The 201,845-nt window shown below is 42.3% G+C and carries 166 protein-coding genes and 2 tRNA genes; 105 read left to right on the top strand and 63 right to left on the bottom strand.

Features of this window, described 5'->3' with window-relative positions; translation table 11 throughout:
- Window positions 1-304 precede the first annotated feature (304 nt).
- The 3 genes from J0656_RS15585 to J0656_RS15575 all read right to left on the bottom strand — a co-directional run bounded on the left by J0656_RS15585 (window position 305) and on the right by J0656_RS15575 (window position 6,951).
- Entirely contained in the window at window positions 305-2,353 is a 2,049-nt protein-coding gene (locus J0656_RS15585; RefSeq protein WP_207035526.1) for a putative porin, read from the bottom strand.
- 116 nt (window positions 2,354-2,469) lie between these two features.
- Window positions 2,470-3,861, bottom strand: coding sequence for a RagB/SusD family nutrient uptake outer membrane protein (locus J0656_RS15580; RefSeq protein WP_207035525.1), 1,392 nt, complete (start codon window positions 3,859-3,861; stop codon window positions 2,470-2,472).
- A 3-nt stretch (window positions 3,862-3,864) separates the two neighbouring features.
- Window positions 3,865-6,951, bottom strand: coding sequence for a SusC/RagA family TonB-linked outer membrane protein (locus J0656_RS15575; protein WP_207035522.1), 3,087 nt, complete (start codon window positions 6,949-6,951; stop codon window positions 3,865-3,867).
- A 233-nt stretch (window positions 6,952-7,184) separates the two neighbouring features.
- Here J0656_RS15575 and J0656_RS15570 point away from each other — a divergent pair, with 233 nt between their 5' ends.
- The 4 genes from J0656_RS15570 to J0656_RS15555 all read left to right on the top strand — a co-directional run bounded on the left by J0656_RS15570 (window position 7,185) and on the right by J0656_RS15555 (window position 12,413).
- Window positions 7,185-7,781: a ribonuclease HII gene (locus tag J0656_RS15570; RefSeq protein WP_207035520.1), complete on the top strand. Its 597-nt coding sequence runs from the start codon at window positions 7,185-7,187 to the stop codon at window positions 7,779-7,781.
- A 29-nt stretch (window positions 7,782-7,810) separates the two neighbouring features.
- On the top strand, window positions 7,811-10,267 hold the full coding sequence (locus tag J0656_RS15565; protein WP_207035518.1) for a ribonuclease HII: 2,457 nt from the start codon (window positions 7,811-7,813) through the stop codon (window positions 10,265-10,267).
- A 122-nt stretch (window positions 10,268-10,389) separates the two neighbouring features.
- Window positions 10,390-11,706: an OmpA family protein gene (locus J0656_RS15560; RefSeq protein ID WP_207035516.1), complete on the top strand. Its 1,317-nt coding sequence runs from the start codon at window positions 10,390-10,392 to the stop codon at window positions 11,704-11,706.
- 14 nt (window positions 11,707-11,720) lie between these two features.
- On the top strand, window positions 11,721-12,413 hold the full coding sequence (locus tag J0656_RS15555; protein ID WP_207035514.1) for a TapB family protein: 693 nt from the start codon (window positions 11,721-11,723) through the stop codon (window positions 12,411-12,413).
- Between the two features lie 82 nt (window positions 12,414-12,495).
- On the opposite strand, the gene lipB is transcribed toward J0656_RS15555, so the two are convergent.
- Genes lipB through J0656_RS15540 form a run of 3 tightly spaced genes read right to left on the bottom strand, consistent with a single transcriptional unit; the run spans window position 12,496 to window position 14,145 of the window.
- Window positions 12,496-13,212, bottom strand: a complete 717-nt coding sequence (gene lipB / locus J0656_RS15550) for a lipoyl(octanoyl) transferase LipB (protein WP_207035511.1) — start codon at window positions 13,210-13,212, stop codon at window positions 12,496-12,498.
- Between the two features lie 32 nt (window positions 13,213-13,244).
- Window positions 13,245-13,982 carry a hypothetical protein gene (locus tag J0656_RS15545; protein WP_207035509.1) on the bottom strand — a complete coding sequence of 246 codons (738 nt, stop codon included), beginning with the start codon at window positions 13,980-13,982 and terminating at the stop codon, window positions 13,245-13,247.
- Between the two features lie 7 nt (window positions 13,983-13,989).
- On the bottom strand, window positions 13,990-14,145 hold the full coding sequence (locus J0656_RS15540; RefSeq protein WP_207035507.1) for a YqaE/Pmp3 family membrane protein: 156 nt from the start codon (window positions 14,143-14,145) through the stop codon (window positions 13,990-13,992).
- 90 nt (window positions 14,146-14,235) lie between these two features.
- Between J0656_RS15540 and J0656_RS15535 the strand changes: the two genes are divergently transcribed.
- The 8 genes from J0656_RS15535 (at window position 14,236) to J0656_RS15515 (ending at window position 22,312) form a co-directional block, all read left to right on the top strand.
- Entirely contained in the window at window positions 14,236-15,276 is a 1,041-nt protein-coding gene (locus J0656_RS15535) for a response regulator transcription factor (protein ID WP_207035506.1), read from the top strand.
- 100 nt (window positions 15,277-15,376) lie between these two features.
- Entirely contained in the window at window positions 15,377-15,919 is a 543-nt protein-coding gene (locus tag J0656_RS15530) for a thioredoxin family protein (protein ID WP_207035504.1), read from the top strand.
- A gap of 66 nt (window positions 15,920-15,985) precedes the next feature.
- Entirely contained in the window at window positions 15,986-17,677 is a 1,692-nt protein-coding gene (gene lysS / locus J0656_RS15525; RefSeq protein ID WP_207035502.1) for a lysine--tRNA ligase, read from the top strand.
- Between the two features lie 158 nt (window positions 17,678-17,835).
- Window positions 17,836-18,729, top strand: coding sequence for a TonB-dependent receptor (locus J0656_RS20220; RefSeq protein WP_237688967.1), 894 nt, complete (start codon window positions 17,836-17,838; stop codon window positions 18,727-18,729).
- 9 nt (window positions 18,730-18,738) lie between these two features.
- On the top strand, window positions 18,739-20,274 hold the full coding sequence (locus J0656_RS20215; RefSeq protein WP_237688966.1) for a TonB-dependent receptor plug domain-containing protein: 1,536 nt from the start codon (window positions 18,739-18,741) through the stop codon (window positions 20,272-20,274).
- 53 nt (window positions 20,275-20,327) lie between these two features.
- Window positions 20,328-20,477 (top strand): hypothetical protein, encoded by a 150-nt coding sequence (locus tag J0656_RS20210; protein ID WP_237688965.1) that lies wholly within the window; start codon window positions 20,328-20,330, stop codon window positions 20,475-20,477.
- A 110-nt stretch (window positions 20,478-20,587) separates the two neighbouring features.
- Window positions 20,588-20,788, top strand: coding sequence for a hypothetical protein (locus tag J0656_RS20375; protein WP_335622056.1), 201 nt, complete (start codon window positions 20,588-20,590; stop codon window positions 20,786-20,788).
- A 93-nt stretch (window positions 20,789-20,881) separates the two neighbouring features.
- The gene (locus J0656_RS15515) at window positions 20,882-22,312 is read left to right on the top strand and encodes an SLC13 family permease (RefSeq protein WP_207035500.1); all 1,431 of its coding nucleotides are present in this window, start codon (window positions 20,882-20,884) and stop codon (window positions 22,310-22,312) included.
- Window positions 22,313-22,771: 459 nt separating this feature from the next.
- Here the strand turns inward: J0656_RS15515 and J0656_RS15510 are convergent, their stop codons facing one another.
- Window positions 22,772-23,479: a hypothetical protein gene (locus tag J0656_RS15510; RefSeq protein WP_207035498.1), complete on the bottom strand. Its 708-nt coding sequence runs from the start codon at window positions 23,477-23,479 to the stop codon at window positions 22,772-22,774.
- Between the two features lie 266 nt (window positions 23,480-23,745).
- On the opposite strand from J0656_RS15510, the gene J0656_RS15505 reads away from it, so the two are divergent.
- The 5 genes from J0656_RS15505 (at window position 23,746) to J0656_RS15485 (ending at window position 28,631) form a co-directional block, all read left to right on the top strand.
- Window positions 23,746-26,247 (top strand): zinc-dependent metalloprotease, encoded by a 2,502-nt coding sequence (locus J0656_RS15505; protein WP_207035496.1) that lies wholly within the window; start codon window positions 23,746-23,748, stop codon window positions 26,245-26,247.
- Between the two features lie 158 nt (window positions 26,248-26,405).
- Window positions 26,406-26,600: a hypothetical protein gene (locus tag J0656_RS15500; RefSeq protein ID WP_207035494.1), complete on the top strand. Its 195-nt coding sequence runs from the start codon at window positions 26,406-26,408 to the stop codon at window positions 26,598-26,600.
- 132 nt (window positions 26,601-26,732) lie between these two features.
- Complete coding sequence (locus J0656_RS15495) at window positions 26,733-27,149, top strand: DUF4890 domain-containing protein (RefSeq protein WP_207035492.1); 417 nt, start codon at window positions 26,733-26,735, stop codon at window positions 27,147-27,149.
- Window positions 27,150-27,309: 160 nt separating this feature from the next.
- On the top strand, window positions 27,310-27,909 hold the full coding sequence (locus J0656_RS15490) for a transcriptional regulator (protein ID WP_207035490.1): 600 nt from the start codon (window positions 27,310-27,312) through the stop codon (window positions 27,907-27,909).
- Window positions 27,906-28,631: a DUF3307 domain-containing protein gene (locus J0656_RS15485; RefSeq protein ID WP_207035487.1), complete on the top strand. Its 726-nt coding sequence runs from the start codon at window positions 27,906-27,908 to the stop codon at window positions 28,629-28,631. The genes J0656_RS15490 and J0656_RS15485 overlap by 4 nt, the downstream gene beginning before the upstream one ends.
- A 73-nt stretch (window positions 28,632-28,704) precedes the next feature.
- Here J0656_RS15485 and J0656_RS15480 read toward each other — a convergent pair whose 3' ends face one another.
- Both J0656_RS15480 and J0656_RS15475 read right to left on the bottom strand, forming a co-directional pair.
- Complete coding sequence (locus tag J0656_RS15480; RefSeq protein WP_207035485.1) at window positions 28,705-29,259, bottom strand: FMN-binding protein; 555 nt, start codon at window positions 29,257-29,259, stop codon at window positions 28,705-28,707.
- A complete protein-coding gene (locus tag J0656_RS15475; protein ID WP_207035483.1) occupies window positions 29,243-30,166 on the bottom strand; it encodes a DUF6607 family protein in 924 nt (307 codons plus the stop codon). The genes J0656_RS15480 and J0656_RS15475 overlap by 17 nt, the downstream gene beginning before the upstream one ends.
- Window positions 30,167-30,271: 105 nt before the next feature.
- Between J0656_RS15475 and J0656_RS15470 the strand changes: the two genes are divergently transcribed.
- The 4 genes from J0656_RS15470 to J0656_RS15455 all read left to right on the top strand — a co-directional run bounded on the left by J0656_RS15470 (window position 30,272) and on the right by J0656_RS15455 (window position 36,135).
- Window positions 30,272-32,437, top strand: a complete 2,166-nt coding sequence (locus J0656_RS15470) for a TonB-dependent receptor plug domain-containing protein (RefSeq protein WP_207035481.1) — start codon at window positions 30,272-30,274, stop codon at window positions 32,435-32,437.
- Between the two features lie 5 nt (window positions 32,438-32,442).
- Entirely contained in the window at window positions 32,443-33,951 is a 1,509-nt protein-coding gene (locus tag J0656_RS15465) for an HmuY family protein (RefSeq protein ID WP_207035479.1), read from the top strand.
- Window positions 33,952-34,155: 204 nt separating this feature from the next.
- Window positions 34,156-34,554 (top strand): arsenate reductase family protein, encoded by a 399-nt coding sequence (locus J0656_RS15460; protein ID WP_237688964.1) that lies wholly within the window; start codon window positions 34,156-34,158, stop codon window positions 34,552-34,554.
- A 42-nt stretch (window positions 34,555-34,596) separates the two neighbouring features.
- Window positions 34,597-36,135, top strand: a complete 1,539-nt coding sequence (locus J0656_RS15455) for an AsmA family protein (RefSeq protein WP_207035477.1) — start codon at window positions 34,597-34,599, stop codon at window positions 36,133-36,135.
- Window positions 36,136-36,552: 417 nt separating this feature from the next.
- On the opposite strand, the gene hemL is transcribed toward J0656_RS15455, so the two are convergent.
- The 3 genes from hemL to J0656_RS15440 form a co-directional block, all read right to left on the bottom strand.
- Window positions 36,553-37,833, bottom strand: coding sequence for a glutamate-1-semialdehyde 2,1-aminomutase (gene hemL, locus J0656_RS15450; RefSeq protein WP_207035475.1), 1,281 nt, complete (start codon window positions 37,831-37,833; stop codon window positions 36,553-36,555).
- Between the two features lie 407 nt (window positions 37,834-38,240).
- On the bottom strand, window positions 38,241-39,089 hold the full coding sequence (locus J0656_RS15445) for a glucosaminidase domain-containing protein (protein WP_207035473.1): 849 nt from the start codon (window positions 39,087-39,089) through the stop codon (window positions 38,241-38,243).
- Entirely contained in the window at window positions 39,086-39,964 is an 879-nt protein-coding gene (locus tag J0656_RS15440) for a 1-aminocyclopropane-1-carboxylate deaminase/D-cysteine desulfhydrase (protein WP_207035471.1), read from the bottom strand. The genes J0656_RS15445 and J0656_RS15440 overlap by 4 nt, the downstream gene beginning before the upstream one ends.
- Before the next feature lie 131 nt (window positions 39,965-40,095).
- On the opposite strand from J0656_RS15440, the gene J0656_RS15435 reads away from it, so the two are divergent.
- Both J0656_RS15435 and J0656_RS15430 read left to right on the top strand, forming a co-directional pair.
- Window positions 40,096-40,407: a hypothetical protein gene (locus tag J0656_RS15435; RefSeq protein ID WP_207035469.1), complete on the top strand. Its 312-nt coding sequence runs from the start codon at window positions 40,096-40,098 to the stop codon at window positions 40,405-40,407.
- Complete coding sequence (locus J0656_RS15430; protein ID WP_207035467.1) at window positions 40,404-40,703, top strand: type II toxin-antitoxin system RelE/ParE family toxin; 300 nt, start codon at window positions 40,404-40,406, stop codon at window positions 40,701-40,703. The genes J0656_RS15435 and J0656_RS15430 overlap by 4 nt, the downstream gene beginning before the upstream one ends.
- Before the next feature lie 19 nt (window positions 40,704-40,722).
- Here the strand turns inward: J0656_RS15430 and J0656_RS15425 are convergent, their stop codons facing one another.
- Window positions 40,723-41,052, bottom strand: coding sequence for a hypothetical protein (locus tag J0656_RS15425; protein ID WP_207035465.1), 330 nt, complete (start codon window positions 41,050-41,052; stop codon window positions 40,723-40,725).
- A gap of 174 nt (window positions 41,053-41,226) precedes the next feature.
- Here J0656_RS15425 and J0656_RS15420 point away from each other — a divergent pair, with 174 nt between their 5' ends.
- The 3 genes from J0656_RS15420 to J0656_RS15410 all read left to right on the top strand — a co-directional run bounded on the left by J0656_RS15420 (window position 41,227) and on the right by J0656_RS15410 (window position 43,874).
- Window positions 41,227-41,388 carry a C1orf53 family protein gene (locus J0656_RS15420; RefSeq protein WP_207035463.1) on the top strand — a complete coding sequence of 54 codons (162 nt, stop codon included), beginning with the start codon at window positions 41,227-41,229 and terminating at the stop codon, window positions 41,386-41,388.
- A gap of 60 nt (window positions 41,389-41,448) precedes the next feature.
- Window positions 41,449-42,021 (top strand): DUF4136 domain-containing protein, encoded by a 573-nt coding sequence (locus tag J0656_RS15415; protein ID WP_207035461.1) that lies wholly within the window; start codon window positions 41,449-41,451, stop codon window positions 42,019-42,021.
- A 101-nt stretch (window positions 42,022-42,122) separates the two neighbouring features.
- Window positions 42,123-43,874, top strand: coding sequence for an aromatic amino acid hydroxylase (locus J0656_RS15410; RefSeq protein ID WP_207035459.1), 1,752 nt, complete (start codon window positions 42,123-42,125; stop codon window positions 43,872-43,874).
- Here the strand turns inward: J0656_RS15410 and J0656_RS15405 are convergent.
- From J0656_RS15405 to alaS, 4 genes are all read right to left on the bottom strand, one after another.
- Complete coding sequence (locus tag J0656_RS15405) at window positions 43,871-45,553, bottom strand: M1 family aminopeptidase (protein WP_207035457.1); 1,683 nt, start codon at window positions 45,551-45,553, stop codon at window positions 43,871-43,873. The genes J0656_RS15410 and J0656_RS15405 overlap by 4 nt on opposite strands.
- 55 nt (window positions 45,554-45,608) lie before the next feature.
- Window positions 45,609-46,223 (bottom strand): DUF4230 domain-containing protein, encoded by a 615-nt coding sequence (locus J0656_RS15400; RefSeq protein ID WP_207035455.1) that lies wholly within the window; start codon window positions 46,221-46,223, stop codon window positions 45,609-45,611.
- Entirely contained in the window at window positions 46,224-47,183 is a 960-nt protein-coding gene (locus J0656_RS15395) for a GSCFA domain-containing protein (protein ID WP_207035454.1), read from the bottom strand.
- A 97-nt stretch (window positions 47,184-47,280) separates the two neighbouring features.
- The gene (gene alaS, locus J0656_RS15390; RefSeq protein ID WP_207035452.1) at window positions 47,281-49,890 is read right to left on the bottom strand and encodes an alanine--tRNA ligase; all 2,610 of its coding nucleotides are present in this window, start codon (window positions 49,888-49,890) and stop codon (window positions 47,281-47,283) included.
- 104 nt (window positions 49,891-49,994) lie between these two features.
- Between alaS and J0656_RS15385 the strand changes: the two genes are divergently transcribed.
- From J0656_RS15385 to J0656_RS15360, 6 genes are read left to right on the top strand one after another with little or no spacing between them, the layout of a single operon-like run.
- Window positions 49,995-50,972, top strand: coding sequence for a M23 family metallopeptidase (locus J0656_RS15385; protein WP_207035450.1), 978 nt, complete (start codon window positions 49,995-49,997; stop codon window positions 50,970-50,972).
- Window positions 50,972-51,301: a MerR family transcriptional regulator gene (locus tag J0656_RS15380; protein WP_207035448.1), complete on the top strand. Its 330-nt coding sequence runs from the start codon at window positions 50,972-50,974 to the stop codon at window positions 51,299-51,301. Before J0656_RS15385 ends, J0656_RS15380 begins: the two co-directional genes overlap by 1 nt.
- A gap of 19 nt (window positions 51,302-51,320) precedes the next feature.
- A complete protein-coding gene (locus J0656_RS15375; protein ID WP_207035445.1) occupies window positions 51,321-51,920 on the top strand; it encodes a LemA family protein in 600 nt (199 codons plus the stop codon).
- Between the two features lie 3 nt (window positions 51,921-51,923).
- Entirely contained in the window at window positions 51,924-52,361 is a 438-nt protein-coding gene (locus J0656_RS15370; RefSeq protein WP_207035443.1) for a TPM domain-containing protein, read from the top strand.
- Window positions 52,342-53,130, top strand: a complete 789-nt coding sequence (locus J0656_RS15365) for a TPM domain-containing protein (RefSeq protein ID WP_207035441.1) — start codon at window positions 52,342-52,344, stop codon at window positions 53,128-53,130. Before J0656_RS15370 ends, J0656_RS15365 begins: the two co-directional genes overlap by 20 nt.
- A gap of 52 nt (window positions 53,131-53,182) precedes the next feature.
- Window positions 53,183-53,674 (top strand): hypothetical protein, encoded by a 492-nt coding sequence (locus J0656_RS15360; protein WP_207035440.1) that lies wholly within the window; start codon window positions 53,183-53,185, stop codon window positions 53,672-53,674.
- Here J0656_RS15360 and J0656_RS15355 read toward each other — a convergent pair.
- The gene (locus J0656_RS15355) at window positions 53,671-56,385 is read right to left on the bottom strand and encodes an outer membrane beta-barrel protein (RefSeq protein WP_237688963.1); all 2,715 of its coding nucleotides are present in this window, start codon (window positions 56,383-56,385) and stop codon (window positions 53,671-53,673) included. The genes J0656_RS15360 and J0656_RS15355 overlap by 4 nt on opposite strands.
- Window positions 56,386-56,679: 294 nt before the next feature.
- Between J0656_RS15355 and J0656_RS15350 the strand changes: the two genes are divergently transcribed.
- Together J0656_RS15350 and pbpC are read left to right on the top strand one after the other, a co-directional pair.
- Window positions 56,680-62,238, top strand: a complete 5,559-nt coding sequence (locus J0656_RS15350) for an alpha-2-macroglobulin family protein (protein ID WP_207035438.1) — start codon at window positions 56,680-56,682, stop codon at window positions 62,236-62,238.
- Between the two features lie 6 nt (window positions 62,239-62,244).
- Window positions 62,245-64,617 carry a penicillin-binding protein 1C gene (gene pbpC / locus J0656_RS15345; RefSeq protein ID WP_207035436.1) on the top strand — a complete coding sequence of 791 codons (2,373 nt, stop codon included), beginning with the start codon at window positions 62,245-62,247 and terminating at the stop codon, window positions 64,615-64,617.
- Here the strand turns inward: pbpC and der are convergent, their stop codons facing one another.
- Window positions 64,618-65,919 (bottom strand): ribosome biogenesis GTPase Der, encoded by a 1,302-nt coding sequence (gene der / locus J0656_RS15340; RefSeq protein WP_207035434.1) that lies wholly within the window; start codon window positions 65,917-65,919, stop codon window positions 64,618-64,620.
- A 76-nt stretch (window positions 65,920-65,995) separates the two neighbouring features.
- Between der and J0656_RS15335 the strand changes: the two genes are divergently transcribed.
- Window positions 65,996-66,511 carry a GTP-binding protein gene (locus J0656_RS15335; protein ID WP_207035432.1) on the top strand — a complete coding sequence of 172 codons (516 nt, stop codon included), beginning with the start codon at window positions 65,996-65,998 and terminating at the stop codon, window positions 66,509-66,511.
- Here J0656_RS15335 and era read toward each other — a convergent pair.
- Complete coding sequence (gene era, locus J0656_RS15330; protein ID WP_207035541.1) at window positions 66,508-67,389, bottom strand: GTPase Era; 882 nt, start codon at window positions 67,387-67,389, stop codon at window positions 66,508-66,510. The two genes, J0656_RS15335 and era, sit on opposite strands and share 4 nt — an antisense overlap.
- The gene (locus tag J0656_RS15325) at window positions 67,379-68,743 is read right to left on the bottom strand and encodes an alanine/glycine:cation symporter family protein (RefSeq protein WP_207035430.1); all 1,365 of its coding nucleotides are present in this window, start codon (window positions 68,741-68,743) and stop codon (window positions 67,379-67,381) included. Before J0656_RS15325 ends, era begins: the two co-directional genes overlap by 11 nt.
- Window positions 68,744-68,857: 114 nt before the next feature.
- Here J0656_RS15325 and J0656_RS15320 point away from each other — a divergent pair.
- The 14 genes from J0656_RS15320 (at window position 68,858) to J0656_RS15255 (ending at window position 91,483) form a co-directional block, all read left to right on the top strand.
- Window positions 68,858-68,930 (top strand) — tRNA-Met (locus J0656_RS15320).
- Between the two features lie 183 nt (window positions 68,931-69,113).
- Window positions 69,114-70,634: a helix-turn-helix domain-containing protein gene (locus J0656_RS15315; protein ID WP_207035428.1), complete on the top strand. Its 1,521-nt coding sequence runs from the start codon at window positions 69,114-69,116 to the stop codon at window positions 70,632-70,634.
- 73 nt (window positions 70,635-70,707) lie between these two features.
- On the top strand, window positions 70,708-71,190 hold the full coding sequence (locus J0656_RS15310; RefSeq protein ID WP_207035426.1) for a helix-turn-helix domain-containing protein: 483 nt from the start codon (window positions 70,708-70,710) through the stop codon (window positions 71,188-71,190).
- Between the two features lie 372 nt (window positions 71,191-71,562).
- Window positions 71,563-74,805 (top strand): SusC/RagA family TonB-linked outer membrane protein, encoded by a 3,243-nt coding sequence (locus tag J0656_RS15305; protein ID WP_207035424.1) that lies wholly within the window; start codon window positions 71,563-71,565, stop codon window positions 74,803-74,805.
- 27 nt (window positions 74,806-74,832) lie between these two features.
- A complete protein-coding gene (locus J0656_RS15300; RefSeq protein WP_207035422.1) occupies window positions 74,833-76,548 on the top strand; it encodes a SusD/RagB family nutrient-binding outer membrane lipoprotein in 1,716 nt (571 codons plus the stop codon).
- A gap of 22 nt (window positions 76,549-76,570) precedes the next feature.
- On the top strand, window positions 76,571-77,371 hold the full coding sequence (locus tag J0656_RS15295; protein ID WP_207035420.1) for a hypothetical protein: 801 nt from the start codon (window positions 76,571-76,573) through the stop codon (window positions 77,369-77,371).
- Window positions 77,372-77,716: 345 nt separating this feature from the next.
- Window positions 77,717-78,913 carry an MFS transporter gene (locus J0656_RS15290; RefSeq protein WP_207035418.1) on the top strand — a complete coding sequence of 399 codons (1,197 nt, stop codon included), beginning with the start codon at window positions 77,717-77,719 and terminating at the stop codon, window positions 78,911-78,913.
- A 60-nt stretch (window positions 78,914-78,973) separates the two neighbouring features.
- Window positions 78,974-79,309, top strand: a complete 336-nt coding sequence (locus tag J0656_RS15285) for a hypothetical protein (RefSeq protein WP_237688962.1) — start codon at window positions 78,974-78,976, stop codon at window positions 79,307-79,309.
- 80 nt (window positions 79,310-79,389) lie between these two features.
- On the top strand, window positions 79,390-80,247 hold the full coding sequence (locus J0656_RS15280; RefSeq protein ID WP_417947405.1) for an HAEPLYID family protein: 858 nt from the start codon (window positions 79,390-79,392) through the stop codon (window positions 80,245-80,247).
- Window positions 80,248-80,383: 136 nt separating this feature from the next.
- Complete coding sequence (locus J0656_RS15275; RefSeq protein WP_207035415.1) at window positions 80,384-83,179, top strand: helix-turn-helix and ligand-binding sensor domain-containing protein; 2,796 nt, start codon at window positions 80,384-80,386, stop codon at window positions 83,177-83,179.
- A gap of 275 nt (window positions 83,180-83,454) precedes the next feature.
- Window positions 83,455-86,433 (top strand): SusC/RagA family TonB-linked outer membrane protein, encoded by a 2,979-nt coding sequence (locus J0656_RS15270; protein ID WP_207035413.1) that lies wholly within the window; start codon window positions 83,455-83,457, stop codon window positions 86,431-86,433.
- A 10-nt stretch (window positions 86,434-86,443) separates the two neighbouring features.
- The gene (locus tag J0656_RS15265) at window positions 86,444-88,057 is read left to right on the top strand and encodes a RagB/SusD family nutrient uptake outer membrane protein (RefSeq protein ID WP_207035411.1); all 1,614 of its coding nucleotides are present in this window, start codon (window positions 86,444-86,446) and stop codon (window positions 88,055-88,057) included.
- Window positions 88,058-88,094: 37 nt separating this feature from the next.
- Window positions 88,095-90,230 carry a hypothetical protein gene (locus J0656_RS15260; protein WP_207035409.1) on the top strand — a complete coding sequence of 712 codons (2,136 nt, stop codon included), beginning with the start codon at window positions 88,095-88,097 and terminating at the stop codon, window positions 90,228-90,230.
- Between the two features lie 107 nt (window positions 90,231-90,337).
- Window positions 90,338-91,483: a glycoside hydrolase family 16 protein gene (locus J0656_RS15255; RefSeq protein ID WP_237688961.1), complete on the top strand. Its 1,146-nt coding sequence runs from the start codon at window positions 90,338-90,340 to the stop codon at window positions 91,481-91,483.
- Between the two features lie 121 nt (window positions 91,484-91,604).
- Here the strand turns inward: J0656_RS15255 and J0656_RS15250 are convergent, their stop codons facing one another.
- The 6 genes from J0656_RS15250 to J0656_RS15225 all read right to left on the bottom strand — a co-directional run bounded on the left by J0656_RS15250 (window position 91,605) and on the right by J0656_RS15225 (window position 100,622).
- Window positions 91,605-91,787, bottom strand: a complete 183-nt coding sequence (locus tag J0656_RS15250) for a CPXCG motif-containing cysteine-rich protein (RefSeq protein WP_207035407.1) — start codon at window positions 91,785-91,787, stop codon at window positions 91,605-91,607.
- A 3-nt stretch (window positions 91,788-91,790) separates the two neighbouring features.
- Window positions 91,791-93,116 carry a TolC family protein gene (locus tag J0656_RS15245; protein ID WP_207035405.1) on the bottom strand — a complete coding sequence of 442 codons (1,326 nt, stop codon included), beginning with the start codon at window positions 93,114-93,116 and terminating at the stop codon, window positions 91,791-91,793.
- Window positions 93,116-96,406, bottom strand: coding sequence for an efflux RND transporter permease subunit (locus tag J0656_RS15240; protein ID WP_207035403.1), 3,291 nt, complete (start codon window positions 96,404-96,406; stop codon window positions 93,116-93,118). Before J0656_RS15240 ends, J0656_RS15245 begins: the two co-directional genes overlap by 1 nt.
- A gap of 11 nt (window positions 96,407-96,417) precedes the next feature.
- Window positions 96,418-97,539, bottom strand: a complete 1,122-nt coding sequence (locus tag J0656_RS15235) for an efflux RND transporter periplasmic adaptor subunit (protein ID WP_207035401.1) — start codon at window positions 97,537-97,539, stop codon at window positions 96,418-96,420.
- Between the two features lie 146 nt (window positions 97,540-97,685).
- A complete protein-coding gene (locus J0656_RS15230; protein ID WP_207035399.1) occupies window positions 97,686-98,573 on the bottom strand; it encodes a leucine-rich repeat domain-containing protein in 888 nt (295 codons plus the stop codon).
- A gap of 135 nt (window positions 98,574-98,708) precedes the next feature.
- On the bottom strand, window positions 98,709-100,622 hold the full coding sequence (locus J0656_RS15225; protein ID WP_207035397.1) for an ABC-F family ATP-binding cassette domain-containing protein: 1,914 nt from the start codon (window positions 100,620-100,622) through the stop codon (window positions 98,709-98,711).
- 65 nt (window positions 100,623-100,687) lie between these two features.
- Between J0656_RS15225 and J0656_RS15220 the strand changes: the two genes are divergently transcribed.
- Window positions 100,688-101,083, top strand: coding sequence for a DUF983 domain-containing protein (locus tag J0656_RS15220; RefSeq protein WP_207035395.1), 396 nt, complete (start codon window positions 100,688-100,690; stop codon window positions 101,081-101,083).
- Window positions 101,084-101,085: 2 nt separating this feature from the next.
- On the opposite strand, the gene J0656_RS15215 is transcribed toward J0656_RS15220, so the two are convergent.
- From J0656_RS15215 to J0656_RS15175, 9 genes are all read right to left on the bottom strand, one after another.
- Entirely contained in the window at window positions 101,086-102,141 is a 1,056-nt protein-coding gene (locus tag J0656_RS15215; protein ID WP_207035393.1) for an NAD(P)/FAD-dependent oxidoreductase, read from the bottom strand.
- A gap of 118 nt (window positions 102,142-102,259) precedes the next feature.
- Entirely contained in the window at window positions 102,260-103,162 is a 903-nt protein-coding gene (gene porN / locus J0656_RS15210) for a type IX secretion system ring subunit PorN/GldN (protein ID WP_207035391.1), read from the bottom strand.
- A gap of 26 nt (window positions 103,163-103,188) precedes the next feature.
- The gene (gene porM, locus J0656_RS15205) at window positions 103,189-104,760 is read right to left on the bottom strand and encodes a type IX secretion system motor protein PorM/GldM (RefSeq protein WP_207035389.1); all 1,572 of its coding nucleotides are present in this window, start codon (window positions 104,758-104,760) and stop codon (window positions 103,189-103,191) included.
- 63 nt (window positions 104,761-104,823) lie between these two features.
- Complete coding sequence (porL, locus tag J0656_RS15200) at window positions 104,824-105,480, bottom strand: type IX secretion system motor protein PorL/GldL (RefSeq protein ID WP_108246920.1); 657 nt, start codon at window positions 105,478-105,480, stop codon at window positions 104,824-104,826.
- A gap of 85 nt (window positions 105,481-105,565) precedes the next feature.
- Entirely contained in the window at window positions 105,566-106,945 is a 1,380-nt protein-coding gene (gene porK, locus J0656_RS15195) for a T9SS ring complex lipoprotein PorK/GldK (protein WP_207035387.1), read from the bottom strand.
- A 121-nt stretch (window positions 106,946-107,066) separates the two neighbouring features.
- Window positions 107,067-108,224: a formimidoylglutamase gene (locus tag J0656_RS15190; protein ID WP_207035385.1), complete on the bottom strand. Its 1,158-nt coding sequence runs from the start codon at window positions 108,222-108,224 to the stop codon at window positions 107,067-107,069.
- Window positions 108,225-108,444: 220 nt separating this feature from the next.
- On the bottom strand, window positions 108,445-110,925 hold the full coding sequence (gene topA / locus J0656_RS15185) for a type I DNA topoisomerase (RefSeq protein ID WP_207035384.1): 2,481 nt from the start codon (window positions 110,923-110,925) through the stop codon (window positions 108,445-108,447).
- 113 nt (window positions 110,926-111,038) lie between these two features.
- Entirely contained in the window at window positions 111,039-112,292 is a 1,254-nt protein-coding gene (locus J0656_RS15180) for an LVIVD repeat-containing protein (protein WP_207035383.1), read from the bottom strand.
- Between the two features lie 68 nt (window positions 112,293-112,360).
- Window positions 112,361-113,089 carry a hypothetical protein gene (locus tag J0656_RS15175; protein WP_207035381.1) on the bottom strand — a complete coding sequence of 243 codons (729 nt, stop codon included), beginning with the start codon at window positions 113,087-113,089 and terminating at the stop codon, window positions 112,361-112,363.
- A gap of 150 nt (window positions 113,090-113,239) precedes the next feature.
- Between J0656_RS15175 and miaB the strand changes: the two genes are divergently transcribed.
- The 7 genes from miaB (at window position 113,240) to groL (ending at window position 119,972) form a co-directional block, all read left to right on the top strand.
- The gene (gene miaB / locus J0656_RS15170) at window positions 113,240-114,685 is read left to right on the top strand and encodes a tRNA (N6-isopentenyl adenosine(37)-C2)-methylthiotransferase MiaB (protein WP_207035534.1); all 1,446 of its coding nucleotides are present in this window, start codon (window positions 113,240-113,242) and stop codon (window positions 114,683-114,685) included.
- A 98-nt stretch (window positions 114,686-114,783) separates the two neighbouring features.
- Window positions 114,784-116,064: a sigma-54 interaction domain-containing protein gene (locus tag J0656_RS15165; protein ID WP_207035379.1), complete on the top strand. Its 1,281-nt coding sequence runs from the start codon at window positions 114,784-114,786 to the stop codon at window positions 116,062-116,064.
- Between the two features lie 29 nt (window positions 116,065-116,093).
- A complete protein-coding gene (locus tag J0656_RS15160; protein WP_207035377.1) occupies window positions 116,094-116,612 on the top strand; it encodes an LptE family protein in 519 nt (172 codons plus the stop codon).
- 6 nt (window positions 116,613-116,618) lie between these two features.
- The gene (locus J0656_RS15155; protein WP_207035375.1) at window positions 116,619-117,530 is read left to right on the top strand and encodes a DUF8458 domain-containing protein; all 912 of its coding nucleotides are present in this window, start codon (window positions 116,619-116,621) and stop codon (window positions 117,528-117,530) included.
- A 3-nt stretch (window positions 117,531-117,533) separates the two neighbouring features.
- Entirely contained in the window at window positions 117,534-117,896 is a 363-nt protein-coding gene (gene secG / locus J0656_RS15150) for a preprotein translocase subunit SecG (RefSeq protein ID WP_207035372.1), read from the top strand.
- A gap of 145 nt (window positions 117,897-118,041) precedes the next feature.
- On the top strand, window positions 118,042-118,320 hold the full coding sequence (locus J0656_RS15145) for a co-chaperone GroES (protein ID WP_108246930.1): 279 nt from the start codon (window positions 118,042-118,044) through the stop codon (window positions 118,318-118,320).
- A gap of 20 nt (window positions 118,321-118,340) precedes the next feature.
- Window positions 118,341-119,972 (top strand): chaperonin GroEL, encoded by a 1,632-nt coding sequence (gene groL / locus J0656_RS15140; protein WP_207035370.1) that lies wholly within the window; start codon window positions 118,341-118,343, stop codon window positions 119,970-119,972.
- A gap of 284 nt (window positions 119,973-120,256) precedes the next feature.
- On the opposite strand, the gene J0656_RS15135 is transcribed toward groL, so the two are convergent.
- From J0656_RS15135 to J0656_RS15100, 8 genes are all read right to left on the bottom strand, one after another.
- Window positions 120,257-121,993, bottom strand: coding sequence for an efflux RND transporter periplasmic adaptor subunit (locus J0656_RS15135; RefSeq protein ID WP_207035368.1), 1,737 nt, complete (start codon window positions 121,991-121,993; stop codon window positions 120,257-120,259).
- 4 nt (window positions 121,994-121,997) lie between these two features.
- Window positions 121,998-122,705, bottom strand: coding sequence for a PepSY domain-containing protein (locus J0656_RS15130; protein WP_207035365.1), 708 nt, complete (start codon window positions 122,703-122,705; stop codon window positions 121,998-122,000).
- Window positions 122,706-122,712: 7 nt separating this feature from the next.
- Window positions 122,713-125,211, bottom strand: a complete 2,499-nt coding sequence (locus tag J0656_RS15125; RefSeq protein ID WP_207035364.1) for a heavy metal translocating P-type ATPase — start codon at window positions 125,209-125,211, stop codon at window positions 122,713-122,715.
- Window positions 125,212-125,277: 66 nt separating this feature from the next.
- Window positions 125,278-125,829 carry a helix-turn-helix domain-containing protein gene (locus J0656_RS15120; protein ID WP_207035362.1) on the bottom strand — a complete coding sequence of 184 codons (552 nt, stop codon included), beginning with the start codon at window positions 125,827-125,829 and terminating at the stop codon, window positions 125,278-125,280.
- A gap of 17 nt (window positions 125,830-125,846) precedes the next feature.
- Window positions 125,847-126,182: a heavy metal-binding domain-containing protein gene (locus tag J0656_RS15115; protein WP_207035360.1), complete on the bottom strand. Its 336-nt coding sequence runs from the start codon at window positions 126,180-126,182 to the stop codon at window positions 125,847-125,849.
- Between the two features lie 16 nt (window positions 126,183-126,198).
- A complete protein-coding gene (locus J0656_RS15110; protein WP_207035358.1) occupies window positions 126,199-127,419 on the bottom strand; it encodes a TolC family protein in 1,221 nt (406 codons plus the stop codon).
- Window positions 127,416-131,153 (bottom strand): efflux RND transporter permease subunit, encoded by a 3,738-nt coding sequence (locus J0656_RS15105; protein WP_207035356.1) that lies wholly within the window; start codon window positions 131,151-131,153, stop codon window positions 127,416-127,418. Before J0656_RS15105 ends, J0656_RS15110 begins: the two co-directional genes overlap by 4 nt.
- A 94-nt stretch (window positions 131,154-131,247) precedes the next feature.
- Entirely contained in the window at window positions 131,248-131,640 is a 393-nt protein-coding gene (locus J0656_RS15100; protein WP_225605389.1) for an HYC_CC_PP family protein, read from the bottom strand.
- A gap of 131 nt (window positions 131,641-131,771) precedes the next feature.
- Here J0656_RS15100 and J0656_RS15095 point away from each other — a divergent pair, with 131 nt between their 5' ends.
- The 7 genes from J0656_RS15095 to rodA all read left to right on the top strand — a co-directional run bounded on the left by J0656_RS15095 (window position 131,772) and on the right by rodA (window position 139,508).
- Complete coding sequence (locus tag J0656_RS15095; protein ID WP_207035354.1) at window positions 131,772-132,224, top strand: XrtF-associated fRMsr-like GAF protein; 453 nt, start codon at window positions 131,772-131,774, stop codon at window positions 132,222-132,224.
- Window positions 132,225-132,317: 93 nt separating this feature from the next.
- Window positions 132,318-133,847 carry a bifunctional phosphoribosylaminoimidazolecarboxamide formyltransferase/IMP cyclohydrolase gene (purH, locus tag J0656_RS15090; protein WP_207035352.1) on the top strand — a complete coding sequence of 510 codons (1,530 nt, stop codon included), beginning with the start codon at window positions 132,318-132,320 and terminating at the stop codon, window positions 133,845-133,847.
- A gap of 55 nt (window positions 133,848-133,902) precedes the next feature.
- Window positions 133,903-134,931, top strand: coding sequence for a rod shape-determining protein (locus J0656_RS15085; RefSeq protein WP_127138234.1), 1,029 nt, complete (start codon window positions 133,903-133,905; stop codon window positions 134,929-134,931).
- A gap of 65 nt (window positions 134,932-134,996) precedes the next feature.
- Window positions 134,997-135,809 carry a rod shape-determining protein MreC gene (gene mreC / locus J0656_RS15080; protein ID WP_207035350.1) on the top strand — a complete coding sequence of 271 codons (813 nt, stop codon included), beginning with the start codon at window positions 134,997-134,999 and terminating at the stop codon, window positions 135,807-135,809.
- On the top strand, window positions 135,806-136,312 hold the full coding sequence (locus J0656_RS15075) for a rod shape-determining protein MreD (protein ID WP_207035348.1): 507 nt from the start codon (window positions 135,806-135,808) through the stop codon (window positions 136,310-136,312). Before mreC ends, J0656_RS15075 begins: the two co-directional genes overlap by 4 nt.
- Before the next feature lie 54 nt (window positions 136,313-136,366).
- Window positions 136,367-138,235, top strand: coding sequence for a peptidoglycan D,D-transpeptidase FtsI family protein (locus J0656_RS15070; protein WP_207035346.1), 1,869 nt, complete (start codon window positions 136,367-136,369; stop codon window positions 138,233-138,235).
- Window positions 138,225-139,508 carry a rod shape-determining protein RodA gene (gene rodA, locus J0656_RS15065; RefSeq protein ID WP_207035344.1) on the top strand — a complete coding sequence of 428 codons (1,284 nt, stop codon included), beginning with the start codon at window positions 138,225-138,227 and terminating at the stop codon, window positions 139,506-139,508. The genes J0656_RS15070 and rodA overlap by 11 nt, the downstream gene beginning before the upstream one ends.
- Here the strand turns inward: rodA and J0656_RS15060 are convergent.
- Together J0656_RS15060 and J0656_RS15055 are read right to left on the bottom strand one after the other, a co-directional pair.
- On the bottom strand, window positions 139,505-140,302 hold the full coding sequence (locus tag J0656_RS15060) for a DNA/RNA non-specific endonuclease (protein WP_207035342.1): 798 nt from the start codon (window positions 140,300-140,302) through the stop codon (window positions 139,505-139,507). The genes rodA and J0656_RS15060 overlap by 4 nt on opposite strands.
- Before the next feature lie 158 nt (window positions 140,303-140,460).
- Window positions 140,461-142,629, bottom strand: coding sequence for a carboxy terminal-processing peptidase (locus tag J0656_RS15055; RefSeq protein WP_207035340.1), 2,169 nt, complete (start codon window positions 142,627-142,629; stop codon window positions 140,461-140,463).
- A gap of 201 nt (window positions 142,630-142,830) precedes the next feature.
- On the opposite strand from J0656_RS15055, the gene surE reads away from it, so the two are divergent.
- From surE to J0656_RS20195, 6 genes are all read left to right on the top strand, one after another.
- A complete protein-coding gene (gene surE, locus J0656_RS15050) occupies window positions 142,831-143,610 on the top strand; it encodes a 5'/3'-nucleotidase SurE (RefSeq protein WP_207035530.1) in 780 nt (259 codons plus the stop codon).
- Window positions 143,600-143,887 (top strand): hypothetical protein, encoded by a 288-nt coding sequence (locus tag J0656_RS15045; RefSeq protein ID WP_207035338.1) that lies wholly within the window; start codon window positions 143,600-143,602, stop codon window positions 143,885-143,887. Before surE ends, J0656_RS15045 begins: the two co-directional genes overlap by 11 nt.
- Before the next feature lie 84 nt (window positions 143,888-143,971).
- The gene (lpxB, locus tag J0656_RS15040; protein WP_207035336.1) at window positions 143,972-145,084 is read left to right on the top strand and encodes a lipid-A-disaccharide synthase; all 1,113 of its coding nucleotides are present in this window, start codon (window positions 143,972-143,974) and stop codon (window positions 145,082-145,084) included.
- A 33-nt stretch (window positions 145,085-145,117) separates the two neighbouring features.
- A complete protein-coding gene (locus J0656_RS15035; RefSeq protein ID WP_207035335.1) occupies window positions 145,118-145,675 on the top strand; it encodes a C40 family peptidase in 558 nt (185 codons plus the stop codon).
- A 19-nt stretch (window positions 145,676-145,694) separates the two neighbouring features.
- Entirely contained in the window at window positions 145,695-146,321 is a 627-nt protein-coding gene (locus tag J0656_RS20200) for a ComEC/Rec2 family competence protein (RefSeq protein WP_225605391.1), read from the top strand.
- A gap of 33 nt (window positions 146,322-146,354) precedes the next feature.
- Window positions 146,355-147,539: a ComEC/Rec2 family competence protein gene (locus J0656_RS20195; RefSeq protein ID WP_313790201.1), complete on the top strand. Its 1,185-nt coding sequence runs from the start codon at window positions 146,355-146,357 to the stop codon at window positions 147,537-147,539.
- 144 nt (window positions 147,540-147,683) lie between these two features.
- Here the strand turns inward: J0656_RS20195 and J0656_RS15025 are convergent, their stop codons facing one another.
- Both J0656_RS15025 and J0656_RS15020 read right to left on the bottom strand, forming a co-directional pair.
- Window positions 147,684-149,246: a peptide MFS transporter gene (locus J0656_RS15025; RefSeq protein ID WP_207035333.1), complete on the bottom strand. Its 1,563-nt coding sequence runs from the start codon at window positions 149,244-149,246 to the stop codon at window positions 147,684-147,686.
- Between the two features lie 14 nt (window positions 149,247-149,260).
- Entirely contained in the window at window positions 149,261-151,420 is a 2,160-nt protein-coding gene (locus J0656_RS15020) for a S9 family peptidase (RefSeq protein ID WP_207035331.1), read from the bottom strand.
- 176 nt (window positions 151,421-151,596) lie between these two features.
- On the opposite strand from J0656_RS15020, the gene J0656_RS15015 reads away from it, so the two are divergent.
- The 3 genes from J0656_RS15015 to J0656_RS15005 all read left to right on the top strand — a co-directional run bounded on the left by J0656_RS15015 (window position 151,597) and on the right by J0656_RS15005 (window position 154,530).
- Entirely contained in the window at window positions 151,597-152,913 is a 1,317-nt protein-coding gene (locus J0656_RS15015; RefSeq protein ID WP_207035329.1) for a hydroxymethylglutaryl-CoA reductase, degradative, read from the top strand.
- Window positions 152,913-153,821: a GYDIA family GHMP kinase gene (locus tag J0656_RS15010; protein ID WP_207035327.1), complete on the top strand. Its 909-nt coding sequence runs from the start codon at window positions 152,913-152,915 to the stop codon at window positions 153,819-153,821. The genes J0656_RS15015 and J0656_RS15010 overlap by 1 nt, the downstream gene beginning before the upstream one ends.
- 100 nt (window positions 153,822-153,921) lie before the next feature.
- Window positions 153,922-154,530, top strand: coding sequence for a hypothetical protein (locus J0656_RS15005; RefSeq protein WP_207035325.1), 609 nt, complete (start codon window positions 153,922-153,924; stop codon window positions 154,528-154,530).
- A 59-nt stretch (window positions 154,531-154,589) separates the two neighbouring features.
- On the opposite strand, the gene J0656_RS15000 is transcribed toward J0656_RS15005, so the two are convergent.
- The 7 genes from J0656_RS15000 to J0656_RS14970 all read right to left on the bottom strand — a co-directional run bounded on the left by J0656_RS15000 (window position 154,590) and on the right by J0656_RS14970 (window position 162,360).
- Window positions 154,590-156,710: a peptidylprolyl isomerase gene (locus J0656_RS15000; RefSeq protein WP_207035323.1), complete on the bottom strand. Its 2,121-nt coding sequence runs from the start codon at window positions 156,708-156,710 to the stop codon at window positions 154,590-154,592.
- An 84-nt stretch (window positions 156,711-156,794) separates the two neighbouring features.
- Entirely contained in the window at window positions 156,795-158,084 is a 1,290-nt protein-coding gene (locus tag J0656_RS14995) for a hemolysin family protein (protein ID WP_207035321.1), read from the bottom strand.
- Window positions 158,085-158,086: 2 nt separating this feature from the next.
- Complete coding sequence (locus J0656_RS14990) at window positions 158,087-158,290, bottom strand: hypothetical protein (protein ID WP_108246960.1); 204 nt, start codon at window positions 158,288-158,290, stop codon at window positions 158,087-158,089.
- Window position 158,291: 1 nt separating this feature from the next.
- Entirely contained in the window at window positions 158,292-158,894 is a 603-nt protein-coding gene (lptC, locus tag J0656_RS14985) for an LPS export ABC transporter periplasmic protein LptC (protein ID WP_207035319.1), read from the bottom strand.
- 1 nt (window position 158,895) lies between these two features.
- Window positions 158,896-160,266 (bottom strand): hypothetical protein, encoded by a 1,371-nt coding sequence (locus J0656_RS14980; RefSeq protein ID WP_207035317.1) that lies wholly within the window; start codon window positions 160,264-160,266, stop codon window positions 158,896-158,898.
- 102 nt (window positions 160,267-160,368) lie between these two features.
- Window positions 160,369-161,631 (bottom strand): BamG family beta-barrel-assembly machinery protein, encoded by a 1,263-nt coding sequence (locus J0656_RS14975; RefSeq protein WP_207035314.1) that lies wholly within the window; start codon window positions 161,629-161,631, stop codon window positions 160,369-160,371.
- Entirely contained in the window at window positions 161,632-162,360 is a 729-nt protein-coding gene (locus J0656_RS14970; RefSeq protein WP_207035313.1) for a type III pantothenate kinase, read from the bottom strand.
- A gap of 102 nt (window positions 162,361-162,462) precedes the next feature.
- On the opposite strand from J0656_RS14970, the gene J0656_RS14965 reads away from it, so the two are divergent.
- Window positions 162,463-162,535: transfer RNA gene (locus tag J0656_RS14965), tRNA-Phe, on the top strand.
- A 139-nt stretch (window positions 162,536-162,674) separates the two neighbouring features.
- Here the strand turns inward: J0656_RS14965 and J0656_RS14960 are convergent.
- Both J0656_RS14960 and J0656_RS14955 read right to left on the bottom strand, forming a co-directional pair.
- On the bottom strand, window positions 162,675-163,625 hold the full coding sequence (locus J0656_RS14960; protein WP_207035311.1) for a hypothetical protein: 951 nt from the start codon (window positions 163,623-163,625) through the stop codon (window positions 162,675-162,677).
- A 251-nt stretch (window positions 163,626-163,876) separates the two neighbouring features.
- Window positions 163,877-164,107, bottom strand: a complete 231-nt coding sequence (locus J0656_RS14955; protein ID WP_237688959.1) for a helix-turn-helix domain-containing protein — start codon at window positions 164,105-164,107, stop codon at window positions 163,877-163,879.
- A gap of 157 nt (window positions 164,108-164,264) precedes the next feature.
- Between J0656_RS14955 and J0656_RS14950 the strand changes: the two genes are divergently transcribed.
- Window positions 164,265-164,654 (top strand): hypothetical protein, encoded by a 390-nt coding sequence (locus J0656_RS14950; protein WP_207035309.1) that lies wholly within the window; start codon window positions 164,265-164,267, stop codon window positions 164,652-164,654.
- A gap of 8 nt (window positions 164,655-164,662) precedes the next feature.
- Here J0656_RS14950 and J0656_RS14945 read toward each other — a convergent pair whose 3' ends face one another.
- Window positions 164,663-165,700: a helix-turn-helix domain-containing protein gene (locus tag J0656_RS14945; RefSeq protein ID WP_207035307.1), complete on the bottom strand. Its 1,038-nt coding sequence runs from the start codon at window positions 165,698-165,700 to the stop codon at window positions 164,663-164,665.
- A gap of 179 nt (window positions 165,701-165,879) precedes the next feature.
- Here J0656_RS14945 and J0656_RS14940 point away from each other — a divergent pair, with 179 nt between their 5' ends.
- The 6 genes from J0656_RS14940 to J0656_RS14915 all read left to right on the top strand — a co-directional run bounded on the left by J0656_RS14940 (window position 165,880) and on the right by J0656_RS14915 (window position 169,943).
- Window positions 165,880-166,563: an SOS response-associated peptidase family protein gene (locus tag J0656_RS14940; protein ID WP_207035305.1), complete on the top strand. Its 684-nt coding sequence runs from the start codon at window positions 165,880-165,882 to the stop codon at window positions 166,561-166,563.
- A gap of 157 nt (window positions 166,564-166,720) precedes the next feature.
- Complete coding sequence (locus J0656_RS14935) at window positions 166,721-166,882, top strand: DUF1328 family protein (protein ID WP_108245962.1); 162 nt, start codon at window positions 166,721-166,723, stop codon at window positions 166,880-166,882.
- A gap of 47 nt (window positions 166,883-166,929) precedes the next feature.
- Complete coding sequence (locus tag J0656_RS14930; protein ID WP_207035303.1) at window positions 166,930-167,139, top strand: hypothetical protein; 210 nt, start codon at window positions 166,930-166,932, stop codon at window positions 167,137-167,139.
- 137 nt (window positions 167,140-167,276) lie between these two features.
- Entirely contained in the window at window positions 167,277-168,698 is a 1,422-nt protein-coding gene (cls, locus tag J0656_RS14925) for a cardiolipin synthase (RefSeq protein ID WP_207035301.1), read from the top strand.
- Between the two features lie 88 nt (window positions 168,699-168,786).
- Complete coding sequence (locus J0656_RS14920) at window positions 168,787-169,251, top strand: hypothetical protein (RefSeq protein WP_207035299.1); 465 nt, start codon at window positions 168,787-168,789, stop codon at window positions 169,249-169,251.
- A 62-nt stretch (window positions 169,252-169,313) separates the two neighbouring features.
- On the top strand, window positions 169,314-169,943 hold the full coding sequence (locus J0656_RS14915; protein WP_207035297.1) for a hypothetical protein: 630 nt from the start codon (window positions 169,314-169,316) through the stop codon (window positions 169,941-169,943).
- Here the strand turns inward: J0656_RS14915 and J0656_RS14910 are convergent.
- Window positions 169,940-171,463, bottom strand: a complete 1,524-nt coding sequence (locus J0656_RS14910) for a GH3 family acyl-acid amido synthetase (RefSeq protein ID WP_207035295.1) — start codon at window positions 171,461-171,463, stop codon at window positions 169,940-169,942. The two genes, J0656_RS14915 and J0656_RS14910, sit on opposite strands and share 4 nt — an antisense overlap.
- Window positions 171,464-171,547: 84 nt before the next feature.
- Window positions 171,548-171,844 carry a hypothetical protein gene (locus J0656_RS14905; RefSeq protein ID WP_207035293.1) on the bottom strand — a complete coding sequence of 99 codons (297 nt, stop codon included), beginning with the start codon at window positions 171,842-171,844 and terminating at the stop codon, window positions 171,548-171,550.
- A gap of 296 nt (window positions 171,845-172,140) precedes the next feature.
- Between J0656_RS14905 and J0656_RS14900 the strand changes: the two genes are divergently transcribed.
- The 5 genes from J0656_RS14900 (at window position 172,141) to arsM (ending at window position 177,966) form a co-directional block, all read left to right on the top strand.
- A complete protein-coding gene (locus tag J0656_RS14900) occupies window positions 172,141-172,368 on the top strand; it encodes a hypothetical protein (protein WP_108245968.1) in 228 nt (75 codons plus the stop codon).
- Window positions 172,369-173,349: 981 nt separating this feature from the next.
- Window positions 173,350-175,395: a response regulator gene (locus J0656_RS14895; protein WP_207035291.1), complete on the top strand. Its 2,046-nt coding sequence runs from the start codon at window positions 173,350-173,352 to the stop codon at window positions 175,393-175,395.
- Window positions 175,396-175,577: 182 nt separating this feature from the next.
- Window positions 175,578-176,192: a TIGR04282 family arsenosugar biosynthesis glycosyltransferase gene (locus tag J0656_RS14890; RefSeq protein ID WP_207035288.1), complete on the top strand. Its 615-nt coding sequence runs from the start codon at window positions 175,578-175,580 to the stop codon at window positions 176,190-176,192.
- Window positions 176,189-177,004, top strand: a complete 816-nt coding sequence (locus tag J0656_RS14885) for a purine-nucleoside phosphorylase (RefSeq protein WP_207035286.1) — start codon at window positions 176,189-176,191, stop codon at window positions 177,002-177,004. The genes J0656_RS14890 and J0656_RS14885 overlap by 4 nt, the downstream gene beginning before the upstream one ends.
- Window positions 177,001-177,966 carry an arsenosugar biosynthesis arsenite methyltransferase ArsM gene (arsM, locus tag J0656_RS14880; protein WP_207035284.1) on the top strand — a complete coding sequence of 322 codons (966 nt, stop codon included), beginning with the start codon at window positions 177,001-177,003 and terminating at the stop codon, window positions 177,964-177,966. Before J0656_RS14885 ends, arsM begins: the two co-directional genes overlap by 4 nt.
- 4 nt (window positions 177,967-177,970) lie before the next feature.
- On the opposite strand, the gene J0656_RS14875 is transcribed toward arsM, so the two are convergent.
- From J0656_RS14875 to J0656_RS14865, 3 genes are all read right to left on the bottom strand, one after another.
- A complete protein-coding gene (locus tag J0656_RS14875; RefSeq protein WP_207035282.1) occupies window positions 177,971-178,993 on the bottom strand; it encodes an N-acetylmuramoyl-L-alanine amidase family protein in 1,023 nt (340 codons plus the stop codon).
- On the bottom strand, window positions 178,994-179,926 hold the full coding sequence (locus J0656_RS14870) for an N-acetylmuramoyl-L-alanine amidase (protein WP_207035280.1): 933 nt from the start codon (window positions 179,924-179,926) through the stop codon (window positions 178,994-178,996).
- Between the two features lie 100 nt (window positions 179,927-180,026).
- Window positions 180,027-181,040: a glycoside hydrolase family 113 gene (locus J0656_RS14865; RefSeq protein ID WP_207035278.1), complete on the bottom strand. Its 1,014-nt coding sequence runs from the start codon at window positions 181,038-181,040 to the stop codon at window positions 180,027-180,029.
- Between the two features lie 128 nt (window positions 181,041-181,168).
- On the opposite strand from J0656_RS14865, the gene J0656_RS14860 reads away from it, so the two are divergent.
- The 19 genes from J0656_RS14860 to J0656_RS14770 all read left to right on the top strand — a co-directional run bounded on the left by J0656_RS14860 (window position 181,169) and on the right by J0656_RS14770 (window position 201,736).
- Window positions 181,169-182,518 carry an NAD(P)/FAD-dependent oxidoreductase gene (locus tag J0656_RS14860; protein WP_207035276.1) on the top strand — a complete coding sequence of 450 codons (1,350 nt, stop codon included), beginning with the start codon at window positions 181,169-181,171 and terminating at the stop codon, window positions 182,516-182,518.
- A gap of 100 nt (window positions 182,519-182,618) precedes the next feature.
- Window positions 182,619-184,229 carry a 4Fe-4S binding protein gene (locus J0656_RS14855; RefSeq protein ID WP_207035274.1) on the top strand — a complete coding sequence of 537 codons (1,611 nt, stop codon included), beginning with the start codon at window positions 182,619-182,621 and terminating at the stop codon, window positions 184,227-184,229.
- A gap of 92 nt (window positions 184,230-184,321) precedes the next feature.
- The gene (locus J0656_RS14850) at window positions 184,322-185,011 is read left to right on the top strand and encodes a glycosyltransferase family 2 protein (protein WP_207035273.1); all 690 of its coding nucleotides are present in this window, start codon (window positions 184,322-184,324) and stop codon (window positions 185,009-185,011) included.
- Window positions 185,011-186,495, top strand: coding sequence for a cellulose synthase family protein (locus J0656_RS14845; protein ID WP_207035271.1), 1,485 nt, complete (start codon window positions 185,011-185,013; stop codon window positions 186,493-186,495). Before J0656_RS14850 ends, J0656_RS14845 begins: the two co-directional genes overlap by 1 nt.
- A 9-nt stretch (window positions 186,496-186,504) precedes the next feature.
- On the top strand, window positions 186,505-187,857 hold the full coding sequence (locus J0656_RS14840) for an MptA/MptB family glycosyltransferase (protein ID WP_207035269.1): 1,353 nt from the start codon (window positions 186,505-186,507) through the stop codon (window positions 187,855-187,857).
- Between the two features lie 221 nt (window positions 187,858-188,078).
- Complete coding sequence (locus J0656_RS14835) at window positions 188,079-188,693, top strand: GNAT family N-acetyltransferase (RefSeq protein ID WP_207035267.1); 615 nt, start codon at window positions 188,079-188,081, stop codon at window positions 188,691-188,693.
- 106 nt (window positions 188,694-188,799) lie between these two features.
- The gene (gene argG, locus J0656_RS14830) at window positions 188,800-189,987 is read left to right on the top strand and encodes an argininosuccinate synthase (protein WP_207035266.1); all 1,188 of its coding nucleotides are present in this window, start codon (window positions 188,800-188,802) and stop codon (window positions 189,985-189,987) included.
- Window positions 189,984-190,958: an N-acetyl-gamma-glutamyl-phosphate reductase gene (gene argC, locus J0656_RS14825; RefSeq protein WP_207035263.1), complete on the top strand. Its 975-nt coding sequence runs from the start codon at window positions 189,984-189,986 to the stop codon at window positions 190,956-190,958. The genes argG and argC overlap by 4 nt, the downstream gene beginning before the upstream one ends.
- Window positions 190,959-191,066: 108 nt before the next feature.
- A complete protein-coding gene (gene proC, locus J0656_RS14820; protein WP_207035261.1) occupies window positions 191,067-191,861 on the top strand; it encodes a pyrroline-5-carboxylate reductase in 795 nt (264 codons plus the stop codon).
- A 100-nt stretch (window positions 191,862-191,961) separates the two neighbouring features.
- Window positions 191,962-193,086: an aspartate aminotransferase family protein gene (locus J0656_RS14815; RefSeq protein ID WP_207035259.1), complete on the top strand. Its 1,125-nt coding sequence runs from the start codon at window positions 191,962-191,964 to the stop codon at window positions 193,084-193,086.
- Complete coding sequence (locus tag J0656_RS14810; RefSeq protein ID WP_207035257.1) at window positions 193,086-194,024, top strand: Rossmann-fold NAD(P)-binding domain-containing protein; 939 nt, start codon at window positions 193,086-193,088, stop codon at window positions 194,022-194,024. Before J0656_RS14815 ends, J0656_RS14810 begins: the two co-directional genes overlap by 1 nt.
- The gene (locus J0656_RS14805) at window positions 194,021-194,767 is read left to right on the top strand and encodes an SDR family NAD(P)-dependent oxidoreductase (protein ID WP_207035255.1); all 747 of its coding nucleotides are present in this window, start codon (window positions 194,021-194,023) and stop codon (window positions 194,765-194,767) included. The genes J0656_RS14810 and J0656_RS14805 overlap by 4 nt, the downstream gene beginning before the upstream one ends.
- Window position 194,768: 1 nt before the next feature.
- Window positions 194,769-195,548 (top strand): acetylglutamate kinase, encoded by a 780-nt coding sequence (gene argB / locus J0656_RS14800; protein WP_207035252.1) that lies wholly within the window; start codon window positions 194,769-194,771, stop codon window positions 195,546-195,548.
- A complete protein-coding gene (locus tag J0656_RS14795) occupies window positions 195,545-196,615 on the top strand; it encodes a M20 family metallo-hydrolase (protein WP_207035250.1) in 1,071 nt (356 codons plus the stop codon). Before argB ends, J0656_RS14795 begins: the two co-directional genes overlap by 4 nt.
- Window positions 196,616-196,707: 92 nt before the next feature.
- Window positions 196,708-197,994, top strand: a complete 1,287-nt coding sequence (gene argH, locus J0656_RS14790; protein WP_207035248.1) for an argininosuccinate lyase — start codon at window positions 196,708-196,710, stop codon at window positions 197,992-197,994.
- Between the two features lie 192 nt (window positions 197,995-198,186).
- Window positions 198,187-198,846: a VOC family protein gene (locus tag J0656_RS14785; protein WP_207035246.1), complete on the top strand. Its 660-nt coding sequence runs from the start codon at window positions 198,187-198,189 to the stop codon at window positions 198,844-198,846.
- Window positions 198,847-199,047: 201 nt separating this feature from the next.
- Window positions 199,048-200,643 (top strand): M1 family metallopeptidase, encoded by a 1,596-nt coding sequence (locus tag J0656_RS14780; protein ID WP_207035245.1) that lies wholly within the window; start codon window positions 199,048-199,050, stop codon window positions 200,641-200,643.
- A 131-nt stretch (window positions 200,644-200,774) separates the two neighbouring features.
- The gene (locus J0656_RS14775) at window positions 200,775-201,161 is read left to right on the top strand and encodes a GNAT family N-acetyltransferase (protein ID WP_207035242.1); all 387 of its coding nucleotides are present in this window, start codon (window positions 200,775-200,777) and stop codon (window positions 201,159-201,161) included.
- Between the two features lie 152 nt (window positions 201,162-201,313).
- Window positions 201,314-201,736, top strand: coding sequence for an ATP-binding protein (locus tag J0656_RS14770; protein ID WP_207035241.1), 423 nt, complete (start codon window positions 201,314-201,316; stop codon window positions 201,734-201,736).
- Window positions 201,737-201,845 lie beyond the last annotated feature (109 nt).

Here is a 201,845-nt window from a genome sequence, read left to right as displayed (position 1 = left end):
ACTCTTCATTGTATTTCCTTGAATGTCTGTCCGACACCCGGAATACCGAGTCCCTGCATCAAAATGGTTCATTTCTTAATTCTACGCTGTCGTTACAATATGTATATGAACTTCTTTGTTTTTTCTCTCGTTTTTCAGCCTCTCGGCCTTTCGAAAGCGCCCTGCCTTATCAGCTAAGCGGGTGCAAATATACGCACGTTATTTTCTTACCGCAAAATGTTTTTCGATATTTTTTTCGAAAAAAAATCAATTAATTTATAACTACTTGTTTTTCAGGTTTTCGTTTTTCACTTCTTAAAGAATTTTATGAAAATAAATTCCAGACCAACCCAAATCTGATGACAAAATCACGGTAAGGATAATTTGGGGCAGAGTAATAATTAGGCTCTGAAAAAATGGAATTCAAGTGTTCTGCCTTTAAAAAAATACGGGTCTGTTTCACTTTGGCGTTTATAAAAACATCCAATAAAGGATACCCTCCCAATTCTTCATTGTTCTGAATATAAAATTCCCCTAACAAAGGATTATAAGCATCCATATTATAGGATGTGAAGTACTTAAATGTTACACCCGTCTGTAAAAACATAGCCTTTTTGAACACATCACTTGAAAAGTAGAGACTATTGCGCGTGACCACCTGTGGAAGATTGAGCACTTGACTGTCCTGAGTTACCTCTTGATACATTACCGTATTCATTAACGCCCATTTTCTCCATTTTAACTCCTTTTCATACTTGACCTTCAAATGGTTTACCGTGCCCGATTCTTGAAAGGGCCTTACAAATGCCGTTTCCTGACCCAATCCTATTTCTTCCTCTGTTGCCGTGGATGCGAAATATGTATAATTATCCAGCGTACTGTACTCAGCACTCAAAAGGCCGTAGCTTCTGGAATCAAAACCAAATTTTATACTCTTTGTACGAATGTTATCAAAGGTGTCCGTATTTTGCCAATTGAAGTTTCTATAATCACTTTGATACAACAAGTAGTTGAAATCGGGCATCCGAGATGATACATGGACAGACCCCAACAATGAATTACCTTCATTTAATGTATATCTTGCCCTGGCATCAAACTTATTCCCCGTAAGTTCGCCCACCACCGTATAATCGACACTTCCCTCCAAATACAAAGGTCCTATGCGGTTACGATAACTACCTCCAACCACAATTTCTTCTCCTTGCAACTTATTTTGTATGACACCTTCATCGGTGAACAGTACACTATTGAAAAAATAATTATAGTTGAACAATGACACACTGCCGGAAAGCCTGCCAAGTGTTTTGTTTGAAAATTCCACAAATCCTTTATTAAACATTGTTTTCAATCTCGCCCTATCTTCTATTGGAACCAAGAATGGATCTTGCCCGAAGGCATCGTTCTGCTGTGTTTGTTCAAAGTCGTACATTTTGGTCTCATAGCTGAATTCATGCCCTATAGCCAATGTGGTGGGTGAATTGTCAGTAGAATCCTTTTTATGATTGACCAATTTGAATTGATGGTCCAAAAAATAGCGCTTGCCCAATATTCTATTATTGGCGTTTGTGTACAATAGATCAATTTTTGCCCTATCCTGAAAATCGGGCAGGTCGTCCTCAAATTGACTCTTGTTCCGTAAACCCCCACTTTCCTCGCTTTGCATTTCTTGGGCCGCTATATGCCCCCTCAGAGAATACCTTCCATTTTTAGTAACATAATTGAATGTTGTCCTAAACTTTCCATCCTGGGCTTCCTCGTACCTATATTTACCCAGTGACCTGAATCCATTATAGGCGACCGAGGCATTAAATCGTTCGGACACATTAAAGGTAAGAAGTGCATCTAAATACTGACCCTGCTCAAACGTGGTTTTGAACATGAGCTCTGTCATCGGGGTAGGAACATGATAATAGTTGACATCCTCTTTTTCAAAATAACCTGGATGTTTGGCCTTCGCCCCCATGCGCGGATAATAAGGTGCAGAAGAAAAACTTTTGCCTAGCTCATTATAGGGCTGGCCCATATTGGCAAAGGGCATTAGTTCGAAATCGTCTTTTCTTAAATAATTGTAGATGTAATCTTTTCTGATGGCAAGAGTCGTGTCGACCACAGTAGTGTCGCCGTAATATGAAATTATTTTGTAATCTCTGATGCTCACAGAGTCTTTTTGCTTGGCCTGTAACTTAGCAGAATCTCTTCTTTTGGGCTTTGCAGGCATTGAATCTACGGCAACCGAATCCTTCTGCCGTAACGCAAGAGTATCTTTTTCTTGCAGCCTTATAGAGTCTCCTTCTTTTCTTGGAGGAATCGAATCTTGTTGCGCCAAGACTGATTGGCCAATCAATAAAAGTAGGGTCAATGCTAAATATCTCATTCCATGATATTGGTTGGACAAAGGTAAAAGTTTTGTTTCTAAAGAAATGTGAAAAGTTGAGCCATAAAAAAACCCCGCCGATTGGGCGGGGTCTTATAACTTTTAGCAAACTAATTTTAGTAGCCCTTATTTTGAATCATACTGGAGTTTGCGTCCATTTCTGCCAAAGGTATTGCCCAAGCCAATCTACTATCCCCATAAGGTATAGTTTCGGTAAAATTTTGCTGAATAGAATACTTCACGATGTCATTGCCCGTTCTCACTAAATCTTCAAAACGGAAACCTTCAAACATCAATTCTTTACGTCTTTCCATCAATATATTTTCTATTGTGGCTTCAGCATATAATGAAGCTCCCCTATTAGCAGGTATCTTATTAAGTTGAGTCAATGCATCGCCACCTGTATTTAATAAGGCCTCAGCATAATTCAAAATTAACTCTTCATACCTTAGGAGCGGCACATTATCGTATCCTTGGTTATCTGGATACTTACCAATGTTTCTTAACATATCCCCCTCATAACCCAAAATACCATTTGTTCCATCAAAAAGACCACGAACATCCGTATCTTCAAATATATCAGCAACTTCATCGATAACCTGAACATCTCCGTAACTTCCACCTCCGGTAGTACGGTAAATATAACCCAAACTATTACCACCGAGGTTATCGGTAGAATTAAATTCTAATTCAAAGATGATGTTACTGCCTCCGTCACTTTCAAATGAAGCTACATAATTTTCTGCTGGAACAATTGCGTAACCACCATTATCAATAACCTCTTCTGCTGCGTCAACAGCCGTATCCCACATTTCAAAGTAAACAGCCACCCTAGCCTCCAATGCTTTTGCCGCGTATTTAGAAAAGAAATTAGTATCACCAGTGTCCTCCATTAAATTGAAAGCCATTTCTAAATCTTCAAAAAGTTTTACTCTAACTTCCTCAATGGTATTCCTAGGCGGGAATAATTCTTCCTGGGTTGATTGATTACTTAGATATGTAGTCACATAAGGAATACCTCCAGGCGTGACACCTCCAGTCACGTGTTTTTGTCCATACTGTTTCAACAAGTCAAAATGAGCAAGAGCCCGGATAGCATATGCCTGACCCTGTAAATGTAAACCATATTCCTGATCACCTTCAAGCTGAGACAAATCGGTATTAATAATCAAATTTGCGCTTTCAATAACCCTATATGCATCATCCCAAAAGAATCCAGTAGTATTCGAATAGGCAAAACCCGCCTGTGTAGTAAACCTACCAGAGTTTCCATTGGAAAAGCAATTGTCTGTTCTTACCTCATTAGTCACGATTAAATCTCTTCCATAATAACCCGAACCAGTCATTCTACTATAAGCCCCTTTTATCACAGCATAGAGATTGTCCACATTGGTTATTCCTCCATTGGCCTCTTTATTTTGGTCCAATGCAGGGTTTAAATCTTCCGTGGTACAGCTAAAAACCCCAGCCAACAAGAAAGACATTAAAACTATTTTTATCTTTTTCATTTTTTAAAAATTTAGATTAACACCAAAAACAACTGACCTAACTGGAGGTGTGGTCAACACAGTCTCTCCCCTGTTTGTACCATCACTCAAGCCACTCAAATCTATATTTTCGGGATCATATTTTAAATTATCATCTTTTACCCATGTAAACAAGTTTGTTCCACGAACAAATAATCTCAAGCCATCGATTTTCATCATCTCAGTGAACTTAGAATTGAAATTGTAACCAACTGTAAGGTTTTTCAATCTAAAATAGTCGCCATCATACAAAAATTTAGAGTGTCTTTGCCATGGCCTTCCTACATATTCAAATTTACCAAAACGTGCCTCATCTCCTGGTTTTTGCCATCTATCCAACAAGGTATTGTAGCCTTGATACAATGCTGTTGGGTACAAGTCCGTACCTTGAGTATACCTATGCCACCCTTCATAGACCTTGTGGCCACCGGCATAATAACCACTAGCATCAACAAAGAAACCTTTAACATCGATATGAATATTCATACCTGAAGTGATTTTTGGCAATGCACTACCACCTTGGAAAACTCTTTCCGCTGCATTAAAGTTTGTAGTAGTTTCACCATCTACCCCATTAACGTACCATTCCTCATTACCTGTTTCAGGATTAACACCTGCCCAAGTAGGCATATACCAAGCATAAACCGGATGTCCAGATTCAACCCTATCAGTTGTAGTAGAAATATTGATTTCTTCACCATTAAGGTCTTTTGCCAACTCAAGAACTTCATTCTCATTAGTAGCAATATTTCCTCCTATGGAAAGATTAAAATCATTAGATCTAACTATATCAAAATTTATTTCTGCCTCAAAACCTTTGTTCTCCATACGACCAATATTCCTTGTTTGATCAGCAAAACCTGTAGTCAAGGACAATGGCACATCTAACAACAAGTCCTTAGACTCCCTGTTGTAATAAGCAAAAGACCCCGAAATCCTATTTTGGAACAATCCAAAATCGATTCCTAAATCCAATGTATTTGAAGTTTCCCATGACAAATCGTTATTTCCAAAAGAGCCTGGGTAAGATGCCCCCTCACCATTATAATCTGAATCAAAATCCAACAGTGCCTGATAACTGTTCAAACTAATTGCAGCATTACCAGTAACACCATAAGAAGCCCTCAATTTTAAATTGTTAATAAATTCAGCACCAGCCATAAAACTTTCTCTGTTTACGTTCCAAGCAGCACCTACAGACCAGAAATTACCCCATCTGTTATTCTGAGCAAATCTTGAACTTCCTTCTCTTCTATATGTACCATTCAGCACATACCTACTATCAAAAGCACTATAGTTAATCACACCAAGATAAGATGCAACAGACCAATCAAAGTAAGTAGAATTTGCTGTAGTCGGATTACCCGCTGAATTCAGATTGGTAAGTCCTGTATCGCTAAAATTATCAGCATCAGCCTCCAAATAATAACTTCTGTTTTTTTGCCACTCTTGAAGCAATTTAACATCGAAATTGTGACTCTCACCAAGATTGAAAGAGTAATCCAAAGAGTTCTGGAATACATACGTAACGTAATTTCTATTTGCCTGCCAACCATAACCATTCGAACTATCACCATCACCCCTTACTGGGTTCCTGTAACGTTTATAGTTATATACTATATAATCAATATTAGCTCTTGAGGTGAATGACAAGTTTTCGATTGGGGTATCCCAAGTTACCGCATTGTTGGAAATAATTCTCGTTGTTTTGGAATCATCAATATCCTCCTGCGCTATCCATAATGGATTGGGAAGGGACGTACCCAAAACATTTATAGAGCCATCAGGGTTGTATGCTTGATCCGTTGCAGGCATAAAAAATTTAACTGCACGTGGAGAAGAAAAATATGCACTGTTCTCCAACACACCATCCTGATGTGAATAAGATGCACTGTTATTGGATGTAAAAGTAAACCTGTCAGACAAGTCCTTAGAAAAGTTCAACGAACCTGAAATTCTATCAAACTCTGAACCAATAACTGTAGCTTCCTGCTCAAAATAACCAAGTGAAGTATAAAAATTAGAAGTTTCATCACCCCCAGTAGCTGAGAAATTGTATTCTCTTATAACAGCATTTTTATTGGTAATCAGGTCAGCCCAATTTGTCTCTGGACTCCCTGCATCTCTCCATGCTTGATAGTCCGCGCCATATGATGTATTTGCCCTAGCAAACTCTCCAGCCTCCTCTATATTACTCAACCCATAATCTTCACCAAAGGAATTTAAAACAGCCTCATAGAACAACATTTCCCTCTCAGCTCCTGTAAGAGGTGTCGGTCCGTCAATTGCATCATTTGCAAAACCAAAGTAGCTATTAAAGTTGAATTTTGTTTTTCCAGCTTTACCACCCTTAGTGGTGATCACAATTACACCATTAGCCCCTCTAGCCCCATAAGCAGCTGTAGCAGAAGCATCTTTCAACACCGTTATGCTTTCAATATTGTTACTGTTAATACTGGATAATGCCGAAAGCGAAGAACCTGATTCTGCAGGTGAAAGATTTGGGTTTGCCATTGGCACCCCATCAATCACATACAATGGATCGTTTCCAGCAGTAATTGAACTGATACCCCTAATACGTATATCTGTAGTTGAACCTGGGGTACCAGAATCTCCAGTAATGGAAAGACCCGCCACCTTACCCTGTAGTGCCTGATCTACAGTAGCAACAGGTATCTGCTCTATCTGTTCCGAGTCCAATTGTACAGTAGAACCCGTAACATCCGCTTTAGATTTGGTTGAATACCCCATAACCACAACCTCTTCCAAGGCCTGGGCATCATCTTCCATCTCTACGTTAATTGTGGAAGAAGCACCAATAGTTCTTTCCACAGTCTTCTGACCGATGTAACTAAAACGCAACATTTGTCCTTGTGAAGCTGAGATGGTGTAATTACCATCAAAATCGGTTTGTGTACCATTGGATGTTCCAACAACCATAATGGAAACACCAGGAAGCGGCAGACCGTTTTGGTCCGTCACGTTACCTGAAACTGTTTTCTCTTGTCCAAAAGAGAAAGACATGCATAACACCAAGAGAGGTGTCAGCATCCATGCTAACTTAGCTTTCATTTATTTCATTTTTTGAATTAGTCCGCTCAAAAATCAATATAAAAAGTTAATATTCAAAAAAATTAACAACCTTGCAGCGCCTATGTTACCGAAGCATCAATCAATAATTTTGATAATTTTAACATATTATTCGTGGTCAACAACCCTATTTATTAGGTTTGTAGGATTTTTTTTAACTTTTTATTGGCAAATATGTTTTTCTTTACTTTTCAACTGTTAAATTTTTAAGATGTATGTTAAAATCATGTTACCGGTCATTGTTGGAAGCAGGAACCGATGAAGCTGGAAGGGGTTGTTTGGCAGGCCCGGTGACGGCTGCCGCCATAATATTGCCCGAGAAATTTAACAACATCACCTTGAACGACTCCAAACAGCTTTCCGAGACAAAACGCGATTTTTTGAAGCCGATTTTGGAAGAAAAAGCCGTTTCTTTCTCTGTTTGTCATGTTTTTGAAGAAGAAATTGACGAAATAAACATTTTGAACGCCTCTTTTTTGGCCATGCACCGTGCCATAGATAAACTACAACCTGTCCCCGATTTTATCATTGTTGATGGAAACCGGTTTAAACCCTACCCGAACATAGACCATGAATGCATAATTAAAGGGGATGGTAAATTTATGAGCATTGCCGCCGCTTCGGTTTTGGCCAAAACATATCGGGACGAGTATATGGCAAAAATCCACGAAGAGTTTCCCATGTACAACTGGAAAAAAAACAAGGGATACCCCACCAAAGAGCATAGGGAAGCCATCAAAAAATACGGTATCACCAAATATCACAGAAAAAGCTTTAGACAACTCCCCGAACAATTGACACTGGATATTTAAAAATCCTAACTTTGTGTCAAACTGCTAAAATGAGATCAAAGGTACTTTTTTGCTTGCTCCCCATACTTATCGCATCATGTACGAAAGAGGTGAAGACCAAAGACTCTCTTTTGGAGCATTTACCCCCTAATCCGGCACTAGTCCTAAAAATCAACAACCTTGGCAACTTCAAAAGCGAACTTAAGAACAATTCTCTCCTAAAAAGCATTGAAGGCTTTGCCCATATCGAAGACATCTCCAGCAAGACCCAAAGACTAAATTATCTGAAAACCAATAAAACAATTGTACTTGCTTTTTATGAAGTTGGCAAGGATAATTATGATTTCATAATGGCCACTAAAAAAGTTTCGGGACTTTTTAATGTGGACAGCGTCGCGAACAAAACGGTCGAGACATTGACCTATGAAGGCACAAACGTCACAAAATACAATCTCGACGGTTTAGAAATGTTCAGCCTTGAAAAAGAAAGTGATGTTCTTATGAGCTCTTCCATGATGCTGATGGAAAACCTCATAAGAGCAAATGAGAGTACGCCAGTGGACCCTACGTTAAAGAAATTGTATGAAGCGAGTTCCACCGACAAATCCGCTACCTTATATATAGACCCTAGTGGAAACACATCCCTTCTGGCACTCAAGGAACAAAATGAATCCAGAAAGAACCCATTTTCGTCATGGATTTCTTTGGACTTTACCGCAAATTCGGACGAGGTCAACCTGAACGGCGTGGCCATGGCTCCCGATTCCACTAAAAACTTTATCAACTTGTTCAAAGGCACCTCCCCACTTGCCAATAGAACACCCTCTTATGCCCCATTGAACTCGCAAGCGATTATTTCCTACACCTTTGATGATTACCAAATTTTCGCAAAAAACCAGAACGAATATCTCGACAGGGTGAAAAAAACCGATTCCCTTTTTAATACCATAGAAGAAGTTGGATTGATTTTTTTAAATAATGAAAAGGTGGCATTGTTAAAGTCTTTCGGCACCGAAGGCCTATACGATTACCTTAACAGTAAAAAAACCAGCTCAGAAGACTATCAAGGAAGTGAAATATTGGTTTTGGATGCTCCAGATTTAATAGAAGAAAACTTCACCCCTTTAATAAAGAGTTTTACGTCCAACTTTTGTACTATACTGGAGAACAGTTTTATTTTTTCAGAAAACAAGGAAGCCTTACAGACCATAATCAGCAATCATAAAAGCTCCTCGTCTTTCGATAACGACCAAGGGTACAAAACAGCAAAAGCTTCCCTAGCTAGCGAATCCAGCATTCTTATGGTCTCCAATGCTTCGGGCATCGACTTTTTTTCCGAACAGGAACTTTCCCCTGAGGTGGTCGAGGACATCAATGAAGATGATTTGGGCGGACAGGTATTTGCCTCACAAATGGTAATGGACAATGGTTTTGGGCATTTCAATCTCCTTGCATCAAAAATCATAAAGAACCAAGAGAAGAATACAGTTTCCCCACTCTTCACTCTAGAACTGAACACGGACCTGGCAACCGAACCCCAGTTTGTAAAAAACCACAGAACACGACAGCAGGAAATAGTGGTACAGGACGAAAATAACGTGCTCTACCTAATCTCTACCGATGGAAAAGTACTTTGGACCAAACAATTGGATGGCAGGATACAGGGAGCTATACAACAAGTTGACATCTATAAAAATGGAAAACTGCAGCTCGCCTTTACCACAAACGACCAATTCTTGATCTTGGACCGAAATGGAGACGAAGTTGCCCCATTCAATATTGATTTTGAGGGCGGAAACCTGAATCCATTAGCAGTATTTGATTATGATGGCAGTCGGAACTACCGCTTTGTGGTTACCCAAGGCAGTAAAGTATTCATGTACAATAACCAAGGTAAAATAGTCCGTGGGTTTACCTTTACCGATGCCCCTAGCAATATCTTGGGTACCCCTCAACATTTTAGGGTGGGCAACAAAGATTATCTCGTATTTAAACAGGACAACAGTACCCTTAGGATTTTGCACCGTGTAGGTAGTGACCGAATTAAAATTCCTGAAAAAATAGACTTTTCCAACAACGATGTTTTCCTCTATAAAAACAAATTCTCCGTTACCAATAAAACAGGGGTGCTCCACCAGATTGATACCAACGGAAAATTGACGGCCACAAACTTCAACCTAAACCCGGACCACGGGTTTTATGCAACAAGCAACACGTTGGTACTGATGGATGACAACGTACTCACCATAAAAGGAAAAAAGGTAGAACTGGAGCTTGGGGTTTATTCAAAACCTAAAATCTTTTATATCTACGACAAAATTTATGTTACCGTAACGGATTTGCAAAACCATCAAATTTATCTATACGATAGCCAAGCAGAACCTATTTCCAATTTCCCTGTGTTCGGAAGTTCTTTGATCGACCTTTCGGATATGGACAACGACAAAAAGCTGGAACTTGTTGCAAAAGACCAAGACAACTCTCTGATTGTCTACAAAATAAACTAACGGAACAACATACGGCCAGTCATACATTAGTTACTGCAACACATACATTTTTAGATATATAGGGGCTTACATTTTAGTAGTTTGGATAGAATTGCTTAATCAACAACTAAAAACAGTACTAAATGAAAACCTCAAACAAACTATTCTACTGTTTGTCCTTTGCCCTATTGATGGGTACCACCGGAGAAGCACAGTTTTTCAAAAAATTGGCCAAGAAAGCGGAAAAAGCAGCTGAGCGTACAGTTGAAAGACGAGTAGAAAAAGAGACCTCAAAAAAGACAGACCAAGCTCTGGACAGTATCCTGGAACCTGGCTCGGGAGGAAAACAATCTCCAGGAAATCCGCAAGGAAATGGGAATCCTGGTGGCACGGTAGACGAAAACGGCACATCCACTGGGCCTGTTACGGCCGGTCCCAAAACCATAGAAGTTTACAGTAAATTTGATTACGTTCCAGGGGACAAGCCTATTTTTTACGATGATTTCAATGACGATTTTATGGGAGACTTCCCATCAAAATGGAACACAAACGGGTCGGGGGAAGTAGTTACCTTAGGCACGTTGCCCGATAAATGGTACTCCATTGCCAACAAAAGCATAACCTTACCAAATATTGGGAGCAAACTTCCTGAAGATTTCACCATGGAATTCGATTTGAAAGCCACCAACTTAACTAGGAATACCGGCTCAGGTGCAATTTTGGGAATTTATCTTTCCGAAACACCTGGGCTTACCACAAAAGAAAACCATGTGGTGGCCAAACTTAATTTTTGTCAATACATTGACATTGGAGTCCGGGTGGAAAATAAATTTAATGGTGATCCAGCCCCTATTGCCAATACCCTACAACAAGATCTCCGGGAAGTTTACCAAGACATTGTCCATGTTTCCATTGCCGTCAATAAAAATAGGTACAGACTTTGGCTCAATGAAACAAAGATTGTGGACCTGCCCCAATTTATCGTAAAACCCGAATTGATGAATTATGTAAAGTTTTATGTGAACGGTATCGATACGCAAAAAAAACAGGAGCAAGTATTGATCAGCAACCTTAAAATAGCTGAAGGCGGTGTAGATCTTCGCAGAAAATTGATATCCGAAGGAAAAATTTCAACCAATGGCATTCTATTCAATTCCGGTTCGGCCGATATTCTGCCCCAATCCATGGGTATCATCAGACAGATTTCCCAAGTATTGACACAAGATAGCTCCATCAAACTAAATATTGTTGGGCATACAGATTCAGATGGTTCGGATGAAAGTAATCTATCTCTTTCCAAAAACAGGGCCGAAGCTGTAAAAAAGGCATTGGTATCCGTGTACGGTATCTCTCCGGATAGACTAAGTTCCGAAGGAAAAGGAGAAGCGGAACCTGTGGCCGACAACAATTCGGCCCAAGGCAAAGCTCAAAATCGAAGAGTAGAATTCATCAAAAAGTAACAACACTAAAAACCATGAAAAAATATATAGTATTAGGTCTAATCGCTCTTTTTGCGGCCCATCATTCCCAAGCTCAATCCAATTGTAGCAGTTATTACCCGTTGGTTGACGGAGCCAATTTCCAGTATACCAATTATGATAAAAAAGGTAAAGAGGATGGCCAAATCACCTACAAGGTAACAGATGTACAAAGTGGTGGCAGCAGCACCAACGCCACAATGATGATGGAAATGACGGACAAAAAGGGAAGAACCTACACCTCCGACTATGAAGTTACCTGTGAAGGCGATGTGATAAAAATTGATTTTAAATCCTTGATGAACGAGCAGATGCTCAGCCAAATGGGCGATGTAGAAATGGATATCTCCGGTACCGATGTGGAATTGCCAAACAATCTTTCCGTAGGACAGGAACTTCCGGATGCCAATATGGAGGTGAAAATGAAAATGAGCGGAGGCATCAACATGAACACCAATATTGAGACTTTGAACCGAAAAGTTGAAAAACAGGAAAATGTGACCACCCCTGCCGGAACTTTTGACTGTTATGTAATCTACAGCGAGACCAAAACCAAAATGATGATGACCAACCAGACCTTCCCTTCCCGTATTTGGCTGGCCGAAGGAGTTGGCATGATCAAACAGGAATCCTACAACAAAAACGGAAAATTAATGGGCAGCATGGTATTGACCCAGTATAGCAAATAGCTAAATTTTATTTTATAAAACAGAAAAACCGAGGCTCACACCTCGGTTTTTTGTTATCTAATTCTAAAATATGTCCTCAAAGTTAGACCCCTGCCCTTTCCTTGACCAACTCGGCCTCAAAAAGTGTGCTAAAATGTTGGAGCAGTTTTTGCTTCACCCCCTCCATATCCACTTGCTTTTGTCCAAGTTCCACATTTAAGGAAGTAACCGCCTTGTCCTTGATGCCACAGGGAATCATCATATCAAAATAGCCCAAGTCGGTATTTACGTTCAGGGCAAACCCATGCATGGTCACCCAACGACTGGCACGTACACCCATGGCACATATTTTTCGGGCAAAGGGAGTGCCGACATCCAACCAAACTCCAGTTTCGCCTTGGGAACGTTCCGCCTTAAGACCGTAGTCGGCCAAGGTGAGAATCACCATTTCCTCTAAAAAGCGTAGGTATTTATGGATATCGGTAAAGAAGTTGTCCAGATCCAAAATTGGGTATCCCACCACTTGACCCGGGCCATGGTAGGTAATATCACCACCGCGGTTAATCTTGTAGAAAGTAGCACCCTTTTCGGCAAGTTTATTTTCGTCCACCAACAAATTGTTGATGTCACCACTCTTTCCCAAGGTATACACATGCGGATGTTCCACAAACAAAAAGTGATTGGGGGTCTCAAAGCCGGTATCCTCCCGTCGGTTGCGAACCTTGGTGTCCACAATGTTCTTAAACAGAAGCTCTTGGTAATCCCAAGTGTCCTTATAATCTTTTAATCCTAGATCTTGTAAAGTAACTTTCTTGTTCATGCCACAAAGATACGAAGCATGGGAATGGAAAACTATTTCTCCAGTTCCACCTCCAAATCCAAGACTGAAGGATTCTTCATCAACTCCATAAAGTTCACCTCATAGATCAAGGTTTTACCATCTTGACTAAAGGTCGCTTCTTCCGCAGTGGTTGATTTTATCTTTTTAGGGAAGTGGTATTTTAATGTATACGTAGACCCAGATAGGAACATCTCCGCCCCCTGTAAGCTATCCAATTGCTGTTGGAACAACTCTTGATCCACAATTTTGGCCTTTCTGGAAAACTTGTTCTTGCTGAACGAATAATCTACTTCGGTTGGTTGCTCGGCGGGCTTCATCGGGCCTTGTTGAGGATTAGATTTGCCTCCAATGGAACTTGCATCTTGAAAAGCTCCAAAGGCATCGTTTACCTCACTTACATTTTTAAACTCGCTGTACAAATCGAACATCATCTCCTTTTTTTCAGGATTCATCACCATGCGCATATTGAACGGTTCCAGTTTTTTCAACTTTTCTTGTTCTTCAATAGGCAATTGGGCAATACTATCTTTTTTCTCTTCCAAAAAATCCTTAAAGGAAATTATGGAATCTATTGGTTTCTCATTTGTTTTGGCCATTTCTTCCCCGGCCATTTCCATCATCTCGGAACCATCAAAATTTATGGACAGTTTCCCAGAACCATCTTCATTAATGTGTATTTCTTCGGTAAAATTACATGCACTGGCAAGGGCAATCAACATTGCCAATAGCAAGATTTGGACTTTTTTCATAAAATATTTAGTTAGTGTTGTTTAGTATGACCAAGGCCCCGATTACTCCGGGAACCCAACCACACAGGGTTAAAAGTAATACAATAAGAAAAGACCCACAACCTTTTCCGATGACCGACAAGGGAGGGAAAAAAATAGCCAACAAAACTCTCCAGATACTCATTTTTTTGATTTTGATTGATGATACTTATAGGTAGCCCAAATACATGTTTTGTTACAGAAAGCGCTATTTTTAGCCAAAATCGGGTAAAAAATGCGGTTTTTCTTCCTTTTCTTATTTCTGGCACAAGCACATGTCCTTTTAGGGCAATACCATTTTTCGGGCCAAGTTTCCGCAGAGAACAATGGTAATTCAATTTACCTGTCATTGGTCGAGGATTACCGAAAATCTGGGCGAGTATACTTGGACCAAATTGTACAAAAATCTGAGGTGGACTCCTTGGGTCATTTTTCCTTTGAGGGCAACAACCTCAATGACCAAAACCGCATCTATCGCATCCATTTGGATGGCTGTTCGGACAATACGGGCAACAATCATTTTTTAGGCCGCTGCAACAATAGCAAAAGTGTCCTTTTTATAGCCAACAATACCGACACCTTAGAGTTCCCGACCTCGTTCGAGGACCAATCACTTTGCACCATAACGTCCACTAACCCAAAATCGGGCCTACTTTTAGAGGTTGCAGGGCTAAAAGAGCATATGGCCTACGATTTTGCCCACTATCCTAGCGAAGCCAACAAAAAATTGAACTTGGACAAATGGTTCAAAACCTTGCACAGTTTTGGAAAAGAGACTGGCGAACCCTTGGCCGAACTTTACATCTACGATTTTTTATCCGACAAAAGGAACGAAACCTTTAAGTTTTATCTCGAAGACCTTACTACCAACGATTATTACGAGGGTCTATCGGAAAGATTGGCCAACACCTACCCCAACGCAGAATTCACCAAACAGTACCAAGCCGAAATAGCTACTGATAAGGAATTGGCAAGTTTCAGTCGCCCAAAATCCAGTAAATGGAACCGGACCATCATCGCACTTTTGGCAGTTTCCATATTGGGAAATGTATTGTTCTTGATTAGAAAAAGGAAAAAGAGTTCTTCTGAATTACTTGAAAAACTTACCCCGCAAGAGCAAAAAATCGTCAACCTGATTTTGGAAAACAAGACCAATAAGGAAATTGCCTCGGAACTTTTTGTAAGTGTAAGCACGATAAAAACACACATCAACAATTTGTACAAAAAGTTGGGCATCACTTCCCGCGAAGAGATGGCACTCCGCTTCAAAAAATAAAATTCAACCCCCGGTCTAGTACCAATATCCAACGTCCACAACATACGTCCATCACAGATTTTGGTGAATTTGGCCATCAAACCATAAATCACAGTAAATCATGAAACAACTTTTGGCAACACTCCTTTTGCTTTGCACTTTCGGAGCTATGGCACAGCAATTCAACAAGGAAATCAAAACGGAAAACGGCCTACAATTTTTGGTGGGACAAATCAATTTGGAAGGGTTACGATCACAACCCTACGGCAACTGGTTTCAAAACAGATATGAGAGCTATAACCCTGACGAAACTATGGTTGCACTATTCAAGGAAAAACTGGCGGGGTACAACATCAAACTATTTTTGGGCACTTGGTGCGGGGACAGCAAACGGGAAAGCCCAAAATTCATTAAAATATTGGAAGCTGCAGATTTCCCAATGGAACAATTGGAAATCATAGCATTGGACTATCGCAAGGAACATTATAAAACCAGCCCCTCGGGCGAAGAAAAAGGATTGGACATCATCAAAGTACCCACCATCATCTTTTTTAAGGATGGCAAGGAAGTCAACCGAATCGTGGAAAGTCCGCTGGAAACTTTGGAGGAAGACATGGCCCAAATCATTTTTCAAAAGGACTACGTACCCAATTATGCATATTAAGTTGGGCCAACGCAAGGATTTAAAAGCGCAAAAGTGTAATTTTGCGCTTTAAATTTTTTACAGACTATGCAACTATCGGAACAAGAGATCGTTCGAAGGGAAAAATTGACCAAACTCAGGGAATTGGGCATCGACCCATATCCCGCAGCATTGTATCCTGTTGATGCCACTTCCAAGAGCATCAAGAATGATTTTGAAGAAGGAAAGAAAGTGGTTATTTCCGGTAGATTGATGTCACGCAGAATTCAAGGAAAGGCTTCCTTTGCCGAACTTCAAGACAGCGAGGGCCGTATCCAAGTTTACTTTAACCGTGATGAAATTTGTCCGGATGATGATAAAACCTTGTACAATGATGTGTACAAAAAATTGTTGGACATCGGGGACATTATCGGTATTGAAGGAGAGCTGTTCAAAACACAAGTCGGTGAGAAAACCGTGATGGTAAAAAACTTTTCGCTTTTGAGCAAAAGTCTAAGGCCATTGCCCTTACCAAAGGTAAACGATGAGGGAAAAGTATACGATGCTTTCAATGACCCGGAGTTACGGTACCGTCAACGTTATGTGGATTTGGTAGTGAATCCACACGTTAAGGACACGTTCATCAAAAGAACAAAGATTACCACCAGTATACGGGAATTTTACAACCAAAAAGGATACTTGGAAGTAGAAACACCGATTTTACAGCCGATTCCCGGTGGAGCGGCCGCACGTCCGTTCTTAACGCACCACAATGCGTTGAACGTGCCCTTGTACCTGCGAATCGCCAACGAACTGTACCTAAAAAGATTGATTGTCGGCGGATTTGATGGCGTTTATGAATTTGCCAAGGATTTCCGTAACGAGGGAATGGACCGTACCCACAATCCAGAGTTCACCGTAATGGAACTCTATGTAGCCTACAAGGACTACAACTGGATGATGGATACCACCGAGGAGCTATTGGAAAAAGTAGCTATCGACGCCACGGGAAGTTCCAAAGTAAAAGTTGGAAATCACGAAATTGAATTCAAGGCGCCTTACCCAAGGGTCCCTATTTTGGAAGCTATAAAGATCCATACCGGATATGATGTTTCCGAAATGGAGGAAGATGAGCTTCGCGAAGTGGCCACAAAATTGGGTATTGAAGTTGATGATACCATGGGCATCGGTAAATTGATAGATGAGATCTTTGGTGAAAAATGTGAGCACCACTACATTCAACCAACTTTCATTATTGACTATCCAAAGGAAATGAGTCCGTTGACGAAAGAGCACCGAACCAACCCAAGGCTTACAGAACGTTTTGAATTGATGGTAAACGGCAAGGAACTGGCCAATGCCTACTCCGAGTTAAACGACCCAATTGATCAACGCGAGCGTTTTGAAGATCAATTGAAACTCTCGGAAAAAGGAGATGACGAAGCCATGTTCATCGACCAGGATTTCTTGCGTGCCCTCGAATACGGTATGCCCCCAACCTCGGGAATCGGAATTGGAATCGACCGTTTGGTGATGTTGATGACAAACAATTCCTCCATTCAAGAAGTATTGTTCTTCCCTCAAATGCGTCCAGAGAAGAAAAAAGTAGAGTTGACCGAGGAAGAAAAAACCATCGTGGACATTCTTAGGCCTCAAGGAGAAATGTCCTTGGCCGACCTTAAGGACAAAGCTGGTTTGAGCGGTAAAAAATGGGACAAGAGCACTAAGAGCCTATCCAAACACGGGCTTATCAAAATAGAGAAAACAGAAAGTGATCTTTTGGTAAAATATACAGGATAGCATAAAATCTTATCCTCATTAAATACAAACCCCTGGGCCTCAAAATAGGTTCAGGGGTTTCGTTTTTAAAAAAATTTCTATCTTACCCCCGATTTTCTTCCCTAACGGAGGAAGATTTCCAGCAGCTTACCCCACTAATCTTACTAAAATCTACTTATATGAAAAGAATGAAATTAACATTCCTTTTCGTGCTGTTGGTATCGTTTACCGGAATGGCACAAGAGGTAACAGGAACGGTCTATGACGACCAAAACGTACCCTTACCGGGAGCTTCGGTCCAAGTTAAAGGAACAACCACGGGAGCCATCACCGACTTTGATGGCAACTATTCAATTGAAGCTAGCACCGGAGACATCTTGGTATTTTCCTACGTCGGATTCAACACGCAAGAAGCGACCGTAACCGGCAACACATTGGACGTTACACTACAAGCCGGACTCGAACTGGAAAATGTTGTAGTGGTTGGATCTAGAAACGCCAACCGAACCTCTACCGACTCGCCAGTGCCGGTAGATGTGCTGGATGTAACAGAACTGGTACAATCCGCTCCTCAGGTCACGGTCACCGAAATCCTGAACTACGCGGCACCGTCGTTCACTTCCAATCCACAGACCATTTCTGACGGTACGGACCATATTGCCCCCGCTGCTTTGCGCGGACTCGGGCCTGACCAAATATTGGTTCTCATCAACGGAAAAAGAAGGCATAAAACAGGATTGGTCAACGTAAATGGAACATTTGGTCGGGGAAGTGTGGGTACCGATATGACCACCATTCCTTCCAACTCCATCTCCAGAATAGAAATTTTGAGGGACGGTGCTGCAGCCCAGTATGGTTCCGATGCCATTGCAGGGGTCATCAATATCTTTTTGAAGAAAACCGTGAACGAATTGCAGGTAGATGTGAACACCGGAGCCCATTTTACCAGCGAGCATAGTCCACAAAAGAAAATCGATGGTGAAAAAGTATGTCTCGGACTGAATTACGGATTGCCTATTGGGAAAGATGGTGGGTTTATCAACTTTACCGGTAATTTTAGCCACCGCGGATAGACCAACCGTATGCAGGAATGGGAAGGTTCTATTTTTCATGCAGCAAATGCAATAGAAAGAGTAGCAAATGAGGCAGGATATGATGTCTCCAAGCTTCTGGACAATGACATTTCTGATGTTCAACAAAATGCTTCTCAAGTAAGCTATTTTAGTCAAGAGACCATCAATGCAATTAACAATGCCAATACTTTTGAAGAAATTTTTGGAATAAATGATGGAGTTAATTCTCAAGCTGGAATTTTATCCTCGCTAACTTACAACAATGATGATATTGTGAATGGTATCGCCGGCAATAATGTAACCCAGGAAGAACTTGCAGCAAGAGGTTTACAACGGAGCGATTTCAACATGCGAGTTGGTCAATCCAAACTTAGGGGAGCACAGTTCTTTGCCAACCTATCCATTCCGTTGGATGAAAACTTGGAAATTTATGGATTTGGCGGATTGAGCTTCAAAAATGGTAATGCCGGTGGTTTTTACCGTTTGCCAAACCAGTCGCGCACCTATACCCCTGCTTATCCCAACGGCTTTTTGCCGGAAATCAATTCCAACATTGTGGACAAGTCCGCCGCTTTTGGCATCAAGGGAATGATCGGGGATTGGAATGTGGACTTTAGCAATTCCTACGGAAAAAACGAGTTTATGTATTATGTTACCAATTCCAACAATGCTTCAATGGAAAATGCAACTCCCTTTGAAGCAAATTCAGGCGGGTTCAACTATAGTGAAAACACAACGAATTTTGATATGAGCTGCTTTTATGAAGATACCATGGCAGGATTGAACATTGCCTTTGGCGCCGAGTATCGTGTGGAAAACTATGGTATTATTGCTGGTGAAGAAATCTCATACACCCAATACAATACACTGGGCAATCCTCACGATCCCACTGATCCAGATTCAATGGTGCCTACAGACTTTTTTGGAAACACTCGGGATAGTGGGATTCAAGTATTTCCAGGCTTCAAACCAGAGAACGAAGTCAACGCCTTCAGAAATACCATTGCCGGTTATTTTGATGTGGAGGCCGATTTCACCGAATCCATTTTACTCAGCGGAGCTGTGAGATACGAGAATTTCTCTGATTTTGGAGGAACCTTGAACTTTAAGATTGCTACACGATTGAAAATTTCGGAAAACTTCAATTTTAGAGGTGGCGGACAAACGGGCTTTAGAGCTCCTTCATTACATCAAATACATTTTAATTCTGTATCTACAATATTTAATGGAGATGGTCCTCAAGAGGTTGGCACTTTTGCAAACACCTCCAGAGTTGCCCGATTGTTGGGCATTGAACCTTTGAAAGAAGAAACTTCGGTAGGTGCCACGGCTGGATTCACCGCAAGGGTGCCCAGTGCCAACTTAAAGTTTACCTTGGACGGATTTCTCATCAACATAGATGACCGTGTAATCCTCACAGGTCAGTTCGATGATAACGGAAATGCCGAGTTGGCCAATCTTTTCCAACAGGCCAATGCCACCCAAGCTGCCTTCTTTGCCAACTCTGTGGACACACAAACCAAAGGTTTGGATTTTGTTTTGTAGTAGACCATAAAGCAAACATCTCGGACAATGTTTCCCTGACCAATACATTGGCCATGACAGTATCCGAAACAACCGTAGAAAAAGTAAAAGTTCCTGAGGCAATCGCCGATGCAGGGCTGAGCGACACCTATTTGACCCGACAAGCAGAATCTATCTGGAATCCGCCGTTCCCACCACAAAGGAGAACCTGTCTCACAACCTAAAAGTTGGGGACAATTGGAGTTTCTTTTTAAGGAACGGTTATTTTGGAGAGGTTCGGGAAGCTACCAACGAAGTTGACCCAACAATCGACTACACATTCGGTGCAAAAATAGTGACCGACCTTACCATAGGCTATAGCTTCACGAAGAGCGCAACACTTACCATCGGTGCAAACAACCTTTTGGATGTTTATCCGGACAAGAACGACCCTGCTTTTAGATCGGATGGAAGGTTTATCTATTCGAGAAGATCTGTGCAGTTTGGACAAAACGGTAGGTATGTTTTTGGTAGATTGACGTTCAAAATCCAATAACACTATCCTTTTTATCAAAATTTAATCTTGAAGCCCCTTCGCGGGGCTTCATTATTTTTATCTTTTCATAAAAAAGCATAGCTTAGAACCCCAATGGAACTAAGCAAAAAAATTGGTTTGGTCCTAGGACCGATTGTATTCCTCATACTGAACCTATTGCCTTTTGAAATGGTGTCAGAAAAAGGCGACCCCGTAATATCGATTGCCGCTTGGATGCTAATCTGGTGGATAACCGAGGCTGTATCTATTTCGGTGACCGCCCTCTTGCCATTGCTCCTATTACCCATTTTGAAAGTATTGCCGATTGCGGAGGTAGGTGCCAACTATGGAAGCCCCATCGTTTTTCTCTTCTTTGGCGGATTTGTAATGGCCCTTGCGCTGGAAAAGGTAAACCTGCACCGCAGGATAGCACTCAACATCATACGACTTACCGGTACCACGCCCAACAAAGTGATTCTAGGTTTCATGATCGCCACTGCCACCCTTAGCATGTGGATCAGTAATACGGCAAGTACAGTGGTTATGCTTCCTATTGCCATTTCTGTGATCAACTTATTGGTAAACGATGAAGACGGTTTTACCAAGAACGATCAAAACTTTGCCCTTTGCGTTATGCTGGGAATCGCGTTTTCTGCCAATGCAGGTGGAATTGCCACGGTTATAGGGACGCCGCCCAACTCGGTTTTGATCGGATTGTTGGAAAATGAATACAACACCGAAATTTCCTTTTTAAAATGGATGACCATTGGATTGCCCTTTTCCATCATCATGATTGCAATCTGCTACTTGGTTTTGGTCAAATGGATGTTCCCCAATCGGGGTTTAAAGTTTAGTGCCTCAAAGGAAGTAATCCGTACAGAATTGAAAAAATTGGGCCCAACATCCGGTAAGGAGAAAATGGTACTTGTCATTTTTGGTGTTACGGTTTTCCTATGGATTTTTAGAACGCTCATCAACAATATTTTTCCAAGTTTAGGGCTTACGGATACCATGATCAGCATTTTTGCGGCCATTGCTCTTTTTGCCATTCCGTACAACATTAAAAAAGGGGATTTTATCATCACTTGGAAGGATACATCCAAACTGGCATGGGGCATTCTAATCCTCTTTGGTGGAGGGCTCGCTTTGGCACAGGGAATGTCTACCAGTGGCATTGTGGATATGGTGGCCAACGCCATAGCACAGAGCGAAATAAGTGTTTTGTTTACTGCTGCACTGCTGATTTTCCTTATGCTTTTTATGACCGAATTGATGAGCAATGTGGCCCTTGTAGCGGTTTTGGCGCCCGTAGTGGCCGGTATCGCCATTGGTCTGGATATCCCCATGCTCCACCTGTTGATACCTGTTACCATTGCCAGTAGCTGTGCCTTTATGTTGCCCATGGCAACACCCCCAAACGCTATTGTATTTGCCAGTGGCTATGTAAAAATTCCGGAAATGGCACGGGTTGGTGTTATCCTGAATCTGATAGCAGTTGTTTTACTTATTTTGGTTTTCCAGTTTGTGATTCCGTTATTATTCTAAACCAAAAATGCCCCTCCGGGCGGAAGGGCATTTTCACAAACTAACTAACTCAAAAAAATGTAAGAAACTAACTTAACTAACGCTTCAACTTTTGACAAGCGAAGCGTAACTCTTTGTTAGGTACAAAGTTACAACCCTTTTTTGTGAAGATTATTATAATTAGTCTTTTGTTAACGTCACAATAAAAACCTCAGGAGACCTATTCCTTTTTACAGTTTTCGCTATTTGCTGAAATAATTTTATCAAAACATCCAAATGACTGAATTATCTATACGATAAATGCTGTTTTGCTACAAATACGCACATCATACTTACTGATGTTATTTTTTTGTTAACCAGTCATTTATTAGACTTTCTTAACAGACAAGAGATTGTACTCAAACAAAAACCCCTCGATCGAGGGGTTTTCATAGCTAACTCAAATAAGTTGTAAAATGAGAACATTTTACTGCATTGATCCTAGTATGGATCAAAATTTTCAGGGAGATACTTGGAAGTATCAAAACCCAGTTCCATATCTTCTTCCTCCATGTAGTTTACCGAAGTGATGGCCACTACATCCGTGTAAGGATCAAAACCTTCTGGCAACAAATACTCGCTATTGATTCCCAATACCAGCTCAGATTCATCTTCCAAGTAGGTAATAGATTTTAAATCCACGTACATCTCGTAAGGAGAAAAAGCTTCGGGCAAGTAATCTTTGGTATCAAAACCTAGGTCCATATCCTCTTCCTCCATATAATTGATGGAATGTACATCCACCACATCCGTGTAGGGGTTGAAATTCTCGGGCAAGTACTTTTGGACATCAAAGCCCAAAGAAGAATCAACATTGTTTTCGAGGAATATGATGGAATTCAAATCAAAATAGCTTTTGTAGGGGTTAAAACCTTCAGGAAGATAATCCGAGGTATCAAAACCTAGATGTACCTCTGGTTCTTCCTCCAAATACACTATTTCATTTAAATTCAATTCATACCAGGCATAATCTGCCATTTCTGAAGTTGAATTGTTTAACTCAGCACTGATGCTCAACGTGGTTAAACTGTTTTCTAAACTACCCGGTGTCTCGGATTGTACCTGGACAACTTTGGTATTTTGTTGGTCGTTGGCTATGGCGGTACTACTTAATAATACACTACCATAAATTAATAATAACTTGTTCATTTTTTGATTGAATTTTGTGATTGATGATATGCTTATAAGACTGACCAAAACCCGAAATGTTACAGTCTTTAGGAAATTTTCACAAATTCCAAACGTACGTTGAGCCCAGCTATACGGGGCGATTCCCTCCAAACCATCAGTAAAAGGCAGGACTCCCAAAGGTTGGGGCATAGCGTTAAAAAAACAGCCGTTAATATTTATTTAACAGTTAAATCTCACGAATTTTAGGTTCTTTGAATCTTCATAGTTATTCAAACGGACATATAATGATCAAAAATTTACTACCTCGACTACTTGTAGTCTTTATTTTATTGGGTACCGTTCAAAACATTGACGCCCAACTTTTCAAAAAGAAAAAGAAACAGACCGAACAAAAAAAGGAGGACAAATCCAAACCTGGTGATATAAAGCCTTATGATAAGGTCATCACCAAAGAAGCAAAGACCGACGAAGGTCTCTTCAGTGTGCATACTGTAGATGACAAACGTTACTACGAAATTCCAGATTCCCTGTTCAATCGTGAGATGCTAATGGTGAGCCGAATCTCCAAAACAGCCACAGGCATCGGTTTTGGTGGTGGAAAAATCAATACACAGGTACTACGCTGGGAAAAAAAGGACAAAAAGGTATTGGTGCGAGTTGCGTCTTATGAAAATGTAGCGGCAGATTCCCTTCCGGTGCACGAAGCAGTGGTAAACTCGAACTTTGAACCGGTTCTTTTCTCATTCGACATCAAGGCCATCAACAAAAAAGATTCCTTGAACCCTGCAACGGTAATCGAAATCGACCCTATGTTTACCGATGACGTAAAGGCCCTTGGTTTTCCTGATGGGTACCGAAAAAGATACAAAGTGACCCGAATGGACGGGGACCGTAGCTACATCGAATCCATCAAAAGTTACCCTTTGAACATAGAAGCAAGACACGTAAAAACGTATCTATCCAACGAACCACCAAGCAACTCCAGTTTGGGATCCATTTCTTTGGAAATCAATAATTCAATGATTTTATTGCCAAAAGAACCCATGAAACGCCGTTATTTTGACAGACGCGTAGGATGGTTTGCTAGAGGACAAGTGGATTACGGACTTGATGCACAGGAAAGCAAAACCGTTACCTACCTAGATCGTTGGAGACTCGAGGTAAAGGAAGAGGACATTGAAAAATACAAGGCAGGAGAATTGGTGGAACCTAAAAAACCAATTGTTTACTACGTGGACAGGGCAACTCCCAAAGAATGGGTTCCATACATAAAACAAGGTATCGAAGATTGGCAAGTAGCCTTTGAAGCGGCAGGTTTTAAAAACGCCATTATTGCCAAAGACCCTCCTTCACCCGAAGAAGACCCAGAATGGTCTCCCGAAGATGTTAGGTACTCTGTGGTTCGTTACTTGGCCTCTCCTATTCCAAATGCAAACGGTCCGCACGTGAGCGACCCAAGGAGCGGTGAAATTTTGGAATCGGACATTAACTGGTACCACAATGTAATGAGCTTGCTACGTGGATGGTATTTTGTGCAAACCGCAGCCATTAATCCAGATGCACAAAAAACACAGTTCAAAGAAGAAATTATGGGACGCCTGATACGTTTTGTATCCTCCCACGAAGTTGGACACACACTTGGATTGCCCCACAATATGGGGAGTAGTGTAGCCTACCCCGTTGATTCCTTGCGCTCTGCAAGTTTTACCCAAAAATATGGAACGGCACCATCCATTATGGATTATGCGCGTTTCAACTATGTTGCCCAACCCGGTGACGAAGGCGTTGCTTTGATGCCAAACATCGGTATCTATGACAAGTATGCCATTAAATGGGGATATAAGCCTATTTTGGACAAAACGGCCAAAGAAGAAAAACCTATTTTGAACGAATGGATCCTGGAACATGCCGGAGACCCCATGTACCGATTTGGTCACCAACAGGTAGGCGATATCCACGACCCAAGTTCACAAACCGAAGATTTAGGGGATGATGCCATCAAAGCTAGCTTATATGGTATAGAGAACTTAAAGCGAATTGTGCCCAACTTAATGCAATGGACCACCGAAGACGGTGAAAATTATGACGACCTGGAGACCATGTACGGTCATGTAGTGGCACAGTTCAGTAGGTATATGGGACATGTATCCAACAACATTGGAGGTGTTTATGAATACCACAAAACTGCAGACCAAGAAGGTGCAGTATACACCTATGTGGGCAAGAAGCATCAAAAGGACGCTATGGAGTTTATGCAAGAGCAACTCTTTGAGACCCCGGAGTGGTTGATAGACCAAAATATTTTAAATAAGATACAATATTCCGGTTCCATAGAACGAATCCGCGCAACACAAGAACGATACTTGAACACCATGTTGCATTTGGGCAAATTGGCCCGAATCATCGAAAATGAAACCTTGAACGGCGATGAAGCTTACGGATTGGTAGAGATGATGCGCGACCTTCGTAGGGGAATCTGGTCCGAGACACGAAGTGGAAAAACCATTGACACCTACCGTAGAAATCTTCAAAAAGCACATATTGATCGTTTGGAATACTTGATGACTGCCGAAGGTCAAAGCAAACAACCTGATTTTGGTGGTTACAGAAAATCAACCCCTATCAACACCAGCCAGTCGGATATTCGCTCGGTAGCCCGTGCTGAACTCAACAATTTAAAAAGCGATATCAGAGGTGGTCTTGCCAGAATTTCGGATACCATGAGCCGTTATCATTTGCAAGATGCAATGGAGCGCATTGACCTTATTTTGGAGCCTACGAAATAGGCATTTTTAAACAAAAAGTACCTGCAAGGTGTGATCGTTACCGTTCATCGATCACACCTTGCTTTTTTTTAAGTACGCATCCCTTAGAAGTCCTTTCACAACATATACGTGAGATTGCCAGTTGTTTTCACTACTTTAGTAATCCAAATCTCACATTCATGAACTACAAGACAAAAAGCTTAATCTACTTTTACTGTTTCGTGGCAGCTTCTACTTCCTACTATTTGATAGAGGAACACGATAAATTTAAAGATGATTTAAATTCCAAAACTTACGTTGAAACTCATTTTGAGGATGAAGATGAGTATTCCGATGATTCTGAAAAAACAACCCCCGAGGAAGAGCTCAAGTAATTTTCACAACACACTTTTTTACTGTTAAAAGCTTCACAAACTATCTATTGATGATTAAACCTTTTGGATCAAGCAGATGTCCAAGGAACAAATCATTAAAAAATTGAACAATTTGAAGCAATTTTATTGGTTATGCCAACAACAGTAAGCATGGCCGCCCAAAGACATGATGGTCCCAAAATGCGAAAAGGTCACAAAATGGACATGACCGCGGAACAAATGGCCACATTGCAGACAAAGCATATGACCTTGGCATTGGACCTAACCGAGGATCAACAAAATCAGATATACAAAATCAATTTGGAAAAGGCCCAGTTTGGAAAAGAAAAATGGGCAGAGGTGAAAGCGGCAAGAGAGAGTGGTGAATGGGAAAAAACCACTCCCGAAGAAAGATTTGAAATGCAAAACGCACGTTTGGACCGTCAAATCGCAATGCAGGAAAAAATGAGAACAATACTGGACACAGAACAGTATGAGACTTGGAAAAAGTTCTCCAATCGCAAAAAAATGCATGGCAAGAAAAAAATGCAGGAAAGAAGGAGAAGATGATAGTGTTTTTTGTTGATTTAAGAAGCCGCGCCAGCCATGGTCGCGGTTTCTTTTTTATATGTACTTAAAATTTATCTGCTATTTTACAGATATATTTGTTTATCTGCTATTTTACAGATATATTTGAATATCTACTGATAAGCAGATTTTTATAATTATCATGATAGCGATACTCACAGGGGACATTAAAAACTCCTCGGAACACAAGGCCAATAAATGGCTTCCTCTTTTAAAGAGTTCACTTTCCAAATACGGTAAGGAACCAAAGGATTGGGAAATTTATCGTGGTGACAGTTTTCAACTGCAGTGCACACCAGAAAATGCGCTGGAAGCTGCTATCTACATAAAAGCGTGCATCAAACAAATTCGCCAATTGGATGTTAGGATATCCATTGGATTGGGCGAAAAAAATTATGATTCACCAAAAATCACAGAATCCAATGGTCCCGCATTTATAAACTCCGGTGAATGTTTTGAAAACCTCAAAAAACAGAATCTGGGCATTAAAACCCCCAACGAGAAATTTGATGAGCTTATCAATCTATTACTGGAATTGGCCCTCTTGACCATGGACGATTGGACACCGGCAATCTCCAGAACTGTGCAATGTACCATGGACAACCCAGAAATGAATCAAAAAGAACTGGCATCGCTACTCAACAAATCACAAGGGAACATTAGCGAAGAATTGAACAAGGCTGGATTTGATGAAGTCAAAAAAATGATTCATTTTTACAAAGCACAACTCGCCCAATTATGATGATTTTGGCCCTAAAACTTATACTTGCCCACTTTATTGGAGACTTTGTACTCCAACCAGCACATTGGGTAGAGGATAAATTGGAGAAAAAGGGACGGTCCAAATACCTCTATTTTCATATTGGGGTGCATCTACTGGCTCTATTGATTATCCTACAATTTCAACACATTCTACCAATTTTGGTTATTGTAGTGACTCACTTCCTTATCGACTTGGGCAAATTATCCCTGACCAACGCAAAAAATTATCGCTGGCTATTCGTCTTAGATCAAGTATTGCATCTTTTGGTCCTTGGTGCGGTGCTGTATTGGATAGAACCGTTCCCGCTGGATTTCAGCAATTTGTTGACAGAAAACACCCTACTACTGATTACTTTTTTGGTGTTCGTCACCTACGTATCAGGTATTATAATGCGAATGTTGTTGGCTCCGTACATTGATGAAATTGCGAAGAACGATGTATCCGAGGAAGGAGGCTCGCTAAAAAATGCAGGAACCTATATCGGGATGCTGGAAAGGCTCTTTGTGTTTGGTTTTATTTTGATGCAGCAATGGGCTGCCATCGGTCTATTGATCGCAGCCAAATCCGTGTTCCGTTTTGGTGACCTCAACAAGGGCAAGAACAGAAAATTGACCGAGTACGTACTTATTGGTACACTATTAAGCTTTGGTCTGGCCATCCTATCGGGTACGTTTTATATGTATTTGGCCGAACAGCTTTAGCCACTACCAAAAAACGAAAAAGCCATCCTATAAAGAATGGCCTTTTCTGCACTAATTGAATCGAAACACTTGCTTAAAAAAAGTTGTTGTTCTTTAGAATTTGAAGGCTTTCCAATACGTTGTTTACCGCTAGGGTCATGGATTTTGCAGAGACCGTGGCACCCGAAATCCCATCGATATCTTTACCATACACCAGTTTCTCCCCCGATTTTCTTCCGATAAACTGTTTCAACCAACGCTGGCTTCCCACCTGGCGGCCATGATCTTCTCGGTAAATCAATATTTTGGATTTTTTCACGCTTAGGTCGGGATTGAGCAAAACCACATAGTCGAACGTTTTCTTTAAACTAGGGGCAACCCCCACATACACATATCCCAATTTTTTCTCCCCAGCAGTAATCCTGAACAAATTTTCCCCTCCCAATTCTGAAGGAGTTTTTCCGTTCAAATTGTCAGAGACATTCATCAGGTCCATGGAGAATTCATCGACTTCATACGTCCCCTGAATAGCGGTATTGATTTTTTCCTGCAGCCTGTCCGATATCTTGTCCGCCCTAAAACTAAAGAGCAGCAAGGTGGAAGCTATAATCAAACCACTAAAAAAGTGAAATCTACTGCCCTTCAACATGCTTTGTGTTTTTGTCCGCTATAAACTTGTTGATGGTCTCCAAAATCTCAGCTTTATCCGCGTTTTCTTTCTCCAGACCGTAAAAGTGCATGAACAACGGTTGACCATCGACCTGTTTCAACAAGGTCAAATCCCCTTCCCTTTCATATACTTCATCCCAAGCATCACGGGCAGTGGCCCAAAAATCCTTGTTCTTCTTCCACCAATCCTTGGCAGCTTTGCAGCGCTCATCGGCTACCTTAACATAGGTATTGTATCCTTTCTCTTGTGCCAACAAAACATCTTCCTTACCATCTTTACGGATAATTTTGTCATTGTCCTGTTCGTGCACCCATCCTGTAGTCGTGATTTCCTGCCTGTTTCCACGGCTCATCACGTTGTAATCGCTTCTTTTGGAATATTCCCTACGCGGTAGTGGAGAATCACTTTGGTTTTCCCAATAATGCTTTCCATCAAAATGGACCCAGGTAGAGGAACCTGCATATCTGGGACTATCGTCCACTTGATATACTTTTTGTGTCCATTGTCCCTTTACCTCCTCTGCAGGAAGCTCACTGAACACCCAATTATTGTCCTTATCATAATGGAAAATCTTCTGGTTTTCATACAACCAATCCTGTCTCCAGTGTTTGATTACCATAGTATCGTTGAGCACCAACAAGTGCTGCAAGGAAATTTTATCGTCTCCCTCTTCTATGGGCAGGGCCAGTTCCAGAGCACTGGAAGTATAGTCCAAATGTTTCTCGTAATCAATCTCGGGCGCAAAGGTTTCCGTGTACTTAAAACTGACTTCGTAGCAGCCGCACATGTCCAAAATAGCTTCGCGGTCCAGCTCTTTTTTTTCTTGCGCGGTTGCGCCAATGGTTGTTAAACCCACAACCAGCAAGGGTACCATAAAATTCTTCATATCGGTTCGTGTTAGATTGTTTTAAAAATGTTCTGGTCAAAAATAATAAACTTATTTAGATTAAATAAAAATAAAATATATATTTGCCCTCATAAATTAATTAGAATGAGTCTAAATAAAAATATCAATCTCCCATTTTTAACCTTACTTTTCTCCTTGTTCGGACTTGCGCAAGAATCAAAAACCACTCAAAAAGACTCATTGTCCATGCAACAATTGGACGAAGTGGTATTGACAGGCGAGAGCAAAGTAATGTCGCTGAGCAAAAAATTGTTCGCTGTGGGCGTTCTAGATCAAAAGGACATTGCCAAGGTAGCTGGAAACAATTTGGCCGACATTCTTAACTATAATCTCAATATTACCGTTACGCCGGACCCCTCCACGGGCCGTTCCACCATTAGTATGTTCGGATTGGACGGACAGTATGTAAAAGTGCTCATCGATGGTATTCCCATGGCCAGCGACAATGGTATGGGGAACAACATCGACATTACCCAGATCAATTTGGAGGATGTGGAACGGATAGAAATCGTGGAAGGATCCATGGGGGTGCTTTACGGAGACAATGCCGTGGCAGGCGTTATCAATATTGTGAGCAAACGCGGATTGAACAATAACCACAAATGGCAATTGCAGTTATCCGTACAAGAAGAGACCGTAGGCAGCGAATATGCCCTTTTTGATGAAGGCCGACATATCCAAAACGTAAAACTTAGCCATCAATTGAGTGATAAGACCAGTATTGCCATCGGGGGTTCCCGAAACGACAATGCTGGTTTTTTTAATGGTTACCGCGGAAAAAACTATGTGAACATTCAGGATAATGCGGTGGTAAACGATAGTCTCCGCGGGATGGAGTGGAATCCCAAGGAGCAATTGACGGCTTATGGCAACCTGAATACATCGCTGGGCAAACACAACATCTTTTACAAGATCCAATACTACGATGAATCCGTTCCAGTGTACAACCATTATATAAACGGTAGGCTGGACAGTAACACGGGGATGGTAAGGCCCACCGCCTTGGATGAAAATTTTGACACGGAGCGCCTCATGAACAACCTTAATGTTACAGGTCCCATCAAAGGGTCAACGGTCTACAACCTGTCCGTGTCCCATCAAACCCAAAAGCGCTATTACAAACAATATGTATACAATATCCTCGAGCAGGGAATCGAATCCGTTATCGCCGACGATTTAAGTCAATCCAGTGAAATATGGTACTCCAAGGGCTTTGTGAGCAATATGGTCCCCAAATCGGATTTCTTAAATCTGCAACTGGGGTATGAGTTTAACCATCAAACAGGTTTTGATGCCATTGCCACGGGCGCATATTCCAGCGATGTGGTGGAAAACACGTTGGAAAACTACGATTTCTTTGGGGTGGCGGATTTTAACTTAACCAACAGATTTTCCATCTTCCCAGGAGCCCGATTCACCAACAACTCCCAATTCGGCAACAAATTGATTTGGTCCCTCTCCTCTACCTACGACATCAGCAACACCTTCAAAATAAAAGCTGTGTTCGGTTCCGCCTTTAGGGCACCCAATTTTGAGGAGCTCTTTTTCTACTTTGTGGACTCCAACCACAATGTTCAGGGGAATCCCGAACTAGAGCCCGAAGATGGTATTTCACTTTTCTTGAACGTAGAAGAAAAATTTAGGCTGTCCGACACAAGTATGCTCAAAACCGCCCTAAAATCCTACTATTTTGATATTGACGGAAAAATAGCCTCAGTTATTGATGTGGACGAGCAGGACCGTAACCTGTTCACTTTTGATAATGTGGACCGTTCCAGAATATTAGGCTTCTCTTTAGAGAATTCCCTAACCATGAACCGTTGGCAGGCCTCTTTGGGGATGACGTATCTGGGTGCTTCCACCACGGTGGACGAATCTACGGAAGACAACAGCGATTACCTGTGGAGTTTCAATCTACAATCAGCCTTGAGCTATACGGTTCCATCAATCAACACCACCCTGTCCGCACAACTCAAGTACACGGGAAGAACCCAGATTGTACAAAGCGGCTCGGATGGTACCGAAGTGGGCCAAACCGATGATTTCACATGGATGGATGCCTCAGCACGGACCCATATTACCAAAAACTTAAGCCTTACCCTGGGCGCACGGAACATCTTCGACATTGTTCGAGTGAATGCCTCGGACACCCCCACGGGAGCCCACGGAAGTGGAGGCGCTCCAAGCCGTTTGTTCGGCAATGGAAGATCATATTACCTAAAACTATTATACAATCTAAATTTCAATTAAAACCAATGAGAAAAACAATCATTTTAAAAGCAATCGCACTTTTGCTCGTCATCAGCTCCTGTAGCGACGATGAGGGCCAAGACCTGATAGACTTCACGGTAAACTTCAACAGTGAGACCGTAAGCACCACCGAAAAGGACACCTCCGTTGATGTTCAGCTCAACTTTTCCAGACCTGCATCGGAAGCGGGAACCATTAGCATTGCCTACACAGCTACCAATGCGGAATATGGAACGGATTTTACGACTACCCCCGATGGAGAGTCGGGAACCATTGCCGTTGCAGTGGCAAAAGGGGACCATAGCGCCTCTTTTACCTTCAACAAATTGTCCAATGCCATTGAAGGTTCCACAAAATCGGTGACCTTTTCCATTGGCAGTTTTGATCAAACGGATTGGAAACAGGGGGCCAAAGCATCTGCTTTGGTGAGCTTTACCCCTATCGCATCCACAAACGGTATAATCGATTCCGAAAACGGTGGGTCCAACATACCCAATCAGGTCTATTTTGATTTTAGCTCCGCGACCCAGACGGCCGTGCGCCGCGACACTTGGGAAATTGCGTTCTACAATGGAACTGAAAACCGCGTGTTCTTAAATCCAGCCTTGGCCGTATCTGCCGTTGAAATAACAGGTGAAACCGATTTACTTGCTATTACAGAAGCTAGCGACCTTCCCGAACCGATGGAATTGACAGGTCTTAACGCCATGTTTCAGCCAGAAGCCGTAACTGTAGGCACCGTGTCCGAACTTTTGGAAGGTTTGCCCGTAGGCTATTATCAATACGGAAATTTGGACGAAGGCATTTCCTTTACCGACAATGCCGAAGGCACCTTGGAGGGGACCGCTTTCTCCGAGGTATCCACCACTGCAACGGAAAACTATGTGTACATCCTTAGTTTGGGATACGAAATTCCAACGAAGCCAGCAGAAACAGGGAGCATCGCAACTACTGGCGACCAAAGAGGGTACATGAAGGTCAGGGTATTGAGCGATGGTAACAGCTACACCATTCAATATGCAGAATTGGCCGAAACCGAGTCGTACAATGAAGTGACAATATCCAAAGACGCTGCCTACAACCTTACCGCTTTTAGTTTGACCAACGGCGAAACCATTAGCGTAGAGCCCAACAAAGACCAATGGGACATCAACCTTAGCGGAGTATTCTCTTACTACGGAGATTCTGGCGGCTTGGTTGCCGGGCTTACCTATTCCGACTACGTGCTCCACAATACATTGGGCAATGTGGGACTCTACCAGGTGACCATTGAAGGGGATGTTCCCACCTACTCCAACTTTACCATGGGCGATGTGGACGAATCCGCATTTGTATTTGACAACAGAGCTGTTGTGGGCAGTGGCTGGAGAGATGCCTTTAATGGTGTGATCAACGAAAATGTGTACTACGTGCTAAAAGATGCCGATGGAAACTACTACAAATTCGATTTTACGGATTATAAAAGCACGGAAGGCGAAAGGGGGCACTACCAGTTTACCTATGAACGCCTGTAACGATTCATTTATTCAGATGCTCAACACTGGACCCATACTACCTTTTGTTATCCCATTATCCTGAGTGGTTCAGTTTGAGTTAGTTTGTGTGAGGAGCGGGGCCAGTGGTCCCGCTTTTTTTTATCCTCTTTTACGACACTAAAAAAATCGATAGCGTTAAGGCAAAACACCAAAAAGCGCTTACTTTATTTAAAAGACATCAAAATGAAGGACGACATGGGAGTAATAGCAACAGATAATCGAAAAATACAATTGTTCTACAACGGCAATACCAATAAAGGGCAACAAACCTTTGCCTACCTTAAATCCAGCAATAAAGAAGTGCTGAACGTAGACCTTTGCAAAACAAAGGTAACCGCTACCCAATGGGTGGAACTGGCCGAACTTTTGAACAAACCCATCAGGGGGCTTATAAATACCGATCATGCAGATTTTATAAAGGAATATGGCGAAAATTCTGACCTAAAACGCGAGGATGATTGGCTAAAGGTATTGGAGAACAACCCCAAGGTGGTAACGCAACCCATCATTGTGAACGGGGACAAAGCAATACAGATTGACACCCCCTCGGAGGTAGTGCCCTTTTTGGAGGAAGAAGATTAGGCCTTCCCTCCCATATCTATTAAACATAACATTAATACACTTATGCCGCAACGCAAAGTCTCCCGCTACCTGAAAATAACCGTCATTATCCTCTTAGTTTTGATTTTGATGGGCATTGCGGCACAATGGTTCTTCACCCACAAGGTAAAGTCCATACTAAAGGAAAAAGTGCCTGCAGAACTCAACCTCACCTATGGTGATGTAAGCACCAACGTACTTTTGGGAAAAATCAGCCTGAGCGATGTGAGCGCCAACAACTCGGAGCAAAACATCGATTTCAAGGCTAACTCTGTTACCGTATCGGGTCTGGAATACATCCCTTTGCTTCAAAATGGGGATATTACCATTGGTGAGATAAGCCTCGAAGCTCCCAAGGTCGTTTATCATCAAACGGAAAAAGACACTACCTCAAAAAAAGAGAAACAAGACCCTTCCAAAACCTATACCGTCAGTACCTTGAGCATCCAAAACGGGACGTTTCATATGTTGAACAAAACTGCCGACAGCACGGCCACTGTGAAGGGCATCGACTTTACCCTTTCCGATATCAAATTTGATAAAGAGACCGCTCAAGAAAATATCCCCTTTGCCTTCGGTACCTACGAGCTGAGCACCAAAAAAGGCTACTACAGCATGAGCGCTTTGGAGTTTATCCAATTTGAACGGATGCAGCTAACGCCCGATGCTGGCGGATTTCAACAGTTTGTGTTGCGCACCAAATACAGCAAATCGGAACTTTCCCGACGGTTACAGGTGGAGCATGACCATTACAACCTCAACATTGATGACATTTCGTTGACCGATTGGGATTTCGGCTTCGAGAACGACCTGCCCTACTTTCACTTGGGCGAAATGCAATTGCGGAAACCCATTTTTCATGTGTACCGCGACAAGCTGTTGCCCGACGATACCACCCATAAAAAACTGTACAACCAGGCGCTCCGCGAGTTAAAAATGGACCTGCAAGTGGATTCCATTGGTATTTCCGAGGGGCTCATCACCTACCAAGAGCGGTTGGAGGCCGATGTGGAACCCGAAGAATTGAGGTTTGCCGATATTCAGGCCACCATCAGCAACCTGCACACCCAAGGTAAGGGCGATGTAGCCATAGACATCAACGCCAAATTGATGGACAACGGTCCGTTTAGTTTGGAGTGGAGTTTTGACCCCCAAAACAAGGCCAACCGCTTTTTGGCCAAAGGCTCGCTGTCCAATTTTAAGTCGGAGAGCATTAACCCGTTTTTAAAGACCAACCTCAATGCAGAGGTCACGGGCACCATTCAGCAAATGTATTTTACGATCAGTGGCAACGAACTGGAGTCGCAGGGCGATATGAAGATGAAGTATGATGATTTTGAGTTCACCGTACTAAAAAAAGATGGATTGGGCGTAAACAAAATCCTTACCGCCGTTGTGAACCTGTTTACCAAAAAGGGTGAAAAAACGGATGCGGACGGCTTTCGCCACGGAGATTTTAAGGTAGAGCGCAACCAGACGAAATCTTTCTTCAATTATTTATGGATCAACCTAAAAGAAGGCTTGGTCGACACTATGATGGGACGCGGCAAGAAAAAGGACTGAGGTTTTTGGTTATTGGTTATTGGTTATTGGTTAGAAAGTATGCTTTTACGCACAAAAAATCATTCTCCATTTTCAACTGTTAACTCCTTACTGTAAACCCTTCACCTTTTTCCTTTCCATCCTTAACCCTTAACCCAAAAAATTGATAATTGTCAACTGTTTATTGCAAATTGTAGAAAACCCCTAGTTTTTTTAAGGTTTTTCCGTAATGGTAATTTGCTGGGAATTAATAATTTGCCGTTCACAGCCCCTTTCCCCAAGAATTTTACTGAAACTAGTTATGCTTTTGCATAGAGTACCCAAATACATCGCTAACACACCTATTTGGGTGTATATGAGTGTATTTTATGCTTATATAACCAAGTTTTACCTCATTAATACTATAAATGAATCTTATCGATAATGATTAAAAAAACATCATAAAAACACCTTCGCCACTGCTTCAATCGTCCTATCCAAATCAGCATAGTTAAGGGCATCGTTTAAAAAGTAGCTTTCAAAAGCAGAGGGCGGTAAGTACACCCCGTTTTCCAACATGCCATGGAAATATTTCTTAAAAGTATCGTTATTGCCCTTCGCAGAGCTCGCAAAATCCACCACAGGCTCGTCCGTAAAATGTACGGAGATCATACTGCCATAACGGTTGATCTGGTGGGTAACGCCTTTTTTGGTCAGCACCATGGCAATGCCCTTGTGCAGATACTCCGTTTTTTCGGCCAAGCTGGTAAAAATTTCAGGCTGATTGTTCAGGGCGGTGAGCATGGCCAGTCCCGCACTCATCGCCAACGGGTTTCCACTCAAGGTGCCCGCTTGGTACACGGGTCCTTCGGGCGCCAAATGTGCCATGATTTCGGCTTTGGCCGCAAACGCCCCAACGGGCAGTCCGCCTCCGATCACTTTTCCGAACATCACAATATCGGCATCAATGCCCAAGGCTTCCTGCGCGCCCCCTTTTCCTAAGCGAAAGCCAGTCATCACTTCATCAAACAACAACAAAATGCCTTCTTGGGTACAGATGTCGCGAAGTCCTTGTATAAATTCATCCTTGGGAATAATACAACCCATGTTGCCCGCTACGGGTTCCAAAATAATTGCAGCAATCTCGCCTTTATTAGCTTCCACCAAGGCTTTTACGCCTTCCAAATCGTTGTAATCGGCCAATAGGGTGTCCTTGGCCGTGCCCTGCGTTACCCCAGGGCTGTTGGGACTGCCAAAGGTAACGGCACCGCTCCCCGCTTGTATCAAAAAGGAATCGGAATGGCCGTGGTAGCAACCCGCAAATTTAATGATTTTGTCCTTGCCCGTGTACCCGCGCGCTAGGCGCACCGCACTCATACAGGCTTCGGTTCCGCTGTTCACAAAACGGATTTTGTCAATATTTGGTACCATGGACACCGCCAGTTTGGCGAGTTCGGTCTCGATTTCGGTGGGCGTTCCAAAGGAAGTTCCCTTTTTTGCCTTGTCGATTACCGCTTGGATCACGGGTTCGTATGCATGCCCCAGAATCAGCGGACCCCATGAAGCAATGTAATCGATAAGTTGGTTGCCGTCCTCATCGTACAGATAGGCGCCTTTGGCCTCCTTGATAAAAATAGGGTTGCCGCCTACGGCTTTAAACGCTCGTACGGGTGAATTTACTCCTCCAGGAATATATTTTTTGGCCTCAGCGAACAGGGCACTGCTTCGTTGGTAGATCATAAGTATATTTTGTCATTCCCGTGCAGACGGGAATCTGTTTTAGTATATTTTGTTCAGCACCCTTCGACTCCCTGCCTGCGGCAGGCAGGTGCTCAGCGCACAAATTATATGTCAGTTCATGCACACTCGAGAACCGCATCATCGCCACATCTCGACTACGCTCGATGTGACAAGCCATATAGATTTCGAACTGCTCTCAGCAAAGGTAATGAGGATAATACTTTTTGGGAAATGGAAAATCGTGAAGTGACATTGTATGCTTCAAAAAATGAGCTACGTCAATTCGAGTGATTCACTTTAGTGAATCGTATCGAGAATTAGCAACTGTGATTCAGTTCTCGATACATCTTGACTGCAATCGATGTGACCACACCAAAAACCATCAACCAGAAACCATCAACAAAAAACTATTGTGAAACCCGGATGTTCAGCACCTGTCCGATAGATATAATATTATCATTCAGATTGTTGAGTCTGCGAAGCTCATCCACCGAAATATCGTAACGCCTGGATATCGCATAGAGCGTATCGCCCTTTTCCACGGTGTGGGTGAACACATCGTACTGTTTTGGCTGGCGTACCGGGGACAGACCTGTATCCACTACGGCCTCGTCGTACTCATGGAGCTTGTAGCGCTCGATGATGGCTATTAATTTTTCTGGATATTTCCGGTCGGTCGCGTAGCCCGCCTGTCGCAATCCGTGTGCCCATTTTTTATAGTCGTCCCTTCGATAATTGAACAAAAAAGCATAGCGCGAACGGGTGGATAAAAATATACTGTGGTCTCGGAAGGAGTACATGGGGTGGTTGTATTTTCTAAAACATTCCCCCTTTGCATCATCATCATGGAAATCGAACTCGCCCTGCCAGCCTGTATGACATTTAATACCAAAATGATTATTGGTTTTTAGGGTAAGCTCTCCACGGCCGGAGCCACTTTCCAAAATGCCCTGCGCCAAGGTAATACTGGCGGGAATACCAAAAGCACGCATTTCGTACTGGGCAATCTCGGCAAAGTTGTCAATATAGTCCTCGGTATCGGAGATGGGGAAGCGTTCAAAACGACCGGTATCCTCTGGCATGGGAAAAAGGTCGAGGGTCTCTTCGGTATCAATATCGTTCGTAGTTTTAGTTGTCGGTTTTTCCGTCCTTACCACAACGGGAGCACCTTTTTTTTGGGTCGACCTTCTTTTTTTGGCACCACAGCTCGAGAGCAAAAGTGCCACAATCAATACATATCCTATTCGCCTGATCATACGTCCAATAAGGGTAAATTTTTCTTTTTCAGTATACGGTTCATCCCCTTAATTCCCTGTAATCCACCTGTATGAATGGCCAAAATTTGGGTTCCATGTGGGAACACACCCTTTTTTACAAGGTCAAAAATACCAAAAAGCATCTTTCCCGTGTATATGGGGTCCAGAGGTATCCCTGTTTTACTTTTAAAAAGGTTGATGAAATCTATCAACGGTCGGTCAACTTTGGCATAACCTCCAAAATGATAGTCGGTTACGAGTTTCCAACGGTCGTTGTGAACAAATGTACGAATCTCTTCGATTAAAAAATCACCCTTTAACGCAGGGAACCCCAAAACCGTTTGATGGGGTCGTGCGGCATTGATCAATCCGGCTACCGTGCCGCCGGTTCCGACGGCGCAACAAATGTAATCGAAGATGGTATCTTCCTCCGTCAAGATTTCCATGCAGCCCTTCACGGCCAAATCGTTGGTTCCTCCTTCGGGCAGCACGTACACATCCCCAAACCGATCTTTTAAATTCTGAATAAATAAGGGTTCACTTTTGAGTCGATAATCTGCTCGGGATACAAAATGGAATTGCATGCCATGCTCATGGGCCAGCGTTAAGGTGGGATTGTCCTGCCAATTATCTTGTAGTTCTTCACCACGAATCACCCCGATGGTTTTTATCCCTTGTTCATGTCCTGCACAGGCCGTCGCGGCAATATGGTTGGAAAACGCCCCACCAAAGGTGAGCAAAGTGTCTTTGCCCTGTTTTTTGGCTTCAAGCAGGTTGTATTTGAGCTTTCGGTATTTGTTCCCCGATATCAACGGGTGGATGGTATCCTCTCTTCTGATGTAGAGATGAATGCCCTTTTCTCGCAAAAGGGGCATATCAATATGCTGATTGGGGATAATCAAATTGTTAATATTGGGGTGCCGCACTTGAGTGTTTAAAAAACAATTGATTTTTGTTTAAAAATAGTTGTATTTTTATCTACAAATTTAATACAAATTACATTGCAATGTTGGATATTGTTTTAAATTACAAAAACCTTCTTGAAAACATACACAGGTATATCGAGGAAAGTAAGTTCAAAAAAGAGTTCATTATTGATGAGCTTGGCATTTCCAGGGCAACTTTTTACAACAAATTGAAAAAGCAGAGTTTCAGTGTTTCGGAAATGATCAAATTAAGTAGCCTCCTATTTCCCGAAGATGTCAAGGCCATTGAAATCAAAGAAGCATTGGAAAGAAGTCGGAAGGATAGTGAAGCCGGTCGTGTTTGGGAACATAATGCCGTAATTGCCAACGCTAGGAAAAAAATATCCCAGTGAGAGTAGTATGGACCTACGAAGCAAAAAAGTCCTTTGATGGGATATTTGACTATCTAATGATTGTTTGGTCTCAAAAAGAGGCCATAGCTTTCATTGATTTGGTAGAAGCAACCATTGAGAAAATAAAGAGTTATCCTAAACTTTTCAAGATCTCACCATACAATAATGCAAGCCGCGAAGCTCTACTAACCAAACACACGACTATGTTTTACAGGGTTTTGGAAGGACTAATCGAAATCGAGTATCTCTGGGGGAATTTTCAAGATCCCAATAAAATTGATAAACTTCTAAAATAATCTTCAAGACCCAGAAAAATTAACGGGTCAAGTACTGTAAAAAACCAAAGGTTTTACGCTTGGAAAGATACTGCATATCCTTTTCATTGGCATAGGCCTCACGTTCAAAACTAATGTTCTGGTAGGCTCGGTAACTGTCCATATAGCGCACGGTTCGGAAAAGCCATTCAGAAATATAGAGAACATAAAAAGGCAAGATCAGCAGTTCGCGCTGTTGCTTCAGGTGGATGCGTTCATGGTTGATGAGCACCTCATCGGTCTTTAGGGAATCTTCCTTTAAGATGATGAAGGGCCATAGGGAAAGCCCCACATAATTTTTATAGAAGAAATGTTTAAAGACTAGTATCAAATTGATAAATGGTTAGGTTATCACTACAAATATAACAGCAAAAAGCAGCGAAAATTTGACGCAATAAAAAATAAGATTAACATTTTCGGTGAATAACCTTGTATTGAAAAGGTTAAAACCTTCGTATTTTTCCCATGAAACCCTTAAATTTAAGTAGCAAAATTAGTGCCTTACATGAAAGAACACATTCCCTTGGAAGAGGGTGATTATTACTTATCGGAACAAGGGTACCGGGTGTTTACCGAAAAATACCACCTAAAACGTGGTTATTGCTGTGAGAGTGGCTGTCGACATTGTCCCTATGGATATAACTCAAAAACCAACACCCAAGTTTAGTTTTTCGGCATAATATTTGTGACTTAATTGATTACATCTCAAGAATTTAAAAATTGTACTATGAAAAGATTACAACACTTAGCACTCATTGCCTTCTCCTTTGGGCTTTTGGCTTCCTGTACTTCCGTACGTGTAGTTTCCGATTACGATCAAAAAGCCAACTTTAATACCTATAAAAGCTATGCTTTTTATAAAACAGGAATAGACAAGGCCCAAATCTCGGATTTGGACAAGAAAAGAATTTTAAGGGCCATTGAGGCCGAATTGAGTTCCCGCGGATTCGTAAAATCCGACAACCCGGATGTATTAATCAGTATTTTCACCAAGGAACGCGAACGTGTCGATGTCTACAACAACTACGGTTGGGGCTGGGGCGGTTTTTATAGTCCTTGGGCCTGGGGTCCCGGTTGGGGCTGGGGCTGGGGAGTCGGCAACAATGTGAGCACCCGCACCGAAGGTTCCCTGTACATTGACGTTATCGATGCCGACAAAAAGGAATTGGTATGGCAAGGTCGTGGTGTAGGCACACTGAACAATACTTCGAATATTGAGAAAAAGGAACAGCGCATCAAAGAATTTGTCTCCCAGATATTGGAAGAGTACCCACCGCAAATGACGGTGGCCTCCAATTAAAATATAGACCGCCCAATGGGCGGTTTTTTATTGCCCTTAACTTTCCTTAAGAGAATTTCCGTTCCTGTTTTCGTATCTTTAAGTCGCATAAAAATTGACGTATGAGCTACGAGTCCAATCCAATTCTGGATAAATTACCAAAGCACCTCAAACAATTCATAAAACCACAGAATTATGAAAACTACACCGCCATTGACCAAGCGGTTTGGCGCTATGTAATGCGGAAGAACGTGGATTACCTCAGCAGGGTGGCCCATAAATCGTATGTGGATGGATTAAAAAAAACAGGGATTTCCATAGACCATATTCCCAATATGTATGGGATGAACCGCATCCTGAAAGAAATCGGATGGGCAGCTGTTGCGGTCGACGGTTTTATACCGCCCTCTGCCTTTATGGAATTCCAAGCGTACAATGTTCTGGTCATCGCTTCGGATATTCGCCAGCTTGAAAATATTGAATACACTCCCGCCCCCGATATTATCCACGAAGGGGCTGGACACGCTCCCATTATCGCGAATCCAGAATACGCAGAATATCTGCGTAGGTTCGGGGAAATTGGTTGCAAGGCCATTTCCAGCGCCAAGGATTACGAACTCTATAACGCAGTGCGTCATCTTTCCATCATCAAAGAGGCCAACGGTACGCCCCAAAGCGACATTGAGGAGGCCGAAAAACATATCGACCACCTTCAGCAGAATATGGGCGAACCCAGTGAAATGGCACTTATCCGAAATTTGCATTGGTGGACCGTGGAATACGGTTTGATCGGCACTGTGGAGAACCCAAAAATTTATGGTGCGGGACTGCTCTCCTCCATCGGGGAAAGTGCGTGGTGCATTACGGACAAGGTCAAAAAGATTCCGTACTCCATTGAAGCGGCCCACACGGAGTTTGATATCACCAAACCGCAACCCCAGTTGTTCGTGACGCCCGATTTCGCCTTTTTGAGTCAGGTCTTGGAAGATTTTGCCAATACCATGGCCGTGCGGACTGGAGGACTTTCAGGAATCAAAAAACTGATCGGTTCCCAAGCTTTGGGCACCATCGAATTGAGTACTGGGCTGCAAATCTCGGGAGAGTTTAGCAATGTCATCGAAAATGACGGGAAACCGATTTACATTCAAACCACAGGTGGAACGGCGTTGGCCTACCGTGAAAAAGAATTGGTCGGACACAGTATTGCCCACCATAAGGATGGCTTCGGCTCCCCTATCGGTAAATTGAAGGGCATCAACATTGCCATTGAAGATATGGGACCACGTGACCTCAAGGCCTATAAAATTTATGAGGGCGAACAGATTGCCCTTGAGTTTGAAGGCGGTATCAAAGTGGAGGGAACCATTGTTACGGGCACCCGTAACCTAATGGGAAAAATTATCCTCATCACTTTGGAAAATTGTACCGTTACCCACAACGATAAAATCTTATTTGAACCCGAGTGGGGTCTCTATCATATGGCTGTTGGCCAACACATTGTTTCCGCTTACAATGGTCCCGCAGATTTGAACAGTTTCGACCTGACCACACATAAGGTTACGGAAAGCACCATCAAATCGAAAAAAGATGAGAAGAGGTTGCAACTGGAACGTTTCTATGAACAGATCAGACATTTTAGGGAAGGAAAAAACACTACGATTTCCCGAAATAAAGTGTTCCAGGCCCTAAAAAGGGACCACCCGAAAGATTGGCTTTTGCCCGTTGAGCTATACGAACTGGCCAAACAGGACAACAACGTAGAGTTTCAGCAGGAGATTTTGGACCACTTGGAGCAAATCAAACGGGACAACCCCAAGGTAGGGCATTTAATTGATGACGGCCTGCAATTGGTAAACGGCACTTTGGTAAGTTAAAACCCTAGTTTTTCCACATTTTCGGAAGTGGGCTTGAGTTGGGGCACCGCCGCTTTGGTAATGGGGTAAAAAGCAATGTTTATCCTTTCCCCGTTGCGTTTAAGGCTCAGTTCAGCTTCGTGGTCAATGCTGCCCTGCCAAATACTACGTGAAAATACCTCATCCCCCTCACGCACACCAGCTTCCCAAGCTTTACTGCCCTCTACAACACTGGCTATACCTTTTCTGTCCTCCGTAAATTCAAATCCAAGCTCATAAATATCGCTTTCGGGGCTGTAATCCAACCCTAAATCATCAAACAGGGCTACCAAATCCACTTTTTGACCTTCTTCGATATGCTTTTGAAAAACAGCTTCAAAATCCTCATCCCAAAAGTCTTTCATCACACCAATAAAATAGTCATGGGTCAATTTTTGATCACTTGTGGTAACATCAGCATAAATTTGATGCATCACATCGTCCAAACTTTTTTCACCTCCGCTTATCCGTTGGATGCTCTGATCCAAGTAAAAAGCAAAAATCGCACCTCGCCAATAGGGTAATTTGGAATACTCGTAGTTGGTCCAAAAATTATCATAGTTGACTTCGGAATTGGGTGCCTCCGCTACGGATGATGCGTACAAATCCCGAATGGTCCTGTTCAGTTCCTCTATAAAAAAAGTGCCGTCCAATCCATTGATCTTGTTCTTTGCAATGTTTTTGAAGGTATAGTATTCGGTAAATCCCTCACTGAACCAATATTGTTCCTCTTCGTTATCGTTTTTGATGGTATGTCCGATCCAGTTGTGCATCAGCTCGTGGTTGAAGAGATACACCATTTGACCAATCTCCGTTTGGTCGTTATTGGAGACCGAGGTGGCAAACGAATTGGTCAGGCCCGTGCCTTGAAAACTGCTGCCATTCTCTTGCGGAAAAGGCTGCATGGTCACCGTAAAATATTCTTGGGAGTGATCGTTCCAAAAATTGCGTTGGTACGTAAGGGTTTCTTCCAATACCTTAAAAACTTCCTCGTCCTTGAACGGAATCCATTCGCCACGGGTGGCCAAACTGATTTTGTTCCCCTGTATCTCGTCATTGAAGACCCTAAAATCTCCCCCCACAAATATGGCATTGCTGAAAAGGCCCACATCCTGATCCTTCAATAATTGGATTTTTTCTTTGCTACCAAAACTGTTATGAATGGTGTATTCTTCTGGAAGAGAGGTCCAATCCAGAAGTATGTCCTCGCTTTCCCCAGCATTTTCTGGAATCATGAACATGTTATGGGAAAATGCATGAAAATAAGTTTTGTTGATGATGGGGCGGTATATTTTTCTGGTAGAAACATCTCCCTCAAAATCCTGTTTCAAGAAATATTCAAACTCCAATTCCTCGACGTCTTTTGGATGCATCAGAACTATTCGGCTACTATCTGCGTCCTTTTCAACGGCTCCTTCCACATTCAGCAGTTGCATTTTGCCCAACGCTTTGTGAAGACCTTCCTGCCCCCATGCCTCATTGGGAAAGGACAGTGTGGTTGTGCCATCGGGACTTGCCTTCAAGGTCATTTTAATTTTGAGCTGTGGAACGCTATCCACCATCACGGCAGAAATTTCATAGCTGATAACGGATTCGGGGCGTTGCTGGCAGGAAAATAGAAAAGTGGCTAAAAGGGCGGTTAGCAGTACTCTTTTAAACATGGTATTGATTGATTGATGTACCATATAGACGCATCAAAATGGAAAATGTGACAGCTTAATCCAAAAAAGTTTTCAACTGTTCCGAATTTTCCACGGGGACATTTTCATAAACCAATGTCCAGCCCATGGTATTGGTGAGCACCAAAATTCGGGAAAGCTCGCTCACTAAACGGTTTTCTGCATTGGAACGTAAAGAGGAAGCCTCTATTTTTTTCATCAAAGACGCATTTACGTTCCGTTTGATGGCGTTGTAATCACCTGCATTAAAGGGGTTCAAATAATCCGCGGTGACATCGTAGTACTCAAAATCGGGACTTATTTTTATTTCAGGTTCAGGAATCTGGGTAATGGTCAAGACCTTATTTTCTTCATCCACATCATAATTTATTTGGGATAGGTCGTAGGCAATGGAGACATCGGCATTCACGACCACCAGTGCCTTTTTATGGGCCGTGACCAAAGGTCCGAACAATTCTTTGGAGTCTTTATAATTGTACACCTCGGCAAAATGGCCTTCGGTAACCACTAACTTGGAAACGTTGCGGAGTTCCTGCTGAATGAGCATGGAATTTTCTTCCAAAATGGATTTTTGCTCACGGTCATCGGTGCACGACTTGTAGATCAGAACCGAGGCCAACGCTATTACCGCTCCTACTAATATTCTCTTCATTTATTCGAATTTCATGAAAGGAAACCTTTCTTGAAGATACGTAATTTTTGCGCGGAGCGATGTTTTGAACTTTTGATGGCCTTCGGAATCGGGGTTGAACGGGCGGTGCTGCAATCCTTTTTGAACGGCATCGACTTCATCCATAACGGAATAGGATTTTGATGAAATCCAGACCGATTTAAAACGCTCCCAAATGTAATCCACAGCCAACAAGTTTGGATGCACCATATCTTTACCATAAAAACGGTAATCGCGCAGCTCGTCCATCATAATTTCGTAGGACGGAAAATAGGACAGTTCTCTCGACTGCGCTCGAGATGACAAAACAGAGTGAACGGCAGTTATTAAATTTGCTTTGCTTCGTTGGTTTTCCACAAAACCGTCTTTTAAATGGCGAACAGGCGAAATAGTGAAGATAATCTGTGCCTTTGGATTCACATTTTGAATCAAGCTTATCATTTTTTGAAGGCTAGTTTCAATTTCGGCTACGCTCAATAGTTTTTTGGTGAATTGCTTCTGCGGAACCTTATGGCAATTGGCCACAGTTTTCCCTGATGAATTATTCTCGTACACCCAAGCCGTTCCCAAGGTGATGATGATATGGGATGAAGTCTCCAGACCCGCTTTGGTTTCGTCCAGTTGTTGATTGAGCAGATTCAATAAGGCTTCGGGATCATCGGAACGCAAATCGGAATGCGCATCAAAACAGTGCCAAATACCATCCTGTTCAAAAATCTCTTCTTGCCGATATGCCTTTTCCTCAATGGCTCTTTCAACCAAATTCGCAATGGCCAAGGGATGGAACAATATCCCAAAGGGATTTTGCAAGTGTTGGAACCGAAAATAGTCCAGCTTTGCGCCTATATTTTCCACAAAACAAGAACCCAACAGCACCAACTTACTTCCATAATCGATGGAATTATCGCTGGGCGTTAAAGGTATCTTTGTTTGTAGTTCCATTTGATTTGCTAAAAATGTCAGTTCGAGCGCAGTCGAGAACAACATGATACCACATCTCGACTGCGCTCGATGTGACAAAGGAATTCTCAGAGAATTATTATAAATATTCCCTCACCTTATCCAGCGCTTCGGGGATTCCCGCAGGATTTTTACCCCCCGCTGTGGCAAAAAACGGTTGTCCACCTCCACCGCCTTGAATGTATTTGCCCAGTTCTCGGACAATGGTTCCAGCATTCAGGCCTTTTTCCGCCACCAAACCTTTGGAGATATAGCAGGACAGGATAGCCTTCCCATCGTTTTCTGAAGCTAGCAATAGGAACAAATTATCTACCTGACCCCCCATTTCAAAGGCCAAATCTTTGATACCACCTACATCCAAATCCACCTTTTTGGCCAAGAATTTAGCACCTCCCAAATCTTTCAATTCAGCAATCAATTCGTTTTTGAGTCCTTTCGCTTTGTCCTTCAATAATTGCTCCACCTGTTTTTTAAGTGCTGCGTTCTCCTCTTGCAAACTCGCTACGGATTTTACAGGATCTTGGGAATTCTTCAACATGTCCTTGATTTCGAAGAGCATACGGTTATTGTTGAAGTAAAATTCTTTAACGGCGTCGGAGGTAATGGCCTCGATTCTTCGGATTCCAGCAGCAACCGCCCCTTCCGAAACAATTTTAAAATGCCAAATATCAGCCGTGTTCTTCACGTGGGTACCACCACAAAGTTCAATGGATTGACCAAAGCGGATGGTTCGTACCGTATCACCATATTTTTCTCCAAAAAGTGCCATTGCACCCTGCTCCATCGCTTCTTGCATGGGAACATTGCGACTTTCTTCCAAAGACAGCTGTCCATCAATACGGGCATTGACAAAATTTTCCACCTCCCGAAGTTCTTCTGTGGTCAATTTTGAAAAGTGGGAGAAATCAAAACGTAAATATTTGGAATGTACCGCAGAACCTTTTTGTTCCACATGGGTTCCCAAAACTTCCCGAAGGGCCTGATGCAACAGGTGCGTTGCCGTATGGTTGCACTCTGTTCTCCTTCTTTGCTTTTGATCTACAACAGCCTTGAAAGTTCCTGAAACTTCCTTGGGCAACGACTTGGCAAAATGAACAATCTCGTTGTTTTCCCTCTTGGTATCCACAATATAGGTAACATCACCATTTGGAGCTTCCAAATAGCCCTTGTCCCCTACCTGTCCACCACCTTCGGCGTAGAACGGGGTAAGATTGAACACCAATTGGTACTGATCGCCATCCCTTTTACTGGTGACTTTTCGGTATTTCACCAGCTTCACGTTGGCCTCTAAACTATCGTAACCAATAAATTCCTGTTCGGTATCGGTCATCAATATGTTCCAATCGTCCTTGGATACTTCGGATGCTGCCCTTGAGCGGTCTTTTTGGGCTTTCAATGCTTTTTCAAACCCTTCCGTATCCAATTGATAGCCTTTCTCCTCTAAAATCAAGGAGGTCAAATCTATCGGAAAACCGAACGTATCGTAGAGTTCAAAAGCCTTATCGCCTGCAATGGTTTTATCTTTTGATGATTTGATCACGGAATCCAACAACACCAAACCTTGCTCCAAAGTGCTCAAGAAAGAGCTTTCCTCTTCTTTGATGACGTTCTCTATCAATTGGTATTGTTCCTTTAACTCTGGAAAAGCTTTGCCCATTTGTTCGCTCAACACCTTGACCAATCTGTAGATAAACGGTTTGTTGGTATTCAAAAATGTAAATCCGTAGCGAATGGCACGGCGTAAAATCCTTCGGATGACGTAACCCGCTCCTGTATTGCTAGGCAATTGTCCATCGGCAATGGAAAAGGCCACCGCACGCACGTGATCGGAAATGACACGGATGGCGATATCGGTTTCTTCGTTGGTGCCATATTTTTTGCCCGTGATAATTTCCACTTCACGTATCAGAGGGGTAAAAACGTCGGTATCGTAATTGGATTGCTTGCCCTGGAGCACCATGCAAAGGCGCTCAAAGCCCATACCCGTATCAATATGCTTTTCTGGAAGTGGCTCCAAACTGCCGTTGGCCTTTCGGTTGAACTGCATAAATACCAGGTTCCAGATTTCCACCACCTGTGGATGGTCCTGATTGACCAAGGAAGCTCCATCAACTTTGGCCTTCTCTTCTTTGGAACGAATATCCACATGGATTTCCGAACAGGGTCCGCAGGGACCTTGGTCGCCCATCTCCCAAAAGTTGTCCTTTTTGTTCCCTTTGATGATTCTGTTCTCGGGAACAATGGCCTTCCACAGATCGTATGCTTCTTGATCGAGCGGCAGATTATCTTCTTCGCTTCCTTCAAAAACTGAAACGTAAAGACTGTCCTTATCTATTTTATATACCTCGGTAAGCAATTCCCATGCCCACGCAATGGCTTCTTTTTTAAAATAATCCCCAATGCTCCAGTTGCCCAACATCTCGAACATGGTGTGGTGATAGGTATCCTTGCCCACTTCTTCGAGGTCGTTGTGCTTGCCGCTCACCCGCAAACACTTTTGGGTGTCCGTGATGCGTTTGTCCTTTGGCACGGAATTCCCCAAAAAGTACTCCTTGAACTGGTTCATACCTGCATTGGTGAACATCAAGGTAGGGTCGTCCTTCATTACCATGGGCGCCGATGGTACAATCTTGTGGTTCTTTTCTTTGAAAAAGTTTAAAAACTGGTTTCTAACTTCTTGGGATGTCATTGAATTCCTAGGGTTTTCTTAAATTTAACAGTTTAAGCAAAACAATTTTTATATTTGTTTGTTCTGTTTAAAATGAGTGAGCAAAAATAGGATAAAATCCATTCATGTCTAAAGTAAAGTACTATTACGACCCCGACACGCTTTCGTACCGAAAGATCGAGCCGAAGAAATCGAAAAGATATAGGAACATTTTCCTGTTCTTGTTGGGTTCCGCGTTATTTGGTTTCCTTGGACTGATCATTCTTTTGAACACCCGATGGGTAAATACGCCCAAGGAACTGTCCTTGGAACGCGAGGTTCGAAACTATGAGCTCCAATACGATATCCTCAACCGTAAAATGGACCAAATGGAACAAGTTTTGGCCAATATCGAGGAAAGGGACAATAACATCTACCGTTTATATTTTGAGGCGAATCCGATACCCGAAGAACAGCGAAGAGCTGGTTTTGGTGGTATAAACCGCTATAAAGACCTTGAAGGCTTCAACAATTCCGAGATCATTATTGATGCCACCAAGCGGTTAGACATCATCCAAAAAGGAATGGTGATACAATCCAAATCCTTGGATGAAATAGCCAAATTGGCCGAAGAGAAAGAAAAACTATTGGCTTCCATTCCAGCCATTCAACCTGTAAGCAACGAAGATCTTACCCGAATGGCCTCAGGTTACGGTTGGCGATCCGACCCGTTTACCAAAGCCCGTAAAATGCACTGGGGAATGGATTTTACCGCGCCCAGGGGTTCACCAATATATGCCACAGGTGACGGAAAAGTGGTTCGGGCCGACAATAGGTCCTCAGGTTATGGAAAACACGTCCGTATCGATCATGGCTACGGTTATATCTCGCTATATGGCCACATGAGCAAATACAATGTAACGGTCGGTCAAAAAGTCAAAAGAGGCGATCTTATCGGCTTTGTTGGCAGCACAGGGCGTTCCCAGGCACCACACGTTCACTACGAAGTGTTCAAGGACGGGGAACGTATCAACCCCATTAACTTCTACTACGGAAGTTTGTCAGCTGAAGAATTTGATAACATGCTCAGGTTGGCGAACCAAGAGAACCAATCGCTGGATTAATGCACGTAGACCTACCCGAAAAACGATATTATGGCATTGGCGAAGTGGCCAAGGCCTTTGGGGTAAACACCTCTCTAATCCGTTTTTGGGAGAAAGAGTTTGATGTGCTCCAACCCAAAAAGAATGCAAAGGGCAACCGTAAATTTACACCACAGGATATCCAAAACCTTCAGTTGATCTATCACTTGGTAAAAGAACGTGGGTTTACCTTGGACGGGGCCAAAACGCATTTGAAAGAAGAAAAGCAAAAGGCGCTTTCCAATTTTGAAGTGATTCAAAAACTACAAAAGGTAAAAGCGGAACTGCTAAAGATCAAAGAACAACTATAAACACTTTAACCAATAGAAAATGAAAAAAGGTATCATAGCCATTATTGTCCTCGGGTTGATTGGCGTAATCGTCGTGGGTTGGTATGTTAGAACCAACAACAACCTCATCAACATGAAAGGACAGGCCACGAAACAATGGGCCAATGTGGAGAGCTCCTACCAACGTAGAAGCGATTTAATCGGGAACTTGGTAAAAACGGTTCAGGGTGCCGCGGATTTTGAACGCGAAACGCTTTCGGACGTAATCGAAGCCAGGGCAAAGGCTACATCCACCAACATTGATGCAAACAATATTACACCGGAACAATTGGCCGAATTCCAACAGGCCCAAACGGGATTATCTTCTGCACTTTCCAGATTATTGGTCACTGTGGAACGTTATCCAGACCTGAAAGCAAGCCAGAATTTTTTGGAGCTTCAATCGCAGTTGGAAGGCACCGAGAACAGAATCAATGTGGAACGTAACCGCTTTAATGATCTGGCCGGAGAATACAACATCAAAATTCAGCAAATCCCAACGAACATTGTGGCCAGCATAGGAAATTTTGATGCCATACCTCTATTTAAGTCCGATGCCGGTTCCGAAAACGCCCCCGACGTGAACTTCGAATTCAACTAAATTATGTCGCACGTAGAAGAATTTTTAACTGCCGAGGAAGAAAGCGATATTGTAAACGCCATTGTAGAAGCTGAAAAAAATACTTCCGGAGAAATCCGCGTACATATTGAATCCACTTCCAAAATAGACCATTTTAGTCGGGCCCAGCAAATTTTTCATTTTCTGAAAATGGACAATACCAAAGAGGGCAATGGGGTGCTTTTATATGTGGCCGTAGACGACAGAAAATTTGTCATCTATGGCGGTGAGGGCATTGATAGGGCCGTTCCCAAAGGATTTTGGGATACTACCAAGGATGTGATCGCTTCGCACTTTAAAAAAGGAAATTTTAAACAAGGTATCATTGATGGAATATTGATAGCCGGCAAAGAATTGCAGGCCCATTTTCCATGGAATCAAAATGATATCAACGAACTGAACGATGCAATATCCAAAGGGTAGTTTTTTACTGGCATTTTTATGTGTTTCCCTAGCTTGGGGGCAGTTCACCATACCCGATAAACCCAAAAAACAGACGAGCGTTTACGACTACGTGGACCTATTGTCCCCATCGCAGAGCAATGCGTTGGAACAAAAGCTCGTTCGGTATTCGGACAGTACCTCCACACAGATCGTTGTGGCCATAATCAGTTCCACAGAAGGGGAGGAAATCAATTTCTTGGGAGCACAATGGGGCCAAAAATGGGGCATTGGGCAAGCTGACAAGGACAATGGAGTGCTAATACTTCTCGCCAGGGACGACCGTAGAATTGCCATTAATACAGGCTATGGCGTGGAGGGCAGGCTTACGGATCTGATGTCGAGACGTATTATTGAAACCGTAATCATTCCCGAATTTAAAAAAGGGGACTACTACAGTGGTCTGGACAAAGGTTCGGATGCCATTTTTAAAGTACTCACCGGAGAGTTTACCGAAGATCGCTCTTTGCGCAGCGGTAAAAAATTCCCGATCGACGCACTTTTTCCGATCATCATCTTTTTTATCATCATCATAATTCTCTGGAGCCGCAAAAATAAAGGCGGGGGAGGCCGTGGAGGCCGTGGAGGTCGAGGCCCAAGCATCTGGGACATGATCATACTGAGCAATATGGGCCGCAGTTCTGGTTCTTCCGGTGGTTTTGGAGGCGGAGGAGGATTTAGCGGCGGTGGTTTCGGTGGTGGCTTTGGAGGCGGAGGCTTCGGTGGTGGAGGCGCCTCTGGCGGATGGTAACCGCAATCAAAGCAACCATAGCATTATTTCATCATCTTCTGGATAAAATGTTATGGCCAAAAAGTTTCTTCTCCTGTTTATTACAATTGTGATGGTTTCCTGCGGATCGGATGACGATTCGACGGATTTGGATTGTTCGTTAGTTTTATGTGCAGCGGTCGATGACACTATCTATCTTCAATTTTTACATCCAGACAATGATGAAGATTTATTGAAAAATGGCACCATCAATGTCGATTTGATAGAAATCATCAATGAGGATAGCAATGAAGTAACATTCACAGTTGAAGAATTTTCAGAAATGGGTGTCTATCTGGCCATTCCCGTATCAACAACATCTTTTGGACGAAAGAGCTTTACAATTACTCTTGACGAAGACGAGTCATTCAATATAAATTTTGAAACAAGTCTGCCAGAGGGTAATGATTGTTGTGGTGCCTACACCACCTTGGAGAGTTTTACCATAGATAACTATTCCTATGATTTGGTAGAGCCATCACCTCTTCCTGTTCTTACAACTGTATATATTCCCAATCTTGATTAAAACCTGATAAACCTTGGGCCTCCTCCCTTATTTGGAGCACCACTTCCTCCAAAGGAATCAAATTTTATGGTCAAGCTGCCCATAAAGTAACGTTTAAGTGCAGTACCCTGAAAATCCTGAATAAAATCCTGTCCAGTGGTTCTTCTGGTGTTGATGTTCTGATTGAGAAGATCGTATGCCAATATTTTCAAGGTAGCCTTCTTCTTGAACATTTGTAGGCCCAAACTCATGTTCCAAAATATGGCGTCCTTATCAAACCCTGCACCAAGGTTACCATTGTAACTATAGGTGATATCATTGCCCCACACCAAGTTTTCTGGCCAGTAAGAGGTCAATTTAAAAGATAGGTTGTGTGTGGTAAAATCTACATTTTCCACATTGTCCAAATTATATCGAGTAGCATTTACGGCCAAAGTGTACTCGGGTTCAATCTCCAGCATTTCCTTATAGTTGAACAAAAGTCCCGCGCTGGGCCTGATTGCAAAAGTGTTGGATTCTAGTTGGGACCCATTGGTGAAACCCACCTGCTTGTTAATGCTCGCATTGGGCCTCAGGGTGAATTTTAAGGTGTAAAGACTATCCTTTTTAATCTGTTTTGAGTAATTGATGCCCATCGCCGCATTGTGATTGCCCTTTACATTTTGGTAAGTTGTCGTTCTGATGAAGTCTTCATCCGTTGTGGTGCTGGATACTATCCTGTCCTCATCTATACCCAAATTGGCCCAAAAGAAAATCCCGGTTCTTTCCCTCCAATTGTAGTTATTGAAATTCAAATAAAAATTATGGTTAATCTGAGGGTCCAAGTTGGGGTTACCTTGAACAATGTTCAATGGATTGCTCACATTGGGCACTGGCTGCATTTGGTTTATAGACGGTACCTGCAATTGGGAACGATAGTTAAAACTCATCCGTTTGTTATTGCCAAGGTCATAGTTGGCGTAAGAACTTAAAAGCAAGTTGTTATAATCCTTGGAAAAGGAGGTTTCCTGAATAAAATCTTCGTTTTCCAGACGGTTATTTTCTAAACGCGCCCTAAGGTTGAATCTCAATTTTTTGCCATTGAAACCTACTCCAGCCTCCGGCACATGTTTGTTCACCACAAAATCAAAATCAGAACTCAATGCCATGTTATAGACATATTGGCCGGTGATTTCATCAAAATCGGAAACAGTTCTCTGGTTTTGCTGCTCATTCTTTTCATAGCTATATCTAAAATCCAAATACAGTTCCTTGTTAAGCGGCTGTCTATAGGAACCTCCTATTTCGTAGCTATCGTTGGAATTGTCAATCAGGGTCCGTTGGTCCAAAAGTACTTGGCTGGGGTCGTCCCCATAAATATTTCTTTCGGAATTCAGTGAGGTTTCAGAATCGCTTACCCGATTATCATTGTTGAAATATACCCGCACGTATTTACCCAACGAATCCAGTCGTTTCATAATCTCCAACCTATTGCCAAAATTTCGCTGGAAACCATCGGTTACCTGTAAAGATGTATTATCGTTGATCAAATTGCCATCCTCTTCAGTGGAAACGGTGTTCTCAAGATTCGATGAATTGGTATTGTTCACACTAAAATTAGGCTGTATGGTAATCCTTGTCGTCTTGTCCACATCAAACTCTAAATTGGCCGCCGCCTGATTGGATATGGTCCCGCCCACAAAACTGCTCTCGGTGTCGGTAAAAAAACTTCCATCGGGCAAAATATTTTCCCTGGATGTCCGCTCATCATTATAAGAATCGCTATAGGCATAAAAATAATTTCCATCAACCTTATATTTCCCTTTATCCTGATTCGCATAACTCCCTCCAATGGTAGAAGATGTAACAATACCTTCGCCAAAACCGAACGACATGTTTCCAATGGAAAAGGAACCATTTCTATTGAAATTGATACCTCCACCCCTTGAATTACCGACCATTTCATAGATTTCATCGAATGAAAATCCAGGGTTGTTGATATTGTTACTACTCCCAAGAACACTGATGCGTTCCGTATCGTTGAAATAGTTTAGAAGGCCGCTTGCCTGGTATCTATCATCCGTACCATAGCCGCCTGACAGCCTGCCCATGTAGCCCTTGTTCTTATCCTCTTTTAAAGTAAGATTGATAGTTTTGGTCTCTCCGTTGCCAGATTCCCCAATAAATTCCTGTTCCTTGGTCTTGGTATCCGTAATCTGTATTTTACTTATCACATCTTTGGAAAGCGATTTGGTCGCCACCTTCGGGTCGGTGCTAAAGAACACTTGACCGTTTACGAGCACTTGATTGACCTCTTTTCCGTTAACAGTTATGGTACCATCACTGGCCACTTCCACACCGGGGAGTTTTTTCAATACATCTTCCACGGTTGCGTCTGGTCTGGTCTTGAAGGAATCGGCATTAAATTCCAGCGTATCCTTCTTCACCGTTATTGGAACGCGTTCACCAATTAAATCTATCCCATCCAATTGTTGCACCCGTTCCTCCATTTTAATTGTTCCAATCTCCATCACAGGTTCCAGCGTCACCTCACGTGCTTGGGGAGTAAAGCCATTACTGGAAAAAGCCAACCTTGCCTTTTTGTAAGCCGTTTTTCCCTCCAAGGCAAAGATTCCTTCGGCGTTGGTTATGGTGTAAGTGATCAAAGTACTGTCCTTTAAGGTCTCCGCGTAAATGGTAGCGGCTTCGATTGGTGCTCCTGTGGCTGCATCAACAATTTTTCCCTTGACCAAAAAGTCTTGGCTTTGTGCAGTGGAAAACGAAAAAAATAATAGAATTAAAGCGTAGTGAAGGTGATTTTTTCCCAATTTGAATCTGTCTTGTATGGTTACTTATGGTGTTTAGACTGCTAAATATCGGATTGGTAAATTAAGTAAAGGCACTTTTAACGAAACTTTGAGAAAATTATCCCCCGACCTTCATACGTAAACTCAAAAGCACCATCCGTAAACTTATGCCATGCCGCTTTTCAATTTTAAGTATCTTGCTTTCAGATTAACTTTTGAATAAAAAACACTAGTCTTCTCATGTCTCGATCCTACAAAACCATTCTTATTGCCCTACTTGTTCTAGTTGCATCTTGCAAAAAAAAGGGCGGCTCAGAAACCGATAATCTTTTCAAGTTCAAGGATTACATCAGTTATCACACCAACGGCAATCAAAGTATTTCTACTCCAATTACCATTGCGTTGGCCCAACAATTGGAACAGTTTGAACTGACCCAAGAACTTCCCAAAGAATATTTGGAGATTTCTCCTAAGGTTGATGGCAAACTCATCATTGAAAACGGAAGGGAACTCACCTTTCAACCAACGGAATATTTAAAACCAAATACGGAATATACTGTTAGCCTGAAGCTCAACAAACTCTTCGAGGATATAAAAAGTGAGTTTAAGACGTACACCTTTAGTTTTAAGACCATTGCGCCAAATTTCAAAATCAATCTAGGAGATTTACAGTCCTACAGCAAAGATTGGCAATACCTCACGGGTACCTTGGATGCTTCGGATGTTTTGGAAGCATCCAAAATAGAAACGGTACTTTCCGTAAAGCAAGGAGATAAAACTATCCCCGTGAAATGGGACAATATTTCGGAAAACGCACAGTACTTCAGTTTTAAAATTGACAGCATTTCCAGAAAAACCGACGATAGCGAACTTATTATCAATTGGACAGGCGATGCATTCAATATTGACAATAAAGGCTCGGAAAATTATACGATTCCTGGCAAAAACAAATTTGTGATTATTGATGCCAAGACCACATCATCACCCAATGCTGTACTTACCCTAAATTTCTCCGAACCATTAAAACAGGATCAAAACCTAAATGGTTTGGTCACCATTGAAAATGCGGAAAGCGTTCGATATGAAATCAACGGCAACGTTTTAAGCGTCTACCCGGCCAATCGCATTTTAGGTGAGGTGCGCATCAATGCCTATCAAGGAATAAAAAGTGAATATGGTTTCACGTTGAAAAATGACTTTTCCGAACTGGTCTCTTTTGAGCAGCTCAAACCGGCGGTTCGATTGATTTCCAAAGGAACCATTCTCCCCAATGCGTCATCCACGCCCATTTATTTTGAAACCGTCAACCTTGCTGCCGTTGAAGTTCGTGTAATTCAAGTGTATCAGGACAATATGCTCCAGTATCTCCAAAACTATGATTTGACCGAAAGTTACAGCCCCGATTTTAGACCCGTTGGACGCAGGGTAGCCTACAAAGTGATTCCGCTCACAAAAGACGGCAACCAAAATTCCAGCTACTGGCAGGCCCACGGTCTCGATTTGTCGAAGTTGATAAAAATAAACCCCGGTTCGTTGTATCGGGTGGAGTTTAGTTTTAAGAAAGAACATACCACTTACGATTGTGGGGATAACGCTGAAACCGAAGAACCAACCACCGATTATGCTTTGGAGCAAAGCTCCGATGAAGCCTCCGAAGAAGAGCGCTATTGGAACAATGAAATCTATAATTACAGAAACTATGACTACAATTGGGAAGAACGGGACAACCCTTGCCACTCTGCATACTACAACTACGAAAGAATAGCAGCGACCAATTTATTGGGTAGCGATTTAGGGCTTATCGTTAAAAAGGGAAGCAACCGCTCCCATCACTTTGCCGTAACCAACTTACTCACCACCCAACCCGTGTCAGGAGCCAGAATAAAACTCTACAACTATCAACAGCAATATATCGGCGAGGTTACAACCGATCCACAAGGTCTTTCCGTTTACGATAGCGACAAGGGCATTGCCTTTGCGGTGGCAGAACATAACAACAATTTTGCCTATGCAAAACTAGCGGATGGAAATGCATTGTCCCTGAGTAAATTTGATGTCTCCGGGGAGGAGCTGCAAAAAGGATTGCAAGGTTATTTATATACCGAAAGAGGCGTGCACAGGCCCGGAGATGTTATTCACTTGACCTTTGTTTTGGATGACAATGCCAACCCTTTGCCCAAAGGGCATCCCGTAGCTTTGGAAGTCAGTGATGCACGTGGTAAACTGGTGCAACGTCATGTTTTAAAAGAAGGCAGTATTCCCGTTGCCGATGGTCTGTACGCAAAAAAAGAAAAGAATTTCTACTACTTCCCCATTCCAACTGAAGCTACCGCCCCCACTGGAAACTGGTCTGCCAAAGTAATTGTGGGAGGTGCACAGTTCAGTAAAACCCTGAAAGTGGCCACGGTAAAACCTAACCGATTAAAAGTGGATTTCGCTTTTGATGATGAAGTATTGGAGGCAAATTCCTTCAATAGAGGAAAAGCAGAAGTAAAATGGTTACATGGCGCTCCTGCACGCAACCTTAAAATAGACATCAATGCCACCTTGAGCGAGACTTCCACAGCATTTCCCAAGTACAAAGGTTATGTTTTCCAAGACCCTGTACGCACCTTCAACCAAACTGAACTGCAATGGATATCATCAAACTTGGACGCCAATGGTGTACTCGATATCAATAAAAAAATTGATGTGAACGGCAATGCCCCAGGAATGTTGCAAGCCACCTTTACCACAAAAGTGTTTGAAGGAGGTGGCGATTTCTCCATAGATGTGTTCTCCAAAAACTTGGCGCCATTTTCAAATTTTGTGGGACTTCGTTCTCCCGACCCAAAACAATACGGCTCTTTCTTGACCGATGACAACAACACCTTTGATGTGGTTACCGTAGATGCGCAAGGAAATCCATCAGGCAATCGAAAACTAAAAGTACAGGTATTTGAAATTGAATGGCGCTGGTGGTGGAACCGCGGGTACGACAATTTATCACGTTATGAAAATGCCACCGTGCATCGACCTTTCAAAGAAATGGAAGTGACCACGGGAAGCGATGGAAAGGCCAATTTCAACATTAATGTTCCTGATGAGCAGGGCGGACGTTACCTCATCCGTGTGATGGATGAAGTTTCCGGTCATGCAACGGGACGTACAGCCTATTTTTACCGTAATTGGTGGCGTAGACCAGCATCCGCAGATGCCGAGAGTTCCAAAATTTTGATTTTCTCTACCGACAGGGAAAAATATAGCCTTGGGGAAGAAGCAACGGTCACTTTCCCATCAGATAAAGGCGGCCGTGCCTTGATTAGCATCGAAAACGGTACAGAGGTACTCTCCCAACAATGGATAGAAACTTCAGCCAAAGAAACTCGCGCCACCATTCCGATTACCGCAGAAATGGCTCCGAATGCCTACGTGAACATTTCCTTATTGCAACCACACAGTCAAGTTAAGAACGATTTACCCATCCGATTGTACGGTGTTGTTCCACTTTTGGTGGAAAATCCAGCCACATTCTTGGAGCCACAAATCAGCATGCCCGATGTCCTGCAACCAGAAACATCGTACAAGGTCACCGTGTCCGAAGCCAACAAAAAACCAATGACCTACTCGTTGGCCGTGGTAGATGATGGCCTTTTAGACTTGACACGTTTTACCACTCCCGATATTCACAGTTCGTTCTATGCCAGACAAGCTCTGGGCGTGAAGACTTTCGACATTTTTGACGATGTTATGGGAGCCTATTCCGTGAGTGTGGACAATATCTACGCCATCGGTGGTGGCGGCATTGGAGCTGGCGCCAAAAACCGAAAGGCACAACGCTTTAAACCCGTCGTTACCTATTTGGGTCCGTTTACCTTGAAAGCAGAGGAAAAAGCATCACATACCATTGATATGCCGAACTATGTAGGTTCGGTCCGAACTATGGTCGTTGCAGGGAATCCGAACAGTGCTTACGGAAATGCTGAAAAAACAACCCCAGTACGCAAACCTTTGATGGTGCTGACCTCCATTCCACGAAAATTATCTCCTGGGGAGACCGTGACGATTCCTGTGACGGTATTTGCAATGGAATCCAAAGTAAAAAATGTAAAGGTCAATATTGATGCAGGAAAAGCATTGGAACCCATCAACGGTACTTCCAAGAACATTACGTTCGATGCGGTTGGGGAGCAAATTGTCAACTTTGATTTTAAAGTCAACCCAACATCATCTTTCCAAACCATAAAAGTTACCGCTACGGGGGGTGACGAAAGCGCATCCAACGAGACCGAAATCGATGTGGAAAATCCAAATCCTGTAACCACCAAAAGTGAATTGTACACGCTCGACCCAAATGGTGCTCAGACCATCACAATGGAAACTTTTGGCACATCGGGCACCAATGAAGCATTCATAGAATTCTCTACGCTTCCACCGATGGATTTCTCCAAACGAATGGATTATCTGTTGCGCTACCCACACGGATGCGTGGAGCAAACCACTTCCGCAGCATTCCCTCAATTGTTCTTGGCAGATGTATTGGACATCACTTTTGATAAAAAGAAGGAGATTGAGAAAAATGTAAAAGCTGCCATTGACCGACTTAGCGATTTCCAAATTCCCAATGGCGGATTAAGCTACTGGCCAGGTTACGGCAATGCCGATGATTGGGGAACATCCTACGCCGGGCATTTTATGTTGGAAGCCAAAAAAGAAGGATACCAACTTCCGTTGACATTCTTGAGCAATTGGTTGAGATACCAAAAGAATGCAGCGCGTCAATGGAGTAACCAAAGTACCTATTACAACGATGATGTTTCACAAGCATATCGATTGTACACATTGGCCTTGGCACAACAACCCGAACTGGCCGCAATGAACCGTTTACGCGAAACCGCAAACCTTAGCAATGAAGCCAAATGGAGATTGGCCGCTGCTTATGCCCTTGTTGGGAAAAAGGAGGTGGCAGAAGCCATCGCTCAAAAGGCAAACATCAACTTTAAACCCAATAACTACAATTACAGAACCTATGGTTCGGTTTTCAGAAACCGTGCCATGGCGCTGGAAACCATGGTGATTTTGGGTGACCCGCAACAAAGGGAACTGGCCGTTTCCTTGGCCAAAAATTTATCATCACAGCAATGGTATAGCACCCAAGAAACAGCTTTTGCTCTCTTGGCTTTGTCCAAAATGGTGATGAAGAATGGGGGAAGGTCCATCGACCTTACCTTTACCAACAATGGAAAGAACATTAATGTCAAAACCGATAGGGCCATAGCACAGCGGGAACTTTCCGTGACTTCCTTTAAAGAGGAATTCGAACTGAAAAACAATCAAGGAAACATCATTTACGCGACCCTTACCCAAACTGGAAAATTACCCGTTGGCGAAGAGTTGGCACAACAGCAAAACCTAAGGTTGTCCGTGAACTACCAAGACCCATTGGGCAATTCCGTCAATATAAATGAACTGAGACAGGGAACAGAATTCGAAGCAAAAGTGACCATCTTCAACAGTTCCGATGATTACATTGACAATGTGGCCCTGACGCACATTGTGCCCAGCGGATGGGAAATTGTGGACACCTCTTTTGTAAGCGGGGACAATGAAAATGCATCCAAAGCGGATTATGTAGATACACGGGACGACCGAACGCATCTATATTTTGATTTGGACGCTAAAAAATCAAAGGTCTTCACCATCAAATTGAATGCATCGTTTTTGGGTGACTATTATTTGCCAGGTGCCCAAGCTGAAGCGATGTACGACAACAACTACCAAGCCCGGAACAAAGGACAGTGGGTCAAAATAGTTCAGTAATGTTGAATGATTGAGTTTTTATCGCCAGTAAAAAAATACATTGCCAACCATAAGATCAAAATAGGTGTATTTGGCACCCTATTGATTTTATGGTTGTTTTGCTTGCCCAAAAACCTGTTCAAGGATCCTACATCCACAGTGGTGAACAGCTCCGATGGTGCCCTAATCGGAGCACGCATAGCCGATGACGGTCAGTGGCGATTTCCACAGATTGATTCGGTTCCCGAACGTTTCAAGCAGAGTATTTTGCTTTTTGAAGATGAGTATTTTTATCGGCATCCAGGCTTCAATCCTATTTCAATCATAAAAGCCATCGGGCACAATCTCACCAAAGAAACACGAAGAGGTGGCAGTACCATCACACAGCAAGTGATACGGTTAAGCAGAAAAAACCAAAGTCGAACCTATTGGGAAAAACTCATAGAGGTTTTTATGTCCACTCGTTTGGAGTTGCGCCACTCCAAGGAAGAAATTTTAAAGCTCTACGCTTCTCACACACCCTACGGCGGCAACGTAGTGGGATTGGAAACGGCAGCTTGGCGCTATTTTGGCATTCCCGCCCACGAACTGAGCTGGGGACAATCGGCCGCTTTGGCCGTTTTGCCCAATGCCCCGGCACTTATTTTCCCTGGGCGAAACGAACGGGCCTTTTTGGACAAGCGAAACCGGTTATTGAAGAAGTTATGGGAAAAAGAAATCATTGATGAAACAACTTACGAATTGGCGATAGCCGAACCACTCCCACAAAAACCTTTCCCTTTGCCCGATGTAGCACCGCACCTTACCGAGCGCATCCGAAACGAGCATCCTGGCCAGCGTGTGACCACTTCGCTGCAACGACCCTTGCAGCAGCGGTTGAACCTTTTGGCAGAACGACATTATCGGCAATTGCAAAGCAATGAAATCCATAATCTGGCCATTCTAGTGCTGGATGTTGAAACCCGAAAAGTGCTCGGGTATGTAGGTAATTCACCTTCGGATGAGACACATGCCAATTATGTGGATATCATCACTAAAAAAAGAAGTACGGGGAGTACGTTGAAGCCTTTTTTGTTTGCTTCTTTGTTGGACGAGGGCCAATTGTTGCCTCATAGCCTTGTAGAGGACGTTCCAACAGTAATCAACGGATACAATCCCCAAAACTTTGATTTAAAACATGTGGGCGCCGTACCTGCAAGCAAAGCCTTATCACGTTCGTTGAATGTACCTGCTGTTCGATTGTTGCGGGAGTATGGGCTTCAAAAATTCTACAATAAGCTCAACAAAATGAAGATGGAGTCTTTGGATAAGCCTTCATCGTATTATGGGCTATCCTTGATTCTCGGGGGCGCGGAAAGTTCCCTTTGGGAAGTGACCTCCACCTATGCTTCTATGGCATCTTCTTTAAATTATTTTTTGACCCATTCCAGCACGTACCGCAATAAAGAATTTACGGAAGCCACCTATCTACAAAATGAGACCAAAGATTTTGGTAGGGAACAATTTGACCCTTTGGTTTTTGGAGCAGGTTCCATTTACAGCACATTTCAATCCATGTACGAGGTCAACAGACCCGAAGGTGACGAAAATTGGCAGTTTTTTGATTCCTCCCAACCCATTGCATGGAAAACTGGCACCAGTTTTGGTTTTAAGGATGCGTGGGCAGTTGGGGTTACGCCAAAATATGCCATTGGGGTTTGGGCGGGCAATGCCGATGGCGAGGGCAGACCTGGACTAACAGGAATTACCGCAGCTGCTCCATTGTTATTTGATGTACTGGATGCGCTACCACAGAGCGGTTGGTTCCAAGAACCTTTTGATGACCTTATTGAGCTGGAGGTATGTGCACAGAGTGGGTATCGTGCTTCGGTGTATTGTGATGATATCAAGAAAGAATGGGTGCCTACACACGGAACACGAAGTGGTCCGTGCCCCTATCATCAGCAGGTTTTTTTAGATGCTTCGGAACAGTATAGAGTAAACTCCGAATGTTACCCTCTGGAAGATATGGTCGCCAAGAATTGGTTGGTATTCCCTCCTATTTTGGAATATTATTACGCTTCTTCGAATCCCAACTATAAACCTTTGCCCCCTTATTTGGAAGGTTGTTCTGCTTTGGAAAACAATTTGATGGAGTTCATTTACCCAAAAAGAAATGAAACCGTACTACTCCCAAAGGATTTGGGCGAAAAAAGTATGGAAATCATTCTCAAACTGGCTCATCAACAATCCAACGCTATCATTTATTGGTATTTGGATGAATTATTTATTGGCAAGACAGAGAATTTCCATGAGCTGATTCTACCCATCGAAGCCGGTGAGTATATGCTCACAGCCGTGGACAATCAGGGCAATCGAATTCAGCAATTGGTGAAAGTACGCTCAGCTTCGGGCGAATAATTATTTCTTCCGCATAAAAATGGTCATTGGAACTCCGGTAAAATCGAAATTCTCCCTGATTTTGTTCTCCAAAAATCTTTTATAGGGGTCCTTCACATATTGGGGCAGGTTGCAGAAAAAGGCAAATTGCGGATATGGTGTGGGCAATTGCGTGCAGAATTTGATTTTTACGTACTTCCCCTTAGTTGCCGGCGGCGGCGTTTTTTCAATAATGGGAAGCATGATATCGTTCAATTTACGCGTTGGTATTTTTTTGGAACGGTTTTTATAAACATCCACCGCAGTTTCAATGGCCTTATAGATTCGCTGCTTGTTCAACACCGAGATAAAAAGAATAGGAACATCTTCAAAAGGTGATATTATTTCGTGAATGGCCTTTGTATATTCCTTTACGCTATTGGTCTCTTTTTCCACTAGGTCCCATTTGTTCACCAAGATTACAATACCTTTGTTGTTGCGCTGGGCGAGCCAAAATATGTTCTGTACCTGTCCATCAAAAACTCTGGTCGCATCCATCATCAAAATACATACATCACAGTATTCAATGGCCCTCACGGAACGCATAACGGAGTAAAACTCCAAGTCTTCCTTTACTTTGGACTTTCTTCGGATACCGGCCGTGTCCACCAAATTAAACTCAAATCCAAAACGATTGTATTTGGTATCGATACTATCGCGGGTAGTACCGGCAATATCGGTCACAATGTATCTATCCTCACCTATCAACGCATTGATAAAGGATGACTTACCTGCATTGGGTCTTCCCACTACCGCAAAGCGAGGGAGTTCGCTTTCTTCTTCCTTTTCATCGGGCAATACCTCAACAAGGGCATCCAATAATTCCCCGGTACCACTACCGTTGATACTTGAAAGCGTATAATATTCACCCAATCCCAAAGAATAGAACTCTACGGCATCGGCCATACGTTGCGTATTGTCCACCTTATTTACGGCCAAAAATGTGGGTTTGTCCACCCTGCGAAGTAGCTTGGCCACATCTTCATCCATTCCGGTTACGCCGGACTCCACGTCAACCATAAAAATGATGGCATCGGCCTCATCGATGGCCAACTCTACTTGTTTATCGATTTCCTTTTCGAAAACATCGTCGCTACCCAAGACGTAACCACCGGTATCGATAACGGAAAACTCTTTGCCGTTCCAGTCACTTTTACCGTAATGACGGTCACGTGTTACACCGCTTACGGCATCCACAATCGCCTCACGGCGTTGAATAAGTCGGTTGAAAAAAGTGGACTTCCCAACATTGGGTCTTCCTACAATGGCTACGATAGCTCCCATCAGGTTTAATTTTTGGCAAAAGTACCATTTATTATGAAGAAAAAATGATACCTTTTTTCATCATTTTCAAATGATTATGAGCGACTTGACCAACGAGATAGTTTTACGGCCTCGTTTTCGCGTGTCCCTAAGAGCAAATTTAGAACAATTGGAGTCCATTTTTGATTCGGCTTCAGCTGATTCCTTATTGATCAAAAGACTGGATGAACATATTTTTGTCAAGTTCAGAAAGGCGGAAACTACCTTTTGGACACCCCAACTTCATTTGGAACTATCGTCGTTCGAGGAGGGTGTCAGCAATATTCGTGGCGTCTTTGGCCCCAATCCCACGCTTTGGACCTTTTTTATGTTCCTCCATTTTGGTGTGGGCACCATTTTTATCATCATGGGAATTTTTGCCTATTCCAATTATTCTTTGGGCAAGGATGTTACCTTCTGGTTGGTGGGCATGTTCTTATTAGTAGTGATTTGGTTTGCCCTCTATGCCTTCGGCCGTTTGGGAAAATCGAAAGGAAAAGACCAAATGGAACAGTTGAAAAAATTCGTTCGGGACACTATTGCGCCTTTTGAACAAATCAATAACGATGCCTAGCCATTGTACCCAAATCTCCTAAGCTGCTGGGAGTTGCTTCGCCAGTTCTTGTTCACTTTTACATATAGTTCGATATGAACTTGTTTGGCAAAGAACTTTTCGAGGTCTTTACGGGCTTCCACCCCTACTTTTTTAATGGCGGCGCCCTTATGCCCGATAATGATTCCTTTTTGGGTATCGCGCTCCACCATGATCACCGACCGGATTCGAATGATGTCCTCATCTTCAAAAAACTCCTCGGTCTCCACCTCCACAGAATAGGGAATCTCCTTTTTATAGTATAGTAAGATTTTCTCACGGATGGTCTCGTTCACGAAAAAACGCTCTGGTTTGTCCGTCATTTGGTCCTTTGGGTAATACGGCGGAGCCTCGGGCAACAATTCTAAAATACGATTGAACACCTCAGTTACATTAAAATTTTCCAAAGCGGATATGGGATGAATTTCTGCGCTGGGTAATTGTTCCTGCCAATACTGCATCTGCTCTTCCAATATTTGTTGGTCGGATTTATCAATTTTGTTGAGAAGGAGCAAGACTGGGATTTTGCTGTTCTGCAATTTTTTGAAGAAATTTTCGTCTTTGAGCGCTTTCTCTCCTATTTCAACCATATAGAGCAGCACATCGGCATCCTCGAAAGCGGATTTTACAAAATCCATCATGGAGGTTTGCAGCTCATAGGCCGGTTTGATGATGCCTGGGGTATCGGACAAAATCACTTGGAAATCATCTCCGTTGACAATCCCCAAAATACGATGACGCGTGGTCTGAGCCTTGGAGGTGATAATGGACAGTTTCTCCCCAACAAAGGCATTCATCAATGTAGACTTGCCCACATTGGGGTTTCCTATAATATTTACAAATCCTGCTTTATGCGCCACCGTTCTTTCTTTTTTCAAAATATTGTTTGGATGCTGCGTTCACCTTTGGTGAAAGGTACAACACAGCGATCATATTTGGAATGACCATCAATGCATATGATAGGTCAATCAAGTTTTTTACCAATTTCAATGATGCCACTGCGGCAAAAACAATCATCACTATAAAAAATACATTGTACCACTTTCCGATTTTGGCATTCGTCAAAAATGACAAACTTTTCACCCCATAATACGAATACGTAAATAGGGTCGACAATGCAAAAGCTGCCACGATCACCATCAAGAGCACATCCCCGATTCCGTACAACGTCGTTTCAAAGGCGGACATCGTCATGGTTATTCCACTGCCATCCTCAAGATAGGCTCCGCTCAAAATAATGACCACCGCGGTAAAGGTACATACTAAAATGGTATCTATAAATGGACCCAACATGGCAACGAGGCCTTCTTTTGCAGGTTCGTCGTTTCGGGACTGCCCGTGATACATAGGTGCACTACCGAGACCGGCTTCGTTGGAGAACATGGCCCTACGGACCCCCACGATTACGAGGCCCCAGAATCCGCCCGTAACGGCGGTATCGAAATTCCAAGCTTCGACCAAAATCATTTTAAGGGCAGGCCAAACTTCCCCTGCATGGCTAGCCATCACAAAAATGACCGCCAACAGATAAATTCCCACCATAAAAGGCACAATGGCAGACGCTACTTTGGCAATTTTGTTCAGTCCGCCAAAAATTACGATGGATGTGATGATGGCCAGAAAAAAGCCTATTCCCAACTTCCAATTGTATTCGCTTGTAGCAAAAAGAGTTTCATGTGGTTGCACAACGCCCATAAATGCTTCGGTAAATTGATTGGCGGTAAATACCCCCAAAAACCCAAACAGCCCACAAATACTAAAAAAGATGGCCATGGGCTTTGCCCAATTCCCCATTCCTTGTGTGATATAAAACATAGGCCCTCCTTGCATGTGACCATCGGAATCTGTTCCACGGTACATAATGGCCAAGCTCCCTGAATAGAATTTGATGCCCATGCCCAAAAGTGCGGTCATCCAAATCCAGAATACAACGCCCGGTCCCCCATCATGAATGGCAATGGCCACTCCGGATATGTTTCCCAATCCTACCGTTGCCGCTACTGCTGCCGATAATGCTTGAAACGAACTTACATCCCCTTTTGCATTTTTGTCATCGTACTTTCCCGAGACCACGGCAATGGCATGACCAAAATGGCGGAAGGGTGCAAATTTGGAGTAAAAAGCTAAAAACAGCCCACCACCAATAAGCAAAATGAACATGGGCCACTCGGTGTAGGGCAAAAGTGAAGATATAAAATCGTTGATTGCGTCCATAAGGTAAAAACGGCCAATTTATGGATTTTGAGCGGGATAGACGTTAAGTAAAAAGGAATATTAGGTTTAAGTTTGGAAATGATGAAAAAAGGGTTGTATATTTGCCGTCCACATCGCGGGGTAGAGCAGTAGGTAGCTCGTCGGGCTCATAACCCGAAGGTCGCTGGTTCGAGTCCAGTCCCCGCTACTAGAAATTAGAGAAGCCGAGGAAAATTTTCCTCGGCTTTTTTTATGCAATCTTCCAAAACCTACGTCCTTACAGGTGTTTCAAGAGTAAACTTTTATCGGGGCTTACCTACTTTAATAGTTTGTTAACGTTTTTAACACGGTATTTTCATAAATTGTTAATACTAATTCATCATCAATCAAAATGAGACAATCTACTAACTATATTGTCTTACTGTTTCTATGGCTAAACCTCACGTTTGCCTACGGCCTTATCGTAAACAGCGGTTATGGTGGTTTTCCTGTACCCACAGCAGAAACCTTCAAAGACTCATTGGATTGGGCAGACTATTATTTCAATATTCACCGATTTGAAGAGGCCGTTCCTTTATATCAAAAGAATCTTGATGTTACCAATCAAGAGGATAAAATACACATTTTGAAAAAGTTGGCCCTTAGTCAGGCTGCATTGAATAAACCAGAAGAATCAATTGGATATATATACGATTATTTCAAAATCGATTTTCAGCCCACTTTTTTATTGCACGAGGATTTTGACGGAATTCGAGACAACCAGGAGTTTCAAAAATTGTCAGGCACTGTTTTGCCAAAAATAAATACGTGGTCCATATTCTACTTTATTGTTTCACTCATTGGGTTCTACGTAACGTTCATGCTGGTCATCAATAAAAAAATTGATAAACAGGCTAGAAATCTTATTGCCACATTTGTTTTTATCCATTCCCTGTTCATTCTGAATATATGCGTCAACCAGACCAATTATGTATTCGTGTTTCCCCACACCTATTTGATGTCGACCTGGTGTTCCTTTTTATATGGGCCCCTGCTTTTTCTATATTTTAAAAGGGTGTCAAAGTCATCGGATTTGGATAGAACGGATTTGTGGCACTTTCTGCCGACAGTAATTCTGACTATTTATCTCATATTCACAATTTATGGGTTTTCCGGGATAGAAAAAGTCAACCAAATGTTACAAAGGCTGGAAGAAGGTTTAAATCCAGGGGATTCAACCAAACTAGTGCTGATGGTTGCACTCAAATCCTTATCCTTGGGGATATATGCTTTTTTTGTGCACTTGATCTTGAGCAAGAATACCTCCGAACTGAGCAAAAAGACGAGGACTTGGCAAAGGAACATTTATTTGATACATGTTAGCTATGTTGCCGTCTACCTTATATATGGTGCGTACATTATTACCGGGAACAATAGCGGAATCCTTTATCATGCACCCATTGTTCTTTTAAGCACCATGGTATTATATGTGGGATATGCCGCCAATGTTCAGCCCGATGTGTTCAGTGGACGATATGCCTATACCAACCCTCTTTTTCCGAAATATGTAAAGTCCGGGCTAACGGATAGTTTATCGCAAGAGCTGAAACAGCAGTTGAGCGACCTGTTCCGCAATGAAAAATTGTACAGGAAAAGCGATATCAATTTGGATATGGTCGCTGAAAAATTGGACACTACGCGCCACAATGCTTCGCAACTCATCAATGAGCACTTTAATATGAGCTTTCGTGAATTTGTAAATTCCCATCGTATTCAAGAAGCAAAGGAACTGCTTGCTCAAGAAAATGAACTGAACATTATTGATGTTGCCTACGAGGTCGGCTACAACAACAAAGTCTCTTTCAATAAAGCTTTTAAGAAAGATACCCAACTCACTCCCAGCGAATACCTCAATGCCCTAAAACAAGGGTAAAATCTTATCGGGAACACCTAAAAACATTGGTTTTCTGGTTAACTAGTAGTCATCAATCAAAAATCATCAATCAATGAGACAACTACTAAAACAATTCGTTGTGAAGTATGTTGGGGGCCATGAACGGACTTTGGACCCAACGGACAGTCATGAAAAGTACAAAAAGTCCGGATTAACCGAGGAGGAAGCTGTTTTGATTCGAAGGAAAATCAAAAATGCCTTTGATGAAAACAAGATCTACCGGAACAATACCCTTTGCCTCGATGATCTTTCTGATCATATTAAGGAAAATAGGTACAAGGTTTCACAGGTCATCAATACGTTCTTCTCCAAGAATTTCTATTCATTCTTGAACGAATATAGAATAGAAGAAGCTAAAGACCTATTGGTCGAAGACCCCTCTCTCAGTGTAAAGGCAATTATGTATGAAGTTGGTTTTAACAGTAAAAACAGCTTTTACAGCGCCTTTAAGAAAACCACCGGGTATAGCCCCAACGATTACCGAACTGCAGTAAACACCGGTTTCGATAGGCAACAAGAAATGCAGATGGCATAGTAGCGGACTCTAAATCGTTTAGAGCTATTCCCACAAAACCTCTTGGAACATCAAGAGGTTTTTTAATACTTCATTATCAAATTGTTATAAAACACATCATAAGTTGTTAAAAACAGTCCTTCCCCAAGGGCTTCCATTTTTTTGAGGTTCTAGCCGTTTAAAAAGTACCCTCTCCTACACACTTATAAGTTGATTTGTTGTGCAATTGTAAAGGTAGGGCGGTGAGAGGCTCTACTTCTTAAAAAGACAAAATCCATTGAGTTTTGTTCACTTCCCAGAAGTATTATTTGAATTAGCTATCAATTTCCTAGCGCCGTCCACCTTTCTCAGTTGCACTAACTCATTTCAAATTACTAACAAAACTTTATTCGTATGAAAGTAAAGAAACTGTTTGGAGCGCTACTGGCCATTTGCTTATCCATTGCATTTGCCCACGCTCAAGAAAAAACGGTTACCGGTACGGTCACCGACCAAGACGGGGTACCCTTGCCCGGTGTCAACATTGTTGTGAAAGGCACCGTTAAGGGAACTCAGTCCGATTTTGATGGCAACTACGCCATTGAAGCCAACGAAGGAGATGTCCTTGTATTCTCCTATTTAGGACAGCGAACACTTGAGAGAAGCGTAGGTGCAGCTAGCGTTTTGAACGTGCAAATGGAGGAAGACGCATCGCAACTGGAAGAAGTAGTGGTCACCGCACAAGGTATAGTCCGGGAAAAGCGTTCCTTGGGATATTCGGTAACCACTGTGGAGTCCGACAAGGTTGAATCTCGGCCCGAAGCAGATGTAGCTCGGGTGCTCAATGGTAAAGTTGCTGGGGTAAACATCACCTCCAACAACGGTATGTCCGGTTCTGGAACCAACATAATCATTAGGGGCTATTCTTCGGCAACACAGTCCAATCAACCCTTGTTTATTGTTGATGGAATTCCTTTTGATTCTGGTACCAATACCCAGACCAACTTTTTGGATGGAAATACGGAATCCAGCCGATTTCTGGACCTTGACCCGAACAATATTGAAAGTGTAAGCGTATTGAAAGGGTTGAGTGCAACGGTACTCTATGGTAACCGAGGTAGAAATGGGGTAATACTGATCACTACAAAAGGTTCTGCCTCCGGAGATGCCCCCTCCAAAACGGAAGTTTCCGTTACACAATCCGTATTTATGTCCAATGCCGTGCTTCCAAAGTTCCAAAACAACTATGGTAGTGGATTCCATCAAGGATTTGGATTCTTCTTTAGTAATTGGGGACCGCGCTTTGACCGTACTGACGATGATGGTATTGCCACAGCAGCCCAATACATTAGAACTGGTCCAAACGGAGTGGCATTGACCAGACACCCGTTCAACTATATTGCCGACCCAACCTTAATTGCCGGTTATGAAGATTTACTGAGTGTTGAATATCCGTACCAACCCTATAACGGAGTTGAAGAATTCTTTAGAACGGGATATGTGTACAGCACCTCCGTAAATGTTCGTGGTGGTTCCGAAAAGGTAAATTTCAATGCGAATTACGGCCGTACGGAAGATATCGGGGTCACTCCTGGCAACAAGTTGCTACGTAACAACTTTAGTTTAGGAGGAAATGCGGTACTATCCAACAACTTTACCGTGTCCGGGGTCTTCAATTTTGCCAGAACAGGCTATAAATCGCCACCAAATGCCGTGAGTACAGGTAGCGGTGCCGCTTTTAATGGCTCCGCCATATTTGGTGACGTACTTTACACGCCGAGAAACATCGATTTGACCAATCTCCCATTCCAAGCAGCGGATGGCCGAAGCTTATATTATAGATCAGGTAACGATATTCAAAACCCATACTGGACCGTTGCTAACTCAAAGACCAGTCAAGAAACCGACCGATTTACCGGAAACGTTTCTATGAGCTATGCCTTGAACGACTGGATGAACCTGACATACCGGGTAGGTCTGGATACGTATACCGAATTAAACTCGTACGGGCAGAACAGAGGGGGTGTAGATGGACCTACGTTGGGAATTCTAAGAACTTCATCTGTAAGAAATTCCATTTGGAACCACGATTTGATTCTTAGTGCAGAGAAAAATCTTTCCGAAGATTTAAACCTTACCGCCACGTTGGGTGCCAATAGTCGTAGGGACACCTATGCACAGGATGGTATCGAAAGCCAAGGACAATTGGTTTTTGGAGTGCTAGAACACTATAACTTTACGACTCCATCATCTATAAACTCCTTTTCTGGGACCGACCTGAATCAAAACTTTGAGGAAAACCTAGTAGGTATTTATTTGGATGCGACGCTCTCCTACAAAGATTTATTGTACCTCAACGTAGTAGGAAGAAACGACTGGTCGTCCACATTGGAAAGAGAAAACAACTCTTTGTTTTACCCGGGAGCCAGTTTATCCTTTATTCCTACCACAGCATTTCCTGCATTGCAGGGAGATGTGCTCAACTATGCAAAACTTAGGGTCGGCTACGGTTCCTCCGCAGGCTTCCCGACTCCGTTTAACACTAGGGATGTACTCACTTTGAATTCTAGAACATTTGTGGACCTCAACGGCAACGTAGTTTCCGGAAATACCGTTTCTGATGTGCTCGGTAACCGTGATTTATCCCCAGAAAGAGTCCAGGAACTGGAAGTAGGTTTGGATACACGCCTTTTTAATAGGTTGAACTTTAATGTCAGCTTGTATCAAAAATCCACAACAGACCTGATTACCAACCGTACATTGGATAGCTCAACAGGTTTCCGCTCCACTTTCGTAAACATTGGGGAAGTAGAAACCAAAGGTATAGAAGCCGATTACGACCTTACCATACTCAGGGAAAGCGAAGCAGGCATCGGTTTTAATCTTGCAGGAAACTTTACCGCCAGTGAAACCACGGTGACCGACCTGGCTGAGGGAACCAACAACATTTTGTTGACCTTCGCCGTAGCCGGTGAAGCTGCAAACTACGCCGTGGAAGGCAGACCATTTGGGGTATTGCTCGGCAGCACCATCCAAAGAGATGATAACGGCAACAAAGTGGTAGGGCCAAATGGTAGATACCTGGTGGACAACAACATCACCGAAATTGGTGACCCAAACCCAGACTGGACCACTGCGATGATCCCGACCATCAGCTTTAAGAACTTCACCCTTTCCGCCAACTTGCAATATCGCCATGGTGGAGATGTGTATTCGGTAACAACGGCTGGATTGATAGGTCGTGGAGTTGTTGATCCTGATAATCCAATTGATAGAGAATCAAATTATATACTCCCGGGCGTTTTTGCAGATGGAAGCCCGAACAACGTGGCCATTACAGCGACCGAGTTTGGCTTCAACACCTTTTTTGGGGGAGATATCAACGAAGTAAACGTGTTTGATGGCACCACTATCAGGTTACAGGAAGCTTCATTGGGATATTCCATTCCAAAGAAAATGTTGGAAAAAACCCCTTTCGGAAGCCTATCGCTAACACTATCCGGTTCCAACCTTTGGTACAAGGCGGTGAACTTCCCTGATGACGTTCGATACGACACCAACTCATCGAGTACAGGGGTTGGCAACGGACAAGGAATTGATTTCTTCACTGGGCCATCCACCAGAAGATATGGCCTTACCGTAAGAGCATCATTTTAATCGCAGCTAACAAGAATCAGAAATATTATGAAAAAAATATCAAATATACTAAGTCTCATAATCGCTGCACTGACAGTTATGCTGGGCTGCGAGAGCACTACCTTGGATGTAGTGGAGAGCCCCAATGCATTAAATCCGTCGCAGGCGAGCGTTGATTTCTTTTTGAATCAAATACAACTAATGACCGCCCAGATTCATTCCGGTGAGGAAGGTCGTGCCGAAAATGGCCTAAGTCAATTTGGAATGGAACCCGTGAGAATACAACATGGTTTTGGCCCTACCTATCGTGAAAGTTACGATCCATCGGATTTTGATAGGGTTTGGGACAATGTGTATGCCAGAGCCTTGATAGACATTAGGACCATGAATCCTTTGGCCGAAGAAGCAGGTCAATTCACGCATATTGCCATTGGCCAAATTCTGGAAGCCTATATAATGATGTCCATGGTAGATTTCTTCGGGGACGTACCTTACTCGGAAGCGGCAATGGGCGGCGAAGGAATCTTAAATCCAACGGTTGACCCGGGAGCTTCCATTTACCAAGCGGCAGACCAATTGCTGGTAGATGCTATTGCCAATCTAAACAAAGATGAAACCTCTCTCCCATCTGACGACCTATTTTATAATGCCAATGAAGACCAATGGAAGAAAGTGGCCAATACCATGCGCTTGAAGCTATATCTTCAGACCCGTTTGGCATCTGCCGAAGGCTTTGGAGCATCCGTTTCCACTTCGCGCATCAATGAATTGATTGCGGGCAACCAACTGATTTTGGACCCTGCCGATGATTTTTTCTTTCAATGGGGTACCAATAATGCGTCTCCGGACAGTAGACATCCCTATTTTGATGCCAACTACGACGGTGCGGGACCAAGTTCAGATTTTTATACCTGTAATTATTATATGAATTTGATGGCCAACCAATATGGAGAACCTGACCCAAGGATTCGTTACTATTTCTATAGACAACAAGAAGACTTTTCTGGTGCGGATGTAGTTACTAAGGAATGTGTTACCGAAATATCACTACCTGCATGGTGGGACCCTTCCGAACCCTATTGTTTGGTTCCCGCTACCAATGGTTTAAGCGGATATTGGGGACGAAACCATTTGGACGATGACGGTATTCCACCAGATGATGCCTTTAGGACGCTGCACGGAACCTACCCAGTTGGTGGACCGTTCGATGACAACTCTTTTAGAAATGTATCCGGTTCCGGGGCAGTGAACGAGGGGCTCGTAGGTGCGGGAATATCCCCTATTTTGATGTCTTCCTATACCTATTTTATGTTAGCAGAAGCATCATTGACATTGAACACTACCGGAAGTGCAAGAGATTATCTGGAAACGGGCATACGGCAATCCATTGGCACGGTTATGGACTTTGGGGCTTCTTTGGCAGAGGGTACAGGATTTGTTCCGACCTCGACAGCCGTAGACAATCATGTTGCAGAAATATTGGCAGCCTATGATGCCGGGAACGATACGGACAAACTTCGAATTATTGTGGAGCAATACTTTATTGCTTTATGGTGCAACGGAATTGAAGCATACAATACGTATAGAAGAACAGGTCAACCCGATAACCTGACACCTGCCTTTACCACCAACGACCCAGGACCATTCCTAAGGTCTATGTGGTATTCACAGACAGCTGCGGACAGCAACACGAACATTACACAGAAAAGTGCACCAAGTACTCCCGTGTTCTGGGACACCAACCCCGATGGATTCGTTGATTGATTTAATTCTAAAAACAATACTTATGAAAAGTAACTTTAAATATATAATCGGTCTATCACTACTGATTTTGGGAATAGCGGCCTGTGAAGACGAGGACAAAAACCCACTCAACGTGTTTGAGCTGGAAGATTCGGCCGCACCTTATGTGAGGATAAAGCTGGACGAAACCATTGTTGCCAAAGGTGACTTGGCCAACTCCACTTTCTCCGGTACCGTTGATGACCCTAGTGACAATGTTGCCTCATGGGATTTGAGCGTAACTTTGGAGTCCGGCGGAGTATCTTCCGACACGGTGCCATTGGCAACAATAACAGAGTTCCCAAGCGACCTTTCCATTCCTTATACCGACATTGCCAGTGCACTGGGCATAACAGTGGATGATATCTCTGGAGGCGACTTTATCCGGTTTTTGGGAGAATCCACAGGAACGGATGGAACAGTGACCACAGTGGCCAACTATAGCGCAACCCTCACAGGACAGCCAGAACAATTGCAAGCATTTAACTTTATTGTTCTTGTTAAGTGCTCTCCCGTTTCAGGGACTACTGTACCAGGAACATGGGTAATAGAGATGCAAGACCTATATGGGGACGGATGGGACGGAGCCTTTGTAACGTTCGAGATTGATGGGGCAACCACGGACTACACATTTACCGCTGGTGATGCAGCCACTTTTAATGTAAATGTACCCGAAGGAACCAACAGTTTAGTGATTTCGTATACCAGTGGTGCATTTGAAGAAGAACACGTCTACACTATTGAAACACCCGACGGTGAAGTTCTAGGTCCTTTTGGACCGAATCCAGCTCCGTGTATCAATTGATTTTTTACATATTTGTTCAAGAAAGAGACTCGCTTCATTTGGGGCGGGTCTTTTTTTTTGATAAAAAGGTTCTTATAAATCGGGAAGAGTACTTGTTGTTGAGGATTTCCGATAAAACACAGGCATTGCCATAATTTGGTAACAGTAAAAATTAATATCCTAAAAACAGCCTTGAACCCAAAATATCCTTTCAAAAGTATTTGTTTCATTTTTTGAATGTATTTGAATTAGTCCAAACTTCAAGGCTGTTTATTCTCTTAAGGTAATTCAATATAGAATTAAGCCAATATCCTTGCTCAGGAATTAAGTGATTCCAATTACCTTTGTCCCCTTAATAAAATAAGCTTGGACAAAACTTCACGATCAACCAATAAAAAAGCACTTTTATCTCTAGCTATAGGTGGTTTCGGTATAGGCCTAACAGAATTTGTAATCATGGGAATTCTTCCCAATATTGCCGGTTCTCTTGATATTTCCATTCCTAAAGCGGGACATTTCATAGCCATCTATGCCCTTGGGGTAGTTATAGGTGCGCCCGTAATGGCAAGAATCACCAACAACCTCAATCCAAAGAAAACCTTGTTATTCTTAATGGTTTGGTTTACCATTTTCAACACATTGTCGGCCTTTTCGGGCAATTATTGGGCAATGATGCTGTTCCGTTTCCTTTCCGGGATGCCGCACGGTGCATTTTTTGGCATTGGTGCTGTGGTTTCGGGTTATTTGGCCAAACCGGGCAAAGCTGCCCAAGCCATGGCTGTTATGTTTTCAGGTTTGACCGTCGCCAATATTATTGGAGTACCGCTGGGCACATATATTGGACAGGAACTGCATTGGAGTTATTCTTTTATGTTGGTAGGGATTGCTGGTATTGCCACTTTTTGCAGCCTTTATTTCTGGATGCCCAAAGAGGGATTGGATGAGGCCGACAATTCTGATTCAACAAGTCCCTCCCCAGGATTGAGAAACAAAAAATTATGGGCTTTAATTGCCCTTACCACTGTGGGTACCGGAGGCTTTTTTGCTTGGTACAGCTACATTGCACCTTTGGTTATCAACGTAACCAAGCTTCCCGAAGCAAACGTTGGATACGTTATGATCGTAGCAGGATTCGGGATGTTTTTTGGAAATTTTTTAGGGGCGAGAATGGTAGAAACTTTCAATCCAGTAAAATCCGTGGTCATAAGCATGTTTAGTATGACGATGATTCTTCTATTAAACTCCATTTTCGCAAGTAACGATATTGCCATATATGTACTTAGCTTTATTGTCGGCGTTATTACCTTTTCCATTTCGGCACCCATCCAAATAGCCATCATAAGAGCTGCCAAGGGTGCAGAGAAACTAGGGTCGTCCATGAACCAAAGTGCTTTTAATATGGGAAATGCCTCGGGCGCATATTTTGGTGGTCTACCTATGGTTTTTGGACTAGGATTTAATTACGCCAGTGTTGTTGGCGGAGTTTTGGCCTGTATAGGTGGTGTTATAGGAATTGTGATTCTTTACATGGATAAATTATCCAAAAGAAAAAAAGAGTCTTAGTTTTGCAATGTGATAGGTCTTTTACGAAATAGCACTTTGCTTAAGGTATTTTGGGGCCTGATGAGTCTCTACCTGTTGAATATCAGTGTTGACTCGCCGGACAGGTATCCAGATTACATTCCTGAGGATTTATCCATCAACGACCAAGAGAGTATTATCGAGATTTTGGTTGAAAAGGTCCTGGGCTATGGAGATGTTTTTAAAGAATATGACGACCCTGATAAAGAAGACCATAACAGTGGTTCTAGTCTTAAAATAAAGCTTACCGTACATCAATCCGACCATTACTATTCCCGGAACCATCTGTTGATGAGCAAAAAGAAAAAGTTTCCAGATAAGAATCTTTATTTCCCTCACATGTATACGCAAAAGGATACGCCCCCTCCCGAAGTATGATTTGTTTTCTTAATCAAACCCGTCCTTTTTAACCATAAGGTTCGGGCAATTCAACATTAACATATAACAAATCAGAATACATGAAAAACATCATAAAAAAAATGATGCCGATAGTTCTATTGGCATCATCCAGTATAGCTTATTCCCAAATTAGTAATACCGAGAAAGACAGTCTTTACATAAATCAAATCGAGGAAAAAAAACAACCTGCCAAGGTGCTGCACGCAGAACCCTTATATATTGACCTGATACGTGACCTCGGTGCACGAAAAGGGGAACGGGAGTGGAACCTTGGATTGGGGCTGACAGACGAGCTCACTTTTGATTCCTACGAAGCTCTTATCGAGTACGAATGGGCCCCAATGGATAGGTTGGGCCTCGAAGTGGAGCTGCCCTTTACCTTTTATTCTCCGTTGGCGGACAATGGTGGGGTCGAAACCCCGTCCAATAGGTTGAACAGTATCAAAATTGCGACCCAATGGTCGTTCTTTGTAAACGAACGAATAGCTACCTCAATGGCCATAGGCTACATTAATGAGTTTGAACTATCCGATTTCAGAAATTTTGGCAAGCCTATGATTTCTAGAAATGTTTACAATCCGTTTTTGGTGGTCGCCAAACGTTGGGGCAACAATTTCCATTCCTTGGTGTATACCGGTCCTATCATAGTTCACGAATATGAAAGCGGTGAGGTTCACACATCCTACGATGTTAACACCAGTTTTCACTACATGATTCCTGGCACCCGGAACTTTATTGGGGTAGAGTTTAATAAAACTTGGGAGAGCAGTGATTTTGATATGACAATGCGCCCCCAAATGCGACTTGGAATCGCTGACAATTTAATGATAGGCATTATCGCGGGAGTTCCCATTAGCAGGGAGAATGAACGTTTCAGTTCATTTTTGCGACTTATTTGGGAACCAAAACATAAGTAGTCATCTTTTCATCCAAAAAACAAGGGGCTTACCACAAAAGCCCCTTGCTTTTATGTAAACAGATAAAAAGCAAGTTTTAATTGTAGTACTTATCTTTATCTTTAAAAGTTTTGATGCTTAATTAAATCGGTTCCCTTTGAGACTCCTAATCGCTTTTTTATTATTTGTATTTTCTTCAACGCTATTTGGTCAGGAGCTTCCCCCTATTAAAAATTACACCCCAAAGGAATATAATGGGGAATTCCAAAATTGGGGAATCACACAATCCCCTTCAAAGAACATTTATGTAGCCAACCATACCAGTCTTTTGGAGTTTGATGGGAGCAAGTGGCACCAATATAAATTACCTACATCTCCCGTAATTCGTTCGGTAAAAGCCATTGGTGACAAAATTTATACGGGTTCTTATCGTGAATTTGGCTATTGGACCAAAAATCCCAACGGAGAACTGACCTACACCTCTTTATCCCAAAAAATGGAAACTTCTATCACGGAGGATGAAGAGTTTTGGGAAATCGTAACCTTGGACCAGTGGGTACTCTTCCAATCCTTGGACAGAATCTACATCTATGATAAAATCGAGGATAGCTTTAAGATCATAGAGGCAAAATCGGACAAGGCAAACATGGGTATCGTAAACAACAATGTTTATTTTCAAATTGCCAGAGAAGGTTTGTTCACTATCCAAAATGGGGAACCGGAATTGGTAAGCAACGACCCTGTATTTACCAAAGAGCCCATAGTTGGGCTGTACGGTGTTGGAAATGACCTGTTAATACTTACCGAAAGTTCCAGGTTTTACAGATACGATTCGGAAAATGTCACTCCCTGGGAAACCGCCATGGATGATTTGAACATCAAACTATATAGCAGCATTCGACTGAACGATAGTTCTTTTGTACTCGGTAGTATATCCAACGGTTTTTATCACCTCTCTCCAGATGGTGAGACCATCATGCGGAACATCGACCAGGAAAAAGGATTGAACAACAATACGGTTCTATCCCTTTTTGAAGATGCTGAAAACAACTTATGGCTTGGTCTGGATAACGGAATTGCGATCGTAAACCTCTACTCCCCCTTTAATGAATATGTCGACAAATTGGGCAATCTTGGTCTGGTGTATGCTGCATTGAACCATGAAGGACACTTGTATTTGGGTACCAATCAAGGTCTGTTTTATCGTGAGTCCGCTTCGCAGGACAATTTTAGTTTGATTGATGGAACCGAAGGACAAGTTTGGAATCTTCAATTTTTGGATTCCACTATTTTCTGTGGGCACAATAATGGGACCTTCATTATCGATAAAAACCAAGCAGAGCTTATCTCAGATTACCCCGGGACATGGGGCGTAAAACCTATTAAGGGTCACAGCAACCTTTTACTCCAAGGAAATTATAATGGGTTGAGCATACTTGAAAAGGTGGAGGGAACTTGGAAATTCCGGAATGCCATCGATGGTTTCACCATTTCCAGTCGTTTTTTTGAAATGGATTCCCTTCAAATAGTTGTGGACCATGAAAAGAAAGGACTGTATTTTATTGAGCTCGACCCAAGTTTCAGAGAAGTTAAACAAGTAACCAATGTGGAACGTATCGGTCACAGTTCGAATATCTTTAGTTTTCAGGATGAACTTTATTATAAAACGAATGCTGGAATCTATAATATTGGTGGAGCAAATGACATTGTGCTGGACAGCACCATGACCCAAATGATTTTTAATCAAAATGATGAGCAGGTAAGCATCATTATTCCTGAGAACTCTGAACAACGGCTTTGGTTTTTCACAAAATACGGACTCCAATATGTTACTCAAAGCACCCTTAGCAACAAACTGAACTCTTCCCATATTTCCATTCCCCAGGACATTCGTGCAAATTTTGGGGTTTCGGGATTTGAAAACATCTCAAAAATATCCGATTTCAAATATTTGATAGGTAGTTCCAACGGGTTTGTATCCCTAGACCTTACCAAAGTAGAACCTTCCAAACAAGAGGTGCAGATAAATTCCATTTATTTCGGAGATTACCAAGCGTTGGGTTTTAAAGCTCCCAAAGACACCATAGGAGCATTTGAATATGTCAACAACAATATTAGAATCGAGTACAGTGTCCCTGAGTTTGATAAATATACCGAAGTACGGTACCAGTATAAAATGGAGAACCTGTACGAAGGTTGGAGCGAATGGTCCGAAAACACCGAGGTTACGTTCAAAAATCTTTCCTTCGGAGATTACACCTTTACCGTTAGAGCCATGGTGGGCAACAACTTGAGCGCAAATACCGTTTCTTATAATTTTACCATCCTGCGCCCATGGTACCTCTCCAATCTTGCACTTTTGATATACGTACTGACCATTGCTTTGGTGTTTATTTTGATACACAGACTTTACAATAACTATTACCAGAAAAAGCAGGAATCACTGATTAAACAGAACCGTAAAGAACTAGAGCGAAGGGAACTGGAGAAGAAAGAACGTATAGCACAAATACAGACGGAGAAACTTCAAAATGAGATTAATAGCAAGAACCGTGAACTGGCCATCTCTACCATGAGCCTGGTAAAGAAAAACAAATTTCTTTCCGCTCTAAAATCTCAACTTAAGGAGGTGCCCAACAAGGATAAGAATATTAGATCAGTCATTAGGGAAATAGACCAGAACATAAACAGCGAAGATGATTGGAAGTTTTTTGAAGACGCCTTCAACAATGCGGATAAGGACTTTTTAAAGCGAATCAAGAGTAAACACGATAGTCTAACCAATAACGATTTAAGGTTGTGTGCCTATTTAAGGCTGAATCTTTCCTCCAAAGAGATTGCACCATTGCTGAATATATCGGTAAAAAGTGTAGAAATGAAGCGCTATAGGCTCCGAAAAAAGTTCGACCTACCGCACCACGATAACCTTATAGATTACATTTTAAACTTTTAGGCGACTCTACTTTCCCACATCACAACACTACATTTCTTAAAATTACCCCTACAACAACTCTACATTTTGACAAATCACCTCAAATTCAGCGATTTGTCAGATAGCATAATCACATGTCTATTTTTTTTAAATCATCATATTTCAGGGGCTTTAAATAGCAAAACATCAATTTTAACCCCATAAAATTACCAATGTAGGTTTTTTATAGAGGTAGCTCCTTTGTTAAGAAGACGTTAAGCCATTTACTTTTATGTCCAAACTAAATTTACTCGAAAATGAGATATGGATTTTTAACATGGATAGTTCTTTTATGTACTGCCTATGGATATTCACAAACTAAAACCGTAACAGGTACAGTATCCGACAACATGGGTCCCATGCCGGGTGTAAACGTACTTGTAAAAGGAACAACCAATGGGGTTGTTACCGATTTTGATGGTGAATTCACCATTGACGATGTTTCCAATGATGACACCTTAGTGTTCAGTTACATTGGTTTTGTATCCCAAGAAGTGCCAGTTGGCACACAAACTGAAATCAACATTACATTGAGCGAGGACACACAAGCCTTGGACGAAGTGGTTGTTGTAGGGTACGGTACCCAAAAGAAAAGTAACGTTATCGGTTCCGTGACCAGTGTTGAAGTGGAAGAAGCCACCAACGTACCCACTACCAACGTCTCCGAAATGCTTCGGGGTAGAGCCGCTGGTGTTCAGGTAAACCTCGGGGATGCACGACCCGGAGGTAATTCCAATATCGTAATTAGGGGTAACGTATCTGTTGCACCCGGAGGAAATTCCCCTTTGATTATTGTGGACGGTCTTCCCTTTGACAACCTTAATGATGTGGCACCCGACGATATCGCCAACATTGAGATTCTAAAAGATGCCTCCTCAACCGCCATTTATGGTTCAAGGGCATCCAACGGGGTTATCTTGGTGACGACCAAAAGAGGTAAAGTAGGGAAAGCTACTGTAAACTATCACGGTTATACCACCGTGCAAACGTTGACCAAAAACTTTAATCAATACACTGGTTCACAATTTATAGACCTAAGAAGAGAGGCCAACAGAAATAGGTTCACTGGCGATTATTTGAGCGATGAGAACATATTTACACCCTTTGAACTAGAGGCCATTGAGAACCAAAACTTTGTGGATTGGGAAGATTTGGTACTTAGGGACGCTGTTATCCAGAGCCATGCACTAAGCTTCTCCGCAGGTAGCGAAAAGACCAAGGTTTTTTCCAGCGTCAACTATTTTTCACAAGAAGGTATTATTCCAAATTCAGGTTTTGACAGAGGCACATTCAAACTAAACTTAGAACAAAAAATATCTGATAAATTGACTTTCCTAGGGATTATCAACTATCAGAATGCAAAACAAGACCGCGAAACAGGAGGAATAAATTTTACCACAATAACACCACTTGCACAGCCCTATACTGCGGATGGTGAGCTACAGAAGTTCTATCTCGGCCCATCCAACACATCCGTAAACCCCTTGTGGGACCAGAGAGAATCTGTGGATGAGACCAAAATCAACCTTACGGATGTCAACTTGAGCCTTATCTATGACATAGCACCCAACCTAAGCTATACATTGAAAACTTTCTTAAGAAACCGTAACACCAACCAAGGAGTGTATCGTTCCTCATTGCACTCTGCCGGTGACGAAGGTATCGACGGACTTGGGGTATTGTCCAACACCTTGTTCAAACAGGTGCTTGTGGAAAACATCCTGAACTACACCCCTCAAATCAATGATAAGCATAGTCTTGATTTGACAGCCGTACAGGCCTTCGATGAACGCCGTACCGAATACACCCAATTGGACAAATCAGGGTTCACCAACGACGCCCTTGGCTTCAATGGTAACGCCACCGAACTGTTGAACAACGTTAGGGATGTTTCCCAGCGTAGACTACTTTCTTTCTTGGGAAGGGTTAGGTATGGTTATATGGACAAATACCTTTTGGAAGCGACAGCGCGTGCGGATGGTGCTTCGGTATTTGCAGAGAACAACAAATGGGGTTTCTTCCCAGCGGTGTCCCTAGCATGGAAAATGCATATGGAACCATTTATGCAAGATATCGACGCCATTAACGAAATGAAGTTTAGGGTGAGTTATGGTGCCACAGGTAACCAAGGAATCAACCCATTGGAATCTTTAGGGGTTGCCGACGACCTACCGTATGTGTTCGGTGATGAAACAGTGGCAGGTGCCACCGCATCATCCCGACTGCCCAACCCTGACCTTAAATGGGAAACCACGACCACGTTGAACGCCGGTGTCGACTTTAGATTGTTCAATAACCTTTTTCAAGGAACTCTTGAATATTACAAAGCCAATACTACCGACTTGTTATTGGACAGGGCCATTGCCGGAACCACAGGTTTTAATGTGATTCGATTCAATTCAGGTGAAATTCAAAACCAAGGTATTGAAGCTTCTTTGACCTCTAACATAATCCGTAAAGAAGATTTTAGTTGGTCTTTGGGACTTGTTTTCTCCAGAAACAGAAACGAAGTTATATCTCTTACAGGAGAACTCGATGACGAAGGAAACCCTATCGATATAACCGATGCAAATTCAGGAAGACGTTTGTCCGTTGGACAGTCCATCAACAATATCTGGTTGCCAAAATATGATGGAATTTATCAAGAAGGCGATGACATTGCCGGTTCTGGAAACCCATTGGCCCAGCCAGGTGATGTTCGCGTGATAGATCAGGATGGCAACGGGCAAATAGATAACCGTGATAATGTTTTTATAAACACCGACCCGGATTGGTACGGTTCAATTACCAACACCATCACCTACAAGAACTTTGACCTGTTTGCCGATATCTACATTGTACAAAATGCAACAAGGTTAAACCCTGTTCTTGCCAACGGAGAGCTTTGGAAGGGTGCCATAAACGGTATCAGGACTAAATATTACACACCTGAATATCCCTCCACCGAATACCCAAGACCAAAACCAGATACGCACTTGCACCTGTTCCCTTTTGCTGTAAGGGATGCATCCTACGTGAGATTACGTACGCTTACATTGGGCTACAACATTCCTAGTGATACTTTCTCCAAAATTGGATTACAAAGTGCCAAGATATACTTAACCGGAACCAATCTGTTCACCTTTACCGATTTTAAGTCGTACAGCCCGGAACAGACGCCTTTAAACAATGACCAAAATGGCTCTGCTTTCCCCGAGACCAGAAACATAACCCTAGGTGTAAAATTAGGATTCTAAAAAAATTGTCATGAAAAATATATTTCAATACATAACATCAAAAAGGGCATTGGCAATACTGCTTGTCATTGCCACATTCGCATCGTGCGAAAAAGAATTGGAAGATGAACTGTTGTCCGATACCTCGGTCGACTTCCTCTACTCCACACCAGAGGGCTTGGAAAATGCCGTCGTAGGTTTGTACACACTCAACAGGAACCTTTACCAAGATTTAAGCTTGAATGGGACCTATCCTCTAATTCCACAGGCAAAAAGCGATTTGGGCGTGGGTATCACCGGAGAGGTTTCCCTATATAGCCGTTTGCTGTGGGGAGCCAGTTTGGGCGATTACGGTACCACATCGGGCATTAATGCCTATTGGGTGAACTACTATAAAATAGTTGACCGGGCCAATGCGGTAATCCAAGGGGCAGAGAATTTGGAGGATATTGAAGAAGGTAGACGAAATCAAATCCTTGCAGAAGCCAAATGTATGCGTGCCCATGCCTACTTTACGCTTTACCGCCTGTTCAACAACATCTTTATCACTACCGAGCCCACTACGCCCGAGAATGCATTTGATGTACCACAGGACAAATCCTCCGAAGAAGAGATCTTTGCACTTTTGCGTTCCGATTTGGATTTTGCCATCGCAAACTTGGATTACGCCACCCCTCAATTTGGACGTTGGGCACAAGGTGCCGCAAGACACCTGAGAGCCAAAGTGGCCATGTGGGAAAACGACTGGACCGAAGCCGCCACTCAGACTGATGCCATCATTACAAGTGGCAGTCATAGTTTGACAGAGACCACGGCTGAAGTTTTTGCCGGAGAACTTGATCACTCCGAGACCCTTTTTGCCATCAATTTTGAAAGACAAACTATCGGTGGTGGTGACCCCCATATCATGAACTGGAATATGGTTTCCAGCTATGCTGATGCCCCTGGTTTGATTCAGTCCGTAGAAAATGGTGGCGCTGGAGCTGGATTTATTTCCTTGAACCAGTACACCATCGACCTACTCAACGAAGACCCTAACGATACCAGAAAAAATGGCACTTACTATATTTTCGAATATCTCTACAACGATGAGACCGCAGTGCCAGCTGGAAGTGAAATTGGCGACCCATTGGACCTATACGAAAACAGCGAAGATGATCAAAACGAGTTTATGCTTTACTACAGAAGGCAAAACCCCGGGATTATCAAGTTCCTTGATGAGACCGTAGAACCTACCGACAGGAATCACTTTAAGAACATTATGATCTATCGCTTGGCCGAGACCTATTTAATCGGTGCCGAAGCACACATGATGCTCAACAATTCCGCCAAGGCCTTGGAATACCTTAATGCGGTACGAACCAGAGCGAATACCGCTCCAGTGAACAGCATTGATTTAGAGACCATATTGGAAGAAAGGGCCCGCGAACTTGCTTTTGAAGGTCAACGTTGGTTTACCCTGAAACGTACCGGGTTGTTGTACGATTACCTTTTAGATCATATGAACAACGACAACATGAACGAATCGTATCCTGAAGGTAACCCAAAAGACATTCTTAGGGAGTACATGCAGAATTGGCCCATTCCACAACAACAGATGGACCTTTTAGGACCCAACTACCCACAGAACGATGGGTATAACTAAACCGGCACAAACTATAATTAACTTATAACATTGAAAGATGAAAAAGCATAATAACAACAAGAACATATCCCGTTCAAAATTGCCCATAATTGCCCTATTAATGGCTTTGGGTATATTGGGAACCATTATTTCTTGCGAAACGGAGGACGATATTCCGCCTCCTTCCGCCTATGTACCACCGACACCGGAACCAGAGCCCGAACCCGGTGAAGACTGTGTGTTCTCCACCATTGTTCCTGAGTTGTCCGAAGGAATCGATTTTGAGTGTGGGGGACCTGAGGTCACTTTCTTTGGAGAAAAGGACGGTTCCTTTACCCTTGAGTATGTAGAAAATCCAGATGCGTCTGGCATCAATACATCGGAGACAGTGGTTGAGTATACCCAAACAGCCGATATTGAGCCATGGGCAGGATTCTTTTTCGATTTGGCAAGCAAAGTCGACTTTAGCGAAATGCAAACAGTGAAAATTAAAGTTTACTCGCCCGCTGCTGATCAGATTGTACTATTGAAGTTTGAGGACAAAACCGATAACTCCATTGCAAAAGAAGTGCAGGCTACTACAACAGTAGCCAACGAATGGGAAGAATTATCATTCGTTTTCTCCCCAAGTGATTCCGATAAATTTGATAGACTGATTCTATTTTTTGACTTCAATGGCGAGAAAAGTGCGGAAACCACCCACTATTTCGACGATATTGTGATGAGCGAAGGTGGTGAAGTGGAAGAGCCCGTTGAAACCAGTGAACCTACCGCTCCCGCAACCGACCCAAACATAGACCCAACAGAGGTAATTTCATTGTTTAGTGATGTGTACACTAACGTTACCGTGGACACATGGAGAACCGATTGGTCCAACGCAACATTGGAGGACATCGAAATTGATGGTAATGCGGTTAAAAAGTACAGTGAACTCAACGTTGCTGGAATTGAAGCAACATCCAATCCAATCGATGCTACCGGCATGACACATTTTAGAACCGATATCTGGACCGGTGATGCTACCGAATTCAGAATAAAATTGGTAGATTTTGGTGCTGATGGAGCCTACGATGGTGGCGATGATGTTGAGCATGAAATTGTATTTGAAGCACCCACACAACAAGAATGGGTGAGCTTGGATATTCCATTATCTGATTTTACTGGACTTACAACCAAGGAGCATATTGCACAATTGCTATTTATAAGTACACCCTCAGGAGCAAATACAGTTTTCGTGGACAATGTTTTCTTTTATAATGAAGCTGGGGTATCCGACACTCCTTTATCGGGAGCCCCAACACCTACAGTCCCTGATAATTTTGTGATTTCCGTATTCAGTGACACATATACCGATGTTTCCGGTACAGATTTCAATCCAAATTGGGGACAAGCTACGGTAGTTACACAGGAAGACATAGCTGGCAACAACACTTTGAAATATGACGGCCTGAACTATCAGGGAACTCAATTCGAAAATGCATTGGATGTTTCTGGAATGACGATGATTCATTTGGATTATTGGACGCCTGATTCTTCCGACCTCAACCTATCTTTGGTTAGCACTGGTCCTGTTGAAATACCTTATTCAATTAACGTGACCACTGGTCAGTGGGTAAGTGTGGATATTCCTTTGACAGAGTTCTCCGATACAGTTGATTTGACAGATGTGATCCAACTTAAATTTGATGGAAATGGAACCATTTTCTTGGACAACATTTATTTCTATTCGCCACCTCCCACGGAGCCCGCAGCAGGCGCTCCTGCTCCAACCTTGCCTCAGGCAGATGTGATTTCAATCTTCAGTGATACCTATACTGACCTCACCGATACCGATTTCAATCCTAATTGGGGGCAGGCAACCGTAGTTACACAAGAAAACATTGATGGAAACAATACCTTGAAATACGAAAATCTAAACTATCAGGGAACACAATTGTCATCTTCATTGGATGTATCAGGAATGACCATGATTCACCTGGATTATTGGACGCCAGATTCATCGGCCCTTAATCTATCTTTGATAAGTACAGGACCTGTAGAAACTCCATATGCAATAGAAGTAACTGCAGGACAATGGGTAAGTGTAGATATTCCTTTGACCGAGTTCTCAGGTGTAGTTGATTTAACCGATGTAATTCAATTGAAATTTGATGGAAATGGAACCATTTTCTTGGACAACATCTATTTCCACTAAACATATAATGAAAAACAAATCATAAATTGATTTGAGTTAGTTAATTAAGCAAACGGATTAGCTCCTTTCCTTAACAGAAAGGAGCTCAAATCCAAGTAAAGTTTTCTATGAAAAACAAATTGTACATTCACCAAATAGTAAAAATGAGCATTTTCAATATATCTATATTATCTCTCTTATTGGCCATTTCATGTAGTTCTGGGGATTCAGACTCCAACAGCGCACCCACCAATCTAAATGTGGTTATTTCCGTGGTCGGTTCAAATGACAACAATCCCAATGGGGATGGCTCCGGAGCGATACAGATAATGGCTTCCGCCACCAATGCCATCAGGTACGCCTTCCGTTTTGGAACGGGAGACCAAATAGACAGTGAGTCTGGAAACATTGAACATACCTTTCTTCAAGATGGAACAAATAATCACAATATTACCGTATGGGCCTACTCCGAGTCCGGGGCGTTCGTAAACGAAAGTTACAGCGTAGATGTTTACAGGTCCGATGAGGCTTTTGCCAAATTGGTATTCTCCGACGAATTTGAAAACGAAGGTAGACCGGATGACCAAAAATGGCATCATCAAGTTATTCCCCCGAACAACGGTAGCTGGCACAATGACGAGTTACAGCACTATACCGATAGGGAAGAGAATTCCTATGTGAACAATGGAACCTTAAAAATAAAGGCCATCAAAGAGCAATACTCCTATAACGGAAGTACAAAAGAGTATACCTCGGCCAGATTGAACGCCAAGTTCGCCTTTACCTACGGACGCATAGAGGTCCGTGCCAAACTTACCAATACCGCGGGCACATGGCCGGCCATTTGGACATTAGGTGCAAACTCGAATGAAACCGGAAACTATTTTGGAGATCAATACGGTAATGTAGGGTGGCCTCTTTGCGGGGAAATCGACATTATGGAACAAACCGGATGGGATAAAAACAGTACTATTTCGCATTTTCATTGGGGAGATTTAAATACCGAGGTATATAGCGATGAAGGTGGCGAAATAGCCGTAGAAAATGCAGATTCAGAGTTTCATGTATACTCCATGGAGTGGGACAGCAAAAGTATTAAGACCTATGTGGACGATAACTTGGTATATGAATTTCAAAATGGTACCAACAAACCATTTAACCACGAACATTATTTGCTCCTGAATATTGCAATAGGTGGAAATTTGGGTGGTGATGTACCTGCGAATTTCACCGAAGATATCTTTGAAATTGACTATGTAAGAATATATCAGTAAAACCACAATTCCAGTGCAAAGGAGTTAGATTGCTGAGCATTGTTATTTCAAGATTTTGGAAAAGTAAAAACTATTAACTTATTCCAACCAACCAAAAGCCGGAGTTTAGACTTCGGCTTTTTTATTGGCCAAGTTCCTTTGCCTCAAAAGAAACTAGCTCTTGATTACTGAACCTTGCCGTAGCCTCAATGGGATTGCAACATACTTCGCAATCCTCTACATAGGTCTGTTGCGGCACAGAGCTATCCAACAAAAAGGAAATTTCTTCCCAACAGTACGGACATTGAAAAAAATGTTCGTACATGGCTTAAAATTCTACATTAAGCAGTTGACCACTAACTTGAAGCATTTGAAGTTCGGCCAACTTTGCGTTGTATTTTGCCTGACTCTTGGCCAACTCGGCATTCAACAAGTTCAACTGGGCCTGTCGAAATTCTATGGAAGTAACCTGACCCAACTTATACCTTTCATCGGTACGGTTGAAATTGTTCTGGTTGGTCTGTAGATTTTTCTCCTGAACCTGTAAAACATAAAGTGCATTGGTATAACTGTCCCATGCATTTCGGATATCCCTTTCTACCTCCAACTGGATTTGTTTTTTCGCAATTTCTTGGTTTTGAAAGGCAATTTTGGCATTTTTTATCCCAGTGATGGTAGTTCCTCCATCAAACAAGTTCCAAGTGAGATTCACCGTTCCCGTGACCCCTGTAGAGGTGTTTTGCAAGACAAAGGCCAACGGACTGTTGTTGTTGGACTCGTTCCAACCGTAGGTCCCCGTAAGTCCAATGGTGGGCAAGTAACCACTTTTGGCTATTCTGATGTCGTTGAGACCCATATTTATGTCCTTTTCCACAATTTGAAGCCTAACATTGTTCATTTGGGCCTCATTGTACATATTTTCCATTTGAAGCCCAGGAACAAAAGTCACAATAGTATCCGCAGCAAACTTAGCCGATAGATCTCGGTTAAGAATAAGGTTCAAGTCCCTCATTGTATTTCGCAGCTGCTGTTTGGAATTCAATAAATTGATGCTATCCGTATTAATGTCCACTTCGGCATTCAACACATCCAGACCGGTATTCTGTCCAAACTCAAATTGGTACTGCGCTCTTTTGAGCCTATCTTTTGAAATTTCCAAAGCCTGTTCCAATGTCGATGTATTCTCAGTCAGCCGAGCTGCTTCGTAATACACGGTAAAAAGCTGTAAAATGGTGTTCTCAATGGTCTGCCTGACCTCAAGTTCGGATTGCTCGGACCTTTCCTGAAAACTTTTGTAGTTGTAGTATCTCCCCAAACCATCAAACAAGGTATAATTCACATTCACAGCAGCGCTGTACCTACGGGTCTCCGCACCTTCCGCTGTTCTGGTGTCCCCGTTGGCCAAAACACCTTCGGAGTTTTGCTTATCGATACTACCGCTGGCATTCCCCGTAACCGAAGGCAAGTAGCCCGAATTTAGAATATCTGCGTTGTTCTCATCAATTAACCTGGTATTTCTAGCGACCTTGATATCCAAATTGTTTTCCAAAATAAGGTTGATTGCTTCTTGCTTGGTAAGCACCTCATCTTGCGCACTTGCGGAAAGGCCAAGAAATATCAAAATCAGGGGTAGTCTATAAAAAAAGCTTTTCATTATCTGGTCTCTTCTGCAACGTTTGGGGTTTCTTCTCCGTTTTGCGGCATATTGCTACTGTCACTTCCGTTCAGGCTTACACTATTTGAGTACATCTCTTCTTCTTCATGCTGTTCGCGAATGGCTCGTTCTACTTCCTCAGGTGTAACCTCTTCGCCGGTCCATAAACGTTTTGCCAGCACTTTGACATTGTTTCCAAAGGAAAGTAGCAAAGGTAGCATGAGCAACGTTAAAATAGTGGCAAAGGCGATTCCATAGGCAATGGAAATGGCCATTGGCTTTAAGAACTGTGCTTGGCGGCTCTTTTCCAAAAGTAAGGGTGCCAAACCGGCAATAGTGGTTACCGATGTCAAGAAGATGGCCCTAAAACGTGAACGACCAGCTTCATAAATGGCTTCATCGAACTTCATTCCATTTCTCAGATTAATATTGAACTTGCCAATGAGCACCAATCCATCGTTTACCATAATACCGATCAGTGCGATAATTCCCAACATGGAAAGAATATTGATCGGAAAGCCATGTAACCAATGTCCCCAAGCAACCGCCGTTAAACTAAAGGGCACCATAAAAATCAACAATAAAGGCTGACTAATACTTCTAAAGGTGAAGGCTATGGTTATAAAAATGAGGAACAATACAATTGGACCCACAAATCCAAGTGAACCAATTAGTTTGTTAGCCTCCCTGTTCTGTCCTTCATAAGATGGGCTTATGGTTGGATATTTTGCCAGAATATCGGGCAATACCTCGTTACGTATCCACAACATGGCATCTGTTCCACTGGTGGTCTCGGGGTCCGTTAAATCGGAAGATACCTGAATTTCCCTTCTACCTTCCAAGTGGTTGATGGCCACATCTCCTCTTTCAATGGTATACGTAGCTATTTCCTTTAATGGAATACGGTCACCGCTTGGGGCCAAGATTCGCATCTCGTCCAAATCGGAAATTGATGATCTGTTCTCCCTGTCATATCGTACCCAAACCCTTATTTCATCCTGTCCCCTTTGGAAACGCTGCGCCTGCGCGCCGAAGAATCCGCCACGAACCTGGTTCATTACCGTACGAAGGTCTAACCCGAGCGAATAGGCGTTTTCCTTGAGCTGCAATCGTATCTCTTTGATTCCGGCCGGGTCATTATCCGTTACGTCCTTTAGATTGGAATTGGCTTCCATAGCTTGTTTAAGCTCCATTTTGGCCGCCTTTAGCTCTTCAATATTGTTACCCAACAAGGAAACTGATACAGGATTGCCCCCAAAGTTACCTCCTGAACCATAAATCAAGCTTTCCACTCCAATTACCGGGCCTACGAGCTCACGAAGTCTTGTGGTCACCATATCGGCACGTATGCCATCCGGTCTTTCCTCTCCGGGCAGCAGGTTGATTTCCAATGTTGCCGTGGATGAACCTGGGCCAAGGTTTTTTATCATATTCACAAAAAGCATTTTGTCCATGCCCTGCAAATATTCATCTGTCAATTCTTGGTTTACGATATGTGCCTTTTCTTGAATAAGACTGATAATGGAATCGGTCACCTTTTCATTGGTGCCGTTAGGCATAGTAAGGTCTATGGAGACCTGATCACTGGCAATTCTTGGAAAAAATGCGGTTCGGATAATTCCCCCTCCAATGGAGCCCAGCGTTAAGACCAAAGCCATAAAGAAAAGGGCAAAGGTCAAAAACTTGTAGTTCAGCATAAAATGGAGGGCCGGGCTGTACCACTTATCACGCATATAGTTCATAATCCTGTCCCCTATCTTGTTGATGACGCGTAGCTCGGCAAATACCTTGGCAATGCCTGTTTTGGGTTTATCACTTTGTGGGTGTAAGGCTTTTGAATGTGCCAAGTGAGCGGGCAATATAATCAACGCTTCTACCAAGGAAACTACCAAAGTGAGAATCACTATAACAGAAACCTCACTAAAGAATTCCCCAATTCTACTATCAAGGAACAAGAAAATAGAAAATGCCAATATGGTGGTGATGATAGCCGAAATAATGGGTGGTATCACCTCCATGGTCCCATCCAAGGCGGCTTGCACGGGTGATTTTCCATCTTCGTAATGTTGATAGATATTCTCTGCGATCACGATTCCATCATCCACCAGAATACCGATTACAATAATCATCCCGAAAAGGGATAGTACATTGATGGTGACATTGAACATGGGGGCAAAAACAAACATTCCCAAAAATGCAATCGGGAGTCCGAAGGCTACCCAAAATGCCAATCTTGTATTCAAGAAGAGGGATAGGAACACCAATACCAAAATCATCCCCACAATGGCGTTCTCGGTCAAGAGTTCAGTCCGTTGGGTCAAGGTGGTGGAACGGTCATCGATTACATCCAACCTAACATTGGTATATTTTTCGTTGAAATCGCCGATATATTGTCGGACGTTTTCAGCAGAGCCCATGAGGTCTTCTGTATTGGTACTTGTTATGGTAACATTTACGGCAAGTTCACCATTAAAATATGAAGCATTGGGCGTTTCGGAAAATCTATCCCGAATAACGGCAACATCCCTTAAACGCACTGCACGTCCAGCAGCATCGCCCCGGATTACGATATTGGAAAGTTCATCACCATAATAGGAACGATTGTTGGCCCTGATCAGGTATTCTTCGGTCACGGTCTTAATGTTCCCTCCCGTTACCAAAATATTGGCATTGGAAACAGCTTGGGCAACATCTGTAAAAGATAGATTGTACGCTAAAAGACTGTTTTCATCTACGGCAATCTCAATTTCTTCGTCCGGATAGCCGTCGATTTGTATTTGGGATATCCCATCAATGGCGCGTAAATCGTTCTCGATCTGACGTGCAATTTGCTTCAGTGTCGCCAATGGAATATCTTTTCCGCTTACGGCAAAACTAATGGTAGGCCTTACAGGTTCTTGCTTTGCAACAATTAAAGGTTCCATACCGGTTGGGAAGGTAGGTACCCGGTCCACAGCATTTTTCACCTCCAAGAGCATGAAATCCACATTTCTTTCCTTCTCGATCTCCACATTGATCGTACCACTGTTCTCCCTTGAAGTGGAAGTTACCCGCTCCACTCCTTCGAGTCCTTTTAGGTTATCCTCTATTTTGAGGACAATCCCCTCCTCTATTTCTTGTGGAGACGCGCCTGGGTAAGCAATGGTAATGGTAATGTTCCTAGCTTCGTTGAGTGGAAAAAATGATGATTTTAAGGAAAGAATCCCTACGACCCCAAAAACAAAAAATGCCAAAATAAAGACATTGACTGCCATGTGGTATTTAATAAAATACGAGATGAGATTTCTCATGGCGGGGGTTTTTATGATTTACTTTCGTCAAAAGTGCGCACCAACATACCGGCATAGGCACCAGTCATTGGTTTGGCCACGATTACTTGGCCATCAGGAACATTCTTGAGCACAACGGTCTTGTCCGTAAAAAACACAGGATTAACATCCATTAGGTCCAAAATGGAGTCCCGTACCACAAAAATTTGGTTGTTTTCCAATAACAGTGATCTATCGATCTCAATGGCATTTGGTTCTTCCTTGGCCTCGAGATTGGCCTCGAGATATTGGCCTTCTTTCAAATTATCACCTTTGACCTCTATGTAGACCATTATGGTCTGGGAATTTTGGTCGACCCTACTATTTACCCGTGTCACTTCGCCCATGTAGGTCTGGGTCTTTTCTAAATTACTGAGTTCTACCTTACGGCCCACTCTTAAGAAATCCCCGTAGGTTTTGCTTACGGATACTCCCAATTCATATAATCCAGTATCAATAAACTCGCCTAGTTTTTGTCCCGATCTCACCAAAGTTCCTTCAGTGACCAAAGCCTCGGTCAATACTCCTGTAAATGGGGCTGTTATGGTATATTTGGACAAACGCTGTTCCAAATTCTTGACATTGTAGTATGTTGTGATGATTTCCCTTCCAGTTATAAAAAACTTTTCTTTTTCGGAATCCAATTTGGGAAGTTCCGGTGTGGTCTTCTCCAAATCGAATTCGTTGAGATATTGCTGCCATTTAGGGTAGATCTCTGGATAATCCAGTCTAAGGTCCGGCATTATGGAAGTAAGCAAATTATACAGATTACTTTTGGCGGATTGCACAGTGGCATAGTACTCGCTAGCGTCTATTCTGATAAGTGTTTGGCCAGCTGCATATTCCTGCCCAGTCCGGAACAATTTGCTTCCCGGCCTAAAAACGCCCTGTACTTCGGAGTAAAGTTCGACTCTCTTTTTGGCTTGAAGATTTCCATTTGCGGGAACCATTATAGGTACAGTGGTATTCTGAACTGTATCCACAAAGACTGTCTTTACTATTTTTTGTGATGGCGGTCTTTTATTTTCTTTGCTGTCGGCAATCAAGCCGGCAAAATATAGGGAGGCAAAAATAATTATACCTCCAAGAACAGCCGATATTATTAGCTTTCGCATGCGCTAGTTGGTTTAGTCGGTGCAAATCTATCCCCTACATTTTTTACAATGGTTAAATATTTCATAAAATCTATCGAAAATTTTGTCACAAAAAAAAGGGGATACACGCCTGTATCCCCAAACCAAACAAACTAAAGTAATACTAACTACTCGTTTTCGTTTTCGTCCTCGAATTTGGTATCTGCCATTCGAGTACGGTCTATTTTAATTTCATTGAATTTCGGATTCAAAGTCTTATCATCTGAGTCAAAAACCAAAAACTGGTCGGAGTCCATCCCATGCAGGACATTTAAAGAATTGAACCTATTGTTTTGAAGTTGTAATATTTTTAAACTAGCCAATTGTCCGAATTCGGCCGGAATCTCGCCACCCAGTTGGTTGTTGGACAAAACCAGCTCTTTCAGTTGGACCAAATTCCCAATTTCCGCAGGTATCTGTCCCTCCAATTTGTTCTCAAAAAGGCCCAAAGCCTCCAAGTTTGAAAGGTTACCAATGGATTTGGGTATATCTCCCTTTAGATTATTACTGGACAAATTGAGTTCCTTCAAATTTTTAAGCTCTCCAAAACTTTCAGGTATAGTTCCCGTTAAAAAATTATTGAACATGGAAAAAATTTCCAACTGTTTAAGATGCCCTACCCCTTCAGGAATTTCTCCTTTGATTCTATTCATCTCCAAACGCAACGTTTTGAGCTTCTCCAACTTGACCAAATCTTTGGGAAGTACACCTGTAATTTGGTTAAAGGCCAAGTTTAAAGTGGAAATATGCTTAAGGTCGCCCAAACTTTCGGGCAGGGTACCATTTAAATTGTTCATAAATAAGGTAAGCCCAACCACATGTCCCTGATTGATTTCCACACCTTTCCAAGTGTTGACAGGAGCATTTAAATCCCAAGATGAGTTCCATTCCTTGCCATTGGTACTGTTGTAAAGGTCCACCAATGCAGATTTTTCCTTGGGGGAAACCTGTCCATTGGCCAACGATATGCCGGCTGAGGACATCAAACAAAAGAGAAAAATCGTAATACGAAGCATTATTTCTTATTTAGCTGTAGGAAATTTACATACAAAATAATAAAAATGAGAAACATCTTACAAGTTTTATCGATAAACTAACAGCTATATGTTGTGAATTCGCGAAAAAACGTTGTAAGAAAGTGGTGATTTCTCTTAATCCAATGCTTCTAGTTCATGCGAGAGGGTTTCCCAATCTTCCATAAGGCCTTCCAATTCCTTCTTTTTCCCTTCGTACTTGTCAAAAAAGTTAGGCTTGGCAATGGTAGTATCGTAATCCATAAGAAGGTCATGGTCAATATTCGCAATTTCCTTTTCCAATTGCGAGATTCTCTTCTCTACTCCGCTGAGTCGATTCTTCAATGACTTTTGTTTCTTCTGGGTATGGTAGTCACTTTCCTTTGATTTTTCCTGAGTTTTTTCCTCTTTCTTTTGATCTCCTTTTTCAACACTTCGGAAATCATCCATTTTACGCTGTTCCAAGTAAAAATCGATATCGCCCAAATACTCCTTAATCCCCCCTTCCTTGAATTCGTAAACCCTATCCGTCAATCCCTGAAGAAAATCACGGTCGTGGGACACCAATATCAGTGTACCTTCAAAACTTTGCAAAGCTTGTTTCAGTACATTCTTGGATTTTATGTCCAAGTGGTTGGTAGGTTCATCCATTACCAGCACATTAAAGGGCTGCAACAACATCTTTGCCAATGCCAAGCGATTCCTTTCACCTCCTGACAACACTTTTACATACTTGTCCACATCATCGCCCCTGAACAAAAATGAGCCAAGGATGTCCCTTACTTTACTCCGATTGCTCTCGTTGGCCGCATCTATCATGGTATCCAAAATAGTTTTGCTGCCATCCAGATACTCAGCTTGGTTCTGGGCAAAATACCCTAGCTGCACGTTGTGTCCGATTTTTAGATTTCCCTGATAATCGAGCTCCCCGACCATAATCTTGGCCAAAGTGGTCTTGCCCTGTCCGTTTTGGCCGACAAATGCTGTTTTGCTCCCCCTTTCCACCAAAAGGTCAATATCCTTTAATACTCTTTTAGAACCGTAGCTTTTTGAAACACCATCTAATTCGGCGATTACTTTACCAGGATTTATGGAAACAGGGAATCGCAAGTTCATTACGCTGTTATCCTCTTCATCCACTTCGATTCGCTCCATTTTATCCAGCTTCTTGATCAAGGATTGCGCCATGGAAGCCTTACTGGACTTGGCCCTAAACTTTTCTATCAACCTTTCGGTCTGCTGAATTTGTTTTTCCTGGTTTTTCTGGGCGCTCAATTGTTGTTCCTTGATTTCCTTGCGATGTACCAAAAATTGTGAATAGGGCTTACTGTAATCATATATCCTGCCCAAAGAAATCTCAATGGTTCGGTTGGTCACATTATCCAGAAACATTTTATCGTGGGAAACGATCACTACTGCTCCGGTAAAGTTCCTTAAAAATTGTTCCAGCCAGATGATGGACTCAATATCCAAGTGGTTCGTTGGCTCATCGAGCAGGAGTACATCATTGCTTTGGAGCAACAATTTGGCAAGTTCGATTCGCATACGCCACCCACCGGAAAATGTATCGGTGAGCTTGTTGAAGTCTTCCCGCTTAAAACCTAGCCCAAGAAGCACCTTTTCCGTATCTCCCTGATAGTTGTACCCGCCCAATATTTCATATCGATGGGTAACATCGTTAAGATCTACCATTAATTGGTGATAGCCTTCGCTTTCATAATCCGTGCGTTCGGCCAATGCCGTATTGATCTCGTCCAACTTCAGCTCCATCTCTTTGATCTCCGAAAATGCCTGATAGGATTCTTCCAGTACTGTTCTACCTTCCTCAAAATCGATATCCTGTTTTAGAAACCCAATTTTGATGTTTTTTTCGGTTGCTATGGCACCTTCGTCCAAGGACATTTCCTTGGACAAGAGTTTGAGCATGGTTGATTTTCCGGCACCGTTCTTTCCGATAAGCCCTACCCTGTCGCCCCCATTGAGACGAAAAGATATTTCCTCGAACAGATATTCCCCTCCAAAGGCTACGGATAGATTATGAATATTTAGCATTATATGTGACCTTGATTACAAAACATTAATTGGCGAATGTATACTTTTGTACAAAAGCCGTGCAAATGTTAAAAAAAGGAACCAAAATGTACAGCATTTTAACAGGAAACTGTCCAAGGTGCCAAGAAGAGAGCATGTATGAGAAATCCAACCCCTATGCTCTTTCCAAAATCTTCAGTATGAACGAAAGGTGTTCACATTGCGGTTTAAAATACAAGATTGAGCCTTCATTTTTTTATGGGGCGATGTATGTCAGCTATGCTGTCGGCATTGCTTTTGCCGTAGCAGCCTTTGTGATCTCATTCTTGTTCCTGGACGCTTCATTACCGACGACTTTTATTGCCATAGTGGGGACTTTAGTGGTTTTTATGCCGGTCATAATTAGACTCTCCAGAAATATTTGGATCAATCTTTTTGTGAAGTACGATGCAACCTCTGTTAAAAAGCACGAAACTGTATAAAGCTATTTTGAGTAGTATTTTTTAGTAAATCTTTGAATATCCATTTCTGGGTCGAGCTCGGATTCTTTTTCTATGTAATCGAAAAGTTGTTTGGAAGCGTACGGTCCGATCATTACCCCTCTCGAACCAAAACCGTTCAACACATAAAGGTTTTTATGCTCTGGATGCCTTCCCACCAATGGCCTACGATCTACAACCGTTGGTCTAATACCGGCCACGTGGTCTACAACCTCAAAATCACACTTTAAAAAGGTTGTCAACTTTTCCAAAAGCTCATTTTTGGATTCTTCTGTTGGTAGATTGGTCTTGTCCTTCCACTTGTAGGTAGCGCCGACCAAATATCTGTCATTTTCCATGGGAATGGTAAAAACGGAAGATTTTATAACGTTGTTCTCTCGATATTCCGGGGCATGAATCACCAATAGTTCCCCTTTTGTCCCATTCAAAGGCAAATATCCAAAATATGGGTCCTGTTTGAGTCCAAAACCACAGGCGAACACGAGATTCTTTGCCGTTTGATTCTTGTACGATACGGTTTCGTTTGTAATTGAAATTGCATCAAAATCCAGAGACTCTTCTAAAAGCAAATCACGATTCTTGAGATAACTGCTGTACGACCTCACCAAAGCGGCAGTATCAATTCTACCCGTATATTTTACTTCTCCGAAGCCATGCGGAGCATCAATGGCCGGATTTTTATTGGGGTGTAATTTAGTGGACAGAAAATAATCCAGATCTGGACGGTCGGATGCCTCGAACCATAGGTTTTGCTCTTCAATAGAGGCGAATTTTCGAAGCACTGGAAGCTCATTGTCTATAATGACCCCTAATTTTTTTTCTAAATTTTGATAAAATGGTTTTGCGTCCAACAGCTGTTGTTTGGCCTTCCACGCCATGGTAAACCGCTTCAAAATAACTGGATTGTACAAGCCCCCGGCAACTTGCGATGCCTGTTGGGAGTCATCGGAGATTACCTTGAAAGTTTTTCTATTTTCCTCCAGAACCTCACAAAAAGTGATTCCCGCCAAACCCAGACCTACAACTAAATAATCAACCATACCACAAAATTAAGCAACTGAACGAGTCCTTGGCATTTTCATTTGACTTTAAAACAAAAAAAACGCCGCACTAGGTGCGGCGTTTTACTGTATTGAATTGGAAATATTCTATGAACGTTTAGTACGCCCACATATCTTGCTCTCTATCTCGTATGCCCTCTTTGATTCTTTGGGCTTCCAAGAGCTGGAACAAGGCATTATCAAAAATGTAATCGCTTATCTCACGATCCTCGTGAACATTTTCTTCTTTATAGATCACACCGTTGAATCGACGCGCGTTCAACAACATATCAAAAGAAATAGGTCTTGCGGAGTTTTGCTGGTTGTACACCTTGGCATCGTGCAAAATTTGACGTGCCGCTGGATACCAAACCCAGAATAACTCTACCTTGTTCTCTCCTGCCCCCATAGATTCATCATCGATGAAGTTCACATCGGGAGCAACAGGTGCAATGCCCAATAAACGATACTTCAGTTCACCTTGGCGCTTATCGAAATACCACATTCCTTTGATTCTGAATTCTTCAATATCAGCAGCAGTAAGGTCCCTTCTGTTGATAAACTCTGGGGACACTTGCTCACCGGCGTTCAATTGTTCATATCCAAGGTCTGTAGTATCCACTTTGCGCAAGGTTGCAGAAAGGTCTGATAACTTTCTCTTCTCGGTAAAGTAAGAGTCTGCGTATACCTCGGTAAGGTTACCGTTTCTGATATTTTTCATCAAAACATGGTATAAAGACCTTCTGTCCGCCCCAATACCTATGGTATCGGTTGGGTAATACAATGGAAAGTTAACCCGCTCGTCAAGATCGATGATTTCCCAAACAGTCTTGGACCAAAGGATATCCCTATCATCCACATAACCGTATGCTAAAGGCTCATCTGCATCTTGCTCTATTTGAGCTTGGGTTTTTTTACCGATATCTTCGGGCAGCTTGGCATTCAAAATGTTTGCCTGCGCCATGATCGATACTGGCAATATGCCCAACAATCCTATTAATAATGCGTTTTTCCAATTCATGATCACTTGTATACTTTTTATACTTCTTAGTTAGTAAGCTCAACCACTACAGGAGATACTTTTTTCAACTTGTAGCTCTTGTTGTTGGTAATGTAAGCTTGGATATCGAATATCTGGACAGACTCGCCCCTATCTGCTCTCTTAAGTACAGATTTAGCTCTAGCATCCAATTTGTTTCCGTTTACGACTACAGTAGGTTGACCAGGAACTTTGAACTTAAACTGGCTTACAGCAAGGTTCAAGTCAAAATCGAAATCTTCCAACATAGCGCTTACAGTAGAAATTTCCAGATTGTTTCTTGGCATCTTAACGCTACCTGACTCTCCACGGACTGTACCGCTTGGTCTTGGAATATCCTTGATACGGAACTCGGACTTGGTGCTGATACCTTTACCATCTGGCAATGTACCGGAAGCGGTAATGGTTACAGACCTACCTGTACCTGGGTTCATGATGTACTGGCTTCCGCTTCTTCTGCTCAATCCTGGAGCATTTGCGGACACCTTGTTATCTGGAATACCAGGAATGGAAATTGTCATTGGGTTGGCAACACCACGGTACACCACGTTCATCTTATCAGCAGATATAACGGCTGCGTTGGGCATGGAAATCGTAGCAAAAGTGTTGTTCACTTCTACTGGAACTTCTTCACCATCCTGCATGAACGTCATTGTTCCTTTGATGGTATGATCACCTGGGGTACCGGCACTGATCAACATTTTGATACCTCCAGCTTCCAATTCGTAATCCTTACCTTCAGTCATTGGTCTTCCGTCCAAGGTCAACTCAGCTTTTACAGGAGTAGAGGTCTTGTCAGTTTTACTAACAATGATTTTTCCATCATACTTTTCACCTGCGTAGTACGCTGTTTTTGGGGCAGACAAAGAACTTGCAAAGTTTGTCAACGATACAGCTTCGGTCAACTCACCTTCCAACAGGGTTTTCAACACCTCTTGTTCGGTAGTTTTGATGTCAGCTTGCAATTGGGTCATCTTGGTCAATGAAGCCACCAATGGGAATCCTTCGTAGTGATAGTTGATCCAATCTTGACGGGTACCGTCTCTCTTCTCAACCTTACCATCTTCACCACCTGTAGCAAAGCGAGCTTTTACTGCAGATTTCAAAGATTCGAACTTACCTTCTGGCAATGCATTGATCACACCTTCACGGTAATTGTTGATATATTCCATGAACTTTTTTCCTTCTGGGCCCAAGTTGTCCCCTTGAAAGAATTTTTGGTCCAAGTAGTCAGATTTATCCATGACCACATAATCTTTGGGGTCTTCCAAATCTGCGGTCATTTCTTTTTTCAATCCTTCCAAATAGCTGTAGTAACTATCGGATAGTTCTTTTACCTTCTGGGCATCTTCGTAAAGCGCTCCATACTCTTCAGCATTTTCGGAAGCTTTGGTTTCCAAGCTAGCAAAAAAACTAGCGTTATTGGAATCCATGTTCGTATTGGAAGTTTCCAACTTTTCGTTCATAAGTCCGAAAGCTGCAAGTACTTCCTTGCTCATATTAAGGGCCAACATCGCGATGAAGATCAAGTACATAAGGTTGATCATCTTCTGACGTGGTGTTTGTTTTCCTCCTGCCATGTTTTTCTAATTAGATTTAGTAATTAATTTGATTTGGTTTGTTTTCTGTTGATCAAACTCTAATTAGTTTCTTCCGCCCATGGCTGTAAGCATACCACCGTAAACACCGTTCAAAGAAGAAAGGTTAGTGGCCAATGATTGCATTTGGTCTTTTAAAGCACCTGCGTTCTGTACAACTTCCTCGTTGATGGAAGCTTGTCTGCTAGCACTTTCCAATTGTACTTTGTACAAGCTGTTCAAAGATTCCATTTGAGCTGCTGCGTGAGACAATTCCTCAGAATACTTCTTAGTGTGCTGGATAGCATCTGTTGTAGGAGTGATATTCTTAGCGGCACCTTCAAAACTCTTGATGCTTTCGCCCAAGTTGGCAAAAAGATCAGAATCGATTTTGGCTTCTTTAAGTAGGTTGTCCAATTTCTTGGAAAGAAGACCTTCAGCTTCTTGAGCATCTTTAGCCTCTTGTTTTCTGGAAGCAGATTGCTGACCACCTGCCAATTCTGGATAAACCAAAGACCAATCGTACTCATCATCTACCGGTTCAAATGCAGAGATAGCAAAGATCAATGCTTCGGTAATAAGACCAACAGCAAGAAGAAGTCCACCTGTAAGTGGTCCGAACTCCCAGTGAAGGATCTTGAACAATGCACCAATAATTACTACTGATGCTCCAAGCCCGTAGGCCATGTTAAACAGCTTTTTTGTTGATTTTGACTGCGCCATAATTCTAGTTTTAATTAAGTTATATAAAAAATAAGTATTTGGTTACTACTCTTACTTGTTTATATAATGTTCTCTCGTTGTTTTATTATAGTCCGCTTCTGCTACCGTTGGTAGAATCTTCTTCTCCCATGTAATCTTGAACGGTTCTGAATCCAATGTAACTTCTAGCGGAATCCTGGTATTCGTAATCCCTGGTACTTACTTGCAGGAAGTAGGCAACATCTTTCCAAGAACCTCCACGGATCACTTTACGTTGGTTGTCCTGCGAACCGATGTTCGGGTTCATGGTGGACAGGTATTCGTATGCACCTTGATCAAAACTTGAGTTGGTCCATTCGGATACGTTACCTGCCATATTGTACAGGTTATATTCGTTTGGTTCAAAAGATTTGGCTTCCACGGTGTATAGGGCGGCATCAGCGGCATAATCACCACGCTGTGGTTTAAAGTTGGCCATAAAACATCCTGTATCACTGATCACATACGGACCACCCCAAGGATATGTACCTCCTTCGATTCCACCTCTTGCGGCATATTCCCACTCGGCTTCGGTAGGCAACCTGAACTGGTTCACAAATTGCTTGCCGCGACTTTTTTGGTCATCGTTCTTGAACTTGGTCCTCCAGTTACAGAAAGCTTTGGCCTGCATCCAGTTAACACCAACCACAGGATAATCACTGTAGGCGTCGTGCCAAAAGTAATCGTTGTGCATTGGCTCATTGTAGCTGTATTCAAAATCCCGGATCCATACAGTGGTATCAGGATAAATCTCCAATTCTTCGTGCTTGATGAAATCCTTTCTGTTACCGGTCCTGGCCCTAGCGGCTGCTTCGATATCCATCCAGCTGTACTTATATTTTAACTTGGTAACGTCCACACTTCTCAAACCGTTATAGCTTTCTTCTTCGGGTAGGTAAATGGAATCCATAACCTCTGCGTAGTACTCATCTGGATATTCGGATGTATCCCATACCAAGTCCACATCTTTGTTCAATGCCCTTCCTTCGTACCCGGTCGCTCCCAGACCTGCGTAGTTGTCGAGCATATATTTGTCATAAACGGATAGTTCGGTAGTATCTGTATCTTTAAAAGCATACTCCCCGATACCTTCATCCTCTGGGCTTATCCCCAGCTCGTCGGCCAAAATGGCCAATTTTGTTCTTACTATGGAATCCTTGACCCACTCCACAAACTGTCGGTACTCACTATTGGTGATTTCCGTGTCGTCCATATAAAAGGAACGTACGGTAACCGTTCTTGTGGGAGCGTTCAATACTTTTGCCTGATCCTCCTCGGCTTTACCCATAACAAAGGCGCCGCGGGGAATCAGTTCCATTCCATAGGGTTTTTCTGGATGCCATTTTTTTCCACTGACCCCAACTAGTTCACCTTTTGATCTTGATTTAGAGCCACAACTGGTAAGCAAAAAAACAAGTGCTATAGATGAAAAGAATAGCTTTCTCATACTTTAGGTTAAATTATTCGATTCAAGATTTATAACTGCACTACACAGGTTTATTATTCTCAAAACTGATTTTTGAATGAATTATTGTGTAAAAACAATTAATGGTCAAAATTTAATTTAATTAGTTCAGCCCCTTTCTGTAGGCTTTGAACCACCTTTCCGGAATGTTCTGGTTGCAAGCATCCAGATAGTCCTCTTCGGTGCATGGTAATAACGCCACCGAATTTGTTTTAGTATGTTCTGCTAAAATTGTTGGTACTTCTACCCACCATCTTTCTGTAACATGGCTTTTGAAGAAGACCAATTCCTCGGTGTCCGTTGGCACGGTAAACTTTGTGAAGTCTTCGCTCTTGGAGCTTGGGTATTCTTTTATTCTGAAGCTTAGCCCTTCTATGAAGTACCAAATGATCTGGGCGATCATTTGAAAGGCTTGATAGGAATTCTCCCCCTCGTAGATACCGAACAGGGTTACTTTGTCACTTATCCCCGCATAACGGGCAATGGCACATATCTCCCTCCCCGTAAATCCGTTGGGAGAAAAATTTCTTGAACCGCCCATTTCGGCCGCCCTAATAGCTCTAAGGTCCAAGCTAACAATATCGCTACTGCGCAATACCGGTTCCGCCAATTCTATGTTGGCCGCAATCTCACCTAACCTGTAAGCATCAAAGAACAGACGCTCCATTAAATCCTTTTCCTCCTGGGCATTGAAGTAGCTCTGGTAACCTATATTGGAAAAATTGAAAAGGTTGTTGGGTTTATCGGTAATGATTTTGCTCATGTAGGAATGTGACGAGATCAATTCATCGTCCTCACCAAAGTCAAAACGACTATCGATGGAGACCAGATTCACCATATTCTTTATTTTATCAAAAGCACGATACGTGGGAAAGGTAATGTCCTGGGTAAGTCCCAACACAATTGGTATTATATTTTCTTCGAGGAGACCGGCAACAATTTCCTTTACCACAAAATAGGTGTCCTCTACGGTATTGCCTTCCTCCACGTCGCCAATATCGATAATAGTGGAGTTCCAGTTACCCATCATGAGACGGTAAAGCTGGATACGGACCTCATCAAGATCCAATTTTTCGGGTTTTTTCTCAAAAGCGTTTCTGGATTCCAAGACGCCAAAAATGGCGACATCAGCTTGAGCGAACACAGGTAGCCCATCCTTTTCGGTATGCATGTGAACGTTCTTGCCCAATGCTTGTTCTGGCAACAATTCGGAATGTGCCAATACCTTGTCCTTGACCGGAACCAGAAAATCAAATGCCATTTTTTATTTGAACTTTATGATATTGTTTTGAATTCAATACTATAATTAGGAATGCTATTTCTTCGTAGTTATTCCCCAAATTCTCCCAACTATGGTCAGTCCAATTCCAAGTCCTATTAGAAGTCCAGAAACAAAATCGATAGTATCATGTTTAAGGATAAAACGAATGCCAATTCCGACTAGCAGAATTAATAGGCCAATGATTCTTACTTTATTCATTCTATTTCTTAGCTTTTGTCTTGGCTTTTTTCTTTGGTGATTTCTTTTCCAGTAGGGCCTGCGCTTCTTCCAAGGTGATTTTTGTAGCATCCACATCCTTGGAAAGCTCCACTTTTACCCTACCTTTTATAATATTGTGTCTCCCCCAACGGGCTTTTTCTATTCGTATCTTTTCTTCTGACCATTCTTGAACGATTTTTTCGGCCTCCTTTTTCTTCTTGGCCTCGATCAATTCAGCGATATCTCCGTCGGATAGATCATCAAAATCGTATTTCTTGTTCACATTGATAAACATGCCGTCCCACTTGATAAATGGTCCAAACCTACCTTTACCTTTGGTAACATCCTTTCCTTCATAAGTGCCGATGGGCGCATCCGCTTTTTGCTTTTCCTTGATAAGTTCAATGGCACGTTCCATATCCACATCAAAAGCGCTTTCTCCTTGAGCCAGCGAAATGAATTTTTTCCCAAATCGTACATAAGGACCGTATCTACCTACATTGGCCTCTACCTCTTCGCCTTCGTAAACACCTAATTTTCGTGGAAGCTCAAAAAGAGTCATTGCTTCTTCAAAAGTAATGGTACCTATGGACTGATCTGGCAGCAAGCTGGCAAACTCTGGTTTTTCTTCATCATCTACGGTCCCGATCTGAACCATCGGTCCAAAACGGCCCAACCTTACTGAAACTTGTCTGCCTGATTTTGGGTCGGTTCCCAAAACACGTTCTCCACTGGCGCGCTCGGCATTTTCCTCTACCTCCAGCACATTGGGATGAAAATCTTTATAGAAATTTTTCATCATTTCCTGCCAATCCTCATCACCGGATGCTATCTCATCAAAATCTTCTTCTACTTGCGCTGTGAAGTTATAATCCAAAATTTGAGTGAAATGTGTCACCAAAAAGTCGTTTACGATCATCCCTATATCGGTAGGCACGATCTTTCCTTTTTCGGAGCCGACCATTTCGCTCAGTTGGCTATCGGACACTTTCCCGTCCTCCAGTACCAATTGCATATATTTTCGCTCGGAACCTTCAACAGTACCCTTTTCTACATAGCCTCTGTTCTGTATGGTAGATATGGTGGGGGCGTAAGTTGATGGTCTTCCGATGCCCAACTCTTCCAATTTCTTCACTAAAGAAGCTTCCGAATAACGATAGGGTGGTCTGGAAAATCTTTCGGTTGCCGAAATAAATACATTTTGAAGTGGCTCTCCCACCTTCATGGCTGGCAACATTCCTTCTTGCTCTTCACTATCCTCATCATCAGTTCCTTCGAGATAAACCTTTAAGAAACCATCAAATTTTACCACTTCACCGTTTGCTGAAAATTCTTCGCCATGGGTGCTGGCTTTTATCTTAACATTGGTACGTTCCAACTGTGCATCGCTCATTTGGGATGCCAGGGTACGTTTCCAAATAAGTTCGTATAATTTGGCCTGGTCTCGCTCCAATTGGGGCGATTGCAACTTCATATCGGTAGGCCGAATGGCCTCGTGCGCCTCTTGCGCTCCTTTGGATTTCCCTGTAAAGTTTCTGGTTTGACTATATTTTTCGCCGTAGTTATCCAGAATAGCATCTTTTGCCGCAGCCAATGCTTCGTTGGAAAGGTTGACGCTATCCGTTCTCATATAGGTGATAAGACCTGCCTCGTACAAGCGCTGTGCCACCTGCATGGTACGGCTTACCGAAAAATAAAGTTTCCTTGAAGCTTCCTGCTGCAAGGTAGATGTGGTAAACGGTGCTGCCGGAGATTTCTTTGCCGGTTTCCGGGCCAAATCCGAAACCGAAAAATCCGCTCCAATATTTTCCTTTAAAAATGATTCTGCTGCTTGCTTAGTCGGGAACGTAGTGTTCAGCTTTGCGGCAAATGTATTTCCTTCGTTGGTCTTGAACTCAGCTTTGATACGAAAAGATGCCTCAGGCGTAAACCCTTCGATTTCCCTTTCGCGCTCAACGATCAAACGTACCGCCACAGATTGCACACGCCCTGCTGAAAGTCCCGGTTTTATTTTTTTCCAAAGAACGGGTGACAGTTCGTAACCCACCAATCGGTCCAAAACCCTACGGGCCTGCTGTGCGTTAACCAAGTTATAGTTAATGTCTCTTGGGTTTTCTATCGCCTTTTGGATGGCCGATTTGGTAATGGAGTTGAATACGATTCTTTTAGTCTTGTTCTTGTCCAGTCCCAATTCCTCTGCCAAGTGCCATGATATCGCCTCTCCTTCACGATCCTCATCACTCGCAAGCCATATGGTTTCTGCTTTTTTAGCTAAATCCTTGAGCTTTTTCACCAAGGCTTTTTTCTCCTTGTCAACAGTATATTTCGGCTTAAAATCGTTCTCCACATCTACTCCAAGCTCTTTCGAGGGGAGGTCGGCAATATGCCCAAAACTGGACTCGACTTGGAATTCTTTTCCTAGAAATCTTTCAATGGTCTTTGCCTTTGCGGGGGACTCTACAATAACTAAATTCTTTGGCATGCACTTGGTTTTGTCCTAACAAAAGTATATCAATTTTTCGATTTTGTGGTTTTGACGATTACCAATAAAAAAATATCCCACTAAAAGTGGGATAAGAAAAGTTGATTTTTCATCTAGTTAAGACCTATCTGACTTATTAGCTTAATACCGCCGTCAAGATATTCATATTGATATAGTATCTCATCGCCCACCATAATCAGATGGTTTTCCATGGGAATCACATCATAGGTGACAATGTCTTCAAAATGGTTCAATTCGATTAAATTGTTAATGTCCGTCTTATCATATACCTTAAGACCTGAAGCCCCGTCGCAGATAAATATTTTTTCATCCCTAATCCCTAGACCATACGGCCCATCCATAGGATAGGTTATGGCCAGTTCAGGATTTTCTATATTGGAAATATCCACAATATATAATCCGCTCTCGGTAGCGCCACACATATTGCCCCCCCTCAAGGTAACGTAGGCATAATCCCCATCTACAACAACAGGGTCACAGGCCGTGCCATGTTGAAACTCCGATACAAAGGTCGGTGTTGCAGGAGATGAAATATCATAAATATACATTCCCCTCATACTTCCCAAAAACAGATAGTTATCCCTATTAAATATGGTTTCTATATCAAAGCCTGCATGTACATCATCCATGACCTGCGGATTGTCCAAGTCTGAAATATTGAAGATATTGATGTTGTGACTATCGACAGCGTACAGATATTCCTCTACAATTTTAAACCTTGCCAACGACCCACCTTGACCAGTTCCTCCACTGGCATCGTTTGCCACTTCGGCAAAAGCAATCCCAAAATCCCCGAAACGAGATTGGTATTGCTTCTTCGACATACGTTCGGAAACCATTTCCCACCCCACAATAATTTCATCAGAGTAATAATCATAATCACCATAATCGACCAAGTCTGCTTCAAAAGGGGCTGCCACATAATCCTGCAATACATTTTCTAACCGATTTACGATTGTGATGTTATCAAGATCAGAAATATCCAAAATCACCAAATCCATTAGACTATCGGCATAAAGAAAATTGTCCTTTACCGAAATATCCACATTTCCCGGGATTTGAATGAAAGCCACCTTTACGGGTTGGTTCGGATTACTGTTATCTATAACATGTATTCCTTCATATTTATCGTTGATGAAAATATAATCCCCATAGGTATAGACCTTGCCAGATTCGTTCATGGGTCGAGCGGCTATAACATCCACACTATTGGCAAACTCTGCACGATTCATCGTCAAAGGACGGGCCACCAAATACTCCTCATATTTACCGTTGGAATCATCATCGGAGCAAGAGGTGAACAATAAAAAATTGATGCATAAAAACAAAAGGACCTTGGTCTTCATAGCGGTTTGTATTTTAGTTGTTTAGATACAGACCAAAGCATTTCGTTGCGCCATTTACCACAAAAAAATTATACATCCATCGAAACCCCAACCGCATCTTTGTGTATAAAATATATTGGTATCTTACTGAACATTGCAGTAAACAATACTCCGACCAAGCATAGGATCGCTCCCAGTTGACCGACCAATCCCGAAACAAGTATCAAAAGGAATATCATCAACCAGTTTTTGTTGCCAAGGGCAAAACTTGCCTTCACTACTTCCAGAGCGGTGAGTTCCCTGTCAAAAGCAAAAAATGCAGGGAACAAGGACATGGGCACCATAAGGTAAATTATCCCCAAGCCGCAAGCCAAAATTCCGAGTAAGGTTAAACCGACCATAATTAAGGAAATAATCACTGCCTTGCCCAAATACTCCTTTTTAAAGTAGTAGAAGTAGTCGTCCTTCCCGGATTCGTTCAAATCATATTTTCTGCAGATTCTTAGAAAAGCGGCATTCAAACAAATACCTATTGTCATCACACCGATCATAAACAAAGGCATAATCAAAGTCATCAACCCTGCAAATAAAGGCGGCATTTCTTGCTGTTCAAAAATATCAGGATCACTTATCCCCATAGCTATCATTGGCAAGTAGATCAACAAATAGAACGGAAGAATTGCCGCAAATGTCAATACAAGCGTTATAAAACCCTGTAGCCATACTTTTTTAAAAAGTTCAACTGAGTTGTTGAACACAGACCCGAATTCTACCGGGGCACTTTGCTGTATTCTTTCAGAAAGACTAGTGAAATTCATTGTACTGTTTAGGTTATTTTTTAAAGTGAAAGGTAATATTAACAAGGGATATCGCAATATATTATTAAAAAATACTGCCATATTGTCACTAAAATGTAATAAGCACTATCTTTGCACCCCATTGAAACATTTATGATAGAGGAAAAAAGCGTGGAAAAGATAATAGACGAAAGCCAACAGGGAAGTACATTATCGCTGGAAAACAACGAAAAGAACGGTCGAAAGCTCTACATAGAGAGCTACGGTTGCCAGATGAACTTTTCGGACAGTGAAATTGTTGCATCCATTTTGGCAAAGGAAGGTTTCAATACCACCCAAGACCTGAACGATGCAGACCTGGTTTTGGTAAATACGTGTTCCATTCGGGAAAAGGCTGAACAGACCGTACGCAAGCGTTTGGAAAAATTCAACGCCGTTAAAAGAACCAGACCCAACATGAAAGTGGGTGTTTTGGGATGTATGGCCGAGCGTTTGAAGAGTAAGTTTTTGGAAGAAGAAAAAATAGTGGATATGGTGGTAGGACCCGATGCCTACAAAGACCTTCCCAACTTAATCCAAGAAATTGACGAAGGCAGAAATGCCGTTAACGTTATCCTTTCCAAAGATGAGACCTACGGCGATGTGGCCCCGGTTCGATTAAACACCAACGGAGTCTCCGCTTTTGTTTCCATAACGCGCGGCTGTGACAACATGTGTACCTTCTGCGTGGTTCCGTTTACCCGGGGAAGGGAACGTAGCCGCGACCCACAATCCATTCTGGAAGAAGTGAACGATCTATGGGACAGAGGATTCAAAGAAATCACCCTGTTAGGCCAGAATGTGGACAGCTACCTCTGGTATGGTGGCGGATTGAAGAAGGATTTCGACAAGGCAACGGACATGCAAAAAGCCACTTCCGTGAACTTTGCCGGACTTTTGGAACTGGTAGCACAGGCGCAGCCCAAAATGCGCATCCGTTTCTCGACATCCAACCCTCAGGACATGACCTTGGACGTCATCGAGGCCATGGCCAAATACAGAAACATTTGCAAGTATATTCACCTGCCCGTGCAAAGCGGAAGCAACCGCATTTTAAAGGCAATGAACCGTTTGCACACTCGTGAGGAATATTTTGAGTTAATCGACAACATCAAAAAACTAATTCCAGATTGTGCCATAAGTCAAGATATGATAACCGGCTTCCCTACTGAAACCGAAGAAGACCATCAAGACACCCTAAGTTTGATGGAATATGTGAAATATGATTTCGGATTTATGTTCGCATATTCTGAACGTCCCGGAACGCTTGCAGAGCGGAAAATGGATGATGACATTCCGGAAGAAACCAAAAAAAGAAGACTCACGGAAATCATCGACCTTCAACAAAAACATAGTCATTACCGCACACAAGAGCATTTGGGAAAAACCGAAGAGATTTTGATAGAAGGGACTTCCAAAAAATCGGACGCTCATTGGATGGGGCGAAATTCACAGAATACCGTAGCTGTCTTCCCTAAAGAACACTATAAAGTAGGTGATTTTGTAAATGTAAAAATCAACGAATGCACCTCGGCTACCCTTATCGGAGAAGCAGTCGGGTATTCAGAAAATAATTAATAACCATTTCTAATTTCACACCGATTTCTAAACGTAGTCGAAGAACGATGTGGAATACCTAAAAAATAAAGTTCCTGCTTTCACAGGAATAACAACATATGGAAAGTGTACAATCCATAAAACAACGATTTGAGCTTATCGGAAACGATGTCAAGCTCAACCGCGCAATAGAAAAAGCAATACAGGTTGCTCCTACGGATATCTCCGTTTTGGTAACAGGTGAAAGTGGTGTGGGAAAAGAATCGATTCCAAAGATCATCCACTCCCTATCGCACCGAAAACATGCCAAATACATTGCGGTAAACTGTGGCGCGATTCCCGAGGGAACCATCGACAGTGAATTATTCGGACACGAAAAAGGAGCCTTTACCGGTGCCACACAAACACGAAGCGGTTATTTTGAGGTAGCCGATGGCGGTACCATTTTCTTGGACGAGGTAGGTGAGCTTCCACTGACCACCCAAGTGCGTTTGCTCCGTGTTTTGGAAAATGGCGAATTTCTGAAGGTCGGGTCATCACAGGTTCAAAAAACCAATGTTCGAATCGTGGCAGCTACAAACGTGAACATGTTCGAGGCCATAAAAAAGGAAAAATTTAGGGAAGACCTTTATTATAGATTAAGCACGGTCGAAATAAGTTTACCGCCCCTTCGTGACAGAAGGGACGACATTCATCTGCTTTTCAGGAAATTTGCTTCCGACTTTGGTCAGAAATACAAAATGCCCACTATTCGTTTGGAGGACGATGCAGTGAACCTGCTCTTAAAATACCGTTGGCCCGGAAATATCCGTCAATTAAGAAACATTGCAGAGCAAGTTTCCGTATTGGAAGAAAACAGGAATATCTCCGCTTCAACCTTGAACAGTTATCTTCCGAATTCAACCGGCTCCAATTTACCTGCAGTTGTGGGACAGGCCAAAAAGGAAAGTGATTTTAGCAACGAGCGCGAAATACTGTACAAAGTGCTATTTGATATGAAGGGCGACCTTAACGACCTCAAAAAATTGACTTTGGAACTACTGAAGGACAACGATTCCAATAAGGTACAAAGGGAAAACGAGGGCTTGATTCGCAAAATCTATGGCAATCAAGAGCCTGAAGAAGAAATAGAGCACGAGGAAACACCTGCCGAATTGCTCCATTTGCCAGAGCCAGTTTTGGAACCATCGGCTCCTACCCAGTCCCAATTACCACCGGAAGATAGATATCATTTTGCTGAGGAAATCGAAGAAGAAGAAACCCTATCTTTACAGGAAAAGGAAATTGAATTGATCAAAAAGTCATTGGAGCGCAATAAAGGAAAAAGAAAAGCCGCAGCCGCAGAGCTCGGTATTTCGGAAAGAACGCTCTACAGAAAAATAAAGCAGTACGATCTTTAATTTATACCCAAAACAGTTACAAGTCAGAGATGAAAAAAAATGGAATTAAAATCGGATTGCTAGGATTGGTTTTCTTCTTGCAAAGTTGTGGTGCCTACAACTTTTCCGGCGCCGATATTGGTACCGCACAAAGTTTTCAGGTCAATTTTTTCCAAAACTATGCAGACCAAACCCCCGGATCGGTAATCGTGCCCGGATTGGGTAGGGATTTTACCTTGGCGCTGCAAGATATGATCAACAATCTTACGAGTCTTTCACTGACCGGGAGCAATGGAGATTTGGTTTATGAAGGCGAAATTGTGGAGTACAAAGTGGTACCAATGACTGCCACCGCCGACCAACGGACCGCTCAAAACCGATTGACCATGAGCGTAAATGTCAGGTTTTACAATACAACCAAAGAAGATGCCGACTTTGAAAGAAGATTTTCCTTCTTTTACGATTTTGATGCCGCAGCTCCCCTGCCATCCGTACAGGCTGCCGCGCACGAGGAAATTTTTGAACGACTCACCCAGGACATTTTTAATGCCTCCTTGGGAAATTGGTAAAATTTTATGAACATTTCAGATTTTATACATATTCTTCAAAATTCAAATACCATCCTATCTCCCAAACAAACGCGGGAACTGGAAGATATAATTGAAGAGTACCCCTATTTTCAGGCTGCACGGGCCTTGCACCTAAAGGGACTTAAAAATCTGGATAGTTACAAATATAACAATGCGTTAAAAGTAACGGCTGCACATACAACTGACAGGGATGTGCTTTTTGACTACATTACCTCCAAAGAATTCGTTCAAAACAATATCGCCGATGCCATTGCCGGTAGAGGCTCCAAACTCGAGGACCAGGAAGCCATTTCCGAAGAAATACAGCCGAACCCGAATACAGCAAGCATGCTTTCGGAATCCAGCGAGCCTGCCCTGCCCCAAAATTTGAACGATGCCGAACAGATTCTGGACCCAAAACTTTTCGAATCCAGAAAACCTGAAGTCAAGATTGAAAAGGTTGAGGAACCAAAAAAAGAATCCGATACCAATTTAAACTTGGGCAAACCCATTCCGTTCACCAAAAAAGAAAAGCACTCGTTTACCGAATGGCTTCAACTGACATCCACCCATGACGAACCTGTTGAGAAGCAAAACACTAATGATGACCATGGGAGCGAAAATGTGCTGGAAGAATTGGAACGAAAGAAAAAGTTTGAACTCTTGGACAAATTCATTGAGAACAATCCTAAAATAGTTCCAAAAGAATCCAACCCAAAAGTGAACATTAAAGAGTCAACCAAAATTGATAAAAACGAGTTGATGACGGAGACTTTGGCCAAGGTTTATTTAGAGCAAAAAAAGTATAAAAAGGCCATTCAAGCTTTTAAAATATTGAGTTTGAAATATCCAGAAAAAAGTGGTTTCTTTGCAGACCAAATTCAGGCGGTGAAGAAGCTGCAGAAAGAAAAAGAATAAGAAATGAGCACGTTTTCAATTTTTTTGGTACTGATAATTATCGTGTGCCTTTTGTTAATCTTGGTCATTATGGTCCAGAATCCCAAAGGTGGCGGATTATCCTCATCCTTTGGCGGAAGTGGCAACCAAGTTGTTGGTGGTGTTAAGAAAACTGGGGACTTTTTGGACAAGAGTACTTGGACGCTTGCTACCTTGTTGATTGTTTTGATCTTGCTTTCCAATGTTTCCTTAAAAGGGAACTATAGCCAAGCAGATTCCAAATTGCTTCAAGGCGACGATACCGAAATACCAGAAACGGTTCCAGAGGAAGTACCTGAACAACTTCCACCGGCCAACACTACAAGTCCAGTAGATACTATTGGATAACACAAAGTGACAAAGCATAGAAAAATGCCAGCTTAAATGACAAGCTGGCATTTTTGTTTTCCAGATTGTCAGTTTTTGTGCATTGGCACAATTTCTGCCTCTTATCTTCAAGAATTTTTAAAACAAACACCTAAAAATTAAAAATATGGCTAAAATTAACATCAAACCATTGGCAGACAGGGTTTTAATCGAGCCGCTACAGGCCGAGACAAAAACTGCCTCCGGTATCATCATCCCGGACAACGCGAAAGAGAAACCACAAAAAGGAACTGTTGTGGCCGTTGGACCTGGAACCAAGGACGAAAAAGTAACCGTAAAAGTAGGCGACACCGTTCTTTATGGAAAATATGCCGGTACAGAACTTAAGTTCGATGGCACCGACTATTTGATGATGCGCGAAAGCGATATTTTGGCAATTGTATAATTAAAATCAACTAAAAAGAAATGGCAAAAGATATTAAGTTTGACATAGATGCACGTGACGGACTGAAAAGAGGCGTTGACAAATTGGCCGAGGCTGTAAAAGTGACCTTGGGACCAAAAGGTAGAAACGTTATCATCAGCAAATCCTTTGGAGCACCACAAGTAACCAAAGATGGTGTATCTGTAGCAAAAGAAATCGAATTGGAAGACGCCCTTGAGGACATGGGTGCACAAATGGTAAAGGAAGTTGCTTCCAAAACCAATGACCAAGCCGGTGACGGTACAACAACCGCAACTGTATTGGCTCAGGCCATCGTAAAAGAAGGTCTTAAAAACGTAGCTGCCGGAGCAAATCCAATGGATTTGAAACGCGGTATCGACAAAGCCGTTGAAGCTTTGGTGGCCGACCTGGAAAAACAAGCCAAAAAAGTTGGTAACGACTCCGACAAGATCAAGCAAGTAGCTTCCATCTCTGCAAACAACGATGAAGCTATCGGTGACCTTATCGCCACTGCTTTCACCAAAGTAGGCAAAGAGGGTGTGATCACTGTTGAAGAAGCTAAAGGAACCGATACGTACGTTGACGTGGTTGAAGGTATGCAGTTTGACAGAGGATACCTTTCTCCATACTTTGTTACCGACACGGACAAAATGATTGCCGATTTGGAGAATCCTTACATTCTTCTTTTCGACAAGAAAATCTCTAATCTACAGGAAATCCTTCCTATCCTCGAGCCAGTGGCACAATCCGGAAGACCTCTTTTGATCATTGCCGAAGATGTAGAAGGCCAAGCCTTGGCAACATTGGTAGTGAACAAATTGAGAGGTGGCCTTAAGATTGCCGCAGTAAAAGCTCCAGGTTTTGGTGACAGAAGAAAAGCCATGCTGGAAGACATCGCCATCTTGACAGGTGGTACCGTAATCTCTGAAGAAAGAGGATTCTCTTTGGAAAACGCTTCTTTGGACATGTTGGGTACTGCTGAGACAGTGACCATCGATAAGGACAACACTACAATCGTGAACGGTAGCGGCAACGCTTCCGACATCAAAGCGAGAGTAAACCAGATAAAAGCTCAAATCGAGACCACCACATCTGATTACGATAAGGAAAAACTTCAGGAACGTTTGGCCAAATTGGCCGGTGGTGTTGCCGTACTTTATGTAGGGGCAGCTTCCGAAGTGGAAATGAAAGAGAAGAAAGACCGTGTGGACGATGCCTTGCACGCTACCCGTGCCGCTGTAGAAGAAGGTATTGTTGCCGGTGGTGGTGTTGCCTTGGTAAGGGCCAAAAAGGTTCTTGAAAAATTGGCGACCGACTCTTTGGACGAAACTACAGGTGTACAGATAGTGGCCAAGGCCATCGAGTCACCATTGCGTACCATTGTAGAGAACGCAGGTGGCGAAGGCTCCGTAGTAATTGCCAAAGTACTTGAAGGCAAAAAAGACTTCGGTTACGATGCCAAGTCAGACCAATATGTGGATATGCTTAAAGCAGGGATTATCGATCCCAAGAAAGTGACCCGTATTGCTCTGGAAAATGCAGCATCCGTTGCCGGAATGATCTTGACCACCGAGTGTGCATTGACGGACATCAAAGAAGATGCACCTTCAATGCCTCCAATGGGAGGTGGCGGAATGCCGGGCATGATGTAATAGTATCTTATTCGGATATAAATAGGAACGCCCCGATTTGCATCGGGGCGTTTTCTTTTCTCTTAAGTTGTACGGTTCTCCGTGAGAACCAAAAACCACAAGTTACTTCTTCTTACCAGTAGCTTGGGCAGTCTTCTTTGCAGCTGGTTTTACAGCTTTTGCAGGAGATGACTTTCCGTTTGACTTTGCTTGTTTCATCAGTCAATAATTTAAAAACTGAAGTAAATGTATTTCAGATTTGAATCCGTAGATTTTATTTGGCTAAATATTAACTAAAATAAAAATTAGTCAAGTGTCCCAACCACACTACCGCAGCTAAGCATGGCATCTCCATAATACGGATTCCGTATTTCCTGCTCCAAACTGAGCCAATTGGCGCCCTTGTTGTTATCCGCCATGGGGCAATGTTGCACATACAGTTTTTGATCCAAACCTTGCATTTGTTGTCCGATTTGGATCATGTTTTGGGAAAGCTGGATAAAAATCCCACGTTGATCCCCCAATGTACTTTTTGAAGCCATTTCTGCCAGTTGTTCTGCCAATTGGGACATGTGGCTACTGCCCATATCATCCATTGGCATACCACTGATGTCCGAAGCAATCCCTGCTCCTTTTTGTGCCAATGCTTGCGTTTGTTCATTGTTCGATGCTACCAAGGCATCCTTTAGGTCCAGATATACCTCCAGCAAACCGCCAAACTTGTCCTGTACCGCTTCTGAAAATTGCATTTTCATGGTTCCGCCCATTTTTGAATGGCCTTCGTGGTCCATGGCCATGGTTTCACCATCTTGGTTCATCATGGATTTTTTACCCTGCAATTGTGCTGCGGCATCCACGGTAAAAGTTCCCTTGGCAACGACCAGTTCCCCCGGTTCCAATCCCAAGTTGATCGCATAGCTTCCATTGCTCAAATTTCCCAGTTCCACCTCCCTCATTTCAAAAATCGAAGTTGAAGGATCCGGCTGTACATACACCAAAGAGCGTTGACCTGTCCATAAAACCGCACTCTCGGGAATGGTCAAAACCTCATCCTTTTCATTTTTGGACATTTCAATCTTGGCCTGCACGAACATTCCGGGCTTTAGCAACCCTTTTTCATTATCAAGTTCGGCGCGAACCTCCAGGGTCCTGGTCCTGTTGTTCAATAGGGGAGAAACAAAAGAAACTGTCGCGGGAAATGTTTCATCCGGGTAAGATCTTGTCGTGATTTCCAAGGTTTGACCCTTTTCAAAAAGGCCCAATTGACTTTCATAAGCATCAAAAATGGCCCAAACAGAGCCCAAATTGGCCACTTTCACCAAAGGTGAACCTGTTTTGATATAATCCCCTTCCTCCACCATTATTTTTGAAACCACTCCCCTGACGTTGGAATATATCGGGAAATTTTCAACAACGTTGCCTGAATTCTCTATTTGGTCAATTTGTGATCCCGACAACTTCCACAGCTTTAATTTATTGCGGACCGCCTTGTACAATTGGGGCTGGGTTTCCTTCAATTTGGCCGCGGTCAGCAATTCTTGCTGTGCCGAAACCAAGGCCGGTGCATAAATAGTGGCCAGCTTCTGGCCCTTGCGCACCTCTTCCCCTTCAAAATTCACGAAGATGTTTTCTATCCTACCATCAAAGTAGGCCGATTGGACCGCGTCGGATTCTTGGTTAACGGCGATCTTGCCCGAAACCTTGACACTGCCTTCCCCTTCAGTTTGGGAACCAACCTGAATGGTTTCCACCCCCGCGAGCACCATAGCATTCTGGGTCATTTTGATTTGATTGGCCATGAGTCCTTCTTCGCTACTTTCCGCGGGAATAAGGTCCATACCACAAATGGGACAAGATCCTGGCTCCGGCTGCATGATCTGTGGATGCATGGAACAGGTCCACATTTCGCTCGAAGTAGATTCAGTGCTGTGATCATGTTCGTCCATTGCAGTGCTGCTTTCACTGCCCCCAAATATGAGATAGCCGACCAATAATCCGACTACCACAGCAATTCCGATATAAATGATATTTTCCTTTTTCATTTTTTTATTTTTTACGTTTAACGATTTTCCGCATCGTTGGCGAAGAGGTAAACCAGAGCAAAAATCCGCTCAGTACAGTGATCAATCCCATAAGGGAAAAGGCCCGAAGGACAGTTGTATTAAAATCGTCCCTGCCCTCATAATCCATAGTGTGGGTCATCCACAAAAAATCGAACCATCTCCAGTTTCGATGTCGTACGGTTTGAAAAGAACCGTCGGCAAGGGAAACATAGGCCTTTATATTCTCGGGGGAATCATAAGAAATCACGTAAGCGGGCAACTTTCGTCCTCGATATTCATGATGCTTATCGGTTTCCTTGATGACCTCCACATTTTTCACTTTTAAACTCGGCGCCATCTCACGTGCTGCAACCGCTAAGGCCTCTTGTTCCGAAATGTTGTTTTTTAGGCTTCCATCCCTCGCATCCACCAAAAATTCATGGTTTATCCAGTAGTAGGGTTTTCCTGCTATTTCCTTTAGGCTCAACGAACTTATTTTACCCGGTATATTGATTTCTGAACTTCCGATGAGACCATCAAAGGCAACAGGTTCATGATCCATATTCCTGAAATGGTCTCCGTGGATTTCATCAATATCGGTCCAACTGAAATAAAGGCCACTGGCCGTCCACATAATGAATTGTATTCCCAAAAACAGTCCCAAATACCTGTGGGCCTTTCTAATTTTAATCGCTGTTTTTCGTTTTACCATTTTTGTATTAGTCGATTGATTTAGTTCGTAGTCGTAATGCATTGGCAATCACCGATACGGAGCTAAAGCTCATGGCGAGGGCCGCGATCATGGGTGAGAGCAATATCCCAAAAAACGGATAGAGCACCCCTGCCGCTACCGGCACTCCGATGGTGTTGTAGATCAATGCAAAAAATAGGTTTTGTTTTATGTTTTTCATGACGACTTCACTAAGGTTCCTTGCCTTAACGATGCCGTGCAAATCACCTTTTACCAAAGTAATCATAGCGCTTTCAATGGCCACATCGGTACCGGTGCCCATGGCAATACCCAAATCGCTTTTGGCCAATGCCGGGGCATCGTTGATTCCGTCTCCTGCCATGGCAACCACTTTTCCTTCGCCTTGCAAACGTTCCACTTCCTTCATTTTATCCTCTGGCAAAGCTTCTGCCTTAAAATCATCCAAATGAAGTTCTCCCGCCACCGCCTTGGCTGTATTGGCGTTGTCACCTGTAAGCATGATTACAGAAATTCCCCTGTCCTGAATAGCTTTGATGGCTTTGGCACTGGTTTCCTTTATTTTATCTCCAATGGCCACAAAGCCATGACATTTCCCATCGATGGCCAAATAGGAAACCGTTTTTCCTTTTTCTTGGGATTTTTTCACCTTTTCCTTTATCGAATCAGAGATTTCGACATTGGCCTTTTCCATTAATTTAATGTTGCCCAAATGGACTTCGGAACCATTGATTTTACCTTCCACCCCCATACCGGTTACGGCATTGAAAGAATCAGTTTTTAGAATCTTTACATCTTGTTCCTTGCCATAATTCACCGTCGCCTGTGCCAATGGATGTTCGCTATTGGCATTTACCGAAACAACGTATTGCAACAAATCTCTATCTGAATAATCATCCGAAAAGGCTTCCAAATGGTCAAAGGTGGGTTTACCTTCGGTAATGGTTCCCGTTTTATCGATGATCAAGGTGTCCACATCGGCCATTTTCTCCAAAGCTTCCGCATTTTTGATCAGCACACCGTTTTGAGCTCCTTTGCCCACCCCGACCATTACGGACATTGGTGTGGCGAGACCCAGTGCACAAGGACAAGCGATAATCAAAACTGCAATGGCATTGATCAATGCATAGACATAAGCGGGCTGTGGACCCCAAATGGCCCAAACCGCGAAGGTAATTATGGAAATAATCACCACAATGGGCACAAAATAGGCCGATACCTTATCTGCCAAATTCTGAATGGGCGCCCGGCTTCGGCTAGCTTGGTTCACCATATCAATGATTTGTGAGAGCAACGTATCACTGCCCACCTTTTCGGCCTTCATCAAAAAAGTTTGATTTCCATTAATGGTGCCGCTGCTCACTTTGTCATCCACTGCTTTTTCAACAGGGATGGGTTCCCCTGTGATCATGGACTCGTCAACAGAGGTTTCGCCCTCGGTAATGATACCATCAACAGGAATCTTTTCGCCAGGTTTTACTCTAAGAATATCCCCCTTTTCGATATCATCAATACTGACCTCAACTTCTTCCCCATCAACCACTTTGATGGCTTTGTTGGGTGCCAGCTTCAATAATTCCTTTACGGCATTATTGGTCTTACTATGGGCTCTGGCTTCCAGCAATTGTCCCAAAAGCACTAGCGTTAGGATAACCGTGGCCGCCTCAAAATAGACGTGTACGGCACCAGATTCGGTCTTGAACTGTTCCGGGAAAAATCCGGGAAACAACAATCCAAGGACACTGAACAGAAATGCCACACCAGCCCCAATACCAATTAAGGTGAACATGTTCAAGTTCCATGTTCTGATACTTCGATAGGCCCTTTCAAAAAACATCCAAGTGACATAAAAAACTACGGTGAGCGATAATCCAAACTGTACCCAGTTCCAATATCTTGGTTCCATTATTTTGTACAATGGATTATTGGGTATCATCTCGCTCATGGCAATAAGGAAAATGGGCAAGGTAAACGCAAGGGCGATCCAAAACTTTTTGAGCAGTTTTTTATACGTCTTTTCCTCCGCACTGGCTTCTGGTTCCTTTGGCACCAGATCCATTCCACATTTTGGACAGGAACCTGGTCCATCTTGAACCACTTCGGGGTGCATGGGACAGGTCCATTGTTGTTTGGAACTGGTAGCTGAATTTTGTTCCTCTACCAAATCCATTCCGCAAACCGGGCAATCACCTGGTTTATCGTAGGTTTTATCCCCTTCACATTGCATAGGGCAATAAAAGGTGCCATTTCCGTTCGAAACGGTTTTCTTTTCTTTTTTCTTGGGTGGATGGTGGTGGCCTTGAGCATGGATGCTATAGCCTCCTCCATCGTTCTTTAATGCTTCCTCAAAAGTTTCAATGGGGATATGCTCCTCCATCTGGATTACGGCCTCGGCCTTTTCCAAACTGACTTCAACCCCGGTAACCCCGTCAACTTTTGATAGGGTCTCCTCTACATGGCTTCTACAGCCATTGCAGCTCATTCCGTGTATGTGATAGGTATGTTTCATCTTTTTGTTTTTTATTCAAAACTAGCTGAATACCAGTCGGAAGCTTTTTACAATTCTGGGTTTCTTTTATACAATTTGGTCCAATGGTCTCCTGTTCCACTCTTGCAATTTCTTATAATCGCTCATCGACATCCCCGTTACCGATTTAAACTGTTTGGCCAAATGACTGCTGCTTTTATAATCTAAATCGTAGGCAATTTCGGAGAAGGTTTTGTTTCCCATTTGGATTTCTTCTTTTACCTTTTCCATTTTGAGCAGGATAAAATATTTTTCAATGGTCAAGCCCTCCTTCGCACTGAACATTTTACTAAGCGCCGAATACTCCTTGCCCAGTTTTTTGGCCAAGTATTCCGACAGATTCTGATCGGAACGGTCATCCAAAGCATGGATCAAGTGTTTCTTGATGTCAACGATGTATGTTTGATCGACATCCTCGATCAATTCAAATCCGTTCTTGGTCAAAATCTCCCGAATACGTGCTATTTGGCCAATGGCAGAATCCTTGAATTCAACCTCTCCCAAGTCAATTTGTACCACCTCAATGCCAACATCCCGAAATTCATTTTTCAGAACGCCTTTACATCTTTCACATACCATATTTTTTACCTTGATACGCATAGTGGTACAATTTGAAATTAGTTATGGGTATGCCCGTCGGCCATATGTTCCTCGTTCAACACATAGGTCATACCGCAAACTGGGCATTTTCCTTCCTCATCACTGCCACTGCCTTCACAATGCATGGGACAAACATATTTGGAAGTATACTCTTTGCCTTCCATTTTGGCAGTTTCCATGCCTTCCATATCATGATTTTCATGATCCATTTTCTCCATATCGTGACCTTCATGCTCCATGGTTTCTTCCGTAGAAGTTTCTTTGGCTTCCTCCGTTTTTCCCTTGCACGATACGGTAAGCACCAATACTGATGCAAATGCGATTCCGATGATTGTTCTGATGTTTGTTCTCATTTTTGATAAATTAAATTTACTTGTTAATTAAATAATTGATGATGGCAGATTGTATATAATATAACTGCACTGATTGTATTTGACTGGTCTGAAATTTTAATTGCAGCTCCTGAACATCGAGCACATCATTGAAATTGATGGTTCCGGTTTCATAACTCTTGATCAAAATTTCTTCTGCATCCTTCGCTTGTTCCAGATTCTTTGCTTGGGTACGGTATGCGATACGTGCTTGGTTCCGTTGCGAAATGGCACTGGCATAGGCATTTTCCAAAACATTCAATCGCTCCTCTTTTTGGAATTCAATCTCCTTTTGACGGAGCTCGTTCTGCCTGGTAACGGATTTGAACTTGTTGTTGAAAATAGGAATGGAAAAAGTGACCATGGGCATTACAATATCCTTCCCGTTATCGCTCATAGCCATGTCTTCACGTTCGGAAACAGGAATATAGTCCAAGCCTATCCCAAAACTTGGTGCATTTTCCTTTTGGTTGAGCACTTCGGATTGCGTTACGGATTCATACAATTGGTCATACTTGAGCAACTCCGGGTTGAGGCTCAAATCATCCTTGTTCAAAATAGTATCATCTTCAGGAATTTCCATTTCTTCCACGACCTCCACCGCAATACGTTCCTCACGATTCAGCAAATTGTTGAATACGGCCTGCTCTGACAAGTAGGATTGTTCCAAAACTTCATTTTGCTGTTGTAATTCATTTTGACGGATTTGAAGTTTTAAGATATCCACGGCAGAAGCTTTTCCTACTTCTACCGAAGTGAGCGCCAAGGTTTCGTAAGTTTTCAACAGTTCAATGTTTTCCTGAAGCACTTTTTGCTTGGCCTGAATCCCGTATAAATTATAGTAGGATTGTGCCAAGGACAACGCCAGTTTCCGTTTGGCGATGACAATTTCAGCATACTCTGTCTCTGCCATGGAACTTGCGTAGTTCTCCCGCGCCGTGATGGTACCGAACCAGGGCAACATCTGTGAGACCGAAAACCGAGCTCTTTGTGCTCCCGTTCTGGTTTCTGGTTCGCTCACAAAATATCCCGCGGCAACCGTTGTGTTGGGCAAGGTGTTCACTTCGTTCACCTTTTCTTTTGCAATGTTGTAGCGCAGTTCCAAGGCCTGAATCATGGGGCTGTTCTGTTCCGCTTCTTGCAGATAGCTTTCCAACGATTGGGCCTTTGTCCCAAAGCTTGCGAGTACAAACATTATATAAATGAATCTTTTTTTCATTGGTTTTGCATTTTAAGTTGCAACTCACTTTTCCAACTGAACAGCACCGGCACTACAAAGAGTGTAATCAAAGCGATTAGCATTCCACCAAAACTTGGAATGGCCATCGGAATCATAATATCGCTTCCCCTACCTGTACTGGTGAGCACGGGCAAGAGTGCCAAAATGGTAGTCGCGGTGGTCATCAAACAAGGTCTTATTCGCTTTTCTCCCGCTTCCAATACCGAAGCACGAATCTGTTTCAAGTTGTCCGGTTTGTTCTTGTCAAAAGTTTGGGTAAGGTAGGTAGCCATGACCACCCCATCATCCGTAGCAATTCCGAATAGGGCAATAAATCCGACCCAGACGGCCACACTCAGGTTAATGGTGTGCATTTGGAAGAGGTCCCGAAGGTTCTCGCCCATAAAACTAAAGTTGAGGAACCAGTCCTGACCGTAGAACCAAATCATTAAAAACCCACCTGCAAAGGCTACCAAAATCCCTGAAAATACCATCATAGAGGTAGCAACGGACTTGAATTGGAAGTACAAAATCAAGAATATGATCAACAACGCCATCGGAACCACTACGGACAAGGTCTTTTTCGCCCTTAATTGGTTTTCGTAAGTGCCCGTGAATCGGTAACTGATGCCTTGGGGCACCACCAATTCGCCGCTGTCTATCTTTTCCAGAATCTTGGCCTGGGCATTTTCCACCACATCTACTTCAGCGTAGCCATCGAGCTTATCAAAAAGTACATAGCCTACCAAAAAGGTATCTTCACTTTTAATGGCCTGCGGACCTTGTTCATAACGGATGGTGACCAATTCACTCAAAGGAACAGGGCTTCCTTTTTGCACAGGAACATAAATGTTTTTCAAATCGGTTGGATTTTCACGGAGTTCCCTTGGGTATCGCACACGAACGCCATATCGCTCCCTTCCTTCCACGGTTTGTGTCAATTGCATCCCGCCAAGGGCCACCTCCAAAATCTGCTGCACATCCTCTATCACCAAACCATATCGGACCAATTTTTCACGGTCTATATCGATAAGGAGGTAGGGCTTACCAACGATTCGGTCAGCAAAAACGGCCTCGTTCTTCACCCCGGCCGCTTCTTTTAATATGGGCTCCAGTTGAAGGCCAAAATTTTCGATTTCCTTTAAATCTTGACCCTTCACTTTAATGCCCATTGGGGCCCTCATCCCTGTTTGCAACATCACCAAACGCGTCTCAATAGGCTGTAGTTTAGGAGCTGAAGTGACTCCTGGTAATTTGGTGACCCTCACAATTTCATTCCAAATATCATCTGGACTTTCTATTTCCGGTCGCCAGTTTCTAAAGTATTCTCCATCACTGTCTGGAATTAATAAGTTCCTGTCGATTCGCAAGGGTTCACTTACATGGTTCTCTTTATAATTTTGCTCATTGCTCACTTCCAAATTGGGGTTGGCAAGCACTTTTCCGTTGCTCAGCTCAAAATAACCATCGTCATTTACTTTAAAACGTTGTGGGCTTCCTGCTTCATTTTTTTGATATTCCGAGCGGTACTGAATAATGTTCTCGTACATGGAAAGTGGTGCAGGGTCCAAAGCGGATTCCGTTCTTCCCGCTTTTCCCACCACCGTTTGAATCTCTGGAATGGTAGCTACGGCCATATCCAACTGCTGTACCACCCGTTTATTTTCTTCCACCCCGGCATGCGGCAGGGAAGTCGGCATCAACAAAAAGGAACCTTCATTGAGGGAGGGCATAAACTCTTGGCCCGTGTTTCGCATAATCATAAATCCGAATACCACAATCACCGTGGGAATGGAAAGAAATAGCAATTTATGTTCCAAGGCCCATGTTAAAATACGGCTATAGTATTGTCGGAACAGGTAAAACCCACCAAGCAAAACACCGCAGATCAATCCCACAAAAATCAGGTTGATGGCAATGCTACGATCAAAACCGAGAGGCCTCCAATAGGTGGCCAACAAAAAGGCGATAGTGGCAACGCAGATACCCACATTGAGCATACTATTTTGTTTCCCATCCAAAGTTTGACGGAGTTTTAAGATTCCCGAAACACCAAAGGCAATCAAGGCCAAGCCCAACCAATAGCCAAAACCAATGGCAACCAGTCCCGAGGCAATTAAAATGCCGTTCCAGACATAAGTAATAGTGGGCTTTCGGTTTTTCTTTTTGAATATGATGGCCGCAAACGGTGGAATGAGGAACAGCGCCACAATAATAGAGGCTGTCAACGCCATGGTCTTTGTAAAGGCCAGCGGCCGGAAAAGTTTTCCTTCTGCCCCCACCATGGTAAACACGGGTATAAAACTGATGATGGTGGTCAGTACAGCCGTAAGAATTGCCCCAGAAACCTCGGCAGTGGCATTGTACACCACTTCATTTATAGGTAGATTGTTATCGTTTTCATCCATGTGCCGGATAATGTTCTCGGAGAGGATTACCCCTACATCGACCATAGTCCCAATGGCAATGGCGATACCCGAAAGTGCGACGATATTGGCATCCACGTTGAACATTTTCATGGCGATGAACACCATGAGTACCGCAATCGGCAACAGTCCTGAAATCAAAACGGAGGCCCTAAGATTGAACACCATGACCACAATGACCAAAATGGTTATCAATATTTCCAGAGTCAGGGCTTCGTTGAGTGTTCCAAGTGTTTCTTGGATGAGTTCTGTTCTATCGTAAAAAGGAACGATGGTGAGTTGAGAAGTGGTTCCATCTTTCAATTCCTTGGAGGGAAGTCCTGCACTCAACTCGTTTATTTTCTCCTTCACATTGTTGATGACCTCCAACGGATTGGCGCCGTATCTAGCCACGACCACCCCACCGACCACTTCGGCACCTTCCTTGTCCAAAATACCACGGCGCACGGCAGGCCCCAAGGATACGTGTGCCACATCTTTAATTCTGATGGAGGTGTAATCCGTTGCCGTAACTACGGCATTTTTTATGTCGTCCAAGGATTTGATGTATCCCAATCCACGAACCAAGTATTCGGCCTTGTTGATTTCCAATGTCTGTGCACCAATGTCCCGGTTGCTCTGTTTAACGGCCTTGACCACTTGGTCCAACCCCACATTGTACTGTTTCATCAATTCGGGGTCTACATCTACTTGGTATTCCTGCACAAACCCGCCAATGGAAGCAACTTCGGAAACACCTGATGCAGATGACAGTGCATATTTCACATAGTAATCCTGAACGCTTCGCAGTTCTTGCAAGTCCCATCCTCCGGTTACATTGCCATCCTTATCCCGACCTTCCAAAGTGTACCAAAAAATCTGTCCCAAGGCTGTCGCATCAGGTCCCAAAGCAGGGTTTACCCCATCGGGCAATAAATTGTTGGGCAACGAATTGAGTTTTTCCAGAATTCGGCTACGGCTCCAGTAGAACTCGACATCCTCTTCAAAAATGATGTAGATGCTGGAAAACCCGAACATGGAAGAACTCCGAATGGTCTTAACTCCAGGAATACCAAGCAAAGAAGTCGTTAATGGATACGTAATCTGATCTTCGATATCCTGTGGGGAACGGCCCGGCCATTTGGTAAAAACAATCTGTTGGTTTTCCCCAATATCCGGAATGGCATCCACGGCAACGGGATTGCTGGGCAAGATACCGGTATCCCAATTAAAGGGAGTGCTCACAATGCCCCAAGCCATAAAAAATAGCAGGAGCAATATGGCTACCAGTTTATTCTCTATTAAAAATTTAATGCTTTTATTGAGCATAAGGGTTTGATTTAAACATTAGATCGATACAAAAAATGCGTATAAACGCAACTGCCCAACCAAATTGGCCGGGTACATTCAATCAATGCTTAAATCAAATAAGGAAAGTCTGATCCAGAACCTGGACGTCCCGTATCAATGGTGGAGGGTTGTACTCCCTGAACGAACTTGGCTCTTCGGAATCAATTTCGAAAAGCTGAAAATAGGATTGGACAAAACTTATCAAAAAGACTTGTTGGTCCAAATCAAACTTCTCGAAAGAAATTTTTAGGTCATCTTGACCTTGAACGGTGAAAGATTCATCATTACAACAGGATTTTTCCATCTCCATGTCCATATTCATTCCACAATCATCGGCATGGGCAAAAAAGGAAATATCCATCACACGGCCCATACAAATATGCTTGTCCACCGTCCACGAAACCGTAGAGGCCAAGACCAAAAGGGCCATTAATGAGGATACTATTTGATGAAAAATCTGTTTCATTCGACAACAAAACTACAAAATATTAACATTTATTGTTTTGCTTAACAGAACTTTATCTGTTTTTGACCTGTAAGTTCACTTTCTTTTGTCGTACAAATCCGCTATTCAATACATTTGCAAAAAAAAATGTCATGCTAAAATCATTGGAGCCCAAAGTGCTCGATATCGTAAAGGATGGGAACAAATCCGTGGATGACCGTTTGGGCGAAATCTGTGAACTTTTGCGCAGCAACGTAGCTCATTACGATTGGGTAGGGTTCTATTTTAAAAATGGTGACAAAGAAGAATTGAAACTGGGCCCCTACGCAGGTGCTCCCACCGATCACACCATCATTCCTTTTGGCAAGGGCATTTGTGGGCAGGTAGCCGTGAGCAATCAGAACTTTGTGGTACCCGATGTTGCCGCTCAGGACAACTACATCGCCTGTAGCATTACCGTTAAAGCTGAAATTGTTGTCCCTCTATTTGTGAACGGGGAAAATGTGGGCCAAATCGATATCGATTCCAACACTCCAGACCCATTTACCGAGGAAGACGAGCGCTTTTTGGAATTCATCAATGCCGAAGTCGCCAAAATTCTGTAAAACTTCTGATATTTTGTTGATAAACCGTTCTGATTTTTAGATTCAAAAAAAGTACTTTTGTGCGCTTAATAAATTGATTCTAAGACAGAGAAGATGACTGCTAAAAAAGCCTCCGCTGCATTAATTTCCGTATTTCATAAAGATGGTCTGGAACCCATCGTTAAAAAATTGGATGAACTTGGGGTAACTCTTTATTCTACAGGAGGAACCGAAAAATTTATCCACGATTTGGGTATCGATGTGGTACCCGTTGAGGACGTGACCAGCTACCCATCCATATTGGGCGGTCGTGTAAAAACATTGCACCCGAAGGTTTTTGGAGGAATTTTGAACAGACAGGACAACGAAAGTGATGTGTCCCAAATGAAGGAGTTCGATATTCCGCAGTTGGACATTGTGATCGTGGATCTCTATCCCTTTGAAAAAACCGTTGCCAGTGGCGCTTCGGAACAAGATATAATCGAGAAAATCGATATTGGTGGTATTTCCCTGATCAGGGCGGCCGCCAAAAACTTCAAGGATGTACTTTGCGTATCGTCCATGGAGGATTACGAAGACTTTTTGAACGTAATTACCGCAGGAAACGGCACCACGACCTTGGAAGACCGCAAACGTTTTGCCACCAAGGCCTTCAATATTTCATCACATTACGATACGGCCATTTTCAACTATTTCAACCAGGAGAAAGAAGAAACCGTATTGAAAATCAGCGAAACCAAAGGTCAGGTGTTGCGTTATGGGGAAAACCCGCACCAAAAAGGATTCTTCTTTGGTGATTTTGATGCCATGTTCACCAAGTTGCACGGGAAAGAGCTATCTTACAACAACCTTTTGGATGTGGATGCCGCCGTAAACTTGATGGGAGAATTCAAAAATGATGACCCAACCTTTGCCATCTTAAAACATAACAATGCCTGTGGATTGGCCACGCGAAGCACCATCAAACAAGCCTACGTGGATGCCCTGGCGGGAGATCCAGTTTCTGCCTTTGGCGGTATTTTGATTTCCAATGTTGAAATTGACAAACCAACGGCTGAGGAAATCCACAATTTATTCTGCGAAGTGGTAATCGCTCCCAGTTATTCCGATGAAGCTTTGGAAATTTTGAAGGGCAAGAAAAACAGAATCATTTTGATTCAAAACAAAATTGAATTGCCAGAAACTTTGGTCAGGACTTGCTTGAACGGCGTTCTGGTTCAGGATAAGGATTCCAAAACCGATTCCAAAGAGGACCTGAACCCAGTAACGGACAAGAAACCGACCCCACAAGAAATCGAGGATTTGATTTTTGCCTCCAAATTGTGCAAGCATACCAAAAGTAACACCATTGTTTTGGCCAAGAACAAACAATTGTGCGCCAGTGGAACGGGACAGACTTCACGTGTTGATGCACTGAACCAAGCCATACACAAAGCCCAATCTTTCAATTTTGATTTGGAAGGTGCCGTGATGGCGAGTGATGCCTTCTTCCCATTCCCTGATTGTGTGGAGATTGCGGACAAAGCGGGCATTAAAAGTGTGATACAACCAGGAGGCTCCATCAAGGATCAATTGAGCATAGATTATTGCAACGAAAATGGATTGGCGATGGTGATGACAGGTACTCGACATTTTAAACATTAATTTTAGTACTTTAGCCGATAATTTTTACCGTTAATCCGAAAAACAGACGATTTTTATGGGATTTTTTGATTTCATGACCGAGGAAATTGCGATTGACCTTGGTACTGCAAATACCCTGATCATCCACTTGGACAAAGTGGTTGTAGACAGTCCTTCCATTGTGGCAAGGGACCGTGTATCGGGTAAAATAATCGCGGTAGGCCGCGAAGCCAATATGATGCAGGGGAAAACCCATGAAAACATCAAAACCATACGACCGTTGAAGGACGGGGTTATCGCCGATTTTGATGCATCGGAAAAGATGATCAGCATGTTCATCAAAAACATTCCGGCGCTCAAGAAAAAATGGTTTCCGCCCGCGCTTCGAATGGTCATCTGTATTCCTTCGGGCATTACCGAAGTGGAAATGCGTGCGGTACGTGAATCTGCGGAACGCGTAAACGGTAAAGAAGTTTATTTGATTCATGAGCCTATGGCTGCTGCCATCGGTATCGGTCTGGACATTATGCAACCGAAGGGGAACATGATTGTGGACATAGGTGGTGGTACCACGGAAATTGCGGTCATCGCATTGGGTGGTATCGTTTGTGACAAGTCCGTGAAAATTGCGGGCGACGTATTCACGAACGACATTATTTATTATATGCGTACCCAGCACAACTTGTATGTGGGCGAAAGTACGGCCGAGGCCATCAAAATCGAGATCGGTTCAGCTACGGAAGACTTAAAATCCCCACCAGAGGATAAATCCATTCAAGGACGCGATCTTTTGACTGGAAAACCAAAACAGGTACAGGTTTCTTACCGGGAAATCGCAAAGGCTTTGGACAAAAGTATTTTAAGGGTCGAGGATGCGGTAATGGAAACCTTATCGCAAACACCACCGGAACTTGCCGCCGATATCTACAACACAGGTATTTATTTGGCAGGTGGTGGGTCCATGCTCCGAGGCCTGGACAGAAGGCTTTCCCAAAAAACCGATCTGCCCGTTTACATTGCCGAAGATCCTTTGAGAGCTGTTGTTCGAGGTACGGGAATTGCACTTAAAAACTTGGAACGCTATAAAAGTATTTTAATAAAATAGCGCTGTAATCTTTACAGTTCTATTACCTTCAAGGAGTTGAAAAACCTTCTTAACGATACGATTGCATGCAACGCATCATCAATTTTGTTTTACGCTATCGAAATGCATTTTTGTATGTGTTTTTTGCGTTTATTTCTTTGGTGATGACGATTCGGTCCCATTCGTACCATCAATCCAAATTCTTTAATTCATCCCGTTGGGTCTCCGGTAGTATTTATGGTGCCGGTTCCGATGTTTCCTCTTATTTTGACTTGCAAGAGGAGAACAAAAGATTGGTCGAGGAGAATCAGCGATTGCGCAGAATTCTTTTCAACACAGAATATGATAGCATTGAACCTTTGGATTCCACTTTGGCCGTTTATCAAGTATTGAATGCCCGTCTTATAAAAAATAGTTTTACCTCGCCTCGAAATTATGTTTTAATTGACAAGGGAGAGAAAGACGGGGTGCATCAAGATATGGGGGTAATCACTACCGACGGTATTTTGGGAATTGTGGAAAACGTGTCGAATAATTTTGCGACGGTGCAAAGTGTGCTCAACACCAAATCCAACATCAACGCAAAAATAAAGGGCACCGAATATTTTGGTTCGTTGGTATGGGATACAAAAGATTATTCCGTGGTGCAACTGATAGATATTCCCAGACTGGTCCCTTTGGTTGTTGGAGATACCATTGTTACCGGGGGAATGTCCAGCATTTTTCCGGAAAACGTTCCCATAGGTGTTATCAAGAAATATGATCTTAACGATTCCAAAAGTTTCTACAATATTGACGTGGAGCTATTCTCCGACATGGCCAACATTAAAAATGTGTACCTGATCGAGAACATTGACAGAGAGGAAATACAGGAACTTGAAGCCAGAACCATAGAATGAGCAATACCGTTTTCATAAATGTTCTCAGGTTTGTGTTGTTGGTCATCACACAGGTGCTCATATTCAATAATCTCAATTTTCTGGGTTTCATCAACCCTATGGTTTATGTAATCTTCTTTTACTGGTATCCCATTAAAAGGAATCGTGCCATTTTTATGCTTACGGCTTTTCTATTGGGATTGGTCATCGATGTTTTCTCGGACAGCCTTGCATTGAACGCCTTGGCATCGGTCACCATTGCTTATGCAAGACCTGCCATCATGCGATTTTGCTTTGGCGTGAACTATGATTTTCAAAATTTCAGTTTCAAGAACACGACCAAGTTGCAGCGAATTACCTTTATGGCGCTTCTTATTTTTATTCATCATCTCATATTCTTTTCGTTTGAAATTTTAAGTATCGCCCATATCCTGTTAATTTTGAAAAAAGTTTTTGCCACAGGAACGGTAACTTTAATACTTTGTGTATTATTCAGTTCACTTTTTAGTCCAAAGAGCGAATAAAAACGTAGCTTTTATCGTTGGGTTATATGTGCAACTCAAGAATTTAGGTCTATCATGAAAAAATTATTGCTTTCATCCGTCATTGTACTTATAGGCTTCACCTTTATAGGAAGGCTTTCCTATTTGCAATTGTTCCGGTTTTCGCCAGATCAAATATTGGATGATCCTGCAATAAAAAAAGTGTACGATTACCCAGAAAGAGGCTATATCTATGATCGCGATGGAAAACTTTTGGTCGGAAACCAACCTGCATACGATGTCATGGTAATCCCCCGGGAAGTAAAGCCATTGGACACTTTGGAATTTTGTGGTCTTTTGGGCATTGAGAAGGAGGAGTTCCTTTCCAAAATGGAAAAAGCAAGAGTATATTCCCCAAGGTTACCCTCTGTTTTGGTGCCCCAGCTTTCCAAGGAAGATTATGCCAAACTTCAAGAAAAAATGCGCCACTACAATGGCTTTTATATTCAAAAACGTTCCCTGCGTTACTACAACACCAAAAGTGCCGCAAATGTGCTTGGATACATCAGCGAAGTGAACGAGTGGGACCTTAAGAACAACCCCTACTATGTTGCAGGCGAACTAAAAGGTAGAACGGGTATTGAGCAACAGTATGAGGAAATTTTAAGGGGTCAAAAAGGGGTAAAACATATTCAAAAAGATCGTTTCAACAGAGATATAGGCCCTTATAAGGATGGAAAACTGGACACCTTGCCACAACAAGGCAAAGAAATCCATATTACACTGGATAAAACCCTGCAAGAGTATGGCGAAAAGTTGATGCACGGTAAACGTGGTGGCATCGTTGCCATTGAACCAAAGTCGGGAGAAATTTTGGCAATGATATCCGGTCCAACTTATGACCCTGCACTATTGGTTGGCAGGGAGCGTTCCAAGAATTATAGCAAACTGCATTACGATACCATATCCAAACCCACATGGGATCGTTCTATTTTAGCTCAACCCTCTCCTGGATCACCTTTTAAAACCCTAAACGCACTAGTAGCCCTTCAAGAAGGAGTAATAAATGAGGACACCAATTTCAGGTGTTACCATGGTTTTTATGTAGGCAATACACTTAGGGGTTGCCACTGTGGAGGCGGTATTAGGGATTTAAACTCTGGGATATATCAATCCTGTAACGCCTATTTTGCAGGTGTTTTCCGTAAAATCTTTGACAAGTACAACACTACCGACCAAGGCATGAATGTTTGGGAAAAGCACATGAAGAGTTTTGGCTTGGGCGGTTATTTGGGTACAGACCTTCCAACGGGAGCTCCAGGAAGAATTCCAGATGTCGCTTATTACGACAAATGGTATGGGGATGGCAGATGGGCTGCCTCCACCATCATATCCAACTCTATCGGTCAAGGGGAAATCGCAGCTACCCCATTGCAGTTGGCCAACATGACCGCGGCGATTGCCAATAGAGGTTATTTTTATACGCCCCATATCATAAAGAGCATCGGTAACAATGGAAAAATAGACCCTAAGTACACCGAACCTAATTACACCACCATAGACAGAAAACACTTTGACCCTGTGATCGAGGGAATGGCCAACGTCTATGAATATGGAACTGCTCGATGGGTAAAAATTCCAGGTATCGATATTGCCGGGAAAACCGGAACTGTTGAAAATTATATCCGAATTGATGGTGAACGGATGCAATTGACGGACCACTCCGTTTTTGTAGCCTTTGCTCCTGTTGAGAATCCTCAGATAGCATTGGCAGTTTATATTGAAAATGGGTATTATGGTTCTCGATATGCTGGGCATATTGCCTCCCTATTGATCGAAAAATACATAAAAGGGGAAATTACAAGGACGGACCTGGAAAAACGCATGTTGGAAAAAACTTTGGAACACGAGTATGCCAAACCCTATAGCGGCGAACCTTTCAAGATAAACGAGTATGTCTGGTAGAGGCCCGTTTGGCAGATTGGATTGGATCAGTGTAATCCTCTATGCGCTTTTGGTTTTTATAGGGTGGCTCAACATTTACTCAACTTCGGTAGGAGATGCGGACACATCAATTTTTGATTTCTCGACCCTTTATGGAAAGCAACTCTTTTTTATGGGTGTGGCTTTTTTGGGAATCATATTCGTGCTTTTTGTTGAATCGACCTTTTTTGAACGATTTTCTTCAATTTTCTATGTGGTCTCCATAATTCTCTTGTTAGGATTATTTGTTTTCGGAAAAACAATAGCTGGAGCCACATCATGGTACGATCTTGGTTTTTTTAACCTGCAGCCTTCGGAACTGGCCAAGGTTACCACTTCGTTGGCATTAGCTAAGTTTTTAAGCGATATACAAACGGATATACGAACAGGAAAGCATCAAATTTATGCCTTGATAATTATTCTGTTGCCCGCTATTTTGATTTTACCACAGCCCGACCCTGGGAGTTCGTTGATATATTTTTCGTTGTTCTTTGTACTTTTTAGAGAAGGCTTCCCTATTTATTATTTGGGAATTTTGATCTTCGCCGTCGTCTTGTTCGCCACTACCTTGATGTTCGGAACTGTCTGGGTCTCCATTGGATTGATTATTCTCACCCTATTGGTCTATACCTTCAAAAAGGCTTCGGTTAAGATTCCTTTACTTCCCGTACTGGGTGTAATTGTGGTTTCCATTCTGTTTTCCCTGTCCGTAAATTTTGTTTTCGAGAACGTTTTTGAACAGCGTCACCGAGACCGATTTGCACTGTGGTTGAGCTTGGAAAAGGATGAGGATAAATTGGACGAAATACGCAAGACCATTGGTTACAACACCTATCAATCTGAAAAAGCAATTGAATCCGGTGGATTTACAGGTAAAGGATTCCTTGAAGGCACCCGGACCAAGGGTGATTTTGTACCTGAACAGCATACCGATTACATATTTAGTTCCGTTGGCGAAGAGTGGGGCTTTTTGGGCACTGCCACTGTAATTTTATTGTTCTCCCTGTTCTTTTTACGGTTGATATATATAGCAGAGCGCCAGAAGAGCGATTTTAGCCGAATGTACGGCTATGGAGTAATTTCGATTTTGGTATTCCACTACTTTATCAATATAGGAATGGTGATCGGACTGTTGCCTACTATTGGAGTGCCCCTGCCGTTTTTTAGTTATGGTGGTTCCGGTTTGATTTTCTTCACGATGCTATTATTTATTTTCCTGAAACTGGACTCCAATCGCTTGAAGGACGGTATCTAGAATTTCCAGCCTTCGGCATCCACTTTTGACTCGATTCGCGACTGCCACGCATCAGGCTGTTTTTCAAAAAAATCGATTCCGGTCCTTTTCTCGACCTCATCCACGGAAACCAAAAAATCCTGTAATGGCTTTTGACTTTCTTCCGCTGGAATCAAAAAAGCAAGAACCTTTGTATTGTCCCCGGAACCTTTCATCACAATTTTATAATATGCTCGGGGCACATCCACATCTTCATCCCCTATTTGTGGCAAGCCTTCTTCCAAAACACCTCCGGTGACCACAAAGAGTTCTCCTTCCTTTTTGCACCAATAACGCACTTGCTGTTCCAAACGGTTCCAGATTCCGGCATTGAAATCTTTGTTCTGGGGGCTAATATTACTGGTATAAAAGGTTTCGTTATAGGCTTGTTCCGAGAACCGGCGGTCGCCTGCCGGGAGCAAATGTCCCCTATCATACCCCGAACCTCTGTAATTTCGCCAATCGGCCGACTTAGTGGATACCTTTGGGTCCTCGATAAAATATGGTCGCTCCCTATCATCATACGTTAGGTGCTCTTGCTTGAGCGTATATGCCACCCACTCCGCTTGCTCATGTGGTTCGCTATAGGATAAAGTATAGAAACTATGTTCCACAATTTCACCTGTGGTAGACCTTGGCAACAAATTGGCTTCGACAGCATTGGTTTCCGGCCCATTGGGTTTGGAATAGGTTGCTGGCGTATAAAAGTTTTCGAACAGCCAAAAGCCTACAATGCAAACAAACATCAACACCGCGTAAAGGGTTCTATTCTTCATCAAATAAATTTGATCGGGTTTAAGGGCCAAATTTTGCAAATAAATACATCCTAAAAAAATAAAACTTCTTTGATCATATTTTTCTATTTATGTCAACTGGCCACAACAAAAAAAGCCAACTCCGAGGAGTTGGCTTTTTTATATTTCATTGGACAATCTTAGCCTTTGTTAACACTGGCCAATTCGCCGTCTTTTTTCTTGATATTGTTCTTATGAAGATCCTTGAGCACGTTTACGGCCTCTTCCACGTAAATATCACGAGCTAGATCCTTGTGCCATCTATCTCTTTTTTCCCTTAATACAGAATCTTGGGTGAACAATTCTTTCTCATAGTTCAGTGAACTAAAGGACAATTTGGAATCGTAATCCCTTAAGCTTTTGAATTTTTCCGAACGTTTCTTTGCTTCTTCTTCTTTGCTCACGTATTTATCATAGTTCAGGGAAATAACATTTTCATCCTGTTGCTCCTTGAGCCATTTGGCATTTTCCTCGATAAGCTTGATCTGCTCATTCTTGGCCATACGTTCCTTGCTCTTTTTAACGGCATCTTCAAAATCGATATAGCCATCCCATACTTTGTAGTCGGCAGCGGTAATTTTATCCCAACCTAATGGGTTCTGTTGATCTCGCTCGCCCAAATCGATATAACTATATCTGTCTGGAACTACAATATCGCTTTTTACACCTTCCAATTGGGTAGAGCCTCCATTGATACGGTAAAATTTTTGGGTAGTCAACTTTATCGCTCCTAAATCTCCATGTTCGTTCCCTCGCACTATATCATCCAAAGGAAATATATTTTGGACGGTTCCCTTTCCGAAAGTTTGTTTGCTTCCGATAATAACGGCCCTTTTGTAGTCCTGCATTGCAGCCGCCAATATCTCGGAGGCCGATGCGGATAATTCGTTCACCAAAATCACCAATGGACCATCCCACTGGATTCTTTCGTCTTTATCCTCATGGACTTCCTTGCGCTGACCGGAGGAACGCACCTGTACTATAGGTCCGTCCTTGATGAAGAGTCCTGCCATATCGACTACTGTTTTCAAGGATCCTCCGCCGTTGTCCCTCAAATCCAAGATAATTCCTTCCGCACCTGCCTCTTTGAGTCGCTCCAATTCCTTGGCAACATCGGTCGCGGCATTCCTTTCGGCATAATTTTCAAAATCAATATAAAACTTGGGAAGGTTGATCAATCCATATTTATTCTCCCCGGCATCGATTGTCGCGGATTTTGCATAGGATTCTTCAAGCTCAACTACATCCCTTGTGATGGAAACTGTTTCAATAGTTCCATCTACTTTTCTTACGGTAAGGTCCACTACGGTACCTTCTGGGCCTTTAATCAATTTAATGGCGTCTTCCAATCGCATTCCCACAATATTGATGGGCTCTTCTCCTTCTTGGCCAACTTTAAGGATTTGATCGCCAACTTCAAGACTTTGGTCCCTCCAAACGGGTCCCCCGGAAATGATTTCCACAATCTTTGCTCCTTCTGGTTTCTTCTGCAATCTGGCACCGATTCCTTCAAACTTACCGGACATGCCAATATCGAACTTCTCTTTTTCTTCTGGGGCAAAATAGAAAGTATGAGGGTCGAATTCTTCTACAATGGTATTCAAGTACTGAACAAACCAATCCTTACGTTCCAAATCGTCCACGAAATCGAAAAATTCATCCAAGGTGTTTTTTGTAACCTCCCTGGCTTCTTCTTCTGTTGTGACCTTATCTATGGAACCTGGGATTTCGTTGAAGGCATAGGCCGCATCGACGTCCAAATCTGCTTCCGAATCAGCTATCTGATTTTCAATCTTATTGTCAAAAACGTTAAGGGTGTTGTATTTTAATTGCTTTCTCCAACGCTCCTTAAGCTCTTTTTTACTGGTAGCGAACTCTTGTTTGTCGTAATCTATCTCGATGGTTTCATCTATAGTATAATCAAAAGGCTGGGCAAGGACATCTCCGTAAATTTCCTTTGCCTCTTGCATACGAACCATCAAGCGTTGGTACACAACATTGAAGAAGGTAATATCGGTGTTCCTGATCTCATCATCGATCATGAACCTATATTTTTCAAATTCGTCGATATCACTTTGCAAAAAATATCTTTTGGTAGGGTCGATAACCTCTATAAAGTCATCAAAAACATTGGAACTGAAGCTATCGTTTACTTCCTTGGGCTCATAGTGCCCTTTTTCAAGTACATAGGAAATCAATTCCAACAAAAATTTATCCTTGTCGTCGTTATCAAAAGACTTATTGGTAAAACTGCAGGAAGCTACTGCAACAAGAATAACCAATAGTGCCAAAATAAAGTTCTTTTTCATAATCTCATTTTTCTGGAGCGAAACTATCTGACCTCAAACCGTCAAATCTTCATTGCGCCATCCATCTTTTCTAATTGTATGAATTCTCTAAGATACAGAAAAAACCGTGCCAGTCCCGATGGCTGGATTTAATTTTTTGTTAAACGGACAAAGCTCCATATCCTTATGAAAAACGTATTTTTATGCTTTAAATTATCCGACATGGAAAAACCCTTGATTCTTGTCACCAATGACGATGGCATTACGGCACCTGGCCTAAGGGCATTGATACGCACCATGAAAGAACTGGGCGATGTTGTTGTCGTGGCTCCGGACAGTCCGCAAAGTGGTATGGGGCATGCCATTACCGTAGATAGTACGTTGTTTTCCAAGCAGGTAATAGTGGACCATAAAGAAGGGGCACCAAGCGAGTATAGCTGCAGCGGCACACCTGCCGATTGTGTAAAGTTGGCACTTCGTGTAATTCTGGATAGAACCCCGGACATCTGCGTCAGCGGAATCAATCATGGATCCAACTCTTCCATCAACGTAATTTATTCCGGCACCATGAGTGCGGCCATAGAAGCGGGCATTGAAGGAATACCGGCCATCGGCTTTTCGTTATGCGACTATTCTTGGAACGCAAACTTTGAGCCAGCCCTGGATTCGGTCAAAAAAATAGTTGAGGAGGCACTGGACAACGGAATCCCGAAAGGAACGGTCCTAAATGTAAATATTCCCAAGACAGAGAAGGGCCCCAAGGGCATTAAAATCTGTAGGCAGGCTCGTGGCAATTGGAAAGAGAAATTTGATAAACGTACAAGTCCATCGGGTAAAGATTATTATTGGCTTACGGGAGAATTTGAGCTCTTGGACAAAGGAGAGGATACAGACGAATGGGCATTGGCCCAAGGCTATGTTTCAGTAGTTCCAACGCAGTTCGACCTTACCGCACACCACGCCATACAACAAATAAACAACTGGAACTTAAATGAAAAGTAGCAAAGAGATCATCATAGGATTTATAGTCGGAATAATTGCGAATACTTTTGGAACACTGCTCTACATTCTACTTTTTTCTGATTTGGGCATAGTGGAAACATTCAATGCAGCCATAGAACAAGGACATATTGGCAGTTTATTGGCACTTGGGGCCATATTGAACTTAGTGGCCTTTTTCGGTTTTTTGCGAATAAAGAGAGACCAAAGGGCCAAAGGCGTCATGCTGGCAACATTGGTCACGGCACTTGTTATTATGATATATAAAGTGATGTCCTAAAACTTAAAACACAAGAACATATTTAAACTGGAATGTTTTTCTTGAAATTAAATTGAACCTGTTGTTTGAACTTGACACTTTAGAATGAAATACTATATAATTGCTGGTGAAGCATCGGGAGACCTGCACGGGTCCAACTTGATCAAGGCCCTTAAAAAAGAGGATACCTCGGCAGAAATTCGTTGCTGGGGCGGTGATTTGATGCAGCAGGCTGGCGGTGAGCTCGCAAAACATTACAAGGATATGGCCTTTATGGGCTTTTTGGAGGTTTTGATGAACATTCCCTCCATATTCAAGAACATTTCCTATTGCAAAAAGGACATTCAAGATTTTAATCCTGATGTGGTAATTTTTATTGATTTCTCTGGCTTTAATCTAAGAATCGCCAAGTGGGCCAAACAAAATGGGTTCAAAACCAATTATTACATTTCTCCCCAAATTTGGGCCTCAAGGGAAGGGCGTATATCAAAAATCAAAAGAGATATTGATAACATGTACGTTATACTCCCTTTTGAAAAAGAGTTTTACGAAAAAAAGCATGGCTATCCGGTCCAATTTGTGGGCCACCCTCTTATTGATGCCATTGAAAATACACCACTTCAAGATAACGAAACCTTCAGGAAGGAGAACGACCTTGATCCCGTAAAACCTATAATTGCCCTGTTACCGGGAAGTCGAAAGCAGGAAGTACAAAAAATGTTGGAGGTCATGCTTTCGGTAAAAAAGGATTTTCCCGATTACCAATTCGTAATTGCCGGGGCCCCCAGTCTTCCTGATGAATTTTATGCACCATTTCTAAAAGGTGATAAAGTGGAATATGTCTCCAACAAAACCTATACACTTTTAAAACATTCCCATGCCGCATTGGTAACCAGTGGAACGGCCACACTGGAAACAGCGCTGTTTGAGGTGCCCCAAGTAGTTTGCTATAAGGGCAATTGGATTTCCTACCAGATAGCAAAGCGAATCATCACTTTGGATTATATCTCCTTGGTCAATCTTATCATGAAAAGGGAAGTTGTAAAAGAGTTGATACAGAACGACTTGACCACTTCCAACCTGAAGAACGAGCTTTCCAAAATTGCAGAAGGGACCGAACGGGAACGTATTTTGTCGGATTATGCATTGCTCAAAGAAAAATTGGGTGGAAAAGGAGCCAGTGAAATGGCAGCCCGATTAATTGTGAAAAATGTGTAGTTTTATCTTCCAAGAATGTAAATCTATTCTTGGATGTTACGAAAAACCATAATCTTACTGTTGTTTTTGGCCATTACCGCTTGCGGCCCCGGCAAAAAACGACGCACCTACAGCAAGACCCGAACCGTTTCGGTAGAGGGGTCCACCGAAGACACTTCCCCTAAAATTGAACCTAAAAAGGAAAACAAGAAAGAGGGGCGTAAAAATGTTAAGGCAAACGAAATCATCTCCACTGCATTAAGCTATTCCGGAACCCGGTACAAGTATGGGGGCACCACAAAAAAGGGAATGGACTGCTCTGGCCTGGTCTATGTTTCCTTAAAAGAGAACGACATTATGTTTCCCAGATCATCCTACCAAATGGCCTTGGAAGGTAACAAAATCAGGGTAAACGATGTAGAAAAGGGGGATTTGCTCTTCTTTCAGACCAGTAAAACGGGACGACGCATTAATCATGTTGGGTTAGTGGTAGACGTCGACGGTGACGATATTAAATTTATTCACGCCACAACCTCACGAGGCGTATTGGTATCCTCATTACGGGAAGGATACTGGAACAGCGCTTTTGTAAAGGCTATGCGCATCCTGTAACGTGCGCCAACTTAATTTTGTGTCCATAAAACTCACATTGTGGGTGATAGTGGGCATCGTTATTGGTTTTAATTTTGAGATAGCTCCACTTCTCCCCCTCACAATTATGCTGGTTTTTTTACCAGTAGCTTATTTGCTTGGCAAAAGGCAACAGCGTGAAGGGTTCCCGTTTTTTGAAGTGTTGATTGTCCTCATGACTACTTCTCTTGGCAGTTTTGTTATCGGAATTTCAGTGGGCCGTGGCATACCTACCCATTACTCTAACTCCAATGATGATTTGGAAAAAGTTTGGAATTTAAAGGTGACGGAAGTACTTAAGTCAAATGACTACTCCCACAGATACATCACCAAAATTATTGCTGCCGATTCGGAAATATTATCTGCAAAGTTGCTTGTAAGTGTCTCTACCGATTCCAACTCAACACCATTGCAGGTTGATGATGAATTTATCACTTACTCCAAACCTGAAAATATACGGCCACCATTAAATCTTCACCAATTCGACTACAAAAGCTATCTTGAAAAGCAAGGGATTCAACATCAAATTAGAACCAATTACGCCTCCATTGCCAAGAAGGAAAATAGTTGCACAACCTTATTTGGAGCGGCATCCAATTTTAGGGAACACATTATTTCAAAATTGTAAAGTAGAAACTTTGGGCATCAAGAACTCGGGGTAATCCAAACCCTCATTTTAGGAAAGCGCGACGATATTTCCGAAATCACTTATAACAACTATAAGAATGCTGGGGCAGTTCATATTTTAGCGGTAAGCGGCCTCCATGTTGGAATCATCCTGCTTTTATTGGAGTTTCTTTTATCGCCATTGGAGCGCTTTCCCAAAGGCAAAACCATCAAGCTTATCTTGATTGTTCTGCTACTTTGGGGTTACGCTTTCTTAGCCGGGCTCTCACCTTCAATTGTACGTGCCGTAACCATGTTTTCCTTCGTGGTCTATTCCCTATACCTCAACCGACCTACCAACTCATTTAACATTATAGCACTTTCCATATTGTTTATTTTATTGGTAAAGCCACTGTTCTTGTTTCAAGTAGGGTTTCAAATGAGCTACGCAGCGGTATTTGCCATTGTTTGGGTTTATCCCAAACTACAAAAGTTTTGGTTTCCCGATAATTTCATTGTTCGGAAAATATGGCAATTATTATCGGTAAGCATTGCGGCCCAGTTGGGAGTTTTACCCATCAGTTTGTTCTATTTTCATCAGTTTCCGGCACTATTTTTTGTTTCCAACCTACTCATTATTCCTTTTTTAGGTTTGATTTTGGGTCTCGGAATCGTGGTCATCCTATTGGCTTTGACCAATCTTTTACCGCAATTTTTGGTCGATGGTTTCAATTGGGCGATTCATTTTATGAATTCCATAGTTGGTTGGGTCGCTCGGCAGGAAGGTTTCATCATCAAAAACATTCCATTTGATTCCGTTCAGATGATAGCGGGATATTTTATCATCACTGCTCTTGTGCTATTCCTATCCCGGCCTCGCCGGAAATCGGCTTTGGTATTCTTTGATGGACTGATTATTTTTCAAAGCTGGACGATTTGGAATCAAACCCAAGTGCACCAAAAGGAAACTATCGTATTAGCACACCGAACCAGAAATACCATTTTACTGCATCAACTAGGGGATTCAATTTCCGTAATCACTTCGGACAGCGATAATATTGGTACTGTTTCTACTGATTATGCGGTAGCAGAACGAATCCAAAAAGTGAACAACTCTGTATTGCGAAACAGTTACCAAATAGGTGACAAAAAACTATTTGTTATGGATAGTTTGGGTATTCTTCCTTTGGAAGAGCAATTAGACTACCTGTTACTGACCCAACCTTCAAAAGCTTATTGATTCCATGCAACCGAAAATAATACTTGCAGATGGCAGCAGCTATCCGAGTTTGATAGCTAAATGGCAAGCGACATGCATCAAAAAAGAAATCCCTTTCCACTATACGGGTGAAAGGGGATGTTATGTTTTTAGTTTGAAGAAAAATTAACCTCTTTCGATAGTTTCAACCTCATCTTCTGCAGTAATTTCAGTCTCATTGTCTTCAGCACCGTGCGTCAATCGCTTCAATGGTTTCAAAAGGAACAAAACCAACGTCCCGAACAGTACGGCAAAAATGAATAGTCCCCCGAACACTTTTAGTTCCCCTGCCTGAACCGAGCTTTCTCCAACGATTCCCGCAACTTTGTTACCTAAACCTGTGGCGGCCCAATATACGCCCATCATCAAGGCCATGTACCTTGCTGGTGCCAATTTTGTAAAGAATGATAATGATACTGGGGAAAGACACAACTCTCCAATGGTATGGAAAAGATACGTCAAAACCAACCAATACATAGCCGAAGAACCTGAACTTTCATATTGCAGGGAGGCAAAAACCATGTAAACGAATCCCACTCCCATGATGATAACCCCTGTTGCCATTTTAAACAAAGAAGTGGCTTCCTTGCCTTTCAGTTTTCTTCTTGCCCAGAAGTTTGCCACTGTTACGGCAAAAAGGATGATGAATCCGGCATTGGCTGCTTGAAACCATGCTGCGGGCACTTCCCAGCCCATGAACATTCTATTGGTTTTTTCTTGGGCATATAAGTTCATTAGACCTCCCATCTGCTCAAAACATCCCCAAAATACAATTACCATCAAAAGTGAAATGAGCAGCACAACATATCTATCCTTTTCGACTTTTCCGTTCAGGTTTTTGTAAATCATCATCATCATACCGGTGATGAGCGACAGGAAAACAAATAATATCCCATATCCCCAATTATCTGGACCATCGTATGTAAATCCTGCATAAATGGAATATGCCAAAAGAACACCCACTATGGTCAATTGCAATGGGGATTTAAGCAATTGCGAAAACAATTGTGCCAAACTTATATCAGAGGCTTTTTCCTCCAAAGTTGGCTGGTTCCCCACATGCACCAAAAACCGTTGCCCGTAGAGGTATACCAACAATCCCACGAACATTCCTATTCCGGCTAGGCCAAAACCATAATGCCATCCATAAACCGCAGCAACGATACCCACTGTGATGGAGGCTAAAAATGACCCAAGATTGATTCCTACGTAAAAAATACTAAAACCTTTATCCCTTCGGATGTCATTTTGTTTATATAATCCCCCCACCATGGTGGAGATGTTGGGTTTAAGCATTCCAACACCCAGGATTACAAAGCCCAAACCGGTGTAATAGGCCCATAAATAGTCTATAGCTAAGACCCCATGCCCAATGGTCAAGAGAATGGCTCCAATGGTAACTGCTTTTTTTTGTCCAAGGTATCTATCGGCCAAAAAACCTCCGGGTATACTCATTACATAAACCAACATGGTGTACCAGCCATAGAGTGCCAAAGCTTCGGTAGTTGTCCACCCCAGACCGCTTTGCGGATCATTCTTCAATGTTTCCGCAGTCATGTACAGGGTAAGTAGGGCACGCATTCCATAGTAAGAAAATCGCTCCCACATTTCGGTAAAGAACAATACGTACAATCCTACGGGGTGTCCAAATAATTCTCTTTTGTGGGCTGGTTTGGTTACTGCTGACATATTTTATAGTTTGATTATAAGTTCTCTTTAACGAAGTTGGTCAATTTGGTATATAGGTGCAGGCTTGTGTTGCCGCCATAAATACCGTGGTTTTTATCGGGATAAATGGCCCAATCGAATTGTTTGTTGGCCTGCACGAGTGCCTCGATCATTCGCATGGTATTCTGAACATGGACATTGTCGTCTCCGGAACCGTGCACCAATAAATATTTTCCTTTTAGCAATTCAGGATAGTTGAAAGGTGAGTTATCGTCATACCCTGTTGGGTTCTCCTGCGGCGTTTGCATGTAACGTTCGGTGTAAATGGTATCGTAAAAACGCCATGAGGTCACCGGTGCCACAGCGATGGCCATTTCAAAGGTATCATTGCCCTTTAATATACAGTTGGTGGACATAAACCCTCCATAACTCCATCCCCAGATTCCGGTTCTATCTTCATCGATATAGGAAAGCTCACTTAACTTTTTTGCAGCGTCGATTTGGTCTTCCACTTCATATTTCCCCAATTCCTTTTGGGTCAATTTTTTAAAGTCGCGCCCTTTTAATCCTGTACCCCTACCATCTACACAGGCAACGATATATCCTTCGGACACCAATAATTGGTGCCAGTAGTCCCGAGTGCCCATCCATCTATTGGCCACTTGTTGCGAACCTGGCCCACTATATTGGAACATAAACAACGGGTACTCTTTATTAGGATCGAAATCCGCAGGCTTCATCATATACATATTAAGGTCGTAGCCATTTACATTAATGGTAGAAAACTCCTTTGGTGCAATCTGATACCCTTCCAATTTGTTCTCCAATGCCGAGTTGTCCTTAATTTCCTTTATCAATTTGCCATTGGATGCATTGTGCAAGGTAAATTGATAAGGCGTAGTTGCACTTGAATATGTATTGATATAGTATGTAAAATCACTACTAAAGGCTGCTGAATTGGTTCCTTCCTCAGTAGACAATTCTTTCTTTTTCTTCCCTTTGCTCGAAATGCTATAAACTCCCCTATTGATGGAACCATTTTCAACCGACTGATAAAAAATACGGTCGTTTTTCTCATCATAACCGTAATAACTCGTCACTTCCCAAGGCCCTTCGGTAATCTGATTTTTCAATTCTCCATCTCGACCATATAAATATAAATGATTGTAGCCATCAGCTTCGCTGGTCCAGATAAAGCTATCATCGGCCAAAAAAGTTAGGTCATCATCAATATCAACATAAGCTGCATCGGTCTCTTCGAATAGAACGCTTACAGAATTATCCTTGGCATTTACATCATAAAGTTTCAAGTTGTTCTGATGCCTGTTCATAGTCTGAACACTCAAATGGTCCGGGTTGTGCATCCATTTGATCCTTGGGATATAGTAGGCACCGTCCAAATCCACATTTGAAATAGCTCCGGAGGCAACATCAAACATATGCAATGTTACAATAGAATTCTTTTCACCTGCTTTTGGGTACTTAAACTCATGCTGGGAAGGATAAAGTTCCGTGCCATAAACATCCATCGAGAAATGGGGAACCTCTGTTTCATCAAATCGGAGAAAGGCAATTTTGGAACCATCGCTGTTCCATTCGAAAGCGCGGACAAAACCAAACTCTTCTTCATACACCCAGTCGGTCACACCATTAATAATCGTTCCTTTGTTTCCATCGGTGGTGACCTGCTTGGTAGTTCGCTCCGCCAAGTCCATAACATATAGATTGTTATCGAGAACATAAGCCACTTTACTCCCGTCCGGTGACAAGGTAGGCTCTTGGATTTTGACCTCCGATATTTTCACCAATTCTTTCGATGCTATATCGTACACATAATAAATCCCTAAACGGGAACGTCTAAATATAGGTTCAACTTCCGTCGCCAAAAGCACTTGGGATTCATCATCACTAAAACTATAGGATGAAAAATATGGTACGGCATCCGATGATGCTACTATGGTCTCCACTTTTTGCAAAGTTTCGTAGTCGTACTTATCCAGACTACTGGAACGCGGGGAACGCGATGTATTTAATATGGTGTATTGTGTACCATTGTTCATGGATCGTAGGACATCCATGTATTCTGTCCTGAACTCTCCTCCAAAAATCTCTTCGAGGGTTATTTTTTTCTTTTGTGCTGTAGAAAAAGTAACAACTCCCAATAAGAATAGGAATAGAAAAGACTGTTTGTTCATGAAGTGAAAAAATTGATTAAAAACTCCCAAGTTTACTAATATTTATCGGAAAAATAAATTTTGATGTTGCATTTGCAACAAATTTTAACCTTTGATTCGAACCGTTTTTCATCAATTTTCAGAATCTCTGGCAAAATTCCCATTATACGTATATTTGAATGCTTTAACCCAGCTTTATGAACACTCCCGTTGAAGGATTTTCCAAACTTACCAAAACCCAAAAGATTGATTGGATCGCCAATAACTGCACCAAAGACCCAAAAGGGACAAAACAGGTGCTGGAGCAATATTGGAACATGGACCCAAGGGTACAAAAATTGCACGATGAGTTCATTGAAAACACCATAAGCAATTATTATCTGCCCTTTGCCATAGCCCCCAATTTTAAGATCAACGGAGAAATTTTTGCAATTCCCATGGCCATTGAAGAGAGTTCGGTGGTGGCAGCAGCAAGTAAAGCGGCCAAGTTTTGGTTGGAACGCGGTGGGTTTAAGGCTGAGATTATTGGAACTGAAAAAGTTGGCCAGGTACATTTTATATATAAAGGTGGTACAGAAAAGCTCTCCAATTTCTTTATTTCGGCCAAACCAGAATTGCTTAAAAGCGTTGCCACCATCACCCAGAGCATGGAAAAACGGGGCGGGGGCATTAACACTATCGAGTTAAGAGATTTAACGGATAAAATTGATGGCTATTACCAACTCCATTGCACTTTTGAGACCTTGGATGCCATGGGGGCGAATTTCATTAATTCCTGTTTGGAGCAATTTGCCAAGACATTAAAAGAGCAGGCTCTTTTATTCGAGGCTTTTTCCGAAGAAGAAAAGAACATTGAGGTGGTAATGAGCATCTTATCGAATTATGTTCCCGATTGTTTGGTAAAGGCAGAAGTAAGCTGTCCAATTGCCGACTTGGGCAATGCCGATATGCCAGCCGAAGCATTTGCAGAGAAATTTGTTCAAGCGGTAAATATAGCCAAGGTTGAACCCTACCGGGCAGTTACGCACAATAAAGGTATTATGAACGGGATAGATGCCGTAGTACTTGCAACAGGGAACGACTTTAGGGCCGTGGAAGCCGGGATACATGCCTATGCCGCCAAAGATGGGCAATATTCAAGCCTGTCCCATGCCAAAATTGAAGATGGTATTTTCAGGTTTTGGATTGAGGTTCCCCTCGCTCTTGGAACCGTTGGTGGATTGACCACCTTGCACCCGTTGGTAAAATTGGCTTTGGAAATTCTTCAGAATCCATCAGCAAAGCAATTGATGCAAATTGTGGCCGTTGCTGGATTGGCCCAAAATTTTGCGGCAGTACGTAGTTTGGTCACCACAGGAATTCAAAAAGGTCACATGAAAATGCATTTATTGAACATGTTGAATCAATTGGGGGCCACAGAAGAAGAAAAACGGAAAATGGTCAAACATTTTAAAGATGAAACTGTAACCAACGCGTCGGTTAAGGAGGCTTTGGAACGAATTAAATCGAAGTAATGAAGAAGGAATTTTATAGCAACGGTAAGTTATTGATATCAGGTGAGTATGCCGTTTTAGATGGTGCTTTGGGCTTTGCCATCCCTTCCAGTTATGGGCAATCGCTCCATGTGACTCCGACTACATCGGGTTTTCTGGAATGGACCAGTTTAGATGAAAATGACAAAATCTGGTTCTCCGCGAAGTTTGACCTCAAAGATTTACGGGTAGTTTCCACTTCTGATGAGACCATAGCCAAGACCTTGACATCCTTACTCTTGGAAGCCAATGCCCAAAACCCACTTTTACCGACCGATAGCGATGGCTTCCAGATTGAGACCCATCTTACTTTTCCAAGATCCTGGGGATTGGGTTCTTCCTCAACTCTTATCAACAATATTGCCCAATGGGGACGGGTTGACGCCTTTCAGCTTTTACAAAATGCTTTTGGTGGAAGCGGATACGACATTGCTTGCGCCCAATACAATTCGCCGTTGACCTATCAATTAAAAGATGGCAATCCTCAAGTTGAAAAAATTGATTTCGACCCAATTTTCAAGCAACACTTGTTTTTTATCCACCTCAACCAGAAACAAAACAGCAAAGAGGCCATTGCCAATTACAGGGAACAACAGTTTGACAAACCCCAACTGGTTAAAGAAGTTTCAGATATTACAAGAAGAATGATTGGAGCCTCTACATTATTCGGTTTTGAGACATTGATGGAGGAACATGAGGCCCTACTTTCCAAAGTTTTAAAAATTCAACCTGTAAAACAACGCCTTTTTCCAGATTATTTTGGGGCGATTAAAAGCCTTGGCGCTTGGGGCGGTGATTTTGTTTTGGCCACCGGAGATGACAAAACACGCTCTTATTTCAAGTCCAAAGGTTTTGAAACGGTGATTTCCTATTCTAAAATGTCACTATAGTTTTTCCTCCGAAGAGGCCTTTTTTCCCAATTTTTGCTCATCCGTAAACTCAAACGGGGTGTTTGTCAATTGGCACCCTAAAATTCAATCAATTGCCCTTATGTTTGATACATATTCATCAACTATTGATAATATGGCCAAAATCAACAAAAAGACAATTGGGAGCTCTCTGAAAGGATTCATATTCATTGCTCCTGCCGATGCTCAAAATGATACTGAAACTGAGCTAAGACTGGATAACTTTATCAATAAAAGTTGTACCACAAATTACAATCAAATCACCTCGGAATCTGTTCAGAATATTCTAAAGCATGATGTGTTCTATATCACCCAAGAGACAAAGAATATATATGGCGAAAAGGAAAAAGAGGTTCATGAGTTTATTGTGGTGGACACTGGTTTAGAGGTGAAACGGTTTGAAAGAATAAAAACCGATACTCCATTACCGGAACTTAGGAGTTATATACGTGAAGACTTTATGCTCAACGAAGAATCTGCCCCTCATTTTCAAACACTTTTGGATTACATCTACCCCATTGCCGATTGGAAACCCGATAAACGAGAGTTCTTTTTTAAAAATGGCAAATGGTATTTCCTTCGAGATGCGTATTTCCGTACCAAACAAGGTTTTGAAATAACGGTAGGACCAAAAGGAAAAATCACCCATATCTGTTATAAGATGAAATGGGATGAGTACGAAAGTAAATAGGCAATAAAAAAGGCATCCTGATCAGGATGCCTTTTTTATTATCATTTTGGCTAATAATCCTAGTAGAATATAGCTCTTTTATCTTCTATTTCTGCCTTATCTTTTAAAGCATTGTACACTGCCCCATTTACTCTGGCAGCAGCACTTGTTTGTAGATTTTGTGCATAGGTGCTATAGTTCTCCACATCGGCTGCTTCAGTTTTATTGGTCACTTTGATCATGTAAACACCAGTACTTCCCTCAAGCAAGTCAGAAGTTTGGTCCTTCTCCATGGCAAAGGCCTTTCCAACAACAAATGGCTCTCTCCCTGCCCCTGGCAATGTTGGCGAGGACAATGTAACTGCAGATGCATTGCTAAGGCTTACACCATTGTCCGAAGCTATAGCGTCCATTGCTTTACCTTTATTGGCCGCAATTATCTGTTCTGCTTTACGCTCCTTTCTGATGGCTGGCAAAGCAGTTGCCGAAGCATCTTCTGGTGCCATAAGTCCTTTTTTATATTTCTTCGTCAATTGCACCACGGCATAACCATTGTTTACGTTAAAGCGTTTGATATCGCCAACACTGGTATCGTCGTTAAATGCCCACTGTACAATACTGCGCTGTGAACCAAGACCCGGAAGGTTCTCTTCCATTTCCTTGATTTTGTTCACTGGACGAACGGTATAGCTACTTTCCCTTGCAATATCCCCAAAGTTCTCCGGTTCTGCATCCATAACTGCCATTTCATACTTAGTGGCATCGGTGAACAACGTGTTTATGGTCTCCTCGGATGGCTCAATTTCTCTTGACAAGGTAGCTACCTGTATCACATCTTGCTTATCATCAACCTTGATCACGTGGTATCCAAACTGTGTTTCCACCAAACCAATGGTTCCGGTTGGGTTTCCAAAACAGAAATCATTGAATTCATCTGCCATTATGCCTTCTTGGAAATATCCGAGGTCACCTCCACGTGGAGCTGATGGTCCATCTGAATTCTCCCTTGCCAAAGTTGTAAAGAGTACATCTTCTTTTTTAGCTTCTGCCAATAATCTTTTTGCTTCGGCTTCGGCTTCCTCCTTGGTTCTTGTAATGGATGGGTTGGCACGTTCGGCCCCTTCCCATGTAATCAAAATGTGACTTGCTTTTGCAGTTCCATTTTCTTTTCTGTCCATTACTTTGGATACTTTATAAGCATTTCCATCTTTATATGGACCGTATACTTCCCCAACACTCATTGCCATCAATGTATCGGCAACAACGGATGGGAGGTCTTTTTTAGCCTTGTAAATGGTATCGAACTTAGCGTCGGAATGTCTGTCCAAGAAAGCGGCCATGTCCGTAGTATTTCTAAATCCAAGAATGGTATCGTTGGCATCCTTTGCTTCTGAATATTCCACAGAGTCATCCAAGAGAGCAGTTATTGCAGTCTTAACACTGTTTTCATCTTCGGCTGATGGCTTTTCTTCAAAATAAACAAAACGAATATCACGTGCCTTATCCTGTTTGAACAAAGCTTTGTGGTCGTTGATGTATGACTGGATATCACTTTTTGAAACTTCGATGGTACTGTCTGGAATAGACGTGTAAGGAATACGAACGTATTGCATATCCACTTTGTCATTTGCCATATCATAGTTCAACTGGCCCTCGGTCAGGGTAGCAGTAACCCCACCTTTTACCAAGTTGAAATACATACGCTCCTTGGCTGCCTGAATGATAGACTCTTCATCTTGCAACCATGCATCGTATCGCAAAGGGTCGTTGGCTTTCCAATCGGCAATGGCACTTTTAAAGACTTGCTCGTTGAACACTCCATTTTCATCCTGAAAATCAGGAATCTGTGCATAGCCCGAAGTTCTCACGAACTCCACAATTTGGTCGCTTTCCACATCAATGCCCAAATCTTCGAATTGTTGGTTCAAGATAGCCTTTCTGATTTCTTGATCATATACCATGTTCACCAACTGGGTGGAGGTAACAGATGGTCCGTATCTTCTGGATGCCGTTTCAACCTGAGACCTAAACTCTTCTATTGGAATATTTTCCCCATTTACTTCTGCAACCGAGGAGCCCACTTTTCCACCAGCAAAATTATTACTGCTGAATACTCCGGATATTACGAATGCGAACAACGCCAAACCAATAATTAGAATAAGAACTGTTGTCCGTTTTCTAATATTCTCTAATATTGCCATTTTACTGCTTGTTTTCTTTAAATTCAGTGGGCGAAAATACCACTTTCTTTTCAAATAGGAAAGCTAAAAAAGGAGTGGAAATTATTAATCTTCAGTATGAACGCGCACACTCACTAAGTCTATTTTGGTGTTGGACACCTCCAAAATTTTGAAGGTAAAGTTGTCCACGGTCACTTCTGAATCTTGTTCGGGAATTTCTCCTGTCTGATTTACGATCAACCCTCCCAATGTTTCATATTCTTCCCCTTCCGGAAGCTCCAGCTTATAATTTTCATTGATATAATCCACTTCCATCCGGGCAGAGAACTTGTATTCGTTCTCGCCTATCTGTTCTTCATGTAGGTCAGTGGAATCGTGCTCATCCTCTATTTCCCCAAAAAGTTCCTCGATAATGTCCTCGACCGTTAAAATACCGGAGGTGCCCCCGTATTCGTCCAAGACCACGGCCATGCTTTTTCGCTTTTTGGTCAGTACGTTCAAGATATCTTGGATAAGCATGGTTTCGGGAACAAACTCAACTGGAAGCAATATACTTTTAATGGTCTTTGGTTTTTTGAACAGTTCGTAGGAGTGTACATAACCAATAATCTCATCGATGCTATCCTTGAATATCAAAATTTTTGAGTAGCCTGTTTCCGTGAAAAGTTTGGTCAGGTTTTTAGGTGTTTCGTTAAGTTCCACCGCTGTAATTTCGGTTCTTGGAACCATTACCTCCCTCGCCTTTACCGTGGAAAATTGGAGTGCATTCTGAAATATCTGAATTTCCGAGTCCACATCGTCCTCTTCTTGTACGGTCTCCATTTGCTCGGTGATGTAGTCCCCCAATTCCAATTTGGTAAAGGACAGCTGAACTTCATCCCCTTCTGTTTTGAAGAATATCCTTAATATAAAGTCGGATACCTTGATCACAAACCACGAAATGATGGAGAACAGCAAATAAAAGAAATAGGCCGGCACCGCGAACACCTTGATCAGCACATTGGCGTATATCTGGAAAAATACTTTTGGCAAAAACTCGGCCGTCAGTAAAATAACGAGTGTCGAGATAATGGTTTGCGACAATAAGCTAAAGTCCGTCAACAGTAGATTGACAAGTTGAATATTGGAGGGAAGCAGGCTCTGGAACCACTCCATGAGCATATCCCCCATAAAAAGCCCATAAATTACCAATGCAATATTGTTTCCAATAAGCATGGTGGCAATAAATTTTGAAGGTTTATCGGTAAGCAAGGTGAGTACCTTGGCCAAGAAGCCTTCCTGTTTTTTTTCAATCTCAATATGGATTTTATTGGCGGAAACGAAGGCTATCTCCATTCCCGAAAAAAATGCCGAAAACAGCAGAGAAAGAACGATGATGATTATGGAGGAATCCAATGCTATTGTTGATTATCCTTGTTTCGCTGTTCAAAACGTTTCCGATATCTTCTTCTAAAGATGAACATGCCTATGGACACCACGGCAAAGAAGATAAATATGTAGGTTTCCTTTGGATCAACGCTCCAAAGTGTTGCAATCTTGTAAATGGAAATGGCCGCTACTGCCAAATAAAGGTATTCTGTATATCTTAAAACTTTGATCATCCTATTCTTCTTCTTTTATTGTCATTAACCCATAGGTTTTGTGAGCTTTAAAAAAGGTGAAATCCTTATTAAAGTCCATGCCCTCACCGTCCATTATCGTTCCGTCCTCAGGATTTGTATAGGTAAAGGCGGCTTCGGTAAATATCCAATTGTTCTTTCTATCGTAATAGAGCTGATCGGTCTCCAACTTTTTCCCATCATGACTTTTGATTACGACATTCCCTCTCAAATCTATCAAATTAGTCTGTGAATATACAATACCATAATCGGCAAGGATAACACTTTTTTGACTTTTTTCATCGTAAAAGTCCACCTGTAAGCCTTCTGGAAAGGTACGAAACTTGAAGGCTTGGTTATCAAAATCCTCAGACAATGGACTTGTTAATACGGCAACTACCCTTGAATTGGCCGAGTCCTGTGTACTCATCGCCTCCACGGTCTCGGTATAGGTCAACGTGAAGTTTTGGGCAACACCTTGTGGGAATAGAGGCTTAACCGCTTCTTCGCCCACCCTTTCGTAACCATCACCACAGGACATAAAAAGGATTGCCACGGTGAATACCGTGGCAAAGCTCTTTAAAATATGTTTTGATTTCTGTTTCACCTTATAGATTAGGTACGGCAACACTACCTCCTACCCAACAGCTGAAAGTAATGGTCTGACCTGCCTTTCCTGAGCTAAAGATCATTTCTTTAGATGGTGCTTTGGCATCATAACTTGCAGCAAGTTGGCTTGCACGACCACTCAATGCCGGGTCTACCGTTGCTGCTTTTCTTGCCATGGCTGCTGCCTTCCAGTAAATAGCTCTCTTTTCAAACGGTGTATCTCCACATGCGTTGGCACTGTTTCCGTAAAGTGTAGCGATCAACAAATAGGCCTTACCGTTTGCAGGGTTGGCATCGATAGCTTTTAGCGCATAGCTTCTCGCTTGAGAAGAACTACTATTTCTAACGGTAGTGGCAATCTTGTAAAGGATTTCAGATTTCTTATAAGAATCTGTTTCCAATTCCACTGCTTTGTTGAAATCAGCAAGTGCACCGTTCATATCTCCGGACTTTTGTTTAAGTACACCACCGTACATATATGCATCGGCAGATGGGTCCAAAGCCAACTGGGCTTCGAAAAGTTTTCTAAACATAGGGTCGTCAGTACATTCTTTGGAGAACATTCTACCTACGGCTCTCTTCACCCATTTTACATCATCTTTCTTTTCATCAAAGCTCTTTTCGTATAATGGGATAAGGTTGTCACAATCGGCAAGTGCACCCAATTTGGAATCTACACTACTAGCTACTTTACCGAAAGATTCTGAATTTACCGTGGCCACCTTAAGAGTTCTTTTCTCTTTGGAAGTTAACGTGCCCAATGAATCTTTTGGCAACAATTTTGTAACTATATCGGTCAATTTCTTGTTTTCTTCTTCAAGCTTACCAGTTACATCATCGTATGTATTGAAAACATCTTGAAGGTCCCTTTTACCAGCATCGTGCAAATCTACCAAGCTGGAGAAATAAAGGTACAAGGCCCTTGGGTTTGTAAAGTTTTCCTGATCTTCTTGGAAGGCTTTGTCCAACATGGTGAACAATTCTTCATCGGAAGCCATTTTGTTCTCGTACATCAACAATGCTTTGTCGATGGCTACACCTGCTTTGGTGTAATTGGTCGGGAAATACTTTAGGCTATTATCGTACAAAGACAATAAATCCTGAACATAAGCATCTTTTTCTGCTCCGGTAGAATTCTCGATCTTTGCTTTCAAGATTCTTTCTCCATAGGAAAAATTTGCCTTGTTGATGTCCGGGCAACTTTCGTAAACCATTTTCCATGGCTCGTAAGCTGCATCATAGTTTTTCACCTTTACGTGTTCTGCGTAAATAGACAGATTGGTCATACACTCGGGGTTCTGTGCTTGGGCCATACTTAATCCCGTCAACATGGTGACCATTATCATTGTTAAGTAGTGTCTCTTTTTCATCTTTCTAATTTTAAAGCTGTTAAAGTACAAATTTTCATTAAAAAATCCCTTTTCAGGGCCTTATATGGGTGGTTATTTATCAAATTTTTAAAAAAAGGTCTATCAATTTATTTTTGTTTTAACAAACCATCTAGCATTTAGCGATAAACCAAGGTTAATTTTAAAATAACTCTCTTCAATAAGGTTTGCATCTGTTGTTCCGCGTCTTCCCAATTCAAATCCTACATTTATGTTAGAGAAGTCGCCGCCCAACGGTAAACCTAATCCAAAAGTTATGCCAAAGTTGTTTATCTCTTTATTGTTGATGGTCATACCGGTCATATCATACCTAAGACCGGCCCTATATGTAATACGGTTAAAATACCCGGTCAACGAACGATAATCAGGAATCCAATACCCTCCCAAAGCATAGGTGTTGGCATCACCATAATCGATATTATCCAGTCCTAGGAAGGTGTTTTCAAAATCACCCATCTGTTGAAAACTGTATTCTGCTCCCAAAAACCATTTCTTGTTTTCTCCAAAACCGAGTCCAAAAGTGGTTCTAGTGGGTATTTTCAACTCTGTATTCCTAAGATTGGATGCATCCAAATCCACATCCACTACCTCAACATTGTTTCCGGTTACCAGTGAAAACGACCCCAATGTCTGGGTATTTTCCGAAGTAAGGTTTCCTTGCGTATTTATAAGTACCGATGTGTAAAGGGTATATTTGTCCTTAATGGTCGGGTTATAATTAAGGGCATATTTAAAATCGTATCCATTTATATTGGATTCGCGATCGTCCAAAGTACCGAATTGTACACCCTCCACACTTTGAATCCTTTGATATTCCAAGGTTCCAAAATTAAAGTTGGCCGTAACCCCAAAACTCAAATTTTTAATAGGCTCAAACCCAATGGAAGCATATAACCGATTGAGCCCTCCTTCACCTTCAAAAAAGTTGGAGACCTCTCCATTTGCCGAGTTCGAAGTTGAATTCAAACTGTAGCCTACCGAGGAATAGGGCATTATCCCGAAACCAAATCCTACATTTTTCGCCAATGGAAAGCCAATGGCCAGATAATCCAAATTGGTGACCGAGGTTCGCTGTTCCTCGTTCCAACTCTTAAGCTGATACTCTTTGTGGGAGATTCCCGCAGTATAGGCGGTCAACCTAAGTTTGGAATATGCCGCCGGATTTGAAAGGTTGATATGGATGCTGTCCCCATACATACTCACACCACCCATCATCTGGGTATCCACTGCCCCTTTGTCCCTATCGTCGCCTATTCCAAAGTAAGAATATGGCGAAATGGTTCCATTTTGTGCAAACGCTCCATGTGCAACCACGCAGAGAAAAGCAATCAGAATCTTTTTAATCATTCAATTTGTATTGTATTCCAGTAGGCAATTAAGTCCTTCCAAGAGAAATTTGGAGTTCGCAAATATGGTGTTTTTTAGCCTTTTGGCAAAAAAATGGGAGTCTCCCCCTGTTAAAATAACTGTTAAATCTTGAAAACGAGAGCGATATTGGTCGATTACCCCATCAACTTCTTGGGACACTCCGTTTATAACTCCGCTGTGCATGCACGTTTCGGTACTGTTGCCGATAAAATCCAAAAGCTCGTCGGGGGCCAGCAAGGGAAGACCGGCGGTTTGCTCGTGCATGGCGCGGTACCTCATCCGGATGCCGGGAGAAATTGCCCCTCCCACATATTCGCCTGCATTGTTCACCATATCGTAGGTGATACAGGTACCGGCATCTATCACCAAGGTATTGCCACGGGGGTTTTGGTAATAAGCGGCGGCAGCAAGTGCCAAGCGGTCCACGCCCAAGGTCTGCGGTGTGGCATAACTGTTCTTAAAGGGCATTTTGGAATCGCTGGTAAGCACGTGCACCTTGCAAAAAAGGGCCACTACGTCCCGTTCCTTTCGGTCCAATTTACCTACGGAGGATAGTATGGCCTTGTTTATCCGGGGATATTTCTCGAACAGTTCCTTTATTTTGGAAAGGAACAATACGGATTCGAAACTATGGTCGTAGATGATACTTCCGTTCTCAAAAACAGCGTATTTGATCAACGTATTGCCGATGTCGATTACCAGATTCATGCTACAAAGGTCGTTAATTGAAAAAAATCAAAACCTTTTTTTCGGGATTTTGTTTGTATATCCTAATTTTGAAATTATATTTGCACCCGCTTAACAAAGCTTGGTACCTTAGCTCAGTTGGTAGAGCAACGGACTGAAAATCCGTGTGTCCCTGGTTCGATTCCTGGAGGTACCACAAAAAAACCCGCAAACTTGGTTTGTGGGTTTTTTGTTTTTAGTCTTTAAAAGAGTTTCTTTTTGCATTTAAACGGAGTACATTCCACAGTAATAGAACATATCAAATAAATCCTAGCGATGAATAATTGAGCAGCAGGTTATTTGAGAAAAATTCTACCCAGATAGATACCTATTAAAGCTGCAACAATAAAAAAGATTATCACATAATGTATTCCAAAAATCCATTGAGCAACTCTACTTACTGGCTTCATATTATCAGTAAAAAGTGATGTGAAAACAAAAGGTAAAATCTTGTTATAATTCCAAAATTGGTCTTCCAGCTCAATTTTTTTTCTGTCTAGTTCATATTGAACAAGTCTTTCATTCGAATAATTCGCAACTTCTTCAATAAAATCAGATAGCTGTTTTTCTTCATCAATAAAATTAATTATCGAAGGATGATATAAGCTTGCCACAAACGCACCCGAGCTGTCACATACAATTATAATATCTCTGATTTTCAAACTCTCAATAGAAGGAAGAGTTATCATCATTGTAGCCAAATTTATTTCATCATCTAAGGAATTGTCTAAGTTTAAATATCCTTTATAGAGCAAATATTTATTGAGCACCAAAATATTATTCTTGTTAAAATAAGAAATTGGAAAATCAAGTTTTCTTGTATTATTAAATTGAATGTCTTTGATTATTCTCCTGTTTTCATTTAATTTTTTTGGAGAATAAAGTTTTTGAAGATTATTAAGAGCAATTTCTTTTTCAGATTTTGTAATCTTTTCGTAAAACTCAATTCCTTTTGGTGTATTATTTAAATGGTGCAGATAAATGTTTGGAAAAACAACCAGATGAACAATGGTAAAGAAAGCTATCAATTTAAATAACGGACCAAACCTTTTGTTTTTCAAAGAGATTACAAAAAATATAATTCCCAATATTACTAGAAAAATTAGAGTAAAATTATCGTCAAGAAAATCCCAAACAAAAGCTCCAACGAGTAACATTAATGTTAAAACTAATGCCACCTTTAATTCAAAACCTTTATGTTCAGCCAAAATTTGTTTTTTCAATTCTGGATTAATTTCCTCATCCACACTTTAAGTATCTATTAAAATTTTGTTTTTCATTTACTTAGCTAATTTATGGATTTTTGTTGGTTAAGGTTTAGCGTTATTCGACAACAAAGTTTTGTTCAAGCATATTATCCAAATTACTGCCGCATAAAAGCAAAGCCGATAGTTTTACATGGCATTGAAAATACCCCGAAATATCAGGCTCTCAATCCAAATGATCTCAAAATTTAGGCTGGTATATTGTAAGTCTAAAATAGGTAGTTCTCAGATTATTAATCAAAACCCTCTGCAAAAAAATCGGTGATACTTAAATCAAAATAGGTAGATATTCTTTTGATGGTACTGAACTTTGGGTCCCATTTGCCAGTTTCAATTCGTCCAAAATGGATTCCAGTATCATTGTAGGCGTCTTCTTGGGTAAGATTTTTAGCTTCTCTCAAGCCCTTAATCCGGCTAGCTAAGTCCTTCAAAAAATCAACATTCTGGTCGTCGTTGTCCATCATACGACAGCAATGTCAAAATTTTAGGTGTCGAAATTAATGACGTAAACGTCATTTTGTCTAAATTTGAAGATTCCCAATCATTAAAATTACCTACCATGCCATCACATCTTATTTCATCCATTTTCAACAACTTCCTCCACCAAACTTCCCCTGCCCGTTGCAAATCACTTTTGCAACCCTAGAAATCCACAATCACCAAAACGGACAGTTCCTGAACCATTTGCATCGGCCGCAGAGCCGCATTACCCTTAATAAAATACCTTGCAGCGATTTGGCAGAACTTACGGTACTGGACAATCTGGTGTTCAGCTTTTCCTTTCAATTCCGTTTACCGCAAACCAAAGAGTTCCATACTATAGAAATGCTATCCTTGCCCCGCCCCTTGGACCACGGCAAGCTGCTGATAGATGAAGAAAAATTAATGTTATCCTTTAGGATAGATGCCCCGGACCCTTCCCTCAGGGTGGAGGTTATGCATACCTACCAAGGCATTTGCGACCTAAAGGAGCTCTCCCTGCTACTTTCTGGCAAACCCGTAAGGCAATAAGACAACGGTTAGCCCCCCACTTGGGCGCTTTTTTTACTGTTCTTGAATTCACTGGGGCTCAACCCAAATTTCTCCTTAAAGATCTTGGAAAAATAACTCCGGCTCGTAAACCCGATGGAGTAGACGACTTCGGAGATGTTCATTTCGGTGGTGGCAATGTAGTTTCTGGCCAGTTCCAAACGGGCATGCCTAATATATTCGGTCACCGTTTTGTTGTAGAGCAGTTTAAAGCCTTCCTGTAGTTTGGCCTGGGTAAGCCCGGTCTCGGCAGAAATGTCCTCCAACGAAAAATCCTTGGCAATGTTCTTTTCTATCTTTTTGGCATAGTTGCGAACCACCTTTAATTCCCTTTTCAGCAGACTGGTCTGCGGCCTTTTGTCCAACACCTCTTTGTTGTGCTGGATCATATGCATGGATAGGATTTGGTACACCAGTCCCTCGATCATCATAATGCGGATCATCCCCTTGGTATTCACCTTTTTTATGGCCGTTACCACCTCGGCCATTTTTAGGTTATAGGATCCGTAGTAGGCAAAAACCTTTTCGTGGTCGGTATCCAAAAATACTTCGTACAGCTTTTTATTGAGTTCTTCCCCCTGGTTCAATCTTTTGCGCAAAAATGGTTTTCTGCGCACCTGTATCACGGTTTGGGAAATTTTCACATCCGTGGGAAAGTATCTATCAGTGATCCCACCATCGCGATTGGTAAGAATAACGGACTGGAACTGCTCCATAATCTTAATCTTTTCTTCTGGCTGGTACCCGAACTTGTGCCCGCAATAGCCCTCCAAACAATAATAGAAGCTGATCGGATTAAAGTCAGACGTGTCCACTTCTATCAAAACCTCATCAAAAAAGGTAATGTCCAACTCCAACAAGCTCACGCCCCAGTCAAAAGTTATAAAACTTATAGTGCCTTTTGCCTTGTCATTGGAAACTTTCAACTGGTGCTGCCCCCACTGTTCTTCGATAGCTCCTCCTAAAACATTTTTTATCTGCTCTACAGATTCCGCAGTATCCTGGGCCTTTACTTTAATTTTGATCATTAGGTCTACAACTGACTTTTGTTTGATTATTGGGTCTAAATCCTATAAATATACTCTTTGTTGGCCTTTGTACAAGGTCGGTACCCTAATTACATATATCAAAAGAAACACGATTAAAATTATTTGCGTCAACCTTTCCGAGCTTCTTTTGCTTACTTGGGGTCATATTATAGAAGATTATGATTTACAAACTTTCAAATGAAGCTAGCACAAGAGAGATAGAAAAGGAGTTTGGAATTCCCTTCAGATATCCAAATTTATACACTCCCAACCCATTAATCAACGGTTTTAATGAGACCAACATAAGCGTGGTGACAATGGAAAACCAAAATGAGATAACATTTGCCATCTGGGGCCTTATGCCGCAGGATTTTAAAGAAGATTGGCACATTTTCCAAGACAATGCCAATACTTTGAACGTGCAACTGGATGAATTGGAAAACGTTTCTTGGATGAAGGATTCCTTTAAAGAACGGCGTTGTGTGATCATTGTCACCGGATTTTACACCCATTTGTTGGACAACGGCAATACCTGTAGCTATTATATCCATCAAGAATCTGAAAAGCCGTTCTACTTGGCGGGCACATACAATACGTTGAACGATGGATTTTTATGCGCCGCACTGATGGTAGGCAAAACCGACACTTTTGTTTCGAACTACCACAACATCAGCAACCTTGCCCCCATTATTGTTCCAAAGGAAAAAGTATCGGTTTGGCTGAACGATGGCCATGACATGGAAAGCCTAAAAGAAATCATTGAAAGGCCGCATAACACCAAGTTGAAGGCCAAACATATTTCCAACGAATTCTTTCTAAAAAACTTGACGTCAAATTATCAGATAGATTCCCTGTTTTCCTGAAAAATAGATGCAAACCATTATGCATCAATATATTAAGATTCCATTTTTTTGAGTTAACATATAATCGGAAAACGGCAAGCTTCGGGAGAAAAGTAAACGACATTTGTAATGTACCGATTAAAGGATAATCGGACACTAACTTAAAAACACTACTATTATGTTACGTTGGACAATCATCTTTATCATCTTGGCCATTATAGCCGGTGTATTCGGTTTTGGTGGAATCGCTGCAGGTGCAGCAAGTATAGCCAAGATTCTATTTTTCATATTTATTGTTCTGTTTATCATATCGTTGATTTCAGGAAGAAAAAGATTATAAAAAGCTAGAAACACAAATAAAATCATTAACCCTTAAATATAGAACCCATGAGAAAATCAATAAGTTTATTCGCAATTTTTATGGCAATGGCGCTTACCTTGAGTATGACGAGTTGCAGAGAAACAAATGAAGACAAGGCCGAAGAAGCCATCGAAGAAGTAGAAGATGCAGCTGAAGATGTAGGTGATGGTATCGAGGATGCGGCCGAAGACGTTGAAGACGAAGTAGAGGACGCTACGGACGACAGCCCTCAATAGAATAACCATTGGCACACACTGTAAAAACTCTGGCACCACAGCCAGAGTTTTTTTGATTGACACAAGTTTACGGCAAAAGACAGGAGCAGTAAATTCATTTCGTTATACCTTAGGAGAAACAAACACCACCATTAGCTGTGAAGACCGCTCTAACCGTAATCTACATTCTTACCTCCGTTTGGTCCATTGGAGCCATCATCTACCATGGCAGGAGGCCATCAAGATCCATAAGTTGGGCGCTTGCCATTATTTTTCTTCCTTATTTGGGTGCGGCGCTCTATTATCTATTTGGTATGAACCGCCGAAAGTTCAAGTTCTTCAATACCAAAGAGTTCGACAAAAGAAATAAGTACACCCACCCCAAGATTTCCGCCCAAGAAAAATTCTTGACCCATTTTGATGATGACATCAGAAAAGAGCGGCTCAATAGATTGATCGAGACCAATTCCGACAGCACGGCAAAAAAAGGGAACTCCATAACCGCGCTCCAAGATGGGGGCGAAACCTTCAATGTCCTATTCAAGGCGATGGAGAAAGCAGAAAAGTTCATCCACGTTCAATATTATATTTTGGAAAGAGGCTACCTACTGGACAAAATGCTGGAGCTTTTTAAAAGAAAAATACGGGAAGGCGTAGAAGTTCGAATCATCTACGACTCCCTTGGAAGCTACAAACTACGTGGACGGCCCAGGAAAGAGTTTGAGGATATCGGGGTGAAGATATATCCCATAATGCCGATACGGTTAACAAATCTGTTGTTCTCACTAAATTTTAGGAACCATCGCAAAATCGTGATCATCGATAACAAAATTGCCTTTACCGGTGGGGTAAATGTATCCGATAAATATATAAGTCGGAAAAATGAGCTGGGCAAATGGAAGGATATCCACCTAAGACTAGAAGGCCCCATAGTTAATGATCTACATCTCATTTTTTTGAAGGATTATTTTTTTGCGAGCAACAAGGAGGATTTTCATATCGACGATTACCTCACCGAACAGCAAAAAGCAGGCAACGTGAATGCACAGCTAGTGGCCGGAGGACCGGATTCAAAGCATCCCACCATAATGCAGCAGTACCTCGGCATGATGAACCAGGCCCAAGAATCCATTCGTATAGCCAATCCCTATTTTGTTCCCGGAGAGGCTTTTTTGGAGAACTTGAAGATCGTGGCCATGGAAGGTGTGGAAATACGTTTGTTGGTCCCCAAAAAATCCGATTCGCAGGCTGCTAAATTTGCCATGCTCTCCCACTTTGAGGAATTATTGGAAGTAGGGGTCAAAATTTATTTCCGGGACGACTTTTCCCATAGCAAGATCATGATAGTGGACGATGATCTTGTATCCATCGGATCCGGGAATTTTGACATTCGGAGTTTTGAGCTCAATTATGAGACGAACATCCTTATCTACAACAAGGAAATCACCACAGAAATGATCGGCGAGTTCGAAAAACTATGTGAAAAAGCGGATTTGGTCACATTGGAACGCTATCAAAACAGAACAATATGGCTAAGATTTCTTGAAGGTCTTTTCAAATTCTTCAAGCCGATCATCTGATTTCCCTGTTTATTTGAATCAATCATTAATTTATTTGAGATAAGCAGATTCTGGGACAGAATTACCTTTGTCTCAAAATAAAACTATCATGAAAAACGCAATTTTATTTCTATTTTTAATCGGAACAACAGCACTTAGTGCCCAAAGTATATCCAAGAACGCATTGGGTATAAGAGTTGGTGACAATGACGGTTTTGGTGGGGAAATCTCCTACCAACGTTACTTGCAAGAGAACAACAGATTGGAGTTCGATCTTGGTTGGAGAGATTCCGATAATGTAGAAGCCTTTAAACTGGTAGGTCTTTATCAATGGGTAATGCCCATTGATGGTGGATTCCATTGGTACGTAGGTGCCGGTGGTGGTGTTGGGTCTTTTGACGCTGGTGAAAACGACGGTGCATTTGCCTTGATCGCCGGTGATATAGGTATTGAATACGATTTTGAAATTCCTTTGTTGATTTCGTTGGATATGAGACCGGAAATTGGTTTCAACGATGATTACTCGGACGACCTTGACCTGGATATAGCCCTAGGGCTTAGATACCAGTTTTAGAAAACAAATAATCACATTGAAAAGGGCAAATTGTAATTTGCCCTTTTTTTAACCCATAAATTTTGAAAAGAAAACTAAAACTACTTTTACTACTATCCCTATCGGTATTTTTAGTTATCATTATTTTGAAGAAACCCAAGAACAGCATACCTGAGAGCATTGAGCAGGAGGCGAGAATCGCCTTGGGCCACTTTCCTGAACTCAATGGCATCCCTATTGAATTCAAGTTCAAAAAGAACATCAAAAAATCGGTGATGCAGGCCCAACCTACATGGAGCGGACTGCTAAAACCAAAGAACAAGCGCAGCTATGTAATCTTGATCAGTGAAAAGTTCAAGATATCCGGTGAAGAGTTCAAGACCGTGGATGTACCAAAAGATGTTCTGATCGGATGGCTCGGTCACGAGCTTGGACATGTTATGGACTACCAACAACGTGGCAACCTCAATCTTATAGGTTTTGGCATTAGATATGTGCTATTGAAAGAGTTTATCAAAAAAGCAGAACGTGCCGCGGACTCCTTTGCCGTATCCAGGGGAATGTCCGAATACATTCTGAAAACAAAGCGGTTTATCCTCGACAACTCAGAAATAGACGAGACCTACAAGACACGCATCAAACAATACTACCTTTCTCCGGATGAGATTATGGAAATGGTAAAAGAACTGGATTCGATAAAAGGAAATGGTTAAGCTTTTTGGGATACAAAATCCTCCCACTCCTTAAAACGTTCCTCACCCATTACACGCTCCATTTTCACTTGTCCGCCTTTTTTCTTGTTGGCACCGTTCCATTCCGAAAACATTTTCTGGGGCACAAAGTGAACCTTTACGCCTTCCAAAGCTTTGCTACGTGCCACTTTATAGTTTTTATTGGCTTCCTTCAAGTATTTGTCCAAAACATCTGCCGTTTTCTCCTCGTCCAATTTACTGTCGGAGCCCAAATACCATGTGTGGTAAAATCCATCATCAAAACGTTTGGCGCATAGCGTGTATTCCGGCACTTTAATGTCGAGTTCATCTTCCAAATGCTTCACGGCATCGTTAAGTTTGTTGACGGAAAGCTGGGAACCAACAGTGTTCAAAAAGAATTTGGTGCGACCTGTAATCTTGATCTCGGCCCGTTCCACATCGGTAAACGCAATGGTGTCTCCGATTATGTAGCGCCAAGCACCTGAAACCGTTGAAATAATAAGAACATAGTCCACATCTTCCTCGACCTCATCCAAAGTAATTGAAGGAGCATCATCCGTCAATGAACCATCTTGGTTAACATATTTGGGTTCGAAGGGAACAAACTCAAAATAGATTCCATTGTCCGTAATCAATTTCATGGAAGAGGTTTCTGGTCTGTTCTGGCAGGCAAAAAATCCTTCCGAAGCTAAATAAGTATCAATAATTTGAATCGGGTGGTCCAGCAACGCGTTGAAACTTTTTTCATAAGGATCAAAAGCAACTCCTCCCGAAGTGTATGCCCGGAGATTGGGCCATATTTGATGGATATTGTCGACATTGTGATAATCGATTACTTTTTTGAGCATAAGCTCCATCCAAGATGGTATTCCGCTCAAGGCGCCAATATCCCAGTTTTTGGCATTTTTGGCTATGGAGAGCACCCTTTCGTCCCAATCATCAATTTGGGCAATTTGGTCGCCAGGCTTATAATATTTTTTGAACCAAAAGGGTATGTTACTGGCACTGATACCACTGATTTCCCCTTCTTTTTTGCCATCTCGTTCCTGTAAGTTGGTGGAACTTCCCAGCATCATGATCTCCTTCTCGAAAAAGTCCGCGGGCATATCAAAATTACTCATCGCATAAACTTGATGCCTTCCTGCTCGGGTTATGGAATCGATCATATCTTCGGTAACGGGAATCCTTTTGGATTTCTTGCCCGTGGTTCCAGATGATAACGCAAAAAAGTCAGGGCTTCCAGGCCAAGTAACATCAGGTTCACCATCAATGGTCTTGCTCCACCACTCTTCGGTGATTTTTTTATAATCGTGATAAGGTATGGCTTCTGCAAATGCTTTCTGAATATTATCCGACTTTAAAATAGCCGCAAAATCATATTGCTTGCCAAATTGGGTATCCTTGGCTTTGCCCAATAATTCTTTGAGCACTTCCTTCTGTTCTTCAACAGGATTGGGTTCCCAGCTCAAGGCCTCTTTTGCCTCGATAACCCCCTTAATGATGTTTCCAATGATAGCCATATCGAGTAATTTTAATACTATAAAATTACCCATATTCGTCAGGTAGAGTTTACTCAATCCGTTTTTTGATCAACTTAAATGACCTTAAAAATTAAGTGTAGCAAAAACAGGTGAAGAGGTTCTGGAATTTTTTTCTGAAACTGGCTGTTTTAACTTGTTGGCAATTTTGGAATAAAGAGGCTCAGGTGTATCTCCATGCACCGAAACGTTGCCTTTGGCCGCATCTATTTCTATTGCCACCAAAGAAAGATAAGGCATAAGGTGTTCTGCCTCTTTTATTACTAACTTTACCACCTGAAGCCGCACGGCATACTCTAAATCCACTTCTTGTTTGTGGTCCAAAGCAGTCTTTCCCGTTACGTTTTTCCAGATGATTTCCAAGTCAAAAAATTTTGAAGCAAAAATACTTCAAATAACAATAAACTTACAATTAAGTTATATTAATTTAACATTGATTTCGATTTGGACTTGTTGTTTCCAGCAAATTGTTCAAGAAAAAAGTTACACAGAATCAATTGCTTAACACTTATTTTGCTGTCCTATTTAGATTTTTTCAACACTTCACCAATAGACTTCTTAATGTTTTCATAAATATGAAAATCAAATCGTTCCATAGGCAAAAAATATCAAACTAACTCTTATATTTAGCCGATTGCGAATAATTTTAAAAACAAAAAATGACCCACGAGTTACTAGAAAAGGCGGAAGAGTTTGAAAAAAGGCCCATGAGCCACATGTCCACCAGCGATAGGGTTAAGGCCTCAAGAGAAGCAAAGAGCTTGATTCTTTCGATCAACGAGATTTATAAAAAGACCAAGGATTCCAAATTAATGGAAACCATGAAGAACATTACTGCTAAAAAGCGTAAAATAGAAAAACGGCTCAAAGGTTCGCCTTTGGCCTAAGGTTTCTATCAACCACTAATTTTTATGGAAGGATATCGGCATTCGTAAGTGTCGGCATCCTTCCATAATTGTTTATACCCCTCACCCATCAAATCACAACATTCTGTTTTTCAGTGTTTAATGATTAAAAAAGACTTTCTTTTTTCCATTTTAGGTCTGTTTTTCCCATTTACATAACTTTTAGAACCAATTATGTCCAATTTACTGCAACCAATAAAAATCTGGATTGCGCACGGGTCTGTTTTGAATAATTTAGGGCTGAAGTTTTAACCCAACTAAATAACAAACACCAAAAAAATGAACACTGTAGAAGCAAAACTAGGTTACCTCTTTTGGTACGCTGTAATTGCACTATCCGTTTACTTCCTTTTCAGTAGCATTTACCTTTACATTAATTAAACTATACTAAACACTACCACATCAATCAATTTCACCAATAGTTAATAATGTGTTCTCACGGGGCTCCTGATCAGGCGCCCTTTTTTATTTCCATTCCATTCTTGGCAAGAGTCCTTCCAATTCATCAAGGGAACTTTCCACATTTCCACTATTTCTCCTGTAGGCCTCTTGCATGCATTAAGTTTTTGACACGCTGCCGGTATTTTGGGTATATCTCGTTTCACAAGATACCGTTGTCAACATTTTGCTGCTCTATCAAATCAACAACTTCATCCATCTGCAAAGCATTTTTGTAACTGGCTCTGTGTAAAGCCCATAGTTGGCTATTTATGACAAAGATCATGTGGAGAGCTTTCAAAAAAATTGATATTGATCAGAGCATATAGGTTGGTGAACGATTTTGTGATGTTTTACCAAATACGCAGTGTGAAGCACAATTTTTTTGGCAAAAAAGTGTTTGATAGTAATAACTGATGAATTTTCTTACGACACCAAGTGCGGCGGAAAAATATAGAATGTTCGCTGTTTTGAACAGATGAGTTGACAAGTATTAATAATAAGCCTCCGATTTAGATACTTAACATGCCGTTGATATCCTCAAAAAAAGAACTGATTTTCCCTTTGGCAATATTTGTCTTTTTTATTGCCATAGTATTCGCTCTGTGGAACAATTCGCTCAATACCCAAAAATCGAGCTACATTAGGGAAATACAAAATACGGGAAGTCTCAGGGCAAAGGAATTCTTTTCCTTGGTAGAGTACAACATCAAATCTTTGGAGAACCTGAAACAGCGAATTGAAATGACCAATGGGTCCTACTTTGATTACTGGGAACGGGATGCCACCTTGATTATGGCACAAAATTCATCCTTTAGGTTTGTGGAATGGCTGGATAGTTCCATGGTCATACAAAAAGTTATCCCTATTGAGGAAAACAAAGCTGCCATTGGGCTAGATCTTACCACCCACCCCAGATATCCCGAATGGCAAAAACACATAAGCGATTCAACCACCAACATATCACCCTGGACAAAACTGTACCAAGGAGGCAGTGCCTTTCTAGTGGATGCACCTGTCTATTTGAACGGCCGCTTTATGGGTTCGGTAACAGCGGGCATGGATTTTACCGGACCTTTTAATGAGCTGGTTGCCGAATTGGACAAATATGCAATTCAAGTAGAGGACGAAACAGGCACCATATTTTATTCCAAAAACAATCCGAGGACAAACGAAATCGGAAAAGAATTTATTTTCACCACATCTTTTGAGGTGGACGCACTTGATGGACAAACATGGAAGTTCTCCCTTATGCCCGCCGAGTTAAACTTTTTGGCCGAAAGAAAACAATCCACTTACATCTATTTGGCATTTGGGCTCCTGCTTTCCCTGCTAACCAGTTCCTTGATATATTTCTACAGATCTTCCAGAAAAAAGAACAAGAACTTGCACGATGCCAACCTAAAATTAAAAGACCTCAACACATCCTTGAAAAAAGAACAGTTGAGAGCGGAAAAGGCATCCAAATCAAAAACGGAGTTCATATCCAATATGAGCCATGAAATTAGGACCCCATTAAATGCGATAATTGGGTTTATTGAAGTTTTAAAACTTTCGGAGATACAGAGTTCCCTGCAAGAATATCTTTCCCTTATGGATATTTCCTCCAAAAAACTGCTCCTTTTGGTGAACGATATCCTTGAAATCGACAAAATAGAATCGGGCAAAACAACTTTTAGGAACGACATTTTCTTCCCTTTGGATGAACTAAAAAACATAATCAGGATTTATAGGCGAACTGCTGAAGAAAAAGGTCTCTATATCAATCTGGACCAAGTATCGCAAAGCCAAATGGAAGCCTTTGGGGATATCGGGAAATACGGTCAGATAATAACCAATATTTTACGAAACTCCTTGAAATTCACAGAAACGGGAGGAATTACCATCTCCTACGAAGAACATATAGAGGATAACGACCTTTCAATTGCCATTTCCATAAAGGACTCTGGAATTGGCATCCCAAAAGATAAACTAAATACCATATTTGACCGATTTACACAAGTAGAGGTCGGAAAGGCCAAACGTCATGAAGGCAGCGGACTTGGATTGTACATAACCTCCAAACTTGTAGAGCTCCTAGAGGGGAAAATTGATGTGACAAGTCAAGAAAACCTAGGAACCGAATTTCATTTATCCCTTAAATTCCCTGTTTCGGACAGTAGTGGCTCCGTAAACAGTAAAGGGCAAGAATCGATTGATTTGAGCGGCTGTCGGGTTTTGATTGTAGATGATAACCGAGTGAATGTAATTGTACTACAGAAAACCCTCGAAAATTTGGGGGTCCATTCCGATTCGGTCTCCAATGGGGTCGAGGCCATCGAAGCCGTCAAAAGAAATGGCTACCATTTGGTCTTCATGGATGTCCACATGCCAAAAATGGATGGCTTCAAGGCTACCATGGAAATTAGAAAGTTTAATGAAACCATCGGAATAATTGGCCTTTCGGCAGATGTAACAAAAGAGGCAATCGATGAGGCCAAAGGTGTTGGCATGAACGACTATTTTACCAAACCCATTTCTTTTGACAAGCTAAGAAAACACTTGCCCAATTACCTCATCAAAATATCCTGAAGCTTCGCCCCATTTTTTATGCTCAATACCAAAAAGTCAACTATTGTTCATAAAGAAAATCATTATGGTAGTATATTTGGGTAGATGAACAAAAGATGACCATTCTTTGCACAAAAGAAAAGTAAGTATTGGATCGTCTTGCTGACCAACAGCATAAAGTGTCGGTTACCAAAACAAAGCAATTGAGCAAAAACCTACTTTTAATCCTTACCCGTAACCCCGAACTTGGTAAATGCAAAACCCGATTGGCCGCCAAAGTGGGAGACCAAGCAGCTTTGGACATTTATAACTTTCTATTGGACAAGACCGTGTCGTTTACCAAAAATTTGAAAGTTGAAAAATGGGTCTATTATTCAGAAACCATTTGGATGGATGATATTTGGGACAACAAGGTCTACAAAAAGAAACTTCAGGTCGGGAACGATTTAGGCGAACGGATGATGAACGCTTTCGATGAAGGATTCAAGGCGGGTTTTGAGAACATCATCATTATAGGCAGCGATATGTTTCACCTTGACCAAACTGATTTGGAAGCAGCTTTCTCAAAACTAATGGACCACGACTTTGTTGTGGGGCCCGCAGAAGATGGCGGATACTATCTTTTGGGGATGAAATCCCTGAAACCCAAATTGTTCCAAAACAAAGATTGGGGCACAAATACTGTACTTGCTGATACATTATCCGACATAAAAGATGAAAAGTTTGTGCTTTTAGATGAGAAGAATGATGTGGATTACTACGAAGACATTAAAGACATTGAGGCCTTTGCGCCATTTTTAAAACATATGGAAGAATGACAAAAATACAGATAGCAGAATCCGTTGAATACTTAAAAAAACGAGGTTTTGAAACACCAGAAATTGGTATAGTTCTAGGTACGGGATTAGGACAATTGGTAGACAACATAAAAAACCCCATTGAGGCCCATTACAATCATATTCCGCATTTCCCATTGGCAACCGTGGAATTCCATACGGGCAAATTGATCTATGGTACCATCGAGGGCAAAAAAGTCATCGTAATGCAAGGACGTTTTCACTTGTATGAAGGTTACGATTTTATCGATATAACCTACCCCATACGCGTAATGCACCAATTGGGCATCAAACAATTGTTCGTGTCCAATGCTGCGGGAGCCATCAACCTTGACTTTAAAAAAGGGGACATCATGCTGATCGAAGATCACATTAACCTTCAAGGGGGTTCGCCTTTGGCATTTAAAAATGTATCCGAGTTCGGCGACCGATTTGTGGATATGAGTGAGCCCTACGACCCAGAAATGCGCAAAAAAGTGGAATCCATCGCCGCTCGTGAAAACATTTCCTTGAAAAAGGGAGTATATGCCTCCGTGGTGGGTCCACAACTGGAAACCAAGGCAGAATACCGAATGCTCAAGATCATGGGTGCCGATGCTGTGGGAATGAGCACCGTACCCGAAGTAATTGTTGCGAATCATTTACGACTACCCATTGTAGCGGTATCGGTATTGACCGATGAATGCGACCCCGACAACCTGCAACCTGTCGAAGTCCAAGAAATTTTGAAGATTGCAGGGCAAACGGAACCCAAGATGATTAAACTATTCAAAGAACTGATCAAAGAATTATGAGCTATTTAGACGCCACCCAAGACCTGTACAAACAAGCTGCCCTAACACCCGATGTCGGGCTTTGCTGCACCACCAACCCCATTTGGCAGTTCCCAGGATTGTCCATTCCCAAGATCATGCAAGAGATGAACTACGGCTGCGGAAGCACGGTTTCCGCACAAGATCTGGTGAACGATCCAAAAATTCTATATGTTGGTGTAGGGGGCGGAATGGAACTATTGCAATTCTCTTATTTTTCCAGACAAAAAGGTGGAGTCGTGGGTGTGGATTCCGTGAACGAAATGTTGGAAGCTTCCCGAAAAAACTTCAAAATAGCCGAAGAAGAAAACGATTGGTTCCAGAGCGAATACGTGAATTTGGTTAAGGGAGATGCCCTAAATCTACCCGTTGCCGATGAAAGTATCGACGTGGCAGCACAGAATTGCCTTTTCAATATTTTTAAGATTGATGATCTTAAAAAAGCCGTTTCCGAAATGTACCGCGTTTTAAAGCCCCACGGAAGATTGGTGATGAGCGATCCTATTTGCGAACAACCCATGAGCGACGAGCTGTGCAACGATGACCGCTTGAGGGCACAGTGTCTGAGCGGTAGCATTCCTTTGAAGGAATATGTTAAAGTACTGACCGATGCTGGTTTTGGCACCATAGAAATCAGAGGTAAGCGATCGTACAGGGTGTTATCGCCGAACCATTATCCCACAAAAGAACTTATTCATATAGAATCCATTGAAATAGCGGCCATTAAAGATCCCATGCCAGAAGATGGTCCCTGTGTTTTTACAGGCAAAACGGCCATTTATTTTGGCAACGAGGCGTATTTCGATGATAAAAAGGGTCATGTGCTACAGCAAAACCAACCTTTGGCGGTGTGCGATAAAACAGCGGCAGCTTTGGCCAATGCTTCGAATGAAATTTATATTAGTGAGAGCACCTACCACTACAATGGTGGCGGATGTTGCTAATACTTTATTTGGCAAGAGCTTCTTTCGAAGATTCATAATCCAGTAGAATCCCCTCGGAAATCCATTTGGCCAGTGCCTGTCGGTTATCTGGGTCCAGAATCCTACGTTGGTCCTTTTTGTTTCTGATGTTGCCTATTTCGATGTAAGCCATGGCCGGAAGCGTGTTTTTAACTACGTACAAACTGCTTCTTTCCATAAAGGTACCGTTGTAAAATCGGTTGGGCTGGAATTTTTTGTACTTCCTCAAAAATGTCTGGTGAATGCTTTCCGCAAGCCTTTTTCCGTTGGTACTCTTTTCGTGATGGTAGAAAAATACATCGATATTGGTACCCTCGCCCCTACTATCCACGTGTGTGACCAAAAGACGTTGATATTTACCTGAATTCTTAGCATACAAATCGTTCACAGCTTTGGTACGTTGCTTCAAACGCTCCAATTGGTCTAGCGGGATAGGCTGTGATTGAACGGTTTCGTCCGTATCCAGTTCAAGGATTCTTTTGTCCCTAATTCCATCATTATCATCTTGGACAATAATATGTACTTCCGACCCGTGGGATATCAGCTCGCGGGCCAATCTTAGGGTCACATCATAGGCGTACTCATCCTCTGCAATCAATTTACCGTTATGCTTTTCAATGGCCCCTGGGTCTGGCCCACCGTGTCCCGAAATCAAGTAGTAAACAGTATTGCTCAAACGGGAACTAACCTTGTCGACCTTTTTAAAGTCCTCCCCAAAAATGGAATAGGTGATGCCCTCTTCAACTACTTCCACCGTTTTTGTCTCCAAAGTATCGGGCAGCATATAATGCCTGCCCAGAATTAAGGATTCATCCTCGCCCAAATCCTCTGCATTTAGTTTCACAAAGTTGTTGTAGTGTTTTGTTGGGCTCACCCCGTGTCGGCGCAGCAACGAATAAATACCATCACCTTCTTGGGCCATGACTTTGGGAAATTCTTCTTGGGCCCATAGTGTGGACTGAAATATAAACAAAACGCCCAGCAATGGCGTAAACCAATTAAGTCTCATTTAATTCTCAAATTCTAAATCAACATAATCATTAATAATGCCATTACTAATTAGATCGGCAAATTCTTTTTTGTTTGGTTTGAGTGATATCTTGCTTTTTGATGTCCGACTCGTGTTCTCTATCGTCATTATACTGATGGCAGGAAGAATGTTTGTAGCCAAATATAAGCTGTTTTTGTCCTCAAAAACCAAACTAGATTCATCAATGGTTGTACTGGAAACGTTGTTCTCCTTAAACACATTCTGTATATTCTCTGCAAAACGCTGGCCTTGGACACTTTTATCATAATGGTACACAGCCACTGCCATGTTACCGGTCTCGATTACATTTTCAGCCCGAATCAACAAAACACGTTGGTATTTTCCAGTATTCTTTATGTATCTTTTATTGATGACCTGTACATAGTCCCCAAAAGTATTGTCTACCGAAATTCCTTCGTCTTCAGAGTCACGCATCAAGTCATCACCCATGACATACACATGGGCTCCATTCAACATCAATTCTCCTGCAATACGTTGTGTAACATCGTTCACAAAACCATTCTCCGTTCCAGAGCTATTCTCAGCAATAAGATAGTATACAGCATCTTTCAACTTATCACTTTTGAGTGACATCTGAGCCAGTTCCTTGTCAAAAATTGGGGCTTCTGAGTCTTTTACAGTCTCGACCAATACCCCGGTTTTCTTTAAGGAATCATCTGCATAAGGAACCCTGTACGCTTCACCCAGTTTGAGGGCAGTGCCTTCCGTTATTTTATCAGAATTCAATTCCAAAAACTCCCCGTAGTATTTTGCTGGGTCAAGACCTTGCTTACGTAATAGGGAAAAAATACCATCGCCCTGCTCGGCAACCACATTGTAATAGGTGCTTTCCTGTCCCAACATAAATGTACAGGCCCATACCCAAAAAAGAAGGGATAATTTAAGTTTCATTACTGTATGTTTTTGGGTGGGATGTATTGCAAATATGGGGAAAAAACATATAGCATGGGTACGAATTAGTCCAAAATTTCCGACAAACCTTTACTTGTTCCTAAAGACTCGATTTTTTGATTTGGGTGTACTGCCTTCTAATGATGGATTCCGCTGGTTTATTTTGGGGCGTAAAACGATTGTCCGAATGTCCACCAACTTTATCATGCTGCATAAACCATTTCCAGACAAATCCCCCCGCAAACCAATCCTCATTCCAAAATTCATCAAAGATTACCTGCGTAGCATCAGCTTGCGCCTTGAGGTTCACATCCATTTGGTTACGATCGACCAACCAAGGTTTTTTGCCCGTAAAATCCATGCTTCGGTATCCAAACTCTGTAAAAAGAATAGGTTTATCTTCCTGTTTGGCAAGTTCCCGCATTTTGGTCTTCCAGGGTTGCCAACCTTCCGTTAGCGTTTCTATCGTAGGGTTTTCGCGTTCGCAAAGCGGAAAATAGGCGTTCACACCAATAAAATCCAGTTCCGACCAAAAGGGTGTTTTTGCATACTCGTCCCAGTTGGCGGCATAGGTAATCTTACCCGTGTACACTGCTCTTACCTTTTTAATAAGATCGTTCCAGAACTCTGGCCGTTCGTTTACAAAGGTTTTTAGCTCAGTTCCTATACAAAATATGTCGCTTTGGGTTTCTTCGGCCATCTCGGCATAAAGCAGAATGAATGCTTCGTAGAATGCTTCCAGTTTTTCCCAATCTTCTTCTGAAGGCATTTTCATGTTACCAGTAAATTGACCATCAAAAATCCAAATTTGGGGTTTCACCATCACGCTTACCCCATTTTGATGCAACTTTTCTATGTACTGCTTAGCTCCTTCCCTGCGCTCTCCATACCATTGCCTATCCGTATTAAAAATCAGTTCGGGGGAATCCAAATCCCTAATGAATCCAAACGGCATCACGGCGGCATAATTGGCGCCCACATTGATAACGGGGTCGATATGGTGTTGGGCGACTTCCTCCCTCGAGGAAACAAAACTGACACCATTGACTTTATCAAACTTGTTAGTTGCACAAGAGGCAAAAACAAGCACACATAAATAAATCAGCTTTTTCATAATGATTGTGAGCGCTTTAAAAATAATCATTTTAAAACATCATCCGACCGCCAAATTCTTATTAAATTTCATCTTTCTGTTAAGTTTTTACGATAAACCTCGACACATAGAACAATCAAACCCAACCCATGGAACACATTGTCATTATTGGAAATGGAATTGCAGGTGTAACCGCTGCAAGGCACATTCGAAAGCTTTCCGACAAAAAAATCACCATTGTTTCCGCAGAATCCGAGTACTTTTTCTCCCGAACAGCTTTGATGTATGTGTATATGGGCCATATGAAGTTTGAGCATACCCAACCCTACGAGAACCACTTCTGGAAAAAGAACCGAATAGATTTGGTAAATGCATACGTGACCAAGGTCAACACCCAAGAAAAATTGCTTCATCTTGATGGTGCACCAGACCTCAACTACGATAAATTGATTATTGCCACAGGGTCAAAACCCAACAAATTTGGATGGCCAGGACAGGATTTGGACGGCGTTCAAGGGCTTTATTCCAAACAAGACCTGGAACTGCTGGAAGACAACGCGCCCAACAACACCGTTTGCAAACGGGCAGTGATCATTGGTGGTGGACTTATTGGCATCGAATTGGCCGAAATGCTCCGAACCCGCGATATTCCAGTAACGTTTTTAGTTCGTGAAAACAGTTTTTGGAACAGTGTTTTGCCTTCTGGCGAATCAGAAATGATCAACGAACATATCCGCGACCACCATATTGATTTGCGCTTGGGTGCTTCACTCAAGCAAATCAATTCTGATGAAAATGGAGGGGTAAAATCCGTGACACTGGCCGAAACTGGGGAAGAAATTGAATGTGACTTGGTAGGATTGACCGCAGGTGTTACCCCAAATATTGATTTTTTGAAAAACTCGGATATAGAATTAGGTAGAGGAGTAAAGGTAAATCGGTTTTTGGAGACCAATGTTGAAAACGTATACGCCATTGGCGATTGTGCGGAACAGCACGAAGCCATTGGAAATCGACGCCCCATTGAAGCTGTTTGGTACACGGGCCGTATGATGGGCGAAACCTTGGCCCAGACCATTTGTGGCAATCGAATGGAATATAATCCAGGCCATTGGTTCAACTCCGCCAAATTTCTGGACATTGAGTACCAAACCTATGGTTGGGTGTTCCCAGAGAGAAAGAAAAAAGAAAACGAGACCCATTTCCATTGGAGACATCCCAAAGAAAAACTCTGCATTACCCTTGCGTTTGATAAGGATTCTGAAACCGTGTTGGGCATCAACACCTTTGGCATTCGTTTGCGGCACGAAGTTTTTGATAGATGGCTCAGTGAAAAAAGAACCATTGATTATGTAATGGAGCATCTAAGAGACGCCAATTTTGATCCTGAGTTTTATAAGAATTTTGAATCACAGATCGTGTCCAAATACAATTCCGATTTGGGAAAATCCATCAACCTGAAAAAGAAAAACCTAAAACGCATCTTCCAACTGAATTGATTGGTTGATGGTTCAGGGTTAATGGTTTATTAAAGAGTTTAAATTGTACGAAAAACTGGAGAGGTCATCTCCGATTGGAAAATATCTGAATAAAGAAACAATGAACAGTCAAACCTATCATAAAAGTATGGCCCTGACAGGCGAACCACCAAAAAGTTTGAGCATAAGTCAAAAACTCGCTGTTCTTTTGGGATTATCTGGGCTGGGCATTCTGCTTTTGGCCGTTTTCAATGTCAATTTTCCGAACAAGACCTTATGGTTGACCTTGTCTCTTTTGGCCATCACCGTCGGGATTGTTTGGTTTTCCTGGGATGCCTATTCCAAAAAAATCCCTGGGATCAAAAATGATGGTGTTTGGTTCAAGTCGATTTCCAGCCGCGGTTTATGGGGATGGGTGGCAGGTTTGTCCCTGACAGGTTTCTACATTGTACTTTATTTTTATCCTGAATACCTCGGTCTGGTGAACGGTGGCGACAACAAAGGTGTTATTGGTCTATTTGACCCGCTCAGTAAATTTTTGAGCGGTAACCTCGCCAGTCAGTGGTTTGTTTACGGCACACTTTATACGGTGGCCATTTTGGCCTTTGGCATCAAGTTTCTTTGGAAATACCGCCATAACCGATACGAAAGATTGCGCACTTGGAGCGTCATGTTCTTTCAAACCGCTTTTGCGTTCATCATCCCAGAATTGATGGCCCGTTTGAACGGCGATAAAATTTTGGACGGGGGAAGTTTGCCTTATTACGACCTCAAAAATATTTGGCCGCTCAACTATTATAATTTTGAAGGCTATCGCATCAAAGCCTTTCTAAGTTCGGGCGAGATAGGGTTTGCCCTTTTGATCTTTGGCATCCTTTCCATTTTTGTGATTACCCCTATCCTAACCTATAAATATGGGAAGCGATGGTACTGCTCTTGGGTCTGCGGTTGCGGGGGACTGGCGGAAACCGCTGGGGACTCATTCAGGCAGTTGAGCGATAAATCCACATTTGCATGGAAAGTGGAACGCTGGGTGGTGCACAGCGTCGTAGTTTTTGTGACTTTGATGACAACCGCGGTCATTTATTCCTATTTGGGAACGGATACCAGTAAATATTGGCTGACCAAAAGCACTTTCTTAATTGGTGTAGCCGTCTTACTTACTTTAGTTTTTGGTTGGGCCATGATTTTTAAAAGAGACCAACTCCAGAAAGATGCGCAGTACGGAGCCATCGGTTATTTTGTGATTATTATAGCACTGATCGGGTTTCATTTTTTTAGCGGAGACGGGCAAATTTTTCTTTTTAAATCCGAAACACTTCGTAAATCGTATTCTTTCTTGATCGGAAGCATTTTTTCTGGAGTCATCGGAACAGGGTTCTACCCCATCTTTGGGAGCAGGGTGTGGTGCCGCTTCGGTTGCCCCATGGCCGCCATTTTAGGGTTTCAGCAGAAATTGTTTTCCAGGTTCAGAATTACCACCAATGGGGGGCAATGTATTTCTTGCGGCAACTGTTCGGTATACTGCGAAATGGGCATCGATGTACGGGCCTACGCCCAGAAAGGAGAGAACATCGTTCGGTCGAGCTGCGTGGGGTGCGGAATTTGCTCAGCAGTTTGTCCAAGGGGCGTCCTTAAACTGGAAAACGGTCCGTTGGAGGGTAGAATAGACAGCAACCAAGTATTATTGGGTAACGATGTGGACCTGATGACATTGGTGAACAAAAAATAGATTTCCCTTCTTTTTGAAGATTTTCAATCAAATATCCTTGGAAAATTTTAGTTTTGGCGAGCTCTAACACTAACCAAAACAACATCGGACCAATGGTGGATATCAAGGTCATCATCCCAGCGATCAACGAAGGAGATTCCATTGGTTTGGTGGTCTCGGAAATTCCCGACCATGTATCCGAAATTGTGGTCGTGGACAACGGCTCCGAAGACGATACCGTAGCCAATGCAGAAAAAGCTGGCGCCACTGTAATCGCGGAAAACCGCAAGGGCTATGGGTTCGCCTGTTTAAGAGGATTAAATTACATATCCGAACGATCTAAAACACCCGACATCATCGTATTTATCGACGGAGATTATTCAGATTATCCAGAGGAATTGGATAAGATTGTCGCCCCAATTTTGGAAAATGACATCGATTTTGTGGTGGGAGCGCGAAAAAAATCACTTCGCGAACCTGGTTCCATGACCCCACAGCAGGTTTTTGGGAACCAATTGGCCACATTTTTAATGAGATTGTTTTTTAGGTCAAAATTTACGGATCTGGGACCTTTTAGGGCGATAAAATATGAAAAGCTCAAAGAATTAAGAATGCAGGACACCACTTATGGCTGGACAGTGGAAATGCAATTGAAAATTTTGAGAAAAAAAATGTCATATATCGAAGTACCAGTGCGTTACAAACGAAGAATTGGGGTGTCAAAAGTATCAGGTACGGTAAAAGGTACTATATTTGCTGGCATAAAAATATTAGGTTGGATCTTTAAATACAGTTTAAAATAATGGGACTTGCTATCGCTTACATCATCATTGCTATTTACAGTACAGCCTTAATTTTGATATTCTTTTATAGTCTGGCTCAATTGAATCTACTGGTCAATTATCTGGGCTATAAAAAACGAAACGAGGAAGCTCCAAAATTCAACCTTCTCGACCCCAAAGAAATTCCATTCGTTACCATTCAGCTTCCCATTTACAACGAGGAATATGTGATGGAGCGTTTGTTGGAAAACATTGCCAAGATAGAATACCCAAAAAGTAAACTGGAAATCCAAGTGCTGGACGACTCAACGGACGATTCCGTAGTGGAAACTGCCAGAAGGATCGAGGAACTCCAAGAAACTGGATTGGACATTAAGCATATCCGTAGGGAAAACAGACAAGGCTATAAAGCAGGTGCCCTTAAAGAAGGACTGGAAATTGCCAAAGGTGATTTTATCGCCATTTTTGATGCCGATTTCCTTCCAGAAGCCGATTGGCTCAAAAAAACAGTTCCCTATTTCAAGGATGAGGAAATCGGTGTGGTACAGACCCGTTGGGGACACATCAACAGGGATTACTCCACTTTGACCCGTATACAGGCCTTTGCCTTGGATGCCCACTTTACCTTGGAACAAGTTGGAAGAAACTCCAAAGGACACTTTATCAACTTTAACGGTACCGCAGGTATCTGGAGAAAAGAATGCATCTTCGATGCGGGCAACTGGGAGGGCGACACCCTTACCGAAGACCTCGATTTGAGCTACCGTGCCCAATTGAAAAACTGGAAGTTCAAGTATTTGGAAGATGTGGAAACTCCCGCAGAGCTTCCCGTAGTAATCAGCGCCGCGCGTTCACAACAGTTCCGTTGGAACAAAGGTGGTGCGGAAAACTTCAGAAAAACGGTATTGAGCGTAATTACCGCCAAAAACATTCCGTTCAAAACTAAGTTCCACGGGGTAATGCACCTCTTGAACAGTTCTATGTTCCTTTGCGTGTTCACCGTGGCCTTGTTGAGCATTCCCATGCTTTATATCAAAAATACCTACGGCCATTTGGGATGGGTATTTGAAGTGACAAGCTTTTTCATTTTGAGTACCATTATCCTTTTTGTATGCTATTGGTTTACGTACAAAAGTATTCAGGGCAGTAGTTTCGACAATTTCGTGGATTACATCAAACTGTTCTTTACCTTTTTCTCAGTGGCATTGGGCTTTTCTTTGCACAATACCGTCGCAGTTTTGGAAGGACATTTGGGCAAGCGAAGTGAATTTGTAAGAACTCCAAAGTTCAATATCAACAGTATTAAGGATACCTGGAAAGGCAACAAATATTTAACCGATAAATTGTCGCCCAACATGATCTTGGAGTTTGCCTTGATGATTTATTTCCTCTTTGGAATGTACAGCGCCATACCGTTGAACGACTACGGATTGTTCCCGTTCCACTTAATGTTGTTCCTAGGTTTTGGATTTGTATTCTTTAAATCCTTAACTTCCAAGGCATAAACAAACACCATGCAATCTTATTGGCGACTGCACAGATACCCGATACTATTTGCTGTCGCTTGTATTCTGTTCTACTGGAGCTTTGCATACAACTTGGTCCGTACGGACTTCATTAAGTTGTTCATGCTCTATGGGGCACTTTTTTATCTTACTTCCAAAATTATCCAGTTCGAAAAATGGAACTTTAAGTTCCTATTGGTCGTTGGGATACTTTTTCGGTTGATGTTTTTGATTGCCGAGCCCAATCTTTCACAGGATTTCTATCGGTTTATTTGGGATGGAGAACTCATCAAAAACGGCTTCAATCCGTATTTGTACACACCCGACCAAATTATGGAGCAGGGCACGGTATCATTCCCTAGCATGAAGGAACTGCACGAGGGAATGACCGACCTCAATGCACGTCACTACAGCAACTATCCGCCAATCAACCAAGTCCTTTTTGCCATTGCGTCAATTTTGGGAGGAGGAAGTGTTCTGGGTTCCACCATTGCCATGCGATTGATAGTGATTCTTGCCGATTTAGGTGTGCTCTATTTTGGAAGAAAGCTTTTACAGCACCTGAACAAGGCCAACCATTTGGCATTTTGGTACTTTTTGAATCCATTGATCATTATCGAACTTACGGGCAACCTGCATTTTGAGGGTGTAATGCTCTTTTTCTTTGTTTGGGCCCTGTATCTAATCTCAAAAAACAAGTGGTTATGGTCAACCCCGATATATGCCATTTCCATCATGGTAAAGTTAATGCCCCTGATGTTCCTGCCACTTTTTGTAAAATACTTCGGGCTAAAAAAGAGTGTTGTTTTTTACGCTTTGATACTATTGGGGTGCGGGGCTTTGCTGTTTCCTTTTTATTCCTCCGTATTTATCGATAATTATTCGGATACCGTTGGGCTATGGTTCACCAATTTTGAGTTCAATACCAGCATATACAATGTCGTTAAGAAGATTGCAGTCACTTATTATGAAGCCAAACCCTGGGAATTGATAGACTCCTATGGTTCAGTAATACAAAAAGTGGTGATCGTTATCATTTTGTTGCTTGCTTTCCTTCGGAAAAACCAAAAACTGGAAAGCGTCATCACATCCATGATGCTTGCATTGGCCTGCTATTATTTCCTCTCCAGCACCGTGCATCCTTGGTATGTGGTGTTTCTTTTGGGCATTGCCATGTTTACCGATTACAGGTTCCCATTCGTGTGGTCCTTCGCCGTTGTTCTGAGTTACTATGCATATTCCAATCCCGATTACAAAGAAAATCTTTGGTTATTGGCCATTGAATACATTTTGGTAATTGGGTTTTTTATTTATGAAATAATAGGAAGTGGGCCGAAAAAGTTATATTTCCTCAAAAAGTGACCTCAACTTTAGTACAATTCGAATTAATTTGTACTTTAGCTTCAGAATGAAAGGACACCAGTACATACCATTTACTTTGAGCATCACTGCTCCTATCAGTCCATTTACTCCCCGTCGTCGTCGCCCGTAAGGGTGCATTATATCAATTGGAAATAGGTGAGTCCATTTCCGCAGAACGACCAAATCTATTTTTTTAATTTTTTACAGAACAATCGCTTGCAATGGAAATTATTGTTGCTAACGAATCACATTTTAAATACGCACAGATCATTAGCGATACCATTACCGAATCGGCCAAAGTCCGCGGTACAGGTATTGCCAGACGCACTCCCGAATATATAATAAAACGCCTCCAGAACGGAAACGCCATCATTGCCTTGGATGGCGATAAATTTGCGGGTTTCTGTTATATCGAGGTCTGGGGGAACAAGGATTTTGTGGCCAACTCTGGTTTGATCGTACATCCCGATTACAGAAACCAAGGACTTGCCAAAAAAATCAAAAAGGCCGTTTTTGATCTATCCAGAAAAAAATTCCCCGAAGCCAAAATATTCGGCATCACCACGGGACTTGCCGTAATGAAAATGAACTACGAACTGGGCTATAAACCTGTTACATTTTCCGAACTTACGGACGACCCCGAATTTTGGAAAGGTTGTCAGACCTGTAAGAACTTTGATATTCTTACACGCACAGAAAAAAAGATGTGCCTGTGCACAGGAATGCTGTACGACCCCAATACAAAAAAACACAAGCCTGAAAAACTCAATAAAAAGGCGTTTCAAAGGCTGAAAAGCATTAAGGAACACCTTTTCCTAAAAAAGAAAGATAATTAATTGTCAGTTCGAGCTATCATCCCGAGCACAGTCGAAGGAGCAGTCGAACTATTGAGAATACATAAATGGATTCTTGCTTTGGCAGGAATGACAAAATAAAAGAAAAATGGAAAAATTAGTTTTAGCATATAGTGGTGGATTGGATACGTCATACTGTGCCAAATACCTATCACAGGAAGAAGGTTTTGAAGTGCATGCCGTAAGTGTGAACACGGGCGGTTTCAGCAAAACTGAAATCGAGGAAATCGAGGAAAAAGCGCTTGCCCTTGGCGCAACTAGCTACACCTCTATTGACGCCGTTGCAACATTTTATGAGAAAGTGTTGAAATATCTTATCTTCGGAAATGTGCTCCGAAACAACACCTATCCACTTTCCGTAAGCGCGGAACGAATCGTTCAGGCTATCGAGATTGTGAACCACGCCAAAAAAATTGGCGCCAAATGCATTGCCCATGGAAGCACGGGAGCAGGAAACGATCAGGTTAGGTTCGATATGATCTTTCAAATCTTGGCCCCAGACATCAAGATCATTACGCCGATAAGGGATAAAAAATTGGCAAGGGAGGAAGAAATCAACTACCTACAACAAAACGGTATCGATTACTCCTGGGAAAAAGCCAAATATTCCGTAAACCGAGGATTATGGGGCACGTCCGTGGGAGGCGATGAAACCTTGACTTCTCACCTTTCATTACCAGAAAGTGCGTACCCGAGCCAATTAGAAAAAGAACTATCCAAAGAGTTGAAGTTGACCTTTAAAAAAGGTGAATTAATTGCATTGGACGGCGAGCAGGACACTCCTGTGGCCAACATCGAAAAATTGTCCGCCATTGCATCAAAATACGCTATTGGCAGAGATATCCACGTTGGAGACACGATTATCGGAATCAAAGGACGGGTCGGTTTTGAAGCCGCAGCTCCATTGATCATAATAAAAGCGCACCATTTGTTGGAAAAACACACCTTGAGCAAGTGGCAACAATATCAGAAAGAGCAAATGGGCAATTTTTATGGCATGCTATTGCACGAAGGCAACTATTTGGACGAGGTGATGCGAAACATCGAAGCCTTTTTGACCGACACCCAAAAACATGTATCGGGCGATGTTTTCGTCACGTTGCACCCCTACCGATTCGACTTGAACGGCATCACTTCACAACACGATTTGATGAACGCTTCCTTTGGAAGTTATGGCGAAATGAACAAAGGTTGGACCGCTGACGATGCCAAGGGCTTTATCAAAATTTTGTCGAACTCAGGGAAAATAGCCAACCACGTAAACCAAGATTCATGATCAAAGCAGGAATCATAGGAGGTTCGGGTTACACAGGTGGTGAATTGATCAGGATTCTGCTCAACCATCCCAAGGCCCAAATCGATTTTGTATACAGTACCACAAGAGCGGGAAAGCCCATCAGTTCCGCCCACCAAGATTTGCTGGGACAAACTGAATTGAAATTCTCAGGAGAGATAAATCCAAAGGTCGATGTAGTCTTTCTTTGTTTGGGACATGGTAACTCGACTTCATTTTTGAACGAGAACCAATTTTCAGCATCAACAAAAATCATTGACCTCAGCAACGATTTTAGGTTACAAGCGGATTCCAATTTTAATGGTCAACGATTTATTTATGGGCTTCCCGAACTGAACAAGTCTGCCATGCAGACCGCTGAGGCCATTGCCAATCCAGGTTGTTTTGCCACCGCCATACAATTGGCCCTGTTGCCTTTGGCAAAAGCAGGTCTGTTAGGTGATGACGTCCATATCAACGCCGTTACAGGAAGTACTGGGGCAGGCGTTGGACTGTCCGACACCTCGCATTTTAGCTGGAGGAACAACAACGTTTCATGGTATAAACCTTTTACGCACCAACATTTGGGCGAAATCGGTGAAAGCTTGAATTCATTCGGAAATTCCGTTGGTAAATTGATGTTTTTACCGAATCGCGGCAACTTCACCCGTGGAATTTTGGCCACGGCGTACACCAAATACAACGGCAACTTGGAAGATGCGAAGAAGCTGTACAACGATTTTTACAAAGACGCTGCATTCACCCACATGTCGGATGAAGAACTGCATCTAAAACAAGTAGTAAACACCAATCAGTGCCACATCCATTTGCACAAACACGATGATATTCTTTTGGTTACATCGGCCATTGATAATTTATTGAAAGGGGCATCGGGACAGGCAGTACAAAATATGAACCTAATGTTCGGTTTCCCCGAAACCGAAGGTCTGTTGTTGAAGGCAGGCGTATTTTAAAATTACGAGGTCGAGCTGTCACATCGAGCGGAGCCGAGATGCGAGACCACACGCAAAAATTTTGAAACATCTCTCGACTGCGCTCGAGATGACAAAACTTAAGAAACCATGAAAGTAGCCATCATAGGAGCAGGTAACTTGGGATTGGCCATTGCCAAAGGCATTTTGCACAGCAACGGAGCCACCACCATGTACCTTACCAAACGGAACACCAAATCCATTCAGGAGTTTGAAAAATATGGAATCGTAACCGTTACTTCGGACAATAATGAAGCGGTGAAAAATTCGGATATATTGATCTTCGCCGTTCAGCCAGGGCATTTTGCCCATATTTTGAACGAAGCCAAAGATCTTCTTACCGAAAAGCACGTGATCATCAGTACCATTACGGGTTTTAAGATTCCTAGAATCGAGGAAATCATCGGGTCGGACAAGTTCATCATCCGAAGTATGCCCAACACGGCAATCTCCGTAGGCAAATCCATGACCTGCATTTGCTCCAACGAGCTCGGCAAGAAAAGAATCGATTTGGCCAAGGCCATTTTCAACCGAATGGGGCATACTATGGAAATTCCAGAAGACCAAATGCAAGCTGCTACCGTAATCTGTGCGAGCGGGATTGCTTTTTGGATGCGTTTGATACGTGCCACCACCCAAGGCGCCATTCAATTGGGGTTTGATGCCAAGGAAGCACAAGAGCTGGCCATGCATACCTGTAACGGTGCCGCAAGCCTGTTGATTGAGTCAGGAAGTCACCCAGAAGAAGAAATTGATCGCGTAACCACCCCAAAAGGATGCACCATTGAAGGTTTGAACGAAATGGAGCACCAAGGATTGAGCTCATCGTTGATCAGGGGAATTGTATCCTCGTATGAAAAAATCAGTCAAATCAGAAAAGGATAAAGCTATCAGGTCGAGCTGTCACATCGAGCGCAGTCGAGATGCGAGACCTTAAAAAATAAGTGTACCTCTCGACTGCGCTCGAGATGACAAATAAGAAATTATGAAACTATTCGACGTATACCCGCTATATAATGTCACTCCAGTAAAGGCAAAGGGCATTGAGGTCTGGGATGACAAAGGGGAAAAATATTTGGATTTTTATGGTGGTCATGCCGTAATCTCCATTGGCCATACACATCCGCACTACGTAAAACGAATCAAGGAACAATTGGACCAAATGGCCTTCTACAGCAATTCGGTACAAAACCCGTTGCAAGAAGCATTGGCACAAAAGCTTGGTGATTTGTCTGGTTGTGAAAACTATGACCTTTTTATGTGCAATTCGGGCGCCGAAGCCAACGAAAATGCACTGAAGATGGCCTCGTTCCACACAGGAAAATCAAAAGTGATCGCTTTTACCAATAGTTTTCACGGAAGAACCTCGGCAGCAGTTGCCGCAACGGACAACCCGAGCATCAATGCACCCATCAACAAACAACAAGAAGTCACTTTCTTGCCTTTAAACGATTTTGATGCCTTTGAAAAAGCCATTGAAAGTGATGAATACTGTACCGTGATTTTGGAAGCCATTCAAGGTGTCGGCGGTTTGGACGAGCCCACCACGGAATTCTTCCAATTGATCGCCAAAAAATGCAAGGAACATAATGTTGTGCTTATTGCCGATGAAGTACAATCGGGCTATGGCCGTAGCGGTAAGTTTTTTGCTTTTCAACATCATGGTATAGAACCCGACATCATTTCCATAGCCAAGGGCATGGGGAACGGTTTTCCAGTAGGTGGTATTTTGATTCACGAAAAGTTTAAACCATCATACGGACTCTTGGGCACCACCTTTGGTGGCAACCATTTGGCCTGTGCCGCCAGTCTTGCAGTTTTAGAGGTTTTGGAAAGTGAAAACCTGATAGAAAATGCATCAGAACTTGGAGCCTATTTTAGGGAAAAAGCTGCTGAGATACCAGAAATCAAAAAAGTAAAGGGGAGAGGATTAATGATTGGATTGGAATTCGATTTTGAAGTTGCCGACCTACGCAAGAAAATGATTCTGGAACAGCACATGTTCACGGGAAGTGCCAAAAACAAAAAGTTATTGCGGTTTTTACCTGCATTGAACATCACCAAAGAAGACATTGACCTATTTTTTGAAGCGCTGAAAAAAGCATTATAATGAAGCATTATTTATCCGTAAACGATATAGAATCCCTACCCGATTGGGTGGACGAAGCAATAACCCTAAAAAAAGACCCTTACCTATTTGAAGGTTTGGGCAAACGGAAAACAATATGCCTGTTGTTTTTCAACAATAGCCTAAGGACCCGTTTGAGTACACAAAAAGCCGCCATGAACCTTGGCATGGAAGTAATGATCATGAATTTTGGCAACGAAGGTTGGGCACTGGAATATGGTGATGGCACCGTGATGGATCAGGGTACTTCGGAACATATAAAAGAAGCTGCCCAAGTAGTTTCCCAATACGCCGACATTGTTGCAATACGGGCATTTGCAGGTTTGGTGGACAAAGAAAAGGACGAAGCCGAGGAGGTAATCAACGGATTTGCCAAGTACGCCACCATTCCAGTGGTAAACATGGAGAGTTCCGTGGGGCACCCACTTCAGGCTTTGGCGGATGCCATTACTTTGAAGGAGAATGAAGTAAAAAAGAGACCGAAAGTAGTTTTGTCTTGGGCTCCGCACCCCAAAGCATTGCCACATGCGGTGGCCAACTCCTTTGTTCAGATGATGAAGATGCAAGATGCTGATTTTGTAATCACACATCCCGAAGGATATGAACTCAATGCGGAACTGACCCAAGGATGTCAAATTGAATACGATCAGGACAAGGCACTGGAGGATGCGGATTTTGTATACGTGAAAAACTGGAGCAGCTATTCGGATTACGGGAAAGTATTGAACAAGGATAAAAACTGGACCATTACCAAAGAAAAATTGGGACATGCCAAGTTTATGCACTGCCTTCCCGTTCGAAGAAACATGATCGTGGAGGACGCCGTTTTGGATGGAGAACAATCCTTGGTGGTGGAACAGGCCAAAAACAGGATCTATTCCGCACAGATCGTATTGAAAAAAATATTGCAGGAAAAATGAAACTCAAGGACAAGGTCTGCATAGTTACAGGAGCAACCAGTGGAATGGGAAAAGCCATTGCCGAATCCTTTTCTTCTGAAGGAGCTAAGCTAATACTTTCTGGTCGCAACCAAGAAAGCGGCAAAGCATTGGAAAACGGCCTTAACAATGCGCTCTTTGTTCCAGGTGATGTTACCGACCCGTCCTACAACAAAAAGTTGGTGCAAACCGCTATGGAAACCCATGGCAAGCTGGACATCCTATCATTGAATGCGGGCATTCTTGGATTGGGAAATGTCCAAGAGCTGTCCATTGATTCGTGGCGAAATACCATCGATACGAATTTGAGTTCCATCTTTTACCTTTGTAAACATGCACTTCCGCAGTTGCAGAAACAACCGCAAGGCAATATTTTGATCAATGCATCGATTGCAGCCTTCAAGAGTTTCCCAAACCATCCCGCTTATTGTGCTTCCAAAGCAGCATCGGTAGCCCTGATGAAGCAAGTGGCAGTTGATTATGCGCCAAAAATCAGGGTGAATGCCATTTGTCCAGGCCCTGTGGATACTCCTCTGTTATGGGAATCCGCCCAGGCTTTTGAGAATCCAGATACTGCTGTCGAAAATGCGAAAAGGACTACATTGTTAAAAAGGTTGGGGGCACCTGAAGATATTGCTAAACTTGTACTTTTCTTGGTTTCCGAGGATAGTTCTTGGATTACGGGAACCACAGTGACCATAGATGGAGGGATTATAAATACATAAAATGAAACAGAAATTATCCGTAATAAAAATTGGCGGTAACCTTATTGAAGATGCCGCAGGATGCAAAAAGGTATTGGACCTGTTCTCCAAAATGGACGGCAACAAAATTTTGGTCCATGGCGGAGGCAAAAAAGCCACCGAACTGGCCAACCAAATGGGAGTGGAATCCAAAATGGTCAACGGCAGACGAATCACCAATGCTGAAACCCTTGATATTGCCCTAATGGTCTACGGAGGATTGTACAGTAAAAAAATAGTGGCCAAATTGCAATCGTTGGGAACCGATGCCATTGGTATGAGCGGTGCCGATGCCAATGCGATACGTGCCCATAAAAGACCCAAGAAAAATGTAGATTTTGGTTTTGTGGGCGATGTGGACACCGTGAACACCTACGGAATCTTTAAATTGTTGCAGGCAGGTTTCACACCCATATTTTGTGCCCTCACCCACGATGGTAACGGACAAATGCTGAATACCAATGCGGATACGATAGCCGCTGAAATTGCCATCGCCATGTCCGAACAGTTTGAGACCACACTCTATTATTGTTTCGAGAAAAAAGGGGTGCTTCAAGATATCGAGGATGAAAACTCGGTCATAAAGCACATCGACTCTCAAGGCTACGACGAGCTACTGGCCTACGGCATCATCGCCGATGGCATGTTGCCCAAAATGCACAATTGCTTTTACGCCCTTCGGAACAACGTATCCAAAGTTTGTGTAGGCAATACGAACATGTTGGAAGCCGACAATTCAGAATATACGACATTGACCTTATGAAAATAACCCAGGACATATTAACGGAAAAAGCCATTGAACTGCTTAAAAAACTCATCTGTACGCCTTCATTTTCAGGTGAAGAGGACAAAACAGGTGATGCCATTGAGGAGTTTTTAAAGAGCTTTGGGGTTGATACCAAAAGACAACACAACAACATTTATGCTTTCAACAAATATTTTGATGAGAGCAAACCGACCTTGTTGCTCAACTCCCATCACGATACCGTAAAACCGAACAGCGCCTATACCAAAGACCCGTTTGATGCACATATCGAAGACGGCAAACTATACGGTCTTGGAAGTAATGATGCGGGCGGATGTCTGGTGTCGCTTTTGGCCACTTTTGTTCATTTTTATGATAAAGAAGGGCTAAGTCACAACATTATTATGGCCGCAACAGGGGAAGAAGAGGATGCGGGAGAGAAAAGCATTAGGGCCCTGCTTCCTATTTTACCACAAATTGATGTGGCCATTGTAGGCGAACCCACGTTGATGGACTTGGCCATCGCAGAAAAGGGTTTGGTGGTTTTTGATGCCGTTGTGGAGGGAACGCCATCGCATGCAGCCCACCCCAATGATGACAACTGTATTTATAACGCCATTGAAACCTTACAATGGTTCAGGGACTATACTTTCGACAAAGTATCTGAAGCCTTGGGCGAGGTAAAGTTGACCGTCACCCAAATAAATGCGGGAAAGCAGCATAACGTAGTGCCAGCTCAAGTAGACCTGGTAGTGGATGTGCGTGTGAACGATTGTTACAGTAATCAGGAAATAGCGGATATTCTACAAAAAGAAGCACCTTGCAAAATGACCCCACGCTCCCTACGCTTGAACTCATCTTGCATTGATCCTGATCACGACTTGGTGAAAAGTGGATTGGCACTGGGCAGAAAAACCTATGGTTCGCCCACCTTATCCGATCAGGCTGCTTTGACCTGTCAATCCGTAAAATTGGGGCCAGGGGACAGTACACGATCTCATTCGGCCAACGAATTTATTTTCGTGAGGGAAATTGAAGAAGGAATAGATATTTACATTAAGACCCTTACAGGATTTTTGCAATAAACAAAATACAATGGGACCCTGAGCGTAGTCGACGGGCAATTATATCAAAATCATGAGATTCCCATTTTCATGGGAATGACAAAACGAAAATTATGAAACTCTGGGACAAAGGATTCAGTACCGATAAAAAAATAGACCACTTTACCGTAGGCAACGACCGCGAACTGGATTTGGTATTGGCCAAATATGACGTCATCGCTTCCAAAGCACACGCCAAAATGTTGGGCAAAGTCGGGCTGATCTCCGAAGAAGAGGCCAAGGAACTGGTAAAAGCATTGGATTCCATTGCGAAGGACATTGAAAAAGGAAAGTTTACCATCGAAGATGATTTTGAGGACATGCACTCGAAGATAGAGTTTATGCTGACCGAAAAATTGGGCGATACTGGTAAAAAAATCCATTCGGCCCGATCTAGGAACGATCAGGTTTTGGTGGCCATGCAGTTGTTTCTCAAAGATGAATTGACCGAGATCAAAGATCAAGTAAAAGAACTATTTGACCTGTTGATGAAATTAGCGGACAAACACAAAAATATCTTGCTGCCAGGCTACACCCACCTTCAGATTGCTATGCCATCCTCGTTCGGACTATGGTTTTCTGCCTATGCCGAAAGTTTGATAGACGATCTGTACTTTGTACAAGCAGCCCATAAAGTTGCCGATCAAAATCCGCTGGGCAGTGCCGCAGGCTACGGAAGCTCCTTCCCTATTGATAGAAGTTTCACGACTACCGAAATGGAGTTTTCAACCTTGAAATACAACGTTGTGGCCGCCCAAATGGGACGCGGAAAAGTGGAGAAAGCAACCGCTTTCGGAATTTCGAGCGTTGCCGCCACCCTATCAAAAATGGCGATGGACATTTGCCTGTACATGAGCCAAAATTTTGATTTTATCTCCTTCCCGAACGAGCTGACCACTGGAAGCAGCATTATGCCGCACAAGAAAAATCCAGATGTGTTCGAATTGATCAGAGCCAAGTGCAATAAAATTCAAGCGGTGCCCAACCAATTGATCATGATCATGAACAATTTGCCCAGTGGATACCACCGTGACCTTCAATTGGTAAAAGAAGTCATAGTCCCTGCTTTGCAGGACATGCACGCCTGTTTGGAGATGATGACCTTCAGCCTAAAAGAAATCAAAGTGAACAAGTCCATTTTGGAAGACCCGAAATACGATTATCTCTTCAGTGTGGATACCTTGAACGAGTTGGTCAAAAGCGGAATGCCTTTTCGTGATGCCTACAAAACCATGGGCAAGGCCATAGAAAATGGCAATTTTAAACCGAAACGCGATATCGAGCATAGCCACGAAGGGAGTTTGGGCAATCTGTGCCTGGAGCAGATAAAAGAGAAAATGGAAAAATCCTTAAATTCCTAAAAATACTACGACTTATCAAGTGTTGATTTCTGGTTTATCAATCCTAACGGGGCATTGATGAATTGTAGCTGGAATTTGAACCCGAAAAAATACTAACTTCACTCCTGTCTACCGACAGGCAGGTATCGTACGCTAAAAATCATTGAAACGATATTTAGCTAACCGTTACCTGCAAGCTGAAATCCGACTGAAATGATATTAAAACAAATTGAAATAAGAACTACTAACCTAAATGATATTGCTAACTTCTATCAGAGTATTTTAAAATTACCTGTTGAGAAAATTGATAAAAATTCCATCAATGTTTCAATTGGAGAGTCATCATTGAAAATAATTGAGGACAAACACAAATCCAAACCAATCTATCATATAGCTTTTAACATACCTAGAAACAAGCTACAAGAAGCAATAAATTGGTCAATGAATAGAATTCAACTTATAAAAAAAGAAAACGAGGTATTAATTTCTGACTTTGAAAGTTGGAATGCCAACTCAGTTTATTTTTTTGACACCGATAAAAATTTATTAGAATTCATTGCTCGTCAAGATTTGAAAAACGAAGAACTTAATGAATTTAACAGTAATCAAATTTTAAACATTAGTGAAATAGGAATAGTAAAAAACGAACCATATGTTTATGGAGAAGAGCTAATACAAAAGTATAATCTTAACCTTTTTGAAAAAAACAAAAATAATGAGGTGTTTACAGCTTTAGGGGATGATAATGGGTTATTAATTATTGTAAAAAACAGACGAAATTGGTTTCCTACCGAAATTCCAGCCGAAAGTAATTGGACAAATATTACACTAATTGAATCAGGTAAAGAAGTGAAAATTGAAATAAGAGAATAATGCCAACAAGGTAACACCGGCTAAAATTAATGCGGGTTTCAGTTTAAACTTCAATGTTTTGTATTTTTTAGTTAAACTAAAAGCTTCGGATAAGTGCCATTCCAAAAATTCCCTTTTTTTAATTTTTGGGTTCCCTGCAAAAAGTCATACAGGCTTTTTCCCAAAATTGTATCTTGAGCCATCAACTATAATGGTTTATTTATGCAACTTCGAACTGTAACCTTCGTATTCACTTTTATTTTTGCTTGCCTCACTGGAAATGCCCAAGACCTCTATGCCAAAAATGAATCGTTAGATATCCAAAACTATGTTTTTGGTCTTCATTTGAATGATGCCTCCAACGAAATCAAAGGGGAGACCGAAGTAACGGTCCGTTTTAAGGAGGGCATGGTTCCATTCGCTTTGGACCTCATCCAAAAATCGGGAGAATTTGGTATGGAAGTGACAAGTATATTGGAAAATGGCTCCAAGGCAAACTACACCTATACCGACAACAAAATCAACATCGTTCCTAAAAATCCGAACGATTCCGTACAGACGTTTACGATCAAATACCAAGGTGTTCCCGAAAGAGGTTTAGTCATAGATACCACCAAGTTTGGAAAGCGCTCTTTTTTTGGAGACAATTGGCCCAACTTGGCCAGGCATTGGCTACCGTCTATAGACCATCCATACGACAAGGCCAGTGTGGAATTCCGAATCACTGCCCCAGAACAATACGATGTGGTGGCAACGGGCAAGAAAATCGAAGAAAGCAATCTGGAAAACGGATACAAACTAACCATTTACGAAGAACCAGCTCCTGTGGCCACCAAAGTAATGACCATTGGCGTTACAGAGTTTGCTTCGCGAGTAGTGGACCATGTGGATGGTATCGAGGTTTCGGCCTGGGTATATCCGCAAAACCGATTGCAGGGGTTTGGCGACTATACCGTGGCGGGCGATGTGCTCGAATATTTTATAGCTCATATCGGACCCTATTCATATGCTAAATTGGCCAACATGCAGGCCAAGACCCAATGGGGTGGACTCGAAAATGCTGGTACCATTGCGTATTTTGAAAATTCTGTGACGGGCAACAAAACAGTTGAGCCCCTTATTGCCCATGAAATTGCCCACCAGTGGTTCGGCAATTCAGCAACCGAAAAAAGCTGGAACCACGTTTGGTTGAGCGAGGGGTTTGCCACGCATTTCTGCATTCTGTATTTGGAAAGCGAATATGGCGATGAGCGCAGAAAAGAGGAGTTGGCCATCGATAAGCAGCAAATCTTTGAGTATTACCGAAAAAACCCCGCTCCCATTGTCGACCTCACCATTAAAGACCCCATGAAGGTCTTGAGCACCAACACCTACCAAAAAGGAGGATGGGTGTTGAACATGTTACGGCACAAATTGGGCGATGGCGTATTCTGGGAAGGCATCCGAAAATACTACGCGAAATACCAAAACAGCAATGTGCTGACAGATGATTTTAGGCACGTAATGGAAGAGGCATCGGGCGAGGATTTGGAGTCCTTTTTTGAGCAATGGTTGTTTGTGAAGGGGCATCCACAAATCAAATGGAACTGGAATTACAGCAATGGGAACATCAATCTCAACATACAACAACTGCAAGACCATCATGTATTTGAGTTTCCTTTGGAAATAGGTGTGGTAAAAGATGGGAAACTGACCATTAAAACCATTGAGTTGCACCAGCGCAACCAAAACATCCAATTGGAAAGCAAAGACCGACCCGATTCCATTGTTTTAGACCCAAATGAGTGGACGTTGTTTGAGGATATGGGTAAATCATAGCATTCGTAAATTCAAACCGCTCATTCGTTAATTACCGGTAGAGTTCTATTCTGAAAAGCGATACCTTGACTCCTGCTAAAAATTATGTTTAGCAACTTGTTAGCATCAAGCTGATACCAAAAGGAAGAAACATGACCACGATCAGGACAACGACCATAATAGAAACAAAGAACTTAAAGCTCATCGCTTGTAATAGCGACATTTTGAAAGCTGCGATTGAAGGGAATGAAATCATTGCCCAAAAGTTGGGGGTTACCATTCCAGATAATTGGACGGAGTTTGGCATTGGTGCACTACAATATTCGCTTGAAAGACTTACCGAAAGTGAAGACGAAAAAGATTGGTGGACCTATTTCCCTATTCACAAGCAGGATAACAAATTGATAGGAAGCGGCGGTTACAAAGGAAAACCAACGGCAGATGGCACTGTTGAACTTGGGTATGAGATTGCTCCGGTCTACCGCAATCGTGGACTTGCCACTGAAATGACAAACGGTCTTGTTGAAAAATGCTTTTAGGGACAGTAGCGTGAAAACAATAATTGCGCATACATTAGGAAAAGAAAACCCTTCAACCAGAGTATTGATGAAATGTGGCTTTGAAAAGGTTGAAGAAATCAACGACCCGGACGATGGGCTTATCTGGAAATGGGAACTACAAAAGCGGAAGCGTGGGAACTATTAATCGTAAAACAATATTTCTGCTGATTGGGCAAAAAGGAAGTGGAAAGTCCTTTATAGGAACCCTGTTCGACAAGGAGTTTGGGATAACATTCATTCGAGTGGAGGATTGGGCCAAGAAAATCATCAAAAATAGAGATGTTGATGATAAAGCATATCTAAAACAAGTTTTTGGGAGCATTGAAAAAGGAATCCGAAGTAGCTTAGCCCATAAAGACCAACTTGTATTCGAGTCCACAGGTCTGACCGAATATTTTGATGAAATGCTTGAACGTTTAAAAAGTGATTTTCAGGTGGTCACCATAGGTGTCTTTGCAAACGGCACAATCTGTTTGGAGCGGGTAAAATCCAGAGACCAAGAAATACATATCAATATTTCTGATGACCAAGTTTTAAATATCGAAGTGATTTAAACTTTTTTTGGATCGAAAGATAGGGCTACGGACATTTGTGTTACCACACGCAAATACCATAGCCCATGTACAAAGTACTCGACAAAGATACCATAGAAATGGAGATAGT

It is taken from the genome of Flagellimonas aurea, from assembly GCF_017313785.1.
In the GTDB taxonomy this organism is placed as follows: Bacteria; Bacteroidota; Bacteroidia; order Flavobacteriales; family Flavobacteriaceae; genus Flagellimonas; species Flagellimonas aurea.
The sequence above is the reverse complement of the archived record's forward strand: the minus strand, read 5'-3'. Positions and strand labels throughout refer to the sequence as shown.

Coding starts and splice junctions, on each gene's coding strand:
- J0656_RS15400 (WP_207035455.1), bottom strand. CDS start 46,223: ATGAAGAGAATATTAGTAGGAGCGGTAATAGCGTTGGCCTCGGTTCTG.
- J0656_RS15230 (WP_207035399.1), bottom strand. CDS start 98,573: ATGCTTCGTATTACGATTTTTCTCTTTTGTTTGATGTCCTCAGCCGGC.
- surE (WP_207035530.1), top strand. CDS start 142,831: ATGGAAAAACCCTTGATTCTTGTCACCAATGACGATGGCATTACGGCA.
- J0656_RS15135 (WP_207035368.1), bottom strand. CDS start 121,993: ATGAAAAAGGAAAATATCATTTATATCGGAATTGCTGTGGTAGTCGGA.
- J0656_RS15325 (WP_207035430.1), bottom strand. CDS start 68,743: ATGGACGCAATCAACGATTTTATATCTTCACTTTTGCCCTACACCGAG.
- J0656_RS14845 (WP_207035271.1), top strand. CDS start 185,011: ATGGGACTTGCTATCGCTTACATCATCATTGCTATTTACAGTACAGCC.
- J0656_RS15245 (WP_207035405.1), bottom strand. CDS start 93,116: ATGAAAAGCTTTTTTTATAGACTACCCCTGATTTTGATATTTCTTGGC.
- J0656_RS15545 (WP_207035509.1), bottom strand. CDS start 13,982: ATGAAAAAAGTCCAAATCTTGCTATTGGCAATGTTGATTGCCCTTGCC.
- J0656_RS15105 (WP_207035356.1), bottom strand. CDS start 131,153: ATGCTCAATAAAAGCATTAAATTTTTAATAGAGAATAAACTGGTAGCC.
- J0656_RS15280 (WP_417947405.1), top strand. CDS start 79,390: ATGAAAAACATCATAAAAAAAATGATGCCGATAGTTCTATTGGCATCA.
- J0656_RS15165 (WP_207035379.1), top strand. CDS start 114,784: ATGGAAAGTGTACAATCCATAAAACAACGATTTGAGCTTATCGGAAAC.
- J0656_RS20210 (WP_237688965.1), top strand. CDS start 20,328: ATGACAGTATCCGAAACAACCGTAGAAAAAGTAAAAGTTCCTGAGGCA.
- J0656_RS15560 (WP_207035516.1), top strand. CDS start 10,390: ATGAAAACCTCAAACAAACTATTCTACTGTTTGTCCTTTGCCCTATTG.
- J0656_RS15485 (WP_207035487.1), top strand. CDS start 27,906: ATGATGATTTTGGCCCTAAAACTTATACTTGCCCACTTTATTGGAGAC.
- argH (WP_207035248.1), top strand. CDS start 196,708: ATGAAACTCTGGGACAAAGGATTCAGTACCGATAAAAAAATAGACCAC.
- J0656_RS15505 (WP_207035496.1), top strand. CDS start 23,746: ATGATCAAAAATTTACTACCTCGACTACTTGTAGTCTTTATTTTATTG.
- J0656_RS15530 (WP_207035504.1), top strand. CDS start 15,377: ATGAAACAACTTTTGGCAACACTCCTTTTGCTTTGCACTTTCGGAGCT.
- porL (WP_108246920.1), bottom strand. CDS start 105,480: ATGGCGCAGTCAAAATCAACAAAAAAGCTGTTTAACATGGCCTACGGG.
- J0656_RS14850 (WP_207035273.1), top strand. CDS start 184,322: ATGGTGGATATCAAGGTCATCATCCCAGCGATCAACGAAGGAGATTCC.
- porM (WP_207035389.1), bottom strand. CDS start 104,760: ATGGCAGGAGGAAAACAAACACCACGTCAGAAGATGATCAACCTTATG.
- J0656_RS15285 (WP_237688962.1), top strand. CDS start 78,974: ATGAGTCTCTACCTGTTGAATATCAGTGTTGACTCGCCGGACAGGTAT.
- argG (WP_207035266.1), top strand. CDS start 188,800: ATGGAAAAATTAGTTTTAGCATATAGTGGTGGATTGGATACGTCATAC.
- J0656_RS20220 (WP_237688967.1), top strand. CDS start 17,836: ATGAAAAGAATGAAATTAACATTCCTTTTCGTGCTGTTGGTATCGTTT.
- J0656_RS15145 (WP_108246930.1), top strand. CDS start 118,042: ATGGCTAAAATTAACATCAAACCATTGGCAGACAGGGTTTTAATCGAG.
- J0656_RS15085 (WP_127138234.1), top strand. CDS start 133,903: ATGGGATTTTTTGATTTCATGACCGAGGAAATTGCGATTGACCTTGGT.
- pbpC (WP_207035436.1), top strand. CDS start 62,245: ATGATTGAGTTTTTATCGCCAGTAAAAAAATACATTGCCAACCATAAG.
- J0656_RS15510 (WP_207035498.1), bottom strand. CDS start 23,479: ATGAACAAGTTATTATTAATTTATGGTAGTGTATTATTAAGTAGTACC.
- J0656_RS15155 (WP_207035375.1), top strand. CDS start 116,619: ATGAACATTTCAGATTTTATACATATTCTTCAAAATTCAAATACCATC.
- J0656_RS15370 (WP_207035443.1), top strand. CDS start 51,924: ATGTCGCACGTAGAAGAATTTTTAACTGCCGAGGAAGAAAGCGATATT.
- J0656_RS15055 (WP_207035340.1), bottom strand. CDS start 142,629: ATGAAAAAGAACTTTATTTTGGCACTATTGGTTATTCTTGTTGCAGTA.
- J0656_RS15405 (WP_207035457.1), bottom strand. CDS start 45,553: ATGTTTAAAAGAGTACTGCTAACCGCCCTTTTAGCCACTTTTCTATTT.
- J0656_RS14865 (WP_207035278.1), bottom strand. CDS start 181,040: ATGAAAAAGCTGATTTATTTATGTGTGCTTGTTTTTGCCTCTTGTGCA.
- J0656_RS14955 (WP_237688959.1), bottom strand. CDS start 164,107: ATGATGGACAACGACGACCAGAATGTTGATTTTTTGAAGGACTTAGCT.
- hemL (WP_207035475.1), bottom strand. CDS start 37,833: ATGATCTACCAACGAAGCAGTGCCCTGTTCGCTGAGGCCAAAAAATAT.
- topA (WP_207035384.1), bottom strand. CDS start 110,925: ATGCCAAAGAATTTAGTTATTGTAGAGTCCCCCGCAAAGGCAAAGACC.
- J0656_RS15100 (WP_225605389.1), bottom strand. CDS start 131,640: ATGAAACAGATTTTTCATCAAATAGTATCCTCATTAATGGCCCTTTTG.
- der (WP_207035434.1), bottom strand. CDS start 65,919: ATGGGAGCTATCGTAGCCATTGTAGGAAGACCCAATGTTGGGAAGTCC.
- J0656_RS15260 (WP_207035409.1), top strand. CDS start 88,095: ATGAAAAAGCATAATAACAACAAGAACATATCCCGTTCAAAATTGCCC.
- J0656_RS15025 (WP_207035333.1), bottom strand. CDS start 149,246: ATGTCAGCAGTAACCAAACCAGCCCACAAAAGAGAATTATTTGGACAC.
- J0656_RS15480 (WP_207035485.1), bottom strand. CDS start 29,259: ATGTTGAAGGGCAGTAGATTTCACTTTTTTAGTGGTTTGATTATAGCT.
- J0656_RS15395 (WP_207035454.1), bottom strand. CDS start 47,183: ATGGAACTACAAACAAAGATACCTTTAACGCCCAGCGATAATTCCATC.
- J0656_RS15250 (WP_207035407.1), bottom strand. CDS start 91,787: ATGTACGAACATTTTTTTCAATGTCCGTACTGTTGGGAAGAAATTTCC.
- J0656_RS15575 (WP_207035522.1), bottom strand. CDS start 6,951: ATGAAAGCTAAGTTAGCATGGATGCTGACACCTCTCTTGGTGTTATGC.
- J0656_RS14860 (WP_207035276.1), top strand. CDS start 181,169: ATGGAACACATTGTCATTATTGGAAATGGAATTGCAGGTGTAACCGCT.
- argC (WP_207035263.1), top strand. CDS start 189,984: ATGATCAAAGCAGGAATCATAGGAGGTTCGGGTTACACAGGTGGTGAA.
- J0656_RS14870 (WP_207035280.1), bottom strand. CDS start 179,926: ATGAAACTTAAATTATCCCTTCTTTTTTGGGTATGGGCCTGTACATTT.
- J0656_RS14780 (WP_207035245.1), top strand. CDS start 199,048: ATGCAACTTCGAACTGTAACCTTCGTATTCACTTTTATTTTTGCTTGC.
- alaS (WP_207035452.1), bottom strand. CDS start 49,890: ATGACATCCCAAGAAGTTAGAAACCAGTTTTTAAACTTTTTCAAAGAA.
- J0656_RS15295 (WP_207035420.1), top strand. CDS start 76,571: ATGAAAAGTAACTTTAAATATATAATCGGTCTATCACTACTGATTTTG.
- J0656_RS14930 (WP_207035303.1), top strand. CDS start 166,930: ATGAGAAAATCAATAAGTTTATTCGCAATTTTTATGGCAATGGCGCTT.
- J0656_RS15235 (WP_207035401.1), bottom strand. CDS start 97,539: ATGCGAAAGCTAATAATATCGGCTGTTCTTGGAGGTATAATTATTTTT.
- J0656_RS15095 (WP_207035354.1), top strand. CDS start 131,772: ATGCTAAAATCATTGGAGCCCAAAGTGCTCGATATCGTAAAGGATGGG.
- J0656_RS15005 (WP_207035325.1), top strand. CDS start 153,922: ATGTTTGATACATATTCATCAACTATTGATAATATGGCCAAAATCAAC.
- J0656_RS15585 (WP_207035526.1), bottom strand. CDS start 2,353: ATGAGATATTTAGCATTGACCCTACTTTTATTGATTGGCCAATCAGTC.
- J0656_RS15015 (WP_207035329.1), top strand. CDS start 151,597: ATGAACACTCCCGTTGAAGGATTTTCCAAACTTACCAAAACCCAAAAG.
- J0656_RS15475 (WP_207035483.1), bottom strand. CDS start 30,166: ATGAAGAATTTTATGGTACCCTTGCTGGTTGTGGGTTTAACAACCATT.
- J0656_RS14875 (WP_207035282.1), bottom strand. CDS start 178,993: ATGAGACTTAATTGGTTTACGCCATTGCTGGGCGTTTTGTTTATATTT.
- J0656_RS14895 (WP_207035291.1), top strand. CDS start 173,350: ATGCCGTTGATATCCTCAAAAAAAGAACTGATTTTCCCTTTGGCAATA.
- J0656_RS15120 (WP_207035362.1), bottom strand. CDS start 125,829: ATGCGTATCAAGGTAAAAAATATGGTATGTGAAAGATGTAAAGGCGTT.
- J0656_RS15220 (WP_207035395.1), top strand. CDS start 100,688: ATGTTAAAAAAAGGAACCAAAATGTACAGCATTTTAACAGGAAACTGT.
- J0656_RS15540 (WP_207035507.1), bottom strand. CDS start 14,145: ATGAGTATCTGGAGAGTTTTGTTGGCTATTTTTTTCCCTCCCTTGTCG.
- J0656_RS15380 (WP_207035448.1), top strand. CDS start 50,972: ATGCACGTAGACCTACCCGAAAAACGATATTATGGCATTGGCGAAGTG.
- J0656_RS15470 (WP_207035481.1), top strand. CDS start 30,272: ATGAGTCTAAATAAAAATATCAATCTCCCATTTTTAACCTTACTTTTC.
- J0656_RS14785 (WP_207035246.1), top strand. CDS start 198,187: ATGATATTAAAACAAATTGAAATAAGAACTACTAACCTAAATGATATT.
- J0656_RS15555 (WP_207035514.1), top strand. CDS start 11,721: ATGAAAAAATATATAGTATTAGGTCTAATCGCTCTTTTTGCGGCCCAT.
- J0656_RS15115 (WP_207035360.1), bottom strand. CDS start 126,182: ATGAGAACAAACATCAGAACAATCATCGGAATCGCATTTGCATCAGTA.
- mreC (WP_207035350.1), top strand. CDS start 134,997: ATGCAACGCATCATCAATTTTGTTTTACGCTATCGAAATGCATTTTTG.
- J0656_RS15460 (WP_237688964.1), top strand. CDS start 34,156: ATGAAGGACGACATGGGAGTAATAGCAACAGATAATCGAAAAATACAA.
- lipB (WP_207035511.1), bottom strand. CDS start 13,212: ATGAACAAGAAAGTTACTTTACAAGATCTAGGATTAAAAGATTATAAG.
- J0656_RS15490 (WP_207035490.1), top strand. CDS start 27,310: ATGATAGCGATACTCACAGGGGACATTAAAAACTCCTCGGAACACAAG.
- J0656_RS15045 (WP_207035338.1), top strand. CDS start 143,600: ATGAAAAGTAGCAAAGAGATCATCATAGGATTTATAGTCGGAATAATT.
- J0656_RS15410 (WP_207035459.1), top strand. CDS start 42,123: ATGAGCTACGAGTCCAATCCAATTCTGGATAAATTACCAAAGCACCTC.
- J0656_RS15535 (WP_207035506.1), top strand. CDS start 14,236: ATGCGGTTTTTCTTCCTTTTCTTATTTCTGGCACAAGCACATGTCCTT.
- J0656_RS15565 (WP_207035518.1), top strand. CDS start 7,811: ATGAGATCAAAGGTACTTTTTTGCTTGCTCCCCATACTTATCGCATCA.
- J0656_RS14970 (WP_207035313.1), bottom strand. CDS start 162,360: ATGAATCTGGTAATCGACATCGGCAATACGTTGATCAAATACGCTGTT.
- J0656_RS14945 (WP_207035307.1), bottom strand. CDS start 165,700: ATGATCAAAATTAAAGTAAAGGCCCAGGATACTGCGGAATCTGTAGAG.
- purH (WP_207035352.1), top strand. CDS start 132,318: ATGACTGCTAAAAAAGCCTCCGCTGCATTAATTTCCGTATTTCATAAA.
- J0656_RS14805 (WP_207035255.1), top strand. CDS start 194,021: ATGAAACTCAAGGACAAGGTCTGCATAGTTACAGGAGCAACCAGTGGA.
- J0656_RS15240 (WP_207035403.1), bottom strand. CDS start 96,406: ATGAGAAATCTCATCTCGTATTTTATTAAATACCACATGGCAGTCAAT.
- J0656_RS15570 (WP_207035520.1), top strand. CDS start 7,185: ATGTTAAAATCATGTTACCGGTCATTGTTGGAAGCAGGAACCGATGAA.
- J0656_RS15375 (WP_207035445.1), top strand. CDS start 51,321: ATGAAAAAAGGTATCATAGCCATTATTGTCCTCGGGTTGATTGGCGTA.
- J0656_RS20215 (WP_237688966.1), top strand. CDS start 18,739: ATGCAGGAATGGGAAGGTTCTATTTTTCATGCAGCAAATGCAATAGAA.
- J0656_RS14940 (WP_207035305.1), top strand. CDS start 165,880: ATGATTTACAAACTTTCAAATGAAGCTAGCACAAGAGAGATAGAAAAG.
- J0656_RS15110 (WP_207035358.1), bottom strand. CDS start 127,419: ATGAAAAAAAGATTCATTTATATAATGTTTGTACTCGCAAGCTTTGGG.
- proC (WP_207035261.1), top strand. CDS start 191,067: ATGAAAGTAGCCATCATAGGAGCAGGTAACTTGGGATTGGCCATTGCC.
- J0656_RS14900 (WP_108245968.1), top strand. CDS start 172,141: ATGACCCACGAGTTACTAGAAAAGGCGGAAGAGTTTGAAAAAAGGCCC.
- argB (WP_207035252.1), top strand. CDS start 194,769: ATGAAACAGAAATTATCCGTAATAAAAATTGGCGGTAACCTTATTGAA.
- groL (WP_207035370.1), top strand. CDS start 118,341: ATGGCAAAAGATATTAAGTTTGACATAGATGCACGTGACGGACTGAAA.
- J0656_RS15070 (WP_207035346.1), top strand. CDS start 136,367: ATGAAAAAATTATTGCTTTCATCCGTCATTGTACTTATAGGCTTCACC.
- J0656_RS14935 (WP_108245962.1), top strand. CDS start 166,721: ATGTTACGTTGGACAATCATCTTTATCATCTTGGCCATTATAGCCGGT.
- J0656_RS15265 (WP_207035411.1), top strand. CDS start 86,444: ATGAAAAATATATTTCAATACATAACATCAAAAAGGGCATTGGCAATA.
- lpxB (WP_207035336.1), top strand. CDS start 143,972: ATGAAATACTATATAATTGCTGGTGAAGCATCGGGAGACCTGCACGGG.
- J0656_RS15310 (WP_207035426.1), top strand. CDS start 70,708: ATGAGACAACTACTAAAACAATTCGTTGTGAAGTATGTTGGGGGCCAT.
- J0656_RS15180 (WP_207035383.1), bottom strand. CDS start 112,292: ATGAAGACCAAGGTCCTTTTGTTTTTATGCATCAATTTTTTATTGTTC.
- J0656_RS15500 (WP_207035494.1), top strand. CDS start 26,406: ATGAACTACAAGACAAAAAGCTTAATCTACTTTTACTGTTTCGTGGCA.
- J0656_RS15465 (WP_207035479.1), top strand. CDS start 32,443: ATGAGAAAAACAATCATTTTAAAAGCAATCGCACTTTTGCTCGTCATC.
- J0656_RS15075 (WP_207035348.1), top strand. CDS start 135,806: ATGAGCAATACCGTTTTCATAAATGTTCTCAGGTTTGTGTTGTTGGTC.
- J0656_RS14775 (WP_207035242.1), top strand. CDS start 200,775: ATGACCACGATCAGGACAACGACCATAATAGAAACAAAGAACTTAAAG.
- J0656_RS14855 (WP_207035274.1), top strand. CDS start 182,619: ATGAACAGTCAAACCTATCATAAAAGTATGGCCCTGACAGGCGAACCA.
- J0656_RS15060 (WP_207035342.1), bottom strand. CDS start 140,302: ATGAAGAATAGAACCCTTTACGCGGTGTTGATGTTTGTTTGCATTGTA.
- J0656_RS15125 (WP_207035364.1), bottom strand. CDS start 125,211: ATGAAACATACCTATCACATACACGGAATGAGCTGCAATGGCTGTAGA.
- J0656_RS14840 (WP_207035269.1), top strand. CDS start 186,505: ATGCAATCTTATTGGCGACTGCACAGATACCCGATACTATTTGCTGTC.
- J0656_RS15350 (WP_207035438.1), top strand. CDS start 56,680: ATGTCTCGATCCTACAAAACCATTCTTATTGCCCTACTTGTTCTAGTT.
- secG (WP_207035372.1), top strand. CDS start 117,534: ATGAGCACGTTTTCAATTTTTTTGGTACTGATAATTATCGTGTGCCTT.
- J0656_RS15415 (WP_207035461.1), top strand. CDS start 41,449: ATGAAAAGATTACAACACTTAGCACTCATTGCCTTCTCCTTTGGGCTT.
- porK (WP_207035387.1), bottom strand. CDS start 106,945: ATGAGAAAGCTATTCTTTTCATCTATAGCACTTGTTTTTTTGCTTACC.
- J0656_RS15385 (WP_207035450.1), top strand. CDS start 49,995: ATGTCTAAAGTAAAGTACTATTACGACCCCGACACGCTTTCGTACCGA.
- J0656_RS15000 (WP_207035323.1), bottom strand. CDS start 156,710: ATGGCAATATTAGAGAATATTAGAAAACGGACAACAGTTCTTATTCTA.
- arsM (WP_207035284.1), top strand. CDS start 177,001: ATGAGCTATTTAGACGCCACCCAAGACCTGTACAAACAAGCTGCCCTA.
- J0656_RS15420 (WP_207035463.1), top strand. CDS start 41,227: ATGAAAGAACACATTCCCTTGGAAGAGGGTGATTATTACTTATCGGAA.
- J0656_RS15435 (WP_207035469.1), top strand. CDS start 40,096: ATGTTGGATATTGTTTTAAATTACAAAAACCTTCTTGAAAACATACAC.
- J0656_RS14795 (WP_207035250.1), top strand. CDS start 195,545: ATGAAAATAACCCAGGACATATTAACGGAAAAAGCCATTGAACTGCTT.
- J0656_RS15010 (WP_207035327.1), top strand. CDS start 152,913: ATGAAGAAGGAATTTTATAGCAACGGTAAGTTATTGATATCAGGTGAG.
- J0656_RS14815 (WP_207035259.1), top strand. CDS start 191,962: ATGAAACTATTCGACGTATACCCGCTATATAATGTCACTCCAGTAAAG.
- J0656_RS15495 (WP_207035492.1), top strand. CDS start 26,733: ATGCCAACAACAGTAAGCATGGCCGCCCAAAGACATGATGGTCCCAAA.
- rodA (WP_207035344.1), top strand. CDS start 138,225: ATGTCTGGTAGAGGCCCGTTTGGCAGATTGGATTGGATCAGTGTAATC.
- J0656_RS15305 (WP_207035424.1), top strand. CDS start 71,563: ATGAAAGTAAAGAAACTGTTTGGAGCGCTACTGGCCATTTGCTTATCC.
- J0656_RS14910 (WP_207035295.1), bottom strand. CDS start 171,463: ATGGCTATCATTGGAAACATCATTAAGGGGGTTATCGAGGCAAAAGAG.
- J0656_RS15225 (WP_207035397.1), bottom strand. CDS start 100,622: ATGCTAAATATTCATAATCTATCCGTAGCCTTTGGAGGGGAATATCTG.
- J0656_RS15335 (WP_207035432.1), top strand. CDS start 65,996: ATGAGCGACTTGACCAACGAGATAGTTTTACGGCCTCGTTTTCGCGTG.
- J0656_RS14920 (WP_207035299.1), top strand. CDS start 168,787: ATGAAAAACGCAATTTTATTTCTATTTTTAATCGGAACAACAGCACTT.
- J0656_RS15315 (WP_207035428.1), top strand. CDS start 69,114: ATGAGACAATCTACTAACTATATTGTCTTACTGTTTCTATGGCTAAAC.
- J0656_RS14885 (WP_207035286.1), top strand. CDS start 176,189: ATGACAAAAATACAGATAGCAGAATCCGTTGAATACTTAAAAAAACGA.
- J0656_RS15190 (WP_207035385.1), bottom strand. CDS start 108,224: ATGGCATTTGATTTTCTGGTTCCGGTCAAGGACAAGGTATTGGCACAT.
- J0656_RS15360 (WP_207035440.1), top strand. CDS start 53,183: ATGGCCAAAAAGTTTCTTCTCCTGTTTATTACAATTGTGATGGTTTCC.
- J0656_RS15445 (WP_207035473.1), bottom strand. CDS start 39,089: ATGATCAGGCGAATAGGATATGTATTGATTGTGGCACTTTTGCTCTCG.
- J0656_RS15365 (WP_207035441.1), top strand. CDS start 52,342: ATGCAATATCCAAAGGGTAGTTTTTTACTGGCATTTTTATGTGTTTCC.
- J0656_RS15175 (WP_207035381.1), bottom strand. CDS start 113,089: ATGAATTTCACTAGTCTTTCTGAAAGAATACAGCAAAGTGCCCCGGTA.
- J0656_RS14990 (WP_108246960.1), bottom strand. CDS start 158,290: ATGATCAAAGTTTTAAGATATACAGAATACCTTTATTTGGCAGTAGCG.
- porN (WP_207035391.1), bottom strand. CDS start 103,162: ATGAATTGGAAAAACGCATTATTAATAGGATTGTTGGGCATATTGCCA.
- J0656_RS15515 (WP_207035500.1), top strand. CDS start 20,882: ATGGAACTAAGCAAAAAAATTGGTTTGGTCCTAGGACCGATTGTATTC.
- J0656_RS15020 (WP_207035331.1), bottom strand. CDS start 151,420: ATGAACAAACAGTCTTTTCTATTCCTATTCTTATTGGGAGTTGTTACT.
- J0656_RS15035 (WP_207035335.1), top strand. CDS start 145,118: ATGTTACGAAAAACCATAATCTTACTGTTGTTTTTGGCCATTACCGCT.
- J0656_RS15440 (WP_207035471.1), bottom strand. CDS start 39,964: ATGCCCCTTTTGCGAGAAAAGGGCATTCATCTCTACATCAGAAGAGAG.
- J0656_RS14975 (WP_207035314.1), bottom strand. CDS start 161,631: ATGATTAAAAAGATTCTGATTGCTTTTCTCTGCGTGGTTGCACATGGA.
- J0656_RS15270 (WP_207035413.1), top strand. CDS start 83,455: ATGAGATATGGATTTTTAACATGGATAGTTCTTTTATGTACTGCCTAT.
- J0656_RS15455 (WP_207035477.1), top strand. CDS start 34,597: ATGCCGCAACGCAAAGTCTCCCGCTACCTGAAAATAACCGTCATTATC.
- lysS (WP_207035502.1), top strand. CDS start 15,986: ATGCAACTATCGGAACAAGAGATCGTTCGAAGGGAAAAATTGACCAAA.
- J0656_RS15300 (WP_207035422.1), top strand. CDS start 74,833: ATGAAAAAAATATCAAATATACTAAGTCTCATAATCGCTGCACTGACA.
- J0656_RS14810 (WP_207035257.1), top strand. CDS start 193,086: ATGAAGCATTATTTATCCGTAAACGATATAGAATCCCTACCCGATTGG.
- J0656_RS14835 (WP_207035267.1), top strand. CDS start 188,079: ATGGAAATTATTGTTGCTAACGAATCACATTTTAAATACGCACAGATC.
- J0656_RS15215 (WP_207035393.1), bottom strand. CDS start 102,141: ATGGTTGATTATTTAGTTGTAGGTCTGGGTTTGGCGGGAATCACTTTT.
- J0656_RS15255 (WP_237688961.1), top strand. CDS start 90,338: ATGAAAAACAAATTGTACATTCACCAAATAGTAAAAATGAGCATTTTC.
- J0656_RS14980 (WP_207035317.1), bottom strand. CDS start 160,266: ATGAAAAAGAGACACTACTTAACAATGATAATGGTCACCATGTTGACG.
- J0656_RS15580 (WP_207035525.1), bottom strand. CDS start 3,861: ATGAAAAAGATAAAAATAGTTTTAATGTCTTTCTTGTTGGCTGGGGTT.
- J0656_RS15130 (WP_207035365.1), bottom strand. CDS start 122,705: ATGGTAAAACGAAAAACAGCGATTAAAATTAGAAAGGCCCACAGGTAT.
- J0656_RS15160 (WP_207035377.1), top strand. CDS start 116,094: ATGAAAAAAAATGGAATTAAAATCGGATTGCTAGGATTGGTTTTCTTC.